At 66.5% G+C, this 227,388-nt stretch carries 216 protein-coding genes (2 of these 216 only partly in view); 117 read left to right on the forward strand and 99 right to left on the reverse strand.

Features of this window, described 5'->3' with window-relative positions:
• Positions 1-702, reverse strand: partial view of a protein phosphatase CheZ gene (locus QW845_RS12620; protein WP_315801904.1) — the 5' portion only. 78 nt of this gene lie to the left of the window's left edge; only the first 702 of its 780 coding nucleotides appear in the window; its start codon is at positions 700-702; the stop codon falls past the left edge of the window.
• A 307-nt stretch (positions 703-1,009) separates the two neighbouring features.
• On the opposite strand from QW845_RS12620, the gene QW845_RS12625 reads away from it, so the two are divergent.
• A complete protein-coding gene (locus QW845_RS12625; protein ID WP_315801905.1) occupies positions 1,010-1,801 on the forward strand; it encodes a L,D-transpeptidase in 792 nt (263 codons plus the stop codon).
• Positions 1,802-1,889: 88 nt separating this feature from the next.
• Here the strand turns inward: QW845_RS12625 and QW845_RS12630 are convergent, their stop codons facing one another.
• The 6 genes from QW845_RS12630 to QW845_RS12655 form a co-directional block, all read right to left on the reverse strand.
• Entirely contained in the window at positions 1,890-2,693 is an 804-nt protein-coding gene (locus QW845_RS12630; RefSeq protein ID WP_315801906.1) for a DUF2076 domain-containing protein, read from the reverse strand.
• A 211-nt stretch (positions 2,694-2,904) separates the two neighbouring features.
• Positions 2,905-3,747, reverse strand: coding sequence for a ChbG/HpnK family deacetylase (locus QW845_RS12635; RefSeq protein ID WP_315801907.1), 843 nt, complete (start codon positions 3,745-3,747; stop codon positions 2,905-2,907).
• Entirely contained in the window at positions 3,744-4,787 is a 1,044-nt protein-coding gene (locus tag QW845_RS12640; protein ID WP_315801908.1) for a glycosyltransferase family 2 protein, read from the reverse strand. The genes QW845_RS12635 and QW845_RS12640 overlap by 4 nt, the downstream gene beginning before the upstream one ends.
• Positions 4,788-4,857: 70 nt before the next feature.
• On the reverse strand, positions 4,858-5,835 hold the full coding sequence (hisG, locus tag QW845_RS12645; RefSeq protein ID WP_315801909.1) for an ATP phosphoribosyltransferase: 978 nt from the start codon (positions 5,833-5,835) through the stop codon (positions 4,858-4,860).
• Entirely contained in the window at positions 5,832-6,992 is a 1,161-nt protein-coding gene (locus QW845_RS12650) for an ATP phosphoribosyltransferase regulatory subunit (protein WP_315801910.1), read from the reverse strand. Before QW845_RS12650 ends, hisG begins: the two co-directional genes overlap by 4 nt.
• A 120-nt stretch (positions 6,993-7,112) precedes the next feature.
• Complete coding sequence (locus QW845_RS12655; RefSeq protein ID WP_315801911.1) at positions 7,113-7,865, reverse strand: 16S rRNA (uracil(1498)-N(3))-methyltransferase; 753 nt, start codon at positions 7,863-7,865, stop codon at positions 7,113-7,115.
• A gap of 207 nt (positions 7,866-8,072) precedes the next feature.
• On the opposite strand from QW845_RS12655, the gene QW845_RS12660 reads away from it, so the two are divergent.
• From QW845_RS12660 to ubiA, 3 genes are all read left to right on the forward strand, one after another.
• Positions 8,073-8,507 carry a hypothetical protein gene (locus QW845_RS12660; RefSeq protein WP_315801912.1) on the forward strand — a complete coding sequence of 145 codons (435 nt, stop codon included), beginning with the start codon at positions 8,073-8,075 and terminating at the stop codon, positions 8,505-8,507.
• A 267-nt stretch (positions 8,508-8,774) separates the two neighbouring features.
• Positions 8,775-9,449 (forward strand): hypothetical protein, encoded by a 675-nt coding sequence (locus QW845_RS12665; RefSeq protein WP_409997909.1) that lies wholly within the window; start codon positions 8,775-8,777, stop codon positions 9,447-9,449.
• The gene (gene ubiA / locus QW845_RS12670; protein WP_315801913.1) at positions 9,446-10,378 is read left to right on the forward strand and encodes a 4-hydroxybenzoate octaprenyltransferase; all 933 of its coding nucleotides are present in this window, start codon (positions 9,446-9,448) and stop codon (positions 10,376-10,378) included. The genes QW845_RS12665 and ubiA overlap by 4 nt, the downstream gene beginning before the upstream one ends.
• On the opposite strand, the gene QW845_RS12675 is transcribed toward ubiA, so the two are convergent.
• Positions 10,379-10,903, reverse strand: a complete 525-nt coding sequence (locus QW845_RS12675; RefSeq protein WP_315801914.1) for a DUF6101 family protein — start codon at positions 10,901-10,903, stop codon at positions 10,379-10,381. It lies immediately after the preceding gene.
• Positions 10,904-11,184: 281 nt separating this feature from the next.
• Between QW845_RS12675 and QW845_RS12680 the strand changes: the two genes are divergently transcribed.
• From QW845_RS12680 to lpxK, 6 genes are read left to right on the forward strand one after another with little or no spacing between them, the layout of a single operon-like run.
• Positions 11,185-12,573 carry a TldD/PmbA family protein gene (locus tag QW845_RS12680; protein ID WP_409997907.1) on the forward strand — a complete coding sequence of 463 codons (1,389 nt, stop codon included), beginning with the start codon at positions 11,185-11,187 and terminating at the stop codon, positions 12,571-12,573.
• Positions 12,574-12,631: 58 nt separating this feature from the next.
• Entirely contained in the window at positions 12,632-13,378 is a 747-nt protein-coding gene (locus tag QW845_RS12685) for a 3'(2'),5'-bisphosphate nucleotidase CysQ (protein WP_315802166.1), read from the forward strand.
• A 58-nt stretch (positions 13,379-13,436) separates the two neighbouring features.
• The gene (locus QW845_RS12690) at positions 13,437-13,676 is read left to right on the forward strand and encodes a DUF4170 domain-containing protein (protein WP_009031572.1); all 240 of its coding nucleotides are present in this window, start codon (positions 13,437-13,439) and stop codon (positions 13,674-13,676) included.
• Positions 13,677-13,693: 17 nt separating this feature from the next.
• Positions 13,694-14,434: a lysophospholipid acyltransferase family protein gene (locus QW845_RS12695; protein ID WP_315801916.1), complete on the forward strand. Its 741-nt coding sequence runs from the start codon at positions 13,694-13,696 to the stop codon at positions 14,432-14,434.
• Positions 14,427-15,734, forward strand: a complete 1,308-nt coding sequence (locus QW845_RS12700; protein ID WP_315801917.1) for a 3-deoxy-D-manno-octulosonic acid transferase — start codon at positions 14,427-14,429, stop codon at positions 15,732-15,734. Before QW845_RS12695 ends, QW845_RS12700 begins: the two co-directional genes overlap by 8 nt.
• Entirely contained in the window at positions 15,727-16,752 is a 1,026-nt protein-coding gene (gene lpxK, locus QW845_RS12705) for a tetraacyldisaccharide 4'-kinase (RefSeq protein WP_315801918.1), read from the forward strand. Before QW845_RS12700 ends, lpxK begins: the two co-directional genes overlap by 8 nt.
• Here the strand turns inward: lpxK and QW845_RS12710 are convergent.
• Positions 16,722-16,949: a DUF2093 domain-containing protein gene (locus tag QW845_RS12710; RefSeq protein ID WP_315801919.1), complete on the reverse strand. Its 228-nt coding sequence runs from the start codon at positions 16,947-16,949 to the stop codon at positions 16,722-16,724. The genes lpxK and QW845_RS12710 overlap by 31 nt on opposite strands.
• A gap of 199 nt (positions 16,950-17,148) precedes the next feature.
• Here QW845_RS12710 and QW845_RS12715 point away from each other — a divergent pair, with 199 nt between their 5' ends.
• Positions 17,149-17,979, forward strand: coding sequence for a dienelactone hydrolase family protein (locus tag QW845_RS12715; protein ID WP_315801920.1), 831 nt, complete (start codon positions 17,149-17,151; stop codon positions 17,977-17,979).
• Positions 17,980-17,986: 7 nt separating this feature from the next.
• Here the strand turns inward: QW845_RS12715 and xseA are convergent, their stop codons facing one another.
• Complete coding sequence (gene xseA / locus QW845_RS12720; RefSeq protein ID WP_315801921.1) at positions 17,987-19,603, reverse strand: exodeoxyribonuclease VII large subunit; 1,617 nt, start codon at positions 19,601-19,603, stop codon at positions 17,987-17,989.
• 131 nt (positions 19,604-19,734) lie between these two features.
• Here xseA and QW845_RS12725 point away from each other — a divergent pair, with 131 nt between their 5' ends.
• The 9 genes from QW845_RS12725 (at position 19,735) to QW845_RS12765 (ending at position 29,613) form a co-directional block, all read left to right on the forward strand.
• On the forward strand, positions 19,735-20,721 hold the full coding sequence (locus QW845_RS12725; protein ID WP_315801922.1) for an alpha/beta hydrolase: 987 nt from the start codon (positions 19,735-19,737) through the stop codon (positions 20,719-20,721).
• A gap of 13 nt (positions 20,722-20,734) precedes the next feature.
• Complete coding sequence (locus QW845_RS12730; protein WP_315801923.1) at positions 20,735-21,283, forward strand: hypothetical protein; 549 nt, start codon at positions 20,735-20,737, stop codon at positions 21,281-21,283.
• Positions 21,284-21,287: 4 nt separating this feature from the next.
• Complete coding sequence (locus QW845_RS12735) at positions 21,288-21,602, forward strand: transcriptional regulator (protein WP_315801924.1); 315 nt, start codon at positions 21,288-21,290, stop codon at positions 21,600-21,602.
• Between the two features lie 71 nt (positions 21,603-21,673).
• Positions 21,674-22,957 carry a phosphoribosylamine--glycine ligase gene (gene purD / locus QW845_RS12740; protein ID WP_315801925.1) on the forward strand — a complete coding sequence of 428 codons (1,284 nt, stop codon included), beginning with the start codon at positions 21,674-21,676 and terminating at the stop codon, positions 22,955-22,957.
• Between the two features lie 116 nt (positions 22,958-23,073).
• Positions 23,074-26,295: an adenylate/guanylate cyclase domain-containing protein gene (locus tag QW845_RS12745; protein WP_315801926.1), complete on the forward strand. Its 3,222-nt coding sequence runs from the start codon at positions 23,074-23,076 to the stop codon at positions 26,293-26,295.
• A 95-nt stretch (positions 26,296-26,390) separates the two neighbouring features.
• Positions 26,391-26,840: a hypothetical protein gene (locus tag QW845_RS12750; protein ID WP_315801927.1), complete on the forward strand. Its 450-nt coding sequence runs from the start codon at positions 26,391-26,393 to the stop codon at positions 26,838-26,840.
• 336 nt (positions 26,841-27,176) lie between these two features.
• The gene (locus tag QW845_RS12755; RefSeq protein ID WP_315801928.1) at positions 27,177-27,587 is read left to right on the forward strand and encodes a hypothetical protein; all 411 of its coding nucleotides are present in this window, start codon (positions 27,177-27,179) and stop codon (positions 27,585-27,587) included.
• Entirely contained in the window at positions 27,584-28,300 is a 717-nt protein-coding gene (locus QW845_RS12760) for a class I SAM-dependent methyltransferase (protein ID WP_315801929.1), read from the forward strand. The genes QW845_RS12755 and QW845_RS12760 overlap by 4 nt, the downstream gene beginning before the upstream one ends.
• A gap of 62 nt (positions 28,301-28,362) precedes the next feature.
• Positions 28,363-29,613 (forward strand): cytochrome P450, encoded by a 1,251-nt coding sequence (locus QW845_RS12765; protein WP_315801930.1) that lies wholly within the window; start codon positions 28,363-28,365, stop codon positions 29,611-29,613.
• A 3-nt stretch (positions 29,614-29,616) separates the two neighbouring features.
• Here QW845_RS12765 and QW845_RS12770 read toward each other — a convergent pair whose 3' ends face one another.
• A complete protein-coding gene (locus QW845_RS12770; RefSeq protein WP_315801931.1) occupies positions 29,617-30,063 on the reverse strand; it encodes a nucleoside deaminase in 447 nt (148 codons plus the stop codon).
• Positions 30,064-30,196: 133 nt separating this feature from the next.
• On the opposite strand from QW845_RS12770, the gene QW845_RS12775 reads away from it, so the two are divergent.
• Positions 30,197-32,308, forward strand: coding sequence for a pseudouridine synthase (locus tag QW845_RS12775; protein WP_315801932.1), 2,112 nt, complete (start codon positions 30,197-30,199; stop codon positions 32,306-32,308).
• 9 nt (positions 32,309-32,317) lie between these two features.
• Positions 32,318-32,872, forward strand: coding sequence for a 16S rRNA (guanine(966)-N(2))-methyltransferase RsmD (rsmD, locus tag QW845_RS12780; RefSeq protein ID WP_315801933.1), 555 nt, complete (start codon positions 32,318-32,320; stop codon positions 32,870-32,872).
• A 212-nt stretch (positions 32,873-33,084) separates the two neighbouring features.
• On the opposite strand, the gene mutL is transcribed toward rsmD, so the two are convergent.
• On the reverse strand, positions 33,085-34,938 hold the full coding sequence (mutL, locus tag QW845_RS12785) for a DNA mismatch repair endonuclease MutL (protein WP_315801934.1): 1,854 nt from the start codon (positions 34,936-34,938) through the stop codon (positions 33,085-33,087).
• Between the two features lie 198 nt (positions 34,939-35,136).
• Here mutL and QW845_RS12790 point away from each other — a divergent pair, with 198 nt between their 5' ends.
• Entirely contained in the window at positions 35,137-35,451 is a 315-nt protein-coding gene (locus QW845_RS12790; protein ID WP_315802167.1) for a ribbon-helix-helix domain-containing protein, read from the forward strand.
• Positions 35,452-35,672: 221 nt separating this feature from the next.
• Here the strand turns inward: QW845_RS12790 and QW845_RS12795 are convergent, their stop codons facing one another.
• The 11 genes from QW845_RS12795 to QW845_RS12845 all read right to left on the reverse strand — a co-directional run bounded on the left by QW845_RS12795 (position 35,673) and on the right by QW845_RS12845 (position 49,107).
• Positions 35,673-37,241 carry a GMC family oxidoreductase gene (locus QW845_RS12795; protein ID WP_315801935.1) on the reverse strand — a complete coding sequence of 523 codons (1,569 nt, stop codon included), beginning with the start codon at positions 37,239-37,241 and terminating at the stop codon, positions 35,673-35,675.
• A 38-nt stretch (positions 37,242-37,279) separates the two neighbouring features.
• Complete coding sequence (locus QW845_RS12800) at positions 37,280-37,828, reverse strand: gluconate 2-dehydrogenase subunit 3 family protein (RefSeq protein WP_315801936.1); 549 nt, start codon at positions 37,826-37,828, stop codon at positions 37,280-37,282.
• A gap of 49 nt (positions 37,829-37,877) precedes the next feature.
• The gene (locus QW845_RS12805) at positions 37,878-38,273 is read right to left on the reverse strand and encodes a VOC family protein (RefSeq protein ID WP_315801937.1); all 396 of its coding nucleotides are present in this window, start codon (positions 38,271-38,273) and stop codon (positions 37,878-37,880) included.
• 1 nt (position 38,274) lies between these two features.
• The gene (locus tag QW845_RS12810; RefSeq protein WP_315802168.1) at positions 38,275-38,592 is read right to left on the reverse strand and encodes a c-type cytochrome; all 318 of its coding nucleotides are present in this window, start codon (positions 38,590-38,592) and stop codon (positions 38,275-38,277) included.
• Positions 38,593-38,810: 218 nt separating this feature from the next.
• Positions 38,811-39,230, reverse strand: coding sequence for an alternative ribosome rescue aminoacyl-tRNA hydrolase ArfB (arfB, locus tag QW845_RS12815; RefSeq protein WP_006610408.1), 420 nt, complete (start codon positions 39,228-39,230; stop codon positions 38,811-38,813).
• Positions 39,231-40,407: 1,177 nt separating this feature from the next.
• Positions 40,408-41,787 carry a pitrilysin family protein gene (locus QW845_RS12820; RefSeq protein ID WP_315801938.1) on the reverse strand — a complete coding sequence of 460 codons (1,380 nt, stop codon included), beginning with the start codon at positions 41,785-41,787 and terminating at the stop codon, positions 40,408-40,410.
• Entirely contained in the window at positions 41,787-43,172 is a 1,386-nt protein-coding gene (locus QW845_RS12825; RefSeq protein WP_315801939.1) for a pitrilysin family protein, read from the reverse strand. The genes QW845_RS12820 and QW845_RS12825 overlap by 1 nt, the downstream gene beginning before the upstream one ends.
• Before the next feature lie 171 nt (positions 43,173-43,343).
• A complete protein-coding gene (locus QW845_RS12830; protein WP_315801940.1) occupies positions 43,344-44,039 on the reverse strand; it encodes a hypothetical protein in 696 nt (231 codons plus the stop codon).
• A gap of 171 nt (positions 44,040-44,210) precedes the next feature.
• Positions 44,211-44,708, reverse strand: coding sequence for a signal peptidase II (gene lspA, locus QW845_RS12835; RefSeq protein ID WP_315801941.1), 498 nt, complete (start codon positions 44,706-44,708; stop codon positions 44,211-44,213).
• A 194-nt stretch (positions 44,709-44,902) separates the two neighbouring features.
• On the reverse strand, positions 44,903-47,917 hold the full coding sequence (gene ileS / locus QW845_RS12840) for an isoleucine--tRNA ligase (RefSeq protein WP_315801942.1): 3,015 nt from the start codon (positions 47,915-47,917) through the stop codon (positions 44,903-44,905).
• A 209-nt stretch (positions 47,918-48,126) separates the two neighbouring features.
• Positions 48,127-49,107 (reverse strand): bifunctional riboflavin kinase/FAD synthetase, encoded by a 981-nt coding sequence (locus QW845_RS12845; protein ID WP_315801943.1) that lies wholly within the window; start codon positions 49,105-49,107, stop codon positions 48,127-48,129.
• A gap of 267 nt (positions 49,108-49,374) precedes the next feature.
• On the opposite strand from QW845_RS12845, the gene QW845_RS12850 reads away from it, so the two are divergent.
• Positions 49,375-49,770, forward strand: a complete 396-nt coding sequence (locus tag QW845_RS12850) for a response regulator (RefSeq protein ID WP_006613531.1) — start codon at positions 49,375-49,377, stop codon at positions 49,768-49,770.
• Positions 49,771-49,841: 71 nt separating this feature from the next.
• Here QW845_RS12850 and QW845_RS12855 read toward each other — a convergent pair whose 3' ends face one another.
• The 9 genes from QW845_RS12855 to QW845_RS12895 all read right to left on the reverse strand — a co-directional run bounded on the left by QW845_RS12855 (position 49,842) and on the right by QW845_RS12895 (position 57,993).
• Complete coding sequence (locus QW845_RS12855) at positions 49,842-50,696, reverse strand: TIGR01459 family HAD-type hydrolase (RefSeq protein WP_315801944.1); 855 nt, start codon at positions 50,694-50,696, stop codon at positions 49,842-49,844.
• 15 nt (positions 50,697-50,711) lie between these two features.
• Positions 50,712-52,298 carry an EAL domain-containing protein gene (locus tag QW845_RS12860; RefSeq protein ID WP_315801945.1) on the reverse strand — a complete coding sequence of 529 codons (1,587 nt, stop codon included), beginning with the start codon at positions 52,296-52,298 and terminating at the stop codon, positions 50,712-50,714.
• A 317-nt stretch (positions 52,299-52,615) separates the two neighbouring features.
• On the reverse strand, positions 52,616-53,176 hold the full coding sequence (locus tag QW845_RS12865; RefSeq protein ID WP_315801946.1) for a phage holin family protein: 561 nt from the start codon (positions 53,174-53,176) through the stop codon (positions 52,616-52,618).
• A gap of 226 nt (positions 53,177-53,402) precedes the next feature.
• Positions 53,403-54,746, reverse strand: coding sequence for an aspartate aminotransferase family protein (locus tag QW845_RS12870; RefSeq protein WP_315801947.1), 1,344 nt, complete (start codon positions 54,744-54,746; stop codon positions 53,403-53,405).
• A gap of 318 nt (positions 54,747-55,064) precedes the next feature.
• Positions 55,065-56,030 (reverse strand): 50S ribosomal protein L3 N(5)-glutamine methyltransferase, encoded by a 966-nt coding sequence (prmB, locus tag QW845_RS12875; protein ID WP_315801948.1) that lies wholly within the window; start codon positions 56,028-56,030, stop codon positions 55,065-55,067.
• On the reverse strand, positions 56,030-56,494 hold the full coding sequence (locus QW845_RS12880) for a molybdenum cofactor biosynthesis protein MoaE (RefSeq protein WP_315801949.1): 465 nt from the start codon (positions 56,492-56,494) through the stop codon (positions 56,030-56,032). The genes prmB and QW845_RS12880 overlap by 1 nt, the downstream gene beginning before the upstream one ends.
• A gap of 19 nt (positions 56,495-56,513) precedes the next feature.
• Positions 56,514-56,765, reverse strand: coding sequence for a molybdopterin converting factor subunit 1 (gene moaD / locus QW845_RS12885; RefSeq protein ID WP_315801950.1), 252 nt, complete (start codon positions 56,763-56,765; stop codon positions 56,514-56,516).
• Positions 56,762-57,403, reverse strand: a complete 642-nt coding sequence (pgsA, locus tag QW845_RS12890) for a CDP-diacylglycerol--glycerol-3-phosphate 3-phosphatidyltransferase (RefSeq protein WP_315754456.1) — start codon at positions 57,401-57,403, stop codon at positions 56,762-56,764. Before pgsA ends, moaD begins: the two co-directional genes overlap by 4 nt.
• Before the next feature lie 254 nt (positions 57,404-57,657).
• Complete coding sequence (locus tag QW845_RS12895; protein ID WP_315801951.1) at positions 57,658-57,993, reverse strand: GIY-YIG nuclease family protein; 336 nt, start codon at positions 57,991-57,993, stop codon at positions 57,658-57,660.
• A gap of 161 nt (positions 57,994-58,154) precedes the next feature.
• Here QW845_RS12895 and QW845_RS12900 point away from each other — a divergent pair, with 161 nt between their 5' ends.
• The 4 genes from QW845_RS12900 to QW845_RS12915 are packed head-to-tail and all read left to right on the forward strand — an operon-like array spanning position 58,155 to position 59,500.
• Complete coding sequence (locus tag QW845_RS12900; RefSeq protein WP_315801952.1) at positions 58,155-58,499, forward strand: helix-turn-helix domain-containing protein; 345 nt, start codon at positions 58,155-58,157, stop codon at positions 58,497-58,499.
• Positions 58,492-58,755, forward strand: coding sequence for a hypothetical protein (locus QW845_RS12905; RefSeq protein ID WP_315801953.1), 264 nt, complete (start codon positions 58,492-58,494; stop codon positions 58,753-58,755). The genes QW845_RS12900 and QW845_RS12905 overlap by 8 nt, the downstream gene beginning before the upstream one ends.
• Positions 58,752-59,084, forward strand: a complete 333-nt coding sequence (locus QW845_RS12910; RefSeq protein ID WP_315801954.1) for a DUF3817 domain-containing protein — start codon at positions 58,752-58,754, stop codon at positions 59,082-59,084. The genes QW845_RS12905 and QW845_RS12910 overlap by 4 nt, the downstream gene beginning before the upstream one ends.
• Entirely contained in the window at positions 59,081-59,500 is a 420-nt protein-coding gene (locus QW845_RS12915; protein ID WP_315801955.1) for a CopD family protein, read from the forward strand. Before QW845_RS12910 ends, QW845_RS12915 begins: the two co-directional genes overlap by 4 nt.
• Positions 59,501-59,529: 29 nt before the next feature.
• Here the strand turns inward: QW845_RS12915 and uvrC are convergent, their stop codons facing one another.
• Positions 59,530-61,596: an excinuclease ABC subunit UvrC gene (gene uvrC, locus QW845_RS12920; RefSeq protein ID WP_315801956.1), complete on the reverse strand. Its 2,067-nt coding sequence runs from the start codon at positions 61,594-61,596 to the stop codon at positions 59,530-59,532.
• Positions 61,597-61,839: 243 nt separating this feature from the next.
• On the opposite strand from uvrC, the gene QW845_RS12925 reads away from it, so the two are divergent.
• Positions 61,840-62,475 (forward strand): porin family protein, encoded by a 636-nt coding sequence (locus tag QW845_RS12925; protein ID WP_315713602.1) that lies wholly within the window; start codon positions 61,840-61,842, stop codon positions 62,473-62,475.
• Between the two features lie 248 nt (positions 62,476-62,723).
• Here QW845_RS12925 and QW845_RS12930 read toward each other — a convergent pair whose 3' ends face one another.
• The 4 genes from QW845_RS12930 to QW845_RS12945 all read right to left on the reverse strand — a co-directional run bounded on the left by QW845_RS12930 (position 62,724) and on the right by QW845_RS12945 (position 65,484).
• Positions 62,724-62,939, reverse strand: coding sequence for a cold-shock protein (locus QW845_RS12930; protein WP_006612991.1), 216 nt, complete (start codon positions 62,937-62,939; stop codon positions 62,724-62,726).
• Between the two features lie 252 nt (positions 62,940-63,191).
• Complete coding sequence (locus QW845_RS12935) at positions 63,192-64,052, reverse strand: 23S rRNA (adenine(2030)-N(6))-methyltransferase RlmJ (protein ID WP_315801957.1); 861 nt, start codon at positions 64,050-64,052, stop codon at positions 63,192-63,194.
• A 136-nt stretch (positions 64,053-64,188) separates the two neighbouring features.
• Positions 64,189-64,893, reverse strand: coding sequence for a ribonuclease T2 (locus QW845_RS12940; protein WP_315801958.1), 705 nt, complete (start codon positions 64,891-64,893; stop codon positions 64,189-64,191).
• Between the two features lie 132 nt (positions 64,894-65,025).
• Positions 65,026-65,484: a hypothetical protein gene (locus QW845_RS12945; RefSeq protein WP_315801959.1), complete on the reverse strand. Its 459-nt coding sequence runs from the start codon at positions 65,482-65,484 to the stop codon at positions 65,026-65,028.
• A 168-nt stretch (positions 65,485-65,652) separates the two neighbouring features.
• Here QW845_RS12945 and QW845_RS12950 point away from each other — a divergent pair, with 168 nt between their 5' ends.
• Together QW845_RS12950 and QW845_RS12955 are read left to right on the forward strand one after the other, a co-directional pair.
• On the forward strand, positions 65,653-65,958 hold the full coding sequence (locus QW845_RS12950) for a hypothetical protein (protein ID WP_315802169.1): 306 nt from the start codon (positions 65,653-65,655) through the stop codon (positions 65,956-65,958).
• Positions 65,959-66,041: 83 nt separating this feature from the next.
• Entirely contained in the window at positions 66,042-66,590 is a 549-nt protein-coding gene (locus QW845_RS12955; RefSeq protein ID WP_315801960.1) for a DUF3617 domain-containing protein, read from the forward strand.
• 46 nt (positions 66,591-66,636) lie between these two features.
• On the opposite strand, the gene QW845_RS12960 is transcribed toward QW845_RS12955, so the two are convergent.
• The 5 genes from QW845_RS12960 to QW845_RS12980 form a co-directional block, all read right to left on the reverse strand.
• Positions 66,637-67,629, reverse strand: a complete 993-nt coding sequence (locus QW845_RS12960) for an NAD(P)H-quinone oxidoreductase (RefSeq protein ID WP_315801961.1) — start codon at positions 67,627-67,629, stop codon at positions 66,637-66,639.
• Positions 67,630-67,647: 18 nt separating this feature from the next.
• Positions 67,648-68,853: an ABC transporter substrate-binding protein gene (locus QW845_RS12965; RefSeq protein WP_315801962.1), complete on the reverse strand. Its 1,206-nt coding sequence runs from the start codon at positions 68,851-68,853 to the stop codon at positions 67,648-67,650.
• 82 nt (positions 68,854-68,935) lie between these two features.
• Positions 68,936-69,787: a fumarylacetoacetate hydrolase family protein gene (locus QW845_RS12970; RefSeq protein ID WP_315801963.1), complete on the reverse strand. Its 852-nt coding sequence runs from the start codon at positions 69,785-69,787 to the stop codon at positions 68,936-68,938.
• 31 nt (positions 69,788-69,818) lie between these two features.
• Positions 69,819-71,342: a bifunctional 3-(3-hydroxy-phenyl)propionate/3-hydroxycinnamic acid hydroxylase gene (locus QW845_RS12975; protein WP_315801964.1), complete on the reverse strand. Its 1,524-nt coding sequence runs from the start codon at positions 71,340-71,342 to the stop codon at positions 69,819-69,821.
• Positions 71,343-71,411: 69 nt separating this feature from the next.
• On the reverse strand, positions 71,412-72,203 hold the full coding sequence (locus QW845_RS12980; RefSeq protein ID WP_315801965.1) for a DNA-binding transcriptional regulator: 792 nt from the start codon (positions 72,201-72,203) through the stop codon (positions 71,412-71,414).
• Between the two features lie 140 nt (positions 72,204-72,343).
• Here QW845_RS12980 and QW845_RS12985 point away from each other — a divergent pair, with 140 nt between their 5' ends.
• Positions 72,344-73,327: a VOC family protein gene (locus QW845_RS12985; RefSeq protein WP_315801966.1), complete on the forward strand. Its 984-nt coding sequence runs from the start codon at positions 72,344-72,346 to the stop codon at positions 73,325-73,327.
• A gap of 14 nt (positions 73,328-73,341) precedes the next feature.
• Here the strand turns inward: QW845_RS12985 and QW845_RS12990 are convergent, their stop codons facing one another.
• The 3 genes from QW845_RS12990 to QW845_RS13000 all read right to left on the reverse strand — a co-directional run bounded on the left by QW845_RS12990 (position 73,342) and on the right by QW845_RS13000 (position 76,160).
• A complete protein-coding gene (locus tag QW845_RS12990) occupies positions 73,342-74,730 on the reverse strand; it encodes an ATP-binding protein (protein WP_315801967.1) in 1,389 nt (462 codons plus the stop codon).
• Between the two features lie 153 nt (positions 74,731-74,883).
• Positions 74,884-75,615: a response regulator transcription factor gene (locus QW845_RS12995; RefSeq protein ID WP_315801968.1), complete on the reverse strand. Its 732-nt coding sequence runs from the start codon at positions 75,613-75,615 to the stop codon at positions 74,884-74,886.
• Positions 75,612-76,160: a MarR family winged helix-turn-helix transcriptional regulator gene (locus tag QW845_RS13000; RefSeq protein ID WP_315801969.1), complete on the reverse strand. Its 549-nt coding sequence runs from the start codon at positions 76,158-76,160 to the stop codon at positions 75,612-75,614. The genes QW845_RS12995 and QW845_RS13000 overlap by 4 nt, the downstream gene beginning before the upstream one ends.
• Before the next feature lie 346 nt (positions 76,161-76,506).
• On the opposite strand from QW845_RS13000, the gene QW845_RS13005 reads away from it, so the two are divergent.
• From QW845_RS13005 to QW845_RS13020, 4 genes are all read left to right on the forward strand, one after another.
• Positions 76,507-77,586 carry a branched-chain amino acid aminotransferase gene (locus QW845_RS13005; RefSeq protein WP_315801970.1) on the forward strand — a complete coding sequence of 360 codons (1,080 nt, stop codon included), beginning with the start codon at positions 76,507-76,509 and terminating at the stop codon, positions 77,584-77,586.
• 350 nt (positions 77,587-77,936) lie between these two features.
• Positions 77,937-79,475, forward strand: a complete 1,539-nt coding sequence (hisS, locus tag QW845_RS13010) for a histidine--tRNA ligase (RefSeq protein ID WP_315801971.1) — start codon at positions 77,937-77,939, stop codon at positions 79,473-79,475.
• A 68-nt stretch (positions 79,476-79,543) separates the two neighbouring features.
• The gene (locus QW845_RS13015; protein ID WP_315802170.1) at positions 79,544-79,813 is read left to right on the forward strand and encodes a tautomerase family protein; all 270 of its coding nucleotides are present in this window, start codon (positions 79,544-79,546) and stop codon (positions 79,811-79,813) included.
• 196 nt (positions 79,814-80,009) lie between these two features.
• Entirely contained in the window at positions 80,010-80,405 is a 396-nt protein-coding gene (locus QW845_RS13020; RefSeq protein WP_315801972.1) for a thioesterase family protein, read from the forward strand.
• 11 nt (positions 80,406-80,416) lie between these two features.
• On the opposite strand, the gene QW845_RS13025 is transcribed toward QW845_RS13020, so the two are convergent.
• Positions 80,417-80,821 (reverse strand): DUF4864 domain-containing protein, encoded by a 405-nt coding sequence (locus QW845_RS13025; protein WP_315801973.1) that lies wholly within the window; start codon positions 80,819-80,821, stop codon positions 80,417-80,419.
• A gap of 240 nt (positions 80,822-81,061) precedes the next feature.
• Here QW845_RS13025 and kynU point away from each other — a divergent pair, with 240 nt between their 5' ends.
• The 4 genes from kynU to QW845_RS13045 all read left to right on the forward strand — a co-directional run bounded on the left by kynU (position 81,062) and on the right by QW845_RS13045 (position 85,640).
• Entirely contained in the window at positions 81,062-82,255 is a 1,194-nt protein-coding gene (gene kynU / locus QW845_RS13030; protein ID WP_315801974.1) for a kynureninase, read from the forward strand.
• Positions 82,252-83,091, forward strand: coding sequence for a tryptophan 2,3-dioxygenase (kynA, locus tag QW845_RS13035; protein ID WP_315801975.1), 840 nt, complete (start codon positions 82,252-82,254; stop codon positions 83,089-83,091). The genes kynU and kynA overlap by 4 nt, the downstream gene beginning before the upstream one ends.
• Positions 83,092-83,124: 33 nt before the next feature.
• A complete protein-coding gene (locus QW845_RS13040; RefSeq protein WP_315801976.1) occupies positions 83,125-83,952 on the forward strand; it encodes an alpha/beta hydrolase in 828 nt (275 codons plus the stop codon).
• 182 nt (positions 83,953-84,134) lie between these two features.
• The gene (locus QW845_RS13045; protein ID WP_315801977.1) at positions 84,135-85,640 is read left to right on the forward strand and encodes an amidase; all 1,506 of its coding nucleotides are present in this window, start codon (positions 84,135-84,137) and stop codon (positions 85,638-85,640) included.
• A gap of 59 nt (positions 85,641-85,699) precedes the next feature.
• On the opposite strand, the gene QW845_RS13050 is transcribed toward QW845_RS13045, so the two are convergent.
• Positions 85,700-86,449 carry a haloacid dehalogenase type II gene (locus tag QW845_RS13050; RefSeq protein WP_315801978.1) on the reverse strand — a complete coding sequence of 250 codons (750 nt, stop codon included), beginning with the start codon at positions 86,447-86,449 and terminating at the stop codon, positions 85,700-85,702.
• Positions 86,450-86,649: 200 nt separating this feature from the next.
• Here QW845_RS13050 and QW845_RS13055 point away from each other — a divergent pair, with 200 nt between their 5' ends.
• On the forward strand, positions 86,650-87,510 hold the full coding sequence (locus QW845_RS13055) for a LysR substrate-binding domain-containing protein (RefSeq protein WP_315801979.1): 861 nt from the start codon (positions 86,650-86,652) through the stop codon (positions 87,508-87,510).
• A 294-nt stretch (positions 87,511-87,804) separates the two neighbouring features.
• Here the strand turns inward: QW845_RS13055 and QW845_RS13060 are convergent, their stop codons facing one another.
• Complete coding sequence (locus QW845_RS13060; RefSeq protein ID WP_315801980.1) at positions 87,805-88,107, reverse strand: helix-turn-helix transcriptional regulator; 303 nt, start codon at positions 88,105-88,107, stop codon at positions 87,805-87,807.
• A 61-nt stretch (positions 88,108-88,168) separates the two neighbouring features.
• On the opposite strand from QW845_RS13060, the gene QW845_RS13065 reads away from it, so the two are divergent.
• Positions 88,169-89,125 carry a threonine/serine dehydratase gene (locus QW845_RS13065; protein ID WP_315801981.1) on the forward strand — a complete coding sequence of 319 codons (957 nt, stop codon included), beginning with the start codon at positions 88,169-88,171 and terminating at the stop codon, positions 89,123-89,125.
• A gap of 132 nt (positions 89,126-89,257) precedes the next feature.
• On the opposite strand, the gene QW845_RS13070 is transcribed toward QW845_RS13065, so the two are convergent.
• The 6 genes from QW845_RS13070 to QW845_RS13095 all read right to left on the reverse strand — a co-directional run bounded on the left by QW845_RS13070 (position 89,258) and on the right by QW845_RS13095 (position 98,438).
• The gene (locus QW845_RS13070) at positions 89,258-90,853 is read right to left on the reverse strand and encodes a gamma-glutamyltransferase family protein (protein WP_315801982.1); all 1,596 of its coding nucleotides are present in this window, start codon (positions 90,851-90,853) and stop codon (positions 89,258-89,260) included.
• 139 nt (positions 90,854-90,992) lie between these two features.
• On the reverse strand, positions 90,993-91,376 hold the full coding sequence (locus QW845_RS13075) for a RidA family protein (protein WP_315801983.1): 384 nt from the start codon (positions 91,374-91,376) through the stop codon (positions 90,993-90,995).
• Positions 91,377-91,537: 161 nt separating this feature from the next.
• Positions 91,538-93,871 carry an acetamidase/formamidase family protein gene (locus tag QW845_RS13080; protein WP_315802171.1) on the reverse strand — a complete coding sequence of 778 codons (2,334 nt, stop codon included), beginning with the start codon at positions 93,869-93,871 and terminating at the stop codon, positions 91,538-91,540.
• A 281-nt stretch (positions 93,872-94,152) separates the two neighbouring features.
• Positions 94,153-95,394: an acetamidase/formamidase family protein gene (locus QW845_RS13085; protein WP_315801984.1), complete on the reverse strand. Its 1,242-nt coding sequence runs from the start codon at positions 95,392-95,394 to the stop codon at positions 94,153-94,155.
• A gap of 238 nt (positions 95,395-95,632) precedes the next feature.
• Positions 95,633-97,273 (reverse strand): amino acid ABC transporter permease/ATP-binding protein, encoded by a 1,641-nt coding sequence (locus QW845_RS13090; RefSeq protein WP_315801985.1) that lies wholly within the window; start codon positions 97,271-97,273, stop codon positions 95,633-95,635.
• 274 nt (positions 97,274-97,547) lie between these two features.
• The gene (locus QW845_RS13095) at positions 97,548-98,438 is read right to left on the reverse strand and encodes an ABC transporter substrate-binding protein (protein WP_315801986.1); all 891 of its coding nucleotides are present in this window, start codon (positions 98,436-98,438) and stop codon (positions 97,548-97,550) included.
• A 441-nt stretch (positions 98,439-98,879) separates the two neighbouring features.
• Here QW845_RS13095 and QW845_RS13100 point away from each other — a divergent pair, with 441 nt between their 5' ends.
• From QW845_RS13100 to QW845_RS13125, 6 genes are all read left to right on the forward strand, one after another.
• A complete protein-coding gene (locus QW845_RS13100; RefSeq protein ID WP_315801987.1) occupies positions 98,880-99,704 on the forward strand; it encodes an ABC transporter permease in 825 nt (274 codons plus the stop codon).
• Positions 99,704-100,768 (forward strand): ABC transporter ATP-binding protein, encoded by a 1,065-nt coding sequence (locus QW845_RS13105; RefSeq protein ID WP_315801988.1) that lies wholly within the window; start codon positions 99,704-99,706, stop codon positions 100,766-100,768. Before QW845_RS13100 ends, QW845_RS13105 begins: the two co-directional genes overlap by 1 nt.
• 30 nt (positions 100,769-100,798) lie before the next feature.
• The gene (locus tag QW845_RS13110; protein ID WP_315801989.1) at positions 100,799-101,830 is read left to right on the forward strand and encodes a PotD/PotF family extracellular solute-binding protein; all 1,032 of its coding nucleotides are present in this window, start codon (positions 100,799-100,801) and stop codon (positions 101,828-101,830) included.
• An 82-nt stretch (positions 101,831-101,912) separates the two neighbouring features.
• Positions 101,913-102,743: an ABC transporter permease gene (locus tag QW845_RS13115; protein ID WP_315801990.1), complete on the forward strand. Its 831-nt coding sequence runs from the start codon at positions 101,913-101,915 to the stop codon at positions 102,741-102,743.
• A 230-nt stretch (positions 102,744-102,973) separates the two neighbouring features.
• Positions 102,974-104,584, forward strand: coding sequence for an amidohydrolase family protein (locus QW845_RS13120; RefSeq protein ID WP_315801991.1), 1,611 nt, complete (start codon positions 102,974-102,976; stop codon positions 104,582-104,584).
• Positions 104,581-105,591 carry a CobW family GTP-binding protein gene (locus tag QW845_RS13125; protein WP_315801992.1) on the forward strand — a complete coding sequence of 337 codons (1,011 nt, stop codon included), beginning with the start codon at positions 104,581-104,583 and terminating at the stop codon, positions 105,589-105,591. The genes QW845_RS13120 and QW845_RS13125 overlap by 4 nt, the downstream gene beginning before the upstream one ends.
• Positions 105,592-105,779: 188 nt before the next feature.
• Here QW845_RS13125 and QW845_RS13130 read toward each other — a convergent pair whose 3' ends face one another.
• Positions 105,780-106,601 (reverse strand): IclR family transcriptional regulator, encoded by an 822-nt coding sequence (locus QW845_RS13130; protein WP_315801993.1) that lies wholly within the window; start codon positions 106,599-106,601, stop codon positions 105,780-105,782.
• 179 nt (positions 106,602-106,780) lie between these two features.
• Between QW845_RS13130 and QW845_RS13135 the strand changes: the two genes are divergently transcribed.
• Genes QW845_RS13135 through QW845_RS13165 form a run of 7 tightly spaced genes read left to right on the forward strand, consistent with a single transcriptional unit; the run spans position 106,781 to position 113,371 of the window.
• Positions 106,781-107,836, forward strand: a complete 1,056-nt coding sequence (locus QW845_RS13135; protein ID WP_315801994.1) for an ABC transporter ATP-binding protein — start codon at positions 106,781-106,783, stop codon at positions 107,834-107,836.
• Positions 107,833-108,687: an ABC transporter permease gene (locus QW845_RS13140; protein ID WP_315801995.1), complete on the forward strand. Its 855-nt coding sequence runs from the start codon at positions 107,833-107,835 to the stop codon at positions 108,685-108,687. The genes QW845_RS13135 and QW845_RS13140 overlap by 4 nt, the downstream gene beginning before the upstream one ends.
• Positions 108,684-109,487, forward strand: coding sequence for an ABC transporter permease (locus QW845_RS13145; protein ID WP_315801996.1), 804 nt, complete (start codon positions 108,684-108,686; stop codon positions 109,485-109,487). The genes QW845_RS13140 and QW845_RS13145 overlap by 4 nt, the downstream gene beginning before the upstream one ends.
• 4 nt (positions 109,488-109,491) lie before the next feature.
• Positions 109,492-109,785 carry a (2Fe-2S)-binding protein gene (locus QW845_RS13150; RefSeq protein WP_315801997.1) on the forward strand — a complete coding sequence of 98 codons (294 nt, stop codon included), beginning with the start codon at positions 109,492-109,494 and terminating at the stop codon, positions 109,783-109,785.
• Positions 109,778-111,172 carry an NAD(P)/FAD-dependent oxidoreductase gene (locus QW845_RS13155; RefSeq protein ID WP_315801998.1) on the forward strand — a complete coding sequence of 465 codons (1,395 nt, stop codon included), beginning with the start codon at positions 109,778-109,780 and terminating at the stop codon, positions 111,170-111,172. The genes QW845_RS13150 and QW845_RS13155 overlap by 8 nt, the downstream gene beginning before the upstream one ends.
• Complete coding sequence (locus tag QW845_RS13160; RefSeq protein WP_315801999.1) at positions 111,156-112,328, forward strand: FAD-dependent oxidoreductase; 1,173 nt, start codon at positions 111,156-111,158, stop codon at positions 112,326-112,328. Before QW845_RS13155 ends, QW845_RS13160 begins: the two co-directional genes overlap by 17 nt.
• Positions 112,325-113,371, forward strand: a complete 1,047-nt coding sequence (locus QW845_RS13165; protein ID WP_315802000.1) for an ABC transporter substrate-binding protein — start codon at positions 112,325-112,327, stop codon at positions 113,369-113,371. The genes QW845_RS13160 and QW845_RS13165 overlap by 4 nt, the downstream gene beginning before the upstream one ends.
• A gap of 330 nt (positions 113,372-113,701) precedes the next feature.
• Here QW845_RS13165 and QW845_RS13170 read toward each other — a convergent pair whose 3' ends face one another.
• The gene (locus QW845_RS13170; RefSeq protein WP_315802001.1) at positions 113,702-114,427 is read right to left on the reverse strand and encodes a pyridoxamine 5'-phosphate oxidase family protein; all 726 of its coding nucleotides are present in this window, start codon (positions 114,425-114,427) and stop codon (positions 113,702-113,704) included.
• 64 nt (positions 114,428-114,491) lie between these two features.
• Here QW845_RS13170 and QW845_RS13175 point away from each other — a divergent pair, with 64 nt between their 5' ends.
• Positions 114,492-115,940 (forward strand): PLP-dependent aminotransferase family protein, encoded by a 1,449-nt coding sequence (locus QW845_RS13175; RefSeq protein WP_315802002.1) that lies wholly within the window; start codon positions 114,492-114,494, stop codon positions 115,938-115,940.
• 737 nt (positions 115,941-116,677) lie between these two features.
• Here the strand turns inward: QW845_RS13175 and QW845_RS13180 are convergent.
• The 16 genes from QW845_RS13180 to dinB all read right to left on the reverse strand — a co-directional run bounded on the left by QW845_RS13180 (position 116,678) and on the right by dinB (position 134,614).
• On the reverse strand, positions 116,678-117,256 hold the full coding sequence (locus QW845_RS13180) for a hypothetical protein (protein WP_315802003.1): 579 nt from the start codon (positions 117,254-117,256) through the stop codon (positions 116,678-116,680).
• 323 nt (positions 117,257-117,579) lie between these two features.
• Entirely contained in the window at positions 117,580-118,374 is a 795-nt protein-coding gene (locus QW845_RS13185) for a class II aldolase/adducin family protein (protein ID WP_315802004.1), read from the reverse strand.
• A gap of 180 nt (positions 118,375-118,554) precedes the next feature.
• Positions 118,555-120,093, reverse strand: coding sequence for a galactarate dehydratase (gene garD / locus QW845_RS13190; RefSeq protein ID WP_315802005.1), 1,539 nt, complete (start codon positions 120,091-120,093; stop codon positions 118,555-118,557).
• Positions 120,094-120,387: 294 nt separating this feature from the next.
• Positions 120,388-121,836 (reverse strand): aldehyde dehydrogenase family protein, encoded by a 1,449-nt coding sequence (locus QW845_RS13195; RefSeq protein ID WP_315802006.1) that lies wholly within the window; start codon positions 121,834-121,836, stop codon positions 120,388-120,390.
• Positions 121,837-121,889: 53 nt separating this feature from the next.
• Positions 121,890-123,245, reverse strand: a complete 1,356-nt coding sequence (gudD, locus tag QW845_RS13200; RefSeq protein ID WP_315802007.1) for a glucarate dehydratase — start codon at positions 123,243-123,245, stop codon at positions 121,890-121,892.
• Between the two features lie 153 nt (positions 123,246-123,398).
• Complete coding sequence (kdgD, locus tag QW845_RS13205; RefSeq protein ID WP_315802008.1) at positions 123,399-124,343, reverse strand: 5-dehydro-4-deoxyglucarate dehydratase; 945 nt, start codon at positions 124,341-124,343, stop codon at positions 123,399-123,401.
• Positions 124,344-124,477: 134 nt separating this feature from the next.
• Positions 124,478-125,380 (reverse strand): LysR substrate-binding domain-containing protein, encoded by a 903-nt coding sequence (locus QW845_RS13210; protein ID WP_315802009.1) that lies wholly within the window; start codon positions 125,378-125,380, stop codon positions 124,478-124,480.
• Positions 125,381-125,662: 282 nt separating this feature from the next.
• Positions 125,663-126,301: a DsbA family protein gene (locus QW845_RS13215; protein WP_315802010.1), complete on the reverse strand. Its 639-nt coding sequence runs from the start codon at positions 126,299-126,301 to the stop codon at positions 125,663-125,665.
• Positions 126,298-128,412 carry a protein-disulfide reductase DsbD family protein gene (locus QW845_RS13220; RefSeq protein WP_315802011.1) on the reverse strand — a complete coding sequence of 705 codons (2,115 nt, stop codon included), beginning with the start codon at positions 128,410-128,412 and terminating at the stop codon, positions 126,298-126,300. Before QW845_RS13220 ends, QW845_RS13215 begins: the two co-directional genes overlap by 4 nt.
• Before the next feature lie 178 nt (positions 128,413-128,590).
• Positions 128,591-128,932, reverse strand: a complete 342-nt coding sequence (locus QW845_RS13225; RefSeq protein ID WP_315802012.1) for a hypothetical protein — start codon at positions 128,930-128,932, stop codon at positions 128,591-128,593.
• A 151-nt stretch (positions 128,933-129,083) separates the two neighbouring features.
• The gene (locus QW845_RS13230) at positions 129,084-129,986 is read right to left on the reverse strand and encodes an MBL fold metallo-hydrolase (RefSeq protein ID WP_315802013.1); all 903 of its coding nucleotides are present in this window, start codon (positions 129,984-129,986) and stop codon (positions 129,084-129,086) included.
• 69 nt (positions 129,987-130,055) lie between these two features.
• On the reverse strand, positions 130,056-130,259 hold the full coding sequence (locus QW845_RS13235; protein ID WP_315802014.1) for a DUF2892 domain-containing protein: 204 nt from the start codon (positions 130,257-130,259) through the stop codon (positions 130,056-130,058).
• An 89-nt stretch (positions 130,260-130,348) separates the two neighbouring features.
• Entirely contained in the window at positions 130,349-131,017 is a 669-nt protein-coding gene (locus tag QW845_RS13240) for a Crp/Fnr family transcriptional regulator (RefSeq protein ID WP_315802172.1), read from the reverse strand.
• 116 nt (positions 131,018-131,133) lie between these two features.
• Positions 131,134-132,525 (reverse strand): chromate efflux transporter, encoded by a 1,392-nt coding sequence (gene chrA / locus QW845_RS13245; RefSeq protein ID WP_315802015.1) that lies wholly within the window; start codon positions 132,523-132,525, stop codon positions 131,134-131,136.
• A complete protein-coding gene (locus QW845_RS13250; protein WP_315802016.1) occupies positions 132,522-133,343 on the reverse strand; it encodes a sulfurtransferase/chromate resistance protein in 822 nt (273 codons plus the stop codon). Before QW845_RS13250 ends, chrA begins: the two co-directional genes overlap by 4 nt.
• Positions 133,344-133,507: 164 nt before the next feature.
• A complete protein-coding gene (dinB, locus tag QW845_RS13255) occupies positions 133,508-134,614 on the reverse strand; it encodes a DNA polymerase IV (protein ID WP_315802017.1) in 1,107 nt (368 codons plus the stop codon).
• 236 nt (positions 134,615-134,850) lie between these two features.
• Between dinB and QW845_RS13260 the strand changes: the two genes are divergently transcribed.
• On the forward strand, positions 134,851-135,756 hold the full coding sequence (locus QW845_RS13260) for a ribonuclease Z (protein ID WP_315802173.1): 906 nt from the start codon (positions 134,851-134,853) through the stop codon (positions 135,754-135,756).
• 21 nt (positions 135,757-135,777) lie between these two features.
• On the opposite strand, the gene QW845_RS13265 is transcribed toward QW845_RS13260, so the two are convergent.
• Both QW845_RS13265 and QW845_RS13270 read right to left on the reverse strand, forming a co-directional pair.
• Positions 135,778-137,823, reverse strand: coding sequence for an acetoacetate--CoA ligase (locus tag QW845_RS13265; protein WP_315802018.1), 2,046 nt, complete (start codon positions 137,821-137,823; stop codon positions 135,778-135,780).
• 56 nt (positions 137,824-137,879) lie between these two features.
• Positions 137,880-138,572, reverse strand: a complete 693-nt coding sequence (locus QW845_RS13270; protein ID WP_315802019.1) for a TetR/AcrR family transcriptional regulator — start codon at positions 138,570-138,572, stop codon at positions 137,880-137,882.
• 278 nt (positions 138,573-138,850) lie between these two features.
• On the opposite strand from QW845_RS13270, the gene QW845_RS13275 reads away from it, so the two are divergent.
• The 8 genes from QW845_RS13275 to QW845_RS13310 all read left to right on the forward strand — a co-directional run bounded on the left by QW845_RS13275 (position 138,851) and on the right by QW845_RS13310 (position 146,737).
• Positions 138,851-140,071, forward strand: a complete 1,221-nt coding sequence (locus QW845_RS13275; RefSeq protein WP_315802020.1) for an ABC transporter substrate-binding protein — start codon at positions 138,851-138,853, stop codon at positions 140,069-140,071.
• Between the two features lie 119 nt (positions 140,072-140,190).
• Positions 140,191-141,462: a serine hydrolase domain-containing protein gene (locus tag QW845_RS13280; RefSeq protein ID WP_315802021.1), complete on the forward strand. Its 1,272-nt coding sequence runs from the start codon at positions 140,191-140,193 to the stop codon at positions 141,460-141,462.
• On the forward strand, positions 141,459-141,680 hold the full coding sequence (locus tag QW845_RS13285; RefSeq protein WP_315802022.1) for a hypothetical protein: 222 nt from the start codon (positions 141,459-141,461) through the stop codon (positions 141,678-141,680). The genes QW845_RS13280 and QW845_RS13285 overlap by 4 nt, the downstream gene beginning before the upstream one ends.
• A gap of 28 nt (positions 141,681-141,708) precedes the next feature.
• A complete protein-coding gene (locus QW845_RS13290) occupies positions 141,709-142,941 on the forward strand; it encodes a branched-chain amino acid ABC transporter substrate-binding protein (RefSeq protein ID WP_315802023.1) in 1,233 nt (410 codons plus the stop codon).
• Between the two features lie 118 nt (positions 142,942-143,059).
• Complete coding sequence (locus QW845_RS13295) at positions 143,060-144,007, forward strand: branched-chain amino acid ABC transporter permease (RefSeq protein ID WP_315802024.1); 948 nt, start codon at positions 143,060-143,062, stop codon at positions 144,005-144,007.
• On the forward strand, positions 144,004-145,296 hold the full coding sequence (locus QW845_RS13300) for a branched-chain amino acid ABC transporter permease (RefSeq protein WP_315802025.1): 1,293 nt from the start codon (positions 144,004-144,006) through the stop codon (positions 145,294-145,296). Before QW845_RS13295 ends, QW845_RS13300 begins: the two co-directional genes overlap by 4 nt.
• Positions 145,293-146,042 (forward strand): ABC transporter ATP-binding protein, encoded by a 750-nt coding sequence (locus QW845_RS13305; protein ID WP_315802026.1) that lies wholly within the window; start codon positions 145,293-145,295, stop codon positions 146,040-146,042. Before QW845_RS13300 ends, QW845_RS13305 begins: the two co-directional genes overlap by 4 nt.
• The gene (locus QW845_RS13310) at positions 146,042-146,737 is read left to right on the forward strand and encodes an ABC transporter ATP-binding protein (RefSeq protein ID WP_315713534.1); all 696 of its coding nucleotides are present in this window, start codon (positions 146,042-146,044) and stop codon (positions 146,735-146,737) included. Before QW845_RS13305 ends, QW845_RS13310 begins: the two co-directional genes overlap by 1 nt.
• A 58-nt stretch (positions 146,738-146,795) precedes the next feature.
• Here the strand turns inward: QW845_RS13310 and QW845_RS13315 are convergent, their stop codons facing one another.
• From QW845_RS13315 to QW845_RS13330, 4 genes are all read right to left on the reverse strand, one after another.
• Positions 146,796-147,776, reverse strand: a complete 981-nt coding sequence (locus QW845_RS13315; RefSeq protein ID WP_315802027.1) for an ABC transporter permease — start codon at positions 147,774-147,776, stop codon at positions 146,796-146,798.
• Positions 147,773-148,753: an ABC transporter permease gene (locus QW845_RS13320; protein ID WP_315802028.1), complete on the reverse strand. Its 981-nt coding sequence runs from the start codon at positions 148,751-148,753 to the stop codon at positions 147,773-147,775. Before QW845_RS13320 ends, QW845_RS13315 begins: the two co-directional genes overlap by 4 nt.
• Entirely contained in the window at positions 148,750-150,291 is a 1,542-nt protein-coding gene (locus tag QW845_RS13325) for a sugar ABC transporter ATP-binding protein (protein ID WP_315802029.1), read from the reverse strand. The genes QW845_RS13320 and QW845_RS13325 overlap by 4 nt, the downstream gene beginning before the upstream one ends.
• Before the next feature lie 77 nt (positions 150,292-150,368).
• Entirely contained in the window at positions 150,369-151,508 is a 1,140-nt protein-coding gene (locus QW845_RS13330) for a sugar ABC transporter substrate-binding protein (protein ID WP_315802030.1), read from the reverse strand.
• A 223-nt stretch (positions 151,509-151,731) separates the two neighbouring features.
• Here QW845_RS13330 and QW845_RS13335 point away from each other — a divergent pair, with 223 nt between their 5' ends.
• Positions 151,732-152,757, forward strand: coding sequence for a LacI family DNA-binding transcriptional regulator (locus tag QW845_RS13335; protein WP_315802031.1), 1,026 nt, complete (start codon positions 151,732-151,734; stop codon positions 152,755-152,757).
• 13 nt (positions 152,758-152,770) lie between these two features.
• Here QW845_RS13335 and QW845_RS13340 read toward each other — a convergent pair whose 3' ends face one another.
• The 6 genes from QW845_RS13340 to QW845_RS13365 all read right to left on the reverse strand — a co-directional run bounded on the left by QW845_RS13340 (position 152,771) and on the right by QW845_RS13365 (position 158,317).
• Positions 152,771-153,529, reverse strand: coding sequence for an SDR family oxidoreductase (locus tag QW845_RS13340; RefSeq protein WP_315802032.1), 759 nt, complete (start codon positions 153,527-153,529; stop codon positions 152,771-152,773).
• A gap of 306 nt (positions 153,530-153,835) precedes the next feature.
• Positions 153,836-154,708 carry an ABC transporter ATP-binding protein gene (locus QW845_RS13345; protein ID WP_315802033.1) on the reverse strand — a complete coding sequence of 291 codons (873 nt, stop codon included), beginning with the start codon at positions 154,706-154,708 and terminating at the stop codon, positions 153,836-153,838.
• Entirely contained in the window at positions 154,705-155,592 is an 888-nt protein-coding gene (locus QW845_RS13350) for an ABC transporter permease (protein WP_315802034.1), read from the reverse strand. The genes QW845_RS13345 and QW845_RS13350 overlap by 4 nt, the downstream gene beginning before the upstream one ends.
• On the reverse strand, positions 155,589-157,004 hold the full coding sequence (locus QW845_RS13355) for an ABC transporter substrate-binding protein (RefSeq protein WP_315802035.1): 1,416 nt from the start codon (positions 157,002-157,004) through the stop codon (positions 155,589-155,591). The genes QW845_RS13350 and QW845_RS13355 overlap by 4 nt, the downstream gene beginning before the upstream one ends.
• A 163-nt stretch (positions 157,005-157,167) precedes the next feature.
• Positions 157,168-157,953: a Crp/Fnr family transcriptional regulator gene (locus tag QW845_RS13360; RefSeq protein ID WP_315802036.1), complete on the reverse strand. Its 786-nt coding sequence runs from the start codon at positions 157,951-157,953 to the stop codon at positions 157,168-157,170.
• Between the two features lie 73 nt (positions 157,954-158,026).
• Complete coding sequence (locus QW845_RS13365; protein WP_315802037.1) at positions 158,027-158,317, reverse strand: gamma-butyrobetaine hydroxylase-like domain-containing protein; 291 nt, start codon at positions 158,315-158,317, stop codon at positions 158,027-158,029.
• Between the two features lie 251 nt (positions 158,318-158,568).
• On the opposite strand from QW845_RS13365, the gene QW845_RS13370 reads away from it, so the two are divergent.
• The 7 genes from QW845_RS13370 (at position 158,569) to QW845_RS13400 (ending at position 165,663) form a co-directional block, all read left to right on the forward strand.
• Entirely contained in the window at positions 158,569-159,342 is a 774-nt protein-coding gene (locus QW845_RS13370; protein WP_315802038.1) for a ferredoxin--NADP reductase, read from the forward strand.
• 107 nt (positions 159,343-159,449) lie between these two features.
• A complete protein-coding gene (locus QW845_RS13375) occupies positions 159,450-161,192 on the forward strand; it encodes a fumarate reductase/succinate dehydrogenase flavoprotein subunit (protein WP_315802039.1) in 1,743 nt (580 codons plus the stop codon).
• Between the two features lie 21 nt (positions 161,193-161,213).
• On the forward strand, positions 161,214-161,447 hold the full coding sequence (locus QW845_RS13380; protein ID WP_006609939.1) for a ferredoxin family protein: 234 nt from the start codon (positions 161,214-161,216) through the stop codon (positions 161,445-161,447).
• Between the two features lie 2 nt (positions 161,448-161,449).
• Positions 161,450-162,427 (forward strand): HEAT repeat domain-containing protein, encoded by a 978-nt coding sequence (locus tag QW845_RS13385; RefSeq protein WP_315802040.1) that lies wholly within the window; start codon positions 161,450-161,452, stop codon positions 162,425-162,427.
• Positions 162,428-162,782: 355 nt separating this feature from the next.
• Complete coding sequence (locus QW845_RS13390; protein WP_315802041.1) at positions 162,783-164,243, forward strand: aldehyde dehydrogenase family protein; 1,461 nt, start codon at positions 162,783-162,785, stop codon at positions 164,241-164,243.
• Between the two features lie 125 nt (positions 164,244-164,368).
• Positions 164,369-164,773, forward strand: coding sequence for a carboxymuconolactone decarboxylase family protein (locus tag QW845_RS13395; protein WP_315713518.1), 405 nt, complete (start codon positions 164,369-164,371; stop codon positions 164,771-164,773).
• A complete protein-coding gene (locus tag QW845_RS13400; protein WP_315802042.1) occupies positions 164,770-165,663 on the forward strand; it encodes an NAD(P)-dependent oxidoreductase in 894 nt (297 codons plus the stop codon). The genes QW845_RS13395 and QW845_RS13400 overlap by 4 nt, the downstream gene beginning before the upstream one ends.
• Here the strand turns inward: QW845_RS13400 and QW845_RS13405 are convergent, their stop codons facing one another.
• From QW845_RS13405 to QW845_RS13445, 9 genes are all read right to left on the reverse strand, one after another.
• Positions 165,664-165,951, reverse strand: coding sequence for a YciI family protein (locus QW845_RS13405; protein ID WP_315752359.1), 288 nt, complete (start codon positions 165,949-165,951; stop codon positions 165,664-165,666).
• Between the two features lie 66 nt (positions 165,952-166,017).
• Complete coding sequence (locus QW845_RS13410) at positions 166,018-166,992, reverse strand: sugar ABC transporter substrate-binding protein (RefSeq protein ID WP_315802043.1); 975 nt, start codon at positions 166,990-166,992, stop codon at positions 166,018-166,020.
• Positions 166,993-167,030: 38 nt separating this feature from the next.
• Positions 167,031-168,008, reverse strand: coding sequence for an ABC transporter permease (locus tag QW845_RS13415; RefSeq protein WP_315802044.1), 978 nt, complete (start codon positions 168,006-168,008; stop codon positions 167,031-167,033).
• Positions 168,005-168,955 (reverse strand): ABC transporter permease, encoded by a 951-nt coding sequence (locus QW845_RS13420; protein WP_315802045.1) that lies wholly within the window; start codon positions 168,953-168,955, stop codon positions 168,005-168,007. Before QW845_RS13420 ends, QW845_RS13415 begins: the two co-directional genes overlap by 4 nt.
• Positions 168,948-170,471: a sugar ABC transporter ATP-binding protein gene (locus QW845_RS13425; protein WP_315802046.1), complete on the reverse strand. Its 1,524-nt coding sequence runs from the start codon at positions 170,469-170,471 to the stop codon at positions 168,948-168,950. The genes QW845_RS13420 and QW845_RS13425 overlap by 8 nt, the downstream gene beginning before the upstream one ends.
• A complete protein-coding gene (locus QW845_RS13430) occupies positions 170,468-171,862 on the reverse strand; it encodes an FAD-linked oxidase C-terminal domain-containing protein (RefSeq protein ID WP_315802047.1) in 1,395 nt (464 codons plus the stop codon). The genes QW845_RS13425 and QW845_RS13430 overlap by 4 nt, the downstream gene beginning before the upstream one ends.
• 64 nt (positions 171,863-171,926) lie before the next feature.
• Positions 171,927-172,811, reverse strand: a complete 885-nt coding sequence (locus tag QW845_RS13435; protein WP_315802048.1) for an intradiol ring-cleavage dioxygenase — start codon at positions 172,809-172,811, stop codon at positions 171,927-171,929.
• Positions 172,812-172,824: 13 nt separating this feature from the next.
• Positions 172,825-173,724 carry an NAD(P)-dependent oxidoreductase gene (locus QW845_RS13440; protein WP_315802049.1) on the reverse strand — a complete coding sequence of 300 codons (900 nt, stop codon included), beginning with the start codon at positions 173,722-173,724 and terminating at the stop codon, positions 172,825-172,827.
• Between the two features lie 89 nt (positions 173,725-173,813).
• Entirely contained in the window at positions 173,814-174,140 is a 327-nt protein-coding gene (locus tag QW845_RS13445; protein WP_315802050.1) for a Dabb family protein, read from the reverse strand.
• A gap of 118 nt (positions 174,141-174,258) precedes the next feature.
• Here QW845_RS13445 and QW845_RS13450 point away from each other — a divergent pair, with 118 nt between their 5' ends.
• From QW845_RS13450 to QW845_RS13590, 29 genes are all read left to right on the forward strand, one after another.
• Positions 174,259-175,188, forward strand: coding sequence for a LysR family transcriptional regulator (locus tag QW845_RS13450; RefSeq protein ID WP_315802051.1), 930 nt, complete (start codon positions 174,259-174,261; stop codon positions 175,186-175,188).
• Between the two features lie 1,030 nt (positions 175,189-176,218).
• Positions 176,219-177,229 (forward strand): phosphate ABC transporter substrate-binding protein PstS, encoded by a 1,011-nt coding sequence (gene pstS / locus QW845_RS13455; protein WP_315802052.1) that lies wholly within the window; start codon positions 176,219-176,221, stop codon positions 177,227-177,229.
• A gap of 97 nt (positions 177,230-177,326) precedes the next feature.
• Entirely contained in the window at positions 177,327-178,325 is a 999-nt protein-coding gene (gene pstC / locus QW845_RS13460; protein ID WP_315802053.1) for a phosphate ABC transporter permease subunit PstC, read from the forward strand.
• Positions 178,326-178,328: 3 nt separating this feature from the next.
• Positions 178,329-179,210: a phosphate ABC transporter permease PstA gene (gene pstA / locus QW845_RS13465; protein ID WP_315802054.1), complete on the forward strand. Its 882-nt coding sequence runs from the start codon at positions 178,329-178,331 to the stop codon at positions 179,208-179,210.
• Positions 179,207-180,031, forward strand: coding sequence for a phosphate ABC transporter ATP-binding protein PstB (gene pstB, locus QW845_RS13470; protein WP_315802055.1), 825 nt, complete (start codon positions 179,207-179,209; stop codon positions 180,029-180,031). The genes pstA and pstB overlap by 4 nt, the downstream gene beginning before the upstream one ends.
• A 30-nt stretch (positions 180,032-180,061) precedes the next feature.
• Entirely contained in the window at positions 180,062-180,778 is a 717-nt protein-coding gene (gene phoU, locus QW845_RS13475; protein ID WP_315713504.1) for a phosphate signaling complex protein PhoU, read from the forward strand.
• A gap of 16 nt (positions 180,779-180,794) precedes the next feature.
• Positions 180,795-181,502, forward strand: a complete 708-nt coding sequence (gene phoB, locus QW845_RS13480) for a phosphate regulon transcriptional regulator PhoB (protein ID WP_315754964.1) — start codon at positions 180,795-180,797, stop codon at positions 181,500-181,502.
• Positions 181,503-181,649: 147 nt separating this feature from the next.
• Positions 181,650-182,966: a trypsin-like serine protease gene (locus tag QW845_RS13485; protein WP_315802056.1), complete on the forward strand. Its 1,317-nt coding sequence runs from the start codon at positions 181,650-181,652 to the stop codon at positions 182,964-182,966.
• 168 nt (positions 182,967-183,134) lie between these two features.
• Positions 183,135-184,232 carry a HoxN/HupN/NixA family nickel/cobalt transporter gene (locus QW845_RS13490; RefSeq protein ID WP_315802057.1) on the forward strand — a complete coding sequence of 366 codons (1,098 nt, stop codon included), beginning with the start codon at positions 183,135-183,137 and terminating at the stop codon, positions 184,230-184,232.
• Positions 184,233-184,255: 23 nt separating this feature from the next.
• Entirely contained in the window at positions 184,256-185,272 is a 1,017-nt protein-coding gene (locus tag QW845_RS13495) for a HupU protein (protein WP_315802058.1), read from the forward strand.
• On the forward strand, positions 185,269-186,708 hold the full coding sequence (locus QW845_RS13500; protein ID WP_315802059.1) for a nickel-dependent hydrogenase large subunit: 1,440 nt from the start codon (positions 185,269-185,271) through the stop codon (positions 186,706-186,708). The genes QW845_RS13495 and QW845_RS13500 overlap by 4 nt, the downstream gene beginning before the upstream one ends.
• A 234-nt stretch (positions 186,709-186,942) precedes the next feature.
• Complete coding sequence (locus QW845_RS13505) at positions 186,943-188,046, forward strand: hydrogenase small subunit (protein WP_315802060.1); 1,104 nt, start codon at positions 186,943-186,945, stop codon at positions 188,044-188,046.
• Positions 188,047-188,067: 21 nt separating this feature from the next.
• Positions 188,068-189,858 carry a nickel-dependent hydrogenase large subunit gene (locus QW845_RS13510; RefSeq protein ID WP_315802061.1) on the forward strand — a complete coding sequence of 597 codons (1,791 nt, stop codon included), beginning with the start codon at positions 188,068-188,070 and terminating at the stop codon, positions 189,856-189,858.
• Positions 189,859-189,874: 16 nt separating this feature from the next.
• Entirely contained in the window at positions 189,875-190,618 is a 744-nt protein-coding gene (gene cybH / locus QW845_RS13515; RefSeq protein WP_315802062.1) for a Ni/Fe-hydrogenase, b-type cytochrome subunit, read from the forward strand.
• Between the two features lie 13 nt (positions 190,619-190,631).
• A complete protein-coding gene (locus QW845_RS13520; RefSeq protein WP_315802063.1) occupies positions 190,632-191,219 on the forward strand; it encodes a HyaD/HybD family hydrogenase maturation endopeptidase in 588 nt (195 codons plus the stop codon).
• Between the two features lie 22 nt (positions 191,220-191,241).
• Complete coding sequence (locus QW845_RS13525; protein ID WP_315736711.1) at positions 191,242-191,532, forward strand: HypC/HybG/HupF family hydrogenase formation chaperone; 291 nt, start codon at positions 191,242-191,244, stop codon at positions 191,530-191,532.
• 236 nt (positions 191,533-191,768) lie between these two features.
• On the forward strand, positions 191,769-192,215 hold the full coding sequence (locus QW845_RS13530) for a hydrogenase accessory protein (protein ID WP_315802064.1): 447 nt from the start codon (positions 191,769-191,771) through the stop codon (positions 192,213-192,215).
• Positions 192,212-193,075: a hydrogenase expression/formation protein gene (locus tag QW845_RS13535; protein ID WP_315802065.1), complete on the forward strand. Its 864-nt coding sequence runs from the start codon at positions 192,212-192,214 to the stop codon at positions 193,073-193,075. Before QW845_RS13530 ends, QW845_RS13535 begins: the two co-directional genes overlap by 4 nt.
• On the forward strand, positions 193,072-193,284 hold the full coding sequence (locus QW845_RS13540; RefSeq protein WP_315736715.1) for a rubredoxin: 213 nt from the start codon (positions 193,072-193,074) through the stop codon (positions 193,282-193,284). Before QW845_RS13535 ends, QW845_RS13540 begins: the two co-directional genes overlap by 4 nt.
• Positions 193,281-193,790 carry a [NiFe]-hydrogenase assembly chaperone HybE gene (gene hybE, locus QW845_RS13545; RefSeq protein WP_315802066.1) on the forward strand — a complete coding sequence of 170 codons (510 nt, stop codon included), beginning with the start codon at positions 193,281-193,283 and terminating at the stop codon, positions 193,788-193,790. Before QW845_RS13540 ends, hybE begins: the two co-directional genes overlap by 4 nt.
• On the forward strand, positions 193,787-194,893 hold the full coding sequence (locus QW845_RS13550) for a nickel-dependent hydrogenase large subunit (protein ID WP_315802067.1): 1,107 nt from the start codon (positions 193,787-193,789) through the stop codon (positions 194,891-194,893). The genes hybE and QW845_RS13550 overlap by 4 nt, the downstream gene beginning before the upstream one ends.
• Positions 194,886-195,227: a hydrogenase maturation nickel metallochaperone HypA gene (hypA, locus tag QW845_RS13555; protein WP_315802068.1), complete on the forward strand. Its 342-nt coding sequence runs from the start codon at positions 194,886-194,888 to the stop codon at positions 195,225-195,227. The genes QW845_RS13550 and hypA overlap by 8 nt, the downstream gene beginning before the upstream one ends.
• A complete protein-coding gene (gene hypB, locus QW845_RS13560; RefSeq protein ID WP_315802069.1) occupies positions 195,227-196,192 on the forward strand; it encodes a hydrogenase nickel incorporation protein HypB in 966 nt (321 codons plus the stop codon). The genes hypA and hypB overlap by 1 nt, the downstream gene beginning before the upstream one ends.
• Positions 196,189-198,453, forward strand: coding sequence for a carbamoyltransferase HypF (gene hypF / locus QW845_RS13565; RefSeq protein ID WP_315802070.1), 2,265 nt, complete (start codon positions 196,189-196,191; stop codon positions 198,451-198,453). Before hypB ends, hypF begins: the two co-directional genes overlap by 4 nt.
• Positions 198,453-198,689, forward strand: coding sequence for a HypC/HybG/HupF family hydrogenase formation chaperone (locus QW845_RS13570; RefSeq protein ID WP_315802071.1), 237 nt, complete (start codon positions 198,453-198,455; stop codon positions 198,687-198,689). Before hypF ends, QW845_RS13570 begins: the two co-directional genes overlap by 1 nt.
• Entirely contained in the window at positions 198,686-199,813 is a 1,128-nt protein-coding gene (hypD, locus tag QW845_RS13575; protein ID WP_315802072.1) for a hydrogenase formation protein HypD, read from the forward strand. The genes QW845_RS13570 and hypD overlap by 4 nt, the downstream gene beginning before the upstream one ends.
• On the forward strand, positions 199,810-200,850 hold the full coding sequence (gene hypE, locus QW845_RS13580; RefSeq protein WP_315802073.1) for a hydrogenase expression/formation protein HypE: 1,041 nt from the start codon (positions 199,810-199,812) through the stop codon (positions 200,848-200,850). Before hypD ends, hypE begins: the two co-directional genes overlap by 4 nt.
• 8 nt (positions 200,851-200,858) lie before the next feature.
• The gene (locus QW845_RS13585; protein WP_315802074.1) at positions 200,859-202,316 is read left to right on the forward strand and encodes a sigma-54 dependent transcriptional regulator; all 1,458 of its coding nucleotides are present in this window, start codon (positions 200,859-200,861) and stop codon (positions 202,314-202,316) included.
• A complete protein-coding gene (locus QW845_RS13590; RefSeq protein WP_315802075.1) occupies positions 202,291-203,658 on the forward strand; it encodes a sensor histidine kinase in 1,368 nt (455 codons plus the stop codon). Before QW845_RS13585 ends, QW845_RS13590 begins: the two co-directional genes overlap by 26 nt.
• A gap of 136 nt (positions 203,659-203,794) precedes the next feature.
• Here QW845_RS13590 and QW845_RS13595 read toward each other — a convergent pair whose 3' ends face one another.
• On the reverse strand, positions 203,795-204,481 hold the full coding sequence (locus QW845_RS13595) for a GntR family transcriptional regulator (RefSeq protein ID WP_315802076.1): 687 nt from the start codon (positions 204,479-204,481) through the stop codon (positions 203,795-203,797).
• Positions 204,482-204,581: 100 nt separating this feature from the next.
• On the reverse strand, positions 204,582-205,295 hold the full coding sequence (locus QW845_RS13600; RefSeq protein ID WP_315802077.1) for a GntR family transcriptional regulator: 714 nt from the start codon (positions 205,293-205,295) through the stop codon (positions 204,582-204,584).
• Between the two features lie 54 nt (positions 205,296-205,349).
• On the opposite strand from QW845_RS13600, the gene QW845_RS13605 reads away from it, so the two are divergent.
• The 7 genes from QW845_RS13605 to QW845_RS13635 all read left to right on the forward strand — a co-directional run bounded on the left by QW845_RS13605 (position 205,350) and on the right by QW845_RS13635 (position 213,406).
• Complete coding sequence (locus QW845_RS13605) at positions 205,350-205,958, forward strand: copper chaperone PCu(A)C (protein WP_315802078.1); 609 nt, start codon at positions 205,350-205,352, stop codon at positions 205,956-205,958.
• Between the two features lie 89 nt (positions 205,959-206,047).
• Positions 206,048-207,826 carry a PQQ-dependent dehydrogenase, methanol/ethanol family gene (locus QW845_RS13610; RefSeq protein ID WP_315802079.1) on the forward strand — a complete coding sequence of 593 codons (1,779 nt, stop codon included), beginning with the start codon at positions 206,048-206,050 and terminating at the stop codon, positions 207,824-207,826.
• A gap of 66 nt (positions 207,827-207,892) precedes the next feature.
• Positions 207,893-208,423: a c-type cytochrome gene (locus QW845_RS13615; protein WP_315802080.1), complete on the forward strand. Its 531-nt coding sequence runs from the start codon at positions 207,893-207,895 to the stop codon at positions 208,421-208,423.
• Complete coding sequence (locus QW845_RS13620) at positions 208,420-209,052, forward strand: hypothetical protein (protein WP_315802081.1); 633 nt, start codon at positions 208,420-208,422, stop codon at positions 209,050-209,052. The genes QW845_RS13615 and QW845_RS13620 overlap by 4 nt, the downstream gene beginning before the upstream one ends.
• A gap of 81 nt (positions 209,053-209,133) precedes the next feature.
• Complete coding sequence (locus QW845_RS13625; protein ID WP_315802082.1) at positions 209,134-210,684, forward strand: AMP-binding protein; 1,551 nt, start codon at positions 209,134-209,136, stop codon at positions 210,682-210,684.
• A gap of 42 nt (positions 210,685-210,726) precedes the next feature.
• The gene (locus QW845_RS13630) at positions 210,727-211,665 is read left to right on the forward strand and encodes an AEC family transporter (protein ID WP_315802083.1); all 939 of its coding nucleotides are present in this window, start codon (positions 210,727-210,729) and stop codon (positions 211,663-211,665) included.
• A 28-nt stretch (positions 211,666-211,693) separates the two neighbouring features.
• Positions 211,694-213,406: a thiamine pyrophosphate-binding protein gene (locus QW845_RS13635; RefSeq protein ID WP_315802084.1), complete on the forward strand. Its 1,713-nt coding sequence runs from the start codon at positions 211,694-211,696 to the stop codon at positions 213,404-213,406.
• Between the two features lie 4 nt (positions 213,407-213,410).
• On the opposite strand, the gene QW845_RS13640 is transcribed toward QW845_RS13635, so the two are convergent.
• Positions 213,411-214,721 (reverse strand): MFS transporter, encoded by a 1,311-nt coding sequence (locus QW845_RS13640; protein ID WP_315802085.1) that lies wholly within the window; start codon positions 214,719-214,721, stop codon positions 213,411-213,413.
• Between the two features lie 154 nt (positions 214,722-214,875).
• Between QW845_RS13640 and cyoA the strand changes: the two genes are divergently transcribed.
• The 7 genes from cyoA to QW845_RS13675 are packed head-to-tail and all read left to right on the forward strand — an operon-like array spanning position 214,876 to position 221,806.
• On the forward strand, positions 214,876-216,051 hold the full coding sequence (gene cyoA, locus QW845_RS13645; RefSeq protein ID WP_315802086.1) for a ubiquinol oxidase subunit II: 1,176 nt from the start codon (positions 214,876-214,878) through the stop codon (positions 216,049-216,051).
• A 9-nt stretch (positions 216,052-216,060) separates the two neighbouring features.
• Positions 216,061-218,070, forward strand: a complete 2,010-nt coding sequence (gene cyoB / locus QW845_RS13650) for a cytochrome o ubiquinol oxidase subunit I (RefSeq protein ID WP_315802087.1) — start codon at positions 216,061-216,063, stop codon at positions 218,068-218,070.
• The gene (cyoC, locus tag QW845_RS13655) at positions 218,067-218,696 is read left to right on the forward strand and encodes a cytochrome o ubiquinol oxidase subunit III (RefSeq protein ID WP_315802088.1); all 630 of its coding nucleotides are present in this window, start codon (positions 218,067-218,069) and stop codon (positions 218,694-218,696) included. Before cyoB ends, cyoC begins: the two co-directional genes overlap by 4 nt.
• Positions 218,693-219,052 carry a cytochrome o ubiquinol oxidase subunit IV gene (gene cyoD, locus QW845_RS13660; protein WP_315752397.1) on the forward strand — a complete coding sequence of 120 codons (360 nt, stop codon included), beginning with the start codon at positions 218,693-218,695 and terminating at the stop codon, positions 219,050-219,052. Before cyoC ends, cyoD begins: the two co-directional genes overlap by 4 nt.
• Positions 219,052-219,876: an SURF1 family protein gene (locus QW845_RS13665; protein ID WP_315802089.1), complete on the forward strand. Its 825-nt coding sequence runs from the start codon at positions 219,052-219,054 to the stop codon at positions 219,874-219,876. Before cyoD ends, QW845_RS13665 begins: the two co-directional genes overlap by 1 nt.
• Before the next feature lie 54 nt (positions 219,877-219,930).
• Positions 219,931-221,283, forward strand: coding sequence for an ATP-binding protein (locus QW845_RS13670; RefSeq protein WP_315802090.1), 1,353 nt, complete (start codon positions 219,931-219,933; stop codon positions 221,281-221,283).
• Positions 221,273-221,806, forward strand: a complete 534-nt coding sequence (locus QW845_RS13675) for a response regulator transcription factor (RefSeq protein WP_315802091.1) — start codon at positions 221,273-221,275, stop codon at positions 221,804-221,806. The genes QW845_RS13670 and QW845_RS13675 overlap by 11 nt, the downstream gene beginning before the upstream one ends.
• A 146-nt stretch (positions 221,807-221,952) precedes the next feature.
• Here QW845_RS13675 and QW845_RS13680 read toward each other — a convergent pair whose 3' ends face one another.
• The 3 genes from QW845_RS13680 to QW845_RS13690 are packed head-to-tail and all read right to left on the reverse strand — an operon-like array spanning position 221,953 to position 226,707.
• Positions 221,953-223,914 (reverse strand): MacB family efflux pump subunit, encoded by a 1,962-nt coding sequence (locus tag QW845_RS13680; RefSeq protein WP_315802174.1) that lies wholly within the window; start codon positions 223,912-223,914, stop codon positions 221,953-221,955.
• Positions 223,914-225,203, reverse strand: a complete 1,290-nt coding sequence (locus tag QW845_RS13685) for an efflux RND transporter periplasmic adaptor subunit (RefSeq protein ID WP_315802092.1) — start codon at positions 225,201-225,203, stop codon at positions 223,914-223,916. Before QW845_RS13685 ends, QW845_RS13680 begins: the two co-directional genes overlap by 1 nt.
• 28 nt (positions 225,204-225,231) lie before the next feature.
• Entirely contained in the window at positions 225,232-226,707 is a 1,476-nt protein-coding gene (locus tag QW845_RS13690; protein WP_315802093.1) for an efflux transporter outer membrane subunit, read from the reverse strand.
• Between the two features lie 230 nt (positions 226,708-226,937).
• Here QW845_RS13690 and QW845_RS13695 point away from each other — a divergent pair, with 230 nt between their 5' ends.
• A protein-coding gene (locus tag QW845_RS13695) for a response regulator (protein WP_315802094.1) crosses the window boundary here: on the forward strand, positions 226,938-227,388 show its 5' portion. 317 nt of this gene lie beyond the right edge of the window; only the first 451 of its 768 coding nucleotides appear in the window; it begins with the start codon at positions 226,938-226,940; the stop codon falls past the right edge of the window.

Genomic DNA, 227,388 nt, shown 5'->3' on the forward strand with positions numbered 1-227,388 from the left:
GGCGTCGCCCTCGCGGGTGTCGACGATCGGCGGCACATGCGCCTTGATGGCGTCGACGCCGCCCCAGATGTCCATCATCACCACGATGTGGTGCTCGATGAACTTCATGGTGGTCATGACCTTGTTGATGCGCTGGCCGGTCAGGTCCTGGAAGTTGCAGGCCTCGAAGATCGAGACCACGCGCTCCTGGATCTCTTCGCTCAGGATCTTCTGCTGGTCCGCCGAGTCCACCTTGGACAGCGCGCTCGCGGCCTGGTCGATCGCCTCCGCGGCTTCGAGGATCTGCTGCGTCGCCTGCTCGGTGCCGCCGACGACCGCGCCGAGCTCGCCGTTGACCTTGGCCATCTCCTCGCCGTTGAAGCTCTTGGCATGGAGGGTCGCGATCTCGCCCTTGGTGCGGTTGATCGCGTCGTGGATCAGGTCGAGCTCGACCTTGAGCTTTTCGCACTGCTCGATCTGGGCACGATAGGTCTCGAGCAGCGCGCGCGCTTCGGCGACCTCGCGTGCGGCGGATTCTTCGATGGCGGCGTTGGCCGTGTTGCTACCTCCGCTGCGGATGGCGTTGGCCATCTGGGAGCGGATCGCGCGCAGCTCGTCCATGATTTCCTTGTGGTTGGGGCCGATCTCGCCGCCCACGAAGTCGGGCTCCGGCATATGGCCGACGATTGCTTCTTCGATACGGAAACGCTTGCGAACAGCCATGATAGTATCCCTGACCTCTTGTTCGGATCAGTTCTACGCAGAGCCTATTTAACATCGCGTTCACGCCAGGAACCGCGGTTGAGCAACGCTGGCGTGCATCGTGCGTCAACTATTAACCATGCCTCGCCGGCCTTCACGCAAAATAAACGCTAGCCATCAAAACCGCCGTCGTATGCAGCGATGGTGAATCCCGGCGCCTCCCGCGTTTACCAAAGCGATCGGGTTTTGCTCTTTATTGACGATACGCGGCGGCGTTGCCGCCTCGCGCGACGAACAGTCTCCAGACGAAACAGTACAGAGTACGTCGATGTTCAAATCATTCTCCACGGCGCTGCTGGCCGGCGCATGCGCATTCTATTCAGGTCTGGATCGGGCGGCGGCCCAGGGGTTTCAGCAGCCGACCGTGATTTACAGCGGGCCGCCGCAGCAGTCCGCGCCGGTGCGCACCGCCTATGTCGAACGCTCGCGCATGGGTGGCGGCTTCATCGAATTCCTGTTCGGAGATCCGCAAGGCGGCCGCGGCGCGCCTCCGCCGGGACAGCCGATGTATCAGCAGCAGCCGTCCTATTACGAGCCGCAGCAGCTGGCGCCTGGCATGGTCCCGCAGCAGGGAGTGCCGGATGAGGAGGCCTATGAGCAGACGCAGCGGCCGCTCGATCCGAAATACGAGAAACAGATCGTTGACTATGACGGCAAAGAACGGCCGGGCACGATCGTCATCGATACGCCGAACAAGTTCCTCTATCTGGTCCAGGGCGAGGGCAGGGCGCTGCGCTATGGCATCGGCGTCGGCCGGCCCGGCTTCACCTGGTCCGGCGTGAAGACGATCTCGGCCAAGCGTGAATGGCCGGACTGGACGCCGCCGCCGGAAATGCTCGCGCGCCGGCCCGACCTGCCGCGGCACATGGAGGGCGGACCGCAGAACCCGCTCGGCGCACGCGCGATGTATCTCGGCTCGTCGCTGTATCGGATCCACGGGTCGAACGAGCCATGGACGATCGGCACCAACGTGTCGTCAGGCTGTATCCGGATGCGCAACGAGGACGTCATCGACCTCTATGGCCGCGTGAACGTCGGTGCCCGGGTGATCGTGCTCTGACGACCGCCACCGCACGACATCGGCCATTGAAAAAGGCCGCCCATCCGGGCGGCCTTTGCATTCTCGAATTGGCTGCGACCCGGGAGGATCACGCGTAGTCGCTGCCACCGTCGTCGTCGCCATAGCCGTCATCGGAATCGAAGTCGGCCGCGTCGCTGTCATTGCCGTTGTCGTCGTAGTTCGCCTGGTCGAACAGGCCGGCACGACCACTGTCGCCGCCCGAGCGGCCGATGTCGTCGAGACCGGCGTCACGCGCCAGCGACCCGCCGGACTGGTCGCCGCTCCACGGGCTGGCACCGCCGCCGCGCTCCTCGATGATCGTGGTGTCGCCGAACGCCTGATGCGACCCGCCGCCCATCATCGAGCGGATGCCGCCGAGCAACAGTGAGCCGCCGACCATGCCGGCCGCGGCCGCCGCGGCCGTGCCGAGGAATGAGCCGCCTCCGCCGCCGAACATGCCGCCGCGCGGCTGGCCGAAGCCGCCCTGATCGTAGGGGCCGGGCTGACCGGGATAGCCGGGCTGGCCCTGGTAGCCCGGGGGCATCGCCTGGCCGCTGTTCCAGACCGGCCGGCTCGGCAACGGCGGCGGCACGTTGGGGACCGACCCGCGGCTGCCCGCGCCGAAGATGCTGTCGCGCATCGAATCGAGGAAGCCGCCGGACTGAGCCTGCTGCGGGGCCTGGGCGTGCTGCAGCTCCTCGATGCGGGCATTGGCGCGTTTCAAGGCTTCGTCCTGCACCAGCACCGTCTGCACCAGCGCGTAGACGGCGTTGGGCGCCCGCTGCAGCGCCTGGGAAATGGCGGCGGCGGCCTCCGGGTCACGCGGTGCACTCTCCAACTTGGCAAGCCGGTCGAACAGATCGTCGATGAGTTGGCGTTCTTGCGGTGTCATGTCGTTCTCCTGCCGCTTGCCTTGTTCCGGCGAAGCGCGGCCAAGATTTAGGGGGACTTTGTGGCCCGGCCAGCCGGGGCGCGGATTAAATTTCGGTATGCGACACAGCGTCTCTCGGGCTTGCGCAGCGCTTTGAACCTCCATGCTGCCCGCACCGCAGGAGGAACGCTGCCGAGCGGCCTTTTGTTCGTTGCGGACACGCAAGATCCGTTCAGGCCAGCGTCATCCGCCGGCGGTCGAGCAGCGCCGGAAAATGCTCGCCGGCGAGATAGGCGTGCTCGTGCTCGCGCTGGACGGTCAAAGGGTCGAGCTCGATCAGGACGTCGTCGACGAAGCCCGGATGGCACATCACCAGCCCGTCCTCGGGCAACTCGTCCAGGAAGCCGTCCATCAGCGTGGCGAAATCCGAGGTCTTGCTGAAATCGTAGGCGCCGGCGAAAGCGGGATTGAAGGCGATCTCGGCCCGCTTGGCATGACGGCGGAATTGCGCGCTCAGGACGTCCAGCAGCAGCGCCTTGGGTGCCGTCAGCCGCTGCATCAGCGGCACGTTCCGGCCGCCCTGACGCACCCAGGCCGCCGGCGCGGCTTCCTTGACGGCGGCGAGGAAGCCCTCGCGCACCTGCGGATAGAGCTGGGCATGCTGATGGCCGTCGACGAAATCCGGGGCGCGGCCGAACAGCTCGCCGAACGCCGCAAGCTGGACCAGCACCTCGGCGCGGATCAGCTCGGGATCGAGCCGGCGGGACATTCCGGCGCGCAGCAGCTTGGGAAAGGGCAGGAACATGCCGCCTTCCGACGGGCGGAAGTGCATGGTGAGGGGGCGGAACGGCGCGGTCAGCGTGACGTGCAGGCCGATGGCGCAACGCGGGCTGTCGGACGCGACCCTGGTCAGCTCCGTCACCTCGTCGCGCCCGATCGCGGCGCCCACCGTCATCACCGAGGTGGCGTTCAGCCGGCCGCGCGCGATCAGGTCCCGGATGGCGCTGTTGACCCCGGGGCTGATGCCATAGTCGTCGGCGCACAGCCAGATGCGCCGGTGCGGCGTCGCGCTCATTCGGCGGCGTTCCTCTCGGCGCCGTCGCTCCGTGCATCGAGCGCTGCACGCTTCTCGCTGTGCTCGGCGACGAAGTAGATCGGACGCGCCTTCAGCTCGGACAGGATCTTGCCGATATACTCGCCCATGATGCCGATCATGATCAGTTGCACGCCGCCGATCGTCATCAGGCCGACCATCAGCGAGGGATAGCCCGGCACCGATTTGCCGCTGACGACGGTCTCCCAGAGGATGGAGAGCCCGAACAGGAAGGCCGCAGAGGCCAGCAGGATTCCGAGCAGGCTGGCGAAGCGCAGCGGGGCGACCGAGAACGAGGTCAGCCCTTCAATCGACAGGCCGAGCAGGCTCGTCAGGTTGAAGGTCGTCACGCCGTGGGCGCGCGCCGCGGGCTCATAGTCGACGCGGATCTGGCGGAAGCCGATCCAGCTCGCGAGGCCCTTGAAGAAGCGGTTGCGTTCAGGGAGCTGCCGCAGCGCGGCCACCGCGCGCGGCGACAGCAGGCGGAAGTCGCCGGCATCCTCCGGAATCTTCTGCCGCGCCCCCCAGTTGATGAGCGCGTAGAAGCCGTGAACTGCGACCCGGCGCAGGAACGGCTCGTTGTCGCGATGCGCCTTGGCGGTATAGACGACGTCGTAGCCGTCCTTGATCCAGTGCGTGACGAGTTGCTCGATCAGGGCCGGCGGATGCTGGCCGTCGCCGTCCATGAACATCACCGCGCCGCGCCGGGCATGATCGAGGCCGGCCATCAGCGCGGCCTCCTTGCCGAAATTGCGCGACAGCGACACGACCTGCACATCGAGCGCATCGGCCTGCAGCGTGCGGGCAATCGCGAGCGTGTTGTCGCGGCTGCCATCGTCGACATAGACGAGCTCACAGGCGAGACCGAAGCGCTGACGCAGGGTGCGTGCGAGATTATTCAGCCGCTCGTGCAGCGCCGTCAGTCCCGCGCCCTCGTTATAGACGGGGATAACGATCGACAGTCCCTGCGACGCGGCGTCGGCCGCGGTCGTGGTCAGGTCGGACACGTCAGTTCCCAGCATCGCTCAGAGTCCTCGTTCTCCTACCAACATATGGTAGTCGCGCTCACCTGTCGCTACGATGAACGGCGATTTATGATCGCAGGAAGGCCTCGAGGCGGGCAAACAGCGGATTCTCGCGGTCGAGCACGTAGTCCAGCGAGGCGACCGAGACGGTCTCGGCGCCATGTGCGCGCAGAAAGCTGCCGAGCGCGTAGATCTGCGCCGGCGGGCAGTGCAGGGTCAGCATGCCGGACGAGGTCGGGCCGCCGAACGGCGCCACCACGCCGAAGCGGTTGTGCGCTTCGGTCAGCATTGCTGCGTCGCACCCTTTGAAGCGGGTGCGGACCTCGCGGTATTTGCTGGCGCGGGCGCGGGCATGGATGTGGTCGAGAATGATCCGGGCGCTCTCGCGCGGACCCTCCGACCAGTCGGCGTCGCGCGAGGCGACGAGATTGGCCTGGCTGCGCAGGATCACGCCGTCGTCGAGCACCTTCAGCCCGTTGGCGACCAGTGTCGAGCCGGTGCTGGTGATGTCGACGATCAGCTCGGCGGTGCCGACCGCGGGCGCGCCCTCGGTGGCGCCGGCGCTCTCGACGATGCGGTAATCGACGATGCCGTGGGCGGCGAAGAAGCTGCGCGTCAGGTTGATGTACTTGGTGGCGACGCGCATGCGGCGATTGTGCTGGGCACGGAAACCGGTGGTGACGTCGTCGAGATCGGCCATGGTGCGGACGTCGATCCAGGCCTGCGGCACCGCGACGACGACGTTGGCGCCGCCGAAGCCGAGCGTGTCGATCAGCAGCACGCGCTTGTCGGCATCGGTGATGCTCTCGCGCACGAGATCCTCGCCGGTGACGCCGAGATGCACGGTCCCGCGCGCCAGTTGCGAGGCGATCTCACTCGCAGAGAGATAGGCGATCTCGACATTGTCGAGACCTGCGATGGTGCCGCGATAGTCGCGCGCGCCGCCGGGCTTGGACAGGTTCAGCCCGGCCCGTCCGAAGAAGGCTTCGGCATTCTCCTGCAGACGTCCCTTGGAGGGAACGGCGAGGACGAGGGGGCCGCTCATGATGCTCTCCCGCGCGCGGCCTTGCCCGCGGCGCTGCTCTGGGCCAGCCGCTCGATCCAGATCGAGAAGCCGACGGCCGGAATCGACGAGGCGGCGCCGAGCTGGCTCAGCAGGCCGTCATAACGGCCGCCGGCGACCAGCGGCTCGTCGCCATTGCCTGGGTGGTGCAGCTCGAACTCGAAGCCGGTGTAGTAGTCGAGGCCGCGGCCGAACGAGGTGGCGAAGCGCACCTTGGCGATGTCGATGCCGCGCTGGGCCATGAAGCCGGCGCGGGCCTCCAGCGCGTCGATCGCGGCTGAAATGTCGAGCCTGGCATCGGCGGCGAGGGCGCGAAGCTGCTCGACGGCCTCGGTCGGGCTGCCGCCGATGGCGAGAAAGCGCTTGATGCGGTCGAGCGCGTCACGTGGCAGCGCGCCGCTCTTCAGGGTGGACTGCTCGAGGAAGCGGTCGGCGATCTCCGCCACCGTGCGGCCGCCGACGGCGGTGGCGCCGGCAATCGACATCAGGTCGGTGACCAGGGCGAGCGCCGCCTTGCGGTCGGAGCCGGCCAGAGCGGCGAGCACGCCCTCATACTCGTTGCGCGGCGCCACCGAGGCGATCGCGAGCCGCTCGAGGTCCTGCGCCAGGGTGCGCTTGCGGTTGAAGTCCTTGATCAGCCGCCGCCGCCAGACCGGATAGAGGTCGAGCGCGTCGATGAGGGCCGTGAACAGCGCAACGTCGCCGGTGCGGATCTCCACCGCGGCAAGGCCGGCGGTGGCGGTCGCCTCGATCGCCAGCGCCAGCATCTCGGCATCGGCGGCGGGCCGGTCCTGGCGGCCGAACGATTCGATGCCGGCCTGCAGGAACTCGCTCGGGCGGCCCTCGCGGTAACGGAATACTGGACCGAGATAGCTGAAGCCGGCCGGCTGCCCGGCGCGGGCCGAGGCGAGATAGTCCCGGGCGACGGGAATGGTCAGGTCGGGGCGCAGGCAGAGCTCTTCGCCGGCGGCGTCGCCGGTCAGGTAGAGGCTCTTGCGGATGTCCTCCCCAGACAGGTCCAGGAACGGCTCGGCCGGCTGCAGGATTGCCGGCTCGGCCCGCTGATAGCCGGCCTGGGCGAAGGATTGCAGCAGCGTGTCCGCCCACGCGGCGGGTCCGGTCGGAGCGGGTCCGGTCATGGCGATTCGAGTTCCAAAGTGGATTGGGCGCCCGCTGGGAGCGGCGGCTGCCCCTTAGCATGGCCGTTTGACGGTTTCGACTGCGAATGGCCCCGGCGCGCCACAATTGGCCGGAAGACCTTAACCGCGGGCTCCGCTCCAGTCCCCGAGCGTGGCCTGGATCACGGCGAGGGCGGCAACGCCGGCCGTATCCGCGCGCAGGATGCGCGGACCCAGCGCCAGCCTGAGCACGCGCGGCTGGCGCAGCAGCAGCGTCCGTTCATCCTCGGCAAAACCGCCCTCCGGTCCGATCAGCAGGTCGATGCCGGCCGCAGCCTTGGTTCCGCGCAGCGCCTGCAGCGGATCGGCCAGCTCGGCCGCCTCATCGCAGAACACCAGCAGCCGCTCAGGCTGCCGCTGCGCGAGGAAGCGCTCCAGCGGCACCGGATCCCTGACCTCGGCGAGGCTGAGGATGCCGCATTGCTCGGCGGCCTCGATCACGTTGGCGCGCATGCGCTCGCCATTCACGCGCGACACCTGGGTGTGACGGGTGATGACCGGCTCGAGGCGCGCGGCGCCCATCTCGACCGCCTTCTGCACCATGTAGTCCAGCCTTGCGTGCTTGAGCGGCGCGAAGACGTAGGCGATGTCCGGCAGGTGATCCTGCGGCCGGCTCTGCTGCTGGATCGTCAGGGCGTCAGCGCGCTTGCGGCCCTCGATCACGGCCCGCCATTCGCCGTCGCGGCCGTTGAAGACCAGCACGTGATCGCCGGCGCCGAGGCGCAGGACGTTGCCGAGATAATTGCCCTGGTTGCGGTCGAGCGCGACCGAGCCGCCCTCCTGCAGGGGGGCGTCGACGAACAGGCGCGGGGCGGTGAAGTCGTATGCGGGCATGGAGCGAAGCGATGGCTATGACGGACGTTGCTTACCGGACCCCGCGCCGGCCGCAAAGCAGGCGGAGCCGTCACGGGGTGTTGTCTCAGGTACTGGCGATGGCGCCTTTCGGCCGTGCTGTCGACAGATTTTACCGCTTCGATCCCGCGGGTCGTCCCTTGGGACGGACATCCGACGATTCCGTGAGCCTCGATGCGGAGAACGGCCTTGATCTTGAGACATTCGACTTCGGCGCTTGCGATCTGGGCGCTTGCCGCGACCATCGCCGTGATGGTCGCTGCGCCGTCCCGGGCCGACGACAAGGCGGTCGCCGCGCCGCCGCAGCGGGCGGCGCCCGCGGTTCCGGGCGGCGCTGGCGTGGCTGGCTTTCGCCCGCCCGAAACCTGTCTGAAGGAGTTCACCCCGCTGCGGGACGAGACCGCGCGCCGGGCCAAGCTGCTCAAGGCGGCGACCGAGCGGCGCTTTGCGCCCGGCGAGGCCTGTCAGCTGGTGCATGACTACGAGCTCGCCCAGACCAAGATGATCGACTACGCCGTCGCGCATGCCTCGCTCTGCGGGATCCCGGCCAAGATCACCGATCAGTTGAAGGCGAATCACGAAAACACCCTGACCGTGATGCGCAAGGTGTGCACGGCGACGTGATCCCTCGCGGCGGGCAGGTCGCCGCCCGCCGCCGACTGGCTATTCCGTTCATCGGGCGTGCAGGGCGCAGACCGAACCCGATGCCCGGGCCTGACGTCCGTGGACGGGATTGCATGCCGGTCTGGAACCCGGCTGCGTCCCTCCGCCGCGGATGTGATCAAATCCGCGGTTGTGCTGGACGGACGAGAATCGTAAAAGCCCCGGATCGGATCGTGCTTTCATCCGGAAGTGTTGAGGATTCTTGGTCTTACCGGAGAACCAGCCTTGATCGTCCGCCAGTCTTTCATGCCGCTCGCCATTGCCGCCCTGGTGCTCTCCACAGGGCAGGTCGTCGCGCAGAGCTCGTTTCCCGCGCCGATGCCCGGCCAGGCCCAGACCAGCAACTCGCCGTTTCCGCCCATCAACGGCGCGGCGCCAATGCGGGCTGCGGCTCCGTCGAGCCCGTTTCCGAGCCCCGGCGGCTCCGCGTTCGGTGGCGGCGGCGGTGGCTTTGCGCCTCCGCCGATGGGGGCTGCGCCGCAGGGCGGTCCGCCCGAAAGCTGCATGAAGGAGTTTCTGCCGCTGCGCGAGGAAGCCGAGCGTCGCGGCAAGCTGATCAAGGCGGCGAGCGACCGCAAGGCCTCGCCCGACGAGGCCTGCAAGCTGATCGCGAATTTCGGCAAGGCCGAAGTCAAGATGATCAAATATGTCGAGGCGCATTCGGCGAGCTGCGGCATTCCCCAGCAGATCGCCGACCAGCTGAAGGCCGGTCACAAGAACACCGACGCGCTGGAAAAGAAGGTCTGTGCCGTGGCGGCGCAGATGCAGTCGGGGGCTGGAAGGCCCGCGGCTCCGAGCCTCAGCGACGTGCTGGGCTCGTCGGCCGCGCTGCCTGAAGCCAACGCGACGAAGAAGGGCGGTTCCGCCTTCGACACCATGACCGGCAACGTCCTCACCCGATGAGCACCACCGCCGTCCGCGTTGCTGACGCGACCGGCAACTGGGTCGACACGCTGGCGCCGGTGTGGAGCCGGCCTTACCTGCGGCTCGCCCGCTTCGATCGCCCGATCGGATCGTGGCTGCTGCTGATGCCGTGCTGGTGGTCGGCCGCCCTCGCGGCCGGGATCGGCGGGAATCTGTCCATGCTGCCGGCGTGGATCGCGCTCTATTTCGTCGGCGCGTTCGTCATGCGCGGCGCCGGCTGCACCTGGAACGACATCACCGACCGCGATCTCGACGCCAAGGTGGAGCGCACCCGTTCGCGCCCGATTCCCGCCGGCCAGGTCGGCGTGAAGCAGGCGCTCGCCTTCCTGGTGGTCCAGGCCCTGATCGGCTTGGCGGTGCTGCTGCAATTCAACCGCTTCGCGATCGCGACCGGCATCGCTTCGCTGCTGATCGTCGCGATCTATCCGTTCATGAAGCGCGTCACCTGGTGGCCGCAGGTCGTGCTGGGTCTCGCCTTCTCGTGGGGCGCGCTGATGGGTTTTGCGGTCGCGTTCGGCCGCATCGATGCAACCGCGCTGCTGCTCTACGCCGGGTCGATCGCGTGGGTGATCGCCTATGACACGATCTACGCGCATCAGGACGCCGAGGATGACGCGCTGATCGGCATCAAGTCGACCGCGCGCCTGTTTGCCGAGCGCACCCATCTGGCGCTGGTCATCTTCTACGGTCTGGCCGTCATGCTGATTGGCGCCGCGTTCGCGACGGCCCACGTGCATGTCGCGGCGTGGCTCGGGCTCGCGGGCTTTGCCGCCCATCTCGGCTGGCAGATCCGGCGTCTGGATATCGCCGATCCGGCGCTGTGCCTGCGCATCTTCAAATCGAACCGCGATGCCGGACTGCTGCTGTTCGCCGGACTGCTGGTCGACGCCGTGCTGCGTGCAAGCTGATCAGTTGCGCGCGATGATCTCGCGCTCGCCGCGATGGATCGAGGCGGGATTGAGCTGATAGCCGACACGGCGTCGCATCAGGAAGCGCGGGCGGCGCGAGCGGATCGCGTTGCGGCGGCGGCGGCGCGGCGTGGCCTCGCGGCGCGTGTCCTGCAACTGGGGCAGCGCGAACGTCTCGCTCCACATCGCCCACGCAGCAACGATCTCGGTCTGGTCGTCGCTGACGCAGAGCGGGATGGTCAGGGAAGGGTCGCGGTGGACGAGCACCAGCATCACCTGCGTGGCGTCGATGTCGCGCACGCCGATGCCGAGGAAGTCGCTGACGCGGAGGTTCAGGGCCATGCGCATGCCGCTGACGGCACGACGCAGGACCACGCGCTCCCGGTGCAGTTCGATCTGCCGGATCCCGCCATCGGCACGGGTATCGTGCGCGCTGTACGAGACGGGCAGGGAAAGAGGGTCGAGCCGCAGGACGCGGCCCGACCCAGCGGAATTGCTTCCGCCTGTTGCTGTTTGACGCCTCACGGCTTGGTCTCCCCGCCGGGATTATGCTCCCGGTCGATGCGTGTGACCTTGCCACGCAGATCGCCCGTATCGGCTTAACAAGCCTGGTTAATCAGATCTCACGCATGATCCTCTTACCGTCATGATTGACAAGCGCTTGCCCCGCATGATTGACGAGACCTTGCCGATTTGCCGACAATCCGATGTGCCGTCTGCCGTCCTGCTTGAAGTCGGCGTGAACAGGCCACATTTCGTTTGGATTGAGCCGTCTTCGCCCACCTGACATCGATCGGATCGTGTTCGTGACCTCTTCCCCAGCCTCATCGTCGACCTCCGCCCAATCAGATCTGCTCGACCAGTCCGCCCTGCGAACGCTCGCCGAGCGGCTGGTGGAAGCCGCGAGGAAGGCCGGCGCCGATGCCGCCGACGCCATCGCGGTGCGCGGCATCTCGCTAGGCGTCGAGGTCCGTGACGGCCGTGTCGAGGAATCCGAGCGCTCCGAGGGCGACGATGTCGGCCTGCGCGTGCTGGTCGGCAAGCGCCAGGCCGTGGTGTCGACCAACGATGTCAGCGGCGACGGTGTCGCGCGGCTGGCCGAGCGGGCGGTGGCGATGGCGCGGGTGGCGCCCGACGATCAATATGTCGGCCTCGCCGATCCCGCGCTGCTGGCGCGCGACATTCCCGAACTCGATCTGCTCGATCCGCAGATTCCCTCGACCGCAGAGCTGGAGCGCCGTGCCCAGGAGGCGGAGGCCGCCGCGCTCGGCGTGAAGGGCGTGACGAAGTCCGGTGGTGCGTCCGCCTCGACCGGCATCGGCGGCATGGTGCTGGTCACGAGCGACGGTTTTCACGGCGCCTATCTGCGCTCGAGCCAGAGCATCTCGACGACCGCCATTTCCGGTGAGGGCACCGGAATGGAGCGCGACTACGACTACACGGCGGCTCCGCACGGCGCCGACCTGCTGGCGCCCGCGGCCGTCGGGCGCAGCGCCGGCGAACGCGCGGTGGCGCGCGCCAATCCGCGCAAGGTTGCGACGTGCCAGGTGCCGGTGGTGTTCGATCCCCGCGTGTCCGGCTCGCTGGTCGGACATCTGGTCGGCGCCATCAATGGTGCCTCGATCGCGCGCAAGACCAGCTTCCTCAAGGACAAGCTCGGCGCGCAGCTGTTCGCCAAGGGCATCCGCATCATCGATGATCCGCTGCGCAAGCGGGGCTTGCGGTCGCAGCCGTTCGACGCCGAGGGCGTGAAGGTGAAGCAGACCGCGCTGGTCGACGATGGCGTGCTGACGACGTGGCTCCTCGATTCGGGCACCGCGCGCGAGCTCGGCATGGTGACGACCGGGCATGCCCATCGCGGCGTGTCGTCGTCGCCTTCGCCCGGTCCGTTCAATCTGCATCTCGAAGCCGGCGTCGTGACAGCCAAGGAGCTGATCTCGGACATCAAGCAGGGCTTCTACGTCACCGACCTGATCGGCTCGGGCGTCAACGGCGTCACCGGCGACTACAGCCGTGGCGCGTCCGGCTTCTGGATCGAGAATGGCGAGATCGGCTATGCCGTGAGCGAAGTGACGATCGCCGGGCATCTGTTCGAGATCTTCAAGTCGATGACGCCCGCCAGCGATCTGGAATTCCGCTATGGCGTCAATGCGCCGACGGTGCGCATCGAAGGGTTGACGCTTGGCGGACGGTGAGATCGGGAAACCGGACGACACGAGCCTGGCGGCGGACGCCGGGCTCCTCAAAGACGCGGTGCGCGAAGCCGGCGAGCTCGCACGTTCGATGTTCGGAACGGAGCTGCGCAAATGGACCAAGGGGGCGTCGTCGCCCGTTTCCGAAGCCGACATGGCGGTCAATGCGCTGCTCGAACGCAGGCTGCGATCCGCAACGCCGGATTACGGCTGGCTGTCCGAGGAGAGCGCGGATGATCGGGCGAGACTTGGTCGATCGCGGGTCTGGATCGTCGATCCGATCGACGGCACGCGGTCCTATCTCGGCGGCCGCAACGACTGGTGCGTGAGCGTTGCGCTGGTCGAGCACGGTGCGCCGATACTCGCCGCCGTGCATGTCCCGGTCAGCGAGGAGTTCTTCTTCGCCGCGCGCGGTAGCGGCACCACGTTGAACGAACAGCCGGTTCGGGCTGCACCTGGACGCGAGCTCGATTTCTCGCGCGTGGCCGGCCCGAAACCGCTGGTTGAGCGGCTGGCTCCGGACGCGGCGCGGATTGAGCTGCATCCGCGAATCGGCTCGCTGGCGCTGCGCCTGTGCCGTGTCGCGCATGGCGGGCTCGATGCCGCTTTTGCAGGCGGACAAAGCCGCGATTGGGACCTTGCGGCGGCTCATTTGATCGTGCAGGAAGCGGGTGGTAAAATGACCGCGTTGTCCGGCGAGGCGATCCTCTATAATCGTCCGGAAGTGGTGCACGGGGTGCTGGTGGCAGCGGGCCGCGACCGACATGCTGACATCGTCGCTCAGTATCGCAGGTTACCGCCGGACTGACGCCCCTGGATCGCACCCTCCATTTCGCCTGCAAGGCGCTGATTAGGAAACGATACCGATGACAGATAGCGCCTCGCAGCAGCTCCTTCACCTCGTGATCGGCGGCGAGCTCATCAACCTCGACAAGAACGAATTCAAGGATCTCGACAAGGTCGACATCGTCGGTGTCTATCCGAACTACGCGGCGGCCCACGCCGCCTGGCGAGCCAAGGCGCAGATGACGGTCGACAACGCCCATATGCGCTATTTCATCGTTCACCTGCACCGGCTGCTCGATCCCGGTCAGGACGCGAAGTAAGACGCAAAGCTCGTCACTTGAAACATCTGGTTCGCAATACGCTGCGCAGCGGCTGGTTCCAGCGCGCCGTCGGGTTCCTCGCCGCCGAGTACCTGCGTCTGGTGTGGCTGACCAACCGCTTCACCTATGAGCCGCCCGAGGTCTACGATATCGTCGAGCCGCAGATGCCGGCGATCTTCGCGTTCTGGCACGGCCAGCATCTGCTGACCCCCTTCATCAAGAACAAGCCGAGCTATCGCGCCAAGGTGCTGATCTCCCGCCATCGCGACGGCGAGTTCAACGCGATCGCGGCGGAGCGGCTCGGCATCGGAACCATCCGCGGCTCCGGCGATCACGGCTCTTCCTTCCACCGGAAAGGCGGAGTAGGAGCTTTCAAGGAGATGGTGCGGGCGCTCGAAGACAACTATAATGTTGCATCGACCGCCGATGTGCCGAAGCGCGCGCGGATTGCGGGTCTCGGCATCATCATGCTCGCGCGTGAAACAGGACGTCCGATCATGCCGTTCGCAATGGTCACGAGCCGCTTCATCCGCCTGAAGAACTGGGACAGCACCACCATCAATTTGCCATTCGGCCGCGGCGCATTGGTGGGAATCAAGGAAATCAACGTGCCGCGCGATGCCGACGCCGCGATGATGGAAGAGGCGCGTCTCGACCTCGAGGCGACGCTGAACCAATGCATGCGCCGCGCCTATGAGATCGTCGGCCGTCCCGAGGCCTGTCCCCCGCCGGTCGCGTCGGGAGCATCGAGTGCCTAGCCCGCTGCCGATGGCCCTGCGTGTCTACCGCGGGTTGTCCTCGGCGGCATCGCCGCTTGCGCCGGCCCTGATCAGGCAGCGGCTCAAGCATGGCAAGGAGGATCCGGAGCGGACCGACGAGCGTCGCGGCCTGAGCCACGACACCCGCCCGCTGGGTCCGCTGGTCTGGATTCACGGCGCCAGCGTCGGCGAGGTGCTCGCGGCGGCGGCACTGATCGAGCGGCTGCGTGAGCTCAACATCCGCATCCTCATCACGTCCGGCACCGTGACCTCGGCCGCGATCGTGGCCAAGCGTTTCCCACCCGACGTGATCCACCAATACGTGCCCTATGACACGCCGCGCTTCGTCGAGCGGTTTCTCGATCATTGGCGTCCCTCGCTCGGGCTGTTCATCGAGTCCGATCTCTGGCCCAACCTGATCCTGGCCGGTGCCTCGCGGCGGGTGCCGATGGTGGTGATCAACGGCCGCATGTCGCCGCGCTCGTTCCCGCGCTGGCGCCGCATGTCCGGCACCATCTCCGCTTTGCTGGGACGCTTTGATCTCTTCCTGACGCAGTCGCAGGCGGATGCCGACCGGTTCTCCGCGCTCGGCGCGCGCAACGTCATCACCACCGGCAATCTCAAGCTCGACGTGCCGGCGCCGCCCGCCGATCCGGCGAAGCTCGATCGGCTCACGGCGATGACGCGCGGCCGTCCGGTCGTCGTCGCCGCCTCCACGCATCCCGGCGAGGACGAGATCCTGATCGCGGCCCATAAGGCCTTGTCTGCGGCCTATCCGTCGCTGCTCACCGTGATCGTGCCGCGCCATCCGCATCGCGGCCCGGCGGTCGCGGAGCTCGTCGCAAGCGCCGGCCTGCAGGGCGCCTTGCGGTCGCGCGAGGACCAGCCGCTCGCCGGCACCGACATCTACGTCGCCGATACCATGGGTGAGCTCGGCCTGTTCTACCGGCTGGCGCCGGTCGTGTTCATGGGCGGGTCGCTGGTCGAGCATGGCGGCCAGAACCCGATCGAGGCGGTCAAGCTCGGCGCGGCGATCGTGCATGGCCCGCACGTGTTCAATTTCACCGACGTCTACGAGGCGCTGGACAAGGCCGGGGGAGCCCGGCTCGCCCACGATCAGGAGGCGCTGATCCGGCAGCTCCGGCAGCTGCTCGCCGATCCCGCAGCCGGCAACAGCCTGGTTGCGGCAGGCACGCGCGTCGTCGATCAGCTCGGTGGCGCGCTGGAGCGGACGCTGTCGGCGCTCGAGCCGTATCTGTTGCAGGTCAGGCTCGAGATGGGGGCCGCCGGCGATGCGTGAGCCGGCCTTCTGGCATCGGCCGCCCTCCTGGCAATCGCGTCTGCTGTCCCCGCTCTCGACACTCTACGGTGCCATTGCCGCACGCCGCATGGCGCAAGTCGGAGTCGATGCAGGCCTGCCGGTGATCTGCGTCGGCAATTTCCATGTCGGCGGCGCCGGCAAGACGCCGACCGTGCTGGCGCTGACCGACATGCTGCGTGACCTCGGCGAGCGGCCGGTGGTGCTGAGCCGTGGCTATGGCGGCCGGCTGCACGGTCCCGTGGCCGTCGATCCCGCTATCCATCAGGCGGCCGATGTCGGTGACGAGCCGCTGATGATGGCCGCGCGGGTGCCGGTCGTCGTCTCGCGCGACCGCGCCGACGGCATCGGCCTCGTCAAGGCGCAGGGCGCCTCGGTCATCCTGATGGACGATGGCTTCCAGAATCCGTCGATCACCAAGGATCTCGCGCTGATCGTGATCGACGGCGCGCGCGGCCTCGGCAATGCCGAGGTGTTTCCCGCCGGACCGTTGCGCGCGCCGCTGCCGCCGCAACTGGCGCGCACCGACGCGTTGGTCGTGATCGGCGGCGGCCGAGCCAGCGATCTGGTCGCTGCGCGTGTCTCGGCGGCCGGCAAGCCGGTGTTCTCGGCCGCGTTGCAGCCCGATGCAAAGGTCGTCGCGGCGTTGCAGGGCAGGCCGCTGCTGGCGTTTGCCGGGATCGGCGATCCCGCCCGCTTCTTCCGCACCCTTCGCGGCGCGGGTCTCGACGTCAGGCGCGAGCGGGCCTTTCCGGATCACCACCCATTCACGACAGGCGACGTCGCAGCCCTCGCCAACGAAGCGAGGCGTGATGGATTTGCCCTGGTGACCACGGAAAAAGATCTCGTGCGGTTCCGCGGCCATGAGGCCGCGCCCGATGTCATGGCATTCCCGGTCACTTTGCAGTTCGACGATCTCGCCGCGTTGCGCGCGCTGGTTGTGCAACGACTGGCAGCGAAGCGTAAAGGTCAGCCGTTGGCCTTCAATGCGCCCGGATAATGCCGCTGCAGCACGGCGGTCGGCACGGCGTAGGCTTCCTGCAGATCGACACTCCAATACTTCAGCTCGTCCAGCGGAATCCGCACATCGGTGACCGCGCAGCGCACATAGCTTCCCGGTGAGATCACCCGGAAATCGCCATCCAGATACTGCACCTGCGCCTCGCCCTGGCCCGAGGGACCAAACTTGTTGAGCACGTCCGCGATCTCCAATTCCTTGCCGTGAAGTTCCTCCGCGAGCGCCGCACGCACACGACAGGCCGATTTTCGATGATGTCCTAGCATAGATGGGGGACGCTGTCCCCCCGCGCAAACCCACTGATTTGTGATGCTTCTGCACGAAACTCCGTGCTAGCTAGGTTTCAATATCCGCCGCTTGTCCCGCCCGGCTGGTTTGATGCGCTCCCTCGTCGCCATCGTTGTCTCAATGCTTTGCGCCACGGCGTTTTCAGCCTTGGCTGAGCCGTTGCCGGCGCCCGTCGCGGTCGAGATTCCCTCGGGAAGCTATGTGCTGCGCGCCCAGCTCTACCGGCCGAAGGGGGCCGGCCCATTTCCGGTCGTCGTTGCCCTGCACGGCTGCGGTGGGCTTTCCGGCCGCTCCGAGCCCGTGCTGCCGCGTTATCGCGACTGGGCGGAGGAACTGGTCGGGGACGGCAAGGCCGTCCTGCTGCCGGACAGCTACGGCTCGCGCGGGCTGGGCCCGCAATGCCGCGTCAAGGAGCGTCGTATCAGCGGCCGGCGCGAGCGTGTCGCGGACATCGTGATCGCGCAGAAATGGCTGGCCAAGCAAGCCTGGGCGATGCCCGACCGGGTCAGTCTGGTCGGCTGGGCCAGCGGTGCGAGCGCGCTGTTATGGGCGGTACGCCCGCAATTGCCCCAGCATGTCTCGCCCGATTTCCGCTCGGCGGTGGCGTTCTACCCGGATTGCCGTGCCTCGTCCGGCCTCGGCTGGAGCACGCGCGTCCCGACATTGGTGCTGATCGGCGGGCTGGACGACGTCTATTCGCCGCCCGCATGCCGACAGATGATCGATGGTGCGCGCGGCCGCAGCGCGCTGACCCGCATCGTGATCTATCCCGGCGCCTATCACGATTTCGATCGTGTGAACCTGCCGCTGCATCAGGTTGCCGGCTCGGATGCCGGGGCGCCCGAGCGCGGCCATGTCGGCTCCGATCCCGAGGCGCGCGCCGATGCGCAGAAGCTCGTGGCCGAGTGGCTGGCGCGCTGAGAACCGATCAGAACAGGCTGCCTTGATCGGCGGGATCGGGCGTGCGCTTCGCTGCCGAAGGCTTGGCCTCGCGCGCAGGTTTCGGCGATGACGGCGCTGCCGGCGGAAGCGGGCGGTCCGCGCCCGCCGTGGCCGCGACCTTGCCGTCCGCAAATTCGATCGAGAGCGCGGCGCCGGGACCGATGCTCGCGGCATGGTGCAGCGGGTGGCCGGCCTCGTCACGCACCAGCGCAAAGCCACGCGCCAGCACGCTGCGATAGGACAGGGCGGTGAGGAGCTTTTCGTTCTGGCCGACGCGGGCCGACAGGCGCTGAAGCTGGGTCAGCAACGCGCGCCGGGCCCGCTCGGCCAGACGTTCGGTTCGGTCGCGCTCGCGACCGATGGCCTGGCGCTTGGCCTGCGCATCGGCCTGCCGAGAGGCCTTGAAGCGGGCATCGAGCGCCTCGAACCGCTCGCGCCGCCGGTGCAACTGGCCGCGCGACGACAGCGACAGCCGTTCGGACGACGCGATCAGGCGATGGCGCGATTGCGCGATCTGCGCGTGCAGCACGCGCAGAGTGAGCTTGGCGCTCGCCGCCGCGAACTGGCGGAAGTGCACATGCGTGTTGGTCTTCAGCGCGCGCGGCAGGCTGGCGGCCGCCGAATCCAGCCGCTGCCTGGGAATGGCGAGCAGATCTCCGGCGCCGGGCAGAGCGCGCGCGGCGGCGCGCAGCTCGTTGCGGCGGCTCTCCTGGCCACGCTGCCAGCAGACGCTGACACGGCGCGCGAGGCTTGCGACCTCCTGCATCAGCTCGCTGCGCACCGGCACCGCCATTTCCGCGGCTGCTGTCGGAGTCGGCGCACGTTTGTCCGCGGCGAAATCGATCAAGGTCACGTCGGTCTCGTGGCCGACCGCCGAGATCAGCGGGATCATGCTCTCGGCCGCGGCGCGGACCACGATCTCCTCGTTGAACGACCACAGGTCCTCCAGCGAGCCGCCACCGCGCGCGACGATCAGCACGTCGGGCCGCGGGATCGGACCGCCCTCGGGCAAGGCGTTGAAGCCGCGGATCGCGGCGGCGACCTGCTCGGCCGAGCCCTCGCCCTGTACCTTCACGGGCCAGACCAGCACGCGCCGGGGAAAGCGGTCCTCGAGCCGGTGCAGGATGTCGCGGATGACGGCGCCGGTCGGCGAGGTGACGACGCCGATCACCTCGGGAAGCCACGGCAGCAATTGCTTGCGCGCGGGATCGAACAGCCCCTCGGCCCCGAGCTTCCGCTTGCGCTCCTCCATCAGCGCCATCAGCGCGCCGATCCCGGCCGGCTCCAGCGCCTCGATGACGATCTGGTACTTCGATGAGTTGGGATAGGTGGTGAGCTTGCCGGTGGCGATCACCTCGAGCCCTTCCTGGGGCTTGAAGCGCATGCGGCCATGCACGCCCTTCCAGATCACCGCCTCGATCTTGGCGCTCTCGTCCTTGAGCGCGAAATAGCAATGCCCCGAGGAATGCGGCCCGCGAAAGCCGGTGATTTCGCCGCGCACCCGGACATGGCCGAACTGGTCCTCGACCGTTCGCTTCAGCGCCGAGGACAGCTCGGTGACGGTGAATTCGGGCGCGTTGGGCAAGGCTTCCGCAGGCGGCATCGCTGGCTGATTCGGTTCGGGGAGCAGCAGCCAAGGTAGGGGCTTTCCGCGTCCGCCGCCAATCAAGCCGTTGTCTTTTCGATAACTCTGTTATACAGAGTACTCTATAAATTGGGTGAGTGGAGGAGAGCATGCGACGCGGTGCGAAGGTCCTGTTTCGGGCCCTAGGAGGAGCGCTCTGCCTCGTCGGCGTGCTCGCTTTGGTTCTGGCCGCGATGATCGCGACGCCGCTTGCGCGCCCGCCCGAGCTCAAGTCGATCTCGGAGACGGCCGGACGGGTCGACCGCAGCACCATGCCAGGGCTGCAGCGCTTCAGTGCCCGCGATGGCACCGAGCTGGCCTATCGCCATTACCCGGCGCGCGGGGCGGCTGTCGGCAAGGTCGCGATCGTCGTCCACGGCTCCTCCGGCTCCAGCGTCGCCGTGCATGCCCTCGCCGATGCTTTGGCGGCGCGCGGCATCGATACCTTCGCGCCCGACATTCGCGGCCATGGCGGCTCCGGCACCCGCGGCGACATCGGCTATCTCGGACAGCTCGAAGACGATCTGGCCGACCTCGTCGCCGAGCTCAGGAGGTCGATCCCGGCCGAGCCGATCGTGCTGCTCGGCCATTCGGCTGGCGGCGGCTTCGCGCTGCGCGCGGCGAGCGCCCCGATCCAGGATCTGTTCACGCGCACCGTGCTGCTCGCTCCCTATCTTGGTTACGACGCGCCGACCAACCGGGAGAATTCGGGCGGCTGGGCCGGTCCTGACATTCCGCGCATCCTGGCGCTCGGCGCGCTCAGGCGCATCGGCATGCCGTGTTGCGAGGCACTGCCCGTGCTGGCCTTTGCGGTGCGGCCGAATTCGGAGAAATTCCTGGCGCCGACCTACAGCTACCGGCTGTTCCGAAATTTCGCGACCCGCGGCTACAAGGCCGATCTCGCCGCGGCGAAGCACCCGGTGACCATCATCGCCGGCGCCGATGACGAGCTGATGCTCTCCGACAAATATGCAGATGCGGTGCACGCCGTCGCGCGCGGCGTTGACGTGAAGCTGATCGCGGGCGTCAATCACATGGAGATCGTGTCGGCGCCGCAGGCGGTGAGCGCGATCGCCGAAGACGTGGCTAAGCGCTAGAGGTTCAAACCGCATGATCGACAGCCTGGAAGCCGCGCGGGCGCTCGGCGACATCGAGGATGTGATGAAGCGCGTGCGGCAGTCGCAGATCTATCGGCTGTCGAGCCTGCTGATGATGCTCTGGGGCGTTCTCGTCTTCGTCGGCAATCTCGTGACCTATCTCACGCCGGTCCACGCGGCCAAGGCTTGGCTGACGGTCTATGTCCTCGGCCTCGCCGGATCGGTGGTGTTGGGCGCGGCGGAGAAAGCGCGCTCCGGCGTGCGCAGCTTCGATGTCAGGGCGGTGCTCGCCTTCGTCATGTTCTTCGCCTTCGGTTTCTTCGTCGAGGCGATCGGCCATTTCGGACCGCGCGAGATGGGCGCGTTCTGGCCGGTCTATTTCATGCTGTTCTATGGCCTGGCCGGATTGTGGTTCGGCATCGCGTTCACGATCTTCGGTCTCTGTGTGACCGCGTTGACCCTGGTCGGCTATCTCTTCATCGGCGCGGCTTTCCCGTTGTGGATGGCGTTCGTCAATGGCGGCGGCCTGGTTCTCGGCGGCCTGTGGATGCGGCGGAGCTGACGGCTTGGCGGAACTCGACGAGATCATCCACCAGCCGCTGCGGCTGAAGATCATGGCGGCGCTGAATGCCCTGCCGGCCGGGGCCGGGCTGGAATTCGTCCGGCTGAAGAAGCTGACCGGCGCCACCGACGGTAATCTCGGCGCCCACATCGACACGCTGGCGCGCGCCGGCTACGTCGCCGTGGACAAGGCCTTTGTCGGCAGGAAGCCGCAGACCATGGTGACGGCCACCGCGGCCGGCCGTGCGGCCTTCGCCCGCTATGTCGCGAGCCTGCAGGACATCATTGCCGGCGCAGCCGCGAAGCCGCCGCAGCCATGATTTGACTCCGTTGCGAGGGCCGGGCAATTGGGGCGTCCAAATTGGCCCATCCCTCTGCGACGGCATCGACGATGAACATTCTGCTCCTTGGTTCCGGCGGCCGCGAGCACGCGCTCGCCTGGAAGATCGCCGGCTCGCCGCTGCTCACCAAGCTGTGGTGCGCGCCCGGCAATGCCGGGATCGCCAAGGAGGCCGAATGTGTCGCGCTCGACGTCGCCGATCATGCGGCGGTGATCGCGTTCTGCCGGGCAAACAAGGTGGACCTGGTGGTGGTCGGCCCCGAGACGCCGCTCGCCGCCGGCATCGTCGATGATCTCGAAGCGGCCGGCATCAAGGCGTTCGGCCCGTCCAGGCTCGCCGCCAAGCTCGAGGGCTCCAAGGGATACACCAAGGATCTCTGCGCCGAATACGACATCCCGACCGGTGCCTATTCCCGCTTCGACAATGCCCCCGAGGCACTGGCCTATGTCCGCGAGCACGGCGCTCCGATCGTCGTCAAGGCGGACGGGCTGGCGGCCGGCAAGGGCGTCGTCGTCGCCAAGACGGTTGTCGAGGCCGAGGACGCCATCAAGATGATGTTCGAGGGCGGCTTTGGTGTCGCCGGCACCGAGGTCGTCATCGAGGAGTTTCTCGAAGGTCGGGAGGTGTCGTTCTTCGCGTTGTGCGACGGCGAGACCGCGATACCGCTGGCCTCCGCCCAGGACCACAAGCGGGTGTTCGATCACGACCAGGGACCGAACACCGGCGGCATGGGAGCGTATTCCCCGACGCCGTTCGTGACGCAGGAGATTCATGACAAGATCATGAATCAGATCATTCAGCCGACCATTGCCGGGATGAACGCCCGGGGCACACCCTTCAAGGGCATTCTCTATGCCGGCCTGATGCTGACGGCCCAGGGGCCGAAGCTGTTCGAATACAATGTCCGCTTTGGCGATCCGGAATGTCAGGTGCTGATGCTGCGGATGATGTCGGATCTCGTGCCCGCCATGCTGGCCGCCTGCGACGGGCAGTTGAAGAATTTCGACCTGCGCTGGTTTCCCGAGGCTGCCGTCACCGTTGTCATGGCCGCGAAGGGCTATCCCGGCGACTACGCCAAGGGCGGTGTCATCGAGGGGCTCGACGACGCCGCGAGGATCGAGGGCGTCGAGATCTTCCACGCCGGTACGCTGGCAAAGGACGGCGCCATTCTCGCCAATGGCGGGCGCGTCCTCAATGTCTGCGCGTCGGGCAAGACCGTCACCGAGGCTCAGGCGCGGGCCTATCAGGCCGTCGACCGCATCAAATGGGCCGACGGCTTCTGCCGGCGCGACATTGCCTGGCAGGCGGTGGCGCAGGAAAGCGGTCAGGGCTGAGCATCGTGATCGCCGCAGTCGGCCCCGCAAGGCTATTTTTCCCGTGCGAATTGTGGCAGTTCCATAGACTCATGCCTTGATGGGATGAATCAGTTCCGCCGTGGAACGGAGGGGCCATGGAATGCGCGCGGTGCGGCAGGCAGAATCAGCCAGGGAGAGCCTCGTGCGACCGGTGCGGCGAGCCACTCAGCCTCAGATGTGAGGCGTGCAACCAGACCAACAGTCCGTCGAATCGCTTCTGCGGCCAATGCGGCGCGCCGTTGCCCGGCCGGCTGGCTCCGCCCGACCAGGCGGCGCAGCGCGTCCTGAGGACCCTGAGCAGCAAGGGTGGAGAACGCAAGCGTCTCACCATCCTGTTCGCCGACATCCGCGATTCCACCCAGCTGATCGACAGCCTCGGCGATCCCGAGCTCGCGATGCAGCGGCTCGATCCGGTGCTCAACCTCATGAAGGAGGCGGTCCACCGCTATGACGGCGTCGTCAACAAGACGCAGGGCGACGGCGTCATGGCCCTGTTCGGAGCGCCGGTGCCGCATGAGGATCATGCGGTTCGCGGCTGCCTCGGCGCGCTGGCGATGCAGGACTCCATCGCGCGCCTCGCCGACCCGCATTTGCAGGTCCGGGTCGGGCTGCACACCGGCGAGGTGATCGTCCAGGTCGTCGAGAACAGCATGTACCAGACCTACGACGCGGCCGGCGCCAACGTCCATCTCGCCAATCGTCTGGAGCACATGGCCGAGGCCGGCACCATCCTGATCAGCAAGGAGACCTACACCGGCGCCAGGCAGTTCGTCGAAGCCGAGCCGCTCGGCACCCACGCGCTGCGCGGCATCGCCTCGCCGGTGTCGATCTACAAGCTGATCGGCCGCCTCAGTGCGCCGGCGAGCGACGTCTTCCGCAGCGGCCAGCGCCTGTTGCCGCTGATCGGGCGCAATGCCCAGCTTGCGGTGCTCGAGCGCGAGCTCGACGACGTCCTGGCGGCGCGCGGCGCTGTCGTCGGCATTGTGGGTGAGGCCGGCATCGGCAAGAGCCGGCTGTGCTTCGAGTTCGCCGAGCACTGTCGCCGCCAGGGCATTCGCGTCTACGAGGCGCGCGTGCTGGCACATGGCCGCGCCACCCCGTTCCAGCCGGTGCTCGAATTGCTGCGCGACTTCTTCGGCATCCGGCCGAAGGAGCCGGTGGAGGTGTCGCGTCAGCGCGTGGTCGACCGGCTCGAAGCCATTGCCATGCCCGACACGGCCCTGGTCCTGCTCCTGGACTTCATGAATCTCGCCGATCCGGCACGGCCGGCGCTCCGGCTCGATCCCGGCGTGTTCAAGACCCGTCTGCTGAACGTGTTCAAGACGCTGTTCCGTGCGGCGCCCGCCGACGGCGCCATGGTGATCATGATCGAGGACCTGCATTGGGTCGACGAGGCCAGCGAGGAATTCGTCGAGGCGCTCGCGGAGGCCACGATCGGCACCAAGACACTGCTGGTCGTGAACTACAGGCCGGGTTTCGCCGCCTCCTTCATGCAGCAGACCCCGTTTCACGAACTGCACATCGTCCCGCTTGCCTCCGAGGAGGCGAGCGAGCTGCTGCGCGGGGTGTTCGGTGACGATCCTTCGCTTGAGGTGCTGGCGCGCGACATCGTCGAGCGCGCGCAGGGCAATCCGTTCTTCCTCGAGGAGCTTGCCAGCGCCGTCTCCGAAAGCGGCGGCTTCGAGGGTGAGCGCGGCGCCTACCGTCTCAAGGGTGGCATCGGACCGATTCCACTGCCGCCGACCGTGCATGCGGTCGTGGCCGCGCGCATCGATCGTCTCGGCGAATCTGCCAAGAACGTGCTGGAAGCAGCGGCCGTGATCGGCCGATCGGTCGCGCTGGCGGTGCTCAAGCCCGTAACCGGCATCGATGACGCAGAGCTGTTCGATGCGCTCGCTCAGCTCAGGCAGGCCGATCTTCTCTACGATCTGCCGCCGTTCGACATGGGCGTGCTCGCCTTTCGCCATCCGCTGATCCAGGAGGTCGCCTATGCGATGCAGCTGCGGTCCCGGCTGAGCACGATCCACGCTGCCGTGGCCAAGGCGATCGAGGCGCTCGATTGGGGGACGCAGGACGAATTCGCCGCCCTGATCGCCTCGCACTATGAGTTCGCCGGCCAGACCATGCAGGCGGTCGAGCATCTGCAGCGCGCGGCGCGCTGGATCGGCCGCACCAACACGGCGGAGGCGCTGCGGCTGTGGAAGAAGATCCGCTCCCTGCTGCAGGCGCTGCCGCAATCGGAGCGCGTCGACCGCCTGCGTGCGCTGGCCAGCGGCCAGATCCTGAACTTCGGCTGGCGCGAAGGCATCTCGGCCGAAGAGGTCAAGCCTTTTGCTGAAGAAGCGTTGAGATTTGCCCGCTCCTCCGACAAGGCGCATGAGCCGTTGTTGATCGGCGCTTATGGCCGCGTGCTCGCTTCGACGGGAGCGGCCGATGACTACGTCGACCTGGCGCAGAACGCCATCAAGCTGACCTCGGGCGAGGGGGATGTTGGCCGCTACGCGACCGTCAACGCCATGCTGGCGCAGGCATACACACATTCGGGACGGATGAACGAGGCGCTCTCGGCGGCCAATACAGCCATCGCTGCAATGGCAAGCCAGGCCGGCTTCGACAGTCACGTCACGCTTGGTTTGAACCCGAACCAGATTCTCGGCTTTGACGTCAGCTATTGGGTGAGATGCATCAGGGCGCGCGCAATGGCTCATCTCGGCCAGATCGAGGATGCTCGCAGCGAGCTTCTCGAATTGGTGCAGCAGCCTTCATCCGAGGTCGCACCGGTGCTCCAGTTCGTCCCGCACTTCAACCTCGTGGAGCTGGCATGGATGGTCGAAGACCAGAGCCTTGCGCGCGAGCACGCAAGGCGAGTTTCCGATCTCGCTGAAACATCCGGCATTCCCTACATCCGCGTGCTCACCTTGCTCTGCGCAAGCCTCGAACAGGGTTTGACCGGTCGATTCGCCGACGCGACGAATGAGATGGTTGGCGCGATCGAAGCCGCTCGGGCCGCAAGGACGGGGCTCGAGCTCGAGGCGCGCATGGCCGCCATAAATGCCGATCTGCTTTACCGGAGTGACGACTTCGATGCCGCCATCGAGGCCAGCAAACAGGCGATCCTTGTAGCCAAGCGAAAGACGGATCGAGTGGCGGAGTGTTACGCGACGACCGTTCTGGGCCTTGCTCTTGCCGGAGCCGGCAGGAACGAGCAGGCTGCGGGACTTCTTGAGCAGATAGGACATCTCATGAATGTCTCCGGTGCGTTCTGTCTGCGTTCATTAGTTCAGAAACTGCAATTGCATCTTGAAGCAATGCAATGATGCATGCATTGTCGATTCGTTGAATTCCGGCTTTTTCAGATTTGGGGGTTACAATGGGGGTAATGATTAAAGACAGTACTACCCTTGATATTATCGTGCAGCTCAACAAACGGTTCGATGCAGATGCCTTGCCCGAAATGGTCGAGCTGCAACGGGAGTTCGGGGTCTTCTCGCTGAGGCATAGTCTACAGCAGTCCTTTGCTTTGCTCGGAATCGTGCCTGCCGATTGGTCCGAGCGGCGGCGCTGGTACAAGTTTCTCGAGTTTCTGAAGACGTATCCATCGGACATCGCCAGCGTGAACGGCCATGATCGTGTGATCCAGGCGTTCAAGGATGATCTGGAGTGCGAAAAGCCGCTGCCGGTCTCGATCGTCTGTCACTCTGCGGCAGAGGATCCCCGTGTCACCGTGTCGGAAGGACGTCCGATCGTTTTCTCCCTCGACAAGCACGTCATTATCTCTATCCCGACGACGCCCGGTCGTGAGGCACGCAAGCAGGCCGCTGAGACCGCACGGGCGAGGCGGGTCGAAAAACGCAAGAAGTGAGGCGACCACGAGGGTCGTCTTCGGAGACGAGGCTCTTTGCTCGATTCCCCTGTTCTGACGTCGATGTCTATCGCGCCGCGCCGTCTCGAGCGATCACCGACCCGGTTCGGTGCTGGTGTGCGTGCGAAGCTGAGCGCTGCCTTGCGCCGTTCAGCTTCGCTGTCCCCTTTGGCGGCAGATCGTCCTTGATGGTCCGGAGAAAAGAAGGCACCATGACACCGGTGCATTCTGCGCTATCGGGAGGAAGCCGTTATGGGAGCGATGATGAAGGACAGCACGACGCTCGACGTCGTGGTTCAGTTCAACAAGCGGTTCGAGGCTGACGCGGTGCCGGAGATGGCCGAGTTGCAGCGCGAGTTCGGGATCTTTTCTGCCGAGCATGGCCTGCAGCGCTCGTTCACCTTGCTTGGCATCGTGCCTGCCGACTGGAATGAGCGCCGTCGCTGGTACAAATTCCTGGATCATCTCAAGACCTATCCTTCGGACCGCGACGGCGTGAATGGTCACGATCGAGTCGTCGAGGCTTTCAAGGAGGATCTGGAATCGGGCGCGCCGTTGCCGATCTCGCTCGTCTGTCATTCGGCCGCCGATGATCCGCGCGTCACTGTCTCTCGTGGACGGCCTGTCGTCTTCGCGTCCGACGTGCACGTCATCGTGTCGATTCCGACGACGCCCGGCCGCGTCGTGCGACAGCAGATTGCAAAGACGGTGCGGGAGCGGCGCGCTCGAGAGCTCAGCATGCAGTGAGCGCCAGATCTGCCACACGCACGGCGAAGGACGTTCCGAGCCTCGGCTTGATCCAGGCGGACGTCGATGCCTATTACTCTGCCTGCGTTGCGCGTCACGGCGCAACGCCGCGCGGCGTTGACTGGTCGTGCGAGGCGACGCAGGGCCTGCGCTTCGTGCAACTGATGAAGCTGTGCGACGTGTCGGCGCCGTTCAGCCTCAATGACATCGGTTGCGGCTATGGCGCGCTGGTGCCGTTTCTTGAATCGCGTTTTGCGTCCTGTGAGATTGACTATCTCGGCATCGACCTGTCCCGCGCCATGATCAGCCGGGCGCGGCGCCGCTTTGCCGCCCCCTTGCGGCGCTTCGTCGTCGCGTCGGAGAGCCCGCGCATCGCCGACTATTCGGTCGCCTCGGGCATCATGAACGTCAACGTCGGCTATTCGCGCGACGCCTGGGAAGGCTACATCAAAGCCATGTTGCAGCGCATGTTCGCGACCAGCCGGCGCGGCTTTGCCGTCAATTTCATGCGAGCGGCCGCTGATGAGGAGCAGGACGGCGATCCCGCCAAGGCGCGCCTGTATCGCACTACGCCGGACGTTTGGGCTACCCACTGCGAGCAGGAGTTTGCGGCGGCCGTCGAGGTCATCGGCAACTACGGGATGAAGGAGTTCACGCTCCTGGTGCGCCGCCTGACTCATGCCGCCCCGTCGCAAGCAGGGCCCTCGCACTGATGTCGGCTGTTCCGTCGCTATCCTCGCAGACAGATCGCCGCAGCGCCGCCGTCGAGCGTGCTGTGGACGTGCTGATCTCCTCGCGAGGTCACGCCGATCCAACGCGGCTGGAACGCGCCTGTGCGCTGCTGCGCCAGCGCGCGCCGCTGCATTGGGTTGAACGCTCGGGCGTTCGTCCGTTCCGGGCGGTCACGCGCTATGCCGACATTGTCTCGATCGAGACACGGAGCAATGAATTTGCCGCGGGCCCGCGCACCTATCTCGCCAGCGAGACCTCCGAGGCCGTGCTGCAGCGTGTCACCGGCAAGCCGCAACTCGTGCGCAGCCTGACCGAGATGGATCCGCCGGATCACGGCGTTTATCGCGGCATCATCCAAGGCGCCTTTGCGCCGCCGGTCTTGCGCGAGATGGAGACATGGCTGTCGCAATGGGCTGCCGAGATCATCGACCGGGTTTCCGCGCGCGGGGCCGTTTGCGACTTCGCAGGCGACGTGGCGCTGCCCTTCACCTTCCGGGTGATCGGCCGCATGCTGGGCACGCCGGAGGCCGACGATGCCCGGCTTGCGCGGCTCGCCCAGGCCTTCGTGGGCGCCGAGGATCCGCGGCGCCGTCTCGCCGAGGCGCCGGGCGATACGATGCGGATGGCCATGCTGGCGCTGCGCGATTATTTCGAAGCCGTCGTGGCCGACCGGCGCGCCCAGCCGCGCGACGATCTCGCCAGCCTGATTGCGCATGCCGCGCCGCATGGCGCGGCGATGCCGCATTACGAGCTGATCTCCTACTTCATCCTGCTGGTCACGGCGGGCCACGATACGACGGCGCTCGCATTGGCGGGCGGTCTGGCGGCGCTGCTCGCGGCGCCCGAGCAGATGGTGCGGCTGCGGGCCGAGCCCGAGCTGCTCGATCCGACGATCGAGGAAATGCTGCGCTGGACCTCGCCGGTGCGGCACTTCATGCGCACCGCGGTCTGCGACACCGAGGTCGGGGGGCAACGCATTCGCGAAGGCGATGCGCTGGCCTTGTTCTTCCATTCGGCCAATCGCGACGAGACCGTGTTCGAGGACGCCGGCGCGTTCCGGATCGATCGCAGTCCGAACCCGCACATCGCCTTCGGCCGTGGTCCGCACATCTGCATGGGACTGCAGCTGGCGCGGATGCAGATGCGGGCGCTATTTGCGGAGCTGCTGCGCCGGACCGAACGGATCGAACTCGCCGGGCGGGTGCGCCGGGTGCGGTCGCCCTTCATGAGCGGCGTCTCCAGCCTCCCGGTTCGCATGAGCTTTCGCGCGCTGCGCAAGGAGGCGGCTGCATAGGCCTCACCGCCGCGCCTTGAAGAACTCCTTCAGCATCTGCGCCGCCTGCTGCTCGCCCACCGCCGAATAGACCTCCGGGGCGTGATGGCAGGTCGGCGCCGTGAAGAAGCGCACACCCGACTCGACCGCACCGCCCTTCGGATCGGCGGCCCCGTAATACAGCCGTCGGATGCGCGCGAAGGAGATCGCGCCAGCGCACATCGTGCACGGCTCGAGCGTGACGTAGAGGTCGCACTCGACCAGCCGCTCGCTGCCGACGACCTGGGCCGCCTGCCGCAGTGCCAGGATCTCGGCATGCGCGGTCGGGTCGCGGTCGGTCAAAGTGCGGTTGGCGGCGGTGGCGATGACCGCGTTGTCACGGACGACGACGCAGCCGATCGGCACCTCGCCGGAAATTGCGGCCGATTCGGCCGCTTTCAGCGCCAAATCCATGAAAGAAGGGCTGTTCATGGCTCGTCACGCCCGCCCAAGTCTGCTACTGGATCGCCCTTCAGCACAACCGGACCCCGATTTCCTGCGTGACATGCGCTGCTTCAGAAGCGCGCGGTTCACGCGTCGTCCTGCACCTCGAAGTGAGACCTTCATGCCCCGCACCACCGACAAAGACAACGATTCCCGCGGCCGCCGCGGCGGCGCCCCGCGGGGGCGGTCCGAGGGCGGCAAAGGACGCTCGGGCGCCGCACGTGGGCCGGAAAAGAAGTTCGCCAAGCGCGGCTTCGGCGACAAGGAAGCGGGTGGCCGGGGCAAGCGCTCCTTCGACGAGGGCCGCGCCCCGCGCCGCCGCGACGACGGCGATGCGCCGCGCAAATCCTTTGGCGACAAGCCGCGCTTCAACCGCGATGAGCGGCCGCGCGGCGATCGGCCCTATGCCGCTCGCCCGGCGCGGTCGGGCGATGGCGAGAAGCGCGCCTTCAAGCCGCGTGGCGACCGGCCGAAATTCGATCGCGACGAGCGGGGCGGCGAGAAGCGTCCCTATACGCCGCGCGCCGGTCGCGACGAGGCTCGTCCGGCGGGGCGATCGTCCGAGCGCAAGTTCGGCGAGCGCAAGCCCTACGCTCCGCGGGAGCGCGATGGTGAGAAACGCCCCTATACGCCACGCGGCGAGGGCGCGCGTGATCGCGGCGACCGGCCGCGCACCGAGCGCAGCTTCGGCGACCGTCCGCCGCGGACCGGCGATCGCCCTGAGCGCAAGTTTGGCGGAGAGCGCAAGTTCTCTCGCGGCGCTGAAGGCGATCGGGGCGAGCGCAAGTTCGGTGCCGGCGCGCGCGGGCCGCGCAAGGAGTTTGGCGACCGTCCCTCGCGCGGCGAGAGCAAGCCGTGGCAGAAGCGCGGCGCGGATGGCGATCGCCCGGAACGCAGCCCGCGTCCGCCGCGCGAAGGCGGCCGCAGCTTCGATCGCCCGCGCACCCAGCGCAGCAGCGAGGATCGTCCGAAATTCGACAGGCCCAAATTCGACAAGCCGAAGTTCGACCGCCCGCGGGATCGGGGCGAGGAGCGCAGCTTCGACCGGCCGCGCCGTCCCGAGGGGCGCACCGACTGGCAGGAGCATCCGCGCAGCGAACGCCGTGGCCGCGACGGCTTCTCCGAGCGGCCGCGCCGCGACAATGAAGACGACAGCAAGGTCTTCGCCAAGCGTCCGGCGTTCGGCGGCCGCGGCGCCTATCGCGAGCGCAAGCCCGAGACCGACAAGCGCAGCGCCCGCGTTGCCGCCGAGCCGGCCGCACCGAAGAAGGCCGGCGAGCGCATCGCCAAGGTGCTGGCCCGCGCCGGCCTCGCCTCGCGCCGCGACGCCGAGGAGATGGTCACGCAGGGCCGCGTGACGGTGAACGGCCGCGTCATCAACTCCCCCGCGCTCGATGTCACCGAGAATGACGTGATCCAGGTCGACGGCGCGCCGCTGCCGGAGCGCGAGCGCACGCGGCTGTTTCTGTATCACAAGCCGCGCGGGCTGATGACGACGCACAGCGACCCCGAGGGGCGGCCGACGGTGTTCGACAATCTGCCCGAGGGCCTGCCACGACTGATCTCGATCGGCCGACTCGACTTCAACACCGAAGGGCTCTTGCTGCTCACCAATGACGGCGGCCTCGCGCGCGTGCTGGAATTGCCGGACACCGGCTGGACGCGGCGCTATCGCGTCCGCGCCCATGGCGAGATCACACAGGCGCAGCTCGATCAGCTCGCCGCGGGCGTCGAGGTCGACGGCGTCAAATACGGCCCGATCGAAGCGACGCTCGAGCGCGACCAGGGCGCCAATGTCTGGCTCGTCGTCGCGATCCGCGAGGGCAAGAACCGCGAGGTGCGCAACGTGCTCGCGCATCTCGGCCTCGAGGTTAATCGCCTGATCCGCGTCTCCTACGGTCCGTTCCAGCTGCTGGAGCTGCCCGAGGGCGAGGTGCAGGAAGTCAAGACGCGGGTGCTGCGCGAGCAGCTCGGCGAGAAGGTGATTGCGCAGTCGGGTGCCGATCTCGGTCCTGCGGGCAAGGGCAATCGCGAGCCGTTGCCGGACCCGAAGCCCAAGCCGAAGCGCGAGGTCGTCGCCGACCGCAAGGGCCGCCGCGTGCTCGTCCAGCGTACCGGCAGCGAGGAAGCGCGCGAGCGCCACGAGGCCGAGGCGCGTTTCCCCGGTCCGCCGCGGCGGCCGAAGCGCGGCTATCACGGCAAGCGCGATATCACGCCGCAGGATGACGAGTAGGGTGTTGCGATGCGTGTCGTCGGTGGACGGCTGAAGGGCCGCAACATCGCTTCGCCTGCGTCGCGTGACATCCGGCCGACGCAGGACCGGCTGCGCGAGGCGCTGTTCAACATCCTCGTCCACGCCTACGAGGATCCGATCGAGGGCGCACGCGTGCTCGATTTGTTTGCCGGCACCGGCGCGCTCGGCATCGAGGCGACCTCGCGCGGCGCGGCGTTCACGCTGTTCGTCGACAACGGCGCCGAGGCAAGGGCGCTGCTGCGCAACAATGTCGAATCGCTCGGGCTCGGCGGCGTCACCAAGGTCTACCGCCGCGACGCCACCGATCTCGGACCGGTGCATCCGGTCGAGCCGTTCTCGCTGGTGTTCCTCGATCCGCCCTATGGCAAGGGCTTGGCCGAGAAGGCGCTGGCCTCGCTGCGCGACGGCGGCTGGCTCGTGCCATCGGCGCTGCTCGTGGTCGAGGAGTCCAAGGCTGCCGCGTTCAAGGCGCCCGAGGGGTTCGAAGAGCTCGAGCGCCGCGCTTACGACGACACGGAGTTCGTGTTCCTGCGCCGGTCCTGATCCTCGCTCGCTGTCGCCCCTGCGAACGCAGAGGCCCATAGCCACAGGATTGCGTTGGGAGGCTGGCTGCTCGTAACGTCGTTCATGTCCCTGACTGCTGCTGCGGCGTATGGGTCCCGGATCGGCGCCGCCGGACGGCGCTACGCGCCGCCGGTGGCTTGTCCGGGACGACACCGGATTTGTAGCTATCGTCGTGGCCTCAATCGTAGCCGCTATCTCCTCCCGAACAGCTTCTCCACATCCGCGAGCTTCAGCTCGACATAGGTCGGGCGGCCGTGATTGCACTGGCCCGAGTTCGGCGTGTCCTCCATCTCGCGGAGCAGCGCATTCATCTCTTCTGGCTTGAGGCGGCGGCCGGCGCGGACCGAGCCGTGGCAGGCCATGGTGGCTGCGACGTGCATCAGGCGGCGCTCCAGCGGCAGCGCCTCGCCCCATTCCTCCATGTGCTCGGCGAGGTCGCGCAGCAAGCCTGCGGCATTGATCTTGCCGAGCAGCGATGGCGTCTCGCGCACGGCGACGGCGCCGGGGCCGAAGGATTCGATGGCGAGGCCGAACGAGGCCAGCTCATCGGTGCGCGCGAGCAGTGACTCGACGGTGGCTTCGTCGAGCTCGACGATGTCCGGGATCAGCAGGATCTGCCGCTGCACGCCATGCGCCGCCAGCGAGGCCTTGAGCCGCTCATAGACGATGCGCTCATGCGCGGCGTGCTGGTCGACGATGACGAGGCCGTCGCGGGTCTGTGCAACGATGTAGGTGTCATGGATCTGGGTGCGCGCGGCGCCGAGCGGACGGTCGAGTAGGTCAGGCGTCGCCGGCTGCTCGTGCAGCCGAACGTCGGCGCGCGGGCCGCCGACGTCGAACGCCGCTTGAGAGGATTCCGCAAGCCCGAACGACCCGAGATCTGGTGAGGGCGCCGCCGCAGGGAAGGAGCCGCCGAAATGCGGCATCACCGGCGCCGACGGCGAGCGCTGCCAGTCCCAGTTCATCGGACCGACGTTGGGTCGCGGCGGCGCGAACGCCGGGCGGAATGCGGCGATGGTCGCGCCGCCGTCATTGGCCGCGGTGCGGCGGCCTTCGCGGGCGAGACCTTCCTTCAGCGCGTGGATGATCAGCGCGCGCACCAGGCCGGCATTGCGGAAGCGCACCTCAGTCTTGGCCGGATGCACGTTGGCGTCGACCTCGCGCGGATCGAGCGTCACAAACAGCGCCACCAACGGATGCCGGTCACGCGGCAGATAGTCGGCATAGGCGGCGCGCACCGCGCCGAGGATCAGCTTGTCGCGCACCGGGCGGCCATTGACGAACAGATACTGGCCGAGCGCATTGGCGCGCGTCAGCGCCGGCGCCGCGGCGAAACCTTCGACGACAACGTGATCGCGCTCGCTGCGCACCGCGATCGCATGGCTGCGGAAGTCGGCGCCGAGGATGTCGCCGAGCCGCGTCAATTGGCCCGGCGCGCCGGGCAGCGCGGCGGCCCAGGTCACCGGCGCGCGCTCCTCGCCGGCGAGGGTGAAGGCGATGTCGGGCCGCGCCATCGCCAGCCGCCGCACCACCTCGCGGATCGCCTCGGCCTCGGTGCGGTCGGTTTTGAGGAACTTCAGCCGTGCCGGCGTGGCGTGGAAGAGGTCGGCGACCTCGACGCGGGTGCCTTGGTTCAGCGCGGCCGGCACGATCGGGGACTTGTCGCCGCAATCGACTTGAAGCGCCCAGGCGTGCGGCTCGCTTTTGTGTCGCGTCGTGATCGACAGCCGCGCCACCGAGCCGATCGAGGGCAGCGCTTCGCCGCGGAACCCGAGCGTGCGGATCTGCAGCAGGTCCTCGTCGTCGAGCTTGGAGGTCGCGTGGCGCTCGACCGCGAGCGCGAGATCGGCCGCGGTCATGCCGCCACCGTCGTCGGTGATCGCGATCTTTCGCCGGCCGCCACCATCGGTGAAGATGTCGATGCGGCTGGCGCCGGCGTCGATCGCGTTTTCGACCAGCTCCTTGACGACGCTCGCGGGCCGCTCGACCACCTCGCCAGCGGCGATGCGGTTGACGATCTGTTCGGGGAGCTGGCGGACGGGCATGGTGCGAACGAACTTGAAAGCTGGCTGGCTTGGATCTTGAAGGCGCGCGGCGCTGCGGCGGCCACGCTGCAAATGTGGGACGAGAATAGCTTTTTTCATGCGCTGCGGCAGAGAAAAGCAACCTTCTCCAACGGGATTGTGAGGCGGGCGGGGCCAGTATATCGTTTCGCAAAAATAACGATCAGCCGGAGGAAGACCATGTGCCATCTGTTCGCACACCAGCCTCAGCGCGATTATGCGTCGCAGACCCGTAGTTTGCGGATCGGCGGCCATAGCACGTCGATCCGGCTCGAAATGGCGTTCTGGGACACGCTCGAGGAGATCGCCGCCAAGGAAGGCATGAGCCTCGCGAAATTCGTGACCACGCTGTACGCTGAGGTGCTCGATCATCACGGTGAGGTGAGGAATTTTGCGTCGCTGCTGCGCTGCTCCTGCCTGATCTATCGGGCGAAGGCGACCGCCGCGGTGCCGGATTTTCGCGCGCCGGCGGCGATCATGGACGCGGCGGAGTAGCCACGCGTCTGCTGTCTCGTCTCCCTCCCCCGCCTGCGGGGGAGGGCGGGGGTGGGGGCGCCACACGGGCAGTCTTTCCTGCGCGCGCTTCATGGGCAGTCTTTGTGGAGCGTTCCCCCACCCGCATCGCATCTTCGATGCGATGCGACCTCCCCCGCAAGCGGGGGAGGCGCTGACTGCATTCGCGGCGGGTGAGGTGCGCACCCATCACGCGTTGCTAATCAGATCTCCTTCTTCTGCATCGCTCCGGCGATGTAGTCGGCCTGGCGGATCGCCAGCGCCACGATGGTCAGCGTCGGATTGCACGCCGCACCGGTCGTGAACTGACTGCCGTCCGACACGAACAGGTTCTTGATGTCGTGGGTCTGGCCGAACTTGTTGACGACGCCGTCCTTGGCCTTCTCGCTCATCCGGTTGGTGCCGAGATTGTGCGTCGAGGGATAGGGCGTGGTCGGGTAGGTCACGGTGGCGCCGACCGCTTCGTAGATCGCCGAGCCCTGCTTGTAGGCGTGGGCGCGCATCGCGACGTCGTTGGGGTGGTCGTCGAAATGCACCGAGGCCACGGGCATGCCGAACTTGTCCTTGGCGACCGGATCGAGCGTGATGCGGTTGGTCTCCTGCGGCATGTCCTCGCCGACCAGCCACATGCCGGCCATGCGCGGATAGGTCTCCATCGCCGCGGTGAAGCTGCGGCCCCAGGCGCCGGGGTTGAGGAACGCCGCCATGAACGGCAGGCCGAGCGACAGCGTCTCCATCTCATAGCCGCCGACGAAGCCGCGCTTCGGATTGAACGCCGCCTCGTCGCGCACGATGCCGGCCATCGTGGTGCCGCGATACATGTGCACCGGGTTTTCGAACGTCGCATAGACGCTGCCGGTCATGTGCCGCATGTAGTTGCGCCCGACCTGGCCGGAGGAGTTGGCGAGGCCGTCCGGGAACATGTTCGAGGCGCTGTTGAGCAGGAGGCGCGGGCTCTCGATCGAGTTGCCGGCGACCGCGACGATGCGGGCCTTCTGCAGCTGCATCTTGCCCTGGCTGTCGGCATAGACCACGCCGGTCACCTTGCCGGAGGCGTCATGCTCGATCTTGATCGCCATGCTGCCGGATCGCACTTCGAGATTGCCGGTGGCCTCGCCCTTCGGAATCTCCGTGTAGAGCGTCGACCATTTCGCACCGGACTTGCAGCCCTGGAAGCAGAAGCCGATCTGCTGGCACGAGCCGCGGCCGTCGCGCGGCTGCGAGTTGATCGCCATGTTGCCGGTGTGCACGGTCTTGTAGCCGAGCTTGCGGGCGCCGGCTTCGAGCACCTTGAAATTGTTGTTGCCGGGCAGGCCGGGAATGTCGTTGGTGCGGGTCACGCCCATCTTGAACTCGGCCTTGGCGTACCACGGCTCCATCTCGGCGAGCGTCACCGGCCAGTCCATGAGGCTCGAGCCGGGCACGCCGCCATAGGTGGTGCGGGCCTTGAACTCGTGCTCGTCGAAGCGCAGCGAGGCGCCGGCCCAGTGCACGGTTGAGCCGCCGACCGCCTTGACAATCCAGGCCGGCAAATTGGCGAAGTCCTTGGCGACACGCCAAGTGCCCGAGGTCGTGCGCATGTCGGTCCAGGCGAGCTGGGTGAAGCTCTCCCATTCGTCATTGATGAAGTCCGGAATCTCGTAGCGATTGCCGGCCTCCAGTATGACGACCTTGATGCCCTTCTGGGCGAGCTCGTTCCCGAGCGTGCCGCCGCCGGCCCCCGAGCCGACGATGACGACGACGCTCGAATCGTTCTGGTCGAATTTTGCCATGGTGGTGTCCTCCGTGTTCTCTTCGTTGTTCGCCGGCGTCAGGCTTTCGGCAGCCAGTCGATGTCGGAGAAGCCACGGTTGATGTAGCCGCCATGCTCGGCGGAGGAGCCCTCGTAGCCGAACTTTGGCCAGAGCTCTTTCTGATTGTAGAGCGACACCACGAGGTCGCCGCGCAGGGTCTTGAAGAACGTGGTCTGCTCGATGCCCTGGAGCAGCGCGACGCGGTCGGCCTCCCACGGCACCTGCGCATAGGGCACCTTGTGGCGATCCTTCGCGTCCTGATCGAGCCGGGCGACGCCGTCATTGATCATCGCCTTGACCGCGGCATCTTCCGCCGCCTTGCCGTCCCACGGCTTGACCGCGGTGATGTAGTAGCGGTCGGCGAGGAAGTCGTGCGGGTAGATGTCGCGCGCGACCTTCACCAGCGTCTTCAGCGTCGCCGGCGTCAGCGCCTTGGCATCCTCGGCCCAGGCATCGGTGATCCCGAGGCCGGTCGCGGAAGCCACGGCCGCGGCCGGCACGGTCGAGGCCGCGCCCTTGAGAAAGACGCGGCGGTCGTATTTGTTGCGGCGATCGACTTCTCTCATGGGTATCCTCCGTGGGGTTTTTGTTGGGTGTATTTTCGTGGTCGGCGGCTCAGCCGAAGCGGCCGCCGCGCTGGATCACCTCGATCTTGTAGCCGTCGGGATCGGTGACGAAGAAGAAGCGCGCGAGTGTCGCGCCATTGTGCTTGAAATCGCGCAACGGGCCTGGCGCCAGGTTCTCGCGCTCGAAGCGGGCGTGCTCGGCGTCGAGATCGTCGACGACGACAGCGAGATGGCCGTAGCCGTCGCCGAGCGTGTACGGCTCCTTGCGATCGTAGTTCACGGTCAGCTCGACCTCGAAGGGCGACGACGGATGGCGCAGATAGATCAGCGCGAAGCCGTCGAAGCGGAGGTTGTCGGCGATCTCCAGCCCGAAGGCGCGCTTGTAGAAGTCGAGCGCTTTCGCTTCGTCGAAGACGCGGATCATGGAGTGTACGGGCTTGGCCATCTCAATTGTCCTTCAAATAGTTGATGATCGTGGCGCGCACGTCGGGCTTGGCCTGGCGATAGGCCATCACGGCGCCGGGGATCAGCTCTTGCGGATTGGTCAGCCAGGCGTCGAGCTTGGCCTCGTCCCAGGTGAAATCGGCCTTGGCGAAGCCGGCCGAATAGCGGAAACCTTCGATCGAGCCGGCGCGGCGGCCGACGATCTTCGACAGCGGCGGCCCCTGCCGCATCGGCTCAGCGCTGCTCAGCGTATGGCAGACGCCGCATTGCTGCTTGAACAGGGTGGCGCCGTCGACGGGCTTCGGTGCGGGCAGCGCCATCTGCGCCGACGCGATCGTGGTGCTCAGCACCGCGCCAATGAATGCCCCGCACAGAAGAAGCGCATCTTGCGCCGCACGCCGTCCCGCCATCGTTCCTCGCTCGCAATTTTTCCGGAGCGTAGGTCGCAGGTGGCGCGCCGTGGTAGTAGCCGGCTGTTTCAGCGGGAACAAAGCGTGCGCAGCAGTCGTGCGCGCCGCAGGAATGTCAGCGTTACGGACTAATCGTCGAAACGGCGCGCACCGCGCCCCGCCTTGACGTCGCTGCGGAGCTTCTTGCCCTCGAGCCGGCGCTGCTTGGAGCCGAAGGTCGGCTTGGTCGGGCGCCGCACCTTCGGCCGCACCATCGCTTCGCGGAGCAGCGTGACCAGCCGCTCGATCGCATCGGCCTTGTTGCGCTCCTGGGTGCGGAAGCGCTCGGCCTGGATCACGATGACGCCGTTCTTGGTCATGCGCTGGCCGGCCAGCCGCGCCAGCCGTGCCGCGGCATCCTCCGGCAACGTGATGCGGCTGGTGTCGAAGCGCAGTTGCGCCGACGTCGACAGCTTGTTGACGTTCTGGCCGCCAGGGCCGGAGGCGCGGACGAACGAGATCTCGATGTCGTTCTCGTCGATGGCAAGGTCGCGGGAAATCCGCAGCATGGAGCACCAGGGGGAATCGAGGCTTTCGCGTGCACCATAGCGGTTTTAGGGGCGGCGTGCGCGGGTTCGCGTCGATGGCACCGTTGACCCGGGACAGTCATCACAATCTCCGCTGTCATCCCGGCGAACGCCGGGATCCATACCCCAGGGAGCAGTTTGGGGCAGGCGGGTCATTGACATCTCGTCCCCATCATTTCGGCTGCGGCGTATGGGTCCCGGATCTGCGCGCGCCTTGCGCGCTTGTCCGGGACGACAGCGGTTGGTGTGGCGGACTTCACGGTTCAAACAGCGGGACGATCAGCTAGGACACGGCTTCGCGCTCTCGCGGCATGCCTGCCCGAGGCTTGCATCGTCGTGGCCCTCGCTGAGAATGCAGAGGGCGCGGGGAATGCCGGGCGCTGGCCGCACCCATGGCCCGCCTGCGAAAAAAATGCAGGCGGCAGGTACCACAGGTTCAGCCGAGGCATCCCGGCATTCCCCGCGCGACGGTCTTCACGCTTATACGCGCTCTCCTCGGTGCACCGGGCTTGTTGGCCACCGTCGCCCGCCGGATCATCATCACCGGCGAGCTTGGCATCAGCGTCGGGATGCCAGGACCACGCGACTTCACGTCCGCGACAGATCGTTCGTCCGCGCCTTCGCTCAGAAGACGCTGCGATCTCTCGCGGCCATCGCATCCCCGCCTCGCGTGTCGTGACGATCGCGATGCGCCCCTCTGCGGTGAGGCGGGATAAGGAGAGTTGATCATGAATTCGGAAAAATAGCAAGATAATTATTCGTATGTGACGTCGGTGTGTTGGCCCCGCTGTCGTCCCGGGCAAGCCGTCGGCGCCGCGAAGCGGCGTCGATGGCGCCGACCCGGGACCCATACGCCGCAGCAGATGTGAGGCGCGAGATGCCCAAAACCAGCCTGCCCCAAACACCTCCCTGGGGGTATGGGTCCCGGCTCAAGGCCGGGACGACACCATTTTTGTCGATGCCGCGGTGGGAAGCCACGAGCAGCCGTCATGGCCGGGCTTGTGCAGCCTGCGCGGCTGAAGTCGCTTTGGAGTGGCGAAGGCTCGGCCATCCACCTGCGTCAATTGCCCCAAAACGTGGATGCCCGGGACAAGCCCGGGCATGACGTCGCCATTGATAGTTATTCTGCGTCGTTGAAGGCGAGCGCGCCTTCGCAAGCTCAGTTCGTCTTCGTCACCGGAGCCGTGACTGGGGCTTGCGCCGGTTCGGCGGCCGCCTGCGGCGTGCGGCCGACGACGGCGGTCAGCAGGCCCTGGCTCCAGAGCTGCTTGGCCGCCTTCTTGGCGTCATCGAGCGTCACCGCATTCACGATCTCGCTGCGCTTCTCGATGTAGTCGATCGGCATCTTGTCGAGCTGGTATTGCAGCATCGCCTGCGCCAGCTTGGAGGAGGTGTCGAGCGCGAGCATCTGCGAGCCGTTGATGTAGGACTTGGCCTCGTCGAGCTCCTGCTGGGTCGGGCCTTCCTCCGCCATGCGGCGGATCTCCTGCTCGACGGCCGCGATGGTCTCGCCGGCGCGGTCAAAGCGGGTGGCGGTGTTGCCGATGAACAGCGCCGAATGATCCATCCACAGCAGCGCGTCGTAGACGGAGTAGGCGAGGCCGCGCTTCTCGCGCACCTCCTTGTAGAGCCGCGACGACAGGCCGCCGCCGCCGAGGATGTGGTTGACCACATAGGCCGCCATGAAGTTCGGGTCGTGGCGGCGGATGCCGGGACCGCCGAAGGTAATCACCGTCTGCGGCACGTCGAGCGGCACCAGCGCGCGCTGCGGCGGCCTGGTGGCGACGACGTCGGGCACCGGCGTCAGCTGAGCCTTGGCCGGCAGGCTGCCAAACGTCTGGTCGAGCAGCTTGCCGAGCGTGACCGGGTCGACGTCGCCGACCACCGCGACCTTCAGCGTGTCCTTGGCGAGCACGCGGCCGACATAGGCCTTGAGATCGTCGACGGTGATCGTCGGCACGCTGTCCAGCGTGCCGTTGGCCGGACGGCCGTAGGGGTGGTTGGGGAAGGCAAGCTCGAGGAACTTGCGGCCCGCCAGCGAGCTCGGATTGGTGGTCTCGCGGCGCAGGCCGGAGATCACCTGCGAGCGGATGCGCTCGACGTCGGCGCTGTCGAAATGCGGCGAGGTCAGCGCTGTCCGCAGCAGCTCGAACGCCTCGTCCTTGTTGTCGCGCAGCATGCGCAGCGAGCCGCGGAATTGATCGCGCGAGATCTGGAAGGAGAGCTCGATGGCGCGGCGGTCGAGCCGCTCGTGGAAGGTCTTGGAGTCGAGATCGCCGGAGCCTTCGTCGAGCAGGTCGGCCACGAGATTGCCGACGCCGGGCTTGCCGACGGGGTCCTGCGAGGCGCCGCCCTGGAACGCATATTCCATCGCGATCAGCGGCACGGTGGCGTCCTGCACGAACCAGGCTTCGATGCCGCCGGGCGACACCAGGTGCTGGATCTTGGTCGCCGCATGGGCGGCAGGAGCGATCGTGAGCGCGGCGGCGCCGACGGCGAGCGCGCAGGCGAAGCGGCGGGCGAAGGTCATTGTGTTCATCACGACCGCTTCTCCTCGCGCTTGGCCGCATTGTCCTTGATCAGATAGCCGGTGACCGAGCGCTTCTTCTGCAGCCAGGTCTGCGCGGCGGCGCGGACCTGCTCGGCGGTCACGGCCCGGATGCGGTCGGGCCAGCTCCTGATGTCCTCGATGCTGAGACCTGTGGTGAGGCCGCCGCCATACCAGCGCGCCATGGTCGCCTGGTTGTCATTGGCGTAGATCGCCTCGGCGATGAGTTGCGTCTTGACGCGTTCGAGGTCCTCGGCACGCACCGGGTTCTGTGCGATCTCGGCGATGACGCTGTCGACGACAGCCTCGACCTGGGCGAAATCGACGCCCGGACGCGGCGCGACCGCGATCGAGAACTGGCTCGGATCGAGCGACGTGCCCTGATAGGACGCGCTGGCATTGACCGCGAGCGGCTTGTCGACGACGAGCGCACGGTAGAGATAGGAGTTGCTGCCGCTGCCCATCAGTTGCGCCAGCACGTCCAGTGCGGCCGACTGGCCGGGGGCAGCCGTGGTGGCCGAGGGCACCAGATAGAAGCGGCGCATCGACGGCTGCTCGACATGCGGGTCGGCCAGTGTGACCGTGCGCGGCGCCACCGGCTCGGGCTCCTGCGGCCGCAACCGGCGCGCGGGGATGTCGGGTTGCGCGGGAATCTTGGCGAAGGTCTGCTCCACGAGCGGGCGCACTTCCTTGGCGTCGGTGTCGCCGGCGATCACCAGGATCGCGTTGTTGGGCGCGTAGAAGCGGCGATAGAACGCCAGCGCATCCTCACGGCTGAGCTTCTCGATCTCCGGCCGCCAGCCGATCACCGGCCGGCCATAGGGGTGGTTGACGTACAGCGCCGCCATGATCTGCTCGTTGAGGCGCGCTTCCGGCGAGTTGGCGACGCGCATGTTGTACTCTTCGAGCACCACGTCGCGCTCGGGCAGCACGTTCTCGTCCTTCAGCACGAGGCCGGTCATGCGGTCGGCCTCGAACTCCATCATCTTCGGCAATTGATCGCGCGGCACGCGCTGGAAGTAGCCGGTGTAGTCGACCGAGGTGAAGGCGTTCTCATTGCCGCCGATCTTCAGGACGGTCTTGGAGAACTCGCCGGCCGGATGCTTCTCGGTGCCCTTGAACATCAGATGTTCGAGGAAGTGCGCCAGGCCCGACTTGCCGGGCGTCTCGTCGGCGGAGCCGACCTTGTACCAGATCATCTGCGTCACGACCGGCGTGCGGTGATCCTGGATGACGACGACCTGCAGGCCGTTGGGCAGGGTGAAGCTGGTGGGGGGCTCGGAGGCGAACGTCGTTTGCGCCGAAGCGCCGGCCGTGAACGCGATGAGGGAGACGAGCGCGGCGGCGACGGATTTGAACCGGTGCGAGGACATCATGATCCTTCTGGAGGCCCGCAGGGAGGGGCGATCGGGTTTGAGCGCAGCATGCTACATCGCGCCGGACGGCGCCCGACGTCACAAAACGGCGACATCGTGCCGCCGCGAGACATTAAATTTCGCTAACGCCAGCGAAGCCGGCATCTCCGGGCGAACGGGGCGGTGCCGCCGTCACCGTTCCTTGCCGGTCATGATGTCCATCTGCTTGCCGCCGATCGGCTCCTGCTTGCCGGTGCCGTAGGCATAGCTCGGCGACGGCGTCTGATAGCCGGGCGGCGGCTGGGTCAGGCTCTCACGCTGCGGCTCGCTGGTGAACGGCTTGGTCTCGCTGTCGCTGCCCTTGAACATGCCGAACAGGCCGCCTTTGAAGCCCAGCTGTGAGGGGCTCATCATCGGGTTGTTGGCGACGCCGGGCTGAATCGGCTCAGTCGACTTGGCGGCGGCCGTCCGCCCCATCTTCATCTCGGCCGGGGTCAGCGGGCGGGCCGCATTGACCGGATCCTTGTTTTCCTTCTTGCGCGCGGCGGCCGCGGCACGGCGTTGCTGCTCGTCGGGGTCCTTCGGCCAGTTCGGCGCGGTCGCCTGCGCCGCGGCGGCCGGCGGCGGCAGATCGAGCTTGGGCGGCACCACCAGCGGCGACCGCTCGCGGTATTCGATGGAGGGCGTCTCCATGTTGGTGCCGCCGAGGCCGCGCATCAGATTATCGATGATCTTCTCTTCGAAGGTCTTGTCGTCTTCCTCGTCGTCCTGGGCACGGGCGGCGCCGGCGGCCATGACGAGGCCGATGCCGAGCGCGACGGCGGACAGCCGCAGGGCGCGAATGGCCGCGTGGGTCACGATCCGGCCGCTGACTTCGGTCTTGCGCATGGCTTTTCCCGTCCTCGCTTGTGCAGTGCTCGGGCTCCGACGAACCGGCCGCGAATCCACCGATTTGGACGCTCGCCGCAGGCGGCTGGTCCGGTCACCGCGCCAGTCCCGAAAACGTGAAGAACCTCAGGCTCTTGGCTCCGGGACAGCACCGGCCGGTATCGACCCCGATCAGGGCGCTTTTGCGGCATGAGCCCCGAAGAAGGAGTCATACAGCAGGCCCGCCACCCCGGCAACGATGGCCACGTCGGCCATGTTGAAGATGTACCAGTTGTAGACCGTGCCGCCGATCTGGATGTGGAACAGCGCGAAATCGACCACCGCGCCATAGGCCAGCCGGTCGATGCCGTTGCCGATGGCGCCGCCGATGATCAGGCCGAGCGCCGCCGTCGCCAGCTTGCTTTCCGCACGCGCCATCCAGATGCCGAGGGCGACCACCGCGACGGCCTTCACCGCCATCAGCCCATATTGCGCCAGCGCGCTCTCGCTCTGCAGCCAGCCGAAGCTGATGCCGATGTTCCAGGCGAGGTAGAGGTCGAAGAACGGGGTGATCCTGACGGTGCCGCGGTTGGGCAGGTCGAACACGTACAGCAGCCACAGCTTGGAGGCCTGGTCGATGACCAGGGTGGCGAAGCCGGCGATGAGGCCGAGACGGAGGCGAGGGGTCATTGCAAGCCGGTGAGTTGACCACCAAGCCGGCCGCAAACACAGCTGTCGTCCCGGCGAACGCCGGGACCCATACCGCGGACGGCCGATTGGTGAAAAGGACTCGGAGTCATCAGTCTTTGCCTACCAAGACGGCCGGTGGTCATGGGTCCCCGCGTGCGCGGGGACGACGGCGGAGTGTGACGCGCGATCGCGCATCACACGCCCACCCCCAGCGCCTTCCATTCGCGCAGCGCCTGCGCGTCGCGCGGGGACACGTCGGGATAGTCCTTGTCGTCGCCGACGCTCTCCAGGATCTTCCAGGAGCGGGCGCACTTCTTGCCCACGGCCTTCTCGACGACCACCGCCACGCCCGGCACCGCATCGAGCCGGAACGCATCGGCCGGCGCGTCGCCCTCGCGGACCTCGTAGTTCGAGGTGATGCAGACCTCGGCCAGATCCGTATCGAACAAGGTGCCGAGCAGCGCGCGGTCGGCGACGTAGATGATCGGCGAGGCCTCGAGCGAGGAGCCGATGGTCTTGGCGGCGCGGGCGAGCTCCAGCGCGCCGGTGACGACGCGCCTGACGTTGCGGATGGTCTCCCACTTCGTCGCGAGCGCGTCGTCGCGATAGCCGTCCATCGCCTCCGGGAACAGCGTCAGATGCACCGACGGCTCGGCGTCCGGCCTGTACATCCGCCACGCCTCGTCGGTGGTGAAGGACAGCACCGGCGCCAGCCATTTCAGGACGGCATCGCAGATCAGGTCGATCGCGGTCAGCGCCGCCTTGCGCGCCACCGACGACGGCGGATCGCAATACAGCGTGTCCTTGCGGATGTCGAAATAGAACGCCGACAGCTCGGTGTTCATGAACGCTGCCAGGCTCGCGATCACGGTCTTGTAGTCGAACGCGGCATAGGCGCGGGTGATGGTCTCGGCCTGCTGCGAGAGCTGATGCAGCATCAGCCGCTCCAGCTCCGGCATGTCCGCGAACGCGACCGCATCGCCGCGCTTGTAGTGGTGCAGGGTGCCGAGCATCCAGCGGATGCTGTTGCGCAGCTTGCGGTAGGTCTCGATGGTGTTCTTGAGGATCTCCGGGCCGATGCGCTGGTCGTCGGCATAGTCTGTCGCGCAGACCCAGAGGCGCAGGATGTCGGCGCCGGAGTCCTTGATCACCTTCTGCGGCTCGACGGTGTTGCCGAGCGACTTCGACATCTTGCGGCCATTCTCGTCGAGCGTGAAGCCGTGCGTCAGCACCACGTCATACGGCGCGCGGCCGCGGGTGCCGCAGCTTTCCAGGAGCGACGAGTGGAACCAGCCGCGATGCTGGTCGGAGCCTTCCAGGTACATCACGGTGTCCCGGCCGCCGTCGACTTTGCGCTTGATGCCGGCGAGGCCGGGGAAGTGCACGGGGTCTTCGAGCACGAAGGCATGGGTCGAGCCGGAGTCGAACCAGACGTCGCAGATGTCGTCGACCTTCTTCCAGTCCTCGTTGGCGCGGGACCCGAGGAAGCGCTCGCGCGCGCCGTCGGCGTACCAGGCATCGGCGCCCTCCTTGGCGAAGGCGTCCGTGATGCGGGTGTTGACGGTCTCGTCCTGCAGGATCTCGGCGGATCCGTCGCCGGTCTCGCGCACGAACACCGCGATCGGCACGCCCCAGGCGCGCTGGCGCGAGATCACCCAGTCCGGACGGTTGGCGATCATGCCGTTGATGCGGTTCTGGCCGGCGGCCGGCACCCACTGCGTGACCGAGATCGCGCGCAGCGCGCGGGCGCGCAAGGTGTCGCCGGACTTCGCCTTGCCATCATCGGCGATGTCCTTGTCCATCGCGATGAACCATTGCGGCGTGTTGCGGAAGATCACCGGCTTCTTCGAGCGCCAGGAATGCGGGTACTGATGTTTGAGCCGGCCGCGCGCGAGCAGCATGCCCGCCTCGGTCAGCGCCTTGATGACGGCCTCGTTGGCGTCGCCCTTCTCGCCCTTGTCGTTGATGACGCGCTTGCCGGTGAAGCCCGGGGCGTGATCGGTCAGCGCGCCGTTCTCGTCGACGGTGTAGGGGATCGTGGTCGCGATACCGCGGCCGTCGAGCTCGCGCGCATTGGCCATCCAGACGTCGAAGTCCTCGCGGCCGTGGCCGGGCGCGGTGTGCACGAAGCCGGTGCCGGTGTCGTCGGTGACGTGCTCACCCGAGAGCAGCGGCACGACGAAATTGTAGCCGCCGGCGAGGCCCTTGAGGGGATGCGCGCATTCGACGGCGTCGAGCGTGTCGCCGGGGATGTCGCGCAGCTTGGTGTAGGACGTGACGCGCGCCTGCTTGAACACGCTCTCGGCGAGCGCGTCGGCCAGGATCAGCTTGTCGCCGGTCTTCGCCCAATTGTCCGCCGGCGCATCGGTGACCTCATAGAGGCCGTAGGCGATCTTCGGCGAGAACGAGATGGCGCGGTTGCCGGGCAGCGTCCAGGGCGTGGTGGTCCAGATCACGACCGAGGCGCCGGCGAGCGCGCCGTGGGCCGGCGAGGTCACCGGAAACTTCACCCACACCGTGTCGGACTGATAGTCCTCGTACTCGACCTCGGCCTCGGCGAGCGCGGTCTTCTCGACCACGCTCCACATCACGGGCTTGGAGCCGCGATACAGCGTACCGTTGGCGGCGAACTTCATCAGCTCGCGGGCGATCTGCGCCTCCGCCGGATAGGTCATGGTGGCGTAGGGATGATCCCAGTCGCCGATCACGCCGAGACGCTTGAACTCCTCGCGCTGCACGTTGAGCCAGTGATCGGCGTAGGCGCGGCACTCCCGGCGGAATGCAACCATGGCGGCGGAGTCGCGGAAGTCGGGCTTGGTCTTGCCCTTCTTGCGGTAGTTCTCCTCCTCGATCTTCCACTCGATCGGCAGGCCGTGGCAGTCCCAGCCGGGCACGTAGTTGGAGTCGTGGCCGAGCATCTGCTGGCTCTTGGTCACGACGTCCTTGAGGATCTTGTTCAGCGCGTGCCCGATGTGGATGTTGCCGTTGGCATAGGGCGGGCCGTCGTGCAGGACGAATTTCGGCCTGTTCCTGGCGGTCTCGCGCAGCTTGCCGTAGAGGTCGATGTCGTTCCAGTACTTCAGGATCTCCGGCTCGCGCTGCGGCAGGCCGGCGCGCATCGGGAATTCCGTCTGCGGCAGATACAGGGTCTTGGAATAGTCCTTGGCGTCGGATTTTTGGGCGTCGGGCTTTTGCGGCTTTTCGGACATCGTGATCTGGCTGGCTGAGCTTCAAGAGGGCGCTGAGACGCGATTTCGATCGCGGGCGGCGGAACGAGCAGAGACATCCCGGTCTTGCGCCGAGCTCGAAGCTCAGGCGGAAGCCGGGCCGCTAATGCCGATGATGCGCCGTATCAACATGGGGCTCCCTCATAGCAGCCGCGCCGCGAAATCGCAAAGCGCAGTTCGCGGGGAGGCGGTCAGCCGATCTCGCCGAGCCGGGGGAAGAGGCCGGGGGCGGCCGCCAGCAGGGCGCGCGCCCGCGCGCTGTCGTCGTCCATCTGCCGGATCAGGGCCTCGATCGAGGTGAATTTGGCCTCCTCGCGGATGAAGCCGATGAAGGCGACGTCCAGGACCTCGCCGTAGAGGCTGTCCTTGAAATCGAACAGGAAGGTCTCGAGCAGCGGCGCGCCGTTGTCGAAGGTCGGCCGGCGGCCGAAATTGGCGACGCCGTCGATCAGCACCCGGTTCGCGCCGCGGCCGCGGCCGACCCGGACGGCATAGATGCCGTGGCGCAGCCCGCAATCGCGATCGAGCCGCATGTTGGCGGTGGGGTAGCCGAGGTCGCGGCCGCGCTTCTCGCCGTGGATGACCTCGGAGCTCACGAACCAGGGGCCGCCGAGCATCGCGGTCGCCTCGCTGACCTGGCCCTCCGCCAGCGCTTCGCGGATTGCGGTGGACGACACCGGCCGCTCGTCGATGTCGACATGGGCCTGGATGTCGACCTCGATGCCGAGCTTGGGCGCCTCGTTGGCGAGCAGGCTGGGCGAGCCGACGCGGCCCTTGCCGAAATGAAAGTCGTAGCCGACCGCGATCCCGGCGACTCCGAGCCGCCCGATCAGGTCATGGTGAATGAAGTCCTGCGCCGAGGTCTGGGCGCGGCCCTTGTCGAAGGTCATGACCACGGCGCCGGCAAGCCCGGTTCCGGCCAGCAGCCGCAGCTTGGCGGCCTCGTCGGTCAGGCGGAACTGCGGGGTGTTGGGGCTGAAGAAGCGCCGCGGATGCGGCTCGAAGGTCAGTGCCAGCGCCGGGCGCCCCTTCGCCTTGCCCATCTCGATGGCCGCCTCGATCACGGCCCGGTGACCGAGATGGACGCCGTCGAAATTGCCCATCGCCACCACCGCGCCCTTGAGGATGTCCGACGGCGGGGTGGAATCGCGGATGACCTTGAAATCGGGCATGTGACGGAAATATCTCGCAGATTTCGGTGGGCCGCCGGCGGGCGGGGATTGCCCTGACGGTGGGCGGCCGGCCCCGCGAAGTCAAGCCGAAGGGGTTCCTCCGCTCATGCAGCGCAGCAATAGCGACATGCAGCCGCAGCGCAGTTAACGCGCTGTTTAACGGCTGATGCTACTGCTCAGAGCGGATGGCGGGGTCGGTTACGACCCGTGCCGCAAGAGCGTTTTTGTAACAGTCTGCGCGTTGTGTTCGCGTCTGGGGGAGTCAAGATGGCGGTTGATTTGACGATGCCGGTGCTCGTCGTCGACGATTACAGCACCATGATCCGTATCATCAGGAATCTTCTCAAGCAGATCGGGTTCGAGGACATCGACGATGCCAGCGACGGCTCGATGGCCCTCAACAAGATGCGCGCCAAGAAATACGGCCTCGTGATCTCCGACTGGAACATGGAGCCGATGACCGGCTACGACCTGCTCCGCGAGGTCCGCGCCGATCCGAACCTGGCGACCACGCCGTTCATCATGATCACGGCGGAATCCAAGACCGAGAACGTGATCGCGGCCAAGAAGGCCGGCGTGAACAACTACATCGTCAAGCCGTTCAACGCCGCGACCCTGAAGACCAAGATCGACGCGGTATTCCCGGACATGGCGACGGCCTGAGGCCCGCCTGATCCGCTCTCAAATGAAAGACGCCCGGCACCCGGCCGGGCGTTTTTCGTTTCAGGATCCGCTCACCACTTCAATTCGCGCATCAGGGCGCGCGGCGGGTGGCCGAACAGCTCCTTGACCGACGCCGGGTCGAGCTGCTCGACGCCGGCGAACTCCTCGGAATGGATGCCGCGGGTGACGAACAGGCAGTCGATGCCGAAGCCGTGCGCGCCGGCGAGATCGGTGCGGACGGAATCGCCGATCGCCAGCACCTCCTCGCGCGCGACCTTCCGGCCGGCGTGCTGCTCGGCGAGCATCATGGCGCGCTCGTAGATCGGCCGGTGCGGCTTGCCGTAGAAGATCACCTCGCCGCCGAGCTCGCGGTAGAGCTCCGCGATGGCGCCGGCGCAGTAGATCAGCCGGTCGCCGCGCTCGACCACGATGTCCGGATTGGCGCAGATCAGCGGCAGCTTGCGCTCGCGCGCGCGCAGCAGCATCGGCCGGTAGTCCTCGGCGGTCTCGGTCTCGTCGTCGTAGAGGCCGGTGCAGATGATGTAGGACGCTTCTTCGAGCGGCGACAGCGCCAGGTCGAGACCGCGATGAATGGAATTGTCGCGCTCGGGGCCGAGCCAGAACACCTTGCCGCCGGGATGATCGGCCACGTAGTGGCGGGTCAGGTCGCCGGAGGAGACGATGGCGCTGTAGACCTCGTCGGCGACGCCGAGCTTGCGCAACTGGCGCTGGACCGAATCGGCCGGCCGGGGCGCGTTGGTAATCAGGATCACCGTACCGCCCTGGCGGCGAAAGTGGTGTAGCGCGTCGCAGGCGTCGGGGAAGGACTCCAGCCCGTTATGGACCACGCCCCAGATGTCGCTCAGCAGCACCTGCTTGCGGCCGACCAGATCGCGCAGCCGCTCTTCGAAGCGGAGAACGGTCATGGCAGCCGGCTGATTTCAGAGGGTCCCGGCGGCACGGCGGGCGAGGGCGGCATTGCCGCTGCGCGTCGAAGCATTGGTGTGTGACGCGTCCAGAGAGGTGGTGCCGGCGGCATTGGGGTCCTGAATCTTGATATCCTGCCCGCCCGATGGGCCGGCGGCGGCCTCGCCGGTAGCAGATGCGCCCTCGGGTCGCAATGGGCGGGGCGGCGCGAACAGGAAGCCCTGGCCGAAGCGGACGTCGTAGTCGAGCAGGTCGACGACGCTGTTCTCGCCTTCGATCCGCTCGGCGATCAGGTCGATGCCGAAACGGCCCAGCAGATCGGAGAGATCGGTCGGGTGAATGTCGGAGGCCGAGCTCTGCTTGGGGTCGAGCAGCAGCGCGGCCGGGACCTTGATGAAGCGGACACCGCGATCGGCAAGCTCGCGCGGCTCGAACCGGAGGTCGGTGACATGGTCGATCGAGAAGCGGTAGCCGCGCTGGGCCAGGGCCGCGAGATGCTCGGCCCCGGTCGGGCCGAGGCTGCGCAAGGTCGACTGCTTGAATTCGAGCACGAAGGACGGCGCCAGGGCGCGATTCGCTTCGAGGAAATCGAGGCATTGTGAAAAGTTGGCGGGGCTGCTGAGGGTCGCCGCGGAGATGTTGCAGAAGATGCCGACGTCCTTGTTGCGAACCATCAGGCGGCGCAGCACCTGGACGCAGCGAAGCAGAACCATGTGGTCGATGCGCCCGACCAGGCCGGCGGCTTCCGCGATGCCGATGAAGTCCTCGGCCGCGACCACCTGGTCGCGCTCGTCGCGAAGCCTCGTCACCGCCTCGTAGAAGCGCACCTTGCGCTGCGGCAGCGTCACCAGCGGCTGCAGGTAGATGTCGAGGCGGTTGTCCTCGATCGCGCCTTTGACCGCGGCGAGGATCTGCGGCTGGCTGCGCGGCACGGCGGGGGCAACCGGCGCCGACGTCGTGATCTTGGAGGCTACTGGTACGGCAGTGACCGCCGGGGCCTGCGGTTTGGGCGGCAGGGGGGCGGCAGCCGATGCCGCGCTGAACGTGCCGGGAGTCTCGGGCATCCTCTGCTCGATGTCGCTCGGCGGCAGCGCGGTCATCTCGCGCGCGCCGCTGGAGGCAGCGGCCGCCGGGAGCGGATGATCGGCCTCGCGAACCATGCCGGCAGCAGCTCCCGGCGGTGTTGCCGGCGGGATCGCCGCGATCAGGTCTTCATGCTGGGCCACGGTGACGGCGAGCTGCTTCATCAGTCCGCCGAGCTCGTTGATCTCGCCGATCACGCCCTGCAGGCGATCGGCGCTGACCGAGCTCGAGGACACGATGCGTCCCTCGACCGCCGACAGGCGCCGGCCGAACTCGGCGACCTGGCGCGCGAGGTCGGCGGTGCCGCGCGACAGATCGGCGATCTGGCTGCCGATATCGGTGCGGTCGCGCAGCCGCATCGACACGGCGTTGTAGAGAATCAGGAACGTCAGTGCGGCGAGCGCGACGATCGCGGATTCCGAGCCACTGATGCCGGCCACCGAATACAGGATCAGGCCGAGCGAGGCTGCGACCAGAACCATACAAATGGCAATGAAAATCGTGGAGATACGGATCATGCTGCGCGACGCTCCCAACCGAATGCAACCTTAGCACTTCTGTTGATTCGCGAGGATAGTCGGCGGGATTCAAATACCGGGAGAGGCCGATGATTTCCCGTCTGCGTGTCATTTACGCAAGTTCACCGGGGAAAGCGGAGTGTCATCGTAGTGTCGCCGACCCGTAGAACACCGGGGAAAGCGCCACGCGGACTCCAGACACATTGAGACATGCGCGCGATGCCCATGAGCTGATCAACGGGTGTTGCTGATCAACTCAACCGAGCCGGTGATTCTTCGATGTCCGTCGAACCGCGCCTGTCGCTGTCGGGGCAGGCTTACGCGCTGCGGTGACGCCGGCGCAAGGCCGCCACACCGAGCAGCAGTGCCGCAACGGCGACACCAACGGGCACGTTGACCCGGCCGAGTGCACCCGCAGCTCCGCTCCCGTGATTCGTGGAGGTCGATGACGGTGCCAGGGGGATGGTGTCGGGATCGATCTCGTCCGCGTCGGGTTCCCGGGCCACGGGCGCTGCGATCGCCACGCGCAGCCGGCTGGAGAGTGAAGGATAGTGCGGCGTCGGACTGCGCAACTTCACCGCCGCGATGATCGCGCAGATCACCGCCAGCGCGACCAGGATGCCGCCGACCACAGCGAATGCGGTGAACAGGCCGTAGGTCATTTCCACCCAGCGGAACAGCGCGGTCAATCCGACGATGCAGGCGGCGATCAGGAAGATGCCCGCGGTGGCGAACAGCCCGGCGGCGACGGCGTAGGACGTCACCGTTCCGGTGGCCTGCCGGGCGCGATCGCGCATGTAGGCCTGGGTGGCGCGCCTGACGCGGTTGAGTCTCTGCTCGAGCCCCAATCGCAGCAGCTCTCCTGGCGGTGCAAGCATGCGCGTCCTCCGATGATCCATCGCCGCGCGCGAACCGCCGGCTCGCGACATGAACGTGGAGGATTTGCGAAGGTTCCCTGCGCACGCGCGAGGCTATTGTCGGCCGGCATGCGACATGTGGAAAGCCGCAATGACCGTTCTTGGGGATCGTAGAAACAAAAATGGCGGCCACGCGGGCCGCCAATTCTGCTCCTGGCCGATCATGGCCGATTGGTCGCCGAATGGCTTACGCCACGGCCTTGATGACCTTGCCGACCTTCTCGATGATCTCGCCGACCTGATCCTCGCTGATGATCAGCGGCGGGGTCAGCGCCAGCGTGTCACCGGCGATGCGCAGCATCAGGTCGTTGTTGTGGAAGGCGGTCTCCATCGCGGAGTAGCCGCGCTTGCCAGCCGCGTCGGGTAGCGGCGCGAGGTCGATGCCGGCGGTGAGACCCACGGTGCGGATGTCGAGCACGTTGGGCAGGCCCTTCAGCGACATCACGGCGTCGGCGAATTTCGGCTCTATGGCGCGGGCGTGCTCGAACAGCTTGTCGTCGCGGTAGATGTCGAGCGTGGCGAGGCCGGCGGCGCAGGCGATCGGATGCGCCGAGTAGGTGTAGCCGTGGGTGAACTCCACCATGTGCTCGGGGCCGCTCATGAAGGCGTCGTGGATGGTGTCGCGCACCAGCACGCCGCCCATCGGTGCCGCGCCATTGGTGACGCCCTTGGCGAAGGTCAGAAGGTCAGGCGTCACGCCGTAGCGCTCGGCGGCGAAGGCGTAACCGAGGCGGCCGAAGCCGGTGATGACCTCGTCGAAGATCAGCAGGATGCCGTGCTTCTGGGTGATCTCGCGCAGCCGCTTGAGGTAGCCCTTCGGTGCCGGGATCACGCCGGTCGAGCCGGCCATCGGCTCGACGATGACGGCGGCGATGGTGTTGGCGCCGTGCAGGTTGACGAGGTTTTCCAGCTCATCGGCGAAGTGCGCGCCGTATTCCGGCTCGCCCTTGGTAAAGGCCTGCTTCTCGCGGTCATAGGTCGCGGGGATGTGGTCGACGCCGGTCAGCAAGGTGCCGAACAGCTTGCGGTTGTTGACGATGCCGCCGACCGAAGTGCCGCCGAAGCCAACGCCGTGATAGCCGCGGACGCGGCCGATCAGGCGGGTGCGGCTGCCCTGGCCGTTGATCTGGTGATAGGCGAGCGCCATCTTCAGCGCGGTGTCGGCCGCCTCCGAGCCGGAGTTGCAGAAGAACACGTGGTCGAGGCCGGCGGGCGCGAGATCGGCGATGCGGTTCGCCAGCTCGAACGCCTGGGGAATGCCGAACTGGAACGGCGGTGCGTAGTCGAGCGCCGCGGCCTGCTGGCCGATCGCCTCGGCGATCTGGCTGCGGCCGTGGCCGGCGTTGCAGCACCACATGCCGGCGGCGGCGTCGATGATCTTGCGGCCATCGACGGTGATGTAGTGCATGTCCTTGGCACCGGCGAGCAGGCGCGGGTTCTTCTTGAAGGCGCGGTTCGCGGTGAACGGCATCCAATGCGCGGCAAGATCATTCGGAACGGTGACGGCGGGGCGGGGGCTCTTGTCCAGCATGGGGACCTCTCGGACGTTCAAGGCAGGTTGTGCGACGGCGGCAGCATGATCCGGAAAGGTGGCGAACCGGTGCCAGGACAGCTTGCCGAAACGGATCGTGCTGATGGGCCTGAATGCGCGCGCCGACGTGGTCAGCCGATGATCCGGGCCGGCGCCAAGCTATCAGTTTCGCGAGCCGACGGAAACGTCAAAGGTCCAGCGTTCCCTGCTGCCCTGGTGAGCGGTTTCTGCACAGCGGCAGCAGATTGTGCCGGATATTGGAAGTCGCTGCGTCAATTCGCGCCAACCGGGCGCTGTGCCTCGGGCAGCCGCGTCTCATCACACGAGATCGCGCGCGGTGATCCAGAACACCTCGCCCTCGGAGTCCTCGGTGTCGAGCCAGAGCAGCGGCAGGTCGGGATAGGCCGCCTCGATCTGCGGACGGTCGCGCCCGACCTCGCACAACAATCCGCCCTCCGCAGTCAGATGGTCGCGGGCCTGGCTGAGAATGCGATGGATGATGTCGAGCCCGTCGGTGCCGCCGTCGAAGGCCAGCGCCGGCTCGGCGCGGCATTCCCGGGGCAGGCCGGCCATGCCCTCGGCGTCGACATAGGGCGGGTTGGTGATGATCAAATCGTAGCGGCGCTGGCTGAGCGGTGCGAACAGGTCACCGCGGTGCAGCGAGATGCGCTCGCCGAGGTCGTAGTCGGCGACGTTCTTCGCGGCGACCGCGAGCGCGTCCCTGGAGATGTCGACGGCGTCGATCACCGCATTGGGGAAGTGGCGGCTGGCCAGGATCGCCAGACAGCCAGAGCCGGTGCAGAGGTCCAGCACGCTGTCCACGGCCAGCGGATCATCGATCAGCGAGGTGCCATCGGCCTCGGCGCCGCCGAAATGCGTCTCCAGCAGCTCGCCGATGAACGAGCGCGGCACGATGACGCGCTCGTCGACGTAGAACGGCAGGCCGCGCATGTAGACCTTGTTGACCAGATAGGCCGCCGGCTTTCGCGTGGTGATTCGGGCCGTGATCAGGTCGAGGATCATCTTGCCTTCGGCCGCGGTGACCCGGGCCGTGACGAAGCTCTCGAACTGATCGGGGCGCAGATGCAGCGCCTCGCCGATCAGGAAGGCGGCCTCCGACACCGGATCGGTGGTGCCGTGCGCAAACACCAGATCGGCGTCCTGGAAGCAGCTCACCGCGTAGCGCAGATAGTCGAGCAGGCTGACCAGCTCGCCCGCATTGACCTTCGGCAGCTTCGGCGCCGCCGCCTTGCGCGGCGCTGCCGTCTTGACCTTCTTCGCCATCACGACTTCCAGCGCGCCGCGGCGGCATCGTCGTGGCTCTTGGCCTCGACCCAGCTGCCGCCATCATTGGTTTCCTCGCGCTTCCAGAACGGCGCGTTGGTCTTGAGATAATCCATCAGGAACTCAGCCGCCTCGAACGCCGCCTGACGGTGGCTGGAGGCGGTCACCACCAGCACGATGTTCTCGCCCGGCCGTATCCGGCCGAAGCGGTGGATCACGGTCAGGCCCTGCAGCGGCCAGCGCGCCATCGCCTGCTCGGTGTGCCGCATGATCTCGGCCTCCGCCATGCCCGGGTAATGCTCGAGCGTCAGCGCGGTGATCGGCGTGTCATGGTCGTTGCCGCGGCACAGGCCGGAGAAGCTGACGACGGCGCCGATGTCGGTGCGGCCATGGCTGAGGGCTGCGATCTCGGCCGCGGTGTCGAAATCCTCTTGCTGCACCCGGACGGTGACGATCGCGGTCATGGACGGATCTTCCGTTGCGTCAGCCGCCGGTCATCGGCGGGAAGAACGCGATCTCGCGGGCGCCGGCGATGGCCGTATCCGGCTGCACATGGGTCTGGTCGATCGCGGTGCGGATCACCTTCGGCTTCTCGAACGCATAGGCGTAGCCCTCGCCGCGCGTGGTGAGCCAGGCGATCAGCTCGCTGACCGTGCGCACGTCCGCCGGCGGCTCGATCGTCTCCTCGGCCTTGCCGACGCGCTCACGCACCCAGGCGAAATACTTCACCTTCATCGCGAGTCTGCCTCGATGAGGTGGTGGATGCCGGCGCGGAAATAGTCGTAGCCGGTGTAGATGGTGAAGACCGCCGACAAACCGAGCAGCCAGATTCCGATCCCGCTCACGATCGGACCCACGGCCGTCGAGATCTGGGCGACCGCCGCATCGCCGGCCTCGCCCGCGAGCAGGAAGCCGATCGCCACCAACTGCATCGTGGTCTTCCATTTGGCGACCTTGGTCACCGGCACCGAGACGCGCAGCGCGGCGAGATATTCGCGCAGGCCCGACACCAGGATCTCGCGGCACAGGATCACAATGGCCGCCCACAGCGACCAGTTCTGGATGGTGCTGTCGGCGGCCAGCATCAGCAGGCAGGAGGCGACCAGAAGCTTGTCCGCGATCGGGTCGAGCATACGGCCGAATGCCGATTGCTGGTTCCAGATCCGCGCGAAATGACCGTCGAGATAGTCGGTGATCCCAGCCGCAATGAACACCGCAACGGCGACCCAGCGGAGCCACAAAGGATACATCCAGACCGACTGCGCGTAGATGCAGCCGACCACGACCGGTATCGCGGCGATGCGCGTATAGGTCAGGATGTTCGGCAGGGACGTCGACGTCTTGCTGGGCACGCGTGTGGTCGCAATATTCATCCGGTGTACCAATACTGCCGCCGTTCGGACGTCAACCTCCGAGCCGAGCCGCTTCGGCAGGATGACGCAGATATGACGCTGTTCGCAACGAAGTCTTGCGGAGATAGGAACTCTCCCGCCCCGATACAAAGAGCGGTAACGCTTCCTTAAGCAACCGCACGCGGTCGCGCCAGTGGGGAGATCGGCGTGCCGCGGTGGGCGCGCCGATCGGTCTTATTGCGGTGCAATGACAGCGGCCCGAATGCCGCCGGTGATCAGATCGCCTCGGCCCCATGAACCGCGCACCAATGCGCCTGCCGTTCCGCGAACACGCGATCGCGCACATAGGCCAGCGCTTCGTCGTCGAAGGTCTCGATCACCTCCAGGCTGAACGACCCTTCGCCATGGGCGGCCCAGGCCGCCTGCAGCCCGCCGCGGCGATGGCCGCCCTGGCGCAGGGTGAACCACAGACGGTTCTGGATCTTGTCGAGGTCCGGCGCACAGCCGATCCAGCGCGCGCCGGTGGCGGCGCAGGTGACGGCAAAGATGCCGGCAGGGCTCTTGCGCTCCTTGTAGGCGGCGACCGCCGCCTTGCGCTGATCGGGGGTCATGAGGTGTCGCTCCAAAGTGAGGTGGGCTCAGCTCATGTAGAGCTTATTTTTGTCCGGGTAAATATATGGAAATCGAAATTTTTTCCTGACAGGTGTATCATAAAGTTGACGGGGCGGACCTCACCTGTAATAATATCCTTACAGGTGGAGAGCCGCGACGTATGCCCACTGAAGGCGATCAACTGCTGGACAGGCTGGCAGCGTTGGCCAATCCGCATCGGTTGCGGGTGGTGGCTGCTTTGCAGGCCCGGGGGCGCACCTATGTCAGCCAGTTGGCCCGCGAGCTCGGCATCAGCCGGCCATTGCTGCACCTTCATTTGCGCAAGCTCGAAGAGGCGGGGCTGGTCACCAGCCGGTTGGAGCTCTCCGCCGACGGCAAGGCGCTGAACTACTTCGAGGTTGCTCCCTTCGAGATCGCCCTGACGCCGTCCTCGATCGCCAAAGCAGCGGAGACGCTGTCCGTCGTTCCATCCTCCATCAAACCGGAAGGAGACCAACATGGCTGACAAAGCCGCCATCTTCCTGCTCGTCACGATCCTCGTCCTTGTCACCATCATCCTGGTGTTTGCGATGAAGTATTTTGCGGCGGTCCGGCAGGCCGGACGGCAGGTCGCGACGGAGGAGGGCTTCCGCGCGCTGACCGAGCGAGCCGTTCGAGCGCAGGAGACGAGTGCAGAGCTGCTCGCCGCCCTCAAGGGCAGTCTGGGGCAGATCGAGCTGCGGCTCACCCAGGTCGAGAAGGTGCTGAAGGAGGTCGAATGATGACCACTCAACATCAGGCCGAGGAGCTGTCGCTGTTGAAGCGGATGCGCGCAGTCTCGCTCGTCGAAGGCAGCACATTGCTGCTGCTGGTGCTGGTGGCGGTGCCGCTGAAGCACTTTGCCGGCTTCGCCGTCGCCACCAGGATCATGGGTCCTGTCCACGGCCTCGCTTTCATGGGCTACATCTGGATGCTCATCCAGCTCGCAGCCGGCGGCGGCTGGTCGAGAACGGAGATCGTCCGGATGACAATGGCTGCGTTCGTGCCGTTCGGCGGCTTCGTCAATGCCCGCGTCCTGGCGCGACGCGAGATGCTGCTGGCGGCGCCATGATGGTCGAGTGGCTCAAGGCGCTGCACGTCGCCGCCGTACTGTGCTGGAGCGGCGGGCTGCTGGCCGCAGCGATCACCATCGCGGCGGCTGCGACCAAGGCAGAAGCGGCTGGTGCCGCCACCATGGTCGAGATCGTCAGCCGCTGGGACCGGCGTGTCACGACGCCGGCCATGCTCGTCGTGTGGGGCGCGGGCCTCGCACTCGCCATGCAGGGCCAATGGTTCGGCTCGCTTTGGCTGACGATCAAGCTCGGCATCGTGGTCGCGCTGTCCGCGCTGCACGGCGTGCTCGCGGGAACGCTGCGACGGCTATCGCGGTCAGAGACGCCGGCGTCGCGCTGGCCGTCTCACATGCCGCCACTGATCGTCGGCAGCACCGCTGCAATCGCCGTGCTCGTCGTCGTCAAGCCGTTCTGAGCGGCCGGCGCGAGCGCAGAAGGCGTCCTTCAACTGGCGTTGCTGTGAAAATACTCAAATATCTTGCGGGCGCTTTCGGCTGACACTCCCGGCACCTTGCCGAGGTCGGCGATCGAGGCGCGCTCGATCTCCTTCAGGGTGCCGAAGTGGTGCAGCAGCGCGCGCTTGCGCGACGGGCCGATGCCCGGGATCTCCTGCAGGCCGGCCTCGCGGATGTCCTTCTTGCGCAGCTTGCGGTGCGAGCCGATGACGAAGCGGTGCGCCTCGTCACGCAGGCGCTGGATGAAGTACAGCACGGGGTCGCGCGGCTCGAGCTTGATCGCTTCGCGCTCCGGGATGAACAGCGTCTCGCGGCCGGCGTCGCGGTCCGGCCCCTTGGCAACCGACATCAGCGCGACATTGGTGACGCCAAGCTCGGTGAAGATCTCGCGGACGGCGTTGAGCTGGCCGCGGCCGCCATCGATGATGACGAGATCGGGCCATTGCGGCACGTCGTCCTCCTTGGCCGCGCGGGCGACATCCTTCTCCGACGGTGACACCAGCCGCTTGAAGCGGCGCTGCAGCACCTCCTTCATCATCGCGTAGTCGTCGCCGGGCGTCAGCCCTTCCGACTTGATGTTGAACTTGCGGTACTGGTTCTTCATGAAGCCGTCGGGGCCGGCGACGATCATCGCGCCGACCGCATTGGTGCCCTGGATGTGGCTGTTGTCGTAGACCTCGATGCGCCGGGGCACCTGCGGCAGGCCGAGCGTCGTCGTCATCGCCTCCAGCAGCCGGCTCTGCGTCGCGGTGTCGGCGAGCTTGCGGCCCAGCGCCTCGCGCGCATTGGTCAGCGCGTGGATGACGAGATCCTTCTTCTCGCCGCGCTTCGGGCAGGACACCTCAACCTTGTGGCCGGCCTTGACGCACAGCGCCTCGGCGAGCAGCTCGGCCTCCTCGATCTCGTGCGACAGCAGGATCAGCTTCGGCGGCGGCTTGTCATCGTAGAACTGCGACAGGAAGGCGGACAGCACCTCCTCTTGTGTGAACGTCTTCTCGGCCCGCGGGAAGTAGGCGCGGTTGCCCCAGTTCTGGCCGGTGCGGAAGAAGAACACCTCGACGCAGGAATAGCCGCCTTCCTGGTGGATGGCGAACACGTCGGCTTCCTCCACGGTGCGCGGGTTGATGCCCTGCTGCGAGGAGATCGCCGACAGCGCCGCGAGGCGGTCGCGATAGACGGCGGCGGTCTCGAATTCGAGCTCGCTCGACGCCTTCTCCATTTCGGCCGCCAGCAGCGCCTTCACCGCCTGGCTGCGGCCGGACAGGAAGTCGGTCGCCTCGCGCACCAGCTCGGTATAGCCGGGGAAATCGATCTCCTGGGTGCAGGGACCGGCGCAGCGGCGGATCTGGTGCAACAGGCAGGGGCGGGTACGGCTCTCGAAGAACGAATCGGTGCAGGAGCGGATCAGGAAGGCGCGCTGCAGCGCCGTGATGGTGCGGTTGACCGCGCCGGCCGAGGCGAACGGACCGAAATAGCGCCCCGGCCGCGACTGCGCGCCGCGGTGCTTGAGGATTTGCGGCGCCCAATGGTCGCCGGTGATGAGGATGTAAGGGAACGATTTGTCGTCGCGCAGCTGCACGTTGAAGCGCGGCTTGAGCTGCTTGATGAGGTTCGCTTCGAGCAGCAGCGCCTCGGTCTCCGTGGTGGTGGAGACGATCTCGACCGTCACGGTGGCCGCGATCATGCGCAGGATGCGCGCCGGCAGCGGCGCGCTGGCACGCGCATAGGACGACAGGCGCTTTTTGACGTTCTTGGCCTTGCCGACATAGAGCACGTCGTGGGCCGCGTTGAGCATGCGGTAGACGCCGGGCGAGGTCGGCGCCAGCCGCACCGCGTTCTCGATCGCCGCGTGGCCGATCGCGAGCGGGCCCTCGCCGACGGCCTCCAGGCTCTCCTCGGCCAGCTCCGGCAGCCGGCCGTCATCGTCCTCGTCTGCAGCCGAGGCGGCGGGGTCGAGATCGGGCGTGTCGATGGCCTCGGGCGGCAGGTCGGCCGTGGCGCCACGCCGGCTCGGGGGCGTCGGCGCCTTGGGTGGATCGGAGCTGTGGGTGGTCATGTCCGCAAATTAAGCGCTGCCGCGCCGTCTCGCCAGCTTGCGATCGCGCCATGCACAGGGCAGGGCGGTAACGCTCCGTTAAGCACGTTAATGGCCGGGTAACCCGGCTTAACAACGGCTTAACCTAAAACTCTCGATAAATGCTCACGAAAGAAGCGAGAGTTCCGTAACCACGCCGGCCCGCGCAGCACAGTCGCGCGGCGCATGCTCCGGCGGGTGACGGCGAGTGGCGTGGAGTGAGCGATGAACAGGTTCTTGGTCGGTGCTGCCGCCGCGGCGGGCTTGGGCGCGGCGGCTCTCGGATCGGTCTCGGCGCAGGCGGCGGACCTCGGCTACGGGCGCGGCGCGCCCTACACCGTCAACCAGCCCCTCAACGCCTACAGCTGGGCCGGCCCCTATCTCGGCGGCACGCTGGGCTATGAGTGGGGCACCGTCGGCAACAACCCGACCAAGCCGTCCGGTCTCACCGGCGGCCTGACCGCGGGCTACAATTGGCAGAACGGCCCGTGGGTGTTCGGCGCCGAGGGCGACATCAACCTGACCGGCGCCAACGACACCTTCGCGCCTTGGAAGTTCTCCAACCCGTGGTTCGGCACCTTGCGCGGCCGCGCCGGCTACGCCTTCAACAACATCCTGTTCTACGGCACCGGCGGCCTCGCCTTTGGCGGCCTGCGCGCCGAGACCTTCGGTCTTTCGGAATCGCACACCACGGTGGGCTGGACGCTCGGCGCCGGCACCGAGTTCGGCCTGGCGCAGAACTGGACCGCCAAGATCGAGTATCTCTACGTCGATCTCGACAGCAGCAATTTCGTGATCACGGGGGCGAAGAACGACTATCGGTTTGGAATTGTGCGCGCAGGCATCAACTTCCACTTCTGATGGCAACGAGGGAATAGGAAGAAGAAACGTCCAACAACAACCTCCCGGCCGCTCGCGCGGCCGGGATTTTTTTGTCGGAGCGCTCCGTGCAATCGTGCATCATCGCGCGCGGCCTGCACGTACGAGCCGGCAATGCTGTGCACGCACACAGGCGCTGCCGACAGCTTCCAAACCAACGAAGAGTTGGCGTCGAGGCGCGTCCGGTTGCAATCACGCCGGCGCGTGAATGACCGCCAGGCGGGCTCGTCCTAAGACGATAGCACCAGGTTCACCGCTTTCGGGCCCTTGCCCTTCTTGTCCGGCTCGACCTCGAAGCTGATCCGCTGTCCTTCGGTCAGGTCCTTCAGGCCCGCGCGCTCCACCGCCGTGATGTGCACGAACACGTCGCGTCCACCGTCGTCCGGCTTGATGAAGCCGTAGCCGCGTTCACCGTTGAAGAACTTGACCGTCCCAGTCATGGCCATCGGGAAACTCCTCCCCCGCAATGCTTCCTCCACTGCGCGCCCTGCGCAGCGTCCGACCGGACATCACTTTGATCGGAAAGCGTTGGCCACCTTAACGCCCAGCGCTCGCCGCGCCGGATCGCCGGATCTTGTTAGGCCTTGATCACCCCGCCGCAACCATTCGCGGAAGCGGAACGTAAAGCCAGTCTTACAATCGGACATAATAATACGGTTCCGCGCCGATTGACTACGGCTTTTCGACCAGTAGCCGTTTCAAGCTTTGGGGAATTCGATTCGGAAGCGCGCCGCGCCGCCCTGGCCGAGCGGCTTCTGCAGTTCCTGCAGGATGAGCTTCAGCTCGTCATGCAATGTCCAGGGCGGGTTGACGATCAGCAGTCCGGTCGAGGTCAGCGCCTCGCCTTCGATTTGCGGCGCAACACTGAACTCGATCCGCAGCACCTTGCCGGGCGGCTTGGCCGCGGCCGCGAGCGCCGCGACGCGATCGCTCAGCTCTTCCGTCGCGCGCCGGCTCTTGGCGGGGTACCAAAGCACGTAGATACCAGTGGTCCATTTCGCGAAGGCCGCGGCAAAGCGGTCGGCGAGCCGCTCGAACTCATCCTTCGCCTCGAACGCCGGATCGATCAGCACCACGCCCCGGCGCTCGTTCGGCGGCACGAAGGCGGGCAGGGCGACCCAGCCGTCGAGATCGACGACGCGGGCCTGGGTGTCGCGGCGCAACTGATCGATCAGCTGCTTGCGGGGGATCGGCGCCAGCTCGCACAGGGTCATGCGGTCCTGCGGCCGCAGCAGCGCGCGCGCGATCAGCGGCGAGCCGGGATAGGCGACGAGCTCGGCCGTCGGATTGAACGATCGGACGATATCCAGATAGGGCTGGACCAGCGCATAGACCTGATCCGACAGCCGCGCCTGCAGCAGGCGGGCAATGCCGGTGAGGAACTCGCCGCTGCGGGTGGCCTCGTCGCCGGTGAGATCGTACAGGCCAGCGCCGGCATGGGTGTCGATCACCCGGAATGCAGCGGGCTTCTCCTGGAGGTAGACCAGGATGCGCGTCAGCACGATGTGCTTGATGACGTCGGCGAAGCCGCCGGCGTGAAAGGCGTGTCGGTAGTTCATGCCGTCCGGGTTACGCCGTTCCGTGTCAAAAGGGTACCCCGTCGATGCGCCGCATGCCCTTTCGGAGAGCCGCGGATCAGCGCCGCCGCAACAGGCGCCGCAGGCCGACGCGCTGCGGTCGCCCGATTCGCAGTCGCTAGCCGCCGCGGACCGGCGGCATGTTGACCTCGTCGCGCCGGCAGGCCTGGCGGTCGATCTCGTCGCAATTGCGAAACTCGAGGTCCTTCGACAGGCAGATCCGGACCTCGCTCAGCCGGGTGCGATTGCAGGTGACGGCAATGCCCGATGTCGTGAGCTTGGGGTTGGCCTTGATGAAGGCTTCCTCAACCGCCGCCGGCGCCACTGTCTTGGCTTCCGCGAGATCGAGAAATTCCGGCGGGATCTTGATGGCGGCCCGCGCCTTGCGGATGGCTTCGAAATAGGCCTTCGCCGACATGCCGGCGCAGGTGCCGTGCTTGTCCCACTCGTTGTAGATCAGGCCCGGCGCCGGCATCAGGTCGAGCATCGAGGTCATGATGTTGCGCGGCAGGCGCGGCGCCGGCTGCTCGCAATATTCAGGGTAGCCGTTCTCGTATTGCGGCCACAGCCCGTGCACGACGAACGAGTAGGGTCGGCCGCTGCACTGTTGGGACCGGCTGCCGCGGCCGCCGCGCTCCTCGGCCTCGGCACAGTACGAGGGCGACCACGACAACGAGAGAACGTAGAAGTCGAACGCGCCCGGCGCGTTCTGGCGCCGGTCCTGCGCCGCGGCGGAGCCAGCCGCGAGCACCCCGAGCAAGAGGGCAAAGCAGGCGATCGTTCTGGACAACAGGACGGCAGGTCGGCGCAGGCAATCGAACATGGCATACTCCCCGGACAATGCCAGGAGCCTACCAGTGCGCGGGAACATTTCAAGAACAAAAATGGCTGCCCCGAGGCAGCCATTGGTCAGCCGGCCGCTCGCGCGAGCGGGCGATGCGCCGGGAAAGGCGAATCAGGGCTTGGCGGCGCGGCAGGCCGGATTGAAGGCCCAGTTGCGATCGAGGCCGACGACGCAGAACTCGACGCCCTGGTCATAGCCGGCGAAGCCGCCATCCTCGATGATTGAGAAGTTGACGGTGCGCGCCTTGCCGTCGCTGATCATCACGCTGCCGGTGCAGAAGCGGCGCGGGATGTTGTCGGACTGCCAGGGCCGGAAGGCGATCTCATGGACATTGGCGACGCCGGTAATCGTCAGCGAGGAATTCCAGAAGGTGCTCTCCTTGTCCTGGAATCGCGAGACGATGGTCGGAATGGCCGCCTCGCAAGGCGCGACCCGGCCGTCATATTTCGGACCGGACAGCCAGAAGTTCATCTCGAGCGGGTTGGCCGCCTGGGCCGGCGCGGTGGCGACCGCGAGCAGCGCGCCGCATGCGGCACCGAACGTCTTGAAAGCTGAGCTGAAGTCGCGCATGGGCCGTCCGCAAGGCTGATCCGGGAGCGTGGACCGTGCCGCGGTGGCCACAGGAGGTCAAGTGCAACGCGGCAACACTCCACGATTAGTCCTGTTAACCCGGGGCCGGTGTTCTTTTCTTGACCGCACGGGACCTTTAGAATGGCAGGCCAGATCGAGGAGAATGCAATGCGGACGCTGATGGCCGGATTCGTGAAGACTGCAGGCCTCGTGGCCGCTGGGATGGTTCTGGTTGCCGCGTCCGCCCAGGCCGACGTGGTGCCGCCCTTCAAGGGTAACGACACCGGCGGCATCATCGCCTATCAGCTGGCCCAGACCACCGATGCGCGCCAGCTCGCGGTCGACCATTGCGCCTCCTACGGCAAGGTCGCGAAGTTCAGCGCCGTCGATGCGCGCTACGGCGGCTACGTCTCGTTCTCCTGCCGCTGGGTACCGTACGGCTCGGCGCAGCGGCCGCTGCGGACGCTCTACTGACCTTCCATCAACACCGTTCTCCTAATTGCCATCTTTTGGCGGCATTCGCTCTGGCATCGATCAACGAGCCGGAACGGGGGCACATGACCTGCACACGCATCGCAATCGGGCTGTTGGCCTGCTGCCTTCTGGGCGTGACCGCGAGCCATGAGGCTCGGGCCGTCGACCTGCCGGTGCGCAAGGCCGGCCTGTGGGAGCTGAAGATGATCAGATCCGGTGGTCAGCTGCCGGAGGCGACGATTCAGCACTGCACCGACGCGGCCACCGACAAGGAGATGAACAACTTCGCCTCTCCGATGGCGCAGCAGGTCTGCTCCAAGCAGGACATCCAGAAGACCGCGACCGGCTACGTCTCCGATTCGGTCTGCAATTTCGGCGGCATCAATACGACGTCGCATGCCGACATCACGGGCGATTTCAACTCGGCCTATACGGTGAAGACGATGTCGCGCGTCACGGGCGGCGCCGCCGGCACCGGGGTGAAGGACACCGCGATGACGATCGAGGCCAAGTGGCTCGGCGCCTGCAAGCCCGACCAGAAGCCCGGGGACATCGTGATGCCCGGCGGCATGAAGATGAACGTCAAGGACATGGCCAAGCTGAAGGCCCTGATCCCGGGCGTGAAGCAGTAGGCGGGCGCTCGTTGCGCGTGATGGGCGCAGCGACGTGGATCGTCGCTCATTCGCGGACGCAAAGCACGATCTTCCCGATGTGCCGGCCCGTCTCCATGCGGGCATGCGCATCGGCCGCCTCGGACAGGCGATAGGTGCTGTCGATGTGCGGCCGAATGGCCGTTCCGAGAAGAGGCCAGATCCGCTGCCGCAGCTCGGTCGCGATCCGCCGCTTGAGATCGAGCGACGTCGACCGCAGGAACGCGCCGGTGATGCTGGCCCGGCGCACCATCAGGCTGCGCAGCGGCACCGCCAGCTCCTTGCCCTGTCCAGCCGAGAGCTGGGCGATCCGTCCGCCCATCGCGAGCGCCGCAAGGTCCTGGGCGATGTGAGCGCCGGCGGAGGTGTCGAGGATGCAGTCGACCCCGCGCGTCCCCGTCGCCGCGCGGATCTGCTCGGCGAGATCGGGATCGGCATAGTCGAACACGGCGCTGCAGCCGAGCCTGAGTGCCAGGGCGCGCTTCTCCGCGGTGCCGGCGGTGGCCATGACGGGATGTCCCAGCGCGCGCAGCAGCTGGATCGCGATCGTGCCGACGCCGCTGCTGCCGCCGTGAATCAGGGTGGTCTCGCCGGGCGCCATGCGCATCAGCTCGAAGAAGTTGAACCAGGTCGTGAACAGCGCCTCGGGCAGGGCGGCGCCTTGGATCCAGTCGAGGCTGCTCGGCAGGTCCAGCGCAAGATGCTGATCGGTGGCGACGTATTGCGCGTATGAGCCGCCGTCGGTCAGCGCCATCACCGCTTGACCCAGCCGTTCCGGGGAAACGTCGGCGCCGCAGGCCACGATGCGCCCCGAGGCTTCCAATCCCGGTATGGGATTGGGCTCCCGCGACGGCCCGGCAGCGCGCTGGTTGCAGTCGTGACGGTTGATGCCGGCGGCGGCGACCTCGATCAGGACGTCGTCGGGGCCGAGCCGCGGGACCGGCCAGTCCTGTCGCTCCGACAGGACCTCCGGGCCGCCCGCGGCGGTGATGATGACGGCGCGCTGATCGTCCGGAATCATGTGTGGTCGCTCATGTGCTCACTTGCCGACCAGGCCGCACTTGCTGCGGTCGAGCGGACGAAACGCCTGATCGGGGGCGATCTTCGTCACCAGCTTGACGAAGTCCCAGGGGCCCTTCGATTCGGCGGGAGTCTTGACCTGGACGAGGTACAGGTCGTGCACCATGCGCTGGTCGTCGCGGATCTGACCGTGGTCCGCATAGGCGTCCGAGACCGGTGTGGATTTCATCTTCGCCATCACCGTTGCGCCGTCGTCGCTGTCCGCATCCTTCACCGCCTGCAGATAGTGCCGCACGGCCGAATAAACCCCGGCCTGGATCTGTGACGGCATCGCCTTGCGGCGCGCGTAGAACGCGTCGGAGAAGCGGCGCGCGGCGGGGGAGGCGTCCTCGAAGAAGCTGGTGACGATGAGATCGCCCTGCGTCGCCTTGAGGCCGATGGCTTCGATGTCGACGTTCTGGAACGACATCGGCACGATCTTCATCCCCTGGGCCGCAAGCCCGAATTCCTCGGCCTGCTTGATGGCGGTGGCATTGTCGCCGGCGACGTTGAGCGCCAGGATCTTGGCGCCGGAGGCCTGGGCCTGCAACAGGAACGAGCCGTAATCCGGCGTGCCGAGCTGCGCCTTGACGCTGCCGGCGACCGTGCCGCCGAGCTCGGCGATGCGGGCGCGCGCGGTCGCCTCGACCGAATGGCCGAACGCATAGTCGCCGGTGATGAAGAACCACGGCTCCTTGCTGGTCTGCATGATGCCCGAGACGACGGCGGTGGCGGTCGAATAGGCGTCGTGCGTCCATTGCACCGAGGTCGGCGCGCACGCCTCGTCGGTGAGCTGGTTGGCGCCGGCCCCCGAGACGAGGAAGATCCTGCCGTTGCTGCGCACCAGCTCCTGGACGCCGAGCGCCGCGCCGGAGCTGCCGCCGTCCGCGATCGCCTGCACGCCGTCCTGTTCGAACCAGCGCCGGGCGATCGCGACCGCGATATCCGGCTTGTTCTGGTGGTCCGCCTGAAGGATCTCGATCGGCCTGCCGTTGATGTTGCCGCCGAATTCCTCTGCGGCCATCCGTGCCGCTTCCACCGAGCCGGGCCCCATCGCGGTCGCAAAGATGCCGGTCATGTCGGTGAGCACGCCAATCCGGATGGCTTTCCCTTTGATGTCCGCCTGCGCGGATGAGCCTGCAAGCAGCAACAGCGCGGCGATGCCCGCTGTGAGACGTCGCGACATGATGATCCTCCCCGGATTCAACGACTTTGTTTGTTATGTCGTGTTTGGTTGGTGCGCCGCGCGGTTCCGCGAGGCGGAGACGTCAGGCCGCCGGTTCGGCGGCCACGGGATTGCGCAGTACGCCGATGCCCGAGATCTCGACCTCGACCGTATCGCCGGGCTTCATGAACAGTGGCGGGGTGCGCTTGAAGCCGACGCCTCCCGGCGTGCCGGTGACGATCACGTCGCCCGGCAGCAAGGTCATGATCTCCGAGCAATAGACGATCAGATCAGGCACGTCGGTGATGAGCAGGTCCGTGGTGGTCCGCTGCACGGTCTCGCCATTGAGGCGGGTCTGCAGCGTCAGCCTGGACGGGTCGGGAATTTCGTCGGCGGTGACGAGCCAGGGGCCGAACGCGCCGGACTGGTCGAAGGTCTTGCCCGACAGGAATTGCGACGTATGGCGCTGCCAGTCGCGGATGCTGCCTTCATTGTAGCAGGAATAGCCGGCGATGTGCGTGAGCGCGTCCTCGCGCCGGACATGCCGGCCGGCTGTCCCGATCACGAGCGCGAGCTCGCCCTCGTAGTCGAAATGATCGGAGACACCAGGGCGAACGATCGGTTGCAGATGTCCCACCTGGCTGGTCGGAAAGCGCGCGAACAGCGCCGGCTTCTCGGTGACGGTTCGCCCGGTCTCGGCGACGTGGTCGCGATAGTTCAGGCCGACGCAGATGATCTTGCCGGGATCGGGAATGACGGGCGCGAAGGCGATCGCGTCGAGCGGATAGTCGGCCGGTTCGGAGGCGAGCAGCGCGGCGGCGTCGCCGAGCGCATGGGCCTCAAGCAGCGCGCGCAGGCTCTTCGACGACAGCCGCCGGCCGAGGTCGACGACACCGTCGCTTTTCACTGCGCCGTAGCCGGCACGACCGTCGATGACAAAGGAAACCAGCTTCATACGTGAACCCTCTCAAAAGGAACGGAAACGCTCAGGCCGCGTTCGGCAGCGGTGTGAGGAAGGCGAGGCTTGACAACAGCGCCGCGGGATCTTCGCCCGTGCGGACAGCGCCCAGGATGTAGCGGTCGGGGCGCATCAGCACGGCGTCGAAGCCGTGCTGATCGAGCCAGCCGTCGAGGCCGCCAGCTTCCTCGCCGCAGATGACGGCGACGTCAGCGGCCGTCAGGCGGGCATGATGCTGCTCGATCACTGCGGCACCGAGTCCTGACCGGCACAACAGCGCGAAGCGATAACCGATGCGGTCGTCGCTGCGGCCGAGATCGCGGCTGCGGAATTGCGGCGCCGGCTTTCCGGTCATGCTGCGATCGCCGCAGGCCAGGCCCGGGCCGAGCAGCGGCTTCTGCACGTCGAGCTTGAGCTGGCCGTCGCCCTGTGCCGTGCCGGTCGCGAGCGCCGACTCGACCGCCTTGGTGTTGATGAGTCCGCCCAGCCGGATCGCGAGCTCGATGAACTCGCGTACATGCGGCGCGCGCTCGCTTTGATAGGTGTCGAGAAGATCAGGCGTTGCCTTGCCGGCGATCACATGGGCCAGCTTCCACGCGAGGTTGGCTGCATCGCGAATGCCGGCACACATGCCTTGGCCAAGGAACGGCGGGGTCTGATGCGCGGAATCACCTGCGAGCAGCAACCGTCCGCTACGCCATTGCTGCGCCACCGCTGAGTGGAAGGTGTAGACAGCGGCGCGTTCGATCTCGGCCTCTGCGGGCCGGAGCCAGGGCGAGAGCAGCTCCCACACGCGCGCCGGCCGCGTGATCTCGGCGGCGTCTTCGTCAGGCTGAACCGTGATTTCCCAGCGTCGGCGGTTGCCGGTGCCGCGAATGTAGGTCGCGGGACGCTGCTTGTTGCAGTGCTGGACGCTGAAATCGCCGAGGTCGGGCCGTTCCTCGCTCAGCCGCACGTCGCAGACCAGCCAGCGCTCGTGGAAGCCGAGATCGTCCAGCGCCGAGCCGATGAAGCGCCGCACCAGCGAGCGTGCTCCGTCGCAGCCGACCACATAAGCGCAGGAGATATCGACCAGCTGGCCCGTGGCGAGATCCTCATAGCGAACGCGGGCGCCGTCCTGGTTCTGCTCCAGCGCGAACACATCGCAGCGCGTGCGCAGCTCGACATGAGGCCAGCGCTCCAGGCCATTGTTGAGCACGGCTTCGAGATCGGGCTGGTGAAAGCGGTAGCTCAGATTCCAGCCCATCGCTGTCGGCGCGCTGGGGCGCGGCCAGTCCAGCAGCAACCGTCCCTCCGCATCGACGAAGCGCATCCCGGGACTTAAAGTGATGTGGGGCAGGATGGCGTCGGCGAGACCGATGGTCTGGAACACGCGCATGCATTCGTCATCGAAATGCACTGCGCGCGGCAAGTGATAAGCCTTGGCTTCGCGCTCCAGGACCAGGGTGCGGATGCCGCACAGGCCGAGCAGGTTGGCGAGCGTCGAGCCGATGGGCCCGCGACCGACGATGACGACGTCGAAGCTTCCGGAGTGTGCGGCCATGTTGCTCATGGTCGCATCTGTTCCGCAACCGCCTCGCACCTTCAAGGCGCGGTCACGAACTGTCCGCCCAGCGGACGCTCAGGCCTGGACGGGGATCGCGGCTGCGGCGTCGCGCAATGGCGCCGCGTACTGGGCGACAGCCTCCTCCAGGGTCATGGCGGAGCGGATCCAGATGATCGACATGCAGCCGAACACGACGTCGCCCCGCACGATCGGCACCGCGATCGATGACGTCTTCGGATTGAACTCGCCCTCGTTGCGGATTGCATAGCCGCGCTGAGACGTTTCATTCATCATGCGCTGCAGCCGCTCGGGCGCGAGGAAGGAAGCGTCCTCGGCATCCTCGATGCGTCGCAGGTGGTTGATGATGATGTCCCGCTCGGCGGGTGGGCAAGCGGCGAGATAGGCCCGGCCGGCCGAGGTCTGCAGCATCGGCAGGCGCTTGCCGATCATGCTGCGATCGATCGAGAGCGGGCTGCGCGCATGCGTGGTCTCCTGGATGACCATCGCGCCGTTCTCATAAGTCGACAGATCGACCGGCCAGATCAGGCTGCGGCTGAGCTCGGCGAGATAGGGCACGGCGACCTGGCAGATGAAGATGCCGGGATCATAGCCGTCTCCGAGGCTCAGCGCGTGGCGCGTCACCCGGAAGCGGTCGTCGCTGGCGCTGCGCGCGACATAGCCGAGTTCCTCGAGTGTTTCGAGCAACCGATAGACCGTGGGCCGCGGCAGATCGAGCTGGCGGGCGACGTCGCCGGCGCGAATGCCGCCGGACCGATTGACCGCGCGCAGCACGTCGAGGCCCCGCTTGAAGGCGCGGACACCCTCCGCAGGACGGGCTTGCGGAGATCGCGTCCGTTGCTTGGACACTTGGAAAATCCTCCCTGGTCTTCATTTCCGTCCGCCGATACCGTCTTGAGAACGCGAGCCGGATGCAGGGGCGGCAGTCTACTGCGGGACCGCGCGGAGCTGATACGAAATTCCGCCCGCGCCTTTCGGGAGAAAACAAGATGGAAATAACGGCGCTCGGTTACATCGGCATCAGGTCGTCCCAGGCGGAGCAGTGGGGACGCATGGCGACCGAACTCCTCGGGATGCAGCGCGTGGATCGCGCGGCCAGCGTGCAGGCCTATCGGATGGACGATCGCAAGCAGCGGCTGATCGTCGATGGCAGCGGCGACGGCGGGCTCGCCGTCATGGGCTGGGAGGTCGGCGACGGCGCCGCGCTCACGCGCCTGGCCAGCCGTCTCGACGACAACGGCGTGAAGGTGGCCCGTGGTTCGCAGGCGCTGGCCGATGAGCGTCATGTCACCGAGCTGATCTGCTTTCAGGATCCCGCCGGCAACACGATCGAGGTGTTCTGGGGGGCGGCCGTCGCCTCGGATCCCTTCAGGCCGGGACGTCCGATCTCCGGTTTTCGCACCGGGCCGCTCGGCATGGGACACGTCGTGCTCAACGTCGAGGACGTCGAGCCGCTGCTGCGGTTCTATCGCGACCTGCTCGGCTTCCAGGTGTCCGACTTCGGCCTGACGCCGTACAAGCTCTATTTCTTCCACGTCAACGGTCGCCACCACAGCTTCGCGATGGTCGGCTCCGGCCGCCGCACACTGCATCATTTCATGGTGGAGCTCGGCAGTCTCGACGACGTCGGCCAGGGCTACGATCTGGCGCAGCTCGAGGACGGGCGCGTAGCCTACACGCTGGGACGTCACACCAACGACCACATGACCTCGTTCTACGTCAACACCCCCTCCGGCTTCTTCATCGAATATGGCTGGGGCGGCCGGGTGATCGATCCCGCGACCTGGCGGCCGCACGAGACCTTCGATGGCCCGTCATTGTGGGGACACGAGCGCTTGTACTTGCCTGACGAGCCGCGCAAGCGCATGCGCGACATGCGGCTGTCCGCCGCCGCACGCGGCGTCCGCGTTCCCGACCCGCGCGTTCCGCCGCTGAACTGCGCGTGGCTCGACGCGGTGATCGCGCAGGAATGAGCTGAGCCGGCGATCTACACCGGGATCCGCACGCTCGCGCGCAGGCCGCCCATCGGGCTGTCACCCAGCGTGATGTCGCCACCATGGGAGCGCGCGATGTCGCGCGCGATGGCAAGGCCGAGGCCGGTGCCGCCTTCGTCCTGGTTGCGCGCATCGTCGAGGCGCAGGAACGGCTTGAACACCTCCTCGCGCATGTGGGCGGGAATGCCCGGGCCGTCATCGTCGACGGTGATGGTGAGGTAGCGGTGGTCGCGATGGCCGGTGATGGCGATCGCGTCGGCATGGCGGGCGGCGTTGGAGACGAGATTGCCGAGGCAGCGCTTCAGCGCCTGCGGCTTCACGGTCACCACCGGCAGGCCGTGGAACGACACCGTGGCGGAATGGCCGTTGCGCTCGGCGTCGCTGCGCAGCTCCTCGAGCGCGTTGGAGATGTCGGTCGGCTGCGCGATCTCGCCATTGTCGCCGCGCGCGAAGGCGAGATAGTCCTCCAGCATGTGCGACATCTCGTCGACGTCCTTGCGCATGGCGTCGATCTCGGGGCTGTCACCGAGCAGCGCCAGCTCGAGCTTGAAGCGCGTCAGGATGGTGCGCAGATCGTGGCTGACGCCGGCCAGCATCGCCGTGCGCTGCTCGAGCGTGCGCTCGATGCGCGCCTTCATCTCCAGGAAGGCGTGCGCCGCGCGCCGCACCTCGCGCGCGCCGCGCGGCCGGAAGTTCGGCACCTCGCGGCCCTTGCCGAAACTCTCGGCCGCATCGGCAAGGCGCAGGATCGGCTTGATCTGGTTGCGCAGGAACAGCACCGAGACGATCAGCAGGATCGACGACGTGCCGACCATCCAGAACAGGAAGATGTCGGTGTTCGACGCATAGGCCGCGCCGCGCTGCGCGAATACGCGCATCACGGCGTCATCGAGCGCGATGCGGATCTCGACCAGGTTGGAGCGGCCGACGGTGTCGATCCAGAACGGACGGCTGATCTGACGGCCGATCTGGCTCGACAGCGACTGGTCGAGCAGGTTGAAGAACGGCTTCGGCCCCGGCGGCGGCATGTCGCCGGCCGGCAGGAAGTCGACCACGAGATTGAGCCGCTGCTGCGCGATCCGGCGCAGCATGGTGCGGTCCTTGTCCTGCGGATAGCCCTTGTAGATGTCGATCAGCGCGGCGACGTCCTGCACCACGGCGGCGGAGAGGCGTCGCGTCACCGTGTTCCAGTGCCGCTCCATGAACACGCCCGCGACCACCGTCTGCAGGATCACCATCGGCACGATCATGATCAGCAGCGCCCGCGCATACAGGCCGGTCGGCATCCAGCCCTTGAACGCATTGCCGACGATGCTGTTGGCGCGCGACACGCGGCGGGATGCGGTGCGGATGAGGGTGAGGCCGGTGTCGAGCGTGGTCATGCTGATCTGCTCTCACGGGTGGCGCTGCCGTCATTGCGAGCGAAACGAAGCAATCCAGGGTCATCGCGGGACTCTGGAATGCTTCGTTTCGCTCGCAAGGACGCTGAGAGAGCAAACGCACACGTCTCGGAGCGATTGTCCGGAACTCTCATCTCACCCCGTCACCATCAGCCGGTAGCCGATGCCGCGCACGGCCTGCAGGAACAGCGGGTTGGCCGGATCGCTCTCCAGCTTGCGGCGCAGGCGGTTGATCTGGACGTCGACGGCGCGCTCGTTGACGGTGCCGTTGCCGGTCAGCGCGCCGCGCGGCACGGTCTCGCCGCGGGCATTGGCAAGGATGCGCAGCATCTCGCGCTCGCGGTCGGTGAGGTGGACGATCTCCTCGCCCTGCTTCAGCTCGCCGCGCGCCAGATGGTAGACGAACGGGCCGAACCCGATCTGCTCGACGACCTCTTCCGCCGGAGGCGGCGCGGCTCGCTTGAGGATGTTGCCGATGCGCAGCGCGAGCTCTCTCGGCTCGAACGGTTTTGCGACGTAGTCGTCGGCGCCGAGCTGCAGGCCCTCGATGCGGCTCTCCGGCTCGGCCCGCGCGGTCAGCATCACGATCGGCACCGAGGATTGCGTGCGGATGAAGCGGGCGAGGTCGAAGCCGCTTTCGCCGGGCATCATCACGTCGAGGATCAGCAGATCGAAATGCAGCCCCGTCAGCTTGGCGCGGGCGTCGCTCGCGCTCGCCGCCGTGGTGACGCGATAGCCTTCGCCGCGCAGGAAGCGAGACAGCAGATCGCGGATGCGGCGGTCGTCGTCGACGAGCAGGAGATGCGGTGCGTCGTCGGCCGGCGTCTGCTGATGATGCGGTGCGATGGCGGCGATCGTCACGGTCACTCCTTGGCAGCGGCGACAGGCGTCTTGAAGATGGCTTCCAGCACCTTGTCCGGATCGTCGCGATCGATCATCGCGCGCAGGAACTGCCGGACCTTCTCGGCGCCAGCAGGCCCGATCTGCTCCAGCGCGCGGTCGATGCGCCGCGTCTGCAGCCCGGCCAGCTTGGCGACCAGCGCCTCGCCCTTCGGCGTGGCGAAAAGAAGGCGCTGCCGGCGGTCGTTGTTGCCGGTCTTCTGCACGATGTAGCCTTCGTCCAGCAGCTGCTTGAGCACGCGTCCGAGCGACTGCTTGGTGATGCGGAGAACGTCGAGCAGATCGGCGACCTTCAGGCCGGGATAGCGTGTGACGAAATGCATCACGCGGTGATGCGCGCGGCCGAAGCCGAACGCCTCCAGCTCGTGGTCGGCATCGCCGACGAAGTCGCGATAGGCGAAGAACAGGAGCTCGATGATGTCCCAGCGCAGCGGCTCGCCGGCGGCGGCGGAGGGCTCAGCCGCGCGCAGCTCGGGGCTCAACGTCGGGGACGAGAAATTTATGTCAGCCATATTGACGTTTCTGCGGTTCAATGTTACAAAACAATCGTCCGCTACGAAATTTTAGATCGTTTCATCGGCGGGCGATGGTCTCCAGGCGTGTCTGAACGGGCCGTAGGCAACCCCGACGGGCATCCTTGGGCGACGTATCGAACAACCGTGTGATGTCGAGCGGCATTTCGGCAAACCATACTGGACTTCCGCCGGGCGCAAAAGCATGTCCTGTGGTGGCATGCTTGCCCGGGGACCGGCCCAAAGCCGGTCGCGGCAGGTCCGAAATTCAAGAAGCCGACTGGCCCGATCGGACGGGTCGGCCCCAGAACTCGCGAATGGCGATCAGAGCGGGGGAAGCAAGGACATGACTTTGACATTCGACATCAAGCCGACGACAAACCCGACCTCCGACCAGGAGCGCGCTGCCAGGCTCGCCAACCCGGGCTTCGGCCGGGTGTTCACCGACCACATGGCCGTGGTCCAGTACAGCCAGGACAAGGGCTGGCACAGCGCGCGGGTCGAATCCCGCGCCAACTTCCCGCTCGATCCGGCGGCGGCCGTCCTGCACTATGCGCAGGAGATCTTCGAGGGCCTCAAGGCCTACAAGCGCGATGATGGCGGCGTGAACCTGTTCCGCCCCGACGCCAATGCCAAGCGGTTCTGGAATTCGGCCGAGCGCATGGCGATGGCGCAGCTGCCGCCGGAGGTCTTCATCGAGGCGGTCGAGCGGCTGGTTCAAATCGATCGCGCCTGGATCCCGGGCGGCGAGGGCAGCCTCTATCTGCGTCCGTTCATGATCGCCAGCGAGGTGTTCCTCGGCGTGAAGCCGTCGGCGGAATACATCTTCGCGGTGATCGCCTCGCCGGTCGGCTCCTATTTCAAGGGCGGCCCGGCGCCGGTCTCGATCTGGGTCTCGGAGAACTACACCCGCGCCGCCGTCGGCGGCACCGGCGGCGTGAAGTGCGGCGGCAATTATGCCGCGAGCCTCAAGGCGCAGGCCGAGGCGATCACCCATGGCTGCGACCAGGTCGTGTTCCTGGATGCGATCGAGCGCCGCTATGTCGAGGAGCTCGGCGGCATGAACGTGTTCTTCGTGTTCGACGATGGCTCGCTGTCGACGCCGCCGCTCGGCACCATCCTGCCGGGTATCACCCGCGACTCCCTGATCGCGCTGGCGCGCGACGCCGGCCGCGAGGTGCGCGAGGAGGCCTATTCGATCGACCAGTGGCGGGCGGATGCCAAGAGCGGCAAGCTGAAGGAGGCGTTCGCCTGCGGCACCGCCGCGGTGATCTCCCCGATCGGCAAGGTGTGCTCGGCGAGCGGCGATGTCCTGATCAACGGCGGCGAGGCCGGCCCGGTCGCCATGGGCCTGCGCAAGCAGCTGGTCGACATCCAGTACGGCCGCAGCGCGGATCCGCACAACTGGATCCGGGACGTGAAGTAGGGCTGTCGCCGCACGGGCGGTCGACTCCCCTCCCCCTTGCGGGGAGGGGTTGGGGGTGGGGGTCCCAGCAAAGACTGCCCGTGTGGACCCCCACCCCCAACCCCTCCCCGCAAGGGGGAGGGGGGCGCACCGCATGGGCTGAGGGAGTTTGGCTCTCACTGATATGGGCGAGGTGCACGCCGGCCTCCCGCGGGTTGCCGCACCCCGTCGCGGCTGCTACCAACCCCGACAACGCATTCCATCCCGTAGGGTGGGCCTAGGACCGCGATAGCGGGCCGTGCCCACCGCTGCGACGTTTATCAGCCCATGGTGGGCACGCTGCGCTTTGCCCACCCTACGTGTCGAGTCCGATGTCCGACAAACCCAAGAAACCCCAGAAGCTGAAGGCGCGGCTGCCGCGCGGGCTCGAGGATCGCGGCCCCGCGGCGATCGCGGCGACGCGCGAGATGGTCGAGAAGATCCGCGCCGTCTATGAGCGCTACGGCTTCGAGCCGGTGGAGACGCCGGCGTTCGAATACACCGACGCGCTCGGCAAGTTCCTGCCCGACCAGGACCGTCCGAACGAGGGCGTGTTCTCGTTCCAGGACGACGACGAGCAGTGGATCTCGCTGCGCTACGACCTGACCGCGCCGCTGGCGCGCTACGTCGCCGAGAATTTCGACGCGTTGCCGAAGCCGTATCGCAGCTATCGCGCCGGCTACGTCTTCCGCAACGAGAAGCCGGGACCCGGCCGCTTCCGTCAGTTCATGCAGTTCGACGCCGACACCGTCGGCTCCGGATCGCCGGCGGCCGACGCCGAGATGTGCATGATGGCGGCCGATACGATGGAGGCGCTCGGCATTGCGCGCGGCTCGTATGTCGTGAAGGTGAATAATCGCAAGATTCTCGACGGGCTACTCGAATCGATTGGTCTTCTCGGAGCCGAGAACGCCGGTCGACGACTCACGGTGCTTCGGGCGATCGATAAACTCGACCGGCTGGGGGATGAAGGCGTCCGGGAATTGCTGGGCCAAGGGAGAAAGGACGAGAGCGGCGACTTTACCAAAGGCGCAGGCCTAGAACCTAAGCATATAAACTTGCTGATGTCGGTTGTAACGGCTTCTAGCCTCGGCGAGCTTAAGCGGATTCTAGATCAGAACACGGCAGAAACCGGCGGCGTCCCTGATCCGCATGGGGGTCTTGGCCACCTGCTGTACGATGATGCCCTGAATGAGCTGATTGAGCAGTTCGAGCCCCTAGTGAGATCTGCCGGATACGAATCCGATCGGATTCGAATTGATCCGACAGTCGTCCGCGGTCTCGAATACTACACCGGCCCGGTCTACGAAGTCGAACTCCTGCTCGAGACCAAGGACGAGAAGGGCCGTCCCGTGCGCTTCGGCTCGGTCGGCGGCGGTGGTCGTTATGACGGGCTGGTCTCGCGTTTCCGCGGCGAGCCGGTGCCGGCGACCGGGTTTTCGATCGGCGTGTCGCGGCTGCAGGCGGCGCTGACCCTGCTCGGCAAGCTCGACACGCGGCCGGCTTTCGGCCCCGTCGTCGTCACGGTGTTCGACCGCGACCGCGTCGCCGACTATCAGAAGATGGTGTCGACCTTGCGCAATCACGGCATCCGCGCCGAGCTCTATCTCGGCAATCCCAAGAACATGGGCAACCAGCTCAAATATGCCGACCGCCGCAACGCACCCTGCGTGATCATCCAGGGCTCGGACGAGAAGGCGCGCGGCGAGGTGCAGATCAAGGACCTGATCGAGGGCGCCAAGGCGGCGGCCGCGATCGCCTCCAACCAGGAATGGCGCGAGAGCCGCCCGGCGCAGTTCTCAGCCAAGGAGGACGAACTCGTCGCCGGTGTCCGCGAGGTGCTCGCGCGCCACGACGTGAGCTGGGGGTAACAAGACCCGACATGCGCGGGCTTGACCCGCGTATCCATCGCTTCACGACGGCCTTTCATTTCAGAATGATGGATTGCCGGGGCAAGCCCGGCAATGACAGGCTTGGGACAGGACTAACTAACAGGGAGCAACGAATGCCCGAGATCACAGTGAGCATGGCCGCCGGCCGCACCGACGAGCAGAAGGCCAACATGATGCGTGACATCACCAAGGCCCTGGTGACGCATCTCGGCGTCGATCCGGAAGCGGTGGTGATCCAGATCAACGAGGCGCCGTTGACGCACAAGATGAAGGGCGGCAAGACCTTCGTCGAACGTCTGGCCGAGCAGAAGAAGTAGGCGCTGCTGTCGTCCCTGCTCGGCGCGCAATTGCGCGCGGCCCAGGGACCACAGCCCCAGGAAGCGGTTTGAGGCATGCTGGTCGTTGGCCTTTTGCTCATCACGACCGCCGCGGCGTATGGGTCCCGGATCGGCACTACGCCGCACTGACGCGCGTCGCAGCTTGTCCGGGACGACATCTGAACTTGGAGCCATCATGGACGCACGTGAGATCATCAAACCGGGCATGCGCGCCGAGCGCCTGCTGGTGGTGCCGCCGGAGCGCACCGTGGGGCACTTTGTTCCTCATATGCCCATGGTCTATGCGACGCCGATGATGATCCTGGAGATGGAGATGACATCGGGCGACGCCATCAACCCGGTGCTGCCGCCGGGCTGGGTGACGGTCGGCACCGAGGTCAACGTCCGCCATCTCGCGGCGTCGCCGGTCGGCGCCACCATTCGCACGGTTGCCGAGGTGATCGAGGTCGAGCGCCGCGTCATCCGCTTCTCGGTCGAGGCGTATCATGGCGAGGTGAAGATCGGCGACGGCCGCCACGGTCGCGGCCTCATCAATGTCGCGCAGTTCAAGAAGCGGTTCGGCGTGACCTAAACCGCTCCGCGCTAGACCGACTGGCCCGTCTTCAACAGCGAGCAGCCGGTGATCCTGAGGCTGCCGTCGGGCTGGGTCTGCAACGTGTACAGCGCGTCCCACGCCTCGCCTTCGGCATCGATGATGTGGACGCGCTGTGCGACGCTGCCGTCCTCGACCTCGGCGGCGCCGAATTCGAAGCTGCGATGGCGATAGACCGGCGGGTAGCCGCTCTTGACCATGCTCATGAAGATCTCGACGCTCGGAAACAGCGCCTGGATTTCCGGCGCGGCCTGGGCATAGGCGGTCGCGCCGTCGTCGCGCGCCAGGGCCTGTTCCTGGGCGCGAATGACGCTCTGCGCCGCGCTGGCGTCCGCCGCGGCGGCGGGGTGGGCCAACAGTGACAGCAGCAGGACGAGCGGCATCAGAATGCGCATATCATGTCCTCCATCGGCAGGTCGGGTCGATCCATCATGCGCCATGGACAGCGCATGACAAGCCTGCCGTCGCGCGTCAATGTCGCGGGCCGGCGGCGATCGGCCGGCTGGACTGTGTCGCCATCGTCACGTCTTCGCGAGCCATGCGGCCCGCGCGGTGCCGGTCGCGATCGGATCGGCTTGATCTGGCCTGATCCGGCGCGAATCATGCATTCAGGCCGTGAACGAAGCAGGAGCCGCATGACCGATTTTTCCACGACTCGATCGCTCTTCACGATCCCTGACGGGGTCATCTATCTCGACGGCAATTCGCTCGGCGCGCTGCCGTCCGCCGTGCCCGCCCGCGTTGCCCGGATGATCGAGGCTGAGTGGGGACGGGAGCTGATCCGCGGCTGGAATAGCGCGGGATGGATGGTGCAGCCGCGCCGCGTCGGCGACCGTATCGCGCGGCTGATTGGGGCCACGCCCGGCACGGTCGTGATGGGCGATACGCTCTCGATCAAGGTGTATCAGGCGCTGGCCGCGGCGCTGTCGCTCAATCCGGGCCGTCGCGTGATCCTGTCCGACAGCGGCAATTTTCCGTCCGATCTCTACATGGCGCAGGGCCTGGTCCGCATGCTCGGCGACCGCGCCACCTTGAAGGTGGTCGAGCCGGAGCAGGTCGAGGCTGCGATCGACGACAGCGTCGCGGTGCTGATGCTGACAGAGGTCGACTACCGCACCGGCCGCATGCACGACATGAGGGTGCTGACGGCAAAGGCGCACGCGGCCGGCGCGCTCACGGTATGGGACCTCGCGCATTCCGCCGGCGCGGTGCCGGTCGATCTCGCCGGCGCGGAGGCCGACTTTGCGGTCGGCTGCACCTACAAATATCTCAATGGCGGTCCCGGCGCGCCGGCTTTCATCTATGTCGCGCCGCGTTACGCAGACATCGCGCCGCCGGCGCTGTCCGGCTGGATGGGCCACGAGGCGCCGTTCGCCTTCGATCTCGATTATCGCCCCGGCGGCGGCATCGAGCGGATGCGCATCGGCACGCCGCCGATCATCGCATTGGCCGCGCTGGATGCCGCGCTCGACGCCTGGGACGGCGTGTCGATGCAGGACGTGCGCAAAGCCTCCATCGCGCTGTCGGAATTGTTCATCGCCGAGGTCGAGAGGCGCTGTCCGTCGCTGACACTGGCCTCGCCGCGCGATGCGTCGCGCCGCGGCAGCCAGGTGTCGTTCCGCCATCCGGACGGCTATGCGATCATGCGGGCGCTGATCGCGCGCGGCGTGATCGGCGATTTCCGCGCGCCCGACGCGCTGCGCTTCGGCTTCACGCCGCTCTACATCGGCGAGAGCGAGGTGCGCGGCGCCGTCGACATTCTCGAAGAGGTGCTTGCCGACAAGCTGTGGGACAAGCCCGAGTATCGCCAGAAGGAGCTCGTGACGTGAGCAGCGCGCCCTACGATCCCGCCACCGAGGGGGCGCGGATGAACTTCAAGGGACGGATGTCCTATGGCGACTATCTGATGCTGGATCGCCTGCTCGATGCGCAGGCGCCGCTGTCGTCGGCGCACGACGAGCTCCTGTTCATCATCCAGCACCAGACCTCGGAATTGTGGATGAAGCTCGCGATCCACGAGATCAAGGCCGCCATGGCGGCGATCGCCCGGGACGACGTGCAGCCGGCGTTCAAGATGCTGACAAGAGTGTCGCGCATCTTCGAGCAGCTCAACGGCGCCTGGGACGTGCTGCGCACGATGACGCCGAGCGAGTACACGCTGTTCCGCGACAAGCTCGGCGAGTCCTCCGGCTTCCAGTCGTTCCAGTATCGCTCGATCGAATTCCTGCTCGGCAACCGCAATCTGGCGATGCTGCGCCCGCATGCGCATCATCCGGAGCTGACCGCCGAGCTGGAGGCGATCCTGGCGAAGCCCAGCCTGTATGACGAAGCACTGCGGCTCTTGGCACGGCGCGGCTTCTTCATCGGCATCGACGGGCAGCGCACCGACTGGCGCGGCACCCGCGCCGAGAGCCCGGAGGTCGCGGCCGCCTGGACCAGCGTCTATCGCGATCCGCAGCGGCATTGGGAGCTGTATGAGCTCGCCGAGAAGCTGGTCGACTTCGAGGACTATTTCCGCCGGTGGCGCTTCAATCACGTCACCACGGTGGAGCGCATCATCGGCTTCAAGACCGGCACCGGCGGCACGTCAGGCGTCAACTATCTGCGCAAGATGCTGGAGATCGTGCTGTTCCCCGAACTCTGGAAGCTGCGCACCGGCCTCTGAGCCATCGCGCGCTCATTCGATCAGGAGATTATCATGCTGTATGCCGTCAAGGACTGGGACAACGCCTACGCCAACGGCCCGAACATCGCCGGCGGCGAGCGCTGGCCCGGCCTGTGGGTCGCGCCGGCCGAGGCGTATCGAACGGCGTTGGCCGGGCAGGGCCGCGCCAGGCTCGACATTGCCTTTGGCGCACATGAGCGCCAGCGCCTCGACCTGTTCCTGCCTGAGGGCACGCCAAAGGGGCTCGTCGTGTTCGTGCATGGCGGCTACTGGATGCGCCTCGACAAGAGCTTCTGGTCGCATCTCGCGCAAGGTCCAATCGCGCGCGGCTTTGCCGTGGCGATGCCGTCCTACCGGCTGTGTCCCGAGGTCGACATCGCCGACATTTCGGGCGATGTCGCGCAGGCGGTCGCGAAGGCGATGGACGAGGTTGCCGGTCCCGTGGCGCTGACCGGCCATTCCGCCGGCGGCCATCTCGTCACCCGCATGATCTGCCGCGGCGCCCCGCTGTCGCCGGAGCGACAGGCGCGCATCACCAGCGTGGTCTCGCTCTCCGGCCTGCACGATCTGCGCCCGCTGCAGCGGACCGTGATGAACGACACGCTACATATCGACGACGCCACGGCGCTGCGCGAGAGCCCGGCGCTGCTCGCGCCGATCGACGGCGTCAAGGTCACCGCCTGGGTCGGCGGCGCCGAGCGCAACGAATTCCGCCGTCAGGCGCAATTGCTCGCAAACATCTGGATCGGCTTGGGTGCTACGACCGCCTATGTCGAGGCGCCGGACCGGCACCATTTCGACGTGATCGACGATCTGGCTGATGCGGAGAGCGGGCTGGTGAAGGCGCTGGTGGAGATGTAGGCAGCTCCCGCGTGGGTTCGAGGTCGCGGCCACGCTTAATCGTCAAAGCAAATTACGGCTATCGACATAACTCATTTTGGAACACCTCGGCGGCTGGCTACTCTTTCGCGTGTTGAACGTCGACCTCGTCCACCTTGCTCCGTTGCGCGTGGACGTGGTCGCACCGCGATCGAGAGGCCTTGATGCCAGTCCGACGTCCGACTGCTACCGAGCTGCAACAGGCCGCGCGCGAGATCGGCCTCGATCTCGATGATGCCAATGCGCTGTCGTTCCTTGCGCTGATGCAGGGGCAGCTCGACGCGTACGATCTCGTCGACGAGATGGCGGCGCCGCTGCCCGAGGTCAAATATCCGAGGCCCTCAGGAACACGCCCGCTACCGGAGGACAATCCGTTCGGCGCCTGGGCCGTCACCGCGCACATCCAGGGCGCTGCGGACGGCAAGCTCAAGGGCAGGCGCGTCGCCATCAAGGATAATGTCTGCGTCGCCGGCCTTCCCATGATGAATGGTGCGACCATCCTCGAGGGCTACGTCCCGGAGATCGATGCGACGATCGTCACGCGCCTCTTGGACGCCGGCGCGGACATTCTGGGCAAGGCCGTCTGCGAATACTACTGCGCCTCCGGCGGCAGTCACACCTCAGCCAATGGGGTCGTCGAGAATCCGGTCGTGCCCGGCTACAATGCCGGTGGATCGTCTTCAGGATCCACCGCCCTGGTCATGGCCAACATCGTCGACATGGCCACCGGCGGCGACCAGGGGGGCTCGATCCGCATCCCCGCGTCCTATTGTGGTGCCGTCGGCCTGAAGCCGACGCACGGCCTCGTGCCCTATACGGGCATCTTCGCGGTCGAATTGACGGTCGATCACGCCGGCCCGATCACCCGCACCGTGGCCGACAACGCATTGATGCTCGAGGTGATGGCAGGGCCGGACGGGCTCGATCCGCGGCAGCGCGGTGCCTCGTCACAGCCCTATACGCAGGCGCTGCGGCAAGGCGTGGCCGGCTTGCGCATCGGCGTGGTGCCCGAAGGGTTCGGCACGGCCGGCGCCGAGACCGAGGTGGACGACCGCGTGCGCGAGGCGGCCGGTCGTCTCGCAGCCAAGGGGGCCGACGTCCGTGAGGTCGCAGTGCCGCTGCATGCCGCCGGGGCTGCAATCTGGACGCCGATCTTTCTCGAAGGCGCCACCGATCTGATGATGCGCAGCAACGCCTATGGTACCAACATGAAGGGCGTGTTTCTGGAGAGCCTGCTCGATGCCCACGCGCGCTGGCGCGATCGGGCCGGAGAATTGTCCGAGACGCTGAAGCTCGGCATCCTGACCGGCCACTATATGTCGTCGCGCAATCGCGGCCGCTACTACGGCAAGGCACAGAACCTCAACCGCCTGCTCACGGGAGATTATGATCGCGCGCTCGAACAGGCCGATCTGCTTCTGATGCCGACCACGCCGATGGCAGCGACCCGGCTGCCGTCCGCCGGGGCGTCGCGGGAGGAGATCATCGGCCGCGCCTTCGAGATGGTCGGTAATACCGCGCCGACCTGCCTCACCGGGCATCCCGCGATCTCCGTTCCGGTTGGGAAGACGGCGGACGGCCGTCCGATCGGCGCGATGCTGGTCGCGCGCCACCTCGACGAGTCGACGTTGTACCGGGCGGCTTCCGCACTGGAGGCGTGCTACCAGTGAAGGATGACGTCGTCCCGACAGCAGGTGCTCGTCGGATGCGGCGCGGGATCTGAGGGGATCTACGGCCTGGCAATGGGTGGCAGCAGCCCGGGCAGATCGAACAGTCCCCGGACCCGGTGATCGGGCGCGAGCCCGAGCTCGTCCATCTGCATCCGCATCGCCTTGAACATCGTCAGCGGCGCAACGAGCGCGCAGCTTTCACAGGCTGCGGCCATCGCTTCGGGCGTGACCCTCTCGATCCATGCCACGGTCAGCCCGGCAGCCTTGGCACCGATCGCGTCCCACGGATTCGAGGACACGAACAGGACTTCGGCGGGCGCGGCTCCGAGCTCGGACTCGATCAGGGAGTAGGCCTCGGGACTCGGCTTGAACGTCGCTCTGCTGTCGACGCTGATGGTCTTGTCGAGAAACCGATCGAGACCGGTGTTGCGTACCAGCGCGTCCAGCATCGCAGGGGCACCATTCGAAAGGATCGCCAGCTTGCGGTCCTGGAGACGCTCAAGGGTGGACAGCGTGTCCGGGTAGGGATCGAGGTGGACATATTTGTCCATGATCACCTCGAGCAGCGCTTCTTCGTAGCCAAGGCCGAGGATCCGGAGCGTATAGACCAGGGATTGGCGCGTCACCGCCTCGAAATCCTCGTAGCGCCGCATCAGCGAGCGCAGCCAGGTGTATTCGAGCTGCTTCATCCGCCAGATCTGCGTGATCATGTCGCCACGGCCCGGGAAAGCCTGCTCGGTGACCGACGCCACCGATTGAATGTCGTAGAGGGTGCCGTAGGCGTCGAAGACGACGGTGCTGATCGCCACGGGGATGGTCCTTGTGTCGGAGCGGTTTTGTACGCGAAGTGCGGTAAGGGACCGCAATGCAGTCCCGTTGCGTCGCGTCAGGGACTTGACGCGAGTTCCGGCATCCCATGCCGCAACTCTGGTCTTTACGAAGTGTGTTCCGACCGACAAAGTGAATTATGACGATGTTGGTATCGTCTTTTTCGATAGCGGGGACTGTCGTGAACTTCGATATCGACTGCCTCAGATCGTTTCTCGTGATCGCGGACACGATGAGCTTCTCGCGGGCCGCAGAGTCCGTCGGGCGATCGCAGTCGACGATCAGCCAACAGATGTCCAAGCTGGAATTGCAGGTGGGCAAGCCATTGTTGACGCGGCGCAAGGGCCGCGTTCTGGAGCTGACCCCCGAGGGTGACCGCTTCGTCCAATACGCGCGGCGTATTCTCCAGCTCAATGACGAGGCCTATGCCTCGATGTGCGAGGATGTCCTCCTCGGTTTCGTTCGTCTGGGGGTTCCGCTCGACTTTTTTGGCCGCGACTTCACCACGTGGCTCGCGCGGTTCAAGACCAAGAATCCGATGGTGGGCATCGAGGTCGAAGCCAATCAGTCGGAAAGCCTGATGAAGCGGAGCGCCCGCGGCGAATTCGACCTCGCCTTCTTCAAGCAGGAGGCCGGGGCTCGAACCGGCACCTCGGTGCTGACAGAGCAATTGGTCTGGGTCTGCGGGCCGAACTACACGCCCGACGATGCGTCGATCCCTCTCGTCCTCTTCCCGGACGGCTGCACGTATCGGCGTTTCGCCATGTCGTCGCTGAAGCAGAACGACCGGCGTTGGCATCTCAGCTTCGTCAGTCCGAGCTTCGAGTGCCTCAAGGCGGCGACGCTCGAGGGGCTGGGAATCACCGTCCTTGCGCGCGCCCTGGTGCAGCCGCCGTTGCGCATCATCCGGCAGGATCTCGGTCTGCCGCGCTTGCCGACCGTCGAGCTCGCCTATGCGCGCGGCCGCAGCAACTCCCGCACGGTGGGGGAGCTGACCACGTTTCTCGCCGAGAGGCTGACGGGAGCGGGCGTGCAGCCATAGCTCGGATCTGTGCCGAACGGGCTTCGCTTGCGACCCGACGGCTGCGCCGCATAGGGCCAGGGCGCGCGAAGCACTTCTAGGGCCAATCGACGCCTCGACCGGATTGGTGCTGAGTCGAGGTGCAGCGGGTCGATCGCAGCGACAGCGACAAGATCAAGGAGGACGCCGTCGCCGCCTCCCTTTCGCGCATGGCGAGCTTTCCTCGCAGAAATCGCTGCGCCGTCGTCGTGGACAGGATGATGCTTCGGCGCGCTTCGCCGCAATTCCCGTTGCCCGCCAAGGTTCGCATAATTCCTATAGCGCGTCGCTGAGCAGCCGTCGCGCCGCCTTCAATCCCTGCTCGTCGCGCTTGTAGAACGTCCAGCCCTTGGCGCGCTTGGCCTTGACGAGGCCGGCGGCCACCAGCACGCGCATGTGCTCGCTCAGTGTCGGCGCGGAGACGCCGAGCTTTTCGGCAATGAATAGCCCGCAGACCCCGTCCTTGACGAGGTCGCCATCGTTCTGTGGCGGAAAATGCCGCGTCGGATCGCGCAGCCACTCCAGGATCTGCAGCCGCTTGTCGTTGGCCAGTGCACGGAACACGCGGTCGGGCGCCATTTTGGTACTTTGCCAATTAGCTAATTTATATCAAGACATGCCGATCGGAACGAGGTGCGGCATGTCAGACATATCGACAGCGGTAACCCGGCAGCAGATCGCGGCCACCTATGAGCTGATCCGGCCTTACGTCCGGCGCACGCCGATGATAACGGTCGATGGTGGCGATTTCGGCCTGCCGTCTTCCCCATTGCGACTGAAGCTCGAATTCATGCAGCATGGCGGCTCGTTCAAGGCGCGCGGGGCGTTCGCCAATCTCCTGACCCGCGATGTGCCGGGGGCCGGTGTGGTCGCGGCGTCCGGCGGCAACCATGGTGTCGCGGTGGCGCTGGCGGCGCAACGTCTTGGCCTGAGAGCAGCGATCTTCGTGCCGAGCATCGCCTCGCCGTCGAAGATCGACCTCATCAAGCGCTTCGGCGCGGAGATCCACGTCGGCGGGGATCGCTATGCCGATGCGCTGGCGGCGAGCGAACGACATGTCGCCGAGAGCGGCGCCTTGCCGATTCATGCGTTTGATCAGCCCGAGACCATGCTGGGGCAGGGCTCGGTGGGGCTGGAGGTGGAGCGCGACGCAGATGATATCGACACGCTGCTGGTGGCGGTCGGCGGCGGCGGGCTGATCGGCGGCATCGCCGCGTGGTACGAGGGACGCGTCAAGGTCGTGCCGGTGGAGTCGGACGGCGCGCCGACCCTGCGCGACGCGCTGGCGGCCGGACACCCCGTCGACGCGCCCGCCGGTGGCGTCGCTGCCGACAGTCTTGCGCCGCGCCAGATCGGCGCGCGCGTGTTTCCGATCGTGCAGCGGTTCGCGGCGGCGGAGGTGATCATCGTCAGCGACGACGACATAAGGGCGGCGCAGCGCGCGTTGTGGATGACGTTGCGCGTCGTAACTGAGCCGGGCGGCGCCGCGGCCTTCGCCGCGCTGCTATCCGGTGCCTACCGTGCGGGTCCGTCCGAGCGCGTCGCGGTTCTGGTCTGCGGCGCCAACACCACAGCGGTCAATTTCAAGAGTTGCTAGATGGATGGGCCGTGAATTCTGTGCCCCGTCATGGGATGTCGGAGACCGCTCCTGTGTAGGGTCGCGGTATTCGTCGCGGCCTCGGCAGAACGGAGAGAGCGGACTGCCGTTCAGCCGGTGTCTCGCATTCGATCAGCTCTCCGCGACCGCATCGCCCCAGGCATGGAAGATTTCCGTCGCGCCGCTGTTCGCGTCGCCCTGGCGCAGCACGACGCTGGGGCAGGCGAACTTCATCGGCATGGTCTGCACCGGCGCCGGCACGGTCTCGAACTTCGCCGTCAGCGCGTCCATCACCTCCGCCGGCAGCCGGGTGTCGGCGCCGACCACGTCGCCTTCGCTGGCATCGATGCGCGGCTGGTGGATCGCGGCATCGAGGTCCATGCCGTAGTCCATCACGAAGGACAGCATCTGCGCCACCGCGGGCAGGATGCGGCGGCCGCCGGAGGCGCCCAATGCGAGGCGGCGGCCGTCGGCGGCCTGCGCCACCACCGGCGTGTAGTTGGTGAGGCAGCGCTTGCCGGGCGCCAGCGAATTCGTCGTGCCCGGCGTCGGGTCGAACCACATGATGCCGTTGTTCATCATGATGCCGCTCTGCGGCGCCTGGAATTTCGAGCCAAACCCGGACAGCAGGGTCTGCGTCACCGCCGCCATGTTGCCGTCGCGATCGACCACCGAATAGTGCGTGGTGCAGGCCGGTGCCAGATATTCGGCGCCGATCGCGCGCTTGCCCGCCGCGTCGCCCATGTCGTTGAGCCGCTCGCGATAGGCGGCCTGCACCGCCTCGGCATAGGCGATGAAGGCGCCGGCATCCGGCGCCTTGCCCGAAGCCGTTACGCTCGCCTGCATCAGCCGCAGCGCGTGAGCCAGCGTCGGGCCGGCGGTGAGCTCCGGCGTCGCGAACACCGCGCCGCCGCGATAGGGAATGCGCAGCGGCTCTCGGACATGCGCCTCGAACGCGGCGAGGTCATCCACCGAAAGCGCGCCACCGGCGGCCTGGATGTCGCGGGTCAGCGAGCGGGCGATGTCGCCGCGGTAGAAGTCGCGCGCGCCGGCGCTGGCAAGATGGGCCAGCGTCGCCTTCAACTGCTCCTGCGGCAGCCGCGTCACCGCCTTGGCGCCCCATTGCGGATTCGGCGGCAGGCCATCCTTCAGATAGGCCGCGGCGCTGCCGGGATAGCGGCGCAGGTCGGCGGCGCAGCTCGAGATCATCACGGTGGTCCACCAGTCCACCAGCAGGCCCTCGGCGGCGAGCTTCACGCTCGGCGTGACCAGATCCGCCCATGGCAGCCGCGCGTAACGGCGATGCGCCGCCTCCATGCCGGCCACGACGCCGGGCACCGCGATCGCGCCGGGGCCGTGCAGATTGCGGTCGTCCTTGACGCGGGGCCATGGGAAGATGTCGGCCGCGACGCTGCCGTCATTGGCCAGCGGATAGTCGGCGACATCGAGGCTGTCGGGCGCGCGCATGCCGTAGTCGATCACTTCGACATGGTTGTCCCTGGCGCGGTACAGCACCATCGCGCCGCCGCCGCCGAGGCCGCTCATCCACGGCTCGAGCACGCCGAGCGCAAAGCCGGTCGCGACCACGGCATCGACGCAGTCGCCGCCCGCGGCCAGCACCTCGGCCCCGATCTCGGCGGCGCGCCGCGACTGTGCCGCGACGATGCCGCCCTTGCTGCTCACCGCCGGCTTGCGGATCTGCTGACGATTGGAAAACTGGTACGGCATGGCACTCCCCACGATCCCGCCTGATGGCGCGGCGAATTGACACCGGCCGGCGTCGGCGCGCAATCGGCGACAGCGGGACGCTCCCCAGCCCGGATCGAATGACGGGGCCTCGCGTTGAGGAGATGTTTACCAATGGGTACTATGGTCTTCGGCAGACCAGATCGATCTCGATCAGCGCGTCATAGGCCAAGCCGGTGACGCCGACGCAGGTGCGGGCCGGCAGCCGGTCCGGCGGGAAGAATGAACGGTAGGTTTCATTCATCGCCGCGTAATCCCGCTTGAACTCGGTCAGGTAAATCCGAGACATCACAATATGTTCGAGGCCGAGGTTGAGACCTTGGAGGATGTACTTCAAGTTCTGCATCACCGCCTTCGTCTGATCCACGATCCCCTCCGGCAGCACGCCCGGCGCCTCCGGCGAGTCCGGCATCTGGCCGGTGACGAACACGAAGCCGTCGGTCTCCACGGCGTGGCTGAACGGCGCCACCGGCCTGGTCGCGCCGGAGATCATGTGGAACTGCATAGCGATGGTCCTTTGTTGTTGGGCTTCGTGGTAGCGACAGCAATGGTCGTCATTGCGAGGAGCGAAGCGACGAAGCAATCCAGGGCAGCGCGTGACGCCCTGGATGGCTTCGCTCGCTCGCAATGACGGAGATCTGGGATGGCGTTGGGGCGCAATGAACGTCAGCGTTCATCCTCGAACAGCCGCTTGCTCAAGATCGCGTGGACGCCCCAATTGCCGTCGACGACCTGGGTCACGCCGAAATCCACCGCGGCGGACATCAGCGCGACCGCCTCGTCCTCGCTCAGGCCTTTGACGTGCATCAGGAAGCGCCGCATCTTGCGGAACGCGTCCTTCATCGCGAGGTCGAGCGAGGAGGTCGCGTAGACCTCGCTCTGGCCCTGCGCACCGAACTCAGCGAGATAGTTCGGATGGCTGAAGCCGGTCAGCACCCAGTCGGTCGCGGTTTCGATCAGCGGGTAGGAGAGATCGGCGAACGGCTGCCCCGCGAGCTGCGCCTTCTTGTGCAGGATCACCTGGAACGTGCCGGTCATCGAGCATTCGATCGCGGTGCCGCCGAGCTCCCCGTCGCCCTGGGTGGCGTGGGGATCGCCGACGGACAGCAGCGCGCCGGGCACCGCGACCGGCAGATACACCGTCGATCCCCTGCCGAGCCGCCAATTGTCGAGATTGCCGCCGAAATAGGAGGGCGGAATCGAATCGACGAAATCGGCCTCGCGCGGCGCCACCGCGATGACGCCGAAATGCGGCCGCAAGGGAATGCGGATGTTGTCGAGCACGCCGTGGCGGCGCTTGATGCTGTCGGGGGCGACCGGCACGCCGGGATAGTCGTAGGTCGTGTGCACGATCCCGTTGGGATCGGTCTGCGGCTCCCAGCGGTAGGAATACAGCGCGCGGGCATGCGGCTCGGGCGCATCGGCGAAGATCTCGTAGATCGTCACCGCCTCGCGCGGCGCCGGCGCGGCGATCAGCTCGTTGTAGTGATAGCCCCACCACGCCGCGACGCTGGAGCCGAACACGCGGCCTGCATGTTTCGGGGTGCGGCTTGGCCGCGGCACGATGTCGAGGATGCGCACCTCCAGCACGTCGCCGGGCTGCGCGTCCTTGATCGCCACCGGGCCGGTGCAGATGTGCACGCCAAAACCTTCGCCGGCGCCGCGGCCGAACACACTGGCGTCCATCGGGCCGGCGCCGCGGCGGTCGACGTTCTTCTTCGCCTTGGTCCAGCCGAACACGCTGAGCGCAGCCGCGTCGCCTGCGATCATCAGCTCGGGATCATCGGAGGCATGCTGGGTCAGCGTCTCCACCGTGATCGTGTCGCCGGATGCGATTTCGATCTGCGGCGGCAGCGAGCGGCTGAAATAGCCCCAATGCACACGCTCGGCCGAGACCGCCAGATGATGGTGATGCCGCTGCGCGTCCTGGTCGTTGGCCGGCGCGGGCAGGGCGACATCGCTCCTGGCCGACGCCGGCCTCTCGCAGGCGCGCTGCTGCGCCAGCGCGTCCTGCGGCCATCCGCGCTGGCCGCGCGGGGCCGCCGCCGTCACCGCCTGCTCGGCCTTCTGCTGCCGGAACTCGCGCGGCGACAGGCCGAAGCGGGCGCGGAAGCTGCGGCTGAAATGCGCTGAATCGGCGAAGCCGTAGCGATAGGCGATCTCCGAGATCGAATGGTTGGCTTCGGCCGGATTGGACAGGTCGGTCCAGGCCCGCTGCAGCCGGCGTTCTTTGACGTAGTGGCTGAAATTGTCGCCGGCGCTCTCGAACAGCTTTTGCAGATAGCGCTCGGAAATGCCTTCGGCCTGGGCCACCCGCGCCGGCGTCAGCTCGGCATCGTCGAGCCGCCGCTCGATGGTCTGGCAGAGCCGGTGCAGGATCGCGGCCTGCGTCGCGCTGCTGCCGGCCTCCGCCGCCGGCGCGGCTTGTTGATGGGCGAGTGTGAGCAGCAGATCGACCATGCTCTGCGCGACCGTGCTCCATTCGGCATCGCTCAGGGTGTCGAGCGCGCGTGCGGTGGCCTCGATGGTGCGGCAGACCACGTCGGCCAGGCCGCTCGGCGCGATCACCTGGGCTTGGGCCAATTTCAGCCTGCCGCTGATGCGGCCATTCAGGGCGTCCGCCGTCACCGACAGCACGATGGCGCGCAGACCGCGCTGGAACGCGATGCTCCAGTCGCCGGCGCGCGGCAACAGCATCAGATGTCCCGCGGGGACGATGCGATGGCCGTCGCTGCAGCGGAGCAGGGCGCCGTCCTCGATCGCGAGAAGGGCGATCGGCAGATCCGCATGGGCCTGCGGAACTGCAGTGATCGCCTGCGCGCCCGCCGACAGCCGCGAAAGAGCGATGCCCGGCGCTTGGCGATGCGAGGCGGTGGCATGACCATCATAAAATGGTGTCTTCGCTGCGGGCTGTAGCCCGACCGCATTCAGCACGTCGCGCCACGCCTCCGGACGCTCGCCCTCGGCATAGGATTCGCTGGTGAACGGACGAAAACTCATGGCACGCCCCGGGTCGGGGAATTCTAAGCAACCCCCGTGCCAGATGAGCTTCATGACCTGCCGTGTATCGGTGTTGTTCAGTTCGCTATTCCTCCACTCATTTGGATCGGTGCTCGTGCCACAGGCGCGATCGGTTCCCCTCCCCCTTGTGGGGAGGGGTTAGGGGAGGGGGCCCACAACGGCGGTCTCGCCCCGGGGCACCCCTCTCCCCAACCCTCCCCCACAAGGGGGGAGGGAGCGCACCATCCGCGGGGCGGGAGCTGGCTATACGTTTCGCAAAATCACTCACACCGGAACACGTTCTTCCGGATCGTGCCATGCACGCCCCAATTGGCGTCGACCACCTGGGTGACGCCGAAGTCGGCGCCGACCGACATCAGCGAGATCGCCTCGTCCTCGCTGAGGTGGTGCACCGTCATCAGGAAGCGGCGGAGCTTGCGGAAGGCGTCGCGCATGGCGCGGTCGAGACTGGAGTGGTTGGCGATCTCGGTCTGCGCATTGGCGCCGAGCTCGGCGAGATAGTTCGGATAGGTGAAGCCGTAGACCGACCATGCCTGGTCGGTCTCCAGCAGCGGATGCGTCAGGCCCTCGAGCTGCGTGCCGCCGAGGTCGCTCTTCTTGTGCAGGATGAACTCGAAGTCGCCGGTCAGCGAGGTCTCGATCGCGGTGCCGCCGAGTTCGCTGTCGCCCTGCGCGGCATGGGGATCGCCGACCGAGAAATAGGCGCCGGGTACGGCGACCGGATAGTACATCCGCGCGCCCTTGCCGATACGCCAGTCGTCGATGTTGCCGCCGGTGTAGCTCGGGGGGATCGATGAGACATAGTCGGCCTCCGATGGCGCGAGCCCCATCGTGCCGAAATGCAGCCGTGCCGGCACCTTCACATTGGGCAGGATGTTCTCGCGCTTCTTGATCGTGGCGTGGTCGACCGGCACGCCGGGATAGTCGATGGTCGGGTGCACGATGCCGTCGGGATCGGTCTGCGGCGTCCAGACGTAGTTGTAGACCGCCTTGGCGAACGGCTCGCCCGCGGTGTCCAGCTCGAAGATGGTGATGACCTCTCGCGGTTTCGGCTCCTCGATCAGGTCGTGATAGTGGAAGCCCCAATTGGCGGCGGCGTTGGAGCCGAAGCACTTGCCGGCATGGCAGCCGCATCGGCTCGGCCGCGGCCTTATGTCGAGGATGCGCACCTCGAGCACGTCGCCGGGCTCGGCGCCTTCGACCGCCACCGGTCCGGTCAGCAGATGCACGCCGATGCCTTCACCGGAGCCGCGGATGAACGGGCCCTCGGTCGGACCGGAGCCGCGCCGCGCCACGGCCTTGTGCTCTTTCGTCCACTTGAACACGCTTTCCGCGCCGGGATCGTCCTTGATCATGCGCTCATAGTCGTCATTGGCGTGATGCGTCAGCGTCTCGATCGTGGCGCGCTCGCCGGAGCGCAGGGTGAGCGCGGGCGTCACCACCTTGGAGAAATAGCCCCAATGGACGGTCTTGTTGGACACCGGCAGCAGATGGTGTTTCATGCGAGGGCCTCTTTGCTCAGAGATCGAGATTGTCGTGCGGTGAATTCGAGGGCGGGCCTCATGGTTCTCAAGGCGATGCCGGAGGCATCGTCCGGAGACGGCGCTGCGCGCCTCCTCACCATGAGGGTCGGAAGCGAGGCCACCTCACCCACGGACCTCATCTTGAGGAGGCCGCTGCAGGCGGGCGTCTCGAAGGATGGCCGCACGCAAGCGCTCGCTCCTAACGTGAAGGATGAACTCATGCCACCGCGTCCTTCGGCCGCTCGGCCTCCATCACCGAGAGGAAGCGCGCGGTCAGCGGATGGCGCGGGTTGGTCAGCACCTCGTGTGCGGGGCCTTCCTCGAGGATGACGCCGCCATTGAGGAAGGCGACGTGGTCGGCGACCTCGTCGGCGAAGCGGATCTGGTGCGTCGAGATGATCATCGTGAGGCCGTCGTCGATGGCGAGACGGCGGATCACCTCCAGCACCTCGTTGACCAGCTCCGGATCGAGCGCGGAGGTCGGCTCGTCCAGCAGCAGCACGCTCGGATTCGGCGCCAGCGCGCGGGCGATCGCGACGCGCTGCTGCTGGCCGCCGGAGAGATGCCGCGGCAGCGCATCGGCGCGATGCGACAGGCCGACACGGTCGAGCAGTTCAAGGGCGCGACGCTCCGCTTCGAAGCGGCCGAGCCCATGCACCCAGCGCAAGGGACCGGCGATATTCTCCTTGGCCGTGAGATGCGCGAACAGATTGAACTGCTGGAACACCATGCCGACGCCGACATTGGCGCGCTCGTTGGCGATGGCGCGCGGCGACAGCTTGCGTCCCCGGTCGTCGAAACCGAGCTTGCGGCCGCCGACGCGGATGTCGCCGGCGTCCCAGTTCTCCAGATGATTGATGCAGCGGAGCAGGGTGCTCTTGCCGGAGCCGGACGGCCCGAGCAGCGCGATCACCTCGCCGATGCGTACGGTGAGATCGAGGCCGTCCAGCACCTTGTTGCCGTCATAGGCCTTGCGCAGATCCGTGACCTCGACGGCGACGTTGTTGCGGGCGATCGTTGCGGCACGCCGGGCCCGGTCTTCGATCGACAAGGCGAGCGGCGGCGTCTCCTTCAGCTCGGCGGGCTCGGGCGGCGCGGCCTCGATGGCCGGGGCTGTCTTCTCCGCGAGCTCCAGCTTCGTCGCGACGTCGGCGCGGCGCCGAGGTAACAATAGCGCAAGGTAGTCCGCCAGCTTGCGCTGCTTCGCCGTGCGGTCGAGATCGAGCAGCCATTCGAGCGCAAGCTGGATGACGCTGATCGCGCCGGTCAGCACGAGATAGATGAGACCCGAGGCGAAGAAGATCGAGAAGAAGTCGAAGGTGGAGGACGCGAGCTGCGTCGAGCGCAGGGTAAGCTCCTGCACGGCGATGACGGAGGCGAGCGAGGAGTTCTTCAGCGCGCTCACCGCCTCGTTGCCGAACGCGGGAATCATGGTGCGGATCGCCTGCGGCGCGATGATCCGGCGCATCAGGACGCCGGGTGTCATGCCCAGCGCCTGGCCGGCCAGGAGCTGGCCGCGATCGACGCCGAGCACGCCGGAGCGCAGCATCTCGGCGATGAACGGCGCCTCGTTGCAGGCGAGCGCGAGGCCCGCCGCCAGCACCGCCGGCAACTTGATGCCGATATGCGGCAGCGCGTCGTAGGCGAACACCATCTGCAGGATCAGCGGCGTGCCGCGGAAGATCACGGTGTAGCCGCGCGCGATCGCCGCCAGCGGCCAGAACCGGCTGAGCTGCATCGCCGCGAGCACGAGGCCGAGAATGAGACCGCCGACCAGGCCGAGCGCGGTGACCTGCAGGGTCAGCTCGATGCCCTGCAGCAGATACGGCATGCTGAGATAATGCAGGAAGAGGGACATGAGGTCGACCCGGGAGGAGCGTAGGGTGGGCAAAGGCGCGACGCGCCGTGCCCACCGTGATCATCGTGTGGAAGCAAGGGTGGGCACGCTGCGCTTTGCCCATGCTACGAGATTGAGCTCATAGTGCGCGGCTGCGGCGGGTGAGGGGGACAGGTCTCACGGCGGACACTTCCCGTGCGGCTGCCCCTCACCCCAACCCTCTCCCCGTAAGAACGGGGAGAGGGAGCGCACCGTCTGCTTGGCTAGGGCTCGTCGCAGCGAACCGCTAGGCCTGTTAGTCCGCCGTCAGGATGTCCGGCTCCTTGAAGTTGGCAGGATCGAGCTGCCACTTCTTCAGGAGTTCCTGGTGGATGCCTTCCTTCTGCACCTCGATCAGGGCGGCGAGCACGGCATCGCGGAACTTCGGCTTGTCCTTGGGCACGGCGATGCCGACCGAATAAGGGATGGTCACCGCGATGGCCTTTTCCAGCTTGTCCGGATAGGCCTTCACTGCCTGGTCGACCGTGTTGACGTCGTTGACATAGGTATCGGCGCGGCCGGCGAGGATGGCCTGGATGCAGTTGGCGTTGTTGTCATAGAGCTGGATCGTCGGCTCGGGCTTGCCGGCTTCCTTGCATTTCGGCGCGAGATCCTGGATCAGCGGCACCTCGACGTAGCCGGTGTTCTCGGCCGCGGCCGCGCCGCACATCGACATGTTGATGCCGTTGATGCCCTTCGGATTGCCCTTGGCGACCAGCACGCCGTCGAACACCTTGGAGTAGGTGATGAAGTCGGCGGCCTTGGCGCGCTCCTTGGTGGCGTAGATGTCGGAGATCACGATGTCGGCCTGGCCGCTCGCCAGCGTCGTCAGAAGCGCTGCGAAGGTCACCGGCTTGTAGGTCAGCTTGAAGCCGAGGCAGTCGCCGATGGCCTCGCCCAGATCGATGTCGAAGCCGACATATTTGCTCGGATCCTTCGGGTCGATCGACTCGTAGCCCGGCGTGTGCGGGTTGATGGCATTGACCAGCGTCTTGCCCTTCCAGTCCGGATATTTCTCCTTCAGCGCCGCGCAGCCCGCGGGCGTCGCCGCTTGAGCGTCGATCGGCGCGAGAAGTCCCGCCGCGATGATGGCGCCGAGCGCGGCAAGCCACGCGCGCCGCGCCCCAGTGAATAGCCTCGTCTGCATGTTGCCAGCTCCTTCGAACGATGATGTCGCGCTGGTCCGGCGGTGCATTGGTGCCGTCGCCCCGGTCCAAGCTCGGGGCGAAGCTTAGGTGCGCGCCCGCGCGGATGACTTGTCCGTGGACGCACAAAATATTGGATCGTGCCGGTGCAAGAATTGAGCACGCATTGCCCAAAACCGCGCCGCTGCGACGGACCGTCGCGCAGGCCGTGCCCGCGATCGGAAATCCAGAAATCAGCAAGGCCCCCGCGCCGGCGACGGGACATGCGCGCACGGCGCTAGCGCCAAGATGGAAGCGGCACCGCGTCACGCGTCAGGATCGCAGCATCGTGTCGCCCATGCGTATGTGCATTGCGATAACCCGTGTCACAGGCTTGGCGGCGGCGAGGCCGCCGACTACGATGCGCCGCATAAGTTGCTGATCTGTTTGTTGAGGTGTCTGCAATGCTGTTCCGTTTTACGGGACAATCATCACTCGGCCCATTCGCAGTGCGGACACTGATCGTCGTCGCCTATGCCATCATCTTCGCGCCTGTGATCATGATCGTGATGACGAGCTTCTTCGCGCAGGAGATCGTGAGCTTTCCGCCGCCGGCGCTGTCGCTCAAATGGTACGCCAACGCGCTGAGCAAGCCCGAATTCCTGCGCGGCCTGGTGACGAGCTTCCAGGTCGCGCTGCTCGCGACCGCGATCGGCGTGCCCTTGGGCACTGCGGCGGCGCTCGCCATCGTGCGCGGCGAGTTCCGCGGCCGCCAGGCGCTGAGCTCGTTCCTGCTGGCGCCGCTCGCCGTGCCCGGCGTGGTCGCCGGCTCCGGCCTCTACATGCTCTACGTGCTGGCGGAGGATCTGCTCGACCGCGACATCAAGGCGACCACCGAAGGCCTCGTCGCCGCGCATACCCTGCTCGCGATTCCCTGGACCGTGCGGCTCGTCGTGGCCAGCCTGCAGGGACTCGACCGTGCCGCCGAGGAGGCCGCCGCCAATCTCGGCGCCAGCCCGTTCAAGGTGTTCCGCCGCATCACCCTGCCGATGATGCGCTCCGGCATCGTGGCGGCTGCGATGTTCTCCTTCATCCAGAGTTTCGAGAATCTCGATCTGTCGATGCTGCTGGTCGGGCCCGGACGGATCACACTTCCCGTTGCCATGCTGAACTATCTCGAATTCCGCATCGATCCGACGCTCGCTGCCGTCGCCACCGTGCAGATCGCGCTGGTCGGGCTGCTGATGGTGATCACCGACCGCTTCGTCAAACTGTCGCGGGTGGTGTGATGGCGCAGCTCACATTGGAGAAGCTGACCAAGCGCTTCGGCACGTCGATCGGCGTGGAAGGGCTCGATCTTGCCGTCAATGAGGGCGAACTGGTCGCGCTGCTCGGCCCGTCCGGCTGCGGCAAGACCACGACCTTGCGCATGGTCGCCGGCTTCCTGCCGCCGACCAGTGGCCGCGTGCTGTTCGACCGCGAGGACGTCACGCATCTGCCGGCCTACAAGCGCGCCACCGGCATGGTGTTCCAGTCCTATGCGCTGTTTCCGCACATGAGCGCGGCCGACAATGTCGGCTTCGGCCTGGAGATGCGCGGCCTCGGTACGGCCGAACGCAAGACGAAAATTGCGGAGGCGCTGAAGCTGGTGCGGCTGTCGCATCTCGCCGACCGGCTGCCGCGGCAATTGTCCGGCGGACAGCAGCAGCGCGTGGCGCTGGCGCGCGCGCTGGTGATCAATCCGCGCATCTTCCTGCTCGACGAGCCCCTGTCGAATCTCGATGCCAAGCTGCGCGCCGAGGTGCGGCTCGAGATCCGCGCGCTGCAGCAGCGGCTCGGCCTGACGACCCTGATGGTGACGCATGACCGCGAGGAGGCGCTGACCATGGCCGACCGCCTCGTGGTGATGGAGGGCGGCCGCGTGCGCCAGATCGGCACGCCGCAGGAGCTCTACGACTCGCCGAAGGATGCGTTCGTGGCGGACTTCGTCGGCCGCTGCAACATCGTGGCGGGCCGGCGTGCGAATGAGCGCCAGTTCCGCACCAGCGGCGGCCTGCTGCTGCCGGTCGATGTCAGCAGCGGCGAGCGCGACAATGCCGACGCCTTCGCGCTGCGTCCGGAACGGATTGTCATCGCGCCCGGCGAGTCCGGCGAGGTGCGCGGCCGCCTGCAGGCGATCACCTATATGGGCGCGCAGACCGAATATGTGGTGGCACTCGGTGATGAGACGCTGGTCGCGATCAGCCCGACGCCCGACGCCGGCGAGCCGCTGGCGGCGCTCAGGCCCGATGATCCGGTGTCGCTGCAATGGGACCGCAAGGTCCCGCGTCTCGTGCCTCAGACATCTTCGTAACGCATCCCATCCACAGCGAGAGGTTCTGCCATGATTTCGCGACGTCATTTTCTCTCCGCCAGCGCCGGCATGGCCGCGCTGGCCTCCGGTATGCCGACCGCCCGCGCCGAAGGCGGACAGGTCGTGGTCGGCACCTGGGGCGGCGACTACGGCCAGTTGCTCTCTGACATCATCGACAAGCCGATCATGACGCCGAAGGGCTTCGAGATCGTGCAGGACGTCGCCAACGCCGATCCGCGCAAGACCAAGCTGCTGGCCGAGCGGCAGAGCCGGCGCGGCTCGATGGACGTCGCCTGCCTGTCCGACAACGACGCCTACATCGTGTCGCAGTCCGACGTGTTCGAGAAGGTCGATGCCGCCCAGGTGAAGCGGCTCGACAAGGTGTTCCCGGAGCTTCGAAGCGAGATCGCGATTCCGCATATCTATTCGGCGCAGGTGATCCTCTACAACACCAACCAGGTGAAGACGCCGCCGCAATCCTTCGCCGATCTCTGGGATCCGAAATGGCGCGGCAAGATCGGTCTCGCCGACATCCTCTATCCCAACAACACGCTGGCGGCGGCGCTGGCCGGCGGCGGCGGAGTCAGCAATCTCGATCCGGCCGAGAAGAAGCTGATGGAATGGCGCTCGCTCGACGTAAAGATCTATCCGTCGAACGAGGCGCTGGCGGCAGCGCTGAAGTCGGAGGAGGTATGGCTGACCACGATGTGGCTCGCCCGTGGCTTCATGTGGAAGAAGTCCGGCATTCCGCTCGCCCATGTCGTGCCGAAGGAGGGCACGCCGGCCATCGTGTTCCAGGCCTCGGTGCCGAAGAACGCCAAGAACAAGGCCGGCGGCTTCGCCTATCTCGACGCGATGCTGGATGCCAAGGCGCAGGGTGGCTTCGCGGACAAGATGGGCTACGTCCCGACCGTCACCGACGCGCCTTTGCCGGAGGATCTCGCGAAGCAGGTCAGCCTCACCGAGGCCGAGCGCGCGCGGCTGCTGAAGCCGGACTACGCCTATGCCGCCGGGCGCTCGCAGCGCACGCTCGACTTCTGGAACAAGGAGTTCAAGGCGTAGGCCTTGGATGATGCGCTCCCTGCGGCCTCGCCGCAGGGGCCGCGGCTGAACAGCCGACACCTTCGCAATCGGAGCTCGCGCGATGGCGCTGCTGGTCGTCCCTGCCTGTCTCCTGGTCCTGGCGCTGCTGGTCGGGCCGATGATCCTGATGTTCCGGATATCGCTCAACCAGTTCAGCCCGACCCAGTTGATGATGCAGGCGCTGTCGCCGGACAACTACATCAAGGCCGCGACCGATCCATATTATCAGCAGATCATCCTCGCGACGCTCGGCATCGCACTGCTGTGCACTCTGCTCACGCTGATTCTCGCCTTCCCGGCGGCCTATTGGCTCGGCCGCATGGAGAGCCGCTGGAAGAGCCTGGTCGTGATCGCGACCCTGTTCCCGCTGCTGGTCGGCAACGTCGTGCGCTCGGCGGGCTGGATGGCGCTGTTCGCACGCGACGGCCTCGTCAACACCAGCCTGCTGAAGCTCGGCCTGATCTCGACGCCGCTGGAGATCATGTACACGACCAAGGCGGTGATCATCGGCATCATCGCGGTGGTGCTGCCCTACATGATCCTGACGCTGTCGGCGGTGATCGAGAGCATTCCGCGCGATCTCGAATATGCCGCCGCCAATCTCGGCGCCTCCGGCGCGCGGGTGTTCTGGCGGGTCATCCTGCCGCTGTCCGGCCCCGGCGTCGCCGCCGGCTCGATTCTGGTGTTCGTTTTGTGCATGAACACCTATGCAACGGCGGTGCTTCTCGGCGGCCCGCGATTCAAGATGATGGCGCCTGCGGTGTATGACCAGTTCGTGCGCGGCAACAACTGGCCGATGGGCGCCGCACTCGCCTTCATGCTGCTGGCGGTGACCATGGCGTTCACGGTGTTCGGCAGCGTGGCATTCGCGCGGCGGTACAGGACGGGATAGGCGTGGAATGTGTGGCGCGAGAACTTCATCGCGCGCGCGGTGTAACCTCGCCCCGCTTGCGGGGAGAGGTCGGATGGCATCGTCAGATGCCATCCGGGTGAGGGGGTACAGGTCTCACCACAAACACCACCCGTGCGTCTGCCCCTCACCCCAACCCTCTCCCCGTAAGAACGGGGAGAGGGAGCGCACTGTGCGCTTGGTTTACTAATTGGATCAAAGGAATTGTCGCTATGACCGACCAAGCCACGACACTGCCCGGCGATGAGCTCGCCTTCATCAGGAACAAGGGCGCCGCGCCGATCGTGCCGAAGGCAACGAGCCGTGATCGCGGCATCGGGCCGTTCAAGCGGCTGGCGCTGCGCAGCGCCACCGTGATCGACGGCACCGGCGCGCCGCCGATCGGGCCGGTCGACATCATCGTCGAGAACGGCCGGATCGTCAGCATCAAGAAGGTCGTGGGCTACGGCTATGCCGGCAGTATCGGCGAGCCGGCCGATCACGAGATCGACTGCCGCGGCAAATGGGTGACGCCGGGCTTCGTCGACTGCCACGCCCATGCCGGCGTCGCCTATCATTCCGCCAACGGCTGGGTGCCGCCGGTCGACTACGTCTACAAGCTCTGGCTGGCGCATGGCGTCACCACGGTGCGCGAGATGGGCTCGATGAACGGCCTGTCCTGGATGCTCGACCAGAAGCAGCGCGCGGAGAACAACGGCATCGCCTCGCCGCGGCTGCTGGCCTATGCGTACTTTCCGGCCGTCAACGACATGGTCAAGACGATCTATACGCCGGAGCAGGGGCGGAGCTGGCTGCGTGCCGTCAAGGAGCGCGGCGCCGACGGCATCAAGTTCTTCGGCGCGCCGCCCGCGATCATGGAAGCCGCGCTCGACGAGTGCAAAAAGATCGGCCTTCGCACCGGCTGCCACCACGCCCAGATGGCGGTGTCGCGCATGAACGCGCTGACCACGGCCAAATGGGGCCTCACCAGCGCCGAGCATTATTACGGCCTGCCGGAGGCGCTGTTCGAGGATCGCGTCATCCAGAACTTCCCGCTCGACTACAACTACACCGACGAATATTTCCGCTTCTCGGTGTCCGGACAGATGTTCCGGCAGGGCGCCGAGCCCGGCTCGGCCAAGTGGAACGAGGTGCTGGAGCAGTTCCTGGAGATCGGCTTCACCTTCGTGCCGACGTTCACGATCTACGACGCCAACCGCGACCTGATGCGGGCGCGCCAGGCGTATTGGCACAAGGAGTATACCTGGAAGTCGATGTGGGACTACTTCACCCCGCAGCGCGGTGGCCACGGCTCCTATTGGTATCGCTGGTCGACCCAGAACGAGATCGAGTGGAAGGAGAACTACCGGCTCTGGATGGCGTTCATCAACGAGTACAAGAACCGCGGCGGCCGCGTCTGCACCGGCTCGGATTCCGGCTTCATCTACCAGATCTTCGGCTTCGGCTATGTCCGCGAGCTCGAGCTGCTGCAGGAGGCCGGCTTCCATCCGCTGGAGGTGATCCGCTCGGCGACCTCGCAGGGCGCCGCGCTGTGCGGCCTCAAGGACGAGATCGGCACCATCGACATCGGCATGCGCGCCGACATGCTGGTGCACGACCACAATCCGCTGACCGACTTCAAGCTGCTCTACGGCACCGGTGCGATGCGCTTCAACGATGCGACCAACGCGGTCGAGTGGCATCGCGGCCTCAAATTCACGATCAAGGACGGCATTATCTACGACACCGAAGAGTTGCTCGCCGACGTCCGCGATCTGGTGAAGGCGAGCTGGGAAAGCGACGTGCCGGAGAAGTACGCCACCAAGGACGCCGCGGCGCCATGAGCGCCTCTAGCATCGACTTCTTCGTCCTGACCGGCTTCCTCGGCTCCGGCAAGACGTCGCTGCTGCGCGACGTGCTCACCGCGGAGACGGCGTCGGATACGGCCGTGATCGTCAACGAGGCCGGCGAGGTCGGGCTCGACGGCGTGCTGCTGCGCGAGAGCGGCGACGACGTGCCGATGGCGATGCTGTCGAACGGCTGCGTGTGCTGTCAGGTCGGCAGCGATCTCGCCTTCACCATCGATCGCCTGATCATGGCGCCGCGGCCGGATGGGCTGCCGCCGTTGCGGCGGATCATCCTGGAGACCTCGGGCCTGTCAATGCCCGGCCCGGTGCTGCGCCAGCTCGCGACGCTCGCCGAGCACCGTATGCGCGTCGCCGTCGTCGCGACCTACGATCTCACACGCGGGCTCGGCGTCGCGACATTCGAGGAAGCTGCCGCGCAATGGGCGGCGGCGCATCGCATCGTCGCGACCAAGGCCGATCTCGCGCTTGATGCGCTTGTCGGAGCGCAGGTTGCGATCGCGCAGCTCAATCCCGTGGCCGAGGCGATTGCCAGCGCAAATCGCGTGGCCATCGTGACGGCCGCATTCGCGCCGCTGGCAACATCGCTGCCGCTGCGCGAGGTCGCGCCCGATCTGTCCGCCGCGCATCCGCGTCTCGCGCTCTGCCTCGTCCGCCCGCCGGCTGAGATTGCCTATGCCGACCTCGCCGGCTGGCTCGACAATGTCGCGGGCCGGCTCGGCGAGCGGCTGCTGCGCATCAAGGGCCTCGTGAAGGTTCACGAGGCGCCGCGGCCGCTGCTGGTGGAAAGCGTCGGGACGGTGTTCTCGCCGCCGCGGCAATTGACGGCCGAGAAACCGCCGGCGCCGTTCATCGTCGTGATCGCGCGCGACATCGTCCGAGTTGAGCTCGAACAGGTCGAGCCAATAGGCATGTTCAGCTTCTCTTGGCGCGAGCCGGAGAGCAATGCCGCGCCGCGCGGCATCCGCGCGGAGTGGGTGACTTAGGCAGCTGCATCAGTGGCGTGGCGCCAGACACTTGGCTGTCATTCCGAGGCAATCGTCCACACGCAGCCGCGTGTGGACGATTGAACCCGGAATCCCGAGATTACCGAACGACGCAAGACAGCATCGGGATTCCGGGTTCAAGGCCTGCGGCCTTGCCCCGGAATGACGGTGGTTGTGATTGAGGAAGATCAGTTCCCCGCAATCGTACTCAGACTCCGCGACGGATAGCGCAAGGCGACATCGAACGGGTTGAGCTTGCCGGCCAGCGCCTTCGCCTCGCCTTGCAGGATCTTCACGACATGCGGCAGCCGGTCGGCGTTCAGCCGCTCCGCCAGCGTGCCGACACTGAGCGCCGCCACGGCGCGGCCCTGCGTATCCAGCACCGGCACGCCGACGCCGGCCATGCCGGGAATGAGACCGGTGCTGGTGTTGACCCATCCTTGGGCGCGGGCCTGTGCCAGCGCGCTGCGCAGCGAGGCCTCGTCCAGGAAACCGCGATCGAGCAGGCGCGGGATGTTGAAGCGGATCACCGCCTCCTGCTCGTCCTCGGGCAGGTTGGCGAGAATCGCGAGGCTGCCCTGGCCCAGCCCGAGCGGCACCTTGCCGCCGATGTCGCCGGTGAAGGAGCGGATCGGAAACGGTCCTTCGACGCGGTCGAGGCAGACCGCGTCGAAGCCGTTGCGCACCAGCAGGAAGATCGTGTCGCTCAAGGTTGCCGACAGCCGCAGCAGCGCCGGCCGCGCCGCCTCGCGTAGGCCGCTGGCCTGGCCCGCGCGTGCGGCGAGCACGTAGAAGTCGAGCGCCAGGCGATAGCGCTTGCCGGCCGCCTGTTCGGCGAAACCTTCGGCGGCGAGATCCTGCAGCATGCGATGCGCGGTCGGCTGGCTGCAGCCCGCGGCCTCGGCGACGTCCTTCAGCCGCAACCCGTCGGGGTCGCCCTCGGCGAGGATGCGCAGCAGCTTCAGGGCCCGGCGAAGGCTGGAGGACGAATCGCTGTCGGCTGTCGTCATCTGCAGAGCTGAATGTTGGAGGAAAATCTGTCGTATAGATTTCATATATTAGAATTCTAGATAGATAAATTCAGGATATCGGAATTCACGATTGACCGTCTGCATGGCCCACCGGCATGAAAGATTCCCAGGGCGGCAATCCCTGCTGATGGCGAAGGGAGCTTCCCGCGCGAGGACGCATGGGTTTCCTGACGCTGGATGGTCTCACCAGGCGCTACGGCGATGTCGCTGCGGTCAGCGATGTCAGCCTCAGCGTCGCCAAGGGCGAGTTCATCGCGCTGCTCGGCCCCTCCGGCTGCGGCAAGACGACGACGCTCCAGATGATCGCCGGCCTGGTCGAGCCGACCTCGGGCCGCATCACGCTCGACGGTCGCGACATCACCCATGAGAAGCCCGACCGCCGCGGCCTCGGCATCGTGTTCCAGAGCTACGCGCTGTTTCCGCACATGACGGTGGCGCAGAACGTCTCTTTCGGATTGGAGATGCGCAAGGTCGCCAGGGCCGAGCGCGACGTGCGCGTGAGCCAGGTGCTGGCGCTGGTGCAGCTCGCATCGCTCGCCGACCGCTATCCGCGCCAGCTCTCCGGCGGCCAGCGTCAGCGCGTCGCGGTGGCGCGCGCGCTCGTCATCGATCCGCCGGTGCTGCTGCTCGACGAGCCCTTGTCGAACCTCGACGCCAAGCTGCGCGAGGAGATGCAGTTCGAGCTGCGCGGCATCCAGCAGCGCGTCGGCACCACCACGATCATGGTGACCCATGACCAGGGCGAGGCGCTGTCGATGAGCGACCGCGTCGTGGTGATGGAGCAGGGCCGCATCATGCAGGTCGACGCGCCCTATCGATTGTACGAACGTCCTGCGACACCCTTCATCTCCTCGTTCGTCGGCAAGATGAACCGGCTGTCCGGCATCTGGCGCAACGGCGGCGTCGAGATCGGCGGGCGCGTGCTGCCGTGCGAGGCCGCAGGCCTCGCGGACGGCGCAGCCGCCGTGCTGGCGATCCGGCCGGAGAAGATCAATCTCACCGCGCCTGGCGCCGGCGTGCTCGATGGCCGCATCCGGGCGCGCTTCTTCCTTGGCAGCGCCTGGTTCTTCACCCTGGAGACGCTCGCCGGAGTGATCGGCGTCTCCCTGCCCAATGCGGGCGAGGAGCCGGCGCGCGAGGGCGATCAGGTCGGCCTCGCCTGGAGCAGCGCCGGTGCGCGCGCGGCGAAGCCGGACGGAGCGCCACCGGCATGAGCACGCGCGCCCATGTGACACCATGGCTGCTGACGGCGCCGGGCGCGCTGCTGTTCACCGCATTGGTGGTCGTGCCGCTGGCGCTCACACTGGCGCTGTCGTTCCACGTCTATGACGCCGCGACCGGCGTCAAGGACGAGACCACGTTGGCGCACTACCTCGCCATCCTCTCCGACAGCTACTTCATCACCATCTTCTGGCGCACGCTGCGGCTCGCCGCACTCACGACCTTGATCTGCGCGCTGATCGGTGCGCCCGAGGCCTACATCCTGGCGCGCATGCGCGAGCCCTGGCGCTCGGTGTTTCTGCTTGCGATCATCGGCCCGCTGCTGGTCTCGGTCGTGGTGCGCGCCTTCGGCTGGAGCATGCTGCTCGGCCCCACCGGCCTGGTGAACGAGGCGTTCCGCGCGCTCGGGCTCGGCACCGTCAGGATCCTCTATACCGAGACGGCGATCGTCATCGCGCTGGTGCATGTGATGCTGCCGTTCATGGTCATCCCGGTCTGGACCTCGCTGCAGAAGCTCGATCCGATGGTCGAGGCCGCGGCGTGGACGCTGGGTGCCTCGCGCTTCACGGCGCTGCGCCGGGTGGTGCTGCCGCAGGTGACGATGGGGTTGCTGTCCGGCAGCCTGGTCGTGTTCGGCCTGTCCGCGTCGGCCTTCGCGATCCCCGCGCTGCTCGGCGGCCGCCGGCTGAAGATGGCGGCCACGCTGGTCTATGACGAATACATGCACGAGCTGAACTGGCCGCTCGGCGCGGCCATCGCGATCCTGGTGCTGGTCATCAACCTCGTCATCATGCTGGCCTATCAGCAAATCGTCGAGGCGCGCGCCAGGCGGACGTTGGGATGAGCGGCATGCGCCACAATGGTCCGATCGCCCTGGTCTTTCATGCGCTCGTCGTCGGCTTCGTGCTGGCGCCGCTGATCGTGATTGGCCTCGTCGCGTTCACGCCGGCCAACACCTTGACCTTGCCGACGACGCAGGTCTCGCTGCGCTGGTTCGCGGCCGTGTTCGCGCATCCGGATTTCGTCGCCTCCTTCCTGAACAGCCTGTGGGTGGCGGCGACAGCCGCGACGATCGCGGTCGTGCTCGCGGTCGCCGCCGGCCTCGCGCTCGATCGCTACGACTTCCGCGGCCGCGCGGCGCTCAACGCGCTGTTCCTGTCGCCCTTGATGATCCCGCATCTCGTGCTCGGCGTCGCGCTGCTCCGGCTGTTCGCGCTGCTCGGCGCCACCGGCAGCCTGGTCTGGCTGACGGCCGGCCACATCGTCGTGGTCACGCCCTACGTCCTTCGGCTGGTGCTGGCGGCGCTGTCGGGGCTCGACCGCAGCGCCGAGCAGGCGGCGGTCACGCTCGGCGCCACCGGCTGGATCGTGTTCCGCAGGATTACCGTGCCGATGATCCTGCCCGGCATCACCGGCGGCTGGCTGCTCGCCTTCATCAACTCCTTCGACGAGCTCACGATGTCGATCTTCATCACCTCGCCCGCCACGGTCACCCTGCCGGTGCGCATGTACATGTATGCGATCGAATCGATCGATCCGATGATGGCCGCGGTGTCGGCGCTGATGATCGCGGTGACGGCGGCGGCGATGCTGCTGCTCGACCGCATCTTCGGCCTCGACAAGGTCCTTGTAGGCCAAGGCTGACACCATGCCACTGCTGCATCGCCTCGTCCGCAACGACAGCGCCGTCATCTCCTTCACGATCGATGGCGCCCCCTGCGACGGCCGCGCCGGCGACACCGTGCTGACGGCCGTGCTCTGCAACGTCGAACGGCTGCGCCACAGCGAGTTTTCCGCCGCGCCACGGGCCGGCTTCTGCCAGATGGGCGCCTGTCAGGATTGCTGGGTGCAGCTCGCGAGCGGCGAGCGGTTGCGCGCCTGCACGACGGAACTCGCCGCGGGCATGCACATCGTCACGCAGCGGGGACGCAGCCATGGCTGAGCGCGCGCCGCCCCTGATCGTCGGCGCCGGCCCGGCCGGCATCCGCGCCGCGATGACATTGGTCGCGGCCGGTCTGCGGCCGGTCGTGGTCGATGAGGGCCACGCCTGCGGCGGCCAGATCTATCGCCAGCCGCGCGCGCCTGACGGCCGTGATGCCACCGCGCGCTACGGCTCGGAGGCGGCGAAGGCCGTGCGGCTGCATCGCGATTTCGCAGCGCTCGGCCCTGCGATCGACTATCAGCCGAATGCGCTGCTGTGGAATCTGCGCGACGGCGCGGCCGACATTCTCCGCGACGGCTCAAGCCATCGCATCAATCATGATGGACTCATCCTCGCGACCGGCGCCACCGATCGCGTGCTGCCGATCCCCGGCTGGACCTTGCCCGGCGTCTTCACGCTCGGCGGCGCGCAGATCGCGCTGAAGGCGCAGGGCTGCGCGATCGGCCGGCGCGTGGTGTTCGCGGGCTCCGGCCCGCTGCTCTATCTGGTGGCGTGGCAGTACATGAAGGCCGGTGTCGACGTCGCCGCCGTGCTCGACGCGGCGCCGTTGTCGGCGAAGCTCAATCTGCTGCGCGTGCTGCCGCTGGCGCCCGGCATCGTGCTGCGTGGGGTGCGCATGGCCGCGGAATTGACGCTGCGCGGCACGCGCGTGCGGTTCGGCGTGTCCCGGGTGCGGATCGAGGGCGAGGGCAGGGTGGCCCGCATCGCCTATCACGCCGGCGGGCGGGAGCACGCGATCGCTTGCGACGGCATCGGCTACGGCCTCAATCTGCGCTCGGAAACCCAGGCGGCCGATCTCGCCGGCTGCGCCTTCCGCTTCGATGCGCGCGACCGCGCGCATCCGCCGGTTCGCGACGCCAGTGGCCGCAGCAGCGTCGCGGGCGTGTACCTTGCCGGCGACGGCGCCCGCATCGCCGGCGCTGATGCCGCCGAGGCCGCCGGCGAGCGCGCTGCGCTCGCATTGCTGGAGGATCGCGGCCTGCCGCATGATGCCGGGCGGGTTGCCGCGCTCGAGCGCAGGCTTGCGACGATCGATCGCTTGCGCGACGGGCTGGAGGCCGCGTTTCCCTATCCGTCGCATTGGGTGGGCGACATCGCCGATGACACGCTGCTGTGCCGCTGCGAGGAGATCGATGCCGGCGAGGCGCGGCGCGCGATCAGCGATTTCTCGCTGACCGAGATCAATCGCCTGAAGGCGGTGACGCGCATCGGCATGGGCCGCTGCCAGGGCCGCATGTGCGGCGCGGCCGCCGCGGAGCTGTTGGCTGCGCAGACGCGCCGCGACATCGGCGCTGTCGGCCGGCTGCGCGCGCAGGCGCCGATCAAGCCGATCCCGCTGGCTGCCGGCCTGTCCGCCGACGAGAGGCAGCATGACCCGGCGCATTGACAGCGATGTCGCGATCATCGGCGGCGGGCTGGTCGGCAGCGCTGCCGCGCTCGCCTTGCGCGGCATGGGCCTCTCCGTCACGCTGCTCGACAAGGGTTTTTGTGGCGCGCAGGCGAGCGGCGTGAACTACGGCGGCGTGCGCCGGCAGGGACGCCCGTCCGAGCAACTGCCGCTGTCGCAGCGATCCCACGCGATCTGGCCGCGGCTCGAGGCGCTGATCGGCATCGACGGCGAGTTCGTGCGCTCCGGCCATCTCAAGCTCGCGCGGAGCGCTGAGGACTTGGCGAGCCTGGAACGCTACGCCGCCGATGTCGCCCCGTTCGGACTCGGTCTCGAACTGGTTGGTCACAACCAGTTGCGCGAGCGCTTCGGCATCAGCGGCGACGTCGTCGGCGGCTCGTTCTGTCCCGGCGACGGCCACGCCAATCCGCGGCTGGTCGCCACCGCCTTCGCCGCAGCGGCGCGTCGCGCCGGTGCCGAGGTGCTGGAGACCACGGAGGTCACGGGCGCCACCCGGACGTTCGAGGGGTTTGCGCTGGAAGCCGGCGACGTCGCCATCAAGGCGCGCACCGTCGTCAACAGCGCCGGCGCATGGGCCGACGGCTTTGCCGCCGCATTCGGCGAGCCGGTGCCGCTGGAGCGCACCTATCCCTCGATGATCGTGACCGAGCCGCTCGATCCGTTTCTCGGCGTCAACATCGGCATCGAGGGCGGCGGCATCTACGCGCGGCAGGTTGCCCGCGGCAACGTCGTCGTCGGCGGCGAGCGCGCTGCGCCGCTCGCCGACCCCGATTTTTCGCGTCCCCGCAGCGACGGCGTGCTCGCCATCATGCAGCGGGCCAGCGGGCTGTTCGGTCCACTGCGCCACGCCCAGGCGATCCGGTTCTGGAGCGGCACCGAGGCGACGATGCCCGACCGCAATCCGGTGATCGGGCCGAGCGCGACGACGCCGGGCCTGATCCACGCCTTCGGCTTCTCCGGCGCCGGTTTCCAGATCGCGCCGGGTGTCGGCGAGGTCCTGGCCGAGCTGGTGCGCGACGGCGAGACCTCGACGCCGATCGGCGCCTTCGCGATCACACGTTTCCCACCCGCATCGCAGCCGGGCGATGCATCTCAAGCAGCAATGACGACAGGATCGAAGGAGACCTCGCCATGATCGATGCTCGCGCCGCGCTCGGCCCAGCCCTCGCGCTGATGCTCGCCACATCAGCCGCGTATGCTGAAACCAAGACGCTCTATGTCGGCATGAACGGCGGCAATTTCGAGCGCACCTATACGCAGGCCGTGTTTCCGGACTTCGAGAAGGCGAATGACGTCAAGATCGTCGTCGTGCCCGGCACCTCCTCGGAGATTCTCGCCAAGGCGATTGCGGCCAAGGACAAGCCGCAGATGCACGTGATGTTTCTCGACGACGGCGTGATGATCCGCGCCGCCGGTCTCGGCCTGTGCGAGAAGCTGAGGCCGAGCGAAGGTCTGGCGCAGCTCGAGCCGTTCGCACGGCTCAAGGACGACATCGCCGCCGGCATCGACATCGGCATGACGGGCTTAGCCTACAACAAGAAGCTGTTCGACGAGAAGGGCTGGGCGGCGCCGAGCTCGTGGCTCGATCTCGCCGATCCGAAATTCAAGGACAAGGTCGTGTTCCAGTCGGCCTCGGTCTCGACCTTCGGCCTGCACGCCTTCCTGATGTTCAACCGCATCAACGGCGGCACCGAGGCCAATGTCGAGCCGGGCTTCAAGGCGTTCGCCGATTCGATCGGCAAGAACGTGCTCGAATACATCCCGAACTCGGCCAAGATCTCCGAGATGGTGCAGACCGGCGAGGCCGCGATCTTCCCGCTAACGCCGACGGCGGTATCGACCTTGAAGGAGAAGGGCATCGCGGTCGAGTATGCGCAGCCGAAGGAGGGCTCGGTCGTGCTGATGGTCGCCGAATGTGTCATCGCCAACAACTCCGAAGCCGAGCTGGCACAGAAGCTGGCGGCTTATTTGTTGTCGCCGGAGGCGCAATCCAAGGCGCTGGCGGCCGGCAACATCGTTCCATCCAACACGACCGCGAAGGCGACCACCCCGGCAGCCGAGCAGAAGCTCGCGACGTTTCATACCTACATGAAGAGCGCGATCACGCTCGACTGGGACGTCATCAACGCCAAGCGCCCCGAATGGAATACGCGCTGGAACAGGATGATCGAGCGGTAAGGCGCGTTGAAGCGTAGTAGTAACGCTTGGCACGCGGTGCTCGTGAATGTGCCCTCTCCCCTTGTGGGAGAGGGCATTTTGGACGGTGCTCCAATCACGGTTGGGTGAGGGGTATTTGTCCACGAGCATCGTTCGTTGAGAGAACCCCTCACCCAAACGCGTATGCGGATAGGCCGCCGATGCCCTCTCCCACAAGGGGAGAGGGCACTTCATTGGGCAGCGTAGCCCTGACTGATCTGATCGGGCCGTAGGGTGGGCGCGGCGCGATCGCTAGCCAGCAACAAACGCGGCGCTGGGACGCGCCTTTGCCCACCCTACACTTCCGTTATCTTAACTACCCGCCGGATAGCTCGCTGCATACGCCTCCGTCAGCGCCTCATCCAGCCGCCGCCCAGAGCTGAAACCTGACAGCGTTGCGGGACGGGTGACGCCCTCTAGCAATCGGCCATCGGGCTCCGGCGAGCCGATCAGGGTGTGGACCGGAATGCGCTCGGCATAGATAGGCAGCGCATAATCTTCCTCGTCATCGATGACGCCGGCGGCGCGGATCTTCGCCGATGCCTTCTCGATTTCCATGGTGATAACCGATGTCGCCTTGAGCTCCTGCTCAGTGGTCTGGCGCAGGCTCGCCGTGCGGCCGGGAAACAGGCGGTCGACCATCATCACCAGCGCGCGCTCCTTCTCCGCCTGATCCTCGATCAGCCGGGCATGGCCGAACGCCATCACCGAGCGGTAGTCGGCGGAATGGTGGAAGGCGCTGCGCGCCAGCACCAGCGCGTCGAGATGGGTGACGGTGAGACAGGCCGGCTGTCCCTCGGATTGGTTGCGCAGCATCCGGCTCGCGCTCGAGCCATGCCAATACAGCGTCGTTCCCTCGCGCCAGAACAGCGTCGGCGTGCAATAGGGCTGGCCGTCGATGACATAGGATACGTGGCACAGCGTTGCGGAATCGAGCACGGCATGGACCGTCGCATGATCGTAGTGGGCGCGCTGATGCCGCCGCTTGACCCGGTTGGTGTCGTCGACGGGATAGCTCGGCATCTGTTGCTCGGACATCGTCAGTCTCCTGTTTCCGCCGCAGTCATGCCATGGCAAAGTGGTTGCCGGGAGTTCCACTTCGATGCGAAAGCGACCAACCACTTCGCGACGCCGCGACGACGTGCTGGCGCTGCCGATCCGGCTCGACCGCAGCATCCGCAGCCAGTCGCAGCAGGTGCATGGCGCGTTGCGGACCGGCATCGTCGACGGGCTGCTCGCGCCCGGCCTGCGTCTGCCGTCGACGCGCGGGCTCGCCGAGCAGCTCGGCGTCCGCCGCAACGCGATCGTCGCGGCCTATGAGGCGCTGCTGTCGGATGGCCTGGTCGAGGCGCGCCACGGCGCCGGCACCTATGTGGCGGCACGGCTGCCCGCGCCGCAGGTCGCCGCACCGGTCGCCGAGCTGGACATCCGCATTCCGCCGCGCCGGCCGTTCGCGCTCGGCTGCACGCTGGTCGATCCCGTCCTGTTGCGGCGGCTCGCCGCGGCCAGCCGGCGCCGCATCGCCAACGCCGCGCCCGATGAGCTCGGCTATGGCGATCCGCGCGGCAGCCTGCATCTGCGCACCGAGGTCGCGCACTATCTTGCGGCCAATCGCGGCGTCCGCTGCGACCCAAGCTGCATCCTGATCGTGAGCGGCACCCAGCACGGCCTGCGGCTGTGCATCGATGCGCTGCTTGCGCCGGGCGATCCCGTCTGGTTCGAGGACCCCGGCTACGTCGCTTCTCGCTATACGTTGAGCACGACCGGCGCGAAGCTGGTCCCGGTGCCGGTCGATGATGAAGGCATTATCGTGAGCTCGGGGGAGGCGGCGTACACGGCGGCCAAGGCTGCCTACGTGACGCCATCGCATCAGTTTCCGACCGGTGTTGCGATGAGCATGGCGCGGCGCATCGCGCTGCTCGACTGGGCGCGCAGGGCGGACGCCTACATCTTCGAGGACGACTACGACAGCGAGTACCGCTTTGCAGGTCCGCCGCTGACGGCGTTGGCCGGCATCGGCGGCGAGCGCGTGATCTATCTCGGCACCTTCGGCAAGACGCTGTTCGCGGGACTGCGGCTCGGCTATCTCGTGGTGCCGCCGGCGCTGGTCGCGCGGGTGGTCGCGGCGCGCGCGGCGCAGGACCGGTTTCCCCCGGCCTTCATGCAAGACGCGCTGGCCGACCTGATGGCCGACGGCGTGCTCGCGGCGCACATGCGGCGGATGCGCCCGCGCTACCGCCAGGCGCGCGATGTCGTCGCCGAAGCGCTCGCCAGGCACGGCAAGGGCAGTCTGCAACTGGCCGCGCCCTCGCAAGGATTGCATCTGCTGGCGACCTTGCCGCCCGCAGCGCCGAAGGGCACGGCGAAATTGATCCGCGACCGCGCCGGCATCGAGTGCCGGCTGTTGTCCGATGCGCGGATCGTGCAGCGCGGACCTGACGGTTTCATCCTGGGCTATTCGGGCTTTGCGGCGAAGGATCTCGCCGATGCCGCCAGGCGGCTCGGGCGCGCCGCACAGGATCTCCTGGGCGCGGTTGCGCGCCCGCGCTGAGCGTCGCTTGTCGATGTTACGGGTGTGGCCGAGCCGGCACGTCGGGCAAATCAGCCCCGCTCTGAACGTCTGCGCGCCTGTGCAGAGGCCGCCGCCAGCGGTTGCGCGCAACAAGCCGTCGTAATTTTGTTCAATCCGTTCAACGGCCTCTCGATGCCTGGTCGCGCGCTCGCATTTTCCACTTTCGTTTTTTCGAAAATCATGCTTTGGTTGCGCATCCCGCCTCACCGCAGAGGGGCGTTGCGCGCGATCGTCACGACACGCGAGGCGGGGATGCGATGGCCGCGATCAAGCCGCAACGTGTCTTTGGATGCGTGGACGAACGGCGAGGCTGCGGACGTGAAGTCGCAGGGTCCTGACACCCCGACGCTGGTGTCCAGCGCAATGCGCGCAAGCGCATTGCGCCATGGTGGCCAACAAGCCCGGCGCACCAGGGAGACTGCGTATAAGCGTGAAGACCGTCGCGCAGGGAATGCCGGAGTGTACGGCTTTGCCTGTGGTACCTGCCGCCTGCATTTTTTTCGCAGGCGGGCCATGGGTGGGGCCTTCACCCGGCATTCCCTGCGCCCTTTGCACTTCGAAGGGGCGAGATGGATCGTAAGCCTCGGGCATCATCTGCCGCGAGAACGCGCCCTCATGTTAACGCGCCCTCATGTTCATGGCTGTTCGAGATGCGGATTGGAGCAGATGCGCGTCAGGCGACGCGGATGCGCGCGGTCGCCGCAATCGCTACGCGCTTATTCATAGGGATTGTGCTCGGCGTTCGTCATCGTCTGGCGCACCCGGCGCAAGGTGATGGGCGTGCCGTCGGAGACGAACACCAGCTCATAGGCGCGGCCGCTGTCGTCCTTGGCGGAGCAGGTCACGCTGGTGACCTTGAGCATCGCGAAATTGCCGACCTGACGGCACACGCCGGCCGAGCTCTTCGTGGCCGGCACCGGAATGCCATCGACCTTCGGACGATGCTTGGAGTTCAGCAGCATGCGGTCGATCGGCAATTCGTAGACGTTCTGAATCGACCTGCGGCCATTGACGCCGGAGAACGCGATGATGTGATTCTCGTCAGCGGGATCGTCGAGCGCGACGGTGAAATGAGCGCGTCCCTTCTCGCTGTGAAAGAACGCCACCGTCTTGCACGAATATTCGCGGCCATCGACCTTCGCGGTGCGGCAGGTGCCGGACATCAGCGCATAGAGATCGATGTCGGGCCGGTCCTCCGGCGCGCCCGCCACCGGCATCGGCTGCTGAGCCAGACATGGCGTCCCCAGGGAGAGCGCGAGCGCAAGGACGGCGAGGCGAGGAAAATGCAGGGGCATCCGCGGGGAGAGCCTGGAGGAATCGGGACGGCGCGAGAGGTCAAGCGATGTGTCAGCTTTGCGGCAAAAAGAGGTCGGAAGCAGCGCTGTGCACCTCCCATCGCACCCGTGCAGAGCCCGACGCTGAACCGCGCCGGTGGTCGTTCGATACCGCAAAAGCAATGGAAAGTTCCGGGACGCAAGCCCCATGGGATCGATACGGCCGGAACAACGGCCCAACACGACAACGACAGGGAGAAACCGATGACATTGTCACGTCGTGGCCCAACGCGTCACAGGATTCCGGGGCACCGCTGCGGTGAAATGATCTTCAACCTCCAGGACTACTTCGCCGACTGCACCTTCTGCTTCCAAAGCGCCCAGGCACGATCCATGATCACCATGTTGACGCCATCGGCCTTGGCAGCCTCCTCGGCGCTGAGATACGTCACCTCGGAGCCGAGCCCGAGTGCCTGCGCCTGCAGCTTCGCATTCACGTCGGTGTAATAGGCGCGGAACACGGCGGCCTTGACCGCAGGACCGACGGTGACGTCACCATGGCCGCGCATCAGCACCACGGACTTGTCGCCGAGCGCGGATGCGAGCGATTTGCCGATCGCATTATTGCGCACCAGCATGTCGGTGGCGCCGAACTCCTTGCCGATGTCCCACACCGGCGCGCCGTCGCCGAGGAAGGCGGCGTTGTGATACAGCGGCTTCAAGGGTGTATGGCTGACGCTGAACGGCACGACGCCCGGCGAATGGGTGTGCACGACGGCGTTGACGTCCGGACGGGCCTTGTAGATCTCGGCATGGATGAAGCGTTCGAGGAACACCGCACGGTTCTTCGCATCGACCGGCTCGCCATTCTCGTCGAACTCCATGATGTCGTTGGCCGTCACCTGCGCCGGCGCGATCGAGCGTGCCATCAGGAAGTGGTGCGGATTGGCGGGACTGCGCGCGCTGACATGGCCGAAGGCATCGACGACGCCGAGATCGGCGAGGATGCGGCTGCCGGTCGCGATGTCCTCGAGCAGCTCGCGCGGCACGCCGGGGATGGAGTCGTCGGCGCGGGAGGGGGTGGCGGAGAGAAGGAGGGCGGTGACCGCAAGGACGGCAAGGCGGCTGAAGCTCGACATCTGATTTTCCCTCCCGGCCTGCGTGATCCAGGCTCGTCGCTTAAACATACGCGTCATTGCGAGCGAAGCGAAGCAATCCAGAATAGTAGGCGGGACTCTGGATTGCTTCGCTCTGCTCGCAATGACGGGGACAGGTCTGAGCGAAATCATCGCCATATCAGGATGAGCGATGTTGCTCCCTCAGGTCACCGGAGCCGGATTGAACAGCGTCAGATCGTTGTGGATGCCCCAGCGGTCCGACCATGGCTTGGTGCGGCCGGAGGCGACGTCGAGGATCAGCTTGAACAGCTCCCAGCCGGTCTCCTCGATGGTCATCTCGCCGGTGGCGATGCGGCCGGCATCGAAGTCGATGAGGTCTTTCCAGCGCCGCGCGAGCTCGCTGCGGGTCGCGACCTTGATGACTGGGGCGGCGGCAAGGCCGTAAGGCGTGCCGCGGCCGGTGGTGAAGACCTGGAGGGTCATGCCGGAGGCGAGCTGCAAGGTGCCGCAGATGAAGTCGCTCGCCGGCGTCGCGGCGAACAGCATGCCCTTCTGCTTGGCCTTCTCGCCCGGCGCCAGCACGCCATGGATCGGACCGGAGCCCGACTTCACGATCGAGCCCAGCGACTTCTCGACGATGTTGGCGAGGCCGCCCTTCTTGTTGCCGGGCGTGGTGTTGGCGCTGCGATCGGCGCCACCGCGGGCGAGATAGGAGTCGTACCAGTCCATCTCGCGGATCAGCGCGCGGCCGACCTCCTCGTTGATGGCGCGGCGGGTGAGCAGCTGGATGGCATCGCGGACTTCCGTGACTTCCGAGAACATCACGGTCGCGCCGGCGCGCACCAGCAGGTCGGCGGCGAAGCCGACGGCGGGATTGGCGGTCACGCCGGAGAACGCGTCGCTGCCGCCGCATTGCAGGCCGATCACGAGATCGGACGCCGGGCAGGTCTCGCGCTTGCGCTTGTTGAGCTCGGCGAGGCGACGGTCGGCCTGGGTCATGATGGCGTCCACGATGGCGCCGAAGCCGTCGAAGGCTTCGTCCTGCATGCGCACGATGGAGTCTTCCGTGCCCTCCGGCAGCAGCCGCTCCGGCGCGAGCTTCTCGCAGCCGAGGCCGACGACCAGGATCTCGCCGCCAAAATTCGGGTTCAGTGCGAGGTTCTGCAGGGTTCGGATCGGCACCACGGCATCTGGCGCCGTGATCGCGACGCCGCAGCCATAGGCGTGGGTGAGCGCGACGACGTCATCGACATTTGGGTACTTCGGCAGCAGCTCGCTCTTGATGCGCTTGATCGCGAATTCGAGCGTACCCTTGACGCATTGGACCGAGGTCGAGATGCCGAGCACGTTGCGGGTGCCGACCGAGCCGTCGGCGTTGCGATAGCCTTCGAAGGTGTAGCCGTCGAGCGGCGGCAGCGGCGCCGGGACGGCGGTCGAAATCTCCAGCTTGTCGAGGGCAGGAGCCTCCGGCATATCGATGCGCGCTTCGTCGACCCATTCTCCGGCTCCGATCGGCGATTTCGCAGTGCCGATGATCTCGCCGTAGCGGACGATCGGCGCGCCTTGCGCGATGTCGACCAGCGCGGTCTTGTGGCCCTGCGGGACGAAGGTCTTCAGCGTCAGGCCGTCGGGCAGCTTGGTGCCGGCAGGCAGGCCGAAATCGTTCACCACGATCGCGACGTTGTCGCGCGCGTTGAGCTTGATGGTGCGGGGCTCCTGGGTCACGACCTGCTGGTTCATGCTGGCTCCGTTGTGCTCCGTAAGGTGGGCAAAGCGAAGCGTGCCCACCGTCTTTCGTCTTGGTCGACTGTCGGTGGGCACGGCGCTGTCGCGCCTTTGCCTACCCTACAGCTCTCTCTTCACCTCTCCCGCAGGGAGAGGTCGGATTGCATCGGAGAAGCAATCCGGGTGAGGGGGGCTCGCCGCGGAGACTGTCCGTGCGGCTGCCCCTCACCCCAGCCCTCTCCCCGTAAGAACGGGGAGAGGGAGCAGACCGCCTCTGCCGCGATCTCATTCGCTCGCAATGATGAGGGCTCACACCGGGAAGGTGTAGGCCGTCTTCACCGTGGTGTAGAACTCGCGGGCGTAGGAGCCCTGCTCGCGGGCGCCGTAGCTCGAGCCTTTGCGGCCGCCGAACGGGACGTGGTAGTCGACGCCGGCGGTCGGCAGGTTGACCATCACCATGCCGGCCTCGCTGTTGCGCTTGAAGTGCGAGGCGTATTTCAGGCTGGTGGTGCAGACGCCCGCCGCGAGGCCGAACTCGGTGTCGTTGGCGATCGCCAGCGCCTCGTCGTAGTTCTTGGCGCGGATGACGCAGGCGACCGGTCCGAAGATCTCCTCGCGGGCGATGCGCATGGTGTTGGTGGCTTCGGTGAACAGCGCCGGCTGCATATAGAAGCCGGGGGTCTCGCGGTTCAGAAGCTCGCCGCCCCAGGTCAGCTTGGCGCCTTCGTCCTGGCCGATCTTGAGATAGCGCTGGTCCTGCTCGAGCTGATTGCCGTCGACCACCGGGCCGATATGGGTGCCCTGCTTGACGGCGTCGTCGACGACGAGGCCCTTCAGACGTTCCGTCAGCGCTTCAACGAACTTGTCGTGAATGCCCTCGGTGACGATCAGGCGCGAGGAGGCCGTGCAGCGCTGGCCGGTGGAGAAATAGGCGCCGTTGGCGGCGGCTTCGACCGCGACCTTGACGTCGGCATCGTCGAGCACGACCAGCGGGTTCTTGCCGCCCATCTCGAGCTGAAATTTCTTCATCGGGGTTGACAGCACGCAGGCCTGCGCGATCTTGCGGCCCGTGCCGACCGAGCCCGTGAACGAGATCGCGGCAACGTCCGGGTGCTCGAGCAGGGTCTGGCCGACCACCGAGCCGGAGCCGACGACGAGGTTGAACACGCCGGCGGGAAGGCCGGAGCGGGCGATGATCTCGGACAGCGCATGCGCGGAGCCGGGCACCAGCTCGGCCGGCTTGAACACCACCGTGTTGCCGTAGCAGAGCGCGGGCGCGATCTTCCAGGCGGGGATCGCGATCGGGAAATTCCAGGGCGTGATCATGCCGACGACGCCGACGGCCTCGCGGGTGATCTCGACGTCGAGACCCGGACGGATCGAGGCGCCCTTCTCGCCGGTCAGGCGCAGCGCCTCGCCGGCAAAGAACGCAAAGATCTGGCCGGCGCGGGCGACCTCGCCGATGCCCTCCGGCAGGGTCTTGCCTTCCTCGCGGGCGAGCAGGCGGCCGAGCTCTTCCTTGCGCGACAGGATCTCCGCCGAGATCTTGTTCAGCGCGTCGTAGCGTTCCTGCGGGGTCGAGCGCGACCAGGCGGGGAAGGCGGCCTTGGCGGCGGCGACCGCCTTTTCGGTCTGCGCCTTGTCGGCCTTGGCGTATTCGCCGACGACGTCGTTGGTGTTCGAGGGGTTGATGTTGCGGGTCACCCCGCTGCCGTCGACCCATTCGCCGGCGATGAAATTCTTGAGGATCGCGTTCATGTTGTTCTCCAGACTTTGCGCGATTGCTCGGACAATCTAACCGATCGCCGCCGTCATCGCACGAGACAGGGGCGCTTGTCGTCGAAGGTCCAGCCGGGGATCAGATACTGCATTGCGACGGCGTCGTCGCGTGCGCCGAGCCCGTGGCTCTTGTACAGCGCATGAGCCTTTTCGATGGCGTCGCGGTCAACCTCGATGCCGAGCCCGGGTTGCTCGGGCACCGCGATCTTGCCGGCCTTGATCTGCAGCGGCTGCCTGGTCAGCGCCTGGCCGTCCTGCCAGATCCAGTGGGTGTCGATCGCTGTGACCTTGCCCGGTGCGGCGGCCGCGACATGGGTGAACATCGCCAGCGAAATGTCGAAATGGTTGTTGGAGTGTGAACCCCAGGTCAGGCCATTGTCGCGGCAGGTCTGGGCGACGCGCACCGAGCCCTGCATGGTCCAGAAATGGGGATCGGCCAGGGGAATGTCGACCGCGCCGAGGCGCAGCGCATGACTGAGCTGCCGCCAGTCCGTGGCGATCATGTTGGTGGCGGTCGGCAGGCCGGTGGCGCGGCGGAATTCGGCCATGATCTCGCGGCCGGAGAAGCCGGCCTCGGCGCCGCAGGGATCCTCGGCATAGGCAAGGATGCCATGCATGTCCTTGCAGAGGCGGATCGCCTCATCCAGCGACCACGCGCCGTTGGGATCGAGCGTCACGCGGGCCTGCGGGAAGCGTTTCGCGATCGCGGTCACCGCCTCGATCTCGGCTTCGCCCGCGAGCACACCGCCCTTGAGCTTGAAGTCGGCGAAGCCGTAGGCGTCGTGGGTGGCCTCGGCGAGGCGCACGACAGCTTCGGGTGTCATCGCCTCCTGATGTCGCAGCGTATACCAGCCATCCTTCTCGCCCTCGCCGGTGGCGTAGGGCAGGTCGGTCTTGCGGCGGTCGCCGATGAAGAACAGATAGCCGAGCGCTTCGACCGATGCGCGCTGCTGGCCTTCGCCGAGCAGCGCCGCCACCGGCAGGCCGAGATGCTGACCCAAGAGATCGAGCAGCGCCGATTCCACTGCGGTCACGGCGTGGATCATCACGCGCAAATCAAAAGTCTGCTTGCCGCGGCCCCCGGCGTCGCGGTCGGCGAAGGCGGTGCGCATCGTCGCGAGGATCGTGTTGCAGGCGCCGATGCTCTGGCCAACGATCAGGCTCTTCGCATCTTCCAAGGTCTGCCGGATCTTCTCGCCGCCCGGCACCTCGCCGACGCCGGTGTGGCCGGCATTGTCGGTCAGGATGACGAGGTTGCGGGTGAAGAACGGCCCATGCGCGCCGCTGAGGTTGAGCAGCATGCTGTCACGGCCGGCGACCGGAATGACCTCCATGCCGGTGACGACCGGCGCCCCGGAGATGTCCGTGCGGGTGGCGTCGTGACTCATGTGCTCCTCCTCGTCTTCTTACCTCCGTCATTCCGGGCCGGCCCGTCAGGGCTGAACCCGGAATCCAGAGATTGGCTTGCGCCGCTTCTTTTCCATCAACTTCGAGATCCCGGGTTCAAGGCCTTGCGGCCTTGCCCAGGCATGACTGCGAAATCACTCCGCCGCCTGCTGCGCCGTCACGGCACCCGGCAGCGCCTTCACCAGCGCGGTCAGCTCGGCCATCTCGGCCTCGGTGAGGTCGGTCAGCGGCAGGCGGACAGGGCCGGAATCGCGGCCGATGACCTTCATGCCGGCCTTGATGATCGAGACCGCGTAGCCCTTCCTGCGGTTGCGTATCGCGATCAGCGGCAAAATGAAATCCTTCAATCCGGCATGGATGGTGGCGTGGTCGCGCTTGCGCACCGCGGCATAGAAGTTCGTCGCGAACTCCGGCACGAAGTTGAACACGGCCGAGGAGTAGGTTGTCACGCCCATGTCGAGATAGGGCAGGGCGAAGGTCTCGGCGGTCGGCAGGCCGCCGATATAGGTCAGGCGGTCGCCCATCTTGCTGTAGACGCGGGTCATCAGCTCGATGTCGCCGATGCCGTCCTTGTAGCCGACCAGGTTCGGACAGCGCTCGCACAGCCGCGCCAGCGTATCCGGCTGCAGGATGGCGTTGTCGCGATTGTAGACGATGACGCCGATCTCGACCGACTTGCAGATCGCCTCGACATGGGCGGCGAGGCCCTCCTGCTCGGCATGCATCAGGTAGGGCGGCAGCAGCAACAGGCCGTCGGCGCCGGCCTTCTCGGCCCCAATGGCGATCTCGCGCGCGATCGCCGTGCCATAGCCGGTGCCGGCCAGCACGGGCACGCGGCCACGGGTCTCGTCGACCGCGACCTTGACCACCTCGGGCACCTCGGCCGCCGTCAGCGAGAAGAACTCGCCGGTGCCGCCGGCGGCGAACAGGCCTGCGACCTCATAGCCGCACAGCCAGTCCATGTTGGCGCGATAGGTGGCCTCGTCGAACGAATAGTCGGCCTTGAACGGCGTCACGGGGAAGGAGAGCAGGCCGCTGCCGATCTTCGCAGCCAATTCCGTCGGGGTCATCTTGCTCATCGCGCGGGTCCTTCACGAATGTCCTTGGGAACGGGCGCGGCAGGCGCCGGCGCGCATTCCCCCGGGCGATGTCGTAGGACCAAGTTCAATGCCGGTCCAAGCCAATGACGGTATCGATTGATGCGGATCAGATATCAATCTTCCGCTTGCTGCACGGCGAGATTGCCGGCCAGATCGACCAGTGCCGGCAGCAGCGGATTGTCGTGCTCGCGCCGCCAGACCAGGAACAGCTCGGCCGGCGTCGGGTTGCGCAGCTTCAGCGGCCGCAGCCGGACATCGGCGATCTTCAGGCTGGAGGCAGCTTCGGGCACGATCGCAAGCCCGAGGCCGGCGCGCACCATCGCCAGGATCGAATGGATCTGGCTGAGATGCTGCACGTAGCGCGGCAGCACCTCGGCGCGCATGAATTGCGAGACCAGAAGGTCGTGGAAATAGCGCGCCTCGGTCTGCGAATACATGATGAAGGGCTGGCCGTCGAAATCGCGGATCGACACGCTCTCGGCGGAGGCGAGACGATGGCGGCGCGGCAGCGCGGCGCAGAGCGGCTCGGCGACGACGCGGCGGGTGGCGAATTCGGGGCGCGCGATCGGGGGTCGCAGCAGGCCGGCATCGATCTGGCCGGAGGCCAGCGCCTCGATCTGGTCGCCGGAGACCATTTCCTTCAGCGACAGATCGGCTTCTGGAAGCTCGCTGCGGCAGGCGGCGACGAGGTCGGGCAGGAAGCTGTAGGCGGCGGCGGCGGTGAAGCCGATCTTGAGCGAGCCGCTCTTGCCGCTGGCGATGCGCTGCGCCACTTGCGCCGCGCTCTCGGCCATCTTCAGGATGCGCCGTGCCTCCGGGAGGAAGCTGCGCCCGGCCGGCGTCAGCTTCACCGAGCGGCTGGTGCGCTCGAGCAGGACCGCATCGATGATGTGCTCCAGCACCTGGATCTGCCGCGACAGCGGCGGCTGCGTCATGTTGAGCCGGATCGCGGCGCGGCCGAAATGCAGCTCCTCGGCCACGGTGACGAAGCAGCGCAGCTGGTTGAGGTCGAACATCGATGCATCCTCGGCATGGATCGGGCAGGCGATCTGGGCTTGGTAGCATCGATTTGGGGCAGTGGGAATCGGCGGGATCGGAGGCCGCGGCGACCGCCTCACTGATACCGAGATCGGCCTGACCGCGGTGGCCGACCGCATCAGGACCTCGCTCCATCGCGGAAAGCGTCAGGGAGCCCCGCTGTCCCAGACGTCTGGAACGAGATCACCCTAACCCTTGCACCCGCCATTGAGCCGCACCTTGGGGGCGCGGCGTGTCCGTGGCGAGCGCCAGGGGCCCGCTCACTTGGCGGATGCAGCCGCGCGGGCATCCGCAATGGCCTGCTTGAAAGCCTGGGCATTGGGGACGCCGGGAATGCGGAAATGGCCGATGATGAAGGCCGGCGTGCCGCGGAAGCCGAGGCCCGTGGCCTGCTCGTGATTGCGCGCGAGCACGGCGTCGATGTCGGCGTGCTTGGCCGCGAGGTCGGCCTTGGCGCGGGCCAGATCGATTCCGGCGCCGCTGAGCGCCGCATCGACCTTGGCTTCCGACAGCTTGTCGTGCAGCGAAATCAGCGCCTCGTGCGCCTCGGCGAACTTGTCCTGATATCTCGCCGCCAGGGTGAGGCGGGCCGCGTAGATCGAGGCGCCGCCGAAGATCGGCCAATCCTTGAAGACGAGCCGGACGTGACCGTCGTCGCGAACCACCTTGGCGAGCTCCGGGCTGATCTTGCGGCAATACGGGCACTGATAGTCGAAATACTCGACGATCGTGATGTCGCCCTCGGCGTTTCCGACAGCGGGGATGGCGGGATCGTGCAGGATGCGCGCTTCGCTCAGAATGTCGGTGTCGTCGTCCTCGGCGCGGGCCTGGATCGGCAGGATCGCCGTGGCGAGCAGCAGCAGCGTCGCGATCGATGCGGCGAAGGTCTTCGTGGTCATGACTTGTCGTTCTCCTGATGAGGGGTGGTTGAGGCGGTGTCGATCGCGTCGAGCACGATCTGTGGAGTCAGTAGTTCGGGCAGCACGATGCCGGCGGGAGCGCCCGGGCCGAACACGGCGTTGAACGGCAGGCCGTAGCGGCCGAAGGATCGCAGATAGGTCGCGATCGCGTCGCTGGGGGAGGTCCAGTCGCCCCTGACGGCAACGACACCCGACGCAAGGCGACCGCGCACGGCCGTGCTGTCGAGCACGAGCTTCTCGTTCACCTTGCAGGTGACGCACCAGCTGGCGCCGACATCGACGAAGACCGTGCGACCGGCGCGCACCTGTGCCGCGATCTCGGCGGGCACCAGCGGCTGCCAGGCGATTCCGGCCGGTCGGCTTCCGCCATCCGGCTGCTTAATGGAGGTGGCGGCGATTAGCGTTAGTCCGATCATGCCGGCGAGGCCGGCTCCAGCGATCGTTCGCCGCAACGGGAAACGGAGCGCCGCCATGATCAGCGTGGGGACCAGCAGCGCAGCGGCGAGGACGGCCGCAGTCGCCGGGCCACTGATGTCGGCGAGCACGGTCAGCAGCCATAGCGCGGTCGCCGCCATCGCGGCCGCTGCGACGGCGCGCAGCTTCAGCATCCAGCGGCCGGGCCGCGGGAAGAGAGCGGCGAGGCCGGGCGCTGCGGCCAGACACAGATAGGGCGCTGCCATGCCGAGCCCGAGCGTGGTGAACACCAGCAGGATCTGCGGCGCGGCCTGCGACAGCGCAAAGGCGACGGCGGTGCCGACGAACGGCGCCGAGCACGGCGTGGCCAGCAGCGTCATGACGAAGCCGTTGATGGCATGACCTGCCATCGTCCTGTGGCTCGCGGCGTTGCCAAGGCGGCCGGCGATCCACCACGGCAGGCCGATCTCGAACAGGCCGAGCAGGTTGGCACCGAATGCGGCGAGCACGATGATCATCGCGATGAGGAAAGCTGGCTGCTGAAACTGCAGGCCCCAGCCGACTTCGGCGCCCGCGGCCTTGAGCGCGGAGAGGACGGTGGCAAGGGTCACGAATGAGGCGACGATGCCGGCCGCCGTCGCCAGGAATGCCCGGCGCGGCGAGGGCGCGCGTGCGGGATCGTGATCGACCAGCGAAACGAGCTTCAACGATAACACCGGAAACACGCATGGCATGAAGTTGAGGATGAAGCCGCCGAGCAGGGCCACGCCGAGCATGGCCCAGATCGATGCCGCCGAAGGACGCGGTGCCGCTGTGGCTGCTTTGGCCGCAGAAGCGCGAGCAGCTTGATCGGCATCCACCGGAAGCATGGCTTCGATCGATCGATCGCCATCGACCAGGGTGACCCGCAGACGTTGCACCGGACCGGCCTGATCGAGGCCTTGCACCGGTACGGTGATCCGGACGCCGCCGTCCGACATCGGGCTCACCTGGGGACGGCCGCCGGACACGGCGTCGTTCCCATCAAGGAAGACGTCGGGCGCGTGCAGTGGCGGCGTCGCATGCGCCTCGAGCTGCAGGTGCGGCTTTGGTTGCCGATCGATGCGCAACGCCGTGATGGAAAGCCCGGGCGCGCTCGCGCGCGGGACGCTCTGCCGCCATTCGTCGATCAGCGCCTGATCGTTCGGCCGGCGCGACACGGCGGGGATGTCGGCCTCGAGATGGGCCTCCTGCTGGGTGCAGATGACCGAGCAGACGAACAGCACGGTTTTCAGCGTGAGATGCGCGGGCGCCGCGCCATCCTCGAGCCGCACGCGCAACGGAAACAGCACGTGCTCGGCATAGCCGAACGTGTCGATATCCTGCTCGCTGAAGCGGCTCGGTGCCGGCCATTCGACGGTGACATCGGCGACGTTGCGCGAGCCGGTCCAGTCGAATTCGGGCGGCGCGCCGGCGTCGCCGGGCGAGCGCCAATAAGTGTGCCAGCCTGCATCCAGCCTGACATCCAGTCCGGCCCATGCCGCGGCCGGGCCGCCGTCTGCTCGCGTGACGTCGCCGACCAGCAGGCGCGTGTCGACGTTCGCCTGCGGTCGCAATTCGCCCGCGACAGCGGTCGTCGCCGCAAGATGGAGCAGGCCGAGCAGCCATGCGAGCCGGCCAAGATGACGGATGGACATGATGATCTCCCGCGCGCTGATCGTGCGTTGCGGTGGCAGTTGCGCTGCGCGACCCGGCGCAAGGCGCGCCTGGCAATGGGCACCTTAAGCCGACCTGCACGACGCACGATCGATGGTGGATATTCGTCCGCTCAAGTCACGACGTTACGCGGCCCGCGAGCCGACGACGACGGAAGGATCAGGCGTGGCGACAGGGGGGACGGTAGGGCGAGGACGCGTCGCATTGCGTCGTCAGCGCCTCGTCATAGGGGCGCCAGGACAGCGTCCGGGACGCGGCAACCGGCTGTGCCGCCCCACTGTCGCTCGCGGGGACGGCAGTCAGACCCGCCGCGGCAAACGGACACGTGTTGATCATGCCCGGGACGACGGCCTTCCTGCAGGGCTTGGGCGCGCTGGTGGTCGTTCGGGACCATTGGAGCGCACCGGCGCCGGCATCGGCCGTTGCAGCCTCGAAGGTTCCGAGCAGAGGCGCCAGACTCAAGACGAGCGCGATCAGCGCCGCTATCAGGCGGCGTGTCATCGCGGGCATCTCAAGTTCAGCACGCCTCATCGTGGACCATCGTCTCCAGTCTGGACTGGTCGCGCAGACCGGCCGCTGTTGGCAACTGACATCTTCGTGACGCCGCGAACCTGCGGCCAAACCGGCATCGCGTGAGCAAAGCGAGTGGTTCTCAAAGTACGTTGATCGGTACCTTCAGGAATGTCTTTCCCGTCGCGTCCGCCGGAGGCAGATGTCCGGCGCGGATATTGACCTGCAGCGATGGAATGATCAGGCGCGGCATGCCGAGCGTCTTGTCGCGGGCCTCGCGGAGCGCGACGAACTCGTTCTCGGTCATCCCGTCTCGGGCGTGGATGTTGCGGAGCCGCTCCTCGCCGACGGTCGTTTCCCAGCGCACCGCGCGGTCGTCGGGGGCATAGTCGTGACACATGAACAGCCGGGTCTCGCGCGGCAGCGTCTCAAGGATCTTCCGGATCGAGCGGTACAGCGTGCGCGCATTGCCGCCTGGAAAGTCGGCCCGCGCCGTTCCCCCGTCCGGCATGAACAAGGTGTCGCCGACGAAAGCGGCATCGCCCATCACATGTGTGGCACAGGCCGGCGTATGGCCGGGCGTGTGCATCACGAAGGCCGTCATCTGCCCCACCTGATAGGTGTCGCCATCCTTGAACAGCCGGTCGAACTGGCTGCCGTCGCGACGAAACTCCGTGCCCTCGTTGAAGACCTTGCCGAAGGTCTCCTGCACGGTCAGGATATGCTCGCCGATGCCGATCTTGCCGCCGAGCTTGTCCTGGATGTAGGGCGCAGCAGAGAGATGGTCGGCATGCGCATGCGTTTCGATCAGCCACTCCGGCCTGAGGCCGTTGATCTTCACGTAGTCGATCAGCATGTCGGCGGAGCGGGTGCTGATGCGGCCGGCCGCGTAGTCGATGTCGAGGACGGGATCGACGATCGCGCAGGACGGCGATGACGGATCCTTCACCACGTAGCTGATCGTGCTGGTGTCAGGATCGAAAAATCCGGCCACCTTCGGCTGCATGCGGAGATCGATTGGATAGGAATCGATTCGATAGGACATGGCTGCTGCTCCACGATTTGGCTCCGGGGCGGCATCGCCGCCCACGGCGCGTTTGTCGTCCTGCGCGGTCTAAGACATCGAATTGGATTTCGTTCCGCATGTATTGATGCCGAGCATCGCGTAGGGCGGGCACCAGCCGATCAGTGCGGTGCCGAGCGGGATCAGGCCCAGAAGGCCCCACAGGGTGTGCGGTCCTACGACCGTCAGACTGAGGATCGCCAGTCCGACGATGATCCTGAGCAGCCGGTCGATCTTGCCAATGTTCTGTGTCATGTCGCGCTCCCCTTTGGCTTGCGATGATGCAGACGATAGAGCGGGACACAGCGCGGGTATGTAACTAAGTCACCAAGAGACGCCGGTTCCTAGCCATGCTGGGCCAGGTGGACAAGCGCCGGTCTGTCGGTGATCTCGACGATTCCGCGAGCCATTCGCAACCAGCCGCGCCGCGCGAATTCATTGAGCTGCCGGCTGATGACCTCGCGTGCGCTGCCGAGCTCGTTGGCGAGCTCCTGATGCGTTGCAGCGATCTGCTGCTTTGTCCCCGCGAGATCCAGAAGCTTCTGCGCGAGCCGCACATCGATCCGCTCGAACGCGACTTCCTCGATGATGCGGAAGAGATTGGTGACGCGGCGGCTGAACGCGGTGAAGACGAACTGTCGGAATTCGCGCGAGTTGGCGATCAGCCGGTCGAACAGCGCGCGCGGGATCGCCACGGCACGGATCCGGGTCTCCGCGATCCCCTCGGCCTGGTATTCCTCGTAACCCATCAGGCAGGCCGTGGTCAGCGCGCAGCTTTCGCCTGCCTGGACGCGGTAGAGCACGATCTCGCGGCCGGACTCGGACGTCTGCTGCACGCGGATGGTCCCGTCCAGCAGCAGCAGAAAGGAATCCGGCGCCTGACCGGGGCCGAAAATCCGGCTGCCTTCCGGAAGCTCGACGATAAGGCTGGCCTCGCGCAACTGCGCGAAGATCTCCTCCGGCAGTTGTCGCAACGGCGGGAAAGCGAGCGTCCAGTCCTGCTTCGACGACATTACCACATCCGGCTGCGCCCCATCGGCATCGCCCAAATTTGCCACAGGACCGCGAGCGGGTCGAGCGATGGGACACGCCGGATCGGCGCTAGCGCATCCAGCGGCCGTCACAGCGCTCAGATGGCGCCTGCAACGCGCATCAGCATGCCCGCGATGCACGAGGCGGCGAGGACGACGAGCATTCCCATGTTGAAGCGGAAGATGGCGGTCGCCGCCGCGATCGACAGGACGACGGCCGGCAGATCGATGCTCGCCGGCAGCGGCGCGTCGAATGACAGGCCGAATCCATGGATCGGAAAGGTTTCGCGAAACAGGGTGTGCAGCGCGAACCAGATCGAGAGATTGAGGATCACGCCGACGACGGCGGCCGTGATCGCCGAGAGCGCGCCGGCGAGCGCCTTGTTTCCCCGCAGCGCCTCGATGTAGGGGGCGCCGACGAAGATCCAGAGAAAGCAGGGCGCGAACGTCACCCACGTCGCCAGCAGTCCGCCCAGTGTGCCGGCGAGCATGGGAGACAGCCCGCTCGCCCCGCGGAACGCGGCCATGAAGCCCACGAACTGGACGACCATGATCAGGGGACCGGGAGTCGTCTCCGCCATGCCGAGGCCGTCGAGCATCTCGCGCGGAGCAACCCAGTGATAGTACTCCGCGGCCTGTTGCGCGACGTAGGCGAGCACGGCGTAGGCGCCGCCGAACGTCACCATCGCCATCTTGCTGAAGAAGATCGCGATCTGACCGAAGACGTCGTTCGGCCCGAGCAGGGTCAGCAGGGCGAAGACGGGGACGAGCCAGATCGCGAGCCAGACGGCCGCCACCCGCAGCGCGCGCGACGCGTTCGGACGGACGTGATCCGGCACGGCTTCGCCGAGCATGCTGTCGATCGCGCCGGCGTTCTTGCCGCCGTGCTCGAGGGCTGCGAACTCCGGCCGGCCGAGGCGGGCAGCGACGAAGCCGATGACTCCGGCGGCAATGATGATGGTCGGAAACGGCGCCCCGAAGAAGAAGATCGCGACGAACGCCGCCGCCGCCAGCCCGATCATGATCCGATTGCGTAGCGCGCGCTTGCCGACGCGGACCACGGCCTGGATCACGATCGCCAGCACCGCCGCCTTGAGGCCGAAGAACAAGGCGTCGACGACGCCGACATGGCCATAGGCTGCATAGATGTAGCTAAGGCCCATGATGGCGAAAATGCCCGGCAGGATGAAGAGCGTGCCCGCAACGATGCCGCCGGTGGTCCGATGCAGCAGCCAGCCAATATAGGTCGCAAGCTGCTGCGCCTCGGGTCCCGGCAGCAGCATGCAGTAGTTCAGGGCATGCAGGAAGCGGCTCTCCGAAATCCAGTTCTTCTCCTCGACGAGGATGCGATGCATGACCGCGATCTGGCCGGCGGGGCCGCCGAAACTCAGACAGGCCACCCGGATCCACACCAGAAGCGCGTCATTGAAGGAGATGCCATGGGTGTGCTCGGCCGCAACCGGTTTTCGCGATGCTGCGATGTCCGTCATGACTTCACCTTGCTGTTCGGCCAGTTGTGCGCCTCCTTGGTGGCGTCGCGGCACCAGCGGTAGAAGGCGTCGTAGAGCAGAAGCCCTGCGCTCAACTGCTCCAGATCGTCGTCGTACATTCGCGACAGCCCGAGTGAAGCCGCGAGCAGTCCGGGAGCCTCGGGAGACAGATCGAGCCGCGCCGTATCCGCGGCGCGCACGATCGTGGCGAGTCGCTCCAATGCCGGCGTCCGCAGGCCAAACTCTTCGACCATGATGTCGAAGGTGCAAAGTTCGCCGCGATGGCTCCAGAAGACGTTCTCGACGTCGAAGGCCGTGGCCTGGAAGCGCTCGGCGACCGCTTCCACCTCGGCCGGTGTCACGAACAGGAAGACCGCGGCGGGGTCGACGAAGCGGCGGATCAGCCATGGACAGGCGATGCGGTCGATCTTCGGACGTGATCGCGTGACCCAGACCGTGCTGCCGCGGCTGTCCCTCGCGGGAATCCTGTTCGCGGGCACAGTCGGGAGCTGCGCCTCCCTCCAGCTGACGTGTCCGCCGTCGAGGACCTCGGCCGCGATGTTGCTGCACCGGAGCCAGGCTGCGGTGCCTTCGCTGAGCTTCTTGCCTTTCTGACAGACCACGATGACGGATTGGCCGGTGAAGCTCGGCGCCCATTGCTGGACATCGAGATGCGAACGCCTGACGGCGCCGGGGATGAGGCGCGGGTCGGCGGCGAAATCCTCGTCGATACGCACGTCGACGAGCGCCGGCGCGGCCGCCGTGCCGATCAGTCGAGACAATTTTTCGGGTGAGATGGACGTATATGATGATGACATGCTGCGCCCTTGGTGACCAGGACGCGATTCTTGGGCATGTCGCCTCGCGGGGAGATCGCACATCCCCGTGCGGCAGAATAAAGCGCTCGGTTGTTCGGCTGTCAACCCGTCCCGTTGCTGGAACGATCGGGGACCGTCGCGATCGCTATCGGGGCCGACCCGCCTCAGATCAGCAAGGGAAGCTGGGCTTCCACGCCGGTGTCGTGCTGCTGCAAGGATGACAGCGAAACGCCGAGGAGGCGCACCGGCTTGGCCAAGGGCATCTCGCTCTGCAGGAGAGCAATGGACAAGCGTGCCAGGTCCTCCCGGCTCGCGACCAGGTTGGCGACGGACCTGCTGCGCGTCATGATGTCGAAGTCCGCGAACTTGACCTTCAAGGTGACCGTCCGGCCTCGGTTGCCGCTGGCTTCGCAATGCTGCCAGACCTTGTCGATCAGCGGCTGCAGCTCCGCCAGCATCGGTTCGAAGTCGGTCAGGTCGGTCGAGAAGGTGTTTTCGGCGCCGACTGATTTGCGGATGCGATTGGCGCGGACCGGGCGATTGTCGATGCCGCGCGAGATCCAATAGTAGTGGTGGCCGGCCTTGCCGAAGTGCTGCTGGAGGAAGGGCAGGGTCTGATTGCGGATGTCGAGCCCGGTATGAATTCCGAGCGCGTTGAATTTCGCGGCGGTCGCCGGGCCGATGCCGTGAAACCTGCCGACCGGCAGCCCCTCCACGAAGGCCGGACCCATCTCCGGCGAGATGACGTATTGGCCATTGGGCTTGCGATGGTCCGAGGCCAGCTTGGCGAGGAACTTGTTGTAGGAGATTCCCGCGGAGGCATTGAGTCCGGTCTCGGCCTTGATCTTGGCCCGGATCTGCAAGGCGATGTCGCGTGCCAGCGGAATGCCTTGCAGATTTTCGGTGACGTCCAGATAGGCCTCGTCCAGCGACAAAGGCTCGATGACCGGCGTGTACTGGGCGAAGATGGCGCGGATCTGCTGGCTGATGGCCTTGTAGACCTCGAAGCGAGGCTTGACGAATATCAGGTCGTGGCACTGGCGTTTTGCCGTCACCGACGGCATCGCCGAGCGCACGCCGTACGCCCGAGCCTCGTAGCTTGCGGCTGCCACGACACCGCGTTCGCGCGAGCCTCCGACGGCCACGGGCTTGCCGCGCAGCTCGGGATTGTCCCGCTGCTCGACCGACGCGTAGAATGCATCCATGTCGATGTGGATGATCTTGCGGGTTGCCGGCGGTGCGGCATCCTGTTCCGGACCGGAGCTTGGCATGGTCAAGCTCTATCAGAGCGAGGCGATGAAGTCTGCACAGCCGAGTGCTGGCTACCAGCAACGCCCCTTACAAGGACGTTGCGATGTCCCTCTCCCTCACAGCCTTTCATCGGCGACGAGGGAAACACGCTCATGAGAAAAGGGACCGCCGACCGTGATCGGGACGAAGCAGCGCAGCCGGGACCTGTCGTCAAAGCCGCTCACGACGCTGCGACCATGGGCCTGAAGCGGCTGTGATGTTCGAGCTCACTTTCCTGGGGACCTCGGCGAGCGTTCCGTCGGCGGACCGCAATCATCCAGCCCTTCTCGTTCGAGCAGGCCGGCATCGCATTCTCGTCGATTGCGGCGAGGGGACCCAGCGTCAGCTGCTCCGCAGTGGGGCAGGCTTTCGCCGGCTCGATCGGATCCTGCTCACCCACGGCCATTTCGACCATGTCCTCGGCATTCCCGGACTGTTTTCCACCCTGCGGCTGCGCAGGAGCGCTGACATCATGCGCGTCCACGGCAGCCCCGACACGCTCGATGTCGTGGTCCGAATGCTCGCGGGGCTGTGGGGAGAGGGCCGCGCGCCGATCCCGCTCGAGCTCGTTCCGCTCGGGCGCGGGACGGTTCTCGATGCCGGCGAGTTTACGATCAACTGCTTTCCCGTCCGGCACCGCGACACCGACAGCTTCGGCTTCGAATTCGCAGGTCAAGTTCGCCGCCATCTGCTGCCAGACCGTCTGGCGGCGCTCGCGGTCCCTGATGGGCCCGTGCGGAAGGCATTGGCGGAGGGCCGGCCGGTCACGCTGGAGGACGGACGAACCATCGATCCGGAGGATGTTCTGGGGCCTCCGCAGGGACCGAAAAAGCTCGTCATCGTCGGCGATGCTGAAACGACCGAGGGTCTGCACGAGCATGTTCGCGACGCGGACATGCTCGTGATCGAGGCCACTTTTCTCCGGCGGGATTCGGCCATGGCTCGTGACTACGGCCACCTGACGGCCGCGGAGGCTGCCGGGCTCGCGGCGTCGAGCAACGTCGGGCAGCTTGTCCTGAACCACATCTCCGGCCGCTATCCCGACGAGGAGATCCTCGGCGAGGCGCGGGAGATTTTTACCAACAGCCATGTTGCGGTCGATTTCGATCGGCTGATGGTCTAGCTGCTCGCTCGGGCGCGTCTGCTATGTCGCGCCTGAGCCGCTCTGCAAACGGCTCTGGGCGAACGCGATGTACCAGTCGAGACAACCGGGATTGGCCATGGCGTCGCGGTTGATGACCTTATCGAGCGGCTGCCCGAGCAGGAGCTTCTTGATCGGCAGCTCCTGCTTCTTGCCGGACAAGGTGCGCGGGATCTCGGCAACCGCAAAGATCTCGTCAGGCACGAAACGCCGCGACAGGCCGGCTTCGACCGCCATGTTGATCTTCCGCTTCATCGCCGCATCAAGCGCGACCCCGTCGCGCAGCACCACGAACAGCGGCATGTAGCTGTCTCGGCCGAGATATTCGAGATCGACGACCAGCGAATCCAGGATCTCCGGCAGCGCCTCGATGGCCGAGTACAATTCGCTCGTTCCCATGCGCAGCCCGTGGCGATTGATGGTCGCGTCGCTGCGGCCATAGATGATGCAGGAGCCATCCGGATTGACCTTGAGCCAGTCGCCATGTCGCCAGACCGGCCCGCCCGCGCGCGCCTCGAAGGCGTCGAAGTAGCTCGCGAGATAGCGCGCATTCCCCGAATCGTTCCAGAACCGCAGCGGCATCGACGGCATCGGCGCGGTGCAGACGAGCTCTCCGACTTCGCCGATGACAGGCTCGCCTTGGTCATTGAAGGCCTCGACGGCCGCGCCGAGTGCGCGGCATTGCATGGTTCCGGGCATCTGCGGCAATTCGCGGTTGCCGCAGATGAAGGCGCCGGCGAAGTCGGTGCCGCCGGAGATGTTGGACCACCACATTTGCGCCTGCGCCCGGCTGCCATTGACCCGCGACAGCTCCGCGAACCGCTGATCGAACCAGGCCTGCGTGTCGGCACTGAGCGGCGAGCCGGTGGACCCGAGACAACGCAGTCGGGACAGATCGCCCGCGTCGGCCAGGTTGATATCAGCCTTGACGCAGCTCGCGAAGAACGCCGCGCCGGCGCCGAAGAAGGTCGACTTCGAGTTCGCCACGAACCGCCACAGTGTGGTCCAGTCCGGATGATCCTTGGGCCCGGCCGGGCTGCCGTTGAAGATGCAGCACGTGGTGCCGTTGAGAAGCGCGCCGACCTGGTTGTTCCACATGATCCAGCCGGTCGAGCTGTACCAGTGATAGCGCTCGCCGAACGAATTCGGCTGATAGGAGCAGCCGATGTCGTTGTGCAGCCCAAGCAGCGCGAGCGTGACGATGATGATGCCGCCGTGACCATGCACGATCGGTTTCGGCAATCCGGTGGTGCCGCTCGAATACACGATCCAGAGCGGATGATCGAAGGGAAGCCACTCCGGTTCGAAGGCATCGACGCCAGGGCCTGTTCGTGACAGGACATCCGAGAGATGGACGCCCCCGGCGACCGGCGCGCCGGCATCGTCGCTGTGCAGGATGACGTGACCGACCGTTGGCAACGACCGCCGCAGCTCCTCGACGACATCGCGGCGATCGTGCCGGCGGCCGGCATAGGTGACCGCATCGCAGGCGATCAGCACCTTGGGCTCGATCTGCTTGAACCGGTCGATCACGGCGGGCGCGGCCATGTCGGGCGCGCAAACGCTCCAGATTGCGCCGATGCTCGCGGCAGCGAGAAACGCGATCATGGCTTCGGGGATATTGGGCAGATAGGCGGCGACCCGGTCGCCGGGCGCCACGCCTTGCTCGCGCAGATGCAGCGCCAGGGCGGCTGCCTTTCGCCGAAGCTCCGGCCAGGTCGTCTCCGTGAGCCTGCCGTCCTCGTGACTGCTGACGATCGCGGGCAGGCCCGCCGCATCGGCGGCTTCGACGTGACGAAATACCTGCCGGGCGTAGTTGACCGAAGCGCCCGGAAACCAGACCGCTCCCGGCATCGTGCGCTTGCCCAGGACAGTCGAAAACGCGGTCGGCGACTGCAGGTCATAATAGTCCCAGATGCTGCGCCAGAATCCGTCGAGGTCGCGGATGGACCATTGCCGCATCTTCTCGAAGCTTTCGAAGTGGAGGCCGCGATGATCCTTCAGCCACTGGCGATAGAGGGCCATTTGCGGAATATAGGGAGCTGTCATCATTGGTTCCGGCTGGTTGTTTGTATCGCGTCGACCGATGGGAGACGCCGAGGCGCTCATTTCGACTTCTGCTTCCGCCGCTTGTAGAGCGCGTTGAAGCCTCCGGCCATGAAGGTCACGAACCGCTCGCGGACGGCCACGAAATCGTCGGACTTGCACAGACCGCCGGACAGGCGGTCGATGCGGCCGGTCCGTGACAGGATCAGCGAATAGGCGCCGGAGGTGAACTGGAAGCTCCAGAACAGATCCTCGGGCCTGGCGTCGGGCAGCGCCTTCTGCAGCAGACCGATGAGACGCAGCACCAGCGGATCGAGATAGGTGTCCATCATCTCCACGCCATAGCCCGGCGCGTTGGCGACCTGCGCGAAGATGCGGCCGAAGTGCCGCCAGTTGTCCTCTTCGTTGACGTAGACGTCGAACGCGCCATCATAATAGGCACGCAGCGCGCCTTCCACGGTCGGGCGATCTCCGACCTTGGCCTCGTAGGCATCCAGCCCGGCCGTGCGCACCGTGACAGCGTATTCCATGCGGCGTTCGAACACGGCGTCGAACAGCGCTTTCTTGCCCTCGAAGTAGTAATGGATCAGCGCAGGATGGATGCCCATCCTGTCGGCCACATCCTTGATCGTCACGCCGAAATAGCCGAGCTGCGCGAACAGCTCCTCGCTGGTGTCGAGGATGAGCTTCACCGTCGTCGCGCGCTGTTCCGCGCGCGTGCGGCGCCCCTCGGGCTTCGGCTCTGCTGGCATGCTCTCCGTGGTCCCTGATCGGCGCGCGCAGGAACGGCGCCGTTGTCATTTTGACGATGAGGGGGTGGGCGCGCCCGGTCAAGCGGGACTTCGGGCTTCCAACATTTTCATTTAGTGCTAAATGAATGAACTTGACCGGCGGCCGGCCGGACGGTAGGTCTCGGAGACCTGATGGATAGCGGTCGACGGTCGGGCGGCGGGCAGCGCGCTGCCAGTCTGGTCGCGCGCTCATCAAGGACAATCGGCTGGCCATGAATCAGCCGCACACGGGAGGACACATGACACGGTTCAAGTCGACGGCGGCCGCCCTGCTGATGCTCGGCGTGGCCCTTTCTGGCCCGGCGTTCGCGCAGAAGACATACGACGTCGGCGCCACCGACACCGAGATCAAGATCGGCCAGACCAACCCGCTCAGCGGGCCGGCTTCTGCTTTCGGGGCCATCGGCAAGGCGGAAGCGGCCTATATCCGCATGATCAACGAGCAGGGCGGCGTCAACGGGCGCAAGATCAACCTCATCCAGTATGACGACGCCTACAGTCCGCCGAAGACGGTGGAGCAGGTGCGCAAGCTGGTCGAAAGCGACGAGGTGCTGACCACGTTCCAGATCATCGGCACGCCGCCGAACGCCGCGGTCCAGAAATATCTGAACGGCAAGGGCGTCCCGCAGCTTCTGGCGGGAAGTGGAGCGTCCCGTTTCACCGATCCGAAGAACTATCCGTGGACGATCTCCGCCAATCCGAACTACCAGTCGGAAGCGCACATCTACGCAAGATATATTCTGGAGAACCATCCGAACGCGAAGATCGGCATCCTGTATCAGAACGACGATCTCGGCAAAGATTACGTCAAGGGGCTGAAGGACGGGCTGGGCGCCAAGGCCGGCATGATCGTGAAAGAGCTGTCCTACGAGCTGTCCGACCCGACGATCGATTCCCAGCTGGTGACGCTCAAGGCGTCGGGTGCCGATCTGTTCTACAACATGTCGACGCCGAAATTCGCGGCGCAATCGATCAGGAAGGCCGCCGAGCTTGGCTGGAAGCCCGTCCACATCCTGGAGGTCAACGCGACGGCGGTCGGTCAGGTGCTCGTGCCCGCGGGGCTCGAGAATGCCAAGGACATCATCTCGGTCGCCTACGGCAAGGATCCGCTCGATCCGCAATGGGCCGATGACGAGGGCATGAAGCGCTACAAGGCGTTCATGGCGAAATACGCGCCCGGCGAGGACGCCAACAGCGGCTTCGCCACCTATGGCTACTCGACGGCCGCTCTCCTCGTCCACATCCTCAGGCAATGCGGTGACGAGCTGACGCGCGCCAACATCATGAAGCAGGCGACCAACATTAAGGGCTTCGTTCCCGATCTCGGGCTGCCTGGAATGTCGGTGACGACAACGCCCGACGATTACCGCATCAGCAAGCAATTCCAGATGATGAAATTCGACGGTCAGCGCTGGATCATCTCGGGTCCGATCCTGACCGACGACTTCAAGGCGGACTGATCCTCTCGTCGGCCATGGCCTGTCCGGGCGTCGCTTGCGCGCCAGGATGCCCAGCTGTCTCTCCGTCATCCGCGCCGGCCGGCGCCGAAAGCTGAACCCTGTCCGTCGGAGCGCCGCTCATGATCAGTGAAGCCGTCCGCCGCCGCCGGGGCTTCGATCCTGCGGCGCTTGCAGCGATCGGCCCGGCGCTCGCCGAATTCGTCGATCGCGGCGAGCTCGCAGGCATCGTGTCTCTCACCTCGCGCGGCGGCGAGATCGTTCATGCCGAGACGATCGGCTGGCGGGACGTCGAAACGAACAGCCCGATGCGCCCGGATACGTTGTTCCGGATCGCGTCGATGACCAAGCCGATCACCTCGGTGGCGGCGATGATGCTGGTCGAGGAAGGCAGGATCGCCTTGGCGGACCCCGTCTCCCAGTGGATTCCAGAGCTGGCCGATTTACGGGTCATGCGCGACGCCGTCGGCCCGCTCGACGAGACCGTGCCCGCCCAGCGCGCGATCACCATCGAGGATCTGCTCACGCACCGCTCGGGCATCGCCTACGCGTTCTTCTCGGAAGGCCCGCTCAAGGTCGCCTATGAGCGCGCGCTCGGCGATCCCGCGATGAACCGTTCGACGCCGGACGAATGGCTCGCGGCGCTCGGCGCGCTACCGCTGGCCTATCAGCCCGGTGACCGATTCCACTACGGCCACTCGACCGACGTGCTCGGCTTCCTGATCGGCCGGGTCGAAGGCAAGCCGTTCCGGCAGGTACTGCAGGAGCGCATCTTCGCGCCGCTCGGCATGGACGACAGCGATTTCTGGTTGCCGCTCGCCAAGCGAAATCGCCTGGCGAGCCTGTACGGATATGACGAGACGACGGGGCGGCTCGCGAAGGTCGAGCCGGTCATGTATGACGAGCCGCCGGCCTATACGCCGGGTGGCGGCGGGCTGATCTCGTCCGCGCCGGACTACCATCGGTTCGCGCGCATGCTGCTCGGAGGAGGCGAGCTGGGCGGCGTCAGGTTGCTGCGGCCTGCAACTGTGGATCTGATGCGAACCAATCGGCTGACCGATGGGCAGCGCCAGATACCCTTCGCCGGCATGCCGCTGTGGCAGACCTCCGGATTTGGGCTCGGACTGGCGATCGCCGAGGAGGCCGTCGGCAATCCCTATGCCTGTGGCGCACCGGGCTCGATGACCTGGCCCGGCATCTTCGGCACCTGGTGGCAGGCCGATCCGGTCAATGACCTGATCATGATCTATCTGATTCAGCATCACGTGCCGGTCTCGGCGGGGACGGGGGCCACGATTGCCACTGGGCGGGGCGCTGCCGGCCGCCGTGCTCTTCCCGTCTATCAGCGGGGAACCTACGCCGCGCTGTCCCACATTGTGGAACAAGCGACATGACCGGCAAGTGCCGTCATCTCCGAGAGATGGGAGAATATGTCCACGATGTGGACGCCACATTCCGCTCGATGAAACGTCCGATCGGCGGTGAGCTGCTCGCCGGCCCATTGCCGGAGCGGCAAACACGGCTTCATCTCATGCCGAGCTTGTCATCCGGCCGTTATTCTGCTCAGTGCTTCTTCAAATTGCGCGATCATGCGCATCGATCGATCGACTGAAGTCGACAGCCAGCGAGGAAACAAAACTATGCGCAAGTTAACTTTAGCCATTGCCCTGATCGTCCCGATGCTCGGTCATGCCGCGCAGGCCGAAGACACCGTCAAGATCGGCTATATCGATCCGCTGTCCGGCGGCGGCGCCAGCGTTGGCGAGGGCGGCCTGAAGACGTTCCAGTACCTGGCCGACGAGCTCAACGCCAAGGGCGGCATTCTCGGCCATAAGGTCGAGATCGTGCCGTTCGACAATAAGACCAATCCGCAAGAGAGCCTGGTCCAGGCCCAGAAGGCGATCGACGCCGGCGTCCGCTACATCACGCAAGGCAACGGATCGTCCGTCGGGCTCGCGCTGGAGGATTTCGTCAACAAGCACAACACGCGCAACCCCGGCAAGGAAGTGCTGTACTTCAACTATGCCGCCGTCGATCCGAGCATGACCAATGAGAAATGCAGCTACTGGCATTTCCGCTGGGACGCCAGCTCGGACATCAAGATGGAGGCGCTCACCAACTACATGAAGGACATCCCGTCCATCAAGAAGGTGTATCTGATCAATCAGGACTATTCGTTCGGCCAGTCGGTCCGCAGCGACGCGCGCAAGATGCTGGCGGCGAAGCGACCCGATGTCCAGATCGTCGGCGACGAGCTGCATCCGCTGCTGAAGATCACGGACTTCTCGCCCTACATTGCCAAGATCAAGGCGTCCGGCGCCGACAGCGTCATCACCGGCAACTGGGGCCAGGACATCGCGCTGCTGCTCAAGGCCGCCGCGGATGCCGGCCTGAAGGTCAACTGGTACACTTATTACGCGGGCGGCGCCGGCGGCCCGACCGCCATCAAGCAGACGGGCCTGGATCATCAGGTCTTTCAGCTGACCGAAGGCTTCGCCAATTCGGGCCATCAGGCTGCGATGGATTACGAGAAGGCGTTCCGCGCCAAGGTCAACATGTCGCTGTGGTATCCGCGGGCGGTCAACGAGATGCGCATGTTCAAGGCGGCGGCCGAGAAGGCCAACTCCATCGACCCGGTGAAGGTCGCGGCCGCGCTCGAGGACCTCAAGCTCGAGGTGCTGGATGGCGGCACCGGCTTCATGCGCAAGGATGATCACCAGTTCTTCCAGCCGATCTACGTCTCGTCCTTCGGCAAGCTCGCGGCGAACGAGCCGTTCGACGAGGAGAACACCGGCTGGGGATGGCACCTGGTCTCCAGGGTCGATACGCCCCAGGCCATGGTGTCGACGACGTGCAAGATGGCGCGGCCGTAATCGATCGGCGCTGGCTTCCCGCACGGCCTCACCGTGCGGGAAGCGGCGTCGGCCCTGCGTCGATCTGTTAGGGAATGAGCGGCGGGGCATCGAGGCCCCGGACATTCGCGGGTGCACCGTGCTTGAACTCATCGTCATCTCCACCCTCAACGGCGTGCTGTTCGGCATGCTGCTGTTCCTGCTGTCGAGCGGGCTGACCGTCATCTTCAGCATGATGGGGGTGCTCAATTTTGCTCACGCCAGCTTCTACATGCTCGGCGCCTTCTTCGGCTTCCAGCTCACGAAATGGGTCGGCTTCTGGCCGGCCCTCCTGCTCGCGCCGCTCCTCGTCGGGGCCATCGGCATGGCGGTCGAGCGTTACGGTCTGCGCAACACGCACAAGCATGGTCACGTCGCCGAGCTGCTGCTGACCTTCGGCCTCGCATTCGCGATCGAGGAAATCGTCTCGATGATCTGGGGCAAGACGCCGCTCGACTACCGCGTCCCGGCGCTGCTGGACTTTCCCGCATTCACGATCTTCTCGACCAACTATCCGGCCTACAAGCTGTTCATGCTGGCGGTGTCGGTGACGATCTTCGTGGCGCTGCTGATCGTGCTCAAGCGCACCCGGGTCGGCCTGATCGTTCAGGCGGCATTGACCCATCCCCATATGGTCGGCCATCTCGGCCACAATGTCGGACGCGTGTTCATGGTGGTGTTCGGGGTCGGCAGCGCGCTGGCCGGTCTCGCCGGCGTCATCGCCGGTCCCGCCCTGGTGACGCAATCCGACATGGCCGCGGCGCTCGGGCCGATCCTGTTCGTGGTGATCGTGTTCGGCGGCCTGGGCTCGCTGCCGGGCGCCTTCATCGCTTCGCTGGTGATCGGCCTGGTGCAGACCTTCGCCGTGGCGCTGAACGGCTCGCTGGCGAGCGCCTTCGGCCCGCTCGATCCATCCGCCGGGCCATCGGTGCTCACCGACATCTGGAACGTGACGATCGCGCAGGTCGCGCCGATCGTTCCCTACCTGCTGCTGGTGCTCGTCCTGATCGTGCGCCCCGTGGGCCTGATGGGGACTCGCGAATCATGACCGCAGCAGTGACCTCCGCGTCTCATCTCGCGGCAGAGCCCGCCGGATCCCGTCTCCGCTTCTATGCCGTCTGGGTGATCGGCGTGGCCGTGCTGATCGTGCTGCCGCTGCTCTTCAATTCGGGAGGATCGCTGACCTCGTTCAGCCTCATCGGGATCGCGATCGTCTTCGCGCTCTCCTACAACATCCTCCTCGGTCAGACCGGATTGCTGTCGTTCGGTCACGCGGTTCACTACGGCCTGGGCGGCTTCGCGGCCTGTCACATGATGAATGCGGTGGTGGCGCATGGCTGGCCGATTCCGCTGCCCTTCATTCCGCTGTTCGGCGGGCTGGGCGGCCTCGCCTTCGCGATCATCCTCGGCTGGGTCATGACCAAGCGCGCCGGCACGGTGTTTGCGATGATCTCGCTCGGCATCGGCGAGCTCGTGGCGTCGTCGTCGCTGATCCTGCGCTCGGTGTTCGGCGGCGAAGCCGGCATCACCACGGACCGCACCGCTCTGCCGCGCATGTTCGGCTGGACCTTCGGGCCGCAGCTGCAGGTCTATTACCTGATCGCGTTCTGGCTGGTGCTATCGGCAATCGCGATGTATGCGCTGACCCGGACGCCCCTGGGGCGGATCAGCAATGCGGTGCGCGACAATCCCGAACGGGTCCAGTTCATCGGCTATGATCCGCACGTCGTCCGCTATCTCGCCTATTGTTTCGCCGGATTCTTCGCCGGCGTCGCGGGCGGCCTCGCGGCGATCAGCTTCGAGATCGCGAACTCCGCCTATCTCGGTGCAATCCAGTCGGGCCTCGTGCTGTTCGCGACCTTCATCGGTGGGACGGCCTACTTCTTCGGTCCGATCCTCGGCGCGATCCTGGTGACCTATCTCCAGCTTGGGCTGACGAGCCTCACCAGCGTCTGGCAGCTCTATTTCGGCATCATCTTCATCGGCATCGTCATGTTCTCACCCGGTGGCATCGCCGGTCTGCTGATGATGCACCGGCCGCTGGTCCGTGCCGGAACGCTCGGAATGGTGATCCCGTCCTATCTCGTTGCCATCGTGCCGACCGCGGCGTTCGCTTGCGGCGTCATCCTGACCATCGAGACGGTCGCGCGTTATTCGGGTGGCGACGCCATCAACCTGTTCGGCGTGGCCTTCAATCCGCAATCCCCCGTGACATGGGGCGTCGCCGCGATTCTGGTGGTCGCCGGCTTCTTCGTCGCGCGGTCGACGTGGCAGCGGATTGCCGGAGCCTGGGACGGGGCCGCCACCGTGGCGCGTGATCGGGGGTATCTGGCATGACCGCGGCCATCGAAGTCCGTGCCGTCGAAAAGCGCTTCGGCAATGTCGGCGTCATCCGCGACCTCAACCTGAGCGTCGCCCAGGGCGAGCGTCACGCCATCATCGGCCCGAACGGCGCTGGCAAGTCCACCACGTTCAACCTCATCAGCGGGCATATCAGGCCGACCTCGGGCGAGGTGCGATTGAACGGCGCGGTCATCTCGGGCCTGCGGCCGTTCGAGATCAACCGGCGCGGCCTGTCGCGCTCGTTCCAGGTCACCAACGTGTTCGCCCGCATGACCGTGTGGGAGAACGTCCGCTGCGCCGTGCTGTGGGCGACAGGACATCGCTACGCGTTCTGGAAGAACGTCGACAGCCTGCCGGAGGTGCGCGAGCGGACCGCCCAGATCCTCGATGACATCCACCTCACGCATCGGCGTGACATCCCCGCGGGGTTGTTGACTTATGCCGAGCAGCGCGAGCTGGAGATCGGGGTCACCATTGCGAGCGGTGCGACGGTCGTCATGCTCGACGAGCCGACGGCCGGGATGAGCCATGCGGAGACCGAGCGCGCCGTCTCGTTGATCCGGCGGCTCACCGAGGGGCGGACGCTGGTGATCGTCGAGCACGACATGAGCGTGGTATTCGGTCTCGCCGATCGCATCTCGGTGCTGGTCTACGGCCACATCATCGCGTCGGGCACGCCGGAGGAGATCCGTCGGGACCCGAAAGTGAGGGAAGCCTATCTCGGCGAGGAGGCCCACTGATGCTCGAAGTCAGGAACCTCCACGCCTATTACGGCAAGAGTCACATCCTCCAGGGCGTCGACCTCGACGTCGCTGCTGGCGAAGTGGTGAGCCTGCTCGGCCGCAACGGCGTCGGCCGCTCGACCACCGTGAAGGCGATCATGGGCGAGGTCAGTCCGCAGGGGACGATCCGCTTCAAGGGCCGGGACATTGCCGGCTTGCCGAGCTACAAGATCGCGCGCCTTGGGCTTGGCTATGTGCCCGAGCATCGCGACATCTTTCCGAGCCTCACCGTGCGGCAAAATCTCGTGCTCGGCATCAAGGACACCCGGCGGCCGGGGAAGTGGCGCCTCCAGGACATGCTCGACATGTTTCCCAATCTCGCCGCGCGCGCCGATACGCCGGCTGGCGTGCTGTCGGGCGGCGAGAAGCAGATGCTGACCACCTGCCGGACCTTGATGGGTGACCCCGACCTGATCATGATCGACGAACCCACCGAAGGTCTGGCGCCGCTGATCGTACAGCAGGTCGGCGACCTGATCGCCCGGATTGCGGCGGCTGGCGTCGCGATCCTGCTTGTCGAGCAGAAGCTCTCGATCGCGATGCGGATCTCGAAGCGCGTCTATGTCATGGGCCACGGCCGCGTCGTGTTCGAAGGAACGCCGGATCAGCTCAAGGCCAACACCGCGGTCCGGCAGGAGTGGCTCGAAGTGTGAGGTGCAGCGGCATCCGTCGCAGATCACCAGCCGGCTTGCGGGACCAGTCGCTGTTCGATCACAGCTTCTGGCGGCCGTAGATCAGGAGCATCAGGATGATCACCGCGCCGTAGATCAGCTGGCGGCCGGCCTCGCTGATCTGCATCACCGACAGGATGGACTGCAGCAGGGTGATCAGCACGACGCCGGCGACGGTGCCGAGATAGCTGCCGCGGCCGCCGAGAATGTGCGTGCCGCCGAGCACGACGGCGGCGATCGAGGGCAGCAGATAGGCATCGCCCATCGACTGCGCCGCCTTCGACGCGTAGCCCGCGAGCAGCACGCCGCCGAAGGCGGACAGCGCGCCGGACAGCGCGAACGCCAGCATGGTGATGCGGCGTGTATCGATCCCTGAGAGATAGGCCGCGCGCTCGCGATTGCCGATGGCATAGATGGCGCGCCCGAACGTGGTCCGTGACAACAGCCAGATCGCTGCGCCGCCGATGATCGCCCAGACCAGCACCGCATTGGGAAGGCCGGGCACGATCGTGCCGGTGGCGAGATAGCGCATCGCCTTGGAGGCGGAATCCTGCGGCGCGAAGCCGCCGGTGTAGGCCACCATCAGGCCTTGCGCGACCGCATTGGTCGCCAGCGTGATGATCATCGAGGGAATGCGCAGATAGGCGACGCCGATGCCGTTCAGGACACCGATGGCGGCGCCGCAGAGAATGCCGCAGGGAATCGCGATGATGGCGCCGGTCGTGCCATGAGCGGCCGCCGCGCAGGCCATCATCGCGCCCGTTGTCACGACCCACGGCACCGAGAGATCGATTTGCCCGAGCAGGATCACCAGCATCATGCCGGTGGCGATCACGCCCAGGAAGCTCGCGACCTTCAACTGCTGCAGCAGATAATCCGGCGACAGGAAGCTGCGCGAATACAGGCTGCCGACCAGCAGCAGCAGCACGATGCAGCCGAACGAGGCCGCCACCGCCGGATCGATCCGACGCAGCATGGCGATCCCGCGATGGGCCGGTTGTGGTGCCGTTGCGTCGCTCATCCGAACCACTCCAGCCGATTGCGCACCCGCACCAGGCCGAACGCGCCGATCGAGACCGCGAGCATCAGCACCAGCCCCTGGAACAGCGGCTGCCACAGCGGATCGAAATCGAACACGAACAGCAGATCGCCGATGGTCCGGAACGCGAGTGCGCCGAAGATCGCCCCGATCGCGCTGCCGCGTCCGCCCATCAGCGATACGCCGCCGAGCACCACGGCCGCGATCGAGAACAGGGTGTAGGCATTGCCGCTCGCATAGGCGGCCTCGCCCGTGTAGGAGAAGAACGTCAGGAACAGGCCGCCGATCGCCGACAGCAGGCCAGCCAGGGTGTAGGCGACGAACTTGGCCGCGCGGATCGGCGCGCCGGACATGTAGGCGGCGACCTCGGAGGAGCCGGTCGCGAACGCGGCGCGGCCGACGACCGAGCGGCTGTACGGCACCCAGATCAGCAGCGCCGCCGCGGCCAGCGCCACGAGGCTCGTGGGCAGCACGCCGAACAGACGTCCCGTCAAGGCATCCGCCAGCGTCTCGTTGACGGATCCGCCGGGATTGGGCCGCAGGAACAGCGCGAGGCCGTAGTACATCGCCCCGGTGGCGATCGTGGTCACGATCGGCTGCAGGCGACCGAAAATCACGATCGCGCCGTTGATCATGCCGCAGACGATGCCGGTGCCGAGCACGCCGGCGACGCCGAGCGCGGTCTCGGTGGCGGTGCCGACCACGATCCAGGACGCGAGGCAGTTGGTCAGTGTGAGGATCATGCCGACGGACAGATCGATGCCGGCGGTGATCACCACGATCGCCTGCGCCATGGCGACGAAGGCCAGCAGCGTCGCCTTGTTGGCCGCGGTCTGCACCATGTTGGCGCTGAAGCCGGCCGGATGATTGGTCGCATAGAGCACGAACATCGCGACGAAGATGCCGATCGCGAGCAGTGTGCCGCGCTGTTCGGCGAGCCAGTACCGCCACTCGGTCATGCCAGACTCGCTTCCGCTCGCTCGCCCTCGTCGACATTGAGCGCACTGCTGACCAGCGCGCGCTCGGTGATCTCGGCGCCCGCAAGCTGGCGCCTGATCGCGCCATCATACATCACCAGCACGCGGTCGCAGCAGCCGATCAGCTCGTCATAGTCGGTCGAATAGAGCAGGATCGCGGCGCCCTCGTCGGCAAGCCGGCGCAGCAGCCGGTAGATCTCCTGCTTGGTGCCGACGTCGATGCCGCGCGTCGGATCGTTGAGCAGGATGATGCGCGGCTTGTTCATCAGCCATTTCGCGATCACGACCTTCTGCTGATTGCCGCCGGAGAGCGCGCTGACGGCGAGATCGGGGGAGGCGGTCTTGATCTCGATCAGGCGGATCATCTCCTCGATCAGCGCCGATTGCCGCTGCCGGTCGACGATGCCGAATGTCGCGAACCGGTCAAAGGCGGCGGCCGAGAGATTGTCGCGCACCGACATCGGCAGCATCAGTCCTTCGGTCTTGCGGTCCTCCGGAATCAGCGCGAGGCCGATGCGCTCCGACTTGGCAGTGACGGGGCTGTCGATCGTCACCTTGTTGCCGTCGATCAGAATGTCGCCGCGGCAGTCGCGCAGCACGCCGAACAGCGCCAGCAGCAGCTCGCGCTGGCCCTGGCCGTCGAGCCCGCCGAGTCCGATGATCTCTCCGGCCTGCAGCGAGAACGAGATGTCCTTCAGCCGGTCGCCCCAACTGATGCTCGTGCATTGCAGCGCGGGCGGCCGGCCGTCGGCTTTTCGCGGCGGCTTTTCCGGGAAGGCGTGCTTGTACTCGCGGCCGATCATCAGCTCGATCACTTCGGCATCCGTTCTGGTGCCGGCCGGGAAGGTCGAGATGCGGCGCCCGTTGCGGAATACGCTGCAATCGTCGGCGAGCTCGGCGATCTCGTGCATGCGGTGGGAGATGTAGAGCAGGGCCAGCCCCTCGCTGCGCAGGCGCTTCAGCACCTGGAACACCTTGGTCACGTCGGAGGCGGTCAGCGCCGAGGTCGCCTCGTCGAGGATCAGGATCTTCGGCCGCCGCGACAGCGCTTTCGCGATCTCGACCATCTGCCGGCGCGACAGCGGCAGGTCCTTCACCAGCGCGCGCGGATGAATGTCGCCGGCGCCGGCGCGGTGTAGCGCCTCCTCGGCAAGCCGGCGCTGGGCGCGCCGGTCGATCATGCCGAACCGCGTCGGCGGATGCGAGATCATGATGTTGTCCGCGACCGATAGGTCGGGAATCAGCGACAGCTCCTGGAAGATGCAGACGACGCCGGCATCATTCGCGGCGGAGGGACCGCTGAAGGCGACCTCGCGCCCTTCGAGCGTCATCCGGCCTTCGTCCGGTGCGACCACGCCGACCATCAGCTTGATCAGCGTCGACTTGCCGGCGCCGTTCTCGCCGAGAATGGCGTGGATGCGGCCGGGGTGGACCTCCAGGTCCGCACCGTCGAGAGCGATCACGCCGCCGTAGCGTTTGGACAGTCCTACGGCGCGAAACAGCGGCTCAGCCGCGATCATGCTTGCTTCCCCAGTCGTTTGGGCAATAGGGACGGGCTGGCCGCGAGAGAAACTCGCGGACCAGCGATCACACCGGCCTATTGGTTTTCCTTCGACTGGCCCATGATCTCCTGCGCCGTGAAGTTGATGCCGCAGGTCGGGAAGGAGTTGCCGACGAAGAAGTTGTCGGACTGGGCCGGGAAGTAGTCCTGATCCTTCTTGAAGTTCGGATCTTCCACGACCGCGAGCGGCAGCTTGACCGATTGCGGCACGACCTTGCCTTCGAGGGCGGCGAGCGCGACCTTGATCGCGACCGCGACCTGCGCAGGTCCGGTGCCGGCCGACGAGCATTTCAGGCCTTCCGAGGCCTTGGCGGCGCAGAACTTGCGGAAGCCGTTCTCGGTCTCGCCGCCGAACGGCACCATCTTGTGTTTGGCGTCGAGCATGGCCTGCACGATGCCGGTGTCGCCACCCTGGCCGGAGATCGCATCGAACGGGCCGTTGGTCGCGATCGCATCGGCCGTGGCCTTCTGGGCGACGCCGTCGTCCCATTTGCCGACGACCTCGGTGACCTGCCACTTCTTGCCGGAGCCGTCGAGAACGGAGTGGAAGCCGTTGTGACGGTCGGTGTCGACCGAGGTTCCGGCGACGCCGCGCACCTCGAGCACCTTGCCGCCGCCGGGCACGTTCTTGACCAGCCACTTCGCCCAGAGCTCGCCGAGGCCCTTCTGGTCGACATTGACGTTGATCGCGTCTTCCGTCGCGAGAATGTTGTCGAAGGCGACGAGGATCACGCCGGCCTGCTTGGCGCGCTTGATCACCGGCCCGAAGGCGGTCGGGTTCTGCGCGTTGACGACGATGGCGTCATAGCCGGAGTCGATGAAGTTGTTGATCGCCGAGATCTGCGCCGGCACGTCCTCGCCGGTCGAGACGACCTTGAACTCCTTGAGCTTGGCCTTCACCTCGGGCTGCGCCGCATAGGCCTTCGCGGTCTGGATCATCTGGATGCGCCAGGTGTTGGCGATGTAGCCGTTCGCCAGTGCGATGCGGTAGGGGCCCTTCTTGGCCGGAAACTTGAAGAACTTGGTGTCCTTGGTCCACGGCACCATGCATTCAGGCTCGCTCGCCGGTCCCTTGACCATCTCCGGCTCCGCCAGCGCCTTGCTGGCAAACGCGGTGACCAGCACCAGCGATGCACACGTGGCAAGGCATCGCGCCCTCATCGACTTGGACGACATTCGTGACCTCCCCTGTTGTTGTGGCGCCAGATCAATGACGCATGTGCGAGACGCCTCTTTGTTTCCGGAGGTTGTGCGAGCAATGCTCGTCGTCTCGACCCGCCAAGCGTTACTGATCAATGACAGCGCTGTCAATTACCGTCGCGCCGCTTTTGCCAAGCGGCCGGTCGCATGTCATGAATGTGGTTCGGAAAAATCCGCGTGAATCATTGCTGCAAGGATCATGTCTCAGAAGCGTCGCACCACGCTGGAGGACGTCGCGCGCATCGCCAATGTCAGCGCTGTCACCGTGTCGCGGGCGCTGCGTCGGCCCGATATGGTGTCGCCGGAATTGCGCAAGCGGATCGATGCGGCGGTCGACAGGCTGGCCTATGTGCCCAACTTCGCGGCGAGCCGGCTCGCCTCGACCCGCACGCATTCCATCGGCATCGTCGTGTCGTCGCTCTCCAACGGCATCTTCGCGGACTACCTGCAGGCGATCTACGACGCCCTGCTGCCGCTCGGCTTTCGCCCCGTCGTCGTCAGCAGCCGCTACTCGGCGGAGGAGGAAGAGGGGGCGATCAGGACCTTGCTGGGCCAGAACATCGAGGCGCTGATCCTGGTCGGGGTGAACCAGACGCGGGCGGCACGGCGCATTCTCGAACGCTCGCGGATTCCGGTGGTGCAGACGTTCGAGCTGACCGACGATCCGATCGATCTGAATGTCGGACTTTCGCAGCGCCAGGGCGGCCATGCCGCGACCCGCTTCCTGATCGAGCTGGGACATCGGCGGATCGCCTATCTCTCGGGACAGCGCGACGACCGGGCCCGCGCCCGGCTCGAGGGGTATCACGCAGCGCTGGCGGAAGCCGGGCTGGACGGCGCGTCGCTGGTGGCCTGGCTCCCGGCCCAGGCGACGATCTCGCTGGGGCGGAAGCTGACCGAGGAGATGCTCGCGAGCGAAGCCCCCGACGCGATCTTCTGCTGCGACGACAACATCGCGCTCGGGGCGTTGTTCGCCTGCCAGCAGGCGGGGCTGGAGGTCCCGCGCCGGATTTCGCTGATCGGCTTCAATGACCTGGAATTCGCGGCGGCCTCCAATCCGCCGCTGTCGACCGTGCTGACGCCGCGCGCCGACATGGGGCGCGTGGCGTCCGAACTGGTGCTTCAGGTGATCGCCACCGGCAGGCGGCCGAGAGCGCGGCAGATCGACCTCGGTTTCGAGATCGTCGCGCGCGGCAGCACCGGGCCGCATCTGGTTGCATCGTGAGAGCGGCGCGGTCTCAGGCCCAGCCGCCGTCGACGATGTAGTTCTGGTTGGTGCAGGCGCCGCTGTCGTCGGCGGCGAAGAACAGCACTACGCGGGCGATGTCGTCCGGCACGAGCTTGCGCTTGAGGCATTGGCGCCGCATCAGCTCGGCCTCGCCCTCGGGCGTCAGCCACATTCGCTGCTGGCGCTCGGTCATGATCCAGCCCGGAAGGATGGAATTGACCCGGATGTTGCTGGGGCCGAGATCGCGGGCGAGAGCGCGCGTCAGTCCCTGGATCGCCGACTTCGCCGTGGTGTAGCAGGGCATGTTGCCCTGGCCGAGCACCCAGCTCACCGAGCCGAGATTGACGATCGCGCCGCCTCCCGCCTGGATCATGTCCGGCGCAACCGCCTGGGCCGCGAAGAACTGATGCTTGAGGTTCACGGCGATGCGCTCGTCCCAATAGTCCGGCGTGACGTCCTCGATCGTGTGGCGGTCGTCGCGCGCCGCATTGTTCACGAGGATGGTGATCGGCCCGAGCGCCTCGCGGGCGCCGGCGACCGCAGCCCTCAGCGCGGCGATGTCGCGCAGATCGGCATGCGCGAAGTGCACCTTGGCCTCCGCAGGCAGGCTCTCCAGCACTTGCTGTGAGGCCTCCAGATCGATGTCGATGAATCCGACACGCGCACCTTGGCCGACGAAATTGCGGACGATCGCTTCCCCGATGCCGGAGCCGCCGCCGGTCACGAGAACGGCCCGATCCTTGAGGCTTGGGTAGATGGTGCCCTGCATTGGTTCCTCTCAGTTGCGCCTGGAGAGCGGTTGCGCGCGATGGCACCGGCCGCATTGCGGACGTCGTCCGTGCTGTGCACGGCCGGCGCGTCCGGCTGGACCCCTCGATGTGCGCCTGCGAGCACCCTCACGCCCGATGTCGATGCTGACGGATCCGCGCGTTCCCCCTGCGACGTCGTTGTTTGCTATCCGGCATTCTGCGCCAGGACCGGCCGGGACGCCAGCACCTGTTGCGCCGCTCGGGTGCGACCATCGGGCGCCTTCTTCGGAGCTGGACCGGCCGCCGTCGGTCGAGCGCAAAACCCTTCAGAGGATTTCGGAGATCGACTGGCCCTGCAACTCGATGCTCAGTCCCTGCATGCCGAGATCGGTGATCTCGCCGCCCATCGCCTTCAGGCTCTCCTCGCGGATCAACGACATCAGCCCGCGCCGCAGCGCCAGGAATTCCGACGACATCATCATCGCTTGCTGGCGTGGGCGCTCGAGCGGGATCTGGATTTCGGCCTTGATCGAGCCGGGGCGCGCGGTCATGCAGTAGACGCGGTCGGACAGGAAGATCGCCTCGTCGATGTCGTGGGTGACGAACAGCACCGAGATCTTCAGCCGCTGCCACATGTTGGTGAGGATCTGCTGCATGATGATGCGGGTCTGCGCGTCCAGCGCGCCGAACGGCTCGTCGAGCAGCAGCACCTTGGGGCCGGTGGCGAGCGCGCGCACGATGCCGACGCGCTGCTTCATGCCGCCGGAGAGACGCTCGGGATAATGGTTCTCGAACGCCTCGAGACCGGCGAGGCCGAGCAGAGTCCGCGCCGCGCGTGCGCGCTCGAACTTCGCCATGCCGCGCATCTTCAGCCCGAACTCGACGTTCTCGCGCACCGTCTTCCAGGGAAACAGCGAATATTGCTGAAACACCATGCCGCGTTCGGCGCTGGGTCCGGTCACGGCCTGGCCGTCGACCGTGACGATGCCGCTGGTCGGCTTGAGGAAGCCCGCGACAGCGTTGAGCAGTGTCGACTTGCCGCAACCCGACGGTCCGACGATCGAGACGAACTCGCCGGGCTCGACATGGATCTGGGTGTCGGTGACGGCCTCGACGGCGCCGTCGATGGTCTCGTAGCTCAGGGCGAAGTTGCGGACCTCGATATGGCCCTGTCTCGTATCCGCTGCGGCTTGGCTCATCGCGACCTCCAGGGCATCACCAATTGTCCGGCTGCGCGGATCACGAGGCTCGAGCCGAGCCCGAGCACGCCGATCGCGATCATCCCGAGCGCGATGTCGGCATACTGGACCAGTGAATAGGCTTCCCAGGTGAAGTAGCCGATGCCGAACTGTCCCGAGATCATCTCGGCCGCGATCAGCGACACCCATGCGACGCCCATGCCGACGGTGAGGCCAGTGAAGATGTGCGGCAGCGACGCCGGGAAATAGACCTCGCGGAAGATCGACGCCTCCCGGGCGCCAAGGCATTTGGCGGCGCGCACCAGCACGGGATCGACCAGCGTCATGCCGTGCAGGGTGTTGACCAGGATCGGAAAGAACGAGCCGAGAAAGGTGATGAAGACAATGCTCTGCTCGTTGGTCGGCCACAGCATGATCGCCATCGGGACCCAGGCGATGGCCGGAATCGGACGCAGCACCTCGGCGACCGGAAACACGATCTCGTGCACCAGCTTGAAGCGGCCCATGATCAGGCCGAGCGGCACGCCGACCAGCGCGGCCAGCGAGAACCCGATGAAGATCCGGCGGCAACTGAGCAGGATGTGCATCAGGAATTTCGGATCGTGGATCGCCTTGGTGAAGCTCGCATAGACCGCCAGCGGCGCCGGCACGTTGGTGAACTTCACGAAGAAGACGACGCGGTAGGTCGTCAGCAGGTGCCAGGCGATCAGGAACAGGATCAGCGACGCGGTGCCGATCAGCAGCGACTGCAGCCGGTCCTGGTTCAGCCGGAACCAGCGTGCCGCGCGGGCGGAGACGTGCGGCCGGCTCGGCGGGGGCGCGGTGCCAGGCGCGGCGGCCGCCGCAGCCTGGTCGGGCGACGTCATCAGGGCGGGGCTGCTCAAGTCTTGCCTCCCGCCACCGCCAGCTTCACGGCGTCATCAAGTCCCATCACCTTGCCGCCGATCTTGGCGGCATAGGCCTCGGCATCCTTCTTCAGCAGGAACGGCGCGATCTCGCCATTGGCGGCGGCGAAGAACGCCTGGTCGGCGAACAGCTTGATGCCGCGCGCGGTGTCGAAGACGTAGGCGACGTTGATCTTCTTGCCCTTGGCCTTGTAGTCGGCATAGGCGCCGAGCGTGCAGGTCGCGCTGCTGAAGGCTGTGATGCCCTCGCCGTCGATCCAGACCTCGCCGGCCTTGCGCGGCTCGGTGATCGGCCTGTTGCAGAACTTGTCCTCGCCGGAGATTTCGTAGTTCGCGGTGCTGGCGAGATCCTTGTCATAGTCCAGCTTCAGCTCGGCATAGGCCTTGCGGATGTAGCTGTCGTCCACCCACTTCTTCGGATCGAACTCCTTCATGCGGCCGAGGCTCTGCAGCACCTTGACGTCAGTCGCGGCGGCATCCACCAGCGCCGGCTTGATCGTCGGATCCGTGGTCATGTTGCCGCCGGGACCGAGGAAGATGTAGACGACCTCCTTGTTGATCCCGGTCCATTCCTGGATCTTTTCGGCCGCCGCTTTCGGATCCTGGCGCAGCCACTGGTTGGCGGCGATGACTGCCTTGACATAGGCGATGACGACCTCGGGATACTTCTCCGCAAAGTCGGTGCGGACGACGACGCCGTGGAAGGTCGGCAGGTTGGTCTGGACGCCGTCGAAGATCTTGCGCGCATAGCCGCGGAACGGCAGCAACTCGGCGAACGGAACGAAATCGGCGTGCGCGTCGATCTTCTTTTCCTGCAGGTTCGTCGAGCCGACCTCCGGCGTCTGGCTCACGAGCTGGAAGAAGTCCGCCGGATAGCCGGCGTCCTGAAGCGCCTTCAGCACCATGCCATGTGCGGCCGAGCCGAACGGCACGCTGACCAGCTTGCCTTTGAGGTCGGAGAGTTCATAGTAGGGCGAGTCCTTGTGAACGACGATGCCGTTGCCGGAGCCGGCGAGGCTGTAGGCGGCGACCGCGATCAGCCGGCTCTTGCTCTCGGGATTGTTCTCGAAGGTGAAGCCGTTCACGATCAGCGGGTAGTCGCCCATCATGCCGAACTGCAGCTTGTTCGCCATCATCCCGTTGGTGACGGGCGGGCCGGACGTGAAGTTCTGCCACTCGATTTCGAACTTGATGTTGGCGTATTTGCCGTCCTTGGGCAGATACTTCTCCAGCAGGTGAAGCTGCCGCACGATGGTGCCGGCAGTCACCGTGTTGGTCGTGGTGTCCTGGGTGCCTATGCCGATCGTGACCGTCTCTGCTGCGACGGGCTGCGCCGCAATCAGGGACAGACAGGTGACGGATAGTAAGAGCGCGTGACGGCAGCGGACCATTCTCATCCCCGTTCGGTTGGATGGCTGATGGCGCCATGATGAAGGCCGCGTCCACGAGCGCAAATCCGGAGTTCGGCAGCGGGTGGATTAGTTGCCGTCAAAATCCGGTTGCGTACTCCTTGGGCAATTTCGCTCATGACAGCCGCTTGCATGAGCAGGCCGGCTAATCCGCGGCCTGGCCGCGCATCTCGTCCAGGACGTCGGGCCGGCAGACCACGATCTGCGACCGCCTGGTACGGACGATATTCTTTTCCTGCATCCGCTTGAGGCTGATCGTCACCCACTGCCGCGTCGCGCCGACCATGTGGGCGATGTCGGCATGGGTGAAGGCCGCGGCAATGACCTTGCCGTCGGGATCGTCGACGCCATAGAGGTCGACGAGATGCAGCAGCAGATGGGCGAGCCGCTCGGTGATCGAACGGGTCCCCAGCATCTGGGCCAGGGCGGAGTAGCATTTTCCCTTGAAGCTCAACCCTTCGATCAGTCCGATCGCCAGATTGGGGATCTCCGCCACCAGCGTTCGCAGCTCCTTGCCCGGAAGCTGGATCACGCTGGCATTGCTGGCCGCGATGCCGGACCATTGATGCACGCCGGTGTCGAACACTTCGGGACCGCCGACGAAATTGCCGACATGCCAATAGGCCAGCGTGATCTCGCGCCCCTGCGGGGACGTGTAGAACACGCGGATGCGGCCGCTCTCGACCAGGAAAATGCCGTCGTGCCGGGCGCCCTGACTGAACAGCGTCTGGCCGCGGTTCAGGACCTTGCGGCGGCCCTGCTTCAGCACCTGCTCACGCTCGCGCAGGCTGAGCCTTTCGATCAGCGACGGCGGGCCGCCGATGGATTGCTGACTTTCGGTGAGCAGGAGCGACGAACTGGTCACCGCGCGTGCTGAGGTCATGGGAGAGGGCACGGCTTCCGCAGCTGATTTGGCCGCCTGCAGCAACATGTCTTGCCTCCGCATTGATCATACTGATCAGAAGCGGAGCAATGTTCGTGCCATCCGTCGCCGCGTGAGGGCCTCAAACGGCAGCGAGTTCCCAGAGGTATGATTTCGGATAGATACCACGATTATGGCCGTCGGAAAACGCGATGTTCAGGCCGTAGCCGAGGTCACCGACCCCCACGATGCCGATCCCGGGAAATTGCGACGGGAAGCGGCCGTCGAAGCGGGCCCGCCTGCAATGCGCGCACATGCAGGATAGGCGCAGCCGTTCGGCGGACAGCACCGCGGGCGGGCCGCTCGCGTTCCGTAGCCGCAATGATGCCAGGTCGGGACTGACCTCGCCGTCAGCGATGTCGGCTGCAATCATGGCTCCTCCTGGTTGTGCCGAGGCCGGTGTCATCACGCTAGGGGAGACGGTTCGGAGCACCCAGCAACTAATTGCCTCGTTCGACGGGATGTCGAGCGCTGCTGCTTCGTTAGGCGCGCTGGCTTTCCTCGGAACAATCTTCGCAACTAATCCACCGTCGCAGCACGTTCGAAATTGCCGGACTGCGCCGTTTCCGCGAGATCGTGCTCAGCAACCGCCACACGGCGCGCCCCGCGCCTCAGGAGACGACGATGAGCGCTTTTCAGACTGAGACGGTGTTGTCGGTCCGGCACTGGACCGATTCGCTGTTCAGCTTCACCGCCACGCGGGATCCCGGCTTCCGCTTCCAGAACGGGCAGTTCGCGATGATCGGACTGGAGGTCGACGGCCGGCCGCTGATGCGCGCCTACAGCATGGCGAGCGCCAATCACGAGGAGGAGCTGGAGTTCTTCAGCATCAAGGTGGCGGACGGGCCGCTGACCTCACGGCTGCAGAAGATCAAGGAGGGCGATCGCATCCTCGTCGGGCGCAAGGCGACGGGAACGCTGATCGCGGGCAACCTCATTCCCGGCAGACGTCTGCTGCTGCTGTCGACCGGCACCGGGCTGGCGCCGTTCGCCAGCCTGGTCAAGGATCCCGACATCTACGAGACCTATGAGACCATCATTCTGGCCCATGGCTGCCGCCAGGTCTCGGAGCTTGCCTATGGCGAGCAGCTCGTCGACAGCCTGCGCGGCCATGACTTCTTCGGCCCCCTGGTCCGAGATCGGCTGCACCATTACCCCACGGTGACCCGCGAGCCGTTCCGCAACCGCGGCCGCATCACCGATCTGATCGCATCGGGCCAGATGTTCGCCGACATCGGCGGGCCCGACCTCGATGTCGAGACCGACCGCGTCATGCTCTGTGGCAGCCCGGCGATGTTGGCCGAGCTCCAGACCATGCTGGAGGACCGCGGCTTCGTCGAAGGCAACCACAGCACGCCCGGCCATTTCGTGGTCGAGAAGGCGTTCGTCGAGCGCTGAGCGCCGGCGGAAGAATTGCGTCCCGGCGACAACTAATTGCTATCGCCGGGCGCGCCGCTGAACAACTCTGACCCGGACCGGTGGGTCCGGCCAAGCAGGAGCTTAGAATGGCAATGGATGAGATCGTCGACGGCCTCTCGGAGGTGTCCTGCGACGTGCTGGTGATCGGCGGCGGCACCGCCGGCCCGATGGCCGCCCTGAAGGCCAAGATGAAGAATCCGAAGGCCAACGTCGTTCTGCTGGAGAAGGCGAACGTCAAGCGCTCCGGCGCGATCTCGATGGGCATGGACGGCCTGAACAACGCGGTCATCCCCGGCTACGCGACGCCGGAGCAGTACACCAAGGAAATCACGATCGCCAATGACGGCATCGTGGACCAGAAGGCGGTGTATAAATACGCCCAGAGCTGCTACGGGATCATCGAGGAGCTCGACAGCTTCGGCATCCGCTTTCTCAAGAACGAGAACGGCGACTATGCCGTCAAGAAGGTGCACCACATCGGCACCTACGTCCTGCCGATGCCGAACGGCGAGACCGTCAAGAAGGCGCTGTATCGTCAGCTGCGGCGGGCGCGCATCCTGATCTCCAACCGCTACATGGCGACGCGGCTCTTGAAGTCGAGCGATGGCCGCATCGCCGGCGCCGTCGGCGTCAACACCCGCACGGCCGAGATGCTGGTGATCAAGGCCAAGGCCGTCATCCTGTGCATGGGCGCGGCGGGGCGGCTCGGCCTGCCGACGTCAGGCTACATGTTCGGCACCTATGAGAACGCCGCCAATTCCGGCGACGGCTATGCGATGGCCTATCACGCGGGCGCGGCGCTCGCCAATCTCGAATGCTTCCAGATCAACCCGCTGATCAAGGATTACAACGGTCCGGCCTGCGCCTATGTCGCCGGTCCCTTCGGTGCCTATACCGCCAACAACGAGGATCGCCGCTTCATCGAGTGCGACTATTGGTCGGGCCAGATGATGCTGGAGTTCTACAACGAGCTGCTGTCGGGCAAGGGGCCGGTGTTCCTGCAGCTCAAGCACCTGCACGACAAGACGATCGAGGAGATCGAGCACACCCTGCACAAGGTCGAGCGTCCCACGCGCGGACTGTTCCAGGAGGGACGCGGCGTCGACTATCGCAAGGAGTCGATCGAGATGCACATCTCCGAGATCGGCTTCTGCTCCGGCCACAGCGCGTCGGGCGTGTTCGTCGACGACAATGCCCGCACCACCGTGCCCGGACTCTATGCGGCCGGCGACATGGCCAGCGTACCGCACAACTACATGCTGGGCGCGTTCACCAACGGGTCGTTCGCGGGTCTCGACGCGATGGAGTTCGCGGACAATCATGATTTCGGCGACATCGACGCCGCCGAGATCGCGCTGGAGCGCGAGCGCGTGCTGGCGCCGACCAAGCGCGAGGACGGCATTCCGCCGAACCAGATCGAGTACAAGACGCGGCGTCTGGTCAACGACTATCTGCAGCCGCCGAAGGTGACGCGGAAATACGAGCTCGGCATGCGCCGGCTCGCCGAGGTCCGCGAGGACATGCAGGACCGCATGATCGCGCGCAACGCGCATGAACTGCTGCGCGCGCTGGAGGTGCAGTCGATCATGGATTGCGCTGATATGGCGGCCCATGCCTCGCTGTTCCGCGAGGAGAGCCGCTGGGGGCTCTATCACTGGCGCACCGATTTTCCGGACAAGGACAACGAGAACTGGTTCTGCCACACGCTGCTGAGCAAGCAGGACGGCCGCATGACCAGCGAGAAGCGGGCGGTACAGCCCTATGTCGTGCCGATCGCGGACGACGAGAAGGACCTCTACGACAAGCAGCGCATCCGCGCCAGCGCCTGACGATCAGACGGAGAACGAGACATGCCTCTTGCAACCTATCAGACGTCGGTTCCTGTCGTCGTCGACGACGCCAAATGCATCGCCGACAAGGGCTGCACGGTCTGCGTCGACGTCTGCCCGCTCGACGTGCTCAGGATCAGCGACATGACCGGCAAGGCCTTCATGGCCTATGATGAATGCTGGTACTGCATGCCCTGCGAAGCGGATTGCCCGACCGGCGCCGTCACCGTCAACATTCCCTATCTGTTGAGGTGATCATGTCGAGCCCGTTCGAAGCTTATGACGATCTCGACGACGCCGACGAGCGGCTCGGTGCCGCCGATCCGGCGGAGCGGCGGGTCGCGATCATCGCATTGGGACATTCCGGCGATCCCGCCGCGGTCGCGCATCTGGCGAAGATGGTCGCCGATCCCGACGCCGGCGTGCGCCAGCAGGTCGCCATGGCGCTCGGTGAGTTCGACGGGCCGGAGGCGGCGGAGGCGCTGGTCCAGCTGCTCGTCGATCCCGAGCGGATCGTCGCCTCGGCGGCCGCCGACAGTCTCGCCGAGTTCAAGGATCCCGCTTCGGCCGACGCCATCCTGCCGCTGGTGACGCATGCGCATGCCTTCGTCCGCATGGGCGCGCTGCGCGCGCTGAAGGAGCTGCGGCGCAAGGACACGCTCAAGCCGGCGCTGGAGGCGCTGCAGGATCCGGATGCCGCCGTCCGCGTGCAGGCGATCGGCGTCATCGGCTTCCTCAAGCTCGAGGAGTCGATTCCGGCGCTGACGGCGCTGATCGGAGATCCCGATGCGCATGTCCGCCGCGCGGCGGTCAGTGCGCTCGCCTTCTCGCACATGAAGATCGCCGCGGAGACCATCACCCGCGCACTCAGGGATTCCGACTGGATGGTGCGGGAGATGGCGGCCGAGACGCTCGGGCTCAATGTCAATGGTGCCGTCGCCGCCGATCCGTTGATCGCCTGCCTGGCGGATGAGTTCTGGCAGGTGCGCCTGAAGGCGATCCGCAGCCTCGGGCGCATGAAGGTGCTGCATGCGGTGCGACCGATCGGCCAATGCATCACCCACGAGCAGGCCAATCTGCGCAAGGAGGCGGCGGCTGCGCTGGGCGAGATCGCCGCGCCCGACGGCGAGCCGTACCTCGCGCTGGTCGCCGACGATCTCGATCCCGACGTTCGCAAGAACGCGAGATGGGCGCTGCACCAGATCGCGGCGAGCAAGGCGAGAACCGGCGCGTAATCGCGCGCCGGCCGCGAGCGTTCCCGACCGCCTGCCGGACCAGGCGGCAAGCCAGATGACGAGTCTTGCGACGATGATGTCGCGGCCGATCGCGCGCGAGCCCCGCAGGGCCGCGCGCCGCACGTTCGCGTGCACCCCACGTCCGGTTCTGGACGGCTCCCGGATTGTCTGACAGAAACGTCGGACGCATCCATCGGGCATCATCACCGCTGCAGCGCAAACGAGGAGCGGCCGGCCAATCCGGCCATGGTCACACGCCTCCGTTGCCTCGGCTGTCGCGCAGCTCGAGGGGATGCGCCGTGCAAAGGTCTGAGATGACCCGCGGACGAGCTGCAAAGGAAGTCGGAGAGCTGCCATGAACGCCAATGTCAAACTGCCTGCCGCCAAGGGCGTCTTCATCGACAACAAGTGGCAGCCCGCGCAGTCGGGCCGCACCATCGCGATGCTGGCGCCGGCGACCGGCCAGGTGATCGCCTCGATTGCCGCCGGTGACGCAGCGGACATCGATCTTGCCGTAGCGGCGGCGCGCCGTGCGCTCGAAGGGCCGTGGGGCCGGCTCGCCGCAGTGGAGCGCGGGCGCCTGCTGTCGAAGCTCGGCCGCCTCGTCGAGGATCATGCCGAGGAGCTCGCGAAGCTCGAAGCGGCCGACACCGGCAAGCCGATGAAGCAGGCCAGGGCTGACGTCGTCGCCGTCGCGCGCTATTTCGAATATTACGGCGGCGCCGCGGACAAGGTGCATGGCGACACCATCCCGTTTCTCGACGGCTTCTTCGTCACGACCGTCTACGAGCCGCTCGGCGTCACCGGCCATATCATTCCGTGGAATTATCCGGGGCAGATGTTCGGCCGCACCGTCGCGCCGGCGCTGGCGATGGGCAACGCGACCGTGATCAAACCGGCCGAGGAGGCCTGCCTGGTGCCGCTGCGTCTTGCCGAGCTCGCGGCGGAAGCCGGCTTCCCCGCCGGTGCGATCAACGTCGTGCCGGGTCTCGGTGAGGAGGCGGGTGCGGCGCTGTCGGCGCATGACGGCATCGACTTCATCTCCTTCACCGGCAGCCCCGAGGTCGGCACGCTGGTGCAGACCGCGGCTGCGAGGAATCACATCGGCTGCACGCTTGAGCTCGGCGGCAAGTCGCCGCAGATCGTGTTCGCCGACGCCGATCTCGATGCCGCATTGACTTCGGTGGCCGCGGCGATCGTGCAGAACGCCGGCCAGACCTGCTCGGCCGGCTCGCGCGTGCTGGTGGAGCGCTCGATCTGGGACCGCTTCCTCGCCGACCTCACCTTGCGCTTCGAGAAGATCACGGCCGGTACGCCGGAGATGGACCTCGATCTCGGCCCGGTCATCAGCGCGGTCCAGAAGACGCGGATCGAAAACATGCTGGCCCGCGCCGAAAGCGGCGGCGCCAGGCGCGTGGCGACCGGCAGGATCGCCGACGGCGTGCCGAGCGAGGGCTTCTACGTCGCGCCGGCACTGTATCAGCATGTCGCGCGCGACTCCGAGCTGGCGCGCGAGGAGGTGTTCGGTCCGGTGCTGGCGGCGATGCCGTTCGACGACGAGGCCGACGCCGTCAGGCTCGCCAACGCCACCGATTTCGGCCTGGTCGCCGGAGTCTGGTCGGGCGACGGCTCGCGCGCGATGCGCGTCGCGCGCAAGGTCAAGGTCGGCCAGATGTTCGTCAACGGCTACGGCGCCGGCGGCGGCATCGAGCTGCCGTTCGGCGGCATGAAGAAGTCGGGCCACGGCCGCGAGAAGGGCTTCGAGGCGCTGTACGAGCTCGCCGCGATGAAGACCCTGATCGTCAAGCACGGCTAGATCAGTGGAGCCGGGGCTCCGGTCAATTCCGCCGCACGGACGCGACGACGCATGCCGTGCGGCGTTGTTGTCAGTCCGCGCGGCGAAGCGCTAATGACGTCAGGTGTTAAAAGGGAGACGAGCGGATGAGCGACGAAAAGGAATTGTTCGAGAAGGGCCTGAAGGTGCGCCGCGAGGTGCTCGGCGCGGCCTATGTCGATGGCAGCCTCGCCAAGGCCGACGACTTCATGATGGCGTTCCAGCACATCACCACCGAAATGTGCTGGGGCTATGCCTGGACCCGGCCCGGGCTCGATCGCCGCACCCGCAGCATCATCAATCTCGCAATGCTGACCGCGCTCAGCAAGCCGAGCGAATTGAAGCTGCACGTCAAGGGCGCGCTCACCAACGGCGTCACGGTCGACGAGATCAAGGAGATCCTGCTGCACGCAACCGTGTATTGCGGCATTCCCGCGGGCCTCGAGGCGTTCAAGGCGGCCCATGAGGTGCTGGTCGCGGAGGGCGCCATCGCCAAGAAGGACGGCGCATGAGCGCCCCGCAAAGGGTCCTGTTCGTCGGTATCGGCAACATGGGCTGGCCGATGGCCGCGCGCCTGCTCGGCGCCGGCTTTGCGGTTGCCGTCAATGATGCCGTGCCCGGGCGCGCCGAAGATTTCGTGCGCCAGGTCGGCGGCACCTTGGCCGCGGATCTCGCTGTGGCCGCGGGGCAGGCGGATGTCGTCATCACGATGCTGCCGACCAGCAAACATGTCGCGGACGCGGTCGCGGCATTGCGCGCTGGCCTGAAGCAGGATCACATCCTGATCGACATGAGCTCCGGCGCGCCGGCGGCCACGCAGGCGATTGCGGCCGATCTCGCCCCGCTCGGCGTGACCATGCTCGATGCGCCCGTGAGCGGCGGCGTGCCGCGCGCGGTGACCGGCGAGCTCGCGATCATGGCCGGCGGCGATGCCGCCGCGCTCGACCGCGTCGAGCCGCTGCTGCGCGCCATGGGCACCACGATCCACCGCATCGGCGGTCTCGGCTCTGGCCAGGCGATGAAGGCGCTCAACAACCTCGTCTCCGCCGGCGGCTTCCTGATCGGCATCGAGGCGCTGCTGATCGGCCAGCAGTTCGGCATCGATCCCGGCCTGATGACCGACGTGCTCAACGCCTCGACCGGCATGAACAACTCGACGCAGAAGAAGTTCAGGCAGTTCGTGCTGTCGCGCCAGTTCAACAGCGGCTTCGGGCTCGACCTGATGGTGAAGGACCTGTCGATCGCGCTGGAGGTCGCGCGCGCCGCCGGCGTCGCCGCGCCGTTCTCCAATCTTTGCCGCGAGCTGAGCGCCAGCGCGCAGGGGATGCTCGGACCGGGCCAGGACCACACGGCGCTGGCGAAGCTGAGCGAGGCGCTGGCCGGCGTCGAGCTGAAGGGCTGACTACCCCTGGCGCCGCAGGAAGCCGGTGATCGTCACCTTCTCCCAGATCCCGGCCGCGGCGAACGGGTCGGCGCGATTGAAGGCTTCGACCTCGGCGCGACCGGGAGCCTCGACCAGGAACAGGCTTCCGATCATCGTCGAGCCATCGTCGGAAACGAGCGGGCCGGACATCACGATCGTGACGGGCAGGCGGGCGCTGTCGCCGAGATAGGCCTTGTGGGCATCGTAGTTGGCAAGCCGAACCGGCAGCGCGTCGCGCTTGTCGAGCGCGTGAATCGCAAACAGCATGAGTTCTCTCCGCAAGTCGAAGCAGGACGGCGGCGTGCCGCCCTGCTTCCGGACTGATGGCTGATCCTATTTCGCGCCGAGCTTGCCGGCATCCTCGAAGCTCGGGCAGGTTCGCTGTTCCAGCGCCACGTCGAACGGCTGGTAATTGTCCTTGGTGATCACCGTCGGCTTCAGCACGATCTCGTTGATCACCGGCTGGCCGCGCAGCGAGCGGACGGCCATCATGGTGCCGAGGCAGCCCTGGGCGAAGCCGTTGTAGTCGCCGCTGGCGAGCAGCTTGCCGGACTTGATCGCGTCGATCGCCTCCTTGGTGCCGTTGATGCCGATCACCTGCGCCTTGCGGTTGGCGCCGTCCAGCGCCTCGATCGCGCCGACCGCCATCGCGTCGTTGGCGGCGAGCACGCCGTCGATCTGCGGGTTGGATTGCATCAGGTTCTCCATCACCTGCAGCGCCTGCAGGCGCTGATAGTTGCCGGGCTGCGACGCCAGCAGCTTGGCGCCGGGGTTCTCCTTGAGCGCGTCGTTGAAGCCGCGCACGCGGTCGACATTGGTCAGCGAGCCCTTGACGCCCTCGATGATGACGATGTTGCCCTTGCCGCCGAGCGTCTTGAGCAGGAACCGGCCGGTCTCGAGGCCGAGGCTGTAGTCGTCGGCGCCGACGAAGGCGACGAACTTGCCGCCGGCGGAGCGGTCGGTGATGTTGACGACGGGGATCTTGGCGTCGTTGATCTTCTCGACCCCGGGCACCATCGCCTTGTAGTCGACCGGCGTGAACACGATCGCGCTCGGCTTCTTCACCACGACGTCCTCGATCTGGCTGAGCTGCTCGGGGATCGAGTCCGGCTTGGTCGGGATGTAGTGCAGGACCTTGGCGTTGAGCACCTTCGCCATGTTGTCGGCGCCGACCCGCACCGTCTGGAAGAACGGATTGGTCTGGTTCTTGGTGAAGACGGCGATGGTCTCGCCGTCGGCGCGGGCCTGCGTCGCGCCTGCGGCGATCAGCAGTGACAGAGCGAGACAGCGCGTGATCCGATGTTGCATGTCGTTTCCTTCCCTCGTTTTTTGGTTGTATTGCAGGTTCATTGCGCCGGGCGCCGGGTCTTCATGTCGAGCCAGACGGCTATGATCACGATGATTCCGGTGACGAGCGGCTGCCAGTTGGCGCTGATCGCGAGCAGGTTCATGCCGTTCAGCACCAGCGTCAGGATGAGCGCGCCGATGAAGGTGCCGAACACCGTGCCGACGCCGCCGAACAGCGACGTGCCGCCGATCAGCACCGCGGCGATCGCCGGCAAGGTGAGGCTCTCGCCGATGTCGGCCTCGGCCGAGTTGAGCCGCGACAGGAAGATGATGGAGGCGAGCCCGGCCATGGTGCCGGACACCGTGTAGACCAGCAGCAGCCGGCGCGCGACCGGAATGCCGGAGAGCCGCGCCGCGACCGGATTGGCGCCGATCGCGTAGATCTCCTGGCCCCAGATCGTGCGCTGCGCGAAGAACGATCCGATCGCGAGGAACACCAGCAGCAGATAGACCGGGATCGGCAGCCCGAGCAGATAGCCGCTGCCGATCTGGCGGAAGCCCGCGGGAAAGCCGTGGATGGTCTCGCCCGCCATGTACCAGTAGGTGACGCCGTTCAGCACCCAGAGCATGCCGTAGGTGGCGATGAAGGAGGGGATGCGCAGCGCCGTGACCATGAAGCCATTGAGGAAGCCGACGCTGCCGCCGGCGAGCAGCCCGGTCAGGATCCCGAGTGCGGGCGAGCCGGTCTGATGGATCACGGTGCCGGCGAGACACGCCGACAGCGCGACGTTGGCGCCGACCGACAGATCGAGGCCGGCGGTCAGCACCACCAGGGTGAGGCCGGAGGCGATGAAGAAGGTCAGGCTCGCCTGCCTCAGCACGTTGAGGATGTTGCCGAGGCTGAGGAAGGAGTCGCTCAGCACGGTCAGCGCGGCGCAGATCAACAGCGCGGCGAGCATGCGATAGAACACCTGCGCTGCGTTCTGCGACAGGAGCGAGCGCGGCGGCGGCAGCGTGTCCTTGGCGATGTCGGTCATGATCGGCTCCGCAGGCCGTCGAGGAACATCGCGACGATGACCAGCGCACCGACGCTCGCGACCTGCACCGAGGAGGGCAGGGACACCAGATTGAGCCCGTTGCGCAGCACGCCGACGGCGATGACACCGAGCACGGTGCCGAGCAGCCAGCCATTGCCGCGCTCGAACGAGGTGCCGCCGACCGCGACCGCCGCGATGGCGTCGAACTCCATCCCGAGCCCCGCGGTCGGATGTCCCGAATTCATCCGCGCGGTCATCAGCAGTCCGGCGATGCCCGCCATCGTGCCGCCGATCGCATAGACCGCGATCAGGAGCCGTGTCGGCGACAGGCCGGCATAGCGCAGCGCCTCGCGGTTGCCGCCGAGCGCGAAGATGTAGGTGCCGAACCTGGTATGATACAGCAGGCCGTGAAACACGGCGTAGGTGGCAAGCCCCATCACGATCGGCACGGGGATGCCGAGCAGCGTCGCCGCATAGATGTCGCGGACGCCGTGGGGAATGCCGACCACGCTCTGGCCGTCGCTCACGATCAGCGACAGTCCCTGTGCCATGCCGAGCGTGGCGAGCGTCGCCACGAACGGCGGAATCCCGACGACCGCGACCAGCCAGCCATTGACGGTGCCGAACGCGGCGCCGGCCAGCACCGCGGCGCCGAGGCCGAGCAGCACCGACTTGGTCGCGAGCGAGACGATGGCGACGCAGAGCGAGGTCAGCGTCAGCACCGCGCCCATCGACAGGTCGAGCCCTTCGGTCATGATGATCAGGGTCATCGGCAGCGCGAGCATGGTCAGGATCGTCGACTGCACCAGCACGTTGGAGAGGTTTGCGGCCGACAGGAAGCCGGGCGCGATCGCGCCGAACAGCGCGATCAGCAGCACCAGCACGATCGCCACGCCCGGAATGCGCTGCAAGGTTCGGATCGGCGAGACGATGGCGGTGTCACTCATCATGCATCCCCAGTCGCACGATATTCTCCTCGGTCAGCTCGCTCCGTGACAAATGCCCGGCGATGCGGCCCTCGCGCATCACATAGGCGCGGTCGCAGACGTGGCAGATCTCGATCTGCTCGGACGAGATCATCAGCGCCGCTGCGCCGTCGGCGACCAGACGGTCGATCAGCGCGAAGATCTCGGACTTGGCGCCGACGTCGATGCCGCGGGTCGGCTCGTCGAAGATGAACAGCCTGGCGCCGGCCGCCAGCCACTTGCCGATCACGACCTTCTGCTGGTTGCCGCCTGAGAGCAGGCCGACCGTCTGCCGCGCCGTGGGCGTTGCGATCCGCAACTGCCGGATCAGCCCGTCGGCCGTGCGCTGAGCGCCGCGGGGATCGTACAGCCCGCTCGGAAACAGCTTCTTCAGCGCCGACACCACGAGGTTGTCGCCGACGGAGCGCAGCAGCGCCAGGCCCTCGCTCTTGCGGCTCTCGGGGATCAGCGCGATGCCGCGGCGCGCGGCGATGTCGGGCTCGCCCGCGATCGGCTTGCCGTCGAAGATGATCTCGCCTTCGCTGACCGGATCGGCGCCGAAGATCGCGCGCGCCACCTCGGTGCGGCCGGAGCCAACGAGACCGCACAGGCCGACGATCTCGCCCCGCCGCACCTCGATGTTGATGTCGGCAATCCCGCTCGGCGCGCTCAGTCCCTTGACCTCCAGCACGAGCTCGCCGGGCGTTTCCACGAAATGGCGCGGATAGCTCATGTCGATATTGCGCCCGACCATCATGCGCACGAGCTGGTCGGGGGTGACGTCGGCGGGCCTGAGATCGTCGATGCGGCGGCCGTCACGCAGCACGGTGATGCGGTCGCCGAGCGCGAACACCTCGGCCATGCGGTGCGAGATGTAGACGATGGCGACGCCGTCGGCCTTCAGCCGCCTGATCAGCGCGAACAGCAGCTCCGCCTCGCGGTCGGACAGCGCCGCGGTGGGCTCGTCCATCACCAGGATCCGCGCATTCTGGCTGATCGCCTTGGCGATCTCGACCATCTGCTGCTGCGCGACGCCGAGCGTGTCGACGATGACGGAGGGATCGATGTCGAAGCCGATGCCCTCGAGCACGCGCTTGGCATCGGCCAGGATTTTGCGGCGGTCGATGGTGCCGGGGATGCGGCCCTTCGGCTCGCGGCCGAGAAAGATGTTCTGCGCGATGTCGAGGAACGGCACCAGCGAGAATTCCTGGAAGATGACGGCGATGCCGAGCTTCTGCGCGTCGGCCGTCGATGATATCTCGACCTTCGCGCCCTTGGAGATGATCTCGCCGGCATCGGCGCTGTAGGCGCCGCACAGCACCTTCATCAGGCTGGATTTGCCGGCGCCGTTCTCGCCGAGCAGCATGTGGACTTCGCCCGGGTAGATCGCGAACGACACGTCGTCCAGCGCCTTGACGCCCGGAAACGACTTGCTGATGCCGCGCAGCTCCAGCAGCGGCGCGGGCGATGCAGCTGCGATGGCGGCCGCCGCGCTCATGACGGTGCTCCGCCGGCGAAGATCTTGCCCGGATTCATCAGGCCGGCGGGATCGAGCGCGGCCTTGATGGCGCGCATCACGGCGACGGCCCCGCCGAGCTCGTCCTCGAGATAGTCGATCTTGCCGAGGCCGATGCCGTGCTCGCCGGTGCAGGTGCCGTCCATCGCGATCGCGCGCGCCACCATGCGCGCCTGCAGCGCCTTGGCGCCGGCGAGCTCGCTGTCATCGCTGGGATCGACCAGGATCAGCATGTGGAAATTGCCGTCGCCGACATGGCCGACGATCGGCGCGAGGAAGCCGCTGGCGTCGGCGTCCCGGCGCGTCTCGGTCAGGCATTCGGCGAGCCGCGAGATCGGCACGCAGACATCGGTGATGACGGCGCGCGCGCCTGGCCGCAGGCCCAATCCGGCGTACAGCGTGTTGTCGCGCGCGTGCCACAAACGGCTGCGGTCCTCGGCCGCCCTGGCCCAGGCGAAGCCGCGGCCGCCATGCTCGGTCGCGATCGCCTCCGCCGCCTGCGCCTGTTCGGCGACGGCCGCCTCGGAGCCGTGGAATTCCAGGAACAGCGTCGGCGCTTCCCGATAGCCGAGCTTGGAATAGGTGTTGATGCCGCGCATCATGACGTCGTCGACGAGCTCGATGCGGGCGGCGGGGACCGCCGACTGGATCAGGGCGATCGCGGTGTCGACCGCGTCGTGCAGGGTCGGAAAGCTGCACGTCGCGGCCGAGATCGCCTGCGGCACGGGATGCAGCTTCAGCGTGATCTCGGTGATCACGCCGAGCGTGCCCTCTGATCCGACGAACAGCCGGGTCAGGTCGTAGCCGGCAGCGGATTTGCGCGCGCGCCGGGCGGTGCGGATCACCCGGCCGTCGGCCAGCACCACCTCCAATGCGAGGACGTTGTCCTTCATGGTGCCGTAGCGCACCGCCATGGTGCCGGAGGCTCGGGTCGAGCTCATGCCGCCGATCGAGGCGTCGGCGCCGGGATCGATCGGAAAGAACAGGCCGGTCGTGCGCAGCTCCGCATTGAGCTGCTTGCGGGTGATGCCGGGCTGCACCACGACGTTCATGTCGGCATCATGCACGGCCAGCACCTTGTTCATGCGAGCGAAGTCGAAACAGACGCCACCCGCGGCCGCCGCGGCATTGCCTTCGAGCGAGGTGCCGGCGCCGAACGGCACGATCGGCATGCCGGCCTCGGCGCACAGCCCGACGATGGCGCTGATCTCCTGCGTCGTCTCCGGAAATACGACGATGTCGGGCGGCATCGCGGGATAATACGATTCGCTGCGGCCGTGCTGATCCAGCACGCCGCGCGCGACGCTCGCGCGTGGCCCGATCAGGCTCGAAAGCCGCTCGGCCAATGCGCCGGTGCCGACCCGCAACTCCATCGTTCCTCCCGTTCGCTTCCTCGACGATGACAGGACTCTTGACGGTCCTTGTCGTCCGCTCAGCTCAAGCCCGATCGCCGCGCTCCGCAAGCGCTTTCAGGCCGAAGTCGTAGTTGAGATGGAAATATCCCTCCGCCACCATGCGGCCATCTGGCGCACGGCCCGGCGGGCAGCGCGTGAAGTCGCGGATCAGGCTGTCCTTGACGCCGAACACGACGTCGGAATCGAGATACTGGTCGCCGGCGACGAACACATGGGTCACCAGCCGCTCGAAGCCCGGCGCCGAGATCATGAAATGCACATGCGCCGGCCGCCACGGATGCCGTCCCTGCGCCGCCAGCATGTCGCCGACCGGCCCGTCATCGGGGATCGGATAGGCGGCGGGCTTGATCGACCAGAAATGGAAGCGGCCGCCGGCATCGGTGCGAAAGCGCGCGCGCATGGCGAGATCGCCGATCTGCTCGAGCCGCTGCACGTCGTAATAGCCGTCATCGTCGGAGTGCCAGACGTCGACCACGGCGCCAGCGAGCGGCCGGCCGTCGGTGCGCGACACCGAGCCGGTGACGAGCAGCGGATCGCCCTTCATCGGCCCCGCGATGTCGTCGCCATTGGCGCGCTCCGGCGCGGCCTGGACGAAGAACGGGCCGAGCACGGTGGTCTCGGTGGCGCCTTCCGGCACGGGATGATTGATGGCGTCGACCAGCATGGAGACGCCGAGCGTGTCCGACAGCAGGATGAATTCCTGGCGCTTGTCGTCGCACATCCGGCCGGTGCGGGTGAGGAAGTCGATGCCGAACTCCCATTCCTGCTGGGTCGGACGGACCTCGCGCACGAAGGCATGGAGATGGCGCACCAGCGCCTCGCTGACCTGCTTGATGCGCGCATCGCTCGCGCCCGCCAGGCGGTCGAGCACGGCATCCGTGATCGTGGTCTCGTTGAAGTTGCGCACGAGGCGGCTCCTTTCAGACGGGCTCGCCGAGCCCGGACAGCCGTTCGACATGACGGACGGTGGCGAGGAAATCGGTCGTGGCCTCGCCCTGCGCGATCAGCGCGGCATAGGTCTCGCGGACCTGCGCCGCGAGCTGCAGCGGCACGCCGACGGCGTGACCGGCGCCGAGAATGAGATCGAGATCCTTGGCCATCTGCGCGCAGGAGAACGTCGCGGCAAAGTCGCGCGCCAGCAGCGGCGCGGTCTTGTACTTCACCATCGGCGAGGCGACCGCGCTGTCGTGCAGCACCTGCAGGATGTCCGGCCAGGCGATGCCGCCCTTGCGCGCCAGCGCCAGGCTCTCGGCCATCATCGCCGCCGTCGTCGCGATCATCAGGTTGACGGCGAGCTTGGCATAGCGCGCCTCTTCGGCGGCGCCGAGATAAGTCTGCGCGCGCGTGAAAGCCTGCAGCAGCGGCGTGATCCGCGCGAAGGCCGCTTTCGGCCCGGACACGAAGCAGGTCAGCTCGCCGGTGTGGGCGATGCTGGCATTGCCGGAGATCGGCGTGCGCAGATAAGCGACATCGCGCGCGCCGGCGGCCGCGGCGACTGCGCTCGAGGCGTCGACGCCCACGGTACTGGTCTCGATCAGGATCGCGCCCGGTGCCAAGGCCGCGATCACTCCGCCGTCGCCGAGCATCGCCGCGCGCAGCGCGGTGTCGTCGGGCAGGGACGCGATGACCACCGCATGGTCACGCGCCGCCTCCGTCGCGGATGTTGCAGCGACGATGCCGAGCGCGCGCGCCTCGCAGAGCCGCTCGGCGTTGGGATCGAACGCCGTGACGTCATAGCCGGCCTTGGCGAGCCGCGCCGCGATCGGCAGGCCGATCTTGCCGATGCCGATGAAGGCGAGGCGTTGGTCAGGAAGGGGCATCGATGCCGTCCGTCATTGGCTTGATCTGCCATGTGGTCTGGAGCCGGGCAGGGGGCGGCCGGGCAGGCCGTCGAAGATGAACGCCCCGGTCACGCGCCGGTCGCCGCAGCGATGGGATAGTCGACCTGGAAGCGGCCGATCCTGATGTCGCCGAGCTCCTCGCGCACGCGCAGGTGCTCGGGGTGCGAGGCATAGGCGTGCAGCGCGGCACTGCTGGCGAATTCGGAGAACAGGACGACGTCGCAGGCGTAGTCGACGTCGCTGACATCGAGACCAACCTCGATGTGGGTGAGGCCGTCGATCCGGCCCTTGAGGCCCTCGAACAGGGTCTTGACCTTGAGCCGGGCCGCCGCGCGCTCGGCGGCCGTCTCGGCGCGCAGCCGCCACATCACGATGTGCCTGATCGGCCCCGTCATTGCTGCGTCCTCACCCTGGGCTTTGTTCTTGTCGGACGATTTTGCCTTGCAGGAAACGGAAATAAAGCCCAAAAATTGTAACTCTGTTTTCCGCTCAGCGTAATAATTCAGCGCAACAATGGACCGTCTGCTCCAGCTCGAGGTGTTTTCACGGACGGCCGAGCTGGGCAGCCTGTCCAAGGCCGCCGAGTCCCTGCGGATGTCCAACGCCGCGGCGAGCCGGCATCTCAGCGCGCTGGAGGAACGGCTCGCGGTGCGCCTGATCGAGCGCAACACGCGCCGTCTCTGGCTGACCGAAGCCGGGCAGGAGCTGCTGCAGCGCTGCGGCACACTGCTCAACGAGCTGGCCGAGGCCGAGGATGCCGTCAGCGATCGCGCGCTGTCGCCGCAGGGCATGCTGCGCGTCACCAGCTCGCTGTCGTTCGCCACGATCTATCTCGCGCCGATGCTGCCGGCGTTCCGCGCGATGTATCCGAAGCTGAACCTGCAGATCATCGCCGCCAACCGCTACCCGGATTTCATCGAGGCGGGCATCGACGTCGCGATCCGCACCCGCGAGCACGAGCCGGACTCGGGCATCGTCGTTCGCCGCATCGGGCAGATGCGGCGCGTGCTGGCGGCGGCGCCGTCCTATCTCGCCAGCCGTGGCTGCCCCGTCGTTCCCGGCGATCTCGTGCGCCACGACATGCTGATCTACAACCTCGCCAACGATCCGTATTCGCTGTCCCTGCGCAACGGCAATGCCGTTCAGACCGTCCGGATCGCGCCGACGCTCGACAGCAATGACGGCCAGGTGATCAGGGGCGCGGCGCTGGCCGGGCTCGGCATCCTGATTCAGCCGCTCTACATCGTGCAGGGCGACATTCTGGCCGGCCGGCTGGTGCCGGTCCTGCTCGACTGGGAGCTGCCGCTCCTGACGATGAACATTGCCTACCAGAACCGCGTCAGGCTGCCGGCCAAGATCAGGGTGTTCGCCGATTTCCTCGTCGACCACATCCGGACCCATTCCGACCCTGGGATCTGGATCGAGCCGCCGAAGCCGGATTGAGCCGATGCCCCGCGTGCCGGGGGGGGGGGGGTGTTCCGAAAAAAATAAATAGCTTGCTATTTTTCGGAAGTCATGTTCTCTTGCGTGCAACCCGCCTCGAGCAGAGGGACGTACGCGTCGTCACGATACGTTGAGGTGGGCTGCGATGGACGTGACGGCTGCGCCAGACGAGCGCGGTTGGCACGGACGGCGAAGTCGTGTGGTCCTGGCCTCTCGACGCTGAGGTCAAGTTCGCGGTCGTTGCTTATGGGCACGCGCGGGCGATGGGGGCAAGAAAGCCGATCCCCAGGGAGAGCACGAAGGACACCGTAAAGCCATCGCGCGGGGAAGGCCGGGTCTGTCCGGCTGTACCTGTGGTACCTGCCGCCTGCATTCTTTTGAGCAGGCGGGCCACGGGCCTCAGCCGAGGTCCGGCCTTCCTCGCGCCCTCTCGTTTCAGGGCGATATGATCGATGCATCACCTCGGGCACGGTGTGCCGTGGGGCGCGATGACGCGTGTCATGAGGCGGCGGAGCGGCCAACCAACCTTTCCGCTGTCGTCCCGGACAAGCGCGCAAAGCGCGCGCAGATCCGGGACCCATAACCCCAGGGAGGAGTTCGAGGCACGATGATGGACCGGCCGCCAAGCCACAACCGCTGCGGAGCGGGTCCCGGGTCGGCGGCCGTCACCGCTTCCCGTCGCCGACCTTGCCTGGAACGACACCGATGATTTGGCGGCCCCTTGTGGCAACTTCCACGTCGGGCGCAGCGGCCGCATGGGGTCGATGAGGTTGCGCGCGGCATCGCCGGGTCCTCCAATCTCGTTGAGCAGTGCTCGCAAACGGCGAGGGGCGGAGGCCCGCATGAAACCCCGCCCGCGCTCCGTAAAAACTCGGGTCAAATTCTAAATATCAAGAATTATCAACGGCTTGTGACTGTCATCCGACTGTCATCGAACCTTTATAAAAGCCACACTGAGGCCCCGTAAAGCGGCCGGGGAAGCGCAATCGGGCGCAGATGGCGCTTCGCTTCCCGAGCATGGAGACCAGCTATGAATTTCGTCAAAGCTATCGTCGCTGCCGGCTTGGTCGCCGCATCGACGTCGGCGTTCGCCGCCGACATCACCGGTGCGGGCGCGACGTTCCCGTTCCCGATCTATTCCAAGTGGGCCGACGCCTACAAGAAGGAGACCGGCAACGGTCTGAACTACCAGTCGATCGGCTCCGGCGGCGGCATCAAGCAGATCCAGGCCAAGACCGTGACCTTTGGCGCCACCGACGCTCCGCTCAAGGCCGAGCAGCTCGAGAAGGACGGCCTGGTGCAGTGGCCGATGGTGATGGGCGGCATCGTGCCGGTCGTCAACCTCGAGGGCGTGAAGCCGGGCGAGATGGTGCTGGACGGCGAGACGCTCGCCAACATCTATCTCGGCAAGATCACCAAGTGGGATGACGCCGCGATCAAGAAGCTCAACCCCAGCGTCAAGCTGCCGTCGGACGCGATCGCTGTCGTCCGCCGCTCCGACGGTTCGGGTACGACCTTCAACTTCACCTATTATCTCTCCGAGGCGAGCGCCGACTGGAAGAGCAAGATCGGTTTCAACACCGCGGTCGAGTGGCCGGTCGGCGTCGGTGCCAAGGGCAATGAGGGCGTGTCCGGCAACATCGGCCAGACCAAGAACTCGATCGGCTATGTCGAGTACGCCTATGCCAAGCAGAACAAGCTGACCTACACGGCCATGGTGAACAAGGCCGGCAAGACCGTGCAGCCGACCGTCGAGGCCTTCCAGGCCGCCGCCGCGAATGCCGATTGGACCAAGGCCCCCGGCTACTACGTGATCCTCGCCAACCAGCCCGGCGACAAGTCCTGGCCGATGACGGCCGCGACCTTCATCCTGATGCACAAGGAGCCGACCGACAAGGCCGCGTCCGCCGAGGCGATCAAGTTCTTCAAGTGGTCGTTCGAGAAGGGTGGCAAGATGGCCGAGGAGCTCGACTACATCCCGATGCCTGACAGCGTCGTGAAGCTGATCGAGAAGACCTGGTCTGCCGACATCAAGAGCTGAGCTGGACGTATCGAAAATTCCCCTCTCCCGGCCGCCGGGGGAGGGGTGCTACCGGGGTTGAGGCTTGTCCAAGGAACAGGGGGCCGAATTGGCAGAGATGGCGGTTCAGACCGAAGTCGGCGACATCGCGGCTGCTGCCGGGCCCTACGACCGGGCGCGCGCGCTCAGTGCCTTCAAGCTTGGCGACGTCACCTTTTACTGGATCACCCGGCTCGCCGCGATCTCGGTCCTGTTGATCCTCGGCGGCATCATCATCTCTCTCATCATCGGCGCCTGGCCGGCGATGAAGGCCTACGGCTTCGAATTCCTGTGGACGCGGCGCTGGGCGCCGTCGGCCGATCCGCCGGTGCTCGGGGCGCTCGGCCCGATCTACGGCACCCTGGTCACGTCCTTCATCGCGATGCTGATCGCGATTCCGGTGGGTCTCGGCATTGCGATCTTCCTCACCGAGCTGTGCCCGCAATGGCTGCGCCGTCCGATCGGCATTGCGATCGAACTGCTCGCCGGCATTCCCTCGATCATCTACGGCATGTGGGGCTTCTTCGTTCTGGGCCCGTTCCTGGCCTACACGTTCCAGCCGTTCATGATCAATCTCTGCTCCGGCATCCCGGTGCTGCAGGACATCTTCGCCGGTCCGCCGTCCTATCTCAGTCTGTTCAACGCCTCGCTGATCCTGGCGATCATGGTGCTGCCCTTCATCACCTCGATCTCTGTCGACGTGTTCAAGACCGTCCCGCCGGTGCTGAAGGAAGCGGCCTACGGGGTCGGCTGCACCACCTGGGAGGTCGTGCGCAGCGTCGTCATTCCCTACACCCGTGTCGGCGTCATCGGCGGCGTCATGCTGGCGCTGGGTCGTGCGCTCGGCGAAACGATGGCGGTGACCTTCATCATCGGCAACTCGTTCCGGATCTCGTCCTCGATCTTCGCGCCGGGCACCACGATCTCGGCCGCCATTGCCTCTGAGTTCCAGGAGAGCGACGGCCTGCACCAGTCGAGCCTGATCCTGCTCGGCCTGCTGCTCTTCGTGCTCACCTTCTTCGTGCTGGCGAGCGCGCGCCTGATGCTCATGCGGCTCCAAGCCAAGGCGGGAAAATAAGCCATGTCCAGCGCAGATTCGCTCACCGCCGATACGCCGGTCAATCCGATCTATGCGCGCCGACGCCGCAGGGACATCGTGATCCGCGGCCTCTGCGTCGCCGCCGCGCTGTTCGGCGTCACCTGGCTGGCGCTGATCCTGTTCACGCTGTTCTATAACGGCCTCGCCGGCCTCAGCCTGCAAGTGTTTTCCGCCGACACCCCGCCGCCGGGCTCGAGCGAAGGCGGCCTGCGCAATGCCATCGTCGGCTCTCTGATCATGACGGTCATCGGCGTCGGCATCGGCGCGCCGCTCGGCCTGTTCGCCGGCACCTATCTGGCCGAGTACGGCCGCAACGACCGCCTGACCTCGGTGATCCGCTTCATCAACGACATCTTGCTGTCGGCGCCCTCGATCATCATCGGCCTGTTCATCTATGGTGCTGTCGTGGTGCCGATGGGCGGCTTCTCGGCGCTCGCAGGCTCGCTGGCGCTGGCGGTCATTGTCATCCCCGTGGTGCTGCGCACCACCGAGGACATGCTGCTGCTGGTGCCCAACCCGCTGCGTGAGGCGGCCTCGGCGCTCGGCCTGCCGCGATCGCTGGTGATCCGGCGCATCGCCTATCGCGCGGCGCGCTCGGGCCTGATCACCGGCGTGCTGCTGGCCACCGCCCGCGTCGCCGGCGAGACCGCGCCCTTGCTGTTCACCGCGCTGTCGAACCAGTTCTGGAGCCTCAACCTCTCCAAGACGATGGCCAACCTGCCCGTCACCATCAACAACTTCGTCCAGAGCCCCTATGCCTATTGGAAGCAGCTGGCCTGGAGCGGAGCCCTTCTGATCACTCTGGCCGTGCTCGCCCTGAATGTCAGTGCACGCATTCTCGGCGCCGAGAGGAACGCAAAATGACCGACCTGTCCGTATCCGTCAGCCAGCCCAATCCCGCCGCGCTGAACGGCAAGGTTTTGCCGGAAGCCCCCGCCAAGGTGACCGCGCGCAACCTGAACTTCTATTACGGCGATCACCACGCGCTGAAGAACATCAACCTGTCGCTGGGGACCAACCGCGTCACCGCGTTCATCGGCCCGTCCGGCTGCGGCAAGTCGACCCTGCTGCGCATCTTCAACCGGATGTACGATCTCTACCCGGGCCAGCGCGCCGTGGGCCAGCTCATGCTGGACAACACCAACATCCTCGATCCCAAGCTCGACCTCAACCTGCTGCGGGCCCGGGTCGGCATGGTGTTCCAGAAGCCGACGCCGTTCCCGATGACGATCTACGAGAACATCGCCTTCGGCATCCGGCTGTATGAGAAGATCTCCAAGTCGGAGATGGACGACCGGGTCGAGAAGGCACTGCGCGGCGGCGCGTTGTGGAACGAGGTCAAGGACAAGCTCAACGCTTCGGGCCTGTCGCTGTCAGGCGGCCAGCAGCAGCGGCTGTGCATTGCGCGCACCGTGGCGGTCCGGCCGGAGGTGATCCTGTTCGACGAGCCGTGCTCGGCGCTCGATCCGATCTCGACCGCCAAGGTCGAGGAGCTGATCCAGGAGCTCGCCGAAAACTATACGATCGCCATCGTGACGCATAACATGCAGCAGGCGGCGCGCGTCTCCGACAAGACCGCCTTCATGTATCTCGGCGAGCTGATCGAGTTCGACGACACCAGCAAGATCTTCACCTCGCCGAGCGATCGGCGGACCCAGGATTACATCACCGGCCGGTTCGGCTGACGCCGACGACATTGACTTCAGGAGATCATCATGGCCAGTGAACATACCGCCAAGGCGTTCGACAGCGATCTGCAGGATCTCACCCGGCTGGTGTCGGAAATGGGCGGCCTCGCCGAGCGTCTGATCGTCGATTCCGTCGATGCGCTGGTGCGGCGCGACATCGCACTCGGCCAGAAGGTGGTCGCCACCGACGCCGAGGTCGACAAGCTGCAGCGCATCATCGAGGAGCGCGCCGTTCTTACCATCGCCCGGCGACAGCCGATGGCGGTCGACCTGCGCGAGATCGTCGGTGCGATGCGGGTCGCCACCGATCTGGAGCGCATCGGCGATCTCGCCAAGAACATCGGCAAGCGCGTCGCGGCGCTGGAGAGCGACTTCCATCCGCTCAAGCTGATCCGCGGGCTCGAGCACATGACCGACCTGGTGCAGTCGCAGGTCAAGACGGTGCTGGACGCCTATGCCGCGCACGACCTGCCGGCGGCGATGACGGTGTGGAAGGGCGACGAGGAGGTCGACGCCATCTGCACCTCGCTGTTCCGCGAACTCCTGACCTACATGATGGAGGATCCGCGCAACATCTCGTTCTGCATCCATCTGATGTTCTGCGCCAAGAACATCGAGCGCATCGGCGATCACGCGACCAACATCGCGGAGACCGTCTTCTATATGATCGAAGGCCAGCAGATCATGGACAAGCGCCCGAAGGGCGACATGACGAGCTTCGCATCGACGATCCCCGGCAACTGAGAGAGACGGTTCTGACATGGGCGCCCGAATTCTGGTGGTGGAGGACGAGGAGGCGCTGACGACGCTCCTGCGCTACAACCTCGAGGCCGAAGGCTACGAGGTCGAGACGGTGGCGCGCGGAGACGAGGCCGACACACGGCTGAAGGAGCGCGTTCCCGATCTCGTCGTGCTCGACTGGATGCTGCCGGGCCTGTCCGGCATCGAGCTGTGCCGCCGCCTGCGGGCGCGGTCCGAGACCCGGCAATTGCCGATCATCATGCTCACCGCGCGCGGCGAGGAGAGCGAGCGCGTGCGCGGCCTCGCGACCGGCGCCGACGACTACATCGTCAAGCCGTTCTCGGTGCCCGAGCTGCTGGCGCGCGTGAAGGGCCTGCTGCGGCGGGCGAGCCCGGAGCGGCTGGCGACCGTGCTGTCCTATGGCGACATCGAGCTCGACCGCGAGAAGCGCCGCGTGGCGCGCTCGGGACGGCCGATCGATCTCGGCCCGACCGAATACCGCCTGCTCGAGTTTTTCCTGGAGCATCCCGGCCGCGTGTTCAGCCGTGAGCAGCTGCTCGACAGCGTCTGGGGCCGCGACATCTATATCGACGAGCGCACGGTCGACGTCCATATCGGCCGCCTGCGCAAGCTGCTCAATCCGGGCCGCGAGCAGGACCCGATCCGCACCGTGCGCGGCGCCGGCTATGCGCTCGATGATCGCTTCGCCAAGAGCGAGCAGGTGTAAGGGGCGATCGGGCGTGAGGACGAAGCAGGTGTGAGGCGCGAGGGAGCCCGATTGAGGAGATCGTGGTCCGCTTTCCGCCACGCCGCCGCCGTCTTGATCGTGTCTGCTTCGTGGCCCGTCACGATGTTTCGGTCCCAGCGGACGCCCTTGATCAAGACCATCATCATATCTCTAGCCGTGCTGCTCGGCAGCGCGGCGGGCGCCGCGGCCGCCGAGCTCGAAGACGCGGTCGCCGCGGCGGGAAACGGACAGCACGCCGCGGCGATGCGCCGCCTGCTGCCGCTGGCCGCCAAGGGCGATGCGCGGGCGCAGTTCGACGTCGGCTTCATGGAGGCCTTCGGCTGGGGCCAACCGCGCAACCCCGCCGAGGCGCTGGCGTGGTATCGCAAGGCCGCCGATCAGGGCCTCGCCGTCGCCCAGCATTATCTCGGCATCGCCTATGTCAACGGCGAAGGTGTCGCGAGCAATTATGGCGAAGCCGGCCGCTGGTTCAGCCGCGCGGCAGCGCAGGGCTTCGCCCAGTCGCAATACATGCTGGGCCTGATGCTGCTCGACGGTCGCGGCGTGAAGCAGGACGTCGTGCAGGGCTACGCCTGGCTGGTGATGGCGGGTCGCAGCGGCGTGCGATCGGCCGGCCGCGACGTGCAGAGGGTCAAGCTGACCGAGCCGCAGCGCGTCCAGGCCCAGAGCGCCATTGCGGCCTGGCGGCCGAAGCCGGAATCGGCGGAGGCGGGCGTCGCCGCTCCGCGTCCGGAGCAACTGCTCGGGCTCGACCGCCACATCGGCGAGGTCGTCGATCCCACCTCGTGGCCGGCGTCGTCGATCGGCGTCGTCACCGTCGCGCAATACTCGACCGGCGGCTGGTGCACCGGCACTCTGGTCGCGCCGCGCGTCGTGCTCACCGCCGCGCATTGCGTGTTCAACGGCGTCGCGCAGGTCAGCCCCGGCAATGTCCGCTTCCTGGCCGGCATGAACAGGGGCACGCCGGCGGCATCGTCGGTCGCCGACAAGCTGATCGTGGCGCCGGACTTCGTCCCGACCCGGCACGACAGATGGTCGCTCGACCGCTCGCCCGCCGATTGGGCGCTGATCGTGCTGAAGGATGCGCTGCCGTCGAAGCCGGTCGCGGTCAAGGCGCTGACGCGCGAGGAATTGCAGGCTGCGACCAAGGCTGGCGCCATTTCCGAGATCGGCTACGGCCAGGAGCGGCGCTATTCGCCGACCGGCCAGCGCAATTGCAGCGCCGGCATGACCAGCGATGCCCGGCTGCTGACGGTGCATTGCCTCGCCAATTTCGGCTATTCGGGCTCGCCGATCCTGGCCGAGGTCGGCGGGCAGCCGACCGTTGTCGGCATCTTCTCGGCGTTCCACGAGGAGACCCGGCTGATGTTCGCCGCGCCCGCAAGCCAGTTCGAGGCCGTCGTGCGGCGCGAGATTGCGGCGCAGAGTGCCTCGGCGCGGTGAAGGGGGAGGGGACGAGAGAGGTCCCGCCGCTGGTCACGATCTGTGCGCGACTGGATAGCGGGTTGCCAAGCGAGCGGGCGATCCGGCAAGTGCAGCCGATTTTTTCCTGTAGCTTTCGCCTGCAGCGGGGCTTTACCGAACTGGCCTGGCTCTTGCTATAGTTCGAGTATGACGATTGTTCCAATTGATCATCCTCGTGCCCCGCGGCTGCTGTGGTGGCGGTCGCAGCCCGGCAGGACCGTTGCGCTCGTCGCTGGGCTGGTCGCGGCCAATGCGGTGGCCTGGGCCTGGGCATTCGCGCTCTACGCCGACCGGCCCGCCATCGTCGGCACCGCGATGCTGGCCTGGCTGCTCGGACTGCGCCATGCCGTCGATGCGGACCACATCGCGGCGATCGACAATGTGGTGCGGAAGCTCGTGCAGGACGGTCGCGCCCCGCGCGCCGCCGGCCTCTATTTTGCGCTCGGCCATTCCAGCGTCGTCGTCATCGCCACCATCGTGGTGAGCCTGGTGGCCGGCGCAGATCTCTTGAGTGAGGACAGCGCCATCCGTGCGATCGGCGGCACCATCGGCACCTCGGTCTCCGCAGGCTTCCTGCTGCTGATCGCCTTCGCGAATCTGGTGCTGTTCGTGAACCTCTGGCGCCGCCCATCCCACCCCCATTCCGACATGGATGCCGCCGGTAGCGCCGGGCGGGGCCTGCTCATTCGTCTGCTGCGGCCGGTGCTCCGCGTCGTGTCCCGCGCCTGGCACATGTACCCGCTCGGCTTCCTGTTCGGCCTCGGCTTCGACACCGCCAGCGAAATCGGGCTGCTCAGCCTGTCGGCGACCGAGGCGGCGCGCGGGGCGAGCCTGGCGCATGTGCTGGTATTCCCGGCGCTGTTCGCGGCGGCGATGGCCACCGTCGACACCGCCGACAGCATGCTGATGGCTGGCGCCTATCGCTGGGCGCTCACGGATCCCGCGCGTAAGCGGCGCTACAATCTGGTCATTACCGGCGCCTCGGTCGCGATCGCGCTGGTGATCGGCGGCGTCGAGGCGGTCGCGCTGCTGACGCCCCGGCTTGGCTTCACCGGCGGATGGGCCGAGGTCGTCACTGCGCTGGGCGATGATCTCGCCAACCTCGGGATCGTCGCCATCGGACTGTTCGGCCTGATCTGGGCGGGTGCCATGCTGCTTGGCCGCCGTCCGGGCGGTTCCGAGGATGCGCCGGGTGAGGAGCTTGCCAGCGTTCGCGCCGGGGCGCTAAACCCGAGGACGAAATAGGATCGAGCGCGCGGGTACGGATGATGGCCGGCTCGGACGAAATGACCAGGATGCTGTGGCTGCAGGGCGCGAGCTGCGGCGGCTGCACGATGTCGATCCTGGAAAGCGGTGCGTCCGGCTGGTTCGACGAGTTGCGCCAGTCCGGCATTGACCTGATCTGGCATCCCTCTGTCAGCGAAGAGACCGGGGACGAAGTCGTCGAACTGTTGGAGGCGATCCGCGACGGCCGCGAGCGGCTCGATCTGCTGGTGCTCGAAGGCTCGGTCGCACGCGGGCCGCATCTGAGCGGCCGCTTCAACATGCTCGCCGGCACCAACCGCTCGATCTATCACTGGCTGCTCGATCTGGCGCCGCTGGCCGACTACGTCGTCGCCGTCGGCAGCTGCGCGGCCTATGGCGGCATTCCTGCTGCCGGCATCAACCCGACCGACGCGGTCGGATTGCAGTTCGAGGGCAGTGACATCGGCGGCGCGCTCGGCGCGGGATTCCGCTCGAAACGCGGGCTGCCGGTGATCAACGTCGCAGGCTGCGCGCCGCATCCGGGCTGGATGATGGAAAGCCTGCTGGCGCTCACCTCGGGCGATCTGACGGCAGACGGCCTCGACGCAGTCGGCCGTCCGACCTTCATCGCCAATCACCTGGCTCATCACGGCTGCTCGCGCAACGAGTTCTACGAGTTCAAGGCGAGCGCTGAGACGATGTCCGAGCGCGGCTGCCTGATGGAGCATCTCGGCTGCCGGGCGACGCAGGCGGTCGGCGATTGCAATCAGCGCTCCTGGAATGGCGGCGGCTCCTGCACCAAGGGCGGGTACGCCTGCATCGCCTGCACCTCGCCGGGCTTCGAGAGCACGCAGAACTATCTGGAGACGGCGAAGCTCGCGGGCATTCCCGTAGGCCTTCCGACCGACATGCCGAAAGCCTGGTTCGTGGCGCTCGCCGCGCTGTCGAAATCGGCCACGCCGCGCCGCGTACGGGTCAATGCGACGGCGGATCACGTCGTGGTGCCGCCGGGCCGGGCCAGTGACAAGCGCCGTCCATGACGCGGATCACGGTCGGGCCGTTCAATCGTGTCGAAGGCGACCTCGAGGTCAGGCTCGATATCGAGAGCGGCCGCGTCACCAGGGCGGAAGTGACGGCGCCGCTCTATCGCGGCTTCGAGCAGATCCTGGAGGGGCGGCCGCCGCTGGACGCGCTGGTGATCGCACCGCGAATCTGCGGCATCTGCTCGGTGTCGCAATCGATCGCCGCCGCCGCCGCGTTGCGCCAGGCCATGGGCATTGCGGCAGCGCCAAACGGCATCCTCGCGGCCAACATTGCCCATGCGGCCGAGAACGCGGCGGACCATCTGACGCATTTCTACATCTTCTTCATGCCGGACTTCGCCCGCGACGCCTACGTCGCGCACGCTTGGCATTCGGCTGCGGCCGAGCGTTTCGCGGCGACGAAGGGCAGCGCGGCTCGCGAAGCGTTGCCGGCGCGCGCGCGGCTGCTCGAGATCATGGGCCTGATCGCCGGCAAATGGCCGCACAGTCTTGCCTTCCAGCCGGGCGGGACCACGCGCGCGATCGAGCTCGGCGAGCGCGTGCGCCTCAACGCGATCGCGGCGTCGTTTCGCGGTTTTCTTGAACGCGCCGTGTTTGCCGACAGGCTGGAGAATGTGCTCGCCTTGTCGACGTCGGACGAGCTCGACCGTTGGCGCGAGGGCCGCGCCGGCGACTTCGCGCATTTCCTGCGCATCGCCGACGCGCTCGATCTGGCGCATCTTGGCCCGGGCTCCGGCCTGCTGATGAGTTTCGGCGCTTATCACGAGTCTGACAGTGCGCACTTCCGCGCCGGGCTTCGCACCCGCGATGGAACGACCGAAGCGCTGCCGTCGAATCGGATCACGGAGGACGTGTCGCACGCCTGGATGCGTGCGACCTCGCTCGATCCGGCCGAGAGCCGGACCGAGCCCGACGCCGACAAGCCCGACGCCTATAGTTGGTGCAAGGCGCCGCGGCTTGCGGGAGAACCGGTCGAGGTCGGCGCTCTCGCAAGGCAGGCCATCGACGGTCAGCCGTTGATCTCCGCGCTGCTCGCGGGCGGTCGCAGCAATGTCCGCAATCGTGTCATCGCCCGGCTGATCGAGACCGCGCGCCTCGCGCTGGCGATCGAGCATTGGATCAAGGCACTGCGTCTCAACGAGCCGTTCTGCGACAACAGCGCCAGTACGGCCGACGGCAATTTCGTCGGGCTCGTGGAAGCTGCGCGCGGCAGCCTGGGCCACTGGCTCGCGGTGCGCTCCGGCCGCATCGAGCGCTATCAGATCATCGCGCCGACCAGCTGGAATTTCTCTCCGCGCGACGCGGATGGGATAGCCGGTCCGCTCGAACAGGCGCTGGTCGGCACCGAGGTCGGCGATGCCGGCGCTCGTGCGGTCGGCATCCAGCACGTCGTGCGGTCGTTCGATCCGTGCATGGTCTGCACGGCGCATTGAGCGCGCTGCACACAGGTAGGCAGCAAGCGGAAACAAGCTTGTCGGTGCAAAGCGCGTGATTTCCGATTATCGCGCGCGATCCGCTGTCGAAGCCTTAGCCGCTGCGGCCTCACTGCTTCAAGCATCTGGAATCATTATGATTCAAATCCAGGGATGATGCTGGCCCGCATCTTGCTGTCCTTCTCGCCAGAACGCGATCACACGATCGCCAACGCGATATCAGGGGGAGGACTCATGGGCGCGGCAACGGAAACTTTTTACAGCGTCATCCGGCGTCAGGGCATCACGCGGCGCAGCTTTCACAAATTCTGCAGCCTGACGGCGACGAGCCTCGGGCTCGGGCCGGTCGCGGCGAGCCGCATCGCCAATGCGCTGGAGACCAAGCCGCGCACGCCGGTCATCTGGATGCACGGGCTCGAATGCACCTGCTGCTCGGAGAGCTTCATCCGCTCGGCGCATCCGCTGGTGAAGGATGCCGTGCTGTCGATGATCTCGCTCGACTATGACGACACCATCATGGCGGCGGCCGGCCACCAGGCCGAGGCCATCCTCGAAGAGACGCGCGCGAAGTACAAGGGACAGTACATTCTCGCGGTCGAGGGCAATCCGCCGCTGAACGAAGGTGGCATGTTCTGCATCGACGGCGGCAAGCCGTTCGTCGAGAAGCTGAAGATGATGGCCGAGGACGCGATGGCGATCATCGCCTGGGGCGCTTGCGCCTCCTGGGGCTGCGTGCAGGCGGCGAAGCCGAATCCGACGCAGGCGACGCCGATCGACAAGGTCATCACCAACAAGCCGATCATCAAGGTGCCGGGCTGCCCGCCGATCGCCGAGGTCATGACCGGCGTCGTTACCTTCATCACCACCTTCGGCAAGCTGCCAGAGCTCGACCGCCAGGGCCGGCCGAAGATGTTCTACTCACAGCGCATCCACGACAAGTGCTATCGCCGGCCGCATTTCGACGCCGGCCAGTTCGTCGAGGAGTGGGACGACGAGGCGGCGCGCAAGGGCTACTGCCTCTACAAGATGGGCTGCAAGGGCCCCACCACCTACAACGCCTGCTCGACGGTGCGATGGAATGGCGGCGTATCGTTCCCGATCCAGTCGGGTCATGGCTGCATCGGCTGCTCGGAGGACGGCTTCTGGGACAAGGGCTCGTTCTACGACCGCCTCACCAACATCAAGCAGTTCGGCATCGAGCACAACGCCGACCAGGTCGGCATGGTGGCCGCGGGCACGGTAGGTGCGGCGGTCGCAGCGCATGCGGCGGTCACGGCGGTCAAGCGTCTCGCGACCAAACGCGACGACGCCAAGGAAAACGCCAAGCAAGATCATTGATCGAATTCAGGACAGGCAACGATGGGCATCCAGACTCCCAACGGCTTCAATCTCGACAATTCCGGCAAGCGCATCGTCGTCGATCCGGTCACCCGCATCGAGGGACACATGCGGGTCGAGGTCAACGTCGATTCCGACAACGTGATCCGCAATGCGGTCTCCACCGGCACGATGTGGCGCGGTATCGAGGTGATCCTCAGGAACCGCGATCCGCGCGACGCCTGGGCCTTCACCGAGCGGATCTGCGGCGTCTGCACCGGAACGCACGCGCTCACATCGGTGCGCGCGGTCGAGAACGCGCTCGGCATCACCATTCCGGAGAATGCCAACTCCATTCGTAACCTCATGCAGCTTGCGCTGCAGGTGCACGACCACGTCGTGCACTTCTATCATCTGCACGCATTGGACTGGGTCGACGTGGTCTCGGCGCTCTCGGCCGATCCAAAGGCGACGTCAACCTTGGCGCAGTCGATCTCGAGCTGGCCGCTGTCGTCGCCCGGCTATTTCAGGGACCTGCAGACCCGTCTCAAGAAGTTCGTCGAGTCCGGCCAGCTCGGTCCGTTCAAGAACGGCTATTGGGGCAGCAAGGCCTACAAGCTGCCGCCTGAGGCCAATCTGATGGCCGTGGCACACTATCTGGAGGCACTCGATTTCCAGAAGGAGATCGTCAAGATCCACACCATCTTCGGCGGCAAGAATCCACATCCGAACTGGCTGGTGGGCGGCGTGCCGTGTCCGATCAACATCGACGGCACCGGCGCGGTCGGCGCCATCAACATCGAGCGGCTGAATCTCGTCTCGTCGATCATCGATCGCCTGATCGAGTTCAACGAGCTGGTCTATCTTCCCGACGTGGCCGCGATCGGCTCGTTCTACAAGGACTGGCTCTACGGCGGCGGCCTGTCCGGCAAGAGCGTGCTCGCCTATGGCGACGTGCCCGAGCATGCCAACGACTACTCGGCCAAGAGCCTGAAGCTGCCGCGCGGTGCGATCATCAACGGCAATCTGTCGGAGGTGTTTCCGGTCGATCATGCCAATCCGGACGAGATCCAGGAGTTCGTGGTTCACTCCTGGTACAAATATCCCGACGAGACCAAGGGGCTGCATCCCTGGGACGGCATCACCGAGCCGAACTACGTGCTCGGTCCGAATGCCAAGGGCACCAAGACGGACATCAAGGAGCTCGACGAGGGCGGCAAATATTCCTGGATCAAGGCGCCGCGTTGGCGCGGCCACGCCATGGAGGTCGGGCCGCTCGCACGCTGGGTCGTCGGCTATGCGCAGAACAAGGCGGAGTTCAAGGACCCGGTCGACAAGTTCCTGAAGGATCTCGACCTGCCTCTGACGGCGCTGTTCTCGACGCTCGGCCGCACAGCGGCACGTGCGCTGGAATCGGTCTGGGCCGGACGGCAGATGCGCTACTTCCAGGACAAGCTGATCGCCAACATCAAGGCCGGCGACAGCTCGACGGCGAATGTCGACAAATGGAAGCCGGAGAGCTGGCCGAAGGAGGCCAAGGGCGTCGGCTTCACCGAGGCGCCGCGCGGCGCGCTCGCGCACTGGATCAAGATCAAGGATACCAAGATCGACAATTACCAGTGCGTTGTGCCGACGACCTGGAACGGCTCGCCGAGGGATCCCAAGGGCAACATCGGCGCATTCGAGGCGTCGCTGATGAACACCCCGATGGCCAATCCCGAGCAGCCGCTGGAGATCCTGCGCACGATCCATTCCTTCGATCCGTGCCTGGCCTGCTCGACGCACGTCATGAGTCCGGATGGCCAGGAGCTGGCCAAGGTCAAGGTCAGGTAGCACGGGGAGCAGGGTCATGATGGATGCAGTTGCACGCCCGCCCGAGTCGGGGACGGACATCGCCGCGATCGCAGCCGACGCCGCCGGCGAGCATGCGGTCGGCCGGCCCACGGTCTATGTCTACGAAGCGCCCGTGCGCATCTGCCACTGGGTCAACGCGTTCGCGATCATCGTTCTGATGATCACCGGCTATCTGATCGGATCACCGCTGCCGACGGTGTCGGGGGAGGCGTCGGCGAATTTCGTGATGGGCTACATCCGCTTTGCCCATTTCGCGGCCGGACAGGTGCTGGCGGTGTTCTTCCTCGCCCGCATCTTCTGGGCTTTCGTCGGCAACCACCACTCCCGGCAGATCTTCTACATTCCGGTGCATCGCAAGCAATTCTGGAAGGAGGTGCTGCACGAGATCCGCTGGTACGCCTTCTTGGAACGTGAGCCGAAGATGTATGTCGGCCACAATCCGCTGGCGCAGACGGCGATGTTCACCGGCTTCACGCTGTTCGTGACCTTCATGATCGTCACCGGCTTTGCGCTCTATTCGGAAGGCACCGGGATCGACAGCTGGCAGCACAAGCTGTTCGGCTGGGTATTCGCCATCTGGCCGAACAGCCAGGACGTCCATACCTGGCATCATCTCGGGATGTGGGCGCTGGTCACCTTCGTGATGGTGCACGTCTATGCCGCCATTCGCGAAGACATCATGTCGCGCCAGAGCATCATCTCCTCGATGATCTCGGGCGAGCGGCAGTTCCGCGACTGACAGGAGGGCCGGCATGGTCGATGAGCGCGGGCGCGACCGCATTCTGGTGCTCGGGATCGGCAACATTCTCTGGGCTGACGAAGGCTTCGGTGTGCGGGTGGTGGAGGAATTCCACCGCCGCTTCACCGTGCCCGACAACGTCACGATCCTCGATGGCGGCACGCAAGGACTCTACCTCGTCAACTATGTCGAGGAAGCCGACAGTCTGATCGTGTTCGACGCCATCGACTACGGCCTCGTGCCGGGCGAGCTCAAGCTGGTCCGGGACGACGAGGTGCCGCGCTTCACCGGCGCCAAGAAGATGAGCCTGCACCAGACGGGCTTCCAGGAAGTGCTGAGCGCGGCCGACCTGCTCGGCCGTTATCCGCAACGGCTTGCGCTGATCGGCTGCCAGCCGCTCGACCTCGAGGATTGGGGTGGGCCGCTGACCGCGCCTGTCCTCGCGCAGATCGGGCCGTCGATCGAGCTGGCCTGCGCCCTGCTGGCGGAATGGGGCGCACCCGCCGTGCCGCGGCGTGAACCGCTCGCCGGCGACGAACGCCTGCTTGCGAACGACATCGACCATCACAGCTACGAGCTGCGGGCGCGCCCGGCCGAGTGACCGCGCCGCGAGGAAATCCGCCATGTGTCTTGGCCTGCCGATGACAATCCTCGAGACCGATGGCGTCTCGGCACTGTGCAGCTTCGACGGCGAGGAGCGCCGCGTCTCGGTGCTGTTGCTGTCGAACCCGCCGGTGGGGGCCAAGGTGCTCGTCTATATCGACAACGCCGTTCGCCTGCTCGATGACGAAGAAGCGCGGCTGATCGGTGAGGCGCTGCGCGGCCTGCAGGCGGCCGTGAACGGCGAGAATTGCGATGACTTCTTCGCGGATCTGATCGGGCGCGAGCCGGAGCTTCCGGAGCATTTGCGGTAGCGGCGTGATGCCCTCGGGCAGCGCCGGATTGCTGATAACAAAATTTCCATAGATGAAGTAAGTTTGCAGGCTTTCTCTGGAAAGCACCTTTCCGATTTCTTGCGCAATCCTTAGTTGCAATAAAAATCGAATATGTTTCAATGTCTTGGATGCTACCGGCCCCGCGTGGGTGTCTGGCACGTCGATTGCTGATCATGGGGAATATGGCAACGATAACTGGTCAGGGAGAAACACCGATGGAAATGCAGCAGCGTGACCCCGCGCGCGCGCGAGGCGGGTTGCCGGAGGTCGATACCGGCGCCGTCGATGCCTTTCTCGCCGAGGCTGATTGTGCCGGGCTCGTCGCCGTGCTGCTGTCGGCCGGGGATCCCGCGCGATTTCCGGAGGCGCTGGACGTGGCCATCGTGCTGCCGGAGCTGATCACGGCGTTTCAGGGCCGGCTGCGTGGCGCGATCATCGCGCGCGACGCGGAGGCCGAGCTCGGGGCGCGATTTGGCGTGCGCGTGCAGCCGAGCCTGATCCTGTGCCGCGGCGCGGAGACGCTTGGCCTGATCGCCAAGATCCAGGACTGGTCTGTCTATGTCGACCGCATCTCGCGGCTGATCGACCGGCCGCAGGGCGCGACGGCAGCGGTCGTCGCCAGCATCGTCCCAGTCCATCAGCCTGCGGGAGTCGAGCGATGAAGCCGGGATTCTGGATCGCGCCTGAAGGAGCCGAGGAGCCGGTCAACATCTTTCCGATCGGCGAAGAGGCGCTCGATACCTCCCACAAGGGGCTGACCGCTTCCGGAGCGCTGGCCAAGCTGGCCTCGCTCGACTCGGAGGCGCTGGCGCGGAGCTGCCCGCGCGCGGTCGAATTGCTGTCGACGATTGCATCCGCCATCGCGGCGCAGACTGCCGGCGCACCGACGCAATTATTCCGTCTCGAAGGCCTCAACGATCTCGAGCGGCGGCTGATCGACGACGTGCTGGGCGAGGGCGAGGTCGCGGGCGTCGTGGCTCTTCCCGACGGGACGCTGGCTCAAATCCAGGAATCGGTGCTCGCCGGCATCTGGCGGGTGCGGCTGGAAGCGGATGAGCGCCACGACTACATCGAGGTCGGCGCCGTGCCGGAGATCGTGTCGCGCGCCGCCGCCGATCTGACCGCGGGTGACATCGTGATCGGCCCTGTGCCCGAGGGCACGATGAACGCGCTGCCGGTGCTCGCCGAGATCCGCGAGCGCGCGCTGTCCTGGCGACCGGGCCAGCGCTCGCAGACCATCAACTTCACGCTGCTGCCGATGAGCCCGGCCGACATGAGTTTCCTGCAGCAGACGCTCGGCAACGGCCCGATCCAGTTGATGTCGCGCGGCTACGGCACCTGCCGCGTGCTCGCGACCGGCATCCGCCATGTCTGGTCGGTGCAGTTCTTCAACGCCATGGATACGATCATTCTCGACACCCTCGAAGTCGGCGGCGTGCCGGTGGTCGCGCTCGCCGCGGCTGAGGATTTCGAGGATTCGGCCGAGCGCCTGACCCAGATCATCGAGGCCTATTTCACATGAGCGGCGGCTTCGAGAATTTCGGTGTCCGCAGCGATCTCGCTGATGACGTGTTGCTGGAGTGCGGCATCTGCTGGACGCGCTACGATCCGGCCGAAGGTGACGGCGTCGCGCAGATTCCGCCGGGGACGCCGTTCGCGGCGCTGCCGGACGACTGGCATTGCCCGAACTGCGATGCGCCGAAAGCCAAGTTCATGGTGGTCGAGCCATGAGCGCTGAGGCGGCCGGGCAGGGCACGTCTGACGTCACGCCGGTCGCGTGGGGCGAGCGTCTCGCCGGCTTCTATCGCGAGATCGGCGCGCGTGCGATGCGCGATCTGCCGATCTATCACGACGCGCTCGACGTCGAGGCGATTGGATTTTCGGTTGTCGAGGGCCGCATCCTCGGCATCGTCGTCACGCCGTGGTTCATGAACGTGGTCACTCCGGCCGCCCAGGGCTCCGCGGGATCCGTCGTCAAGATCGTGCTTCCGGCCGGCTCGTTCGAGTTCACGATCGGCGATATCGCCGGGATCGGGCGGATCGCGAGCTGCTCGCTGTTCTCGCCGATGTTCGAGTTCGCGGACATGGCCGCGGCGCGTGCGGCGGCTGAGGCCGCTCTGGCCGCGCTGATGACGGCGCCGGAGGATGACCTGTCGTCCGAACGCGCTGCGAAGGCGTCGAGCACGATCGATCGCCGGGCGTTCCTGCGTGGGACCCTTTCCGAGGGCCGCGCATGACCCTCACGTTCCGCAACCGCATCGACGTCACGCTGTCGGTCGCTGATCAGCTGATCGTCGGCGTCGACATTCAGCCGCGCACGCGGCCGCCGCTGGAACGGCTGTTCGCCGGCAAGCCGGCCGAGATGCTGCTTGCGGCCCTGCCGCGGCTGTTCTCGCTGTGCGCCGGTGCACACCAGGTCGCGCTGCTCTCGGCGCTGGAGGCGGCCCGCGGCGAGCAGGCTGCGCCGTCGACGCGCCATCGTCGGATCCAGGCCGTGCTGGCGGAACGCTTCGCCGAACTCATGCGCGGTCTGCTGATTGCTTCAATGGCGGACAATCGCAGTGTCGCGCAGCCGGTGCAACGGCTGTTGCAGGCGATCGCCTCGCTGCAGACGCCTTCCGACGCTGATGCCCCGCAGCAATCTCGCGCTGCAACCTTGTCTCAAATCAAGATGGGCATGGTGGCTCTGGGCATAGGCTGGCCAGCGGAGCCGGTTCTGCCGGGAACTCCGCTTGCATCGATGATGGACGCGGCCCGGAAGGCCGCCGATGATGGAGGATGGAGCCACATGCCGGCCGAGCACGACATCCTGTCGGCCGCCGATGATGGCGCCATCGTCACGCGATTGATCGACGTGGGATCTGCCTTTGCTGAGGCTCCCGAACTTGACGGCCGCGTTCCGGAGACCGGAGTCTGGGCCCGCTATGCGGAGCGCCATCAGTTGGCATCAGCCGGCCCCGTCGAACGCCTCTCAGCCAAGATCGCTGAGATTGCCGAGCTGCTCCGCTTGATCGAGGCGGGTGAGGCGGAGGCCGCCGCGGCCGACCCGCATGCCGTCGCAAGCTACGGGCTTGGCCCGCGGCGCGGCGCCGCCGCGGTCGAATGCGCGCGCGGCCGGCTGCATCACGCGATCGAGCTGGATGCGCACGGCACGGTCTCGCGTTTCGAGTATCTGGCGCCGACGGAATGGAACTTTCACCCGCGCGGTCCTGTCGTGAGGAGCCTCACGGGAGTTGCGCTGCGCGGCACCGTCGATCGCCACGCCGTCCATACGATGGTCGGATCGTTCGATCCCTGCGTCGGCTATCACCTGGCGTTCCGGGGGATGGCCGATGCATGAAATGGCGCTGTGCGAAGGCATCGTCGAGATCGTCGAGCAGGAGGCACGCAAGGGCGCCTTCTCCACGGTGAAGACCGTATGGTTGGAGATCGGTGCGCTCAGCCATGTCGCGCCGGAGGCGCTGCGATTCTGTTTCGAGGCGGTGACCGCGAAGACCCTGTTGCAGGGGGCAGCGCTCGAGATCATCGAACAGCCGGGCACGGCATGGTGCCTGGGCTGCTCGCGCAGCGTCGAGATCAGCCAACGCTATCAGCCCTGTCCGGTCTGCGGCAGTCATCAGCTGCAGGTCACGGGCGGTGAGGACATGCGGGTCAAGGAGCTGGAGGTCGAGTAATGTGCACGGTGTGTGGCTGCAGTGACGGCAAGTCCTCCATCGAGACCGGTGATCATGATCACGATCACGGCGAGCATCATCATGCTCATGGACATGATCACAGCCATGATCAGTCCGGACATCATCACCATTACGGCCATCATGATCACGAGCATGGTCACCATCACGATGATCACCATCATGATCACGGTCGGCAGCATGATCATCATCATGATCATGCTGCCGACCACGTCGACTGTTCGGCCAATCCGGCCGGACAGGAGGTTGCCGGTCTCTCCAGCGGGCGCATCATCCAGATCGAACGCGACATTCTCGGCAAGAACAACCGGCTCGCGGCAGAAAACCGCGCGCGCTTCGCCGCGCATGACGTGCTGGCATTCAATTTCGTCTCCAGCCCAGGCGCCGGCAAGACCTCGCTGCTGGTGCGCGCCGTCTCCGATCTCAAGCAGAGCCGGCCCGTCGCGGTGATCGAGGGCGACCAGCAGACCTCCAACGATGCCGAGCGCATCCGCGCCACCGGCGTGCCGGCGATCCAGATCAACACCGGCAAGGGCTGTCATCTCGACGCGGCCATGGTCGGCGAAGCCTTTGGCCGGCTGCCGTCATTGCGCGGCGGGCTGCTGTTCATCGAGAATGTCGGCAACCTCGTCTGTCCGGCCGCCTTCGATCTCGGCGAAGCTTGCAAGATCGTCGTGTTCTCGACCACCGAGGGCGAAGACAAGCCGCTCAAATATCCCGACATGTTCGCGGCATCATCGCTGATGCTGATCAACAAGATCGATCTGGCGCCGGTGCTCGATTTCGATCTTGCGCAGACGATCGAATATGCCCGCCGCGTCAATCCGAAGATCGAGGTGCTGACGATCTCCGCGAAGACAGGCGAGGGCCTTTCTGCGTTCTACGCCTGGATCAGGAAGCAGTCTGAGCGGATGCGGGCGAGCGCAGCGAACGCGGTGCGGGGATGAGCACGCCCGGCCGGACATCGGCGGCGAACCATGCGCGCCTCAGGCTCCGCGTCCGCGGCGCCGTGCAGGGCGTCGGCTTTCGTCCCTATGTCCACGGCCTGGCCACGCGCCATCGGCTCGGCGGCTTCGTCGCCAATGACGCTGATGGCGTGCTGATCGAGGTCGAGGGCGACGAGGTCGCTGACTTCGTCGCGGCGCTGCCGCGGCAGGCGCCGCCGCTGGCCCGCATCGACGACATCGCTATCGAGCCGATCGTGGCCGATTGCAGCACGGGCTTCCGGATCGCCCAGAGCACGGGCGGGCGCGTCACGACGCGGATCGTGCCCGACGCCGCCACCTGTGACGCGTGCCTGGCCGAGCTGTTCGATCGCAATAGCCGCTTCCATCTCTATCCCTTCGTCAACTGCACCCATTGCGGCCCGCGCTTCACCATCGCCGAGCGCCTGCCCTACGATCGCGCGTCCACTTCGATGAAGCGCTTTCCGATGTGCGAGGCGTGCCGCTCCGATTACGAAGATCCCGCCGGGCGCCGCTTTCATGCCGAGGCGATATCGTGCCCGCGTTGCGGGCCGCGGCTCAGCCATGGCATCGATGATATCGCGGCCGCGCTCGCCGATGGCAGGATCGTCGCCATCAAGGGTCTCGGCGGCTATCAGCTGCTGTGCGACGCCCGGGATGAGCAGGCCGTCCAGCGGCTGCGCGCGCGCAAGCAGCGCGATGGCAAGCCGTTCGCCGTGATGCTCGCTACCGTCGACGCTGCAACCGAGATTGCCGAGATTGATGCGCCTGCGCGCGCGCTGCTGGAGCAGGTGGCGCGACCGATCGTGCTGCTGCGCTCGCGCCAACGTGTCGCGTCCTCGGTCGCACCGGGCCTTTCGAAGATCGGCGTGTTGCTGCCGCTCGCACCGCTGCATCATCTGATCTTCCATGCGCTGGAGGCGCGCCGGCCGGCCGCTGATGGACCATGGGCGGTGGTCTGCACCAGCGCCAATCCAAGTGGCGAGCCGCTGCTGACCGACAATGACGAGGCGCGCGCGGACCTCGCCGACATTGCGGATCTGATCGTCACCCACGATCGCGACATCGTCATCCGCGCCGACGATTCCGTGCTTGCTGTCGTGGCCGGCGTTCCCCGCTTCGTCAGGCGCGCGCGCGGCTATGTTCCGGAGCCGATCCGGCTCGCGCGCGCCATGCCGCCGGTGCTCGCGGTCGGCGCTCAGCTGAAGGCGACGGTGACGGTGACGCGCGGCGACGAGGCATTCGTGTCGCAGCATCTCGGCGATCTCGACACCGGGGCTGCGATCCGCTTCTTCGAGGAGACGATCGCGCATCTCACCTCCATCCTGGACGTCGAGCCGGTCGCGATCGCGCATGACCTGCACCCGGACATGGCGTCGACGCGGTTCGCGCTGGCACACGGTCTGCCGACGCTGCCGGTGCAGCATCACCATGCGCATGCGGCCTCGGTCATGGCCGAGCATGGCGTGACCAGCCCCGCCCTCGCGCTGGTGCTGGATGGCTATGGCTATGGCAGCGATGGCGGCGCCTGGGGCGGTGAGTTGCTGTCGTGCGACGGAGCGGGCTTCCAGCGCCTCGGCCATCTCGCTCCCTTGAAGATGCCGGGCGGCGACCGGGCCGCACGGGAGCCGTGGCGGATGGCGGCTTCCGTGCTGCACGATATTGGTCGCGGTGACGAAATCGGGTGGCGTTTTGCGACCCAGCCGCAGGCGCGAAACATGCCGATGCTGCTGGATCGTGCCGATGCCGCGGTCACCAGCAGTGCCGGCCGGTTGTTCGATGCCGTGGCCGGCCTGCTCGGTGTCAACACGGTGCAGAGCTACGAAGGCGAGGCGGCGATGAAGCTGGAGGCGCTGGTGCGGGAACCGGCGACGCTGGAGCGCGGCTGGACCATTGCCGATGGCGTGCTGTCGCTGCGGCCGCTGCTCGCGCATCTGATCGCGCGAGATCTCGACGCCGTCGCGGCGGCGGAGCTGCTTCACGGCACCTTGGCCGCGGCCTGCGTCGACTGGACCGTGAGAGCATCGCGCGCGACCGGCATCGGCACGATCGTGCTGAGCGGCGGCTGCTTCCTCAATGCGCATCTGGCCGAACAGATCGTGCGCGGCTGCCGTTCCGCGGGCCTCGACCCGCTGCTGCCGCGCCGGCTGCCGCCCAATGATGGCGGCCTCAGCCTCGGGCAGGCCTGGGTGGCGGGTCTGCATCTCACGCAAAACAATATGGTGTCTGGAGGGACCGTCTGATGTGCCTGGCCATTCCTGCCGAGGTGATCAAGCTCTTGCCTGACGACATGGCGATCGTCTCGATCGACGGCGTCAGCAAGGAGGTCTCGATCGCGCTGATCGAGGAGATCGCCGTCGGCGACTACGTCATTCTTCATGTCGGCCATGCGCTGGCCAGGATCGATCCGGAGGAGGCGCGCGAGACGCTCGACCTGCTCCGGCAGATGGGCGAGGTTGTGGCGGAGGTCAGACCATGAAATATGCCGACGAGTTTCGCGACAAGGAACTGGCGACCGGGCTTGCGCGCGCCATCCGCGCCAAGGCCGATCCGGCGCGCGCCTATCGCTTCATGGAGTTCTGCGGCGGCCATACCCATGCGATCGCGCGCTATGGCCTCGAGGACATGTTGCCGGACAATGTGCGCATGATCCACGGCCCGGGATGTCCGGTCTGCGTGCTGCCGGCCGGGCGCATCGACATGGCGATCGCGCTCGCCGAACGCCCCGAGGTCATCCTCTGCGTCTATGGCGACCTGATGCGCGTGCCGGGCTCGCGCGGGTCCTCGCTGCTCAAGGCGAAAGCGCGCGGCGCCGACATCCGCATGGTATACTCGACGCTGGATGCGATCGCGCTGGCCGAGCAGAATCCTGGTCGCGAGGTGGTGTTCTTCGCCATCGGCTTCGAGACGACGACGCCGCCGACCGCCGTGATGATCCGGGCCGCCGAGAAGAAGCAGCTGTCGAACTTCACCGTGTTCTGCAACCACGTGCTGACGCCGCCGGCGATGCGCGCGATCCTCGACAGCGACACGCCGATCGAGATCGACGGCTTCGTCGGGCCGGCGCATGTCTCGACCGTGATCGGCACCGAGCCCTATGCGCCGTTCGCGCGCAATGACGGCAAGCCGGTCGTGATCGCGGGCTTCGAGCCGCTCGACATGATGCAGGCGATCCTGATGCTGATCGAGCAGGTCAATGACGGCCGTCACGAAGTCGAGAACCAGTATCGCCGCGCGGTCACCGGCAGCGGCAACCGGCGCGCCATTCAAGAGGTCGCCGAGATCTTCGAGCTGCGCGACCAGTTCGAATGGCGTGGCCTCGGCAGCATTCCGGCGAGCGCATTGAAATTGCGGCCCGCCTTCGCGCATCTCGACGCCGAGCTGCGCTTCGCGATGTCCGAACTGGTCGTCGCCGACAATCCGGCCTGCGAATGTCCGGCCATTTTGCGTGGCCTGAAGAAGCCGGTGGACTGCAAGCTGTTCGGCACCGCCTGCACGCCGGAGACGCCGATCGGCTCCTGCATGGTGTCGTCGGAAGGCGCCTGCGCGGCGCATTGGACCTATGGCCGCTTCCGCGACCATCAGCGGAGGCTCGCATCATGAGCATTCACCAGCGCCGGCTCGACATCAAGAGCGGCTGCATCGACCTCTCGCACGGCGCCGGCGGCCGCGCGATGGCGCAACTGATTGCCGGCCTGTTCCACGAGGCGTTCGGCAACGAATGGCTGGCGCGCGGCAACGACCAGTCGGCGTTCGACGTCGCGGCCGGCCGCATGGTGATGACGACCGACGGCTATGTCGTCTCGCCGCTGTTCTTCCCCGGCGGCAATATCGGCTCGCTCGCGGTGCACGGCACGGTCAACGACATCGCCATGGCCGGCGCCAGGCCGCTGTATCTGTCGGCCAGCTTCATCATCGAGGAGGGGTTTCCGTTTTCCGACCTGAAGCGGATCGCCGATGCGATGGGCGAGGCGGCGCGCGAGGCCGGCATCGCGATCATCACCGGCGATACCAAGGTGGTCGAGCGCGGCAAGGCGGATGGCGTGTTCATTTCGACGGCCGGTGTCGGCGTGCTGCCGCAAGGCCTCGATCTCTCTGCCGACAAGGCCAGGCCCGGTGACCGCGTGCTGCTGTCCGGCAGCCTCGGCGACCACGGCGTGGCGATCATGTCGCGGCGGCAGAACCTCACCTTCGACACCGAGATCGTCTCCGACTCGGCCTCGCTGCACGGTCTCGTCGCCGACATGGTCGCAGCCGGCGGCGCCGGCATCCGGCTGATGCGCGATCCCACGCGCGGCGGGGTTGCGGCCACGATGAACGAGATCGCCCAGCAGTCGAATCTGGGCTTCCGTCTGCAGGAGGAAGCGATTCCGGTGAAGCCGGCGGTCGCGGCCGCCTGCGAGCTGCTCGGGCTCGATCCACTCCACGTCGCCAATGAGGGCAAGCTGGTCGCGATCGTCGCGCCTGAGCTGGCCGGCGCCGTTCTCGCCGCCATGAGGGCGCATCCGCTCGGCCGCGATGCGGCTGAGATCGGCGAAGCTGTGGCCGATGATCATCGCTTCGTCCAGATGGCGACGAGCTTCGGCGGCGGCCGCATCGTCGACTGGCTGTCGGGCGAGCAGCTGCCGCGGATCTGCTGAGACGCGCGATGGGCATCCAGGGAACGATACTGGTCGTGGACGACGAGGTCCGGTCACAGGAGGCGCTGCGGCGCGTCCTCAACCAGGATTTCGAGGTCTTGTGTGCGGGCAACACCAACGATGCCGAGAAGCTGCTCGAAGGCGAGATCGTGCATGCGGTGATCTGCGACCAGCGCATGCCGCAGGAATCCGGCGTCAGCTTCCTGAAGCGCGTGCGCGAGATGTGGCCCGACCCTGTCAGGATGATCATCTCGGGCTATTCGGATTCCGAGGACATCATCGCCGGCCTCAACGAGGCCGGCATCTATCAGTATATCACGAAGCCCTGGCAGCCGGACCGCCTGATCGAGATCGTCCGCGAGGCCGTGCAGCTCTACCGGCTGCAGAAGGAGACGGAGACCGCCGGCGTCGACGTGAAGGCCACGCCGGCCCATATCAAGAAGGTCGTGTCGGTCAAGCGCGGCGCCGCCAAACAGCTCTATGATTTCGACCGCATCGTGCATTCGGCCGCGAGCCCGATGCGCAACGTGATCGAGCTCGGCCGGCGCGCTGCCGACTACGACATCTCGGTCTTGATCACCGGCGAATCCGGCACCGGCAAGGAGCTGCTCGCACGTGCGATTCATTATGGCTCTGCGCGCGCCACCAAGGCCTTCGTGGTCGAGAATTGCGGCGCGCTGCCGGATGAGCTGCTCGAAAGCGAGCTGTTCGGCTGCAAGAAGGGCGCGTTCACCGGCGCCTATCAGGACCGCATCGGCCTGTTCGAGGTCGCCGACGGCGGCACCATCTTTCTCGACGAGATCGGCGAGACATCCCCCGCCTTTCAGGTCAAGCTGCTGCGCGTGCTGCAGGAGAGCGAGATCCGGCCGCTCGGCGCGCAGCGCGTGCGCCAGGTCGATGTGCGCGTGGTCGCCGCGACCAACCGGGATCTCGAGGCCGAAGTCGAGGCGGGCCGCTTCCGGCGCGATCTGTACTACCGGCTCGCCGCGTTTCCGGTGCACATGCCGTCCTTGCGCGAACGGCCGATGGACATTCCGCTGATCGCCGAGGGCGTGCTATCGGCGGTGAAGACATCGTTCAACCGGCCGTATCTGCGGTTCGCACCGGCGGCGCTGGAGGAATTCTCCCGCTATCACTGGCCCGGCAACGTTCGCGAGTTGCAGAACGAGATCCAGCGCATGGCCGTGCTGGCCGATGCCGACGAACTGCGCTGTCCGCCGTTTGCCGGCCGGCGCGGCGGCCGCCGCGCCGCGCCCGCGATCGCCAATGGCAAGCTCAATGGTTCCGGGAGCCTGAAGGACAAGGTCGAGGATCTCGAAAAGACCATCATCGTTCACTGTCTGGAGAAATATGATGGTAACATCAGTCGCGTCGCCAGCGAGCTCGGCCTGTCCCGGGTGGGGCTCCGGAACAAACTGTCGAGATACGATCTGAAGAAGCATGGCAAAGGCCACTCACTCTCCTGAGTCCGGGGCTGACACGCTGCTCAAGCTGATCGCGAGCAGCAGCACGCTCGAACTCGACAGCGAGCGCGAAGGCGTGTGGATCGAAGTGATCCGCAAGATGGACGAGGTCTATTCCGACCTGCTGCGCTACGAGGTCGATCTCGAGCACAAGAACGCCGAGCTCGAGGAAGCCCAGGCGTTCGTCACCAACGTCATCGAGTCCGTCTCCGACATCCTGGTCGTCTGTGACGCCAGGGGCACGGTACAGCAGGCCAACTCCGCCTTTCTGCAGACATCGGGACGGGCTTTGGCCGACATCGCAGGTCGCAACATCGCCGAGATGATCGATCCCGATCATCGGCCCAAGCTCGCCGCGCTGCTGACGCCGCGCAGCAGCGCCGATGTGGTCGACGGTGAATTGCGCTTTGCCGCGGCCGCCGGCGTCAGCTCCGACCTGTTCGCGATCAACAGCTCGCCGCGGCATGATCACCGCGGCCGCTTCATCGGCGTGGTGCTGACGGGGCGCCCGATCGGCGAGCTGCGCCGCGCCTATGAGGCCCTGCACAAGGCGCATCAGGAGCTGCAGCGGGCGCAGCGGCAATTGGTCGAGCAGGAGAAGATGGCGAGCCTCGGCCGCCTCGTCGCCGGCGTGGCCCACGAGCTGAACAATCCGATCAGCTTCGTCTACGGCAACATCCACACCCTGATGCGCTACCGCACCTCGCTGGTCGGCTATCTCGATGCCATCCACGAGCAGCCGGTCGCGGATGATGTCGCTGCGCTTCGCAAAGATCTCAGGATCGATGCCATCCTGGAGGATTTTGGCCCGCTGATCGATGGCACGCTGGAAGGCGCGGTGCGCATCAGCGAGATCGTCAAGAACCTGCGCCGCCTGTCGTTCTCGAAGCTCGGCGAGGTCGAGCGCGTCAACATCGAGCGACTGATCAATACCGCCGTGCTGTGGGCGGGGCGCACCAAGCAGCATCGTGTCGACATTCAGATCGAGGTCGAGCCGGATCTGTGGATCTCCGGCAACGAAGGCCAGCTGCATCAGGTGATCGTCAACCTCGTGGAGAACGCGATCGACGCGATGCGATCGACCGACCTGCCGCGCCTTCTGGTCGCGGTGGCGCGCCAGGGCAGCGAGATCGCCTTTCGCATCACCGACAACGGCCCCGGCATCGACAAGGATCATCTGACCCACATCTTCGAGCCGTTCTTCACGACCAAGCGCGTCGGGGAGGGGACGGGGCTCGGGCTGTGGATCAGCTACGGCATCGTTCGCGAGCACGGCGGCGAACTGCTGGCCAGCAACGAGCCGCAGGGCGGCGCCACGTTCTCTTTCACCTTGCCGGCGGCTTGACGATGCGCGCAGGGGCTGCCGCCGACGCCGACATGGGATGCTGAGCGTCCTCATCTCCCTTGAACGTCCGAGGCGATGCCGGGATTCCTGACGCGGGGTTGCCGGACGTCGCCGGCAAAGGCCAAGTCCGACGTGATCAGGACGCCGTCGCGACCGGCACGGGCTCGCGCTGCTTCGACAGCCGCGCCAGCAGCACCGTGGCGGTCCGCGTGATGTGCTGCCGGGCAAGATCCTCGGCTGTCTGCGCATCGCCCGCGATCACCGCCCGCAGGATGTCCTCGTGCTGGTCCCAGATCCGCCGCGGGGTCTCGTCGCGCATCAGCACCTCGCCCATCAGGCGCCTCAGATGCAGCCAATGCGGCAGCGTGGTGTCCTGGATGACGGAGTTGCCGGAGATCTCGTAGAGGAATTCATGAAACCTGACGTCGGCCTCGATCAGCTTCTCGACCGAATGCTCGCGCTCGGCGCGCCGGCCCTGCTCGATCAGCTTGGGGCCCTCCTCGGCCGCGCGCTCGGCGCCGCGCGTCGCCGCGAGCCGGCAGGCGAGGCCCTCGGCGACGGCGCGTATTTCATAGAGGTTGCGGATGAAGTCCGTGTCGATCGGCGCGACTTCCAGGCCGCGGCCCGGCGCGTCGCGGACGAACCCCTGATTGCGCAGCAGCAGCAGGGCCTGCTGCACCGGCTGGCGCGAGACGCCGAGGTCGCGGGCGAGATCGTCCTGGATGAGGCGGGCGGATTCCGGCAGCTCGCCGCCGACGATGTCGGAGAGAATGCGCTCGTAGACGCGTTCGGTCAGGCTCGGCTGTGTCTTCAGCGGTGGCACACGGCCTCCACGGGATCAGGTGTGATGTCCGGTCGCGCATGTGAGACTGCCGTCCCGGAGCCCGGCGCTCGCATGGCGGACGAGGTCGGTCTGAATGGGGTCATACCGAGAGTTTCCGCGCGGCGAGCGTCCGCCGCTGCTTGGAGTTGCTGTCCTGCTGGATTTTGAGGTGATGGATGAACACACTGGCCGCGCGCGAAATGTGCTCGCGGCTCAGCCGTTCGGCCTCGGCGCTGCGGCCCTCGATCACGGCTGCAAGAATGTCCTCGTGCTCGTCCCAGACCATCCGGGACATGCTCTGCTCCTTCTGCAGCACGTCGGACATCACCCGCTTCAGGCATGGCCAATGCGGCGCCATCGTCTCGCCGATCAGCGCGTTGCCGGAGAGGTCGGCGAGGAATTGATGGAAGGCGATGTCGGTCTCGATCTTGCGGTTGACGAGCCCGCTCTTCACCGCCTCGTGGCCGGCCGCGATGTAGGCCGGGCCTTCGCGCGCGGCACGCTCGCTCGCGCGCTCGGCGGCCAGCCGCGCCGCGAGGCCTTCGAGAACGGCGCGCATCTCATAGAGATCCCGGACGAAGGCGGGGTCCAGCGGCGCCACGATCAGGCCGCGGCCCGGCGCGCTCTGCACCAGCCCGCAGCCGCGCAACAGGATCAGCGCCTGCTGAACCGGCTGGCGCGACACCCCGTAAGCCTGAGCCAGATCATCTTGGATCAGCCGCGAGCCCGGCGTGAGAACGCCACTGACGATCTCGTCAGTGATCGCCTCGACGACCTGGTCGACCAGAGAGGGAGCGGCGGGCACGATTCGCATGGGCCATCACATTTTGCCGGACATTAGCATGTCAAGTCCGAAAATCGATTTGCGATGCATTCGAATTCAGAGTACGAATTCAGAAAAGGCGCCGCACTAAGGCAAGTTAAAAAGCGGCCAAACAGGGGAGGGACTCCGTTGTCGGAAGATCCGACCAGTCGGGAGTGCGGTCAGGTCTGGTCCGTGCGCCCGGAGGGCAGCGTGCGCGCCGGTCTGATGTCGGCGGTGTCGCGCGCATTGCTGGTGGCGTCGGTTACGTCGTTCGGCGCGATGACGCCTGCGCTCGCCGCGGCCGGAGAAGGGTTGACCTTGTCCGATGCCTGGGTGCCGGCGGCGCCCGAGGTGGGGCGCGACATCCCGCTGCTGATCACGATCAAGAACGACACGACCGCGCCGGAAGCCTTGATGCGCGTGCGCTGTCCGGTCGCCAATTTCTCTGAGCGGCACACCGTCGATCGCGGCGAAGGCGCTCCGGCGATGCGCTCCATTCCCAACATTCCCATCGCTGCAGGCAGCACGCTGGTGCTGCTGCCGACCGCCTATCACGTCATGCTGCTGCAGACGCGGGAGCCGCTCGAGCCAGGGAGGCGCTTCACCTGCACGATCGTGTTCCAGAAAGCAGGATCCATCGAAACGGAGGTCGAGGTTCGCAAGTCTCCTTGAAGCGTGTTTGTCGCCTGCTGCTCTCCGCCTTCGGGCTCGGCGGAGCGGTATTCGCTCCAACTCATAATCAATAATGGGAGAAGGAAACGATGAGGATAAACGTCAGGTCAACCTTGCGGGCGGTGCTGCTGGCCAGCGCAGCCTTCGCCTGTTTCCAGCTTGCATCGCCGGCGCAGGCCGCCGACGAGATGACCCCCGAGCGGCTGCTCAACGCCGACAAGGAGGCCGGCAACTGGCTCCACCATCATAAGAACTACTCGGGCACGCGGTTCTCGGCGCTGAAGGAGATCAACAAGGACAACGTCAAGAACCTGAAGGTCGCCTGGACCATGCATCTCGGCGGCGTCGAGGGCGGCGGCATCTGGAGCCACGGCGGTCTCGAAGGCACGCCGATCGTCGAGAACGGCATGATCTATGTCACCGACGGCTGGGGCTCGGTGTACAAGATCGATGCGCGCGGTGGCAAAGGCCAGATGGTCTGGAAGATGGATCCGAAGACGGATCACGACTGGGCCGGCGCGATCGCCTGCTGCGGCGTCGACAATCGCGGTGTCGCGCTGTGGGGCGACCTCGTCGTGTCGCACACGCTCGACGGCCGCCTGATCGCGACCAACAAGGAAACCGGGCAGGTTGCCTGGCAGCGTCAGGTCGCCGATCCCGACAAGGGCGAGGTGATCACCGGCGCGCCGCTGATCGTGAAGAACATGGCGATCTCGGGCGTCGCCGGCGCCGAATACGGCATCCGCGGATGGATCGCGGCGACCGACCTCACCACGCAGAAGGAGGTCTGGCGCACCCACACCATTCCGGCCAAGGGCGAGCCCGGCAGCGAGACCTGGAAGGACAGCAACGACGCGGCGGCGGCCGGCGGCGGTTCGACCTGGGTCACGGGCACCTATGATCCGGCGACCGACACCATCATCTGGGGCGTCGGCAATCCCGGCCCGGACTGGGACAACGCCTATCGTCCCGGCGACAACCTCTACACCGACAGCTCGCTGGCGCTCGACGCGAACACCGGCAAGATCAAGTGGCACTATCAGCACACGCCGAACGATCCCTTCGACTATGACAGCGTCGCCGAGAACGTCCTGGTCGATGTGCCCGCGCCGAACGGCTCCACCCTGAAGCTCGCGCTCGAGGCCGACCGCAACGGCTTTGCCTATGCGATCGACCGCACCAGCGGCAAGTTCATTTGGGGTCTGCCCTTCGTCAAGAAGGTCACCTGGACCAAGGGGCTCGATGCCGAGACCGGCAAGCCGATCGAGTATGATCCGAAGAACCCGGTGCAGCGCTACAATGCGTCGGTGTCGCCGCATCGTGAGAACAAGGTCGCGGACATCTGCCCGGGCAACATGGGCGGCAAGAACTGGCCGCCGACCTCGTACAATCCGGACCTGAAGCTCTGGTACATCCCTGTCATCGAGAGCTGCAACCGGATCACCGTGGAAGAAGCGACCAAGGACAAGCTGAAGCCGCGTGAGTTCTGGACCGGCGGCGGACCGAGCCAGCCATTCAAGATCACGGGCAGCGTGACCGCGATCGACGTCACCACCGGCAAGATCGCCGGCAAGATGGAGACGCCGTTCCCGAATCTCGGCGGCATGCTGTCGACGCCTGATCTCGTCTTCACCGGCCAGCCCTCGGGCGAGGTGATGGCGCTCGATGCCAAGACCCTGCAGAAGCTGTGGGAGTTCAACACCGGCGGCGGCGTCAATGCGCCTCCCGTGACGTTCTCGGTCGACGGCAAGCAATACGTCGCGATCCTGGTTGGTCTCGGCGGCGCCTGGGACAAGTGGTTCATCGAATCCACGCCCGAGCTGAAGAAGATCCAGCCCGGCTCGATGCTCTACGTCTTCTCGCTGTGAAGTCGACAGCGGAGCGGAGGCATGTCCTCCGCTCCGCCCCTATCCCCTGTTCGACAAGAAGATCAGATGAAATTCAGTGCGATCACGCTCGCTGTGGCGTCGGCTCTCGTCCTCGGTTCTGCTTCGCTCGCGTCGGCGCAGTCCGCGGCGCCGACGGATCCGACCGAGGCCGGCAAGGCCGTGTTCAAGCGCGCGAACTGCGTCGGCTGCCACAAATGGCATGGCAATGGCGGTGGCGGCTATGGCGGCGACGCGCTGTCGCTGCGCAAGACGCAGCTCACCCGTGACCAGATCATCGAGACCGTGACCTGCGGCCGGCCCGGGACGGGCATGCCGTACTTTGCGCGCGACTCCTATGACACGGCGAAGTGCTACGACATGAGCCGCCAGGATGTCGGCGAGCGCATGCCGCCCGAGGGCGGCGTGTTTCTGCGGCCCAACGATATCCAGGCGGTCGCGGATTACGTGCTCGCGCACATCAAGGGCCGCGGCGAGCCGAACTACGACGAGTGTACTGCGTTCTTCGGGAACACGTCGCGGGTCTGCGACATCTACAAGACGAATGCCGCCAAGCCTGCAAGCGAGCCATCGAAATGAAGCGGTCAACCTGCGCTGCGATCTTCGCCACGTTCGTGCTGTCGTTTGTGATGCATGCGGCCTCGGCGCAGGCCGTACCGAACTACGATTTGCGCGACATCACCGTCGGCATGCCCGTCGGCGACCTGCCCAATGAGGGCTATGTCAATCTGACTTGCGCCAAGGATCCGAATCGCAAGCTCAATGCGTGGTCGGCGTGGCGCGACTGTCCAGCGGACGCGCAGGCGCGGCACGCGGTGCGCTTCGATTTCGATCCGGAGACCAGCCAGGACGGCACCAAGGTGGCCGGTCATCCCGTGCTGCTGACGGTCCTGGTCGACGACAAGGGCGCCGTCACCGGCCTGACGATCGAGACCGATCCGAAGGCACGGCTCTATATTCGCAAGAAGGCCTTCCTGCTCGGCAACCAGGTGAAGTCGCGCTATGGCGCCGAGGGCTGGGAGTGCAAGGAGCAGCAGCCGACAGCAGGCGAGCAGCCGGTCGGGGGCGTGTTCCTGCGCGAGGTCTGCAAGAAGACGGTGCCCGGCCGGACGCTGACGGTCGAGCGCGAGCTGTTCCGCAAGCCGGACCAGGACATCAAGAGCTTCGTCGATCAGACGCTGGTGCGGATCACCAAGGATATCAACTAGTCCGCCGCCGATCTTCATCGCGCTCTGCTGGAGGCGCGCGCCAGTCGGCGTCGTGAACCCGGCTGCCGGGAGGAAACGACGATGAGGGATCTCTTGAATTTCGGGCAGATGCTGTCGGCCCATGCGCGCATGTCGCCGCAGCGCACCGGTGCCCGCGATCTCGAACGTGCGATGAGCTTTGCGCTGTGGAACGAGCGCGCGTGCCGGCTCGCAAATGCGCTGCTCGGGCTCGGCCTTGCCAAGGGCGATCGCGTTGCGATCCTTGCCTACAATTGTGTCGAATGGTGCGAGATCTATGCGGCCACGGCCAAAGCCGGGCTGGTGGCGCTGCCGATCAATTTCCGCCTCACCGCGCCCGAGATGCAGTTCATCGTGCAGAATGCCGAAGCGACCGCCGTCATCGTGCAGGACGAACTCGTGGGCCTGGTCGAGGAGGCGCGCAAGGATCTCGGCATCGCCGACGACCGCTTCATCCATTTCGGCACCAAGCCGCCTCCGGCAGGCTATCGCGATTACGAGGACATCATCGCCGCGGCTGCGGACCGCGAGCCCGATCAGCAGGTCGCACTGTCCGATCCCTGGACCCTGATGTACACCTCGGGCACCACCGGCAAGCCCAAGGGCGTGCTGCGCAGCCATCGCAGCGCCGTCCTCCTGTCGATGGTCACGGAGATCGAGCTGAAGCTGAGCCGCAACGACGGCGCGCTGCTGGTGATGCCGATGTGCCATGCCAATTCGCTGAACTTCTTCGGCGCGTTCGGCTATATCGGCGGCGTCAACTCGATCTATTCGCGCAAGAGCTTCGATCCCGAGCACGCGGTGACGACGCTCGCCGATGGCGGCTCCACCTTCACCTCGCTGGTCCCCACGCACTACATCATGATGCTCGATCTGCCGCGAGGGTTGCGCGCGGAGCACGACTTCAGCGCGGTCACCAAGCTGATGATCTCCTCGGCGCCGGCGCGCCCGGAGACCAAGCGCGAAGTGATGGAGATGTTTCCGAAGTCCGGCCTCTACGAGCTCTACGGCGCGACCGAGACCGGCTGGGTCACCATGCTGCATCCGCACGAGCAGTTCACCAAGCTGGGTTCGGTCGGGCGCGAATGCGTCGGCGCCGCGCCGATCCGCATCCTCGACGAGGCAGGCCACGAGGTGCCGGACGGCGAGGCGGGTGAGCTCTATTCGAGCAACGCGCACACGTTCGACTGCTACTGGCGCCTGCCGGAGAAGACCGCGGAGGCGTTCCGCGGCGACTATTGCTCAGTCGGCGACATGGCCCGCCGCGATGCCGACGGCTATATCCATCTCGCCGACCGCAAGAGCAACATGATCATCTCCGGCGGCGAGAACATCTATCCCTCCGAGGTCGAAGCGCAGGTCGGGGCCCATCCGGCCGTCAAGGACATCGCCGTGATCGGCCTGCCCGACGACAAATGGGGCGAGCGCGTCCACGCCGTGATCGTGCCGCGCGACGGCGTGACGGTGAAGGAGCACGAGCTGGTCGATTGGGCCAAGGAGCGTCTGGCCGGTTTCAAGCGGCCGCGGTCCTATGCTTTCATCACCGACGCCGAGATGCCGCGCAACGCCACCGGCAAGATCCTGCATCGCGAGCTGAAGAAGAGATTTTCGTGAGTTGGTCGCTGCAATGCGCGGCGCGTCTGATATGTAGCTGCGATGCAGGCTGTCCTCAATTCCGCTCTTCCCATCTTCGCGTTGATCCTCACGGGGTTCCTGTGCGGCTGGTTCAATGTGTTCGACCGCACCGCGACCGACAATCTGAATCGTTTCGCCGTGTACCTGGCGCTGCCTGCGCTGATCTTCACCGCGATGTCCAAGATCGGCGTCGAGCAGGTCAGCCAGTTCGGCTTCATCGGCGCGTTCTGCGGCGGCATCGCCGCGACCTTCACGACCGGCTTCGTGATCAGCCGCCTGCGCGGCCGCCGCGCCGCCAATGCCAGCATCGAGGGGCTCGATGCCGGTTACAGCAATGTTGGCTTCATGGGCATTCCGATGTGCCTCCTGGTGTTCGGCCCGGACAGTGCGCCGGCCTCGATCATCGCGACCCTGTTCACGGCCTGCGTGCTGTTCCTGTTCGCGATCGTCGTCGTCGAGATGGATCTGCAGAAGGGCGCCACCTTGGGCGCAACGATCGCCAAGGTGGCGCGTTCGCTGCTGACAAGTCCGTTGTTCATCGCGCCCGTCGCCGGACTCGCGGTCGGCCTCAGCGGCTTCGCATTGCCGGCGCCGTTCATGAGCTTCACCAGCCTGCTCGGCGGCGCGGCCTCGCCGGCCGCTCTGGTCTGCATCGGCCTGTTCCTGGCGCAGGAGCGCGTCGTCACGCACGATGCGACATCAATCGCGATCCTGGTGTCGCTGAAGCTGCTGATGCAGCCCGCGGTGACCGCGCTGCTCGCCTTCCACGTCTTTTCGATGCCGCCTCTCTGGTCGCATTCGGCCGTCATCCTCAGCGCGTTGCCGATCGGCTCGGGGCCGTTCACGATCGCCAAACTGTATGGGCTCGAGGCGGGTGTCACGTCGGGCTCGATCCTCGTCTCGCACATCTTCGCCGTCCTCACCGTCTCGCTGCTCGTGGCCTGGCTCGCGCCGGGCTGATCGCAACTTCGTTCGCTGGAGTGGTCCGATGAAGATCTCCCCCGACAGTGCCGCCGACCTGATCGCCCGCCTGCTCAAGCGCCGCGGCGTTGCCCGCGTGTTCGCGCTGTGCGGCGGCCACATCATGCCGATCTGGATGCGGCTCGATGCCGAGGGCATCCGCATCATCGACGTGCGCGACGAGCGCGCGGCCGTGCATATGGCGCAGGCGCATGCGGAGCTGACTGGTGATCTCGGCGTCGCCCTGGTCACGGCCGGGCCCGGCATGACCAACGCGATCACGGGCATCGCCAACGCCCACGTCTCGCGCGCGCCGGTGCTGGTGATCTCGGGCGGCAACCCGCGTCCGCAGGAGAACCGCGGCGGCCTGCAGGACATGGACCACACCCAGCTCGTGCGTTCGATCACGCGCTACGCGCGCACCGTGCGCGAGCCGTCGCTGGTGCTGCAGGAGCTCGACGAGGCGATCGCGCGCGCGTTCGGCGACGGCGGCGAGCCAGGACCTGCGTTCATCGATTTCCCGGTCGACACCTTGCGCGGCATCGTGCCCAAGGCGCTGCAACTGGAGGAGCATCTCGCGCCGAAGCCGCGGGCGGCGCCGCGGCCGGATGCGGCCGAGGTCGAGAAGGCGGTCGAGCTGTTGTGGTCGGCACGGCGCGTGCTCGTCATCTCCGGCCGCGGCGCGCGCGGCGCCGGCCCTGAGCTGATCGCGCTGCTCGACCGGCTCGGCGCCGTCTATCTCGACACCGGCGAGAGCAGGGGGCTCGTGCCCGACGATCACCCCTCGGTGGTCGGCGCGATGCGCGGCGCTGTCATGGGCGATGCCGACGTGGTGCTGACGGTCGGCCGCCGGCTCGACTTCCAGCTCGCCTACGGCTCGCCGGCCGTGTTCAAGGACGCCAAATTCGTCCGCATCAGCGACACCGCGAGCGAGCTGCGCGACAATCGCCGCGGCGCAGCCGAAATCCTCGCATCACCTGCGGAAACTCTCCGGGCAATGGTTGCGCTGGCGGGCAATCGCGAGTCGGCTGTCGACAAGCAATGGGCCGGCAAGCTCCGCTCCGCGCATCAGGAGCGCGCGGCCAAGCTGCGCCAGAGCATGGCGACAGCGCCGGCCGGCAGCGACGGGCGGCTGCATCCGAACCGCGTGCTGTCGGCCCTGCAGGAGGCGATCGGCAATGATGCCGTGGTCATCACCGACGGCGGCGACTTTCTCTCGTTCGCCCGCGTCGGCCTGAGCGCGCCGCTGATGCTCGATCCCGGCCCGTTCGGCTGCATCGGCATCGGCGTGCCCTATGGCATCGCCGCGAGCCTCGCCTTTCCCGACAAGCCCGTGGTGGTCGCGACCGGCGACGGCGCCTTCGGCTTCAACGCGATCGAGGTCGACACGGCCGTGCGCCACAAGGCGCCGGTGCTGATCGTCGTCGCCAACAACGGCGCCTGGCAGATCGAGGTGCACGACCAGACCGTGACCCATGGCAAGGTGGTCGGCACCAGGCTGCAATTCGCCGATCACGCCGCGATGGCGCGCGCCTTCGGCATGCATGCCGAGCGCGTCGAGACCGCGGAGCAGCTCGGCCCCGCCATCCAGCGCGCGCTCGCGAATCGCCCGGCGCTGCTCGATGTGGTGGTGACGCCGGAAGCGGTGTCGTCGGATGCCAAGACCGGGCTCGCATGGGTGCCGGATCTGCAGCCGCTGGCAGCGTGGGACGAGGCGGAGCGCAAGTGGCGCGGCGTGTGAGGCCTCACACCTGCTGCAGCTGCCGCGGCGCGCTGAGCCACAGCGCGAGCAGGGTGCAGACGGCGCCGGACAGCAGATAGCCGCCGGCCGACAGCAGGCCGAGATTGGCGGCCAGCACCAATGCCGCCAGCGGGGCGAAGCCGGCGCCGAACAGCCAGGCGAGGTCCGCTGTGAGCGCCGATGCCGTATAGCGATAGGTGCGCGCGAAATTGGCGGCGATCGCGCCGGAGGACTGGCCGAACGACAGGCCGAGCAGGATGAAGCCGAGCACCATGTAGATGGTCTCGCCGATCGGGCCGGCATCGAGCAGTTGCGGCGCGAAGCCCGAGAACACCGCGATCGCGATCGCCGAGCCGATCAGGAGCGACTTGCGGCCGATGCGGTCGGCCAGCATGCCGGACGCGACAATGGCGACGACGCCGAACACCGCGCCGACCGCCTCGATGACCAGGAAGCGCGCCGGCGTCTCCTTGGTGAACAGGAACACCCAGGACAGCGGAAACACCGTCACCATGTGGAACAGCGCGAAGCTCGCCAGCGGCGCGAACGCGCCGATCACGATGTTGCGGCCCTCGTGCCGGATCGTGGTCATGACGCGCGCCGGCTGCAATTCGCGCGACTGGAACAGCTCGTCATATTCAGGCGTCACCACCATGCGCAGCCGCGCGAACAGCGCCACGACGTTGATGGCGAACGCCACGAAGAACGGGTAGCGCCAGCCCCAGTCGAAGAAGTCGGCCGCGGAGAGATAGCCGACGAAGAAAGCGAACAGCACGCTGGCGACGATCAGCCCGAGCGGCGCGCCGAGCTGCGGGATCATCGCATACCAGCCGCGCTGGTGCTCCGGCGCATTCATGGCAAGCAGCGACGCCAACCCGTCCCAGGCACCGCCCCAGGCGAGGCCCTGGCCGATCCGCGCCAGCGCCAGCAGCCAGATCGCGGCCGCACCGACGGTGTGATAGCTCGGCAGGAAGGCGATCGCGACCGTCGAGGTGCCCAGCAGGAACAATGCGGTGATCAGCTTGGCGCTCTTGCCGTAGCGGCGGTCGATCGCCATGAAGATCACGCTGCCGAACGGGCGGGCGATGAAGGCGAGCGCGAACAGCGCGAACGAATACAGCGTCTGCGTCAGCTCGTCGGCGAACGGAAACACGAGGCGCGGAAACACGATCACCGAGGCGATGGCGTAGACGAAAAAGTCGAAGAACTCCGACGTGCGCCCGACGATCACGCCGATCGCGATCTCGCCCGGATGCGCCTCATGCGTGCGGGAGAGATGGGTTTCGCCGTCGGCGGTCGCCGCTGCCTGTGTCATCGCGCTGCCTGCAGTCCTCTCGTACTCTATTGTCGCCACGTAATTGTCGTCCTCGGCGCCGCTCCGGTATTGGACAAATTGTCCAATACCGGCCGTGTCGTCCGATCGCTAGGTGAGGCCTCGTTCAGAGATCCGCCGTGCGACGAGGTTGAGCGTGCGTTACTGGAAATTCTTAGGCATGCTGCCGCTGGGGCTCGCGCTCGGAGGCTGCAATCTGGTCGTGCTCGCGCCCTCCGGCGACGTCGCCGCCCAGCAGCGCGATCTCGTGATCATCGCCACCGTACTGATGCTGCTGATCGTGATCCCGGTGATGGCGGCCACGGCCATCGTGGCCTGGCGCTACCGCCAGTCGAACCAGGCGGCGACCTACACGCCGGATTGGGATCACTCCACCCAGCTCGAGCTTCTGATCTGGGCGGCGCCGCTGCTGATCATCATCTGCCTGGGCGCGGTGACGTGGATGGGTACGCATCTGCTCGATCCCTATCGCACGCTCGGACGCATCTCCGCCGAGCGCGCGGTGACGCCGCAGGACAAGCCGCTCGAGGTCAACGTCGTCGCGCTCGATTGGAAGTGGCTGTTCATCTATCCCGAATACGGCATCGCCAGCCTCAACGAGCTCGCAGCTCCCGTGAACCGGCCGCTCGATTTCAGGATCACCTCGTCCTCGGTAATGAACTCGTTCTATATTCCGGCACTCGCCGGCCAGATCTATGCGATGCCGGGCATGCAGAGCCGGCTGCACGCCGTCATCAACAAGCCCGGCGTCTATCGCGGCTTCTCGGCCAACTACAGCGGCTCCGGCTTCTCCGGCATGCGCTTCGCTTTCCGTGGCCTGTCGGATGCGGACTTCGCCGGCTGGGTCGACAAGGCCAAGGCGAGTGGGCAGGAGCTCAACAAGCAGGATTATCTTGCGCTCGAGCGTCCGAGCGCCAATGAACCGGTTCGCCACTATGCCTCGGTTGACAGCGACCTGTTCCGCGCCATCCTCAACATGTGCGTCGAGCCTGGCAAGATGTGCATGAGCGAGATGATGGCGATCGACGCGCAGGGCGGCATGGGCATGGCCGGCGTGCGCAACACGCTGCCGCTCGCCTATGACAAGTTCGCCGGCCGCGGCGCCGTGTTCGGCACCGAGCCGAGCTTCGTTGCCGGCGGCGTCTGCCTGCCGGGCGATCAGGTCACGCGGATGGCCGAGGACTCTTCGCCGACCGTGCTGGCGCCGCTGGACTGGACGCCATTGCAGGGGCGCGGGCTGGCGCGGCCCGGCCTGCTACGGCCGTCCAAGGCATCCTTCATCACGGGGCCAACCTCAAAGTCGGATTCGTGAGGGTCCATCATGTTCGATACAGCAGAGCTCACAAAGATCATCTTCGGCCGGCTGACGCTGGAGTCGCTGCCGCTGCACGAGCCGATCATCGTCGGCACCTTCGCCATGGTCGCGCTCGGCGGTCTCGCGCTGTTTGGCGCGATCACCTATTTCCGGCTGTGGGGCTATCTCTGGAAAGAGTGGTTCACCACCGTCGACCACAAGCGCATCGGCATCATGTACATGGTGCTCGGCATCGTCATGCTGCTGCGCGGCTTCGCCGATGCGCTGATGATGCGCCTGCAGCAGGCGATCGCCTTCAATGGCTCCGAAGGCTACCTGAACTCGCACCACTATGATCAGGTGTTCACGGCGCACGGCGTGATCATGATCTTCTTCGTGGCGATGCCGCTGGTCACCGGCCTGATGAACTACGTCGTGCCGCTGCAGATCGGCGCCCGCGACGTGTCGTTCCCGTTCCTCAACAATTTCAGCTTCTGGATGACCACGTCCGGCGCCGTGCTGGTGATGTGCTCGCTGTTCGTCGGCGAGTTCGCGCGCACCGGCTGGCTGGCCTATCCGCCGCTGTCGAACCTGTCCTACAGTCCGGATGTCGGCGTCGACTATTACATCTGGGCGCTGCAGGTTGCCGGCGTGGGAACGTTGTTATCCGGCGTCAACCTGATCTGCACCATCGTCAAGATGCGCGCCCCCGGCATGACCATGATGAAGATGCCGGTCTTCACCTGGACGTCACTGTGCACCAACGTCCTGATCGTCGCCTCCTTCCCGGTGCTGACAGCGGTGCTGGCGCTGCTGTCGCTCGACCGCTACGTCGGCACCAACTTCTTTACCAATGATTTCGGCGGCGATCCGATGATGTATGTCAACCTCATCTGGATCTGGGGCCATCCCGAGGTCTACATCCTCATCCTGCCGGCGTTCGGCATCTTCTCCGAGGTGACCTCGACCTTCTCGGGCAAGCGGCTGTTCGGCTACACCTCGATGGTCTACGCCACCGTCGTCATCACCATCCTGTCCTATCTGGTCTGGCTGCACCACTTCTTCACCATGGGGTCGGGGGCCAGCGTCAACTCCTTCTTTGGCATCACCACGATGATCATCTCGATCCCGACGGGCGCGAAGATGTTCAACTGGCTGTTCACGATGTATCGCGGCCGCATCCGCTTCGAGCTGCCGATGATGTGGACGGTCGCCTTCATGCTGACCTTCGTGATCGGCGGCATGACCGGCGTGCTGCTCGCGGTGCCGCCGGCCGACTTCGTGCTGCACAACAGCCTGTTCCTGGTCGCGCATTTCCACAACGTGATCATCGGCGGCGTGCTGTTCGGCCTGTTCGCCGGCATCGCCTATTGGTTCCCGAAGGCGTTCGGCTTCAGGCTCGATCCGTTCTGGGGCAAGCTGTCGTTCTGGTTCTGGACGGTGGGCTTCTACTTTGCCTTCATGCCGCTCTATGTGCTCGGCCTGATGGGCGTGACGCGTCGCCTGCGCACCTTCGACGATCCGAGCCTGCAGATCTGGTTCGTGATCGCCGGCATCGGCGCGTTCCTGATCCTGCTGGGCATCGCGAGCTTCCTGATCCAGATCGCGGTCAGCATCCTGCGCCGCGAGCAGCTCGCCGACGTCACCGGCGATCCCTGGAATGCGCGCACCCTGGAGTGGGCGACGTCGTCGCCGCCGCCGGCCTACAACTTCGCCTTCACGCCCGTCGTCCACGACAACGACGCATGGTGGGACATGAAGCGCCGTGGCTACACCCGTCCGCTCGCCGGCTTCAAGGCGATCCACATGCCGAGCAACACCGGCACCGGCGTGATCCTGGCAGCGCTGAGCACCACCATGGCGTTTGGCCTGATCTGGTACATGTGGTGGATGGCGGCGGGCAGCTTCGTCGCGCTGCTCGCGGTCGCGATCGGCCACACCTTCAACTATCACCGCAGCTTCCACATCCCGGCCGATGAGGTCGTCAGCGCCGAGCGTGCGCGCACCGAGCTGCTCGCGGCAGGAGCCAAGTCATGACGGTCGCGATGGGCACATTGAAGGCCGGTGAGCCGGTCTTCTACGTCGTCGACGAGCACGAGCACGCCGAAGGCAGCAGCACGATGCTCGGCTTCTGGATCTATCTGATGAGCGACTGTCTCATCTTTGCGATCCTGTTCGCCGTCTATGGCGTGCTCGGCGCCAAATATGCCGCCGGTCCGGCGCCGAAGGACCTGTTCGACCTGTCGCTGGTCGCGGTCAACACCTCGTTCCTGCTGCTGTCCTCGCTTACCTACGGCTTCGCGATGCTGTCGATGCAGCAGAATCGCGTCGGCGCGATGCAGGCCTGGCTCGTGGTGACCGGGCTGTTCGGCCTCGCCTTCCTCGGCATCGAGCTGACCGAGTTCGCGCACATGATCCATGAGGGCGCGACGCCGCAACGCAGCGCCTTTCTGTCGTCGTTCTTCACGCTCGTTGGAACCCACGGCCTGCATGTGACGTTCGGTCTGGTCTGGCTGGCCACGCTGATGGTGCAGGTCAGGACCCACGGCCTGATCGAGGCCAACCGCCGCCGGCTGGTCTGCCTCAGCATGTTCTGGCACTTCCTCGACGTGATCTGGATCGGTGTCTTCACCTTCGTCTATCTGATGGGAATGCTGCGATGAGCTCTGATGCACACGCGCACGGCTCGGCCGACGACCATGCCGGCACGCGCTCCGGCCAGCTGATTGGCTTCGGCGCCTCCGTCGTCCTCACTGCGATTCCGTTTCTGCTGGTGATGAATGGCTCGCTCGACAAGCAGGCAACCGCGCTGATCATCATGGCGTTCGCGGCCGTGCAGGTGGTCGTTCACATGATCTTCTTCCTGCACATGAACACCAAGGCCGAGGGCGGCTGGACCATGATGGCGCTGATCTTCACCATCATCATGGTGGTGATCGCGCTCTCGGGCTCGCTCTGGGTCATGCATCACCTGACCACCAACATGATGCCGGTGCACGAGATGGGCCAGACGCCGTGATGTCGGCTCCTGCCGACGGGGCAGGGGAACACGATGAGGCCGGCCGCGGGCGATCCGGCGCGCTGCGGCTCGCGATCGGCGCGGCGTGGGTTGCGTGCGTCGCGATTCTGCTGGCGCTGGGCGTCTGGCAGATCGAGCGGCGGGCCTGGAAACTCGACCTGATCGATCGTGTCGAGCGCCGCGTTCATGCCGAACCTGTGCCGGCGCCGGGCCCGGCGGATTGGCCGGCGATCAATCGCAGCGATGACGAGTACAAGCGGGTGACACTGAGCGGCCGCTTTCTCAACGATCGCGAGACGCTGGTGCAGGCGCTGACGGTCGAGGGCTCCGGCTATTGGGTGGTGACGCCGCTGCGGACCGCCGGCGGCACCGTGCTCGTCAATCGTGGCTTCGTGCCCGCGGATCGCCGCGCCCGCGCAAGCCGCAGCGCCGGGAACCCGGATGGCACGGTCAGCGTGACGGGATTGCTGCGGCTCTCCGAGCCGGGCGGCGGCTTCCTGCGCCACAACGATCCCGCGGGGAATCGCTGGTATTCACGTGACGTCGGGGCGATCGCGGCGGCGCGCGGTCTGTCCGACGTCGCGCCATTCTTCGTCGATGCCGATGCGACCCCGAATCCCGGCGGGCTTCCGATCGGCGGACTCACCGTGATCTCGTTTCCGAACAACCATCTGGTTTACGCGCTCACCTGGTTTACATTGGCTCTCATGCTGGCCGGCGCCGGGCTGCAGCGGCTCCGCCGCGCGCAGCGTGACCCGAAGCGCCGGCGGCGCAGGATGTGGGATGGGATCAGCGGCGGCAGGACATGGGTGGATGCGGGGTGACGTGTTGAGGGATCGAAGCTTCCCGTTCTGGCGGCGGAGACCGGACGTGGCCTCATGAGAAGCGAGGCGCCCAACCTGCCGTTCGGAGCCGTGGCCGCGATCGCCACACCCGAGATCAACGCGCCGCTGCCGACCAGGGACGCGACCAACCGCAAGAACATGGTGCTGCTGATCCAGCTGCGCTGGATCGCCGTGGTCGGCCAGATCGTCACCATCGGCTTCGTGACCACCTGGTTCGGCATCGCGCTGCCGGTGCTGCCGATGGTGGCGATCATCTGCGCGCTGGTGGCGCTCAACGTCGCCAGCCACATCTGGCTGCGCAGGCGCGACGACGTCGGCAATCGCCATTTGCTGATCGCCCTGATGCTGGACGTGGTGGCGTTGACATCGGAGCTCTATCTCACCGGCGGCGCGTCGAATCCGTTCACGTGCCTCTATCTGCTGCAGGTCACGCTGGGGGCCGTGCTGCTCGATGCGCGCTCGTCCTGGTCGCTGGTCGCACTGACGGTGCTCAGCTTCATCTGGCTCACCATCGAGTACCGCCCGCTGCAACTGCCGCAGCATCACGTCAGCGATGCCTTCACCCTGCACATCACCGGCATGTTCGTCGGCTTCGTGCTCGACGCCGTGCTGCTCGTCGTGTTCGTCACCCGGATCAACCGGAACCTGCGCGAGCGCGACGCCAAGCTCGCCGATCTGCGCCAGCACGCCGTCGAGCAGGATCACATCATCCGCATGGGCCTGCTCGCCTCAGGTGCCGCGCATGAGCTCGGGACCCCGCTGGCGTCGATCTCGGTGATCCTGAACGATTGGCGGCGCATGACCGCGATCTCTGCCGATCCGACGCTCGCAGAGGATTTCACCGAAATGGAAGCGGCGGTGCAGCGCTGCAAGTCGATCGTGACTGACATCCTGGTCTCGGCCGGCCAGGCGCGGGGCGAAGGCTCGGCGCCCACGACGTTAAAGGCGTTCCTGACGACGCTGGTCGCCGAATGGAGCGCGGCGCGCTCGGCGCGCAATCTGACGTTCCGCAACGAGTTCGGCTCGGATCCGACGATCGTCTCCGACGTCGCGCTGAAGCAGGCGATCGTCAACGTGCTCGACAACGCGTTCGAAGTCTCGCGCGAGTGGGTGGAGTTCGTCGCCGAACGGGACGGCGATCAGCTGCTGCTCAGCGTCAGCGATCGCGGGCCGGGTTTTGATCCGGCGATGCTGGGCCAGCTCGGACGTCCCTATCAGTCGAGCAAGGGCCGCCCGGGGCGCGGTCTGGGCCTGTTCCTGGTGGTCAACGTGATCCGCAAGCTGGGCGGCAGCGTTTCGGCCTGGAACCACCGGGGACGTGGGGCGACCGTACGGCTGTCGCTGCCGTTGTCGACGCTTGTGATTGGAGAGCGCGATGGCGAATGACATGTCTCTCCTGATCGTCGAGGACGATGACGGTTTTGCACGCACCCTGAAGCGCTCGTTCGAGCGGCGCGGCTACGAGGCCGTGATCGCGGCGTCGCTCGAGGACGTCGACCAGGCCGTCAAGGAGAAGACGTTCGGCTATGCCGTCGTCGATCTCAAGCTCGGCGGCGCCTCAGGCCTCGTCTGCGTCGAGAAGCTGCACGCGCATGATCCGGAGATGCTGATCGTGGTGCTCACGGGCTTTGCCAGCATCGCCACTGCGGTGGAGGCGATCAAGCTCGGCGCCTGCCATTATCTCGCCAAGCCGTCGAACACCGACGATATCGAGGAAGCGTTCCGCAAGGCGCAGGGCAATGCGCAAGTGGCGCTGGCCGAGCGTTCCACCTCGATCAAGACGCTGGAGTGGGAGCGTATCCACCAGACCCTGATCGAGACAGACTTCAACATCTCCGAAGCCGCAAGAAGGCTCGGCATGCATCGCCGGACTCTGGCGCGCAAGCTGGAGAAGCGCCCGGTGAAGTAGGATGGTCTGCTGTCGTTCGCAGCGATGGAAAGAAGCTAGTTCGGCAGAACGTGGCAGGCTCCCTCTCCCCGTGAAGAACGGGGAGAGGGAGCGCACTACCGTCGTGGCGAGCACTTACTCTGCCGTTCGCTCTTGCACGCCTCAACCTACTCCCTCGCCAGCGCCGCTGCCGGATCGAGCCGCGAGGCGCCGCGGGCGGGCATGTAGCCGAAGCCGATGCCGATCGCCATCGACGTGACCGCGGCGCCGACCATGGCCAGCGGCGAATAGATCAGCTGGAAGCCGACGTCGAGCGCGTTGAAGACCGTGCCGAAGCCGACCGCGAGCGCCAGGCCCAGCGCACCGCCAAGCAGGCAGACCAGCACGGCCTCGATCAGGAACTGCATCAGGATGTCGCTGCGCCGCGCGCCGACCGCCATGCGCACGCCGATCTCGCCGACGCGCTCGGACACCGATACCAGCATGATGTTCATGACGCCGATGCCGCCGACCAAGAGCGAGATCACGGCGATGGCCGCCACCAGCAGGGTCAGAACCTGCGTCGTGCTCTCGACGGTCTTGCGGATGTCGTCGGTGTTGAGCACGAAGAAGTCCTTGGCGTTGTGCCGTGCCGTCAGCAGCGCCGTCGCGGCGCGCTCGGCCGCCGCCATCGGCGTCGCCTCGTCGACGCGGACGCTGATGCTGCGCAGCACCTGGTTGCCGAGGAAGCGCGCCTGCACCGTGGTGTAGGGCAGATAGACGATCGGCGTGGAGCTGGAGCCGAACCCGGCCTGCTGCTGCTTGGTGACGCCGACGACGCGGCAGGGCACCTTGCCGATCAGGATGACGCTGCCGAGCGGACTGACGTCGGAATCCGGAAACAGCGCCTTGCGCGCATTGTCGTCGATCACGGCGTCCTGGGCGTAGGATCGCACGGTGTCGGCATCGAGATAGCTGCCTTCCGCGAGCTCGGTATTCTTGACGCGGAAATACTGCTCGCCGACGCCCGAGATCTGGGCGCTGACCTCGACGGCGCCGAACCGCAAGGTGCTGGTGGTCGAGACCGTCGGCGAGATCGCATCCACATAGGGCTGCTGAGCCATGACCTTGGCATCCGCGAGCACCAGCGTCCTGATTTTGCTGGAACGGGTGTCGCCGAAATCCTTGCCGGGAAAGAATTCCAGCGTGTTGGTGCCGAGCCGGTTGATGTTCTCCAGCACCCGCGCCTGCGAGCCGCGGCCGAGCGCCAGCACCATGACGACGGAGGCGACGCCGATGATGATGCCGAGCATGGTGAGGAAGGCGCGCAGCCGGTGCGCATTCATGGCGAGCAGCGCCATCCGTGCCGCCTCGCGGAAGCGGTCGAGATGACTGCGCCACCATGACGGCGCCGGCGATCCGGCGTCCTCGGCCGCGGCGGCCGCCGCCGGCCCGGGCGTTCGTGGATTGGGCTTGTCCGAGATGACGCGGCCGTCCTGCAGCTCGATGATGCGGCGCGCGCGCTGCGCGACGCCGGCATCATGCGTGACGATGATGACCGTGCGGCCGGAGGCGCTGATCTCGTCGAGGATGCGCAGCACCTCCTCGCCGCTGGCGCGGTCGAGCGCACCGGTCGGTTCGTCGGCGAGGATCACGTCGGGATCGTTGACCAGCGCGCGGGCGATCGAGACGCGCTGCTGCTGGCCGCCGGAGAGTTGTCCCGGCCTGTGATCGGTGCGGCTGCCCATGCCGAGCCGCTGCAGCAGCGCCTCGGCCTTGCGGCGCCGGGCCGACGGGCCAAGCCCCGCATAGACGGCGGGCACCTCGGCATTCTCGGTGGCAGTGAGCTCGCCGAGCAGATGATAGCGCTGGAAGATGAAGCCGAAATGCTCGCGCCGCAGCGCCGCCAGCTCATCCGGATCGAGCGAGCTCATTTCACGTCCGGCGATCCGGTAGCTGCCGGACGTCGGACGGTCCAGACAGCCGAGGATGTTCATTAGCGTCGACTTGCCGGAGCCCGACTGGCCGATGATCGCCACCATCTCGCCGCGCGCGATCCGGACGTCGACGCCGCGCAAGGCGTGGACCGTGCCTTCGCCGGACGCGTAGCACCGTCCGACATTCTGCAGGTCGATCAGGACCTCGGTCATCATGCGCCTCCGGGCGGCGGCGGCATCACGGTTTGCTTCGTGCCCTGCTCGGGCGCCGAGATCACGACCCGCTCGCCCTCGCGCAGGCCGGACTGCACCTCGGCCCTGATCTTGTTGTTGAGGCCGATCCGCACCGCGCGTTTCTCCAGCGCGCCTGCGCCATTGAGCACGCGGACGTTGTAGCTGCCGTCCGGATTGGCATTGCCCAGGGCCGACGAGGCGATCGTCAGCACGTTGCGCGCTTCGCCGAGCAGGATGTGGACCTCGGCCGTCATGTAGGTCATCAGCCGCCCCTCAGGATTGGCGACGTCGAACACGCCGTTATAGTAGATCGCCGACGATGTGGATGATGACGACGTGCTGCTGCTGCTCGATGTCGTGGTCGAGCTCGAGGAGAAGCTCGAATCGCTCTTGATCGATTCCGGCGCCGGCTCGATCGTGCCGAGCGTGGCCTCGTAGCGGCGGTCGGGATCACCGAGGATGGTGAAGTAGATGTTCTGTCCCGGCCGGACCCGGACGACGTCGGCCTCCGAGATTTCGACGCGCACCGTCATGGTCTCGACCTGGCCGAGCACGACGATGGTCGGCGCCGACTGCACCGCATTGACGGTCTGGCCCTGCTGGGTGACGATCGACAGCACGGTGCCGTCGATCGGGGCCGTGATCTTGGTGTAGCCGAGATTGACGCGCGCGGTTTCGATCGCGACCTCGGCCTCGACGATCTGTGCGTCCAACTGCGCGATCTGGGCCTGGGTCTGCTTCGCGGTCGCCTCGGCGCTGTCGTAGTCGGCGCGCGACGAGGCCTTCTGCGCCAGCGTGACCTGCTGCCGCGCCAGGTTCGCCTCGGCGAGCGCCAGGGTGGCGACTTTCTCGTCGCGTTGCGCCCGGACGTTGCGCAGACTCGCCTCGTTGGTGCGCAGCGTATTCTGTTGCGTCAGCGAGTCGATTTCCGCGATCAGATCGCCGGCCTTGACCTTCTGTCCCAGCTTGACGTTGAGTGCGACCAGCCGTCCCGACGCCTGGGCGCCGACCGCCACCAGCTTGACCGGTTTCAGCGTGCCGGTGGCGAGCACGGTCTGCTCGATGTCGCCGAGGGTGACCGGCGCCGTCACCAGGTTGGCGTTCGGATTGCGTGTGAACCGGGTAACGAACAGGAGGGCCAGCGCGAGCGCGACGAGCAGGCTGATGATCAGCACAGCCCGGCGGCGCGGACGCGTCGGCTTCAGCACCGGCGGGACGCCGTCTTCCGTAGCGGACGGTCGGGGCATGTGGGGCAGGGGTGCGTTCATCGCCTTGACTTCGAAAGGGCTGCGGAAATTACCTGGGCGCGCCGACCTGTGCGAGATGCGGGCCGGTGCCGCCGTCGACGATTTCGGGAACCGAGCTGTCGACTGCGCCGGTCCAGCCGCCGCCGAGCGCCTTGGCCAGCGCCACGTAGTTCTTCGCCAGAGTGGCGCGACTCGCGAGCAGGCTGTCCTCGGCAGTGAATTGCGAGCGCTCGGCATCGAGCACGTCGAGGAACGTGCTGGAGCCGGTCTGGTAGAGCGAGCGCGACAGCCGTGCGGCCTCGCCATAGCGCCGCGCCGACTCGCTCAGGCTGCGGATGCGGATGCGCTCCTGGCCGAGGCTCACGATGGCGTTCTCGACGTCCTCGAGCGCGCTGAGCACCGCGCCGCGCCAGGCGACGTGGTATTCGTCGCGCTGCGCCTCGGCGACCTCGACGGCGGCCTGCAGCTTGCCGCCGTTGAAGATCGGCACCGACAGGCTCGGACCGATCGACCAGCCGATCGTCGAGCTCTTGCCGAGATCGCCGAGCTTCAACGCCGTGGTCGAGACCGTGCCGGTCAGGCTGACATCCGGGTACAGCGCAGCCGTCGCCTGTCCGATCTTGGCGGTGAACTGCGCGAGCTGCCGCTCCGCCTTGCGCACATCGGGGCGCATGACCAGCACGTCGGCCGGGATGCCCTTGGGCAGCGGCAGGCGCGGCGACGGGATCGGAGTCACGCGCGACAGGCGGAGGTTCAGCGCCGTCGGGTCGCGGCCGAGCAGCACGCCGAGCCGATGCACAGCCTGCTGATAGCTGCTCTCATAGGTCGGGATGGTTGCTTCCGTGCTGGCGGCCAGCGCGCTCGCCTTGGCGGTGTCGACGGCCGAGGCCGAACCGGCATTCTGCTTGCGCTCGGTCAGCGCCGCGGTCTCGCGCTGCGAGGCCGCGGTGCGCCGCGCCAGCGCCGCGCGCGCCTGATAGGCGCGCGCATCGATGTAGTTGGAGGCGACGTCGCCGACCAGCGTCAGCAGGGTCGCGCGCAGATCGTCCTCGGCGGCGTCGACGCCGTAGCCGGCGGCCTCGACGGCGCGGCGGTTGGCGCCGAACAGATCCAGCTCCCAGCTCGAATCGAAGCCGGCCTGGTACTGGCTATAGGTGGTCGGAGCGATCGCGATGCCATTCGTGGTGCTGCCGGCGCTGCGGGTCTCCGTCGCCGTGCCGGTGCCGCTCACGGTGGGGAACAGCGCGCCGACGGCCTGGCGCTGCGTCGCCCGCGCCTCGCGGATGCGCGCCTTGGCGGCGGCGACGTCGAGATTGCCGTCGACCGCTTCGCTGATCAGCTGATCGAGCAGCCCATCGTGGAGGTTGCGCCACCACTGCGCGAGCTTCAGCGTCTGCGCCGGCTGGTTGCGGTCGCTGCTCCAACGTTGTGGCACGCCGAACTCCGGCGTCACGTAGTCGGGGCCGACGGCGCAGCCGGCGAGCAGCGGCGTGGCGAGGCAGAGTGCGAGCAGGACGGGCTTCACGGCGGCTGATACGATCGCGGTTCGACAGGAGGCCGCGCAGGCTGGTCGGCCACGCCGCAGGACTTCCCCGTTGATGTTTGTTTGATGCACAGAGCCTAGGCAGGTTAACGATTGCGCAGGGTTAAGTCGCGTGAAGAAATGTTTCCGCCTTAACAATACAGCTTACTTTCGCCACGATCGCGCGTCGCTTCGGGCTGTTCTTTTTGGCCAAAATCGACCATGTTCCGCGCATGATGTCGTCACACAATACCGTCGTGGCCGCAGACGCAAACATGCCGGCCGCCGCGCGGATCCTCTGCGTCGAGGATGATCGCGAGATCGCGGCGCTGCTCACCGAGCTCCTGCAGGAGCACGGCTTCGCGCCGCGCTTCGTGTCGTCCGCGGCCGCGATGAACGACCTCCTGCAGCGCGAGCAGGTCGACCTCATCATGCTCGACGTGATGCTGCCGGACGACGACGGCATGAGCATCTGCCGCCGCCTGCGCCAGATCTCGACGGTGCCGATCATCATGGTGACGGCGAAGGGCGAGGACATCGATCGCATCCTCGGCCTCGAGCTCGGCGCCGACGACTACGTCGTCAAGCCGTTCAATCCGCGCGAGCTGGTGGCGCGCATCCGCGCGCTGCTGCGCCGCTCGCAATTGCACCCCGCCGTGATCGCGGCGCGGCAGGCGCCGATGA

The organism is Bradyrhizobium sp. SZCCHNS3002 (assembly GCF_032377435.1).
Lineage (GTDB): Bacteria > Pseudomonadota > Alphaproteobacteria > Rhizobiales > Xanthobacteraceae > Bradyrhizobium.

Bases quoted from the DNA above. Each gene is read 5' to 3' on its own strand.
- QW845_RS13270 (WP_315802019.1), bottom strand. From the start codon at position 138,572: ATGCCAGCAGAGCCGAAGCCCGAGGGGCGCCGCACGCGCGCGGAACAG.
- QW845_RS13585 (WP_315802074.1), top strand. From the start codon at position 200,859: ATGGGCATCCAGGGAACGATACTGGTCGTGGACGACGAGGTCCGGTCA.
- QW845_RS13440 (WP_315802049.1), bottom strand. From the start codon at position 173,724: ATGCCCCTTCCTGACCAACGCCTCGCCTTCATCGGCATCGGCAAGATC.
- QW845_RS13015 (WP_315802170.1), top strand. From the start codon at position 79,544: ATGGATTGCCGGGGCAAGCCCGGCAATGACAGGCTTGGGACAGGACTA.
- QW845_RS13685 (WP_315802092.1), bottom strand. From the start codon at position 225,203: ATGAACGCACCCCTGCCCCACATGCCCCGACCGTCCGCTACGGAAGAC.
- QW845_RS13415 (WP_315802044.1), bottom strand. From the start codon at position 168,008: ATGACCGACATCGCCAAGGACACGCTGCCGCCGCCGCGCTCGCTCCTG.
- QW845_RS13305 (WP_315802026.1), top strand. From the start codon at position 145,293: ATGACCGCGGCCATCGAAGTCCGTGCCGTCGAAAAGCGCTTCGGCAAT.
- QW845_RS13110 (WP_315801989.1), top strand. From the start codon at position 100,799: ATGATTTCGCGACGTCATTTTCTCTCCGCCAGCGCCGGCATGGCCGCG.
- dinB (WP_315802017.1), bottom strand. From the start codon at position 134,614: ATGCCAAGCTCCGGTCCGGAACAGGATGCCGCACCGCCGGCAACCCGC.
- QW845_RS13535 (WP_315802065.1), top strand. From the start codon at position 192,212: ATGAAGCCGGGATTCTGGATCGCGCCTGAAGGAGCCGAGGAGCCGGTC.
- QW845_RS13405 (WP_315752359.1), bottom strand. From the start codon at position 165,951: ATGCTGTTTGCGATTCACGCGCTCGACAAGCGCGACGCGCTGCCGGTT.
- QW845_RS13355 (WP_315802035.1), bottom strand. From the start codon at position 157,004: ATGGTCCGCTGCCGTCACGCGCTCTTACTATCCGTCACCTGTCTGTCC.
- QW845_RS12810 (WP_315802168.1), bottom strand. From the start codon at position 38,592: ATGGCGCTGCCCGCACCGAAGCCCGTCGACGGCGCCACCCTGTTCAAG.
- kynU (WP_315801974.1), top strand. From the start codon at position 81,062: ATGACCGATTTTTCCACGACTCGATCGCTCTTCACGATCCCTGACGGG.
- QW845_RS13670 (WP_315802090.1), top strand. From the start codon at position 219,931: ATGAGAAGCGAGGCGCCCAACCTGCCGTTCGGAGCCGTGGCCGCGATC.
- arfB (WP_006610408.1), bottom strand. From the start codon at position 39,230: ATGCTGCGGATTTCCCGCGACCTTGCCATCGACGAGAACGACATCGAG.
- QW845_RS13325 (WP_315802029.1), bottom strand. From the start codon at position 150,291: ATGATCGCGGCTGAGCCGCTGTTTCGCGCCGTAGGACTGTCCAAACGC.
- QW845_RS12635 (WP_315801907.1), bottom strand. From the start codon at position 3,747: ATGAGCGCGACGCCGCACCGGCGCATCTGGCTGTGCGCCGACGACTAT.
- QW845_RS12730 (WP_315801923.1), top strand. From the start codon at position 20,735: ATGATCGACAGCCTGGAAGCCGCGCGGGCGCTCGGCGACATCGAGGAT.
- QW845_RS12640 (WP_315801908.1), bottom strand. From the start codon at position 4,787: ATGCTGGGAACTGACGTGTCCGACCTGACCACGACCGCGGCCGACGCC.
- hypA (WP_315802068.1), top strand. From the start codon at position 194,886: ATGCATGAAATGGCGCTGTGCGAAGGCATCGTCGAGATCGTCGAGCAG.
- chrA (WP_315802015.1), bottom strand. From the start codon at position 132,525: ATGACGGACATCGCAGCATCGCGAAAACCGGTTGCGGCCGAGCACACC.
- pstA (WP_315802054.1), top strand. From the start codon at position 178,329: ATGTCCAGCGCAGATTCGCTCACCGCCGATACGCCGGTCAATCCGATC.
- QW845_RS12805 (WP_315801937.1), bottom strand. From the start codon at position 38,273: ATGGCCAAGCCCGTACACTCCATGATCCGCGTCTTCGACGAAGCGAAA.
- QW845_RS13610 (WP_315802079.1), top strand. From the start codon at position 206,048: ATGAGGATAAACGTCAGGTCAACCTTGCGGGCGGTGCTGCTGGCCAGC.
- QW845_RS13170 (WP_315802001.1), bottom strand. From the start codon at position 114,427: ATGTCCGAGCAACAGATGCCGAGCTATCCCGTCGACGACACCAACCGG.
- QW845_RS13315 (WP_315802027.1), bottom strand. From the start codon at position 147,776: ATGAGCGACGCAACGGCACCACAACCGGCCCATCGCGGGATCGCCATG.
- QW845_RS13375 (WP_315802039.1), top strand. From the start codon at position 159,450: ATGGCAATGGATGAGATCGTCGACGGCCTCTCGGAGGTGTCCTGCGAC.
- QW845_RS12775 (WP_315801932.1), top strand. From the start codon at position 30,197: ATGCCCCGCACCACCGACAAAGACAACGATTCCCGCGGCCGCCGCGGC.
- QW845_RS13275 (WP_315802020.1), top strand. From the start codon at position 138,851: ATGACACGGTTCAAGTCGACGGCGGCCGCCCTGCTGATGCTCGGCGTG.
- QW845_RS13590 (WP_315802075.1), top strand. From the start codon at position 202,291: ATGGCAAAGGCCACTCACTCTCCTGAGTCCGGGGCTGACACGCTGCTC.
- QW845_RS12800 (WP_315801936.1), bottom strand. From the start codon at position 37,828: ATGAGAGAAGTCGATCGCCGCAACAAATACGACCGCCGCGTCTTTCTC.
- QW845_RS12770 (WP_315801931.1), bottom strand. From the start codon at position 30,063: ATGAACAGCCCTTCTTTCATGGATTTGGCGCTGAAAGCGGCCGAATCG.
- QW845_RS13345 (WP_315802033.1), bottom strand. From the start codon at position 154,708: ATGAGCCAAGCCGCAGCGGATACGAGACAGGGCCATATCGAGGTCCGC.
- QW845_RS13330 (WP_315802030.1), bottom strand. From the start codon at position 151,508: ATGTCGTCCAAGTCGATGAGGGCGCGATGCCTTGCCACGTGTGCATCG.
- QW845_RS13525 (WP_315736711.1), top strand. From the start codon at position 191,242: ATGTGTCTTGGCCTGCCGATGACAATCCTCGAGACCGATGGCGTCTCG.
- cybH (WP_315802062.1), top strand. From the start codon at position 189,875: ATGATGGATGCAGTTGCACGCCCGCCCGAGTCGGGGACGGACATCGCC.
- hisS (WP_315801971.1), top strand. From the start codon at position 77,937: ATGTCCGACAAACCCAAGAAACCCCAGAAGCTGAAGGCGCGGCTGCCG.
- QW845_RS13265 (WP_315802018.1), bottom strand. From the start codon at position 137,823: ATGACAGCTCCCTATATTCCGCAAATGGCCCTCTATCGCCAGTGGCTG.
- QW845_RS12960 (WP_315801961.1), bottom strand. From the start codon at position 67,629: ATGATTCCGGACGATCAGCGCGCCGTCATCATCACCGCCGCGGGCGGC.
- QW845_RS13510 (WP_315802061.1), top strand. From the start codon at position 188,068: ATGGGCATCCAGACTCCCAACGGCTTCAATCTCGACAATTCCGGCAAG.
- QW845_RS13065 (WP_315801981.1), top strand. From the start codon at position 88,169: ATGTCAGACATATCGACAGCGGTAACCCGGCAGCAGATCGCGGCCACC.
- QW845_RS12690 (WP_009031572.1), top strand. From the start codon at position 13,437: ATGACAGATAGCGCCTCGCAGCAGCTCCTTCACCTCGTGATCGGCGGC.
- QW845_RS12825 (WP_315801939.1), bottom strand. From the start codon at position 43,172: ATGATGTCCTCGCACCGGTTCAAATCCGTCGCCGCCGCGCTCGTCTCC.
- QW845_RS13280 (WP_315802021.1), top strand. From the start codon at position 140,191: ATGATCAGTGAAGCCGTCCGCCGCCGCCGGGGCTTCGATCCTGCGGCG.
- QW845_RS12655 (WP_315801911.1), bottom strand. From the start codon at position 7,865: ATGCCCGCATACGACTTCACCGCCCCGCGCCTGTTCGTCGACGCCCCC.
- QW845_RS12905 (WP_315801953.1), top strand. From the start codon at position 58,492: ATGGCTGACAAAGCCGCCATCTTCCTGCTCGTCACGATCCTCGTCCTT.
- QW845_RS12970 (WP_315801963.1), bottom strand. From the start codon at position 69,787: ATGAAGCTGGTTTCCTTTGTCATCGACGGTCGTGCCGGCTACGGCGCA.
- QW845_RS12865 (WP_315801946.1), bottom strand. From the start codon at position 53,176: ATGCTTGCACCGCCAGGAGAGCTGCTGCGATTGGGGCTCGAGCAGAGA.
- QW845_RS13135 (WP_315801994.1), top strand. From the start codon at position 106,781: ATGGGTTTCCTGACGCTGGATGGTCTCACCAGGCGCTACGGCGATGTC.
- QW845_RS13540 (WP_315736715.1), top strand. From the start codon at position 193,072: ATGAGCGGCGGCTTCGAGAATTTCGGTGTCCGCAGCGATCTCGCTGAT.
- QW845_RS13165 (WP_315802000.1), top strand. From the start codon at position 112,325: ATGATCGATGCTCGCGCCGCGCTCGGCCCAGCCCTCGCGCTGATGCTC.
- QW845_RS13090 (WP_315801985.1), bottom strand. From the start codon at position 97,273: ATGTCCCTCTTCCTGCATTATCTCAGCATGCCGTATCTGCTGCAGGGC.
- gudD (WP_315802007.1), bottom strand. From the start codon at position 123,245: ATGAGTCACGACGCCACCCGCACGGACATCTCCGGGGCGCCGGTCGTC.
- QW845_RS13045 (WP_315801977.1), top strand. From the start codon at position 84,135: ATGCCAGTCCGACGTCCGACTGCTACCGAGCTGCAACAGGCCGCGCGC.
- QW845_RS12940 (WP_315801958.1), bottom strand. From the start codon at position 64,893: ATGTTCGATTGCCTGCGCCGACCTGCCGTCCTGTTGTCCAGAACGATC.
- QW845_RS13550 (WP_315802067.1), top strand. From the start codon at position 193,787: ATGACCCTCACGTTCCGCAACCGCATCGACGTCACGCTGTCGGTCGCT.
- cyoB (WP_315802087.1), top strand. From the start codon at position 216,061: ATGTTCGATACAGCAGAGCTCACAAAGATCATCTTCGGCCGGCTGACG.
- QW845_RS13290 (WP_315802023.1), top strand. From the start codon at position 141,709: ATGCGCAAGTTAACTTTAGCCATTGCCCTGATCGTCCCGATGCTCGGT.
- QW845_RS13230 (WP_315802013.1), bottom strand. From the start codon at position 129,986: ATGTCCTATCGAATCGATTCCTATCCAATCGATCTCCGCATGCAGCCG.
- QW845_RS13520 (WP_315802063.1), top strand. From the start codon at position 190,632: ATGGTCGATGAGCGCGGGCGCGACCGCATTCTGGTGCTCGGGATCGGC.
- uvrC (WP_315801956.1), bottom strand. From the start codon at position 61,596: ATGACCACCCACAGCTCCGATCCACCCAAGGCGCCGACGCCCCCGAGC.
- QW845_RS12915 (WP_315801955.1), top strand. From the start codon at position 59,081: ATGATGGTCGAGTGGCTCAAGGCGCTGCACGTCGCCGCCGTACTGTGC.
- QW845_RS13145 (WP_315801996.1), top strand. From the start codon at position 108,684: ATGAGCGGCATGCGCCACAATGGTCCGATCGCCCTGGTCTTTCATGCG.
- pstS (WP_315802052.1), top strand. From the start codon at position 176,219: ATGAATTTCGTCAAAGCTATCGTCGCTGCCGGCTTGGTCGCCGCATCG.
- phoU (WP_315713504.1), top strand. From the start codon at position 180,062: ATGGCCAGTGAACATACCGCCAAGGCGTTCGACAGCGATCTGCAGGAT.
- QW845_RS13105 (WP_315801988.1), top strand. From the start codon at position 99,704: ATGGCGCAGCTCACATTGGAGAAGCTGACCAAGCGCTTCGGCACGTCG.
- QW845_RS12795 (WP_315801935.1), bottom strand. From the start codon at position 37,241: ATGGCAAAATTCGACCAGAACGATTCGAGCGTCGTCGTCATCGTCGGC.
- kdgD (WP_315802008.1), bottom strand. From the start codon at position 124,343: ATGAGCAAGATGACCCCGACGGAATTGGCTGCGAAGATCGGCAGCGGC.
- QW845_RS13175 (WP_315802002.1), top strand. From the start codon at position 114,492: ATGCGAAAGCGACCAACCACTTCGCGACGCCGCGACGACGTGCTGGCG.
- xseA (WP_315801921.1), bottom strand. From the start codon at position 19,603: ATGCCGCCTGCGGAAGCCTTGCCCAACGCGCCCGAATTCACCGTCACC.
- QW845_RS13210 (WP_315802009.1), bottom strand. From the start codon at position 125,380: ATGTTCGACCTCAACCAGCTGCGCTGCTTCGTCACCGTGGCCGAGGAG.
- ubiA (WP_315801913.1), top strand. From the start codon at position 9,446: ATGAGCACCACCGCCGTCCGCGTTGCTGACGCGACCGGCAACTGGGTC.
- QW845_RS13600 (WP_315802077.1), bottom strand. From the start codon at position 205,295: ATGCGAATCGTGCCCGCCGCTCCCTCTCTGGTCGACCAGGTCGTCGAG.
- QW845_RS12870 (WP_315801947.1), bottom strand. From the start codon at position 54,746: ATGCTGGACAAGAGCCCCCGCCCCGCCGTCACCGTTCCGAATGATCTT.
- QW845_RS13130 (WP_315801993.1), bottom strand. From the start codon at position 106,601: ATGACGACAGCCGACAGCGATTCGTCCTCCAGCCTTCGCCGGGCCCTG.
- hisG (WP_315801909.1), bottom strand. From the start codon at position 5,835: ATGAGCGGCCCCCTCGTCCTCGCCGTTCCCTCCAAGGGACGTCTGCAG.
- QW845_RS12630 (WP_315801906.1), bottom strand. From the start codon at position 2,693: ATGACACCGCAAGAACGCCAACTCATCGACGATCTGTTCGACCGGCTT.
- QW845_RS13140 (WP_315801995.1), top strand. From the start codon at position 107,833: ATGAGCACGCGCGCCCATGTGACACCATGGCTGCTGACGGCGCCGGGC.
- QW845_RS13185 (WP_315802004.1), bottom strand. From the start codon at position 118,374: ATGTCGAGCTTCAGCCGCCTTGCCGTCCTTGCGGTCACCGCCCTCCTT.
- QW845_RS12935 (WP_315801957.1), bottom strand. From the start codon at position 64,052: ATGAACTACCGACACGCCTTTCACGCCGGCGGCTTCGCCGACGTCATC.
- QW845_RS13675 (WP_315802091.1), top strand. From the start codon at position 221,273: ATGGCGAATGACATGTCTCTCCTGATCGTCGAGGACGATGACGGTTTT.
- QW845_RS13005 (WP_315801970.1), top strand. From the start codon at position 76,507: ATGACTTTGACATTCGACATCAAGCCGACGACAAACCCGACCTCCGAC.
- QW845_RS13220 (WP_315802011.1), bottom strand. From the start codon at position 128,412: ATGTCCATCCGTCATCTTGGCCGGCTCGCATGGCTGCTCGGCCTGCTC.
- pstB (WP_315802055.1), top strand. From the start codon at position 179,207: ATGACCGACCTGTCCGTATCCGTCAGCCAGCCCAATCCCGCCGCGCTG.
- QW845_RS13505 (WP_315802060.1), top strand. From the start codon at position 186,943: ATGGGCGCGGCAACGGAAACTTTTTACAGCGTCATCCGGCGTCAGGGC.
- QW845_RS13425 (WP_315802046.1), bottom strand. From the start codon at position 170,471: ATGAGCGCGGCGGCCGCCATCGCAGCTGCATCGCCCGCGCCGCTGCTG.
- QW845_RS13390 (WP_315802041.1), top strand. From the start codon at position 162,783: ATGAACGCCAATGTCAAACTGCCTGCCGCCAAGGGCGTCTTCATCGAC.
- hypF (WP_315802070.1), top strand. From the start codon at position 196,189: ATGAGCACGCCCGGCCGGACATCGGCGGCGAACCATGCGCGCCTCAGG.
- hypB (WP_315802069.1), top strand. From the start codon at position 195,227: ATGTGCACGGTGTGTGGCTGCAGTGACGGCAAGTCCTCCATCGAGACC.
- hybE (WP_315802066.1), top strand. From the start codon at position 193,281: ATGAGCGCTGAGGCGGCCGGGCAGGGCACGTCTGACGTCACGCCGGTC.
- hypD (WP_315802072.1), top strand. From the start codon at position 198,686: ATGAAATATGCCGACGAGTTTCGCGACAAGGAACTGGCGACCGGGCTT.
- QW845_RS13115 (WP_315801990.1), top strand. From the start codon at position 101,913: ATGGCGCTGCTGGTCGTCCCTGCCTGTCTCCTGGTCCTGGCGCTGCTG.
- QW845_RS13395 (WP_315713518.1), top strand. From the start codon at position 164,369: ATGAGCGACGAAAAGGAATTGTTCGAGAAGGGCCTGAAGGTGCGCCGC.
- QW845_RS13430 (WP_315802047.1), bottom strand. From the start codon at position 171,862: ATGGAGTTGCGGGTCGGCACCGGCGCATTGGCCGAGCGGCTTTCGAGC.
- QW845_RS12975 (WP_315801964.1), bottom strand. From the start codon at position 71,342: ATGAGCAACATGGCCGCACACTCCGGAAGCTTCGACGTCGTCATCGTC.
- QW845_RS13340 (WP_315802032.1), bottom strand. From the start codon at position 153,529: ATGCAGGGCACCATCTACCCAAGCCTCAAGGATCGGGCCGTTCTCGTG.
- pstC (WP_315802053.1), top strand. From the start codon at position 177,327: ATGGCGGTTCAGACCGAAGTCGGCGACATCGCGGCTGCTGCCGGGCCC.
- QW845_RS13025 (WP_315801973.1), bottom strand. From the start codon at position 80,821: ATGCGCATTCTGATGCCGCTCGTCCTGCTGCTGTCACTGTTGGCCCAC.
- QW845_RS12855 (WP_315801944.1), bottom strand. From the start codon at position 50,696: ATGACCGTTCTCCGCTTCGAAGAGCGGCTGCGCGATCTGGTCGGCCGC.
- QW845_RS12715 (WP_315801920.1), top strand. From the start codon at position 17,149: ATGCGCTCCCTCGTCGCCATCGTTGTCTCAATGCTTTGCGCCACGGCG.
- QW845_RS13195 (WP_315802006.1), bottom strand. From the start codon at position 121,836: ATGAACGCGATCCTCAAGAATTTCATCGCCGGCGAATGGGTCGACGGC.
- QW845_RS13530 (WP_315802064.1), top strand. From the start codon at position 191,769: ATGGAAATGCAGCAGCGTGACCCCGCGCGCGCGCGAGGCGGGTTGCCG.
- QW845_RS12725 (WP_315801922.1), top strand. From the start codon at position 19,735: ATGCGACGCGGTGCGAAGGTCCTGTTTCGGGCCCTAGGAGGAGCGCTC.
- QW845_RS12900 (WP_315801952.1), top strand. From the start codon at position 58,155: ATGCCCACTGAAGGCGATCAACTGCTGGACAGGCTGGCAGCGTTGGCC.
- QW845_RS12910 (WP_315801954.1), top strand. From the start codon at position 58,752: ATGATGACCACTCAACATCAGGCCGAGGAGCTGTCGCTGTTGAAGCGG.
- QW845_RS13235 (WP_315802014.1), bottom strand. From the start codon at position 130,259: ATGACACAGAACATTGGCAAGATCGACCGGCTGCTCAGGATCATCGTC.
- QW845_RS12895 (WP_315801951.1), bottom strand. From the start codon at position 57,993: ATGACCCCCGATCAGCGCAAGGCGGCGGTCGCCGCCTACAAGGAGCGC.
- QW845_RS12625 (WP_315801905.1), top strand. From the start codon at position 1,010: ATGTTCAAATCATTCTCCACGGCGCTGCTGGCCGGCGCATGCGCATTC.
- prmB (WP_315801948.1), bottom strand. From the start codon at position 56,030: ATGGCGAAGAAGGTCAAGACGGCAGCGCCGCGCAAGGCGGCGGCGCCG.
- moaD (WP_315801950.1), bottom strand. From the start codon at position 56,765: ATGAAGGTGAAGTATTTCGCCTGGGTGCGTGAGCGCGTCGGCAAGGCC.
- hypE (WP_315802073.1), top strand. From the start codon at position 199,810: ATGAGCATTCACCAGCGCCGGCTCGACATCAAGAGCGGCTGCATCGAC.
- cyoC (WP_315802088.1), top strand. From the start codon at position 218,067: ATGACGGTCGCGATGGGCACATTGAAGGCCGGTGAGCCGGTCTTCTAC.
- QW845_RS13495 (WP_315802058.1), top strand. From the start codon at position 184,256: ATGGCCGGCTCGGACGAAATGACCAGGATGCTGTGGCTGCAGGGCGCG.
- QW845_RS13215 (WP_315802010.1), bottom strand. From the start codon at position 126,301: ATGACCACGAAGACCTTCGCCGCATCGATCGCGACGCTGCTGCTGCTC.
- mutL (WP_315801934.1), bottom strand. From the start codon at position 34,938: ATGCCCGTCCGCCAGCTCCCCGAACAGATCGTCAACCGCATCGCCGCT.
- pgsA (WP_315754456.1), bottom strand. From the start codon at position 57,403: ATGAATATTGCGACCACACGCGTGCCCAGCAAGACGTCGACGTCCCTG.
- QW845_RS12820 (WP_315801938.1), bottom strand. From the start codon at position 41,787: ATGAACACAATGACCTTCGCCCGCCGCTTCGCCTGCGCGCTCGCCGTC.
- QW845_RS13100 (WP_315801987.1), top strand. From the start codon at position 98,880: ATGCTGTTCCGTTTTACGGGACAATCATCACTCGGCCCATTCGCAGTG.
- QW845_RS13000 (WP_315801969.1), bottom strand. From the start codon at position 76,160: ATGGCTGACATAAATTTCTCGTCCCCGACGTTGAGCCCCGAGCTGCGC.
- cyoD (WP_315752397.1), top strand. From the start codon at position 218,693: ATGAGCTCTGATGCACACGCGCACGGCTCGGCCGACGACCATGCCGGC.
- QW845_RS13635 (WP_315802084.1), top strand. From the start codon at position 211,694: ATGAAGATCTCCCCCGACAGTGCCGCCGACCTGATCGCCCGCCTGCTC.
- QW845_RS13500 (WP_315802059.1), top strand. From the start codon at position 185,269: ATGACGCGGATCACGGTCGGGCCGTTCAATCGTGTCGAAGGCGACCTC.
- QW845_RS13625 (WP_315802082.1), top strand. From the start codon at position 209,134: ATGAGGGATCTCTTGAATTTCGGGCAGATGCTGTCGGCCCATGCGCGC.
- QW845_RS12930 (WP_006612991.1), bottom strand. From the start codon at position 62,939: ATGGCCATGACTGGGACGGTCAAGTTCTTCAACGGTGAACGCGGCTAC.
- QW845_RS13360 (WP_315802036.1), bottom strand. From the start codon at position 157,953: ATGTTGCTGCAGGCGGCCAAATCAGCTGCGGAAGCCGTGCCCTCTCCC.
- QW845_RS12945 (WP_315801959.1), bottom strand. From the start codon at position 65,484: ATGCGCGACTTCAGCTCAGCTTTCAAGACGTTCGGTGCCGCATGCGGC.
- QW845_RS13450 (WP_315802051.1), top strand. From the start codon at position 174,259: ATGGACCGTCTGCTCCAGCTCGAGGTGTTTTCACGGACGGCCGAGCTG.
- QW845_RS13640 (WP_315802085.1), bottom strand. From the start codon at position 214,721: ATGACACAGGCAGCGGCGACCGCCGACGGCGAAACCCATCTCTCCCGC.
- rsmD (WP_315801933.1), top strand. From the start codon at position 32,318: ATGCGTGTCGTCGGTGGACGGCTGAAGGGCCGCAACATCGCTTCGCCT.
- QW845_RS13615 (WP_315802080.1), top strand. From the start codon at position 207,893: ATGAAATTCAGTGCGATCACGCTCGCTGTGGCGTCGGCTCTCGTCCTC.
- phoB (WP_315754964.1), top strand. From the start codon at position 180,795: ATGGGCGCCCGAATTCTGGTGGTGGAGGACGAGGAGGCGCTGACGACG.
- QW845_RS12965 (WP_315801962.1), bottom strand. From the start codon at position 68,853: ATGTCGCGACGTCTCACAGCGGGCATCGCCGCGCTGTTGCTGCTTGCA.
- QW845_RS12755 (WP_315801928.1), top strand. From the start codon at position 27,177: ATGGCCGAGTTGCAGCGCGAGTTCGGGATCTTTTCTGCCGAGCATGGC.
- QW845_RS12830 (WP_315801940.1), bottom strand. From the start codon at position 44,039: ATGCGCAAGACCGAAGTCAGCGGCCGGATCGTGACCCACGCGGCCATT.
- QW845_RS13180 (WP_315802003.1), bottom strand. From the start codon at position 117,256: ATGCCCCTGCATTTTCCTCGCCTCGCCGTCCTTGCGCTCGCGCTCTCC.
- QW845_RS13365 (WP_315802037.1), bottom strand. From the start codon at position 158,317: ATGATTGCAGCCGACATCGCTGACGGCGAGGTCAGTCCCGACCTGGCA.
- QW845_RS13490 (WP_315802057.1), top strand. From the start codon at position 183,135: ATGACGATTGTTCCAATTGATCATCCTCGTGCCCCGCGGCTGCTGTGG.
- QW845_RS13120 (WP_315801991.1), top strand. From the start codon at position 102,974: ATGACCGACCAAGCCACGACACTGCCCGGCGATGAGCTCGCCTTCATC.
- QW845_RS12950 (WP_315802169.1), top strand. From the start codon at position 65,653: ATGCGGACGCTGATGGCCGGATTCGTGAAGACTGCAGGCCTCGTGGCC.
- QW845_RS13080 (WP_315802171.1), bottom strand. From the start codon at position 93,871: ATGAGTTTTCGTCCGTTCACCAGCGAATCCTATGCCGAGGGCGAGCGT.
- garD (WP_315802005.1), bottom strand. From the start codon at position 120,093: ATGAACCAGCAGGTCGTGACCCAGGAGCCCCGCACCATCAAGCTCAAC.
- QW845_RS13250 (WP_315802016.1), bottom strand. From the start codon at position 133,343: ATGTCATCATCATATACGTCCATCTCACCCGAAAAATTGTCTCGACTG.
- QW845_RS13225 (WP_315802012.1), bottom strand. From the start codon at position 128,932: ATGACACGCCGCCTGATAGCGGCGCTGATCGCGCTCGTCTTGAGTCTG.
- QW845_RS13320 (WP_315802028.1), bottom strand. From the start codon at position 148,753: ATGACCGAGTGGCGGTACTGGCTCGCCGAACAGCGCGGCACACTGCTC.
- QW845_RS12790 (WP_315802167.1), top strand. From the start codon at position 35,137: ATGTGCCATCTGTTCGCACACCAGCCTCAGCGCGATTATGCGTCGCAG.
- QW845_RS12880 (WP_315801949.1), bottom strand. From the start codon at position 56,494: ATGACCGCGATCGTCACCGTCCGGGTGCAGCAAGAGGATTTCGACACC.
- QW845_RS13380 (WP_006609939.1), top strand. From the start codon at position 161,214: ATGCCTCTTGCAACCTATCAGACGTCGGTTCCTGTCGTCGTCGACGAC.
- QW845_RS13620 (WP_315802081.1), top strand. From the start codon at position 208,420: ATGAAGCGGTCAACCTGCGCTGCGATCTTCGCCACGTTCGTGCTGTCG.
- QW845_RS13385 (WP_315802040.1), top strand. From the start codon at position 161,450: ATGTCGAGCCCGTTCGAAGCTTATGACGATCTCGACGACGCCGACGAG.
- QW845_RS13400 (WP_315802042.1), top strand. From the start codon at position 164,770: ATGAGCGCCCCGCAAAGGGTCCTGTTCGTCGGTATCGGCAACATGGGC.
- QW845_RS13160 (WP_315801999.1), top strand. From the start codon at position 111,156: ATGACCCGGCGCATTGACAGCGATGTCGCGATCATCGGCGGCGGGCTG.
- QW845_RS13570 (WP_315802071.1), top strand. From the start codon at position 198,453: ATGTGCCTGGCCATTCCTGCCGAGGTGATCAAGCTCTTGCCTGACGAC.
- QW845_RS13020 (WP_315801972.1), top strand. From the start codon at position 80,010: ATGGACGCACGTGAGATCATCAAACCGGGCATGCGCGCCGAGCGCCTG.
- QW845_RS13060 (WP_315801980.1), bottom strand. From the start codon at position 88,107: ATGGCGCCCGACCGCGTGTTCCGTGCACTGGCCAACGACAAGCGGCTG.
- QW845_RS13085 (WP_315801984.1), bottom strand. From the start codon at position 95,394: ATGAAACACCATCTGCTGCCGGTGTCCAACAAGACCGTCCATTGGGGC.
- QW845_RS13420 (WP_315802045.1), bottom strand. From the start codon at position 168,955: ATGAGTGACACCGCCATCGTCTCGCCGATCCGAACCTTGCAGCGCATT.
- QW845_RS12850 (WP_006613531.1), top strand. From the start codon at position 49,375: ATGGCGGTTGATTTGACGATGCCGGTGCTCGTCGTCGACGATTACAGC.
- QW845_RS12925 (WP_315713602.1), top strand. From the start codon at position 61,840: ATGAACAGGTTCTTGGTCGGTGCTGCCGCCGCGGCGGGCTTGGGCGCG.
- ileS (WP_315801942.1), bottom strand. From the start codon at position 47,917: ATGTCCGAAAAGCCGCAAAAGCCCGACGCCCAAAAATCCGACGCCAAG.
- QW845_RS13370 (WP_315802038.1), top strand. From the start codon at position 158,569: ATGAGCGCTTTTCAGACTGAGACGGTGTTGTCGGTCCGGCACTGGACC.
- QW845_RS12985 (WP_315801966.1), top strand. From the start codon at position 72,344: ATGGAAATAACGGCGCTCGGTTACATCGGCATCAGGTCGTCCCAGGCG.
- QW845_RS13125 (WP_315801992.1), top strand. From the start codon at position 104,581: ATGAGCGCCTCTAGCATCGACTTCTTCGTCCTGACCGGCTTCCTCGGC.
- QW845_RS13665 (WP_315802089.1), top strand. From the start codon at position 219,052: ATGTCGGCTCCTGCCGACGGGGCAGGGGAACACGATGAGGCCGGCCGC.
- QW845_RS13630 (WP_315802083.1), top strand. From the start codon at position 210,727: ATGCAGGCTGTCCTCAATTCCGCTCTTCCCATCTTCGCGTTGATCCTC.
- QW845_RS13070 (WP_315801982.1), bottom strand. From the start codon at position 90,853: ATGCCGTACCAGTTTTCCAATCGTCAGCAGATCCGCAAGCCGGCGGTG.
- lspA (WP_315801941.1), bottom strand. From the start codon at position 44,708: ATGACCCCTCGCCTCCGTCTCGGCCTCATCGCCGGCTTCGCCACCCTG.
- QW845_RS13300 (WP_315802025.1), top strand. From the start codon at position 144,004: ATGACCGCAGCAGTGACCTCCGCGTCTCATCTCGCGGCAGAGCCCGCC.
- QW845_RS13445 (WP_315802050.1), bottom strand. From the start codon at position 174,140: ATGACGGGGCCGATCAGGCACATCGTGATGTGGCGGCTGCGCGCCGAG.
- QW845_RS13095 (WP_315801986.1), bottom strand. From the start codon at position 98,438: ATGCAGACGAGGCTATTCACTGGGGCGCGGCGCGCGTGGCTTGCCGCG.
- lpxK (WP_315801918.1), top strand. From the start codon at position 15,727: ATGCGTGAGCCGGCCTTCTGGCATCGGCCGCCCTCCTGGCAATCGCGT.
- QW845_RS13310 (WP_315713534.1), top strand. From the start codon at position 146,042: ATGCTCGAAGTCAGGAACCTCCACGCCTATTACGGCAAGAGTCACATC.
- QW845_RS12990 (WP_315801967.1), bottom strand. From the start codon at position 74,730: ATGACCACGCTCGACACCGGCCTCACCCTCATCCGCACCGCATCCCGC.
- QW845_RS12650 (WP_315801910.1), bottom strand. From the start codon at position 6,992: ATGACCGGACCCGCTCCGACCGGACCCGCCGCGTGGGCGGACACGCTG.
- QW845_RS13040 (WP_315801976.1), top strand. From the start codon at position 83,125: ATGCTGTATGCCGTCAAGGACTGGGACAACGCCTACGCCAACGGCCCG.
- QW845_RS13260 (WP_315802173.1), top strand. From the start codon at position 134,851: ATGTTCGAGCTCACTTTCCTGGGGACCTCGGCGAGCGTTCCGTCGGCG.
- QW845_RS13155 (WP_315801998.1), top strand. From the start codon at position 109,778: ATGGCTGAGCGCGCGCCGCCCCTGATCGTCGGCGCCGGCCCGGCCGGC.
- QW845_RS12955 (WP_315801960.1), top strand. From the start codon at position 66,042: ATGACCTGCACACGCATCGCAATCGGGCTGTTGGCCTGCTGCCTTCTG.
- QW845_RS13240 (WP_315802172.1), bottom strand. From the start codon at position 131,017: ATGTCGTCGAAGCAGGACTGGACGCTCGCTTTCCCGCCGTTGCGACAA.
- QW845_RS13410 (WP_315802043.1), bottom strand. From the start codon at position 166,992: ATGCAACATCGGATCACGCGCTGTCTCGCTCTGTCACTGCTGATCGCC.
- QW845_RS13285 (WP_315802022.1), top strand. From the start codon at position 141,459: ATGACCGGCAAGTGCCGTCATCTCCGAGAGATGGGAGAATATGTCCAC.
- QW845_RS13335 (WP_315802031.1), top strand. From the start codon at position 151,732: ATGTCTCAGAAGCGTCGCACCACGCTGGAGGACGTCGCGCGCATCGCC.
- QW845_RS13605 (WP_315802078.1), top strand. From the start codon at position 205,350: ATGCATTCGAATTCAGAGTACGAATTCAGAAAAGGCGCCGCACTAAGG.
- QW845_RS13075 (WP_315801983.1), bottom strand. From the start codon at position 91,376: ATGCAGTTCCACATGATCTCCGGCGCGACCAGGCCGGTGGCGCCGTTC.
- QW845_RS12845 (WP_315801943.1), bottom strand. From the start codon at position 49,107: ATGCCCGATTTCAAGGTCATCCGCGATTCCACCCCGCCGTCGGACATC.
- QW845_RS12860 (WP_315801945.1), bottom strand. From the start codon at position 52,298: ATGATCCGTATCTCCACGATTTTCATTGCCATTTGTATGGTTCTGGTC.
- QW845_RS13680 (WP_315802174.1), bottom strand. From the start codon at position 223,914: ATGACCGAGGTCCTGATCGACCTGCAGAATGTCGGACGGTGCTACGCG.
- QW845_RS12745 (WP_315801926.1), top strand. From the start codon at position 23,074: ATGGAATGCGCGCGGTGCGGCAGGCAGAATCAGCCAGGGAGAGCCTCG.
- purD (WP_315801925.1), top strand. From the start codon at position 21,674: ATGAACATTCTGCTCCTTGGTTCCGGCGGCCGCGAGCACGCGCTCGCC.
- QW845_RS13150 (WP_315801997.1), top strand. From the start codon at position 109,492: ATGCCACTGCTGCATCGCCTCGTCCGCAACGACAGCGCCGTCATCTCC.